Raw genomic sequence first — 230,686 nt, forward strand, 5'->3', positions numbered from 1 at the left:
AAAAATGAAGCAGATGATGCAGCAACTACAGCTATGCGTGATATGTTCGATTCAGTAAACATGGCAGGTACAGTTGTAATTGGTGAAGGAGAACTTGATGAAGCACCGATGTTATATATTGGTGAAGAACTAGGAACAGGTAACGGTCCAGAAGTAGATATCGCCGTTGATCCATTAGAAGGTACAAACATCGTTGCAAAAGGTCTTGCAAATGCAATGGCAGTTATCGCAATCGCAGATAAAGGAAACCTTCTTCACGCTCCTGATATGTACATGGAAAAAATCGCGGTTGGTCCAAAAGCAGCTGGTAAAATTAGCTTAGATGATCCAATTGAAAAAACAATTGAAATTGTAGCAGAAGCTAACAATAAAAAGATTCGTGATCTAACAGTTATCGTTCAAGAACGTGAACGTCATCAAGATATTATTGACCGTGTTCGTGCAAAAGGTGCACGCGTGAAATTATTTGGTGATGGCGATGTTGGTGCATCAATCGCAACAGCACTACCTGGAACAGGTATCGACTTATTCGTAGGTGTTGGCGGAGCTCCAGAAGGCGTTATTTCTGCAGCAGCATTAAAATGCCTTGAAGGTGAAATGCAAGCTCGCTTAGTTCCAATGAACGAAGAAGAAGAAGCTCGTTGTCGTGAAATGGGATTAGAAGATCCTCGTCAACTGCTTATGTTAGATGACTTAGTATCTGGTGATGATGCAATCTTCTCAGCAACAGGTGTTTCTGCTGGTGAGTTATTAGACGGCGTGAAATTCCTTGGCGGAGATTTAGCTGAAACATATTCTATCGTTATGCGTTACAAAACAAGAACAGTACGTTTCATTAAAACGCATCACCATTTAGATCATAAACCACACTTAAACTTAGATATTTAATAAAGGAGCCATGTGTATGGAAGAACGTTTCTTTCTGTACGACGACACTGTCGCTACAAAAACTCGTTTCGTTAGCTTTATGGGAGAAAATGAGCGTCATGATTTAGCGCTTTTATACTCCGATCGTCATTACGGTAAAACAATTGTCCTTGATATGCAACGCAATAAATTTGCAATCATCGGTCCTGACGATTTAAACGAACCAGGCTACTTAGAGCACGCATTTTCTATGACTGAAGAAATTGCAGAAGAATTACGCTCATTTTTATTTGAACTTATATAATTTATCGTATGCACCAGCTATTTTAGCTGGTGTTTTTTCATTGTAAGAGTTTTGAATTTTCAATCTTCTGTGTTATAATTAAGAATAAATCTATTTGGATAGAAAGGACGTTATCTACGTATGCCAACATTTACTTTGTAATGGACCAGCAATTGGATAGCATTACTCTCAAAAAAGCACCGTGCTTTTTCAAGGGAGTAGTCTGCCCATTCCCATTACAAAGGAACGTAACGCATCTGTAGTATGATGTTTACGGAGGTTCCTCTTTGGGGAACCTCTTTTTATTTTTGTCTACTTCTCATATCTTCATACTACAAGACATCCAAATAGCTGTATTACGTTCCTTTACCAATATATAAGAGGTGAAGGAAAATGCAGAAAGTACAACTTTCTTGGAGTTTATATGAAAACGAACTAGCAACAATCGAAAAATATTGTAAAAATTGCAGGCGTACTACCCTTTTTACCGACACGAACATTCGCAGGCATAACGCAAACGGAAAGAACATATATCGATTTGCAATTTATAAATGTCCGAAAGATCATACGTGGAATCAAAAACTTCATATTTATAAATCATTTACTGATCACGTCGAAACTGTCGATATGACTCAGCAAGAACAAACGGAAACAAGTACTACCATTTCCATTACACAATACAAAGAAAGTGGTATAGCCGAAATAACGATCGTATTAGACATAGTTTTCGGTTCCCACCGGGTTGATAAAGTGTTATCCACATATATTTCAGATTGGAGCCGTGCACTCATTGTGGAGAAAATTAAAAATGGGTACATCCAACTAAATGGACAACAAATGAAACCAAACAAAACGCTTTCTGAAGGTGATCACATTTCAATTTGTTTGTAAGGAGGACTCACATGTTAACGGTGAGAAAAGGTACGATTGATTTATTGAATGACTTAGATGTAATGTATACAGCATGCAAAGAAGCACTCTTACAGAACAAAATTTATCAATGGGATGATTCTTACCCGTCGCGGGACCATATTTCCTATCATTTAAAACAAGGTGAACTGTATTGCCTATTTGAGGATGATTCACTCGTTGGTGCTGTCGTGCTAAACGAGTGGCAATCTCCCGAATATGAACGAATTGATTGGTCAGAAACAGACGGACGCTTTCTTATCGTCCATTCTTTCGTCATCCATCCTTTCGCGCAAGGAAAGGGATATAGCAAAGTACTTTTATCCTTTTGGGAAAGCGAAGCAAGACGGATAGGCTACAAAGGAATACGCCTAGATTGCTTTACAGGTAATCCGGTTTCATTAAGCCTTTATGAAAAAAATAATTATATTTGCCGAGGTGCTGTTTATTTCAAAAGTAAACAGCCTCCTCATAATTGGTATAATTGCTATGAAAAAAACCTCTTACAATCGTAAGAGGTTTTTTTATTTCTTCACTTTTCGTAATACGAAGTGTGCACAACCGAAGTTACAGTACTCGTATAAATACTCTGATAAAGTACTAATTTTCGTATCATATGTCGAACGTTGATTACTATCATCAAAGAATCCACGCAATCTAAGTTGCTCATAACCCCAGTCTCCAACGATATAATCATATTTATTTAAAATTTCTGCATAACGCTCTTTAAATGCTTCTTCACTAAAACCGTCACGAAAGTTTTTAATTACTTCGTACTGAACATTATTAACGCTCACCGTAGTATGAATCTCTTGCTTTTGCTCCATTATGAACTTCCTCTCTAAGCATTCTTCTTTTTATCGTATCACAAAGCATAACAACCAACAATTTCAAATACAAAAAATTGAAAATTAGTGCATGCTATGGAGAAGGAGGTGATACATCGTGAAAAAGCAAATTATACTCTCTCTCCTCACTCTTTCCTTATTTACAGGCTGTCAGTCAACTAATAAAGCCGAAATGGAACGTGAAGAAGGAAGTCGTGTTCTTGTTTCCAATAAAAACGACATGTATCATACGGAAGATACAAATACACGGCTCACAAGGGTTGGCTATTCATCTAAACAAAAACATGAAGTATCTAACAAACAAGTAGGAGCCATTAACCGTGAGAAAGTCGCTGAAATGATTACAAGCATGACAGTTAAACTTCCTGACGTTGCAAATGCTGCCACGCTCGTTACTGACGACGAAGTATTCGTTGTATACCGTGCCAACACAACCGATCCGAAACTAGTAGCGGATCAAGTATATAAAACTGCTTTGTCCATCGTTCCTCGCTATTATAAAGCATATGTGTCAACAAACCAAAAGTTGATTTCTCAAATTCAAGGCCTTCAATCCGGTAGCTTAAACGATACAGAATATGAACAAAGTCTTGATATGCTAAAACGTGAAATGAGCAACAATCCTCATTTGAACAATACCGGGGAGCAAACTTTAAATGATATGATTAAAAAATAAAAAGGTGGAAAAAACCTCCACCTTTTTTTACTATTTCTTCCGATCTGCATAAACCTCCATCGCATCACACATAAACTGCGCTAAACCTTCACCAAACTTATCAATATTTTTCGTAAAACGCTCATCAGCAACATACATTTGACCGAGCCCCTTAAAGGCTTCTAATGAATATTCACCAAAGTTTTGCAAGTAATCGTACCAGACTCCAATTGCTTCTTGCGCCTCTTTAGAATCAGGGGCTCCATTTCGAAGTGTTGCTAGCTTTCTGTAAATATTATTAAACTCCTCCTGTTTCTCTGTAGACATACCCTTCGCTGTTTTATTCGCTTTAACTACAGCCTCATCTCCCCATCGTTCACGTGCTTCTTCTTCGTACGGGTTATGACTAAAATCAAATCCTTCAAATTTCTCTTTGTTCGTCATTTCAATCTCTCCTTTTGTATGCTGAATTGTTTTATTAATCGTCGCTATCACCTTATCCAATCTAGCCCGCTTTTCAAGAAGCATTTTCTTATGAAGCTGTAATGCTTCTTCACGGTCGAATGAAGGACTCATGATAATTTCCTTAATCTTCTTTAAAGGGAAGCCAAGCTCTTTAAAAAATAAAATTTGCTGCAATGTTTCTAAATTTTCATTGGAATACAGACGATATCCAGACTCTGTCGTCTCATCTGGGGTTAACAACCCAATTTCATCGTAATGATGCAGTGTGCGCACACTAACTCCAACTAAATTAGCTACTTCTTTTACCCTCATTGTCATGCGTATCTCCCCCTTAGTACATACGATAAAGTATGACGCAACGTTAGAGTCAACAAAAAATTCATTTGTTTTTCGAAAGATTCATCTCTCCACATTCTCCTACATTTCATGCATAATATATATGTACATACATTAGAAAGCGGTGAAAGTATGGTTTCAAATACTGTAATTGTCAGCATCATATTTCAACTCGTTGTTTCGATTCTGGTCCCAATTATTGTACTCGTTTATTTCCGTAAGAAATATAATATTAATTTGAAAATAGTTGGCGTTGGTGTCCTTATCTTTATCGGGTTTACCCAAATTCTCGAAACACCATTCCAATTATTCATGCGTGGTAATCCCACAACAGCTGAGTTTTTAAAGAACCCATTTATCTTTTCGATTTCCGGCGGACTAACTGCTGGTATTTTTGAAGAACTAGGTCGTTTCGTTGCCTTTTACTACTTACTGAAAAAATATCGAGATTATAAAGACGGTCTTGCGTACGGAATTGGGCACGGCGGTATTGAATCGATTTTAGTCGGCGGATTCGCTGGGCTTCAAACTCTTACCTTTGCAACATCTATTAACAATGGTAGCTTCGCTCAAATGGTTGAACAATACCCACAGTTGAGCCATATCAAGGACTTGTTAATAGAGCAACCTGCCTATTTATACTTACTTGGTAGCCTAGAAAGAATTATGGCATTAGTACTGCAAATTGCCTTCACAATGCTTGTCGTATACGCGGTAAAACAAAAGAAATACATTTTCCTCGTATACGCTATACTATTCCATACACTTGTAGACTTTTTCGCAGCACTTTACCAAACAAAAATGATTAACATCTTTGTTGCAGAAGGAATCACTCTTCTCTTCGCGATTGGTGGTTTCATTCTTATTCGTAAAATGAAAGAGAAATTAGTGAGTGTACCAGAGTAAAAAATAACCCACCAGTTGGTGGGTTATTTTTTATAAGGATTGTCGTAATGATGATAACTTTTTCCTCCTTGCAGCTCCCTCTTTGTTTCTGCATCTATAACGATGTACTTATGAAACTCTTCTACCTCATCTTGAGTAAAAGAAGCAAAAAAGTACACTTGGCGATCAGGGTGAACAAACGAATCTTGAATCACCACGCTACTACGACAGCCGACAGCTGTTTTTTGTCGGAAGGTAAATTCTGCATCTTGTACTTCTTTCCATAAAATTTTCTTTCGAACACTATACGCCGCATTTTTGTATTCCTTATAGACCTTCTTATCTAACTGTTCATAAAATAGATTTTCATTCACAAACGATTTGTTTTGATTGCTCGGGTATTCTAATTCTTGATTTGATTGTGCATATGTTGTGGACAGTTGTACGAGAAAACAAATACTGAATACAATGCATATCATTTTTTTCATAATTGTACCTCAATTTTTTATTATCCACATTACTTTTCCACATACTTAGATCACTATGCCCTTTCCAAGAAAAAGGAATTTTTTCCATACTTGTCGAAGTATATATCGTCAACTTGAAAGATGGGGATGAAATATGAAGAAAATTATTATAATACGACATTGTTCAGCAACTGGACAAGAGCGTAATGCCGAATTAACAAACGTAGGAAGAGACCAAGCAAACAACCTTGCTACATTCCTCATAGAAAATAATCTACAAATAGGTCATATTATTTCAAGCCCTTTTGTCCGCGCTATCGATTCTATTCGGCCCTATGCACGCCAAGCTAATTTACCTATTCAAGAAGATGAACGGTTAGCAGAGCGCATATTAAGCAACGTTCCAATGGATGATTGGATGCAAAAACTAGAATCCACTTTTACAAACATAGATATTGCCTTTTCGGGCGGAGAGTCAACAAAACAAGCAACAGACCGTGCCATCTCACTTATTCAGGAAGTTTTAAAACTAGAGCATGACACAACATTACTCGTTACACACGGCAACTTACTCACATTAATTTTAAAGCACTTTGATCATACTATTGGCTTTGATGAATGGAAAACTTTAACTAATCCTGATATTTATGAAATTAAACTTGATGAACAATCTATCATAAAACGATTATGGAAAGCGCCATCCAAGTAATATCCCTTTCCAATACATTCAGTTGACACTGCGAGAAGATATGGTAGGGCTGCAGTAAAACATAGAGAGGGGTATCATGCAATATGTACGAAGACGTACTTTCTTTACTACATAAAACAAATGCTTCTTATGAAAAATTTGAACACGAACCAGTACTCGATTATGAGACAGATCGCATCGTTCGTGAAAGGCTCGGCTTACAAGGTACTCCAAGTAAAAGCCTATTTTTAAAATCAAAATCCGGGGAGTACTACGTATTCTTTACGTTAGAGGGAACTCGTCTCAACCGAGGAGAGATGAAAGAAATAACAGGAGAGAGCTTATCTCTCTGTTCTCCTGACGAGCTAAGAGAAGAGACTGGCTGTACTCCAGGATGTGTAGCTCCTTTCGGTTATTCACAAGATGTAACGATTATTGTGGACAGTTCAATTTATACTTACAATAAAATTTTAATTACACCTGGTGTACCTGAATTTACAATTGAATTATCCACAGAGGAATTAAAAAGAATTTTATCAACGTGTCAAAATACAGTTTTAGAGTATAAGAAAAAAGAGAGCTAATCATTAGCTCTCTTTTTTCACTATTTCGCTTCTGCTGTTTTTTCTTTTGCAGAACGTACTTGCTCGTCCGCATGATAAGAAGAACGTACAAGTGGACCAGCTTCACAGTGGCTAAATCCTTTGCTAAGTGCAATTTCTTTAAGCTCTGCAAATTCTGCTGGTGGATAATATTTAAGAACTGGTAAATGCTTCTTAGATGGTTGTAGATATTGTCCAAGAGTTAAAATATCCACATTGTTTGCACGTAAGTCATCCATTGCTTCAATTAAATCTTCTCTTGTTTCTCCTAAGCCCACCATAATGCTCGATTTAGTTGGAATATCAGGCTGCATTTCTTTTGCTCGACGTAAAAACTCTAATGAACGGTCATATTTTGCTCTAGCGCGAACTCGGTTAGATAATCGACGTACTGTTTCAATGTTATGGTTCAAAATATCTGGTTTTGCATCCATTAACATTTTTAAGTTTTCTTCTACCCCACCCATATCAGATGGTAATACTTCGATAGACGTGAATGGATTTTTACGACGTACAGCGCGTACTGTTTCAGCGAAAACAGCTGCTCCGCCGTCCTTTAAATCATCACGTGCAACCGCTGTTATAACAACGTGTTTTAAGCCCATTTGTACTACAGAATCTGCTACGCGTTCTGGCTCTTGTAAATCAAGCTCAGTTGGCAAGCCTGTTTTAACCGCACAAAAACGACAAGCACGTGTACAAACCGCACCTAAAATCATAAATGTTGCTGTTTTCCTTACAGCCCAGCATTCATGAATATTCGGACATTTCGCTTCTTCACAAACGGTATGAAGATTTTTAGAACGCATCATTTTCTTTAAGCCTGTATAGTTTTCATTCGTGTTTAACTTAATTTTCAACCATTCGGGCTTGCGCTTATACTCTGTTTGTTTTGTCATGGTTATCAACTCCGCACAATATGAAATAGTTTACCGTGTTCGCTTCTTTCAATGTAACATATCTATTCTAACGTATGAAAGCGATTTGCTCAAATGAAGATTCTAAGATTTTTTCCAATCGTTCCCTATAATGAAATACTCCGTATATCCCACACTAAAAAGAGTGATGTTGTGAAAGGAGTCTATTTCATGCTTCGAAAAATTTCTCTTTTGCTTTCGATTTGCTTTCTTCTCCACCAAAACATCGCTTACGGTGAAGATAATCAGCAAAGCATATATGAAAAGCGCATGGCACTATATAAAGAAACTGAGCAATCTTCAGGCATTCCGTGGTATTACTTAGCTGCAATGGATCAATACGAAAGAAACATACGGAGCGTAAGAAAGGATATTCCGAAAAAACCAGATGCCATCATTTCCCTTTATTTTAAACCTGAAATATGGGCTGGACCTGTTAATAGTAACGATACTCTCCCCCATACGATTTCTCTATTTGGCGGAATGGGTTTAGATGGTGACAAAGATGGATTTGCAAATGCAAATAACGACCGTGATCTTCTGCATACCGCAGCAACTATTTTAAAGAAACAGGGAACGTCAGAAGACCATATTAACATTATGCTTTGGGAATATTATAGACGTGCAAAAACAGTTGAATTAATTACAGAATACGCCCGAATTTATAAACATTATGGACGTATTAATTTAGAAGGAAATGCTTTCCCTCTCCCAATCCACAGTGACAATAGCTACCGTAGTACTTTTGGAGCTGGAAGAAGTTTTGGTGGAAGACGAATTCATGAAGGAACCGATATCTTTGCCAGATATGGCGTACCCGTAAGATCCACTTGCTATGGCGTCATTGAAACAAAAGGATGGAATCGTCTTGGCGGATGGCGCATTGGTATTCGTGACCTTCATAATAATTATCACTATTACGCTCATTTAGGCGGGTTCTCTAAAGAAATACAGCTCGGACAAATTGTCGAGCCAGGAAAAGTAATCGGATTTGTCGGTAGCACTGGTTACGGTCCTCCTGGCACAGCTGGAAAATTCCCGCCCCACCTACATTTCGGCATGTATAAAGACAACGGTTATACAGAATGGGCTTTCGATCCATACATGCATTTAAGTCTTTGGGAGCGAAAAGAACGCGCGAATACAAAACGATAACCGTAGCACATTGCTACGGTTATTTTTTATCCCGCTATTTGTGGGCAGTAAGACCCCTACCTCAAAATCCAGCGAAAGCAAAGAAGTTCGCTAGGGCTCGGGCTGCCCGTAAAAGCCCGATTGGTGAGGGCTAATAATCAGTGGGGGACGAAGCCCCCCACTGATTAAAATTTCACTTTATATTCGCTAACTATCCGTTTTCTTTTTATCTGGTACAACAACACTTCCGCTTCCGTAATAAGTAGGCACCTCACCTTGAACAATGCGCGTCGCAATCGGAATGTTTTGCTTCACCGTAATTTCCTTCGTGCGTAACGGAATCATAACTTGTAACGTCACTTCCACCTCCATAATAATTTTGATCGCTGTGTTATTAATTCCTTGCGGCTCAACTAACTGTTTAATATCCGTATTCACATGGCCAATTGGCGTAAAATTAATCGGAATATTTGGTCCTATATTACCAAGAAGCGCATTATCGGTTATGCGTCCAAAAGGAACTGACATAGATACCCCATTCTCTTCAAAAACACCAAGTGCTTTCGTATCCCCTTTTTCTACTTGTTGTAAATATTTCTCTATGTATTCAGTCGTCGATGTTAATATTTCATTTACTTGTTTTGTATTTAAATCAATTGTAGATACTTTCCCGTTCCTATCCGTTTGTACTTTCATTAATGAATCTACATCAAACCCTTCATTAATTCGGTCTTTTACCGCTTTCGTCATAACTGCTGTCGCCATTTTATGCGTCTCTGTTTCCCCATACTTAATTAACGTTGGTTGAATACTTTTATTTACAATCCATAATCCTTGAACTACCATTACGATAAAAATGATAAACGAAATAAGCAGTATATACCGAAAGGAAATCGGTCCCCTTCGAAACCGCGAATTTTTCGAACGAAATATGCTCATAAGAAAACCCTCCTTCTTATATTATTTCTATGCAAGAAAGAGGGACGATATATGCTTATCTCATTTTTAATAGTGCATCTTTTCCGATTGTGCCGGCCGTAATGCCTAAAGCTTCGGCTTCAATCGTTACTGATTCCAGCGGTGCTTCAAGAAGTTGTTCAATCGTTCTTACACCAACCGCACGGCCAGCAATAATTCCTCGATCTCCTAACTTCTCATTTAAAAGACCTACATCTAATGCACCGCACATAATATATCCTTTATCGCTCATTACAGCTAGCAAATTTGTCTTTGGAAGTTTGACGCTAACGGCAATAAACGTATAGTTATCGATTATAATAGGCTCTACATTAACCATAGTTCACACTCCTCTCTTTCTTATCTGTATGACAAGAGAAAAATGAGTGTTACACGTTAACTAGCCTATAGTTTGACGGAAAATGTATGAGTTATCAACATGTCTGTTAACACATCTCTAAGTAGTTCTGGCATATAATATTGCTTATGAGAAAGTGTGGATAGCTCTGGGTATAAGTATCCAAACGTAAACATATCAATCGTTCCTACCGTATATATACGATCTAACTCCAGTGATTTCCCGTTAATCAATACATCTTCCAGTAAAATTTTATTCCCAGGAATCGTATCTGGAATCACTTCTAAACCATCGTAAATCATTTTCCCCATTACTTTTCCGCGAAATCCGAATCCTTTCACCTCAAGATTCTCCATATTCGGACGGCGTGCTTTCAAAATAACTTCTCTTAACGTCTTCCCTGGCACTTTTAATAAACATGGATTAATTGGATGTGGACAAATTCGATGAATATCTCCGCGCGTCACAACGCCTTCATTTAATCCCTCAAGTAGTACACCAGCGTTCACCATTCCAATATCTGCATTACACCACTCTTTAAGCGCACTTGCCAACATATGAGAAAACGTCGTCTCCTTAAACCAATCAACCGGCAATGATTCTTTTAAATGAACGACAGGCTCAGCCATTATCTGTTTACTTTCTTCCTGCAGCATTTCAATTGTGGATAACGGCTCGCTATAAGCACCTAACCGTTCTGTCTTAATCGCTCTACCGTCTTTTTTCAACAGTCTCTTCGTCTCTTTATCCACAGTAAGCTGAACGTGACCAACGTAATGTCCCCACTTTTCACAACAGCAAAGCAAGGTATCATTTACAAGAACGCCACGCTCAAATAAATGATGCGTATGTGCACCTAAAATAACATCTATATCATAATGCTCCGCCATATACTCATCCATACTTTTTCCAAGATGAGAAAGCACAACCGTAATATGAGCTGTATCCTTAACTTCTTCTAAAATAGACTCTAAATGGATGATTGGATCTTCAATATGCCAATCTAACATATGATAAAACTCTGGATAAGCTACCGTTAACCCAATAAAGGCAACCGTAATCCCATCTGTCGTTGTATGTAATTTATAAGGCTGCGCCCACGCCGGACGTACACCTTCTTTTTCAAATAAATTCGCTACAAGCACCTCAAACCCAGCATCATCATATAGACGATTCAAATGCTCTTTCGCTAACGTAATTCCTTCATTATTTCCGATCGTTACATAATCATATAACGCCTCATTTAATAACCTCGTATTCCCAAGTCCATTTGTCGCTTCCGAAATACTATGAAAACGATCCACATGATCGCCAATATCTACAGTTAAAACAGCCTCTCCCGCTGCCTGTCTTCGCTTTTTCTCTCCTTGTACAAACCGAGAAATTTGTGGCCAATTTTCAAAATGACTATGTATATCGTTTGTATGATAAAGGTGGATGATTGTTTCTTTATTTATATTCAGAGAAAAAACCTCCTCTCAGTTCCTTACTGCCATTTACGCTATACGTACGCAATAATCCTGTAAATACTTTTCGTCTTTTCTTGCTATTTTACATTGTACTCGCATTGTGAGAAAAAGCAAAAGATTGTCCTTTTCATATGAGAAACTTTATTTTTTCTAGCTTGTGGATTCTTTGCTGGGTTTGTCAGTATCTTAGCCTCAATTACTTTTTGTTGGTCGCCTTATATATAAGTGCTTCTCTCCCATTTGAATGTTGAGGGGTATATTCCCCTCTCCGCGATGTCGTAATTTGTTGATAAGTCGATATTCCTTGTCGACACGTCGATATATTGGAATAATCGCTGATATATTCCAAGTTGTGGTCGATATATTTGAAAAATCGCCGATATATTTAACTGAACACCCACCTAGGTATCCTTTACCAAGCCAAAACAAATCCGCAAAACAAAAAAGCGCCCTGCATAGCAGGGCGCTTCCACTTTATCTATTATCCAGTTCCAGCGGCTAGAATGTTCGGTGGCTTCACTTCTTCCTATGAGGCAAAAAGCGCCTCTACGTCAGAAGCTCCATCCCCCTCACATTCTGGACGAGCCGCTTCCACTTTAAATATTGTCCAGCTTCGCCTCCTAGACCCTCATGTCTAAGAACCTTCCGCACCAGAAGATAAAAAAGCATCTTCTGTGCGAAAGAACCTTAGCCAACGGGTCTGAACAGTCGGCTCCGCATTTCTATTTAACCAATAGAACCTTCCATCTCAAACTTGATTAGGCGGTTCATTTCAACTGCGTATTCCATTGGAAGTTCGCGAGTGAATGGCTCGATGAAGCCCATTACGATCATTTCTGTAGCTTCTTGCTCAGAAATACCACGGCTCATTAGGTAGAATAATTGTTCTTCTGATACTTTCGATACTTTCGCTTCGTGCTCAAGTGAAACGTAATCGTTTTTGATTTCGTTGTAAGGAATTGTATCAGATGTAGATTGGTTATCCATGATTAACGTGTCACACTCGATGTTAGAGCGAGAGTTTTTCGCTTTTGGTCCGAATTGTACGATACCACGGTAAGTTACTTTACCACCATGCTTCGCAATCGATTTAGAAACGATTGTTGAAGACGTGTTTGGTGCTAAGTGAATCATTTTCGCACCAGCATCTTGGTGTTGGCCTTTACCAGCAATCGCGATAGATAATGTTAAACCACGAGCGCCTTCGCCTTTTAAGATAACTGCTGGGTATTTCATCGTTAATTTAGATCCGATGTTACCGTCAATCCATTCCATCGTTGCGTTTTCTTCACAAACCGCACGTTTTGTAACTAGGTTATATACGTTGTTCGCCCAGTTTTGGATTGTTGTATAACGGCAATATGCATCTTTCTTAATGATGATTTCTACTACCGCACTATGAAGTGAGTTAGTCGTGTAAACAGGTGCTGTACAACCTTCTACGTAGTGTACGTGTGCGCCTTCGTCTACGATGATAAGCGTACGCTCGAATTGTCCCATATTTTCAGAGTTAATACGGAAATACGCTTGAAGTGGTGTATCAACTTTAATACCTTTTGGAACGTAGATGAATGATCCACCAGACCAAACTGCAGAGTTTAATGCAGAGAATTTGTTGTCTGTTGGTGGGATTACTTTTCCGAAATGCTCACGGAAAATATCTTCGTTCTCTTTTAATGCGCTATCTGTATCTTTGAAGACGATTCCTAGAGCCTCTAGGTCTTCTTTCATGTTGTGGTATACAACTTCAGATTCGTACTGTGCAGATACACCAGCTAAATATTTTTGCTCAGCTTCAGGAATACCTAATTTATCAAATGTAGCCTTAATTTCCTCAGGTACTTCATCCCAAGACTTCTCAGATTTCTCAGATGGTTTTACGTAGTACGTAATTTCATCGAAATCTAAGTCGTTTAAGTCGCCGCCCCATTGTGGCATTGGCATTTCATAGAACTTATCCAGTGATTTTAAACGGAAGTCTAACATCCACTGTGGTTCTTCTTTCATACGTGAAATCTCTTCTACGATTTCTTTTGTTAAACCGCGTCCAGCACGGAAAATCGAAACGTCTTTGTCTTTGAAACCATATTTATAATCGCCGATATCTGGCAGTTGCTTCGCCATGTTGGTGTGTCCCTCCTTATATAACCTCGTTTTTAGGAACCTTTAACATTACTTATCTTCGTTTAAGCCCTTTTCTAACGCTTTCCACGCTAATGTTGCACATTTAATACGTGCCGGGAACTTGCATACGCCTTGTAATGCTTCAATATCTCCTAAATCAATGCTGTCATCATACTCTTTTCCTAGCATCATGTCAGAGAAAATTTTAGAAAGCTTAAGAGCCTCTTCAATTTTCTTTCCTTTTACTGCTTGTGTCATCATTGAAGCTGAAGACATTGAAATTGAACATCCTTCGCCTTCAAACTTCGCTTCTTGTACAATACCCTCTTCTACTTTCATCGTAAGTTGAATACGATCGCCGCAAGTTGGATTGTTCAAGTTAACGGTAACACTATCTTCTAGCACGCCATGGTTACGAGGATTTTTATAATGATCCATAATAACTTGACGATATAACGTATCTAAATTATTAAATGACATTTGTGAAATACTCCTTTGTCTTGATTAGCGATTCAACAAATGTATCAATTTCTTCTTTTGTATTATATAAATAGAAGCTTGCACGTGCTGTAGAAGAAGCTTTTAGCCACTTCATAAGCGGCTGTGCACAGTGATGTCCTGCGCGAACCGCAATGCCTTCTACATCTAATACAGTTGCTACATCGTGAGGATGTACGTCTTCAATATTAAATGTAACTAGACCAGCGCGATGCTTTGGACCATAAATTGTAACGCCATCTACTTCTGATAGTCTTTCTAAAGCGTATTGCGCTAATTCATGTTCATGCTTTTCAATATTATGAAGACCGATTTCTTCTAGGAAATCAATTGCCACACCAAGTCCGATTGCATTACCGATAATCGGTGTACCTGCTTCGAACTTCCACGGAAGCTCTTTCCACGTAGACTCTTGTAAGTCTACGAAATCAATCATTTCACCACCAAATTCAATTGGTTCCATATTGTTTAGCAATTCTTTCTTACCATATAATACGCCGACACCTGTTGGTCCGCACATCTTATGAGCAGATAATGCGTAGAAATCACAGTTTAAATCTTGTACATCCACTTTCATATGAGGTGCACTTTGGGCTCCATCAACGATCATGATTGCACCGTTTTCATGTGCGATTGCTCCGATTTCTTTTACAGGGTTAATCGTTCCAAGTACGTTTGACACGTGCATAATAGAAACGATTTTTGTATTCGGTGTAACTGTTTGACGAACATCTTCTAAAGAAATTGTACCGTCTGGTTGAAGCGGAAGGTATTTTAAAGTTGCGCCAGTTTTCTTCGCAACTTGTTGCCACGGAATGATGTTACTATGGTGCTCCATGTAAGAGATGACGATTTCATCGCCTTCTTTTACATTATCAAGACCATAGCTAGCTGCTACTGTATTTAATGCAGTTGTCGTTCCGCGCGTGAAAATAATCTCTTCCATTGATTTCGCGTTAATAAACTTGCGAACTTTCTCACGTGCACCTTCATACGCGTCGGTAGCTTTCGTACCGAGCGTATGAACACCGCGATGCACGTTAGAATTATATTCTTTATAGTAACGTTCTAACGTTTCAATGACTTGAATTGGTTTTTGAGAAGTTGCTGCACTATCGAAATAAACAAGTTGTTTGCCGTTCACTTTTTGATCAAGAATTGGAAACTGTTTGCGTATTTCATGAATATTCATTAGCGAACTTTCCTTTCAATTACCTCAACAAGCTGTGCTTTTACTCCTTCAATTGGAAGCTCATTTACTACAGGTGCTAAGAATCCATGGATGACTAAACGTTCTGCTTCGCGTTTTGGAATACCACGGCTCATCAAGTAGTATAATTGGTACGGATCTACGCGGCCTACTGAAGCTGCGTGACCTGCCATTACATCATCTTCGTCAATTAAAAGAATTGGGTTTGCATCCCCACGAGCTTTCTCGTCTAACATAAGAACGCGAGAAGATTGTTGTGCATTTGATTTAGATGCACCGTGTTCAATCTTACCAATTCCGTTAAAGATAGATGTTGCACTATCTTTTTGTACACCGTGTTTCAAGATCCAACCTTCAGAGTGTTTACCGAAGTGAACAACTTTAGTTGTAAAGTTTTGTGTTTGGTTACCACGGCCAATTGTTACTGTTTTCGTATCAGCATATGAACCGTCGCCCATTAAGTTCGTAACGTTCTCTGAAATTGTGTTTCCGTCATTCATAAGGCCTAAAGCCCAATCAATACGGCCGTCGCGTCCAACAACACCGCGGCGGTTAACGTAAGTTGTTACGTCTTTTGCTAATAGATCAACCGCACCGAATTTCACTTGTGCGCCTTGTTCCACGATTACTTCTGCTACGATATTTGCAATACCTTTAGCATTTTCATTTGCAACGTAGTTTTCTACATAAGTTGCAGTACTGTTCGCATCAGCTACGAATAATACGTGGTTATATACGTTAGCTTCTTCGCCGTCTACTAAGAATACAGCTTGAAGTGGAGTTTCAAGAACAACGTTTTTCGGAACATATACGAATGCACCGCCGTTGATTAATGCAGCATGAAGTGCAGTTAGACGATGCTCGTCTACTTTCACGCCATCTTTCATTAAATACTTTTGTAATAGTTCAGCATGCTCTGTTGCAGCTGTTACGATGTCTGTAAAAATAACACCTTTTTCTTTTGCTTCGTCTGCTAAAGAAACGAAAGCAGTTGTACCAGTACGTTGTACTAATACGCTGTTATTTTCATCGATTAAGTTTTTCACTGCTTCTGGAAGCTCTGTTAAAGAACTTACAGGCTCTTGCTTAGCAGCGTCGCCTTTCCCGATAAAGTCCCATTTTTCAATTTTCGTTTTATCAGGCGTTGGCATTGGAAGTTCAGTTGCTTGTGCAAGAGCTTGTAAGCGGAACTCAGTCAACCAAGCAGCTTCGTTTACTTCGCTTGCGCGCTGACGGATTGTTTCTTGATCGAAAGGTAATGTACCGATTGTCATGTTTATGCTCCTCTCTTACGCTTCTTGCTCTGCTGTTTCGTCTTCAATACCTAATTCTTTTTTAATCCAGTCGTAACCTTCAGCTTCTAGACGTTGTGCAAGCTCAGGGCCACCAGATTTAACGATACGACCGTTCATCATAACGTGAACGAAATCTGGAGTGATGTAGTTTAATAAACGTTGGTAATGCGTAATCATTAGGCAACCGAACTCTTCGCCGCGCATTTGGTTAATACCTTTAGATACAACTTTTAATGCATCGATATCAAGACCTGAGTCGATTTCATCTAAGATTGCGATTTTTGGCTCAATCATCATTAATTGAAGAATTTCGTTACGTTTTTTCTCTCCACCAGAGAAACCTTCGTTTAAGTAACGTTGTGCCATTTCTGGATCCATTTCTAGGAATTCCATGTTTTTATCTAAAGTACGGATAAATTTCATAAGAGAAATTTCATCGCCTTCTTCACGACGTGCATTAATTGCAGAACGTAAGAAGTCAGCGTTTGTTACTCCGCTAATTTCACTTGGATATTGCATTGCTAAGAATAGACCTGCTTGTGCGCGCTCGTCTACTTCCATTTCTAATACATCTTCACCGTCGATGATGATGCTACCTTCTGTTACTTCATACTTTGGGTGACCCATAATCGCAGAAGATAAAGTTGATTTACCTGTTCCGTTAGGTCCCATAATTGCGTGGATTTCTCCACCCTTTACTTCAAGGTTTACACCTTTTAAAATTTCTTTGCCATCAATTGATACGTGTAAGTCTTTCACCGTTAATGTAGAACCAGCCATCTCAATACCTCCATTAATCCTATATATACATTTTAAAAATTACTAAAACGTTCATATTCTCATTTTATTCTCATTCTAATCTTATATCAAATAAAATGATATCGCAAACGATGAAAAAATGTAACAATTTTTTCACAAATGTATATAAGTATTTCCCTTGCATCCTTATATGATACACCTTTCTTCTTATTTATATAAAGAAAAAAGAACTGGGAAATTCCCAATCCTTTCCTTGTACTTATTCACTTACCGGAAGTACAGCACCTTTATATTCTTTATTAATAAAGTCTTGAATTTCTTTTGAATGCAGTACTTCTACTAACTCTTTAATTTCTTTTTTCTTCTCGTCCCCTTTGCGAACTGCAATAATATTTGCATAAGGAGAGTCTGATCCTTCAATTGCAATTGCATCCTTTGTTGGATTTAATTTCGCATCAATTGCATAGTTTGAATTAATAAATAAAGCATCACCTTCATTATTTTCATATAGCTTCGGTGAAAGTCCAGGTTCTACATCTGTTTTGAACTTTAAATTTTTCGGATTTTCTACAACATCTTTTACTGTTGCTTTAACAACATCTACACCGTCTTTTAGTTTAATAACTCCGCCTTTTTGCAATAGTGCTAACATACGTCCGCGCTCTGCAACGTTATTACTCATAATAACTGTTCCGCCATCTGGCAAGTCTTTTAAGCTTTTATATTTCTTAGAATAAATGCCCATTGGCTCTAAATGGATTTTTCCTGCATTTACAATTTTATATCCTTTTTCTTGAATTTCTTTATCTAAATACGGAATGTGCTGGAAATAGTTCGCATCAATTTCTTTATCCACTAACGCTTTATTCGGTAACACATAGTCCTGGAACTTTTTAATCTCTAATTTAATGCCTTTTTTCTCTAATATCGGTTGTGCTTTCTCTAAAATAACAGCGTGCGGCACGTTAGAAGCTCCCACAACAAGCTTATTCTCCTCTTTCCCTCCGCAAGCAGCTAATGTAAATACAGACAGCGCTGTAACAACTGACAGTAGAATCTTTTTCATATGATGTCCCCTTCTCCCCTATAGTTATGTAGTTATAAAAAGAGCCGGCATACACCAGCCCTTTCACAGCAATTATTCTTTTACAGGAACAACTGCTCCTTTATATTCTTTATTAATAAAGTCTTCGATTTCTTTAGAATGCAATACTTCTACAAGCTCTTTAATCGCTTTTTTATCTTTATCACCTTTACGAACCACTAACACGTTTGCATATGGAGAATCATCGCCTTCAATTGCAATTGCATCTTTTTCTGGGTTTAATTTCGCATCAATTGCATAGTTCGAGTTAATTAAAACAGCGTCGCCTTCTTTATTGTTATACACTTGTGGTAACAAACCAGGCTCAATATCTGTTTTGAACTTTAAGTTTTTCGGATTATCTGCAATATCTTTTGGAGTTGCATTAACTGGTTCTACTCCGTCTTTAATTTTTAAAATGCCTTCTTTTTGTAAAATTGCTAAACCACGACCATGATCAGTAACAGAATTACTCATAATAATTGTCGCCCCGTCTGGAAGTTCTTTTAAGCTCTTATATTTTTGAGAATATACACCAATCGGTTCTAAATGAATTTTTCCTGCTACTTCAAAATCATATTTTTTATCTTTAATTTCTTTTTCTAAATACGGAATGTGCTGGAAGTAGTTCGCATCTAATTCTTTATCTGCTAACGATTTATTCGGTAACACGTAGTCTTGGAATTTTTTAATTTCTAACTCAATTCCTTTTTTCTCAAGTAACGGTTTTGCCTTTTCTAAAATTTCAGCGTGCGGTACGTTAGAAGCACCAACAACAAGTTTCTTTTCATCTTTATCTTTCCCCCCGCAAGCAGCTAACCCAAAAATTGAAGTTGAAATAAGTGCTGTAAGTAATAATTTTTTCATTTGAAATATCCCCCTGTTTTCATTATCTTTTATCTATCCGAGTCGTTAAACTATCACCAATCCACTGAATGAAGAATACAACTAGTAATACACAAATTGTCGCAACGATTGTTACATCGTTATTCCCTCTCTGGAATCCCTCTAAATAAGCAAGCGTTCCAAGACCACCAGCACCAACAACACCTGCCATTGCTGTATAGCCTACTAAAGCAATAGTCGTAACCGTTATACCAGATACTAACGCTGGTAACGATTCTGGAATTAACACTTTCAAAATAATTGTGCTTGTTTTTGCTCCCATTGCTTTTGAAGCTTCAATTACACCTTTATCAATTTCACGAAGTGCGATTTCAACCATTCTCGCGTAAAACGGTGCTGCGCCAATAATTAAAGCTGGCAGTGCTGCACTCGCTCCAAGGATTGTTCCAAGAAGGATTTTTGTGAATGGGATTAATAAAATAATTAAAATGATGAACGGTATAGAACGGAAAATGTTTACGAATGCTCCAATCACCGTATTAATCGCTTTATTTTCCCATAAATTATCTTTCGCTGTCATAAAGAGTAATAGTCCTAAAATAAGTCCTAACACAAATGTGGCAAGCGCTGCGATTGCCGTCATATATAACGTTTCACCAGTTGCTTCTAACATTTGATTCCAATCAATATTTGCGATTAACTTATCCATGTGCAATCACCTCCAGCTCTACTTGATCTTGATGAATTCCTTCTATCGCTTGCTGGATCGCTGTTTCCTCACCATTTAAATGAACAACTAAACTTCCATAAGAACCGTTATTCGTTTGTGCGATATTTCCTTGCAAAATGCTAACTTCTATATCGCTGCGTTGCATTAATCTTTGAAGTACTGGTCTTTCTACAGCCTCACCGACAAACTGCAAGCGAATTACTTTTCCATCTGGATACTTTTCTATTAAGCTTTCAATCGTTTCATTCGTATCTTCAGAATCCGTTAACTGCTGTACAAATCGTTTTGTAATGTCCTGCTTTGGATTACGGAATACGTCAAGTACTGGACCTGTTTCTACGATTTTCCCTTTCTCCATTACAGCAACTCGATTACAAATCTTCCGAATCACGTGCATCTCATGTGTAATTAATACAATTGTTAAGTTGAGACGCTTATTAATGTCTAATAATAAATCTAAAATTTGATCCGTCGTTTCTGGATCAAGAGCTGACGTTGCTTCATCACATAAAAGTACTTGTGGATTATTTGCTAACGCTCTTGCAATCCCAACGCGTTGCTTTTGTCCACCACTTAACTGAGATGGATATGCGTCTCCTCTTCCTTCTAATCCAACGAGATGAATTAACTCATCAACACGTTTTCTTCTCTTCGCCTTATCCACACCCGCAATTTCAAGTGGGAATTCGATATTTTCGCGTACAGTTCGTGACCAAAGTAAGTTGAAGTGCTGAAAAATCATTCCGATTTCTTGTCTTGCCTTACGAAGTTCACTTCCTGTAATTGCTGAAATTACACGATTTGCGATTGTAATTTGACCAGACGTTGGTTTCTCTAACTGATTAAACAATCTAATTAAAGAACTTTTCCCAGCGCCACTATATCCGATAACACCAAATATTTCGCCTTTCTCTATTTGTAAGTTGGCGTTATCTACAGCAGTGACATCACCGCTTTTTGCCTTATATATTTTCTTTACATTTTCTAATAAGATCATGATGTTCACCCCTTTTTTAAATAAAAAGCGCAAGCAGCTCGTTTAGAACAAGAGGACGCCCGAATCCCAGACGTAGAGGCGCTGTTTGCCTCATAGGAAGGGATGAAACGACCGACTGTTCTAGCCGCTGGAGCTGGATTTCATAAAACTTTAGATAGACTCCGCAATTTTTTTATTTTTGATGCGTGTAGTCCATCGGTATATCTCCTCTTATTATTTGAATGTCCTCCACATTCAAACAACAAAAAAACCTTTCCGCTTTAGAGAAGCAGAAAGGTTTATATGCGTATATAACAACATTATCCCTCTCTCTCATCTCTCAAAGCATTTGCTTTGCAGGAATTGGCACCATTTCAACATAAGTTGACGGTTGCCGGGCTTCACAGGGCACAGTCCCTCCACCTCTCTTGATAAGAGAAATCAGATTAAATTTTCGTCTGATTTGAAATTTATTAAATTGTCTATATTTTATGAATTGAATTGTATCAATATCCATACGCCATGTCAACAGAAATTTTCGTAAAAAAAGAAACTTCAGACTTTTAAGCACCCACTGACATCGGCTTACATATATGAAACATTGATTCAATTAACAACATCGTTCGATACGTTCCCGAATATTGCACACGCCCATCGCTCATTAACGTCTGCAACCTTATATTTCCATTCACCAAACGTTTTACATCCTCTTCCCCTAAACACACGATTTGTTCTGTTCCTCTTTCCTCTTTCAAAAGTTCAATATAATCCCTTGAAATTTGTAATGAACAGCATTCATCCCCAAAGCGAAAATTAACAGTTTTTTCTCCTTGTCTTAAAAGCGGCTCTAAATGATATTGACCATTAGCGTAATTTACAAATGATTGTAGCAAAGAATATAATTTCACCCTAAATCACATCCTTCATATCACTTTCTATTACACATACCATTCCCTCTCACTAAAGAGCAATCCTGTAACTTTCGCTCGACAAATACTGTAACCACCCTGCATCTCGACATATTTCCCAAGAAATATGTCGAGGCGGCAAAAACTTTGCCGCCTACTTTAATTCCGTATATAAATATTCCACCGAATGAAATGCATATATCTTCTTCATTAGTGTCCCATTTTCAAAAACAAGTAAACACGGTACACTTTCGATTCCATACTCTTTCGCTAAATGCGGAGCATAATTTAAATCTAACATTCCAATTTTCAAATCTTCAATCGTCATCTCGACAACCGTTAACATCTTTTTTGCTAATTGGCATGTTCCACACATTGGTGTATATACATATAGCACTGTTTTTTCTTCGTTTTCTATTAGGGCTGTAGCTTCGGTACCTGTCCAGTCAATCACTTCTATCATTCCTTACCGTAAATATTCTGTATAAACGTCAATGTCAGCTCCCCATAATACATTTGCTAAATGTGAAGAAGGCGCAGTCGCCACCTCGCGATACGAGCGATCAATATAAATATGCTCTGCTTGCGGAAATTCTTTTCGAAATTGTTTCCTTAACTTTTCCCCTGCATCATCAGCATCCACTAGCACATATACGTCCTTATCAAAAAATTGATCAATGAGCTCATCCATTTTCGACAAACCAATTGTACCATTTGTACAAACAATTTCCACCGGTTCACGAATAATAGATTCAATCTTTCTTCTGTCTGACTTACCTTCTACAATAATGACTTTTTCCACATAAATCATATGTCATCACCCGATCACCATATACTATACAACCTTTAACTTAGTATATAGTATATTCGTTATTTTCATGTTGTTTCCTGTTTATTTTTGCAAAAGAAAAGCGGAAGCGGCTCGTTCAGAACAGGAGGGCATTGGAACTCCTGAACTAGAGGCGCCTTTTGCCTCAAGTGAAGGAGTGAAATGACCGACTGTTCTAGCCGCTGGAGCTGGACAATAAAGAAAAGCGGAACCGACTGCTTAGACATGAAGGGCTAGGAGGTGGAGCTAGACAAAGAAAAGCGCAAGCGGCTCGACCAGAACAAGAGGGCACCCGAACTCCTGAACTAGAGGCGCTTTTTGCCTCAGGTGAAGGAGTGAAATGACCGACTGTTCTAGCCGCTGGAGCTAGACAATAAAAAGCAGAACCCGCTCAATCAACATGAAACATCTGCGAAAAAGTTTTTCAAAAATCTTCTCCTATATGATAATTAATATATATGTGCTTTCAAATTCATTATGTAACACAACATAAAAAAGGACAGCACAAAGGCTGTCCTTTAGTCGACTATAATTAGTCTTGGTTTGTCATTTCTGCATATTTTTCTGCAGTTAATAACTTCTCAACTTGGCTTGCATCAGAAAGTTCAACTTTAACCATCCATGCACCCTCGTATGGAGATTCGTTAACAAGTTCTGGTTGGTCACTTAATTCTTCGTTTACTGCTACAACTTTACCACTTACAGGTGCGTATAATTCAGAAACTGTTTTAACAGATTCTACGCTTCCGAATGGCTCGTCAGCTTGGATTGTTGCACCTACTTCAGGAAGTTCAACGAATACGATATCGCCTAACTCACCTTGCGCAAAATGAGTAATACCGATAACAACCGCATTACCTTCTGTTTTTACCCATTCGTGTTCTTCAGAGTAACGTAAATTATTTGGAATGCTCATGACTGTACCTCCAGTGAATGTATTAATTATGTAAAAATACCTTATTGGTACTTTTTCCACACACTTTCAAACTGCTCTTCGTTAAAACCAAGTGTTACACTCGTTCCATTTGTTACAATTGGACGTTTAATTAACATGCCATCAGATGCTAAAAGCTCGTACATTTCGTCTTCGCTTGCATCCTTCAACTTATCTTTTAAACCAAGTTCGCGGTAACGCATTCCACTTGTATTAAAGAATTTTTTTAATGGCAATTCACTTTTCTCATGTAAATTACGTAAATCTTCTTTTGACGGTGGATTTTCAACAATATGAATCATCTCATATGCTACATCGTTTGCCTCAAACCATTTTTTTGCTTTTTGACATGTGCCACACTTTGGGTATGAATAAAATGTTACTGTCATAAATTCACCTACTTTTTTACTAACCTTTACCTTTATCATATAGAAAACGTTTTATTATTTCAAACGATTATTCGCTAAACTTTTACTTATTTCGTTATAATTTTTAATAATCCTGCTAATTTTTCTTATTTTTCCGCCATTTATCAAGAAAAAATAAATATATAATTTTTTAAAAACTTTTTTCTCATCCCACGCCGAACATATATCTTAAACGAACGTTTGATTAATTTCCGATTTTTCTACCTCAACCTTTGAAACACATATATTTTTTCATACCGAACATATATCTTAAACAAACGTTTGATTAATTTCATGTTTTTCTACCTCAACCTTTGGAATACATAGGTTTTTCCCTACCGAACATACCTCTTAAACAAACGTTTATTTAAAAATAAAAAGAGCCCTTTTACAGGCTCCTTCATCATCGACTTAAATAGTCCGAAATTGTTTGAAATACTATGATATACATATTGCGAATATTTTGATTGGAAACAGTATCATTATATAACCCCATACCCCAATACTGTCCTTCAGGGCTTCCCATGTTTACAAATCCTTGCGTATACATCATTGCTTCATCCCTCGGGGCATTGTCATAATCTAAATCCTTTTTAGTAAAAATCAAGTATGGTCTATCCTTTAAACCGATAAAAAACACTGGTTTCTTTAATGATAAAAATAAGTCCGTATACTGTTCCTTTGATGCTTCTTGAAAATATTCTTTCATGACGAGAAAACCATCAACCTTTGCTGATTTCTCCTGCATCTCTTCTAATTTTACACTTTCAAACTTTATATTTCTAAACGTATCTTTCGGTTTTTCACCAACAACTCCAATTACGAGTGCTCTCCCGTTATATTCTAATTTCTCTCCTTCTTTATCTTTGGCACACCCAGTAGCCACTAGGCATAACAATATAAAAACTAAGAAATAAAATGAACGCTTCATTTAGCACCCTCTCCCTCTTTTAAGTCAAGTGACAAAAGTGTAAGGTAAATTCAAGAAAATGTAAGTGAAATCGATAGCCCAATTGGATTTTCTATATTATAATCAATTGAATTTACTTACATTACTAAAACATAGGAGCTTATCATGAAGAATTTTAAACTTTCATCTTTTCTTCCGTTAAGTTATATACTTCTACTCGTACTCGTAAGTCCCCTTTACGATGTATTAAATAAATCTACTGTACACGCAGTGGATGTCACAACTGTAGTAGATGATTGGATTCCATTTGTTAAAGCATTTATTATTCCTTATTTACTTTGGTTTCCTTACTTATACGGCGCACTTATTTATTACTGCTTTGCTGATCGAAAGCAATATTATGTCACTTTAAGTAGTGTTATTCTTGGAAAGCTTGCTTGTTTTTCTATTTATTATTTTTGGCAGACAACTGTACCACGTCCAACAGTCGTTGGAACAGACGTATTTTCCGAACTAGTCCGCTATATTTATAGTATTGATCAACCAGTAAACTGTTTCCCAAGCATTCATGTCCTTACAACATTTGTAATTATGTTAGCTGCCTTTAAGCGTAGAGAACAGCATGCTTTTGAGTATTACATCCTTACGTTCTTCGGTACGCTTATTATTTTATCAACGCTATTTACGAAGCAACATGCTTTTGTAGATGCCGTTTCTGGAATGACGCTTGCAAGCATACTTTACTTCGGCGTTCAGTTGTTATTAGCAAAAGAAACCGTACGTGTTCCAGTAAAACACAATCATAAAATGTAAAAAGCAGACTGTGGCTTCTTCAGTCTGCTTTTCTCTATTATTAAGGAGATTTTCAATTTAAGATTGCGGTACAGTCATATCACCAGAATGAATACGACCTGCTTTTTTAAGAGCAATGTAAAGTATATAAGAAACAGCTACTGGAATGATGATATAAGTGATTACCATCGCTGGGACAACTTCCCATCCTTGGCTGGAAATTAAATTAATTGGTGCGATAAGAGAACTTAATCCGAGACCTGCAATTTCTTTCCCTGCTTCCAGTTGGAAAATTAATGCTGATACTGGGCCTACTATAGCACTGGCGACGACAGTTGGGACGAGAATCATTGGATTTTTAGTAATATTAGGCAACTGTACTTTTGGAGTACAGAGTGCTTGAGCTAATATGCCGCCTAAATTATTTTCTTTCGCTGAAATAACAGAGAATCCGATAAATTGAGCAACACATCCTGCAAGTGCTGCACCGCCTGCAACGCCATCTAAGCTAAGCGCTATCGCTAAAGCAGCTGATGAAGCTGGAGAGATAAGTAATAGTCCCCAAACTACAGCAATCACGATAGAAGCGATAAATGGGCTACCAGCTGAACTATCTTTAATGAATGCTCCAACTGTATTTAAAACTGGGCTAATATTTTGAGCTAACCAAATACCGACTAAACCAGAACCTAATATTGCTGCAAATGGAACGAGCATCATATCTAAAGCAGTTTTTCCACTTAATCGTTTACCAATATAAACTGCTAAAGTCGCTGTTAATAATGCACCGATTGGTTCACCTGTTTTAATGATGAGACCGGCTTCAGTAATTGAAATTGAACCAGCTCCAATTGCTCCAGCTACCATCGCTGAGAAAATTACGAGTCCGTTTGCACCGAGCATAAAAGCAATCCCGGCTCCAATTGCTGGTGCCATAAGTGATTTTGCAACAACTCCGATTGTAATAAGTAATGGGATATCAACAATTCTTCCTATATTTTCGATTAGTAAACCAATTCCGAGGGATACGAAAATACCCTGTGCGATTCCGGCAGAAGCTTTAAACACACGAGACATTATATATTCCTTCATTTGTTTCACCTTCTCCTATAAGTTAGTAACCAACTGTTTTCATATAATCGCGCAAAACATCGTTTGATTTTGCAAAGCGACTTTCTTCATCTTCTGATAAGTTTAGTTCTACAACTTCTCTTATACCGTCTCTAGTAATAATTGCCGGTACTCCTGTACAAATATCGTATTCGCCATATTCACCATCTAAAATAGCTGAAACAGCGATAACACGGTGATCATCATTGAAAATTGAGCGTGCAATATAAGCTAAAGAATTTCCAATTCCGTAATAAGTAGTTCCTTTGCGCTTATAAATTTCCCATCCAGCTTTTGCAGTCTTCTCAACAATTTCATCTAAATCTATTTCACCTAAGCGTTCTTTTTGTTCCTCTAAAATTTGCAGAATTGGTTTTCCACCAACAGTTACATGAGACCAAGCAACCATTTGAGAATCACCATGTTCTCCTAAAGAATACCCATGAATACTACGAGGGTCTACATGTAACATTTCAGATAAAATTGTTCTTAAGCGAGAAGAATCTAGTGATGTACCAGTACCAAGTACACGATGTCTTGGCAAACCAGATAATTTCCAAACTTGATATGTAATAATGTCAACTGGGTTCGATGCGATTAAGAAAATGCCATCAAATCCACTTTCCATTACGCCGCCAACAATGCTTTCCATAATCTTAGCGCTTGCTCCTAAAGTGTCTAAACGGCTTTGTCCAGGCTTCGGTGCTGGTCCTGCTGTAATAATAACAATGTCCATATCTTTGCAGTCTTCATAACTTCCTGCATATACTTTTGTTCTTGTATTTGTAAAGTTAATGCAGTGCGATAAATCCATCGCTTCTCCAACTGCACGTTCATGATTTATATCAATTAACAATAGCTCTTCGCAAATCCCTTGGTTTACAATGGAATACGCACAGCTTGATCCAACTAATCCAGTACCGATAATTGCAATTTTTCTTGTGTTTCTATTCATAGCAATCTCTCCCAATTGATTATGTAGTCTATTTCTTTTGTTCTTTACACTCCTAATTATAGAGATTCCCACGATAGAAACCATGGATACTTTGTGAAATATTGAACAAACTTTTTGTCCTTTTTGTGAATTGTTATATTCAATTTTCGTCATATTTGTTACAACTGGAAAAATATTTATTATATATTTATTGACATATACCAAACAAAAAAAACGAGCGAATCCATTCGCTCGTTTCATTCATCACACTATTCCGCACTTAATTGGCTTTTTAATTGTTGTACAATCATTGGATTAGCAGGTGCTGCCGGCTTGTAATAACTCTTTTGCTTTGCGTACTCATACATATTGCGTTGGCGCATCTCATCTTGATTACGAATTTGGATTAACGTTTGATGTAACTGTTCATTATCAGACTGAGAAATATAATTTGCATAACTTGTTAAACTTGCATTTAATCCTGCTAAATAATCATTTACCATATCTTTTTCATTCATCTGTTGCTTCCTCCTATCCTAGGAAAGTCATTAATTGCTGTTTCGTATTTCGTGCATCTTGCGCATCTTTTTGTAGCATTTGTTTCAACTGTGGATCTGTACAAGCCTGTGCATACTGGTCTAACTTGTTAATAATTGTTGCGTGTCCACCAATTAAATGACGTAAGTTTTCTACTTCAAGCTCTGTTAAATTTTGCATAGAATACTCCTACCTTTCTTCTTTCATTCACCATTTATTATTTGATTCTTTTCAAATCATATTCATTAAAAACTTTCTAAAATTTCCTTCATACTAAAACCAAACACATCTATTTATAAAAACAGAAAAATGTTATAATTACAGAAAAATACAATTTTTAAAAATATCCCCTTATGATAACTACATAATTAACGCACAAATCATATTAAGAAGATGTACTTATGCAAAGTAAATTTAAAGTTATCTTCTTTATCGTTTATGCAATCTTATATGTAAAACTTTTAATCGATGTATTAACTTTAAAACCACTATTCACTTCTATACCTTTGCATATGTTATTTCTCATTTATCTTTTGTTCATTGCACTTAACAACTATAAAAATCGTAACACTACATTTTTCTTATTATTTATTAATACAACTCAATTAGTAAGCGGTAGTTTTTTTAAAAAAACTACCTTTTATAAACTCTACATAACAAAGGAGCAATGACTATGAAAATCCACGATTTTCTTACAAAAAGCCAAGAAGCTTATGATTCTGAGTCAAGCCACGACCCTTTCGTATTTACGTTTTTCAATTTTTTCTTAGCAATATATATTTTTCTAAAGCCTGCTAAATAATATTATTTAGCAAGAAAGAGCCTCTAAATCAGTAGGGGCTCCTTCTCATTTTCAAGCCCTGTTAAATTTTGCATAGAATACTCCTATCTTTCTTTGCTCATTCACGATTGAGTATTTATTTCTTTTTTGGTTATATGCACTAAAAAACCTTAGAATCACTTCTAAGGTTTCCTCTTATTCAATCTCTCATTACATGTAATCCTTTAATAAACGTTTCCAATAATAAATGTAAACTTATATCTAAATCTAGCGGCAAACCAAATCCCCCCTGCTGTTCAATCGACGCAAATCCATGACAAATACTTCTGAATCCGCGTGTCGCATGAAGTGCATTCTCTCCTTCTAAGCCGTATTGTTGTAAAATCCGAAGACAAAGCTCTACAATTCCGTCACCTGCTTTTCTTACTTCTTCATCTCGTGAAAAGGTTGCTTCATACAACCCAGGATGTTTTCGGACGAATGCTACGTACGCTTCTCCTAATGCATGAATTGCTTCATCCACGCTTTTACCCGAGGCCGCCTCTTCCAGTCTGTTATGCAGCTGTTCTATGCCGTAAATACCAAGATTTTTCCGGACATCCTGTAGCCCTTTCACATGATTATATAGCGAGGGCGAACGTATCCCTAACCTTTGCGCTAACGATGCTAACGTTACTTCTTGTATCCCATTTGTATCTGCAATTTCTACCGCTGTATCTACAATTTTTTGTAATGTAAGTCCGATTCTTGGTGACATGAATTTAACCCTCTTTCATACTTTCTATATTTCGCTTAGCTTCCTTAATAGCAAGTTTTATGACAGTGCTTGGATCCTTTATCATTTCCCCATGTCCTGCCGCAAGCAAGGAAGGCTCATATTCGCTTAGCTTCTCTGCACTTTGTAATGATATTTCTTTGCTCCACGTTGCCATTGCAGGAAACGGAAACCAAAATTTCATTTGTCCCGAAACAGCCATACCTCCTCTTGTTTGGAAGGCATCCCCGACAATTAGAGCTTTATTTCGTACATCAAGAAACGACATGGAACCTGGCGTATGTCCCGGTGTCATAATCGCAAGAAGCGATCCAACTCGGTCGCCATCCTCCAATAAAACATCAGGTACTGTTTTTACCTTTTTAGGTACACCGCCTTTTATTGGTATATTCGGTTCATCCTTTTGTAACGTCGTATCTCCTTCTAAAAGCTTTGCGTCCCGCTTAGAAATATAGACTGGAACATTAGGAATCACTTCCTTTAATGCGTCTAATGCACCAATATGATCATCATGCGCATGTGTTAATACAATCTTAGTAATTGGTTTCCCTATTTTCTCAGCCGCCTGTAAAATTCCTTTTGCGCTATATGGCAAAGCCGCATCAATTAAAGTTAAACCATCTTCTTCCTCGACAAAGTAACAATTCACAGGAAACACTCTTGGCAAAAATGACAATTGATATACCGTTTTTTCATGTATCACTCTCATATTTCCAGCTCCCTTTCCGAATAAAACTAATGCTATTAGTTTTATTATACTAATGGCATTAGTTTTATGTCACTAAAAATTTCATTTTTGCAAAAAAAAAAAAAGAACAGTAGCCGTTTATACGACTACTGTTCTTTACAGCTATTAAACTGTGTAACGCTCATCTTCTAAAATTTTCGCAGCAATTTCACGTTTCTTCGGAATTACGTTAAGTGGCGTGTGGCGTGTTAATTTGCGTAATGATGATAACATCATGCGCAGCATGTCGCCGTTTTCAACTGCGATAAGCGTTTCTTTCGCATCTGCTTCGATTTCGTTGAATGCTTCTTGGCAGAATACTTCAGTGTATAACACTTTTTGTTTATTCTTTTCAAGACCAGTTGTTTTAATTGCTTTTTCTGTACGAAGAACAGCTGACTCCATTGCGTATAGGTTACTTACAATGTCAGCGATATTCACAAGAATTTCTTGCTCTTTATCTAATGCTTTACCGTATTTTTGAGCAGCTAATCCAGCTACCATTAAACCGATTTTCTTCGCGTTAGTTACTAAATATTTTTGAAGTGCTAATGGCTCATCGCCTACTTCTTCTGGCATCATCATCATTAACTCTTCTTGTAATTTTTGTGCTTTTTGAAGAAGTGGTAATTCACCTTTCATCGCTTTACGTAAGAACGTACCTGGTACGATTAGGCGGTTAATTTCGTTCGTTCCTTCGAAAATACGGTTAATACGAGAATCGCGGTACATTCTTTCAATCTCGTACTCTGCCATAAATCCGTAACCACCGTGAATTTGAACACCTTCATCTACTGTATAATCTAGTACTTCAGAACCAAATACTTTATTTAAAGAACACTCGATTGCATATTCAGCGATAGAAGCTGCTACTGCTTTACCGTCTTTTACTTCTTCTTCAGATAATGTGCTCATGCGGCTTTCGAATAAACCTACTGTACGATATACAGAGCTTTCAGCTGCATATGTTTTTGCTGCCATATTCGCAAGTTTCTCTTGAATTAATGGGAAGCGAGCGATTGGTTGTTTGAACTGTTGACGTTGGTTTGCATATTGTGCTGAAATTTCTACTGCACGTTTCGCAGATCCAACTGTACCAACACCTAATTTATAACGACCGATATTTAAAATGTTGAATGCGATAATATGACCTTTACCGATTTCACCAAGTAAGTTTTCTTTCGGTACTAATGCATCTTCTAAAATTAACGTACGGGTTGAAGAACATTTAATACCCATTTTCTTTTCTTCAGGACTTGTAGATACGCCTGGATACTCTTTCTCTACGATAAACGCTGAGAAATGCTCGCCATCTATTTTTGCGTATACAACAAATACGTCAGCGAATGCAGAGTTTGTAATCCATTGTTTTTCACCGTTTAATACGTAATGTGTACCTTCTGCATTTAAACGCGCAGTTGTTTTTGCACCTAATGCGTCAGATCCTGAACCTGGCTCAGTTAATGCATATGCAGCTAATTTTTCACCAGTTGCAAGTAATGGTAAATACTTTTTCTTTTGCTCTTCGTTACCGAATAATACGATTGGTAATGATCCGATACCTACGTGAGCACCGTGAGTAATTGCAAAACCACCAGCGCGAGAGAATTTCTCTGCGATTAACGCTGAACTTACCTTATCAAGGCCAATTCCGCCGTACTCTTCTGGTACGTCAGCGCCTAGTAAACCAAGTTCGCCAGCTTCTTTTAAAAGACGAACAGAACGATCAAACTCGTGTTGCTCTAAATATTCAAGCTCCGGAAGAACTTCATTTACGATAAAGTCCTCTGTCGTTTTTGCAATCATTTTATGCTCAGATGAAAAATCTTCTGGCGTAAACACTTGATCAATCGTAATCTCATCTACTAAAAAGCTACCGCCTTTAACCGCACTTCCTACTGTTTTTTCCATGAAAATTTCCTCCTTCATATTTTCATAAGCCGCTTCTCTCATTTTGAAAGAAGCTGGCTCTCCCGTTTATTTTTTATAAACCTTTGTTGCTTCCATTCTTTGCATTAGCGTCGTCTCGTTCTGAGCGATCCGCTTACACTTTTTTTATAGTCCAGTTCCAGCGGCTAGAATGTTCGGTGGCTAGAACAGTCGGTCGTTTCACCCCTTCCTGTGAGGCAAAAAGCGCCTCTTCGTCAGGGCCTCCAACGCCCTCCTGTTCTGAGCAAGCCACCTGCACTTTTTATAGTAATTCAAACACTCCTGCTGCTCCCATTCCGCCGCCGATACACATTGTTACGATACCGAATTGTTGGTTGCGGCGTTTCATTTCGTGAATAAGAGATAGTGTTAGTTTTGCTCCTGTACAGCCAAGTGGATGTCCAAGTGCGATTGCACCGCCGTTTACGTTTACTTTTTCCTCATCTAAACCAAGTTCACGAATAACTTGGATCGATTGAGAAGCGAATGCTTCGTTTAGTTCGAATAGACCGATATCAGATAGCTCTAAGCCAGCTAATTTTAACGCTTTCGGAATTGCAGCGATTGGACCGATTCCCATTACTTCTGGTGGTACGCCAGCTACTGCAAATGAACGGAATTTCGCAAGTGGCTTCATGCCATCGCTCACTGCTTTTTCACGATTCATTAATAGTACAGATGCTGCACCATCACTCATTTGTGAAGAGTTACCAGCTGTTACAGAACCGCGAACGTTAAATGCTGGACGTAATCTACCTAAAATGTCTAGCGTCGTTTCTGCTCTTACACCTTCGTCTTGTGCGAAAATGATTGTTTCTTCTTGCAGTTTGTTATTTGATCCAACAGTACGTAACGTTACATCTACAGATACTGTTTCATCAGCAAAGTTCCCTGCAGCTAATGCTTTCGCAGCACGTTGATGACTTCTTACTGCAAATGCATCTTGCTCTTCACGAGAAATTCCATATTTCACAGCAACTTGCTCTGCTGTATGTCCCATACCCATATAATATTCTGGAGCCGCTTCTACAAGGCGACTATTTGGACGAACAACGTGTCCCATCATTGGAACTAAGCTCATTGATTCCGCTCCGCCTGATAACACAGCTTCAGAGTGACCAAGCATAATGCGCTCTGCTCCATAAGCGATACTTTGTAAACCTGAAGAACAGTAACGATTAATTGTAATAGCTGGAACATCGTAAGAAAGTCCTGCTAATCCGCCGATATTACGAGCCATATTTAAGCCTTGCTCTGCTTCTGGCATCGCACAACCGAAAATTAAATCGTCGATTGGTCCTTCATAATTCGCACGCTTTAACGTTTCCTTTACTACTAACGCCCCTAGATCGTCAGGACGAACTGTTTTTAATGAACCCCTCTTTGCTTTTCCAATTGGTGTTCTTGCTCCCGCAACAATGACAGCTTCTCTCATGAACGATATCTCCCCTCGTTATTAGTTACGTAATGGCTTTCCTTTTACAAGCATGTGCTGCATTCTTGCTTGTGATTTCATCTCACTTACTAAGCTAATAAATGCTTCACGTTCTACATCTAATAAATACTGCTCATCAACTTCTGTTCCGTACGGCACTTTTCCGCCCGCAATGACATATGCAAGTTTCTTCGCAATGTGAAGATCATGTTCAGAAATGTAACCTGATAAATGCATTGCTTCTGCACCAAGTACAAGCGTTGCATAGCCTGTTTCACCAACAACAGGTATCTTTTTACGAATCGGCGCTTTATAACCCGCTTCATATAAAGAAAGTGCTTTTTGTTTCGCATCATATAGTAAGTGATCACCATTCACACTAATACCGTCTTTATCGCCTAAGAAGTTGTTCGATACAGCTTCTTGTGCTGATGTAGAAACTTTCGCCATCGCTACAGATTCGAATACTTTATTCGCAACTTTTTGTAGATCAAACTCTACACCGTTTGGCATTTTATTTAAGTGTTTAATGTATAGCTCTTTATTACCGCCTCCGCCAGGGATTAAGCCAACACCAACTTCTACTAAGCCCATATACGTTTCGCTAGAAGCTTGAATGCTCGCTGCTGGTAAGCAAACTTCTGTACCTCCGCCAAGCGTCATACCGTATGGTGCTGCTACAACTGGCTTAGAAGAGTACTTAATTTTCGTCATTGCATCTTGGAAATTTTTCACAACCCACTCAATTTCAAAGTAGTTGTCATCTTGTGCTTCCATTAAAATCATTGCAAGGTTCGCACCAACGCAGAAGTTCTTCGATTGGTTACCGATAACAAGACCTTTATAATTCTTCTCTACTTCATCAACAGCGTAGTTAATCATTTGCGTAATATCCATACCAATTGCATTGCTCTTCGAATGGAATTCTAAGCAAAGGATGCCGTCACCTAAATCAATTAAGCTCGCTCCACTATTTTTCTTTAATACGCCATTTTTCGCTTTTAATTGTTTAAGAGAAATTGCCTTTTTATTACGTTCGATTAGCTTATATTCGCCATTGTCGTAATAGTAGCTATCTCCGTTATCATGTTTGTAGAAAGTAGTGAAACCTTTCTCTAACATTTCTTTCACCCAAGTCGGAACAACTGCACCGTTTTCTTCCATCTTTTGAACAGACTTTTCAACGCCGATTGCATCCCAAATTTCAAATGGCCCTTGCTCCCATCCGAAGCCCCATTTCATCGCTTGGTCAATCGCAACGATATCGTCCGCAATTTCTTTATGAAGTTTTGCAGAGTATAAAAGAGTTGGTGTAATGATGTTCCATAACAACTCCCCTGCACGGTCTTTCGCGTATACAAGCGCTTTCAATTTATTCGCTAATCCTTTTTCTTGCTTACTTAACTCTACGGATGCAGCTTTTAATTTTTTGCGCGCTTCGTATTCCATCGTTTCAGGATTTAATTCTAAAATTTCTTTTCCTTGTTTTAAGAAGAAGCCTTGACCTGTTTTGCTTCCAAGCCATTTTTTATCAAGCATGTCATGCATGAAAGCTGGTACTTTAAATACATCACGCTCTTCTTCTTGTACGTTTTCATATACGTTATTTGCAACGTGTACGAATGTATCTAAACCAACAACATCTAATGTACGGAATGTTGCGCTCTTCGGACGGCCAATTAATGGACCTGTTACAGAGTCAACTTCTCCAACGCTATAGCCGCGCTTAATCATTTCTTGTAATGTTACAAGCAAGCCATACGTACCGATGCGGTTTCCAATAAAGTTTGGTGTATCTTTTGCGATAACAACGCCTTTTCCAAGAACGTCTTCGCCAAATAATTTCATGAAGCTTAATACTTGTGGATCAGTTTCTTTCGTCGGTATTACCTCTAGAAGTTTTAAATATCGTGGTGGGTTAAAAAAGTGTGTGCCTAAGAAGTGTTTCTGGAAGTCGTCTGAACGACCCTCTGCCATTTTTTCAACGGAAATGCCTGATGTATTTGAGCTCACAATTGAGCCTGGTTTACGAACAGCATCTACTTTTTCAAATAGTTTCTTCTTTATATCTAAGTTTTCAACTACTACTTCAATAATCCAATCTACATCAGCTAGACGCTCAAGATCATCTTCTAAGTTACCTGCTTCAATCAGTGCTAAATTTCCTTTCACTGTCAGAGGAGCTGGTTTTTGCTTTAATAGTTTTTGCACAGCCGTATTACTAAAACGATTTCTCACACTTTTATGTTCTAATGTAAGTCCCTTCGCTTCTTCTTCTTTCGTAAGCGCAGGTGGTACAATATCAAGCAATAATGTCGGAATACCAATATTAGCTAAGTGTGCCGCAATTCCTGAACCCATTACGCCTGAACCTAGAACAGCAGCCTTTTTAATTTGGAACATCCATTTCTCCCCCTATTCTTGAATGAATGCTCATTCAATTTTTCGACATAAGTCGCAATCAATGAGTGAGCCTCTACTAATAAATATATGATACAGTTTGAATTTTCGCAATATATTTATTGATAAAATTTTCTGAAATAAATATTTTTCTTTCATTTGGCTATGCTATACATGTGTATTTTCTTCATTAAAATGCACTTTTCCTTTTTATAATCTGACGAAACTGGAGGAATTTATATGGCAAAACTTAAGAAGAACCCTTCGAAAGCTGGAATTAGCGCAGCAAGCGTAACTGGAAATGCAGGTCCGCATAATCACGGTGTTGAAAAAGGGCGTCAAGGTAATAACCAACAATATAAGAAGCATAATATGGGCGAAAAATAACGCTATATTTTTGGGCAGAGAACGTGGCATAATGATTAATGGCTGCTTTTTCTGCCCAATTTATTTGGAACAAAAGAGGGAATTATAATGAAACGAACAATAGTTATGATTGTAATGATTGCTACACTGTTTACAGGGATGATTTTCTTCTCTTATGCTCACAGGCAACAAGCCGTAAGAGCGGATCAACCTAGTATTACTGGGCAATATGGAATTACAATCGATGCAGACACAGGTGAAATTTTGTATGGAAAACGCGAGGATGAGCGCTCTTATCCGGCTAGTATAGCCAAAATGATGACAACTCTTCTCTTACTTGAGAATGTAAAAGAAGATGAAGAAATTACAGTTACAGAAAACGCAATTAAAACAGAAAGTCAAAGTAAGAAGATTAAGCTTCGTGCTGGTGAAAAATTAAAACGTGATGAGGCATTAAAACTTATGCTCATCATTAGTGCAGACCCGATCGCTGAGTCAATTGCAGAACATATCGCAGGATCAAAAAATGAGTTTGTGAAAATGATGAATGCTAGAGCGAAGGAACTTGGGACGAAGCATGCAACTTTCAAAAACGCAAGCGGTGCTGATGCACTTGGAAATAAAGTATCACCTTATGACATTGCTATTATTACGAAAGAAGCCTTGAAGTATCCGATTGTTTTAGAATATATGAATTCAATACATACAACACTACATACCTCAGAGCGCTCTCCAAAAATCGCAAACTATGGACGAGAAGAACTATATAACGATCCATATGCAATTGGAAGTAAAAGCGGTTTATCTGCACTCGGAAAATATACAGTCGTAACTGTTGATGAAAAAGACGGTAAACGTGTCATCAATGTCGTATTATCTTCTACTCGTACACAGCTATACCCTGATACGAAGAAAATGGCACACTATGCATTTCAGCAATTAAAATAACCAAGGAGAATTTTCTCCTTGGTTATTTTTTGATCATACCTTTTAATACGAACGCAACGTTCGCTGGACGCTCTGCTAGACGGCGCATGAAGTAACCATACCAGTCGTTTCCATACGGTACGTAAACACGCATTTTATAGCCTTCTTTTACTAGCTCAAGTTGACGCTCTGTACGAATACCAAATAGCATTTGGAATTCAAATTGATCCCTTGAAATATTGTGTTCTTCGGCAAGTTTTTTCGTATATTCAATAATTGCTTCGTCATGTGAAGCAATTGCAGTATAATTTCCATTTAATAAGTGCATTTTAATAATTTTTTTATAATTGTCATCTACATCTTTCTTGTCTGGGAACGCTACTTCTTCAGGTTCCTTATAAGCCCCTTTTACAAGACGTAAATTAGGATTATAAGCATTTAAATCTTCAATATCTTTTTCTGTACGATATAAATAAGCTTGAATAACTGTACCAATATTATCGTATTCAGATTTTAATTGTTTAAAGATATCAATTGTTTTTCCGCAACGCGTATAGTCTTCCATATCAATTGTAACAAACACACCGTTTTCTTTTGCAGCTTCTAAAATACGACGCATGTTGTTCATTACGATTTCATCAGAGATATCTAATCCCATAGAAGTCATTTTTAAAGAAAGTTGTGAATCAAGACCTTCTCTTCCAATTGCACGAATCGCTTCAATCGATTGGGTAGCCATTTCATTTGCTTCTGCTTCATTATCAACGAATTCACCTAAATAATCGATTGTTACACAAAGACCTTGCTTATTTAATTGTTGAATTGCAGCTGTCGCTAATTCAATCGTCTCCCCTGCGACGAAGCGACCTGCACCAAAGCGCAAACCGTACTTTTTAGCCAGTTTTGTTAGCGCTTTATTTTTAGATAAGAAAAGAAACGAATTTCGCATTAATTGTTCCATGTAATTCACCCCTATGACTGTACTTTATCTGTTTTTTACCCCTCTTCGGAATTATATCATTGTTTAAAATTATTTGATACAAATAATTATTTAGATAATTTATAAAATACTATAAAAACATTTAAAACCCCATATTCTCGCTTACAAATATGCCGGAAATATTTTTCGACATTTATAAAAAACGGGTTTACTAGGCAAAAAATAAGCATGTCGAAAATATTCGACATGCTTATAAAACCCTTTATATTCCATGTAAATTATATAAGGATATTAATATAGAAAACTTGAGGTAACATTATCTCAAGCTTTTTTACTTCTCATTTCGCTTCTCATCATTCAGCTTTTTAATATTCGTAATTAACTGTACCATCTCTTCTTTCGCATCTGGATACGTCTCATTCCAATGCTTCACTAAAGCTGGCATCGTCTTAGCCATATAAGAATAAAGCGCCCATTTTTGCACCTGCTCTTTTCGCTCTTCGTTGCTCTCTCCAAGTAATAGCTCCGTGTATTTCTCTAGCAATCCGTCAAATTGCTCGTTAAATTTTTCACTCATCTCATTTCCTCCTATATGAAAAAAGCAGCGAAGATCGCTGCTTTTTCTTATAATTTTGATCGAACAGAGTTTAATTTCTTCTCCATTGTGCTTACTTTATCACGACGATCATCGATACGAATTGTTGTCGCAACGCGCTGTGCACCTTTCGTATATGGAACTTCATGCATTTGTTGAATTACTTCTAGAATGACAGGAAGATCTCCTTCAATTACTGTATTCATCGGTGTTAATTGATACTTCACGCGATCAGCATTTTTCTCTAGCACCTTTTGTACTTCTGCTACATATTCACTAACACTTGGATTACCTGTTCCTACTGGAATAATCGATACGTCAACAATTGCCATAGTAACTTACCTCCTAAAACTGCTTCTTATATATCCATCTCCTATTTTACCGAAATCCTCATCACTTTACTAATATGTTTTCTTCTACTTTAAACTGCTCAACCAATCTTCTTAAGTCCTGCATATTCTCTATCAAACTTTCCATCGTATGAGCCACTTTTTCTAAATGATTAACTTGTGACTCAGTCGCTACATTAACCTCTTCAGAAACAGCTGTACCTAATATTACAAACATCATAGAAATAAGCACCGAAAATACTACCGCAATTTTTAAACGTAAACTTCTCAACACTTGTGCAAAAACAAATAGTTCATTATCCTTAACATATAATCTCATTCGTTCGGAGGGAACTATGTTACAAAAATTCGGTTTCTCACAATATGAAAGCCAGGCCTATGAAGTTGTCGTATCAAGCATCGAACCATTAGATGCAACAACTATCGTTAAACATTCAGGTGTTCCAAAAGCAAAAATATACGAAGTGTTAGCACGCCTAGTTGATAAAGGGATGGTAATGGATTCTGTTTCAGAAAAGAAAAAGTTGTATACAGCATTACCACTCAAGCTAGCAATTGAAAAATTAACGACAGAATTCCAATCTAATATTAAAGAACTTGAAAATAATATTTCTAAAAAGTCATTTACAGATGACCGCGTTTGGAGTTTAAAAATGCAGTCTTCTATTAAAGTACAAAGTAGGCAACTTGTAGAAGATGCGAAAGAATCTATACGCATCTCTGCATGGAATGATACCCTTTTAGAATACCTTCCTTTACTAGAACAAAAAGCAAAACAAGGCGTCCGAATCGAGTCCCTCATAGTTGGAAAAGTAGAAACAGACTTAGAAAACATGCATTTTCTAATCCCAACTGAAGAGCCTAACGCATTAGAGCGGTACTTACTACTCATCGTTGACGATCGTGAAATTTTATTTGCTGGTGTAGAGCAAGAGTCATGGCAAGCAATGAAAACAATGTCACAACCTTTCGTGAAGTTCTTTACAGAATTCTTCTATCATGACGTTGCACTTGCAAAGATTACCCAGAAACACCATGATCTCTTTATGGAAGATGAGGAAATTAAGAGTTTGTTGATGAAGTTGAGGTATTAATTGAATGATAAAAAAGGGGTCTAGTTCTTCACCTAGACTCCTTTTCATTTTTCTCCTTTATCTCCATCAAAAGCTCAATAATCTTCTCATTTTGTTCTACTTGTTTCTCAGAATTTTGATAGATGAAACGAATCCATCTAAAAACAAAAACAACCACAAATAACGGAAGCATTGTGAATATAAAACCAATAATTGAATAATCCATATACCATCACCTCGCTATATACTCCCTTCTCCATTTCTCTACTAACCCCTGCAATTTTTTACAAATAAAAAAAGAACCTATCAAACGATAGATTCTTCTTTCGCAAACTGATTCGAGCGTCCTCTCGTAATTGAGAAAATCGCACAAAGTAGCGCCAATATAATAAAACCGCCGCCTACCCAAGCGTTATAAATAACAGATGATTTCTCAATAACAACTCCGCCCACTGTTGAACCGAGCGCAATTCCTAGATGAAGTGCAGAGTTATTTAAACCTTGCTGAATACCAGCTGATTCCGGTGCAATTTCAATTAAATAGTTTTGCTGCGCTGGCGAGATTGCCCAGCTCAGCATACTCCACAGTCCCATCATAATAATGAAGAGCGGGAATGAGAATGTCATCATCGGCAACATAAAGATTGCACATGCAAATACGATAATAATGGAAATAATACTTTTCTTCGATCCCCATTTATCAGCAAGCCATCCACCAAATCCGCCGCCGATTACTGCTGCGATTCCGAAAATAAAGTAAAACACACTAATCCAGTTTGCTTCAACATGCATTACGTCTTTTAAAAACGGTGTTAAATATGCATACAATGTTAAATGCCCCGTTAAAAACAAAAATGATGTTAACTGTGCACTTACAATTTTTTTATCTTTTAAAGTAGCAATTTGTTCTTTTATTGATAGTACCGATGTCGGTGGTACTTTCGTTAAGAACAATGAAATACAAGCAATTGCCATAACTGTTAATATCGAAATTAATACAAATGGCGCACGCCATCCGTATGCATTTCCAAGCACAAGACCTAGCGGTACTCCAAGTACGAGTGATCCGCTAATCCCCATGAAAATAATTCCAATTGCACGCGCACGAAAATGCGGTTCTACTACACTAGAAGCAAGTGTTACCGATAGTGCAATAATAAGCGATCCACTCGCTGCACAAATTACTCTCGAGAACATTAACATCCCATAATTCACACTAAATGCCGAAACGATATTTCCAATTAAGAAAATTGATAGTGCCACAACATACAATTTCTTTCTTTCAAACTTGCCTGTTAATGCTAATAAAACTGGCCCTGATAGAGCGAATACTACTGAAAATATTGTAATAAGCTGACCAGCTGCACTAATCGACACCCCTAAATCATTGGCAACTAAATCAAGCGTTCCTCCTATAATTAGCTCAACCGTTCCGACTACGAAAGCCGCAATAGCTAAAATATATACACGAAAATTCAAGACTTTCCCCACACTTTCTTTTTTGGTTACTACGACTATAGTAACCAAAAAAGAAAGTGTAAGCAAGTACAATTTTTTATAATAAAAATCTAACCTATTATGATATGCCTCCAATATTTAAATAAAAATCCTTATCTGAAAAATTATCACTACTTCTATCCTATCTGTAGTCAAATTAAGAAATATTAGTATAAGAATAAAAAACAAACTTTATTATTACAAAATTAAAATATATAAATTAAACAAATTATAAACCTGATTAAATTCCCTATTATTTACAACGAAATTGTACCAAATAAGATTTTTCTTTACTAGACTTGTATTAAAATTACAGAAAAATTATTATTTTCTTGTAGAGTGAATAATAAACTTTACAAGCACACAATAGTTTGGAATATCAAAAAAAACTTAGGGGGAAAAGAAATGAAAAAATTAACCGCACTAACTTTAACAGCAGGTATTTTAGCTTCAGCTGGGCTTGTACCTACAGCATCTTTCGCGGCAAGCAACGATCTTCCATATTTAAATGAGATTAAGAAATTGCAGCCAGACGTAAGTACTGAAGAGCTAATTTCAGGTATTATTGAAGTTGCTAAAAATACTGGCAATACAAAAGATGCTTTAGCAGAACAAATTTATAAAGAATTAAAAGCAAATCATGAACAAGGAGAACGAGAAGCTACTCAACGAAATAATAAATATGCTCCTAATGTTCAATATGGTGCTAGCGGTGGAAATGTAAAAGTCGGAAATTCTAATATGGGCGACTTTTATTATACTGGTTCTACAACTGCTTATATGAATCATGGACATGTCGGTATGTATTATAGTGAAAAATTGATTGTTGAATCTGTACCAAGCACAGGCGTACGTACAATTGCTACTAATAAACGCTTAGTTGATAAAGGGAATGCAGTTGTTAAATCTGTAAAGACTTCTTGGCAAAATAAAAATGATGCAGCCTGGTGGGCAAAAGATCGTGTAGGAAAGGATGAGTATTCTTATAATTTTGCAAATAATAGAAATACTAGTCATTATGGCGCAAAGAATTGTTCTAAGTTAATATGGTCTACTTATAAACTACATGGTGGTTTAGATTTAGATAAAGATGGTGGAGCAGGTGTATATCCTCGAGATGTTAGAGATGCGAACCAAACATCGTTAAATCGTAATATTTAATTTCACAACTAAAAGTGAAACAATTTATTTGTTTCACTTTTTGGTTATTTGAGGAGCAGAAGTGAAAATGAAAAATAATCGGAAAATAATTCTATTTTTTATAAGCATCATAACGATTACAGTATTAGCCTACTATTTATGTATAAAAGATAAGAATGCAAACTTAATATCAGATAAAGATATACAAAATAAAAATTTTTTAGATGATAAAAAAGCTATGCTTTACTTCTCATCCACTGCCGATCAAGATTTAGATGGTAAAGGCATTAGTTATGCCATATTTATAAATAAACAAGGCATTGCTAGCGGATATAAAATGGGCGGTCTAGAACTCGGCGGTATTGGTGTATCTGACGATAAAAAACAAGTTCTATTAGAGAGTAAAGATACTATAAAATTTCTAGGCGAAACTCCTACTACTCATAAAATAAAATATCAGCATACCGGTGATTTTAATGGATATTTAGCAAATCAAAAGATATTTGTTAATATTTACAATTCAGGAATGAACAAAGAGAACGGGAACTACGATTCAAATGTTTTATTCGGAAATGAAAAAGTTATTCATAAAAGTAATATTCCTCATTTCATTATTAGCTCTGGATTAGATGGGGAATATATTTTAGTAGCCACTCAAGACCTAGTTACTAATAAATACGAATTAAAAAGATTATCGTTTAATGATGCAATAATGAATATAGAGAATATTACAGAGCTTAATGTAAATGGAAAAGAGGACCATGCTAATCTATCACCTATTTTAGTAGATTCAGAGAATTACTACATGGTTATGAGTACAATTGATAAGGATGATCCGCTAAAAGGGAAGACATTCTTGTTACGTACTAATAAAACCACTTTAGAACAAAACACAATATTTATGTATAATGAAAAAAACTCAACTGCAACCAGCCCATTTTCATTAAATAATTCCGCATATATATATAATGACGAGTTGTATTTTATAAACGGTCTTGGTGATGTGTATACATATAACCCTAAAAATGATGCAATGAGCCATAAATTCAGCATAGATTATCATGTTAAAGATGGCGTTAGGTATAATGAACAAACCTATTTCGAGAATGATTCATTATATGTTCTACGTTATGATGAAAAGCGCAATAACAAATACTATATAGAAAGATACAATTTAAAAACTGGAAAAAGAATATCCGAACAAGAAATACAAGGTATAGAATCTATACTCGCTACTGTGAAGGGTGGAAAGAAAGTTTATGCTTATGACTTTAAAATGTTACTATCCAAAACAGATGATTAAATATACTTAATTACCTGTTTCTAGGTTATAAAATAGGTTAATGTAATTCCCCCTAATTCTAATTTGATACTTTCAAATTTTTTTACATAAAAAAGCAGGCGTATTATACGCCTGCTTTCTAATGATTAAACTCCAGTTTCTTTCTTCCTATTCAAGTACCAATACACCGGAAGTCCAGTAAATACCATTCCAATCGATAAGAAACAACTTACCGGATCGTTAATAATCGCACTTCCAAGTACAAACAATGACCCTAAAATCGCAACGATTGGTACAATCGGGAATAACGGTACACTATATGCACGCTCTTTATCCTTGTTACGTCTTCTTAAAATGAAGACACCAATAAACGTCATTACGTAGAAAATATAAATAATGAATACGGAAATCTCAGATAGCTTATTCGGATCACTAATAAGCATTAAAATAATTCCTAATATGATTTCAACAGTAATCGCATTTGCTGGTGTTTTAAATCTTGGGCTTTCCTTTGCAATAAACTTAGAAAACGGAAGGTGTCCACGCTCTGCCATCGACATCGGAATACGTGGGAACGTTAAAATCTTTCCATTTAAACAGCCGAAAATAGAAATGATAATACCGATACTAATAATTTTCCCGCCATATTCTCCAAGTAACATGCCCGCAGCTGTCGCTGTTGCATTTTCTCCAAGGTCCACAATTCTCGCTGCTGGTAATACATTTAATAACGCTAAGTTAATTAATACGTAAGCAGCTGTTACAATTAAAATCCCAACTGTCATTGCCTTCGGTAATAATTTTGTTGGGTTCTTCATTTCTCCGCCAATAGAAGCGAGTAAAATCCAACCATCATAAGCAAATAAAGTTGCCAAAATCGCCATCCCGATACTTTGATTTTCTGATATCGGCACAACTACGTTAAAGATATCACTATTCCCTTTCCAAAACCCTAACACAACAATTAAAAAGATTGGTATCATCTTCCCAACCGTCGTAACCGTTTGGACGATACCCCCATATTTTGTTCCTATACTATTTATAACGCCTAGAAACACAACTGTTCCAATTGCGATTGGTAAATTCCATACTTTATCTAAATAGAAAAAATTAATCATTAAAGAACTAAAATACAAACCTAATGTTCCAATAATAGCTGGTCCATAAACAATTGTTTGCATCCAGCCAGATAAATACCCCCAAAAACTTCCGTAGATCTCCTCTAAATACGTATACAACCCACCATTTTTCGGAATTTGCGCTCCAATTTCGGCTACTGTTAAACCACTTGCTAACGTCAACAGACCACCAATTACCCAAGCCCAAATAGCCATATTAGAACTCCCTGAGTAATCTAATACGCTCCCTGGTTTCATAAACACACCAGACCCAATAATAGTTCCTACTACGATAGAAAGTGCCACTGTTAAACCAATTTTGTTTTTCTCATCATGATGCATGCTGCGTATCCTCCTTCCAATTCTAGTGTGATGCAAAAATGAAATAAAAAAACACTCCTCCCTAAAAAAGGGACGAGTGTTGTATTCGTGGTTCCACCCTTGTTTCAATTCGCAAAGTGACACACTTCACCAATTTCTCAAGTCTAAATAACGGTTTTTGCCGGCAAGCAATTACTAGATATCCGTTCACTGCTGCAGTTCAGAGGGGGTAATCGATTTTCCCGTATTAGGAAGCTCACAGCCAAAGGCTTCCCTCTCTGAGAATCGTAAAAAATTGATCATGTCCTCATCATCACTTCTTGATGTCGAATTTTGTAGTTATTTCCCATTATATTGAATTGTTAGAAAAAATCAATATATTTTTTATATAACATAAGAAATATTTCTCTTCTTATATTATAACAGAAGCTACTTTATTTCTCTAATCTCCTCTTCCACGAACGCCATAAGATCGTAAATGAAATTATATCGATAATTCGACAAAAGGGACAATGATAGCACTCCAAATATTAAAAGGAGGCTGTTCCAAAGACAGCCTCCTCGCATACGTATCTTTCGGTTGCCCACACGGAAGATACGACATAGTTCAATTATTTATCTTCATTTTTCATAAAAAACTTATGGTGCGGAAGATCCACATTTAATTCTGCTAGTTGTTTCTTTTCAGTTGCCCACACGGAAGATACGACATAGTTCAATTATTTATCTTCATTTTTCATAAAAAACTTATGGTGCGGAAGATCCACATTTAATTCTGCTAGTTGTTTCTTTTCATTTTCTAGAATCGCTTTCGCTTTTTCTTTTGTTGCTGCATCTAAGTTCGCAAAGATGTCTTCATGCTTCTCTTTCTCTGGAAGTTTCACACCTAATTTTGGTAATTCTTCTTTTGCTTGCTCATGCGTTAATTTCCCAGATTTCTCTTGCTCTAAAATCGACTTCGCTTTTTCTTTTGTTGCCTCATCTAACCCTGCAAACATATCCTTGTGCTTACCCTTTTCTGGGGATTTCACACCTAGTTTTGTCAATTCCTCTTTTGCCTGTTCACGAGTTAGTTTCCCGGATTTTTCTTGTTCTAGAATCGACTTCGCTTTTTCTTTTGTTGCCTCATCTAACCCTGCAAACATATCCTTGTGCTTACCCTTTTCTGGGGATTTCACACCTAGTTTTGTCAATTCCTCTTTTGCCTGTTCACGAGTTAGTTTCCCGGATTTTTCTTGTTCTAGAATCGACTTCGCTTTTTCTTTTGTTGCCTCATCTAGATTCGTAAACATATCTTTACGTTTCTCTTTCTCTGGAAGCTTTACACCTAGTTCCTCTAATTGTTTCTTTGTATCATCCATAATCGTTTTTACTTTTTGTTTTGTAGCGGCATCTAAATCTTTTTTCGCCGTTTTTGTAGGCTGATCTGCTGCTGGAGTATTCGTTGCCGCAAATGCTGGTACACCCACTCCTCCTATAATTCCAAATGATAAAGCACCTGCAATTGCTAAATACCCAACTGTTTTCTTCTTCATAGGAAATTTCCTCCTTCACATTTCTAAAGCATGTACACTTTCGTATACAATGCCTATAGTAATGTTGATTTCTTAAAATTCCCTTAACGACTTAACAAAAAAACACCGCTCATCACGAGCGGTGTTTTTCTAAGCTTTTTGTAATTGTAATTCTTCACGTTCCATTACTTTCCTTAATACAATTGTTTGTGTCATTGTAAATAAGTTACCTGTAATCCAATACAATACAAGTCCTGACGGTGCCGCAATTCCCATAAATAAAATCATCGCCGGCATCATTATTTGCTGTATTTTCAGCATCTGTACTTGCTCTCCTGGCGTTATATTTGATTGGAACACCTTCATCTGGATAAATGTCGTTAACGCTGCAATAATCGGTAATATATGATATGGATCTGCATGTCCTAAGTTCACCCATAAAAATGAAGATGTACGAATCTCTTCAGTTCGGCTAATCGCATAATACAAAGCAGAGAAAATCGGCATTTGTATAAAGATTGGCCAGCAACCAGCTAACGGATTCCAACCACCTGATTTCATTAGTTCTGACATTTCTTTTTGATACTGCTTTTGTTTTTCAAGATCTTTACCCACATCACCGTGTTTCTTTTTCAGCTTCTGTAATTCAGGTTGCATTTTTTTCATTTTCATTTGACTACGATATTGCGAAACAGCTAATGGAATCAGTGCTGAACGAACAACAAGCGTAATGACAATGATAGCAATCCCAAAGCTTCCACCAGATATATGATGAGCAACAAATTGAATCATATACGATATTGGATATACGAAATAATGGTTCCAAATTCCCGTACTATGTGAATCTATTGTGCCTGCATTACTACAGCCAGATAAAACAAAAACAAGTAATAATGATAAACTAATGAGCGCAGCTCGGTATGATTTTAACATGTTCATTCCTCCAATGTTTCGTAATTAATTAGCGAAACATTGGTGTATACGGACCTACCTCGTCACTCTCTCCACTTGATTCTTGTCTGCGGACAGAGCGAATCATTCCATATTTATAAAAAATAGAGAAAAGCGGTACATTTCCGATACCCTCTTCACACGTATCAACTAGTTTAAAAGCTCTCTGTCTACCGCTCGATGCTTGCTGACGTACGAAACGAGAAACGTTAGCAAGAAAAAAGACTTCTAATACACAAAGCGCTGTCGTTACAAACGATATATACAGAAGTGCATCCTGCAATAAAAATTCCATCGCTTCACATCCTTAATAAAGTCATTTTAGCACATTCAACAAACATTCTCTATTTCCTTTTATTTTCAAAAAAGAATTTTGCATATTTTCTCAAAAAATTATGCTATAAAACTAATGTATTCGCTTTCTTTAGTATATTCACACGTATCTTTGAATAGGTTTAATTTTTTAGAAATTTATAAAATTTTTGCATTATAATAAAACTATTGCCAGTTTTTGAAAAAAGCTTTATTCTCTTCTTGTAATCAAAAATGAATATGGAGATGAAACATACTATGGGTCAACTAGGAGACGCCGATTACGTTCCCGACACCGCCTTTTTATCCTTCCCAGCAGCTAAAACATTTCATTTAGAATTCATTATACAGTTGGTTGTTATTTTTATAGCTTCTATTTTGTATGCAATTTCTATGAATATGTTTTTTATCCCGCATAATATGATTAGCGGTGGATTCGCTGGTGTAGGGATGATTATCGGTTATTTAATGCACTACAATATCGGAGCACTTATCTTTTTACTAAACATTCCGCTTCTTATTTTAAGTCACTTTTACTTAGGAAAGAAGACAACCTTTTTAACGGCATACTTTGTAGCTGTATCATCTTTAGCGATGAACATTATCCCAGTACACCAAGTTTCAGACGATATTTTACTGTCTTCTGTATTCGGTGGTGTCATCTGCGGTGCTGCCTCAGGAATCATATTCCGATTTGCTTCTTCAACAGGTGGTTTTGATGTTGTTGGATTGATTGTAGCGAAACATCGCGATGTTTCAATTGGAGCAATCATCTTTGGATTCAACTTAATCTTACTTGTTGCAGCAGGATTTATTTTCGGATGGGATATTACGCTTTATACGTTAATTAGTCGGTTTGTGGTCAGCAAAGTAATTGATGCCGTGCATACAAAACATATTAAATTAACGATAATGACAATTACAGAAAAAGGTGAGGAAATAAAAAGCTCACTGCTACATCACGGCATACGTGGCGTAACAATGGTAGATGCTGTCGGCGGCTATACAAACCATAAGAAAAAAATGATTTACACTGTCGTAACTCGCTACGAGTTAGGCGAAATGAAACGTATTATTCGCCAAGTGGATAATAAAGCATTTATGAACATTACTGAAACAGTTGAAATTGTCGGCCGTTTCAAACGTATATAAAAAAGCGCAAGGAACTACAATTCCTTGCGCTTTTTATTTTTTACACTTATTACAAAATCAGATAATTCTATTATTGTGGCGCTAAATATGTTATAATAAAAGCAGACTTACAAAAAAGAGTATATAGACTTGGAAGTTTCTCTTATTATTATAAACAAAAAGAAACGAGAAGTCGGGTATATTTCAGACATCATACACGTAACGGTTTAAAAAACCGATCATCTTAGTTATTCTTCACTGATCTTTTTATAAAAAGATGCGTACAACTAAAATCCACTTCAATTATACCTACCTTTTTGACTTCCAAATCATCTTATTACATAGGGAGATGAACATATGAATCAATATATACGATATACAATAGCTATCCTGTTTGCCATTATCGGCGGTGTGATTTGCTTCTGGACAAACACTCAGCTTGGAGAGAACATCATTTTTAATGGAATCGAAACACTTGTAAGCGCTTCAATTCTAGGTGGCTACATTTTCTTCCTCTTCAATCCAGAAGAAAATGCTCAAAAAACAATGTTATTAACAATGATCGGAATCGTTGGCGGATGTATTTCCTACTCAATGACAAACTATACATTACCACTTCAATTAAGCTCAGCTTTCTTCCACGGTCTTTGGACTTGGTTCATTGCATTCTGCCTAGCAGATGTATTCAACCTATTACAAGACACTGAAGAAGATAGCAGTCGCCAAATTGAAAGTAACTCTTAAGCTGGAAGATATTCTTCCAGCTTTTTTATTTTTACTGACTACTTTTGGATACCCCACTCAGAATTCGAAATGAAACATGTGCCCCACCTCGCACCTTGCTATTTTCTACCTGTATTATGCCGCCATGCTTCTCAACAATTGTCTTGGCAATATATAACCCGAGCCCAAAATGCTCCTTGCTTCCTGAACGCGACTGATCTCCCTGATAAAAACGCTGCAATACTTTCTTCAAATCCCCTTCTTGAAAACCAAGTCCTGAATCATATACATGAAACTCTATTGCGCCATGCCAAGCACATACTTTAACAAGCATCTTCCCTGACACCGGCGTAAACCGAACTGCATTCATCACGATATTATCCATTACTTGACTGATCCGCTCTTGATCAAATACTAAGCTTTGTACACCCTCATTATTTTCAAAGGTAACGTCCCACTCAATCTCTTTTTTCCTAGCTATACATTCATATTCTTCTAGTTTTTTAAGAAAGAATGGGGTTATATGCACTTTATTTAAACGTAATTGAAACGAGAAACTTTCTAACTCATTTACTGTTTGGAACTCCTCAAGAAGTTTTGTCATTCTGTTTGTATTTCGTTCAATCGTTTGTAAATACCGATGTAACAAGTCTTCATTTTTCCATAAGCCACTTTGCAAACCTTCTGTATGACCTTGTACAATCGTTAGCGGCGTTTTCAAATCATGAGAAATAGCTCTAATATATTCTCTTCTTTCTTCTTCTAACTCCCATTGCCGTGATAAACTAGTTGCTAATGCTGCGCGCATATTTTCAAACGAACCGACTAACTCACCAATTTCATTTTTCGCGTTGTATTCTAAATGAAAATCTAAATCCTGCTCTTGAATTCTTTTTGAAGCCTCTGATAATTCAGCGAGTGGTTTCTTTATTCTTTTTCCCATTTGGTTTGAAACAATATAAGATAAAATTGTAATGTATATAAAGGGCGAAGCTAAAAATAAGATTACAAACAAGGAATCAACTGCCGAAGCAGTAGACATTGTCAAATGATAATTAAGTCCTATCGCTCCCTGTAGATCCCCAGTCTTATCCACTAAAGGCAGATATGTCGTAACTTCAGTATCATCATCTTCCTCATGAATATTCGTATTAATAACACTCAAAATTGGTCTCTCATTTGTTATTAATTTCTTTTTATATGTACCATAAGCAATATCTCCTTGCCTATTAACAATTTGATATTTAATTCCCTCTTTAGGGATAATTTTCTCTAATTCATTTCGCTCTTTCTCATTTAACAATAGGGCTCCTTTATCTTTTGCATATTCTTTTATCATAGGAATTTTTTGTTCATAATAATTTGCAGGAAATACTTTTCCACTCTTCGTTAGCCAATACCAACCACTAGCTGCCGTTAAAACTGTCAGTATTAAACTACCAATTAAAACTATTAAAAAGCCAATTACTAGCTGTTGTTTAATCCTTAACCTTTGCATCAATTCTGTACACTCCACTTATATCCAATTCCCCACACAGTTTGAATATATGTATATTCTCTATCATATACACTAAGCTTTGTTCTAATTTTCTTTATATGCTCAACTACAGTAGAGACATCACTTTCACTATCATATCCCCAAATCTTTTCAAACATCTGCTCTTTCGTCAAAACTTGGCCAGCATGAAGTGCTAACATTTTCACAACTTCATACTCCTTTTTTGTAAAGTGAATTTTTTCTTTACCTAATAGTATTTCATAACTCTGCAAATCTATTACTAAATTGCCATAACGCAGTAAATTCTTTTGCCCCATCATTTGCAATTCTGTCGTACGGCGCAAATTAGCAACAATTCTAGCTTTCAACTCTTTTAAACTAAACGGCTTATTAATATAATCGTCTCCACCAATCAATAAACCTTCTATACGAGAGCGTTCACTACTATCCGCACTTAAAAATAATATTGGGCATGCATAAGACTCTCTCATCTTCTCGCACACTTTAAATCCATTCATATCCGGCAGCATAACATCTAAAATAATGAGATCCACGCTACTATCTAATTTTTTCAAAGCTTCTTCACCACTTAATGCACTTCTTACTTCATACCCTTCCATGACAAGACTATCTTCAATAAATGTAAGAATATCCGGTTCGTCATCTACAAGTAATATTTTGTCTGCCACGGTAAATCCCTCCTAATTAAATACATCTTTTTTACACCAACTAAACATAGCCGCTATTGCACATCCTCCTAAAATTGTACCATTTATTAGGTAAAATGTTCCTTTCCCTTCACTTAATATTCTTAGAATCGATTCGCTTCCAATTACAAAATAACTTATTTCTTCACTCACATACAAACTAGCTACTAATAAACCGACTATCATAAAATACGTAATGATAGCGTTTTGAAACCAAAGACTTACAAAACTACTCAACATTGTTAAAGCACTTGCAATAAACCATAGTATTAAATAATATTTTACAGTATATAAAATAGAGGCACCCGTCCCATAAATGACTTGTTTATCCAAAAAGAATGTCTCCTCTGCGTGCCTTATAAAAAATGTTCCATATATATAACTCTCTATAAATGCCATTAACAAAAACAAACTTACGATACTCATTTGAGTCATCCATTTTGCCAATAATAATTCCCACCTACTTACCGGACGGATCATGACAAGACGATATGCGCCAGATGAAATTTCACTATTAAAGCTATCAATAAATAAGATTGGAAAAATTAATAAGAATAGAGTAAAATACCATTCTCTTGTAACTGCAACAGGAAAATTTAAATTACTTAAGATTGCTTCTGTCCCTTTTGTATTATAAATAGCAACTCCAAAAGTATGAACCCATACACTGTGTAAAATAAGTAGCAGTACAAAAATAACAATTAATACTTTCGTCTTCTTTCTATCAAAAATCCGTTCAAATTCACTTATAAGTATTTGTCTCATTCTTCACACCTCACACAAAATTATCTTTTTTTCCTATCCAATAAACTGTTACAGCATTACAAATAACAATGTATATAAGTAAAATTACAGATCCAAAAAGAATCATTCTTGAACTACCAGATAAAGATATAGCAATTCCTTCATGTTGTAATTTAATTAAAGAAGAATAATTAATATAAAGAAAAGCCGGTGATTTCCCTATCACTAACGCCATGGCTGGGTATCCAAAAGAAAATATAATAAATCCCATACCAAGTAGTGTTGCACTTGTTGTCGATTTACTTACAACCGATAGCATAATTAATATGCTAGCCATCGCTATTAAAGTAAGATAAGCAATTCCATAATAAGAAATACAGTATAAGAAAACGCCAAGTGCATTCATTTTTTCTGTGAAATAAAACAAAAGAATATTTGGTTCATGCTCAAAGAAAATATAGCCAATACAATAACTACAAATAAAATAGGCACCTATAAATAGCAAACTTACTGCTAATATCGTAATTATTTTCGCAATAAGAACCTCAGAATACGTGTATGACCTTTGTATTACCATCCGAATTTGACCGCTATGATACTCTTGAGCAAACACAAGGACAATCAAAACGAGTAAAACAAGATTACATATACTCATAAGCATTTCAGATAATGCAAGTACGGGGAATGAATTCGCATATGTATAATCAACTGCTGTCCTTTCTACCTCTTGATTATGTTTCAAATAGTACTTCGCAGCCCCAAGTAACATCACCGGTATCATCAAAAAACAAAGCCATGTTACTTTCTTTGCCCAAAGCCGCTCCCATTCAGAACGTACTAACATCATCATGAGCTCATCATCTCCACGAAAATATCTTCTAATTCTTTATCACTTCCTTGTAACTCTTCCGTCGTTCCCCGCCATATTAGTGATCCTTCACGAATCATGACCCATGAATCACACATAAGCTCCAATTCACGAATTAAATGACTAGAAATGAAAAAAGTTATTCCCTTCTCACGCTGTAAGTCGAGTACAATTTTACGAAGTTGCTTAATTCCAACTGGATCTAATCCATTCGACGGTTCATCCAAAATAATAAAATTTGGATCGCCAAGAAGGGCCTGTGCAATCCCTAAACGCTGCTTCATCCCTAATGAATACGTACCAACTTTATCGTCCGCACGGTTTTCTAAACCGACGATTTCTAATACTTGCTGAACTTTTTTTTCAAGAACTTCTCCACCAGTACGTAACGTAATCCTACCTAAATTCCGTAAGTTTTTTCGTCCTGACATATAAGGAAAGAAAATTGGAGCTTCTACAATTGCACCTACATGCTGAAGAGCCTCTTTTCGATTTTTTTGTACGCTAATTCCATTAATTAAGATTTCCCCTTCATTTGGTCGAATTAACCCCATAATTGTTCGAATAAGAGTTGTCTTCCCTGAACCATTTGGCCCAACAAAACCACAAATTTCATTTTTATAAACAGAAAAAGACATGTGACTTAACAACGTTCTTCCCTTCACTCTTTTCGTCACATCTCTTACTTCTAAAACCTCTTTTTTCATTTTTATCGCCTCCTTGCTACTAGAATAGACGGTAAAAATAAACAATTTATAAACAAATAAAAAGAAGTTACCCCCACGGCAACTTCTTTTCCACATACCCTACTTAATATTTATTTCATTATATCGACGCTTCGAAACTCAAAACGCACAACATACCCTATCCCCCAAGCAACTTACTGCCGAACTCTACGATTAAAAAGATAACTAATAAGATCGCGAGTATTTTTAATGCTACATACGCTACTTTAAAAACAGCATAAATGAGCAAGACTATTAAAATAATCGTTAAAATTTCCATCTAGAATTCCTCCAAGATTTGCTCTTCTTATCTTATTTTACTCGCCCCAGACTTTTTATGGAACGGCATAAGGCGACATAGAAAAAAGAGGATACCTCATCCATCGTAAGATACCCTCTCCTTCAACTGCTCGAACCACTCTCTATCCAATTGTAAATATCCCATTTCACTCTTCTCAGCAGTCTTCAATTCTTTATCCGCTTTCTTCATATAAATATGGCATGCTTCCATGTCTTGCTCTAAATATTTGATAATTCCTTGTGTACGGTAATACCCATGTAAGTCCAGCCTTGTAATTGCCTTTGCATGCTCCTTTACGTATTGCAGGGAAAGACTTTCCTCCTGATACAGTACTTTATATAAAAGGTACCAACTATGAAAACTACTAACGAAATATTTATTTTCTTTCGTTACAGGTAGTTGAACAATTTGTTCTACATACGGTATCGCCCTTTCCATTCCCTCTTGATCAGCTCGGGCATAAAAGACGAGCATAAGTCCACTCATTATGTCCCTAATATCTTTATCCTCTTTTATTTTTTCTTCACTAATTTCTACTAATCTCTCATCCCAATCTTTCGGTCTTTTGTAACTAAATAACTCACTCGATACTTGAATCTTGTATAAGTGCTCCCTAGCCTTTTCATCATCTTTAATTAAAATGAGGAATTGCATGCCATCGCTTAATAGCGTTCCCTTAATTGGAATTGCTGTGACGACAAAGATTGCAAAGTGTAACACAGAAAAGTATAAAAGCATGTGGTAATAACTCACCATATATATGTAACCTGATACAATGCCAAATACGAAACTCGTTAACGGTCCGCTTAAAGTCATCCATGCCCATTTTTTTGAAAGGTTCGGTGTTTGTGTGGAAGGCGGCACTAACATCGCTACGCCACCTACATACATCCACATTTTATTTTCTCGAATTCGTATTTTCCCCTTTTCTTTTTGAACAGTAATAGGTCCTACTGTCATAAACTTAAATTTCAAACCGCCCATCAAACCGAATATTACATGCCCTAATTCATGAATAGCTAACACTAGCAATGCAATCCCGAAAAAGGCCCATATTTCTATAATTTGCTGTACTTTTTCTATTCGAATGAATTCGTATAAAGCGGAGCAAATGAAGGCAACTAATAATGAAAAAGCAGGTCTTCTTAGAATATCCACCGTTTCTCTCCCCTTAATAAATCATCTTTTTATGCATTTCATACATATATGTCCCAACATGTAATACCCAAACGAACGAAATCATAATGACCATAAAGAAGTCTTTTCCATCTAAAAGTGCATACGCAATCGCCGCAAACCACGCACAAACAAGTGTCATATTTGTATATTGATATGCCTTATATCCCGCTTCATGAACGATTTGCTTTTGCCCTTCATCTGCATTCTTTGCCCACATTTCCATTGACTGAGAATACGTGACACTCTGTTCTGGATATAAATTGTTATACTTTTTCCTCATTACAAATCCTAACCAAGTTATAGCAATAAAGCACACTGTAGATGCCACAATACTTACACTAACAAAGAACAAGTTTCCCTCACCTGTATACGTTCGGTAAAAAGCAATAACTGAGCAAACAAACCATGATGGAATAACAATTTCCATTACTCGAAGATAAATAAGTACTATTCCTAATCTTCGTCCCTTAACATTTTCCTCTTCATCTTTCGTTTGTGCGAGCTCTCTTGTACGCTTCCAAATATAATACATGGCCGCTATGCCAAATACACTCATCATAACAACGCTAATAACAGGAGATACTTTGCTAGTACCCGCTGTTGCAATATCTCCTACTGCATACCCTATAAACCCACCAAAAATTGCTCCTACTAACAACTTCAATATAGCCTTCATTTTCCCATTTCCCTTACTCCCCATCTCCATCTTCCCCCTCCACTAACATAAATATCTCCTCCACCGGCGCTCCAAAAATTTGTGCGATTTTTAGCGATAACACAATAGATGGCGCATAATCCCCACGCTCAATTAAACTAATGGTTTGCCGTGATGAGCCAATCGCTTTACCTAACTCACCCTGTGATAAACGGTGCTTTGCTCGAAATTCTCTCACCCGATTTTGAAGCTTCATATTTTACCTCTTTTTCTTTTATTTAATTAAAATTGTAAATAATATCCTGTCAATTGTCAATTATCATTGTCATTTTGACGTGGATACATGTCAAAAATACATATATATTATACTAGATATAACGTATATAATAATTTTTAAGAACTACATAATTGAGGTGTCTCATGGATAAAAAAACGGTCTTTTCTTACGCTATTATTAAATTTTCAGCGGCCTGTTCTCTTCTTTTTTCTTTTGTATTATTTTTCTTTATTAGAAGTGATATGAACTTCTTTAAAACTTCCTCATACTTAACTGGATTTTTATATAATTTTTGGTTGTATCTTCTTTTCTTCTACGCGATTTTGTGCTCGCTTGTCATTGACAAATTAAATGCAAAACATAATAGCACGCCAAGAAAAATTTTGCTTTATATTTTATGTGGCTACTTATTCTTTCTTCCATTGCATATATACAATGGAGGAGATGTAATCGTAACTTTCATAATGGGATCGGTTGGGGCAATTTGTTCACTTTTCTTTTATTTATGTACTTGTATAGCAAATAAATCAAAATGGTTTCGATATGCGACCGCTATTATCATTCCTATTTTACTCATTGCAATATGCTCTATTGATTTTACCCAAAAAGAACAATGGGTTGAGCACAGTACAAAAAATACATTTGAGGCGAATTTCTCGTATTTTAACGGTGCACATAAAATACCCATTCATGTCAAAAAAGGAGAAACAATTGAGGTTAACGTAAACTTTCTTATTACTGAAAATAGCGCCTACCAAGGTTATAGCACTTACTTTTCTAGTGAATTTAATAAATATGAACCCCTTTCCGAACTAAGCGACGGTACGTATGAACTTTCCCCTAGCAAAACGGGAACATATTATATAGTAGTGACCGGTTACGGTATCGAAGGAAAAATAAAAACAAACTGGAAAATAAAAAAGGCAGTGCCCTAAAGCACTGCCTTTTCTAAAATCTGACATAGAATGGATTCCATATTAACTTGCGTTTTGTAAAAATACTCGTTTTAGTTGTTTGCGGAAACGAACGCTTAACGTAATTGCTACAATGACAATGGCTCCGAAAATGATTTTGCCGATATGATCTTCCAATAATCCGAAAATATCATGTAAGTTACCACCTAACCAGTAGCCACCGATTAAGAAGAATGATACCCAGAATAACGCACCTGAATAAATTGTAATCGCAAAACGGCGAAACGGTAAGTTAATGATACCTGCAAAGTATCCTGTAAAATGACGTACTCCAGGAATGAAGAAACCGATAAAGATAAGGAAATATCCATATTTATCGAACCACATTCTCGTTAAATCAATTTTTCTTTGTGTTAAAAATACATACTTCCCATACTTTTGAACAAAAGGCATACCAAGCTTATTCCCTAAAAAATATTGAATCGTCATTCCTACACTTGTCCCAATAAAGGATAAGATAATTAAAATAGGTAAACTTAGATCACCCTTCTGTGCTAAAAATCCCGCATATGCTAATGTTGGCTCTCCCGGAAACGGAAGCGCAATATATTCTAACAGCAAGCCTACAAGCACTACATAATACCCGTATTGCTGAAATAATTCATGAACCCATTCCATGTCATCTCTCCTTTCAATCACGTACAACTTCTTACTATTATTGTATAAAAAAATTGTCGAAATAACTATCACAATAGCTTACATTTTTATTACATTTTTGTAAGGGTCACACTAAAGTTTTCTGTTCTTTACTTAATTATATAAATTATCACTTTAAAATGAGATGACACCTATCTATTACACTGGATAGGTGTCATTAATATACCAATTTTTAGCATCCGGAAATCGCCTCATTTTGTTCTCTATAAAAAACCATAACAAACTCATACAAACTTCATATTAGCTTCATATACGTATTGTAAGATTATATCGGAATTTGTTGAATACTTTTACTACTATATTACCTAAACATTAAATTGAATGAATATAGATCGTTTTCTGAAAATGAAAAAAGGGAGAATAGGAATGGAAGCTTATAAAATGCACGATTTTATTAATACCAATATTGAATCTCATCCAAATGAAACGATTTTTAACTTACACATATGTGAAACAAATGAATTTGACGTAAGTTTAAAAAAATCTACAACGCTATCCTTTATCATTTCTAAAAAGAATATTAAGATTATCACGAAAAAATGGATTAATTCTAATCACGAAAGCATGATTGGAAAAAGTTATATCATTCCAACTAAAGCCTTTCATTATTTCTTACCTATCATTTCTGAAACAGAATATGAAATGAACATTCAAGTACAGAGCTTTGGACTATACGGCGAGCTTCTACTAAATGAAAGATTACTTATTGATAAAAACAACAAATATAATGCAAAAATCACCAATTTTTTTGAATCACTAAATGAAAACGTACATCAAGCATTACGTGGATTACAAATTCGTTGTATATAATACTACTAAAATAGTAAAAGGAGAATATAATGAAAAAATTACTAGTAACTATAATGTTATCGTTAGGTTTTTTAACTGTTCCATATATGTCTGCAGAAGCAGCTTCAACTAACGAACAACTTATCGTTGACACGAAATTAAATAAAATGGATTTCTATCAAAATGGAAAGTTTATAAAAAGCTTCACTGTCGCTACCGGCAAAGTTGCAACGCCTACACCAACAGGTACTTTTCAAGTCGTAAACAAAATTAAAAACCGTCCTTATTATACAGGACATATTAAAGGCGGCGATCCACGTAATCCACTCGGTGATCGTTGGCTCGGATTAAATATGGCAGGAACATACGGAACAACATATGCAATTCACGGCACTAATAATAATCAGGCGATTGGTAAAGCTACAACACTTGGCTGCATTCGCATGTATAACAATGATATACATTGGTTATTTGAACGCATCCACGATCGTGCCACTGTCACTGTAAAATAACCTATGAACCAGATTTACATTTAGCCAAGAATTTTATATCTTGGCTTATTTTATTTATTCATTTACAGTAGCGAAACAACTATACTTGCATATATAATGAAAGTAGACTGCACTAAATAGCATCGAAACATTGATAAAAACGGATATTAAAATTATACATTTATAAATTTTCCATTGCACACTATAATAAAACTACTGTGATTCTGAAATATTCAGTTCCAATAAACAATTCCCCTTGCTACTTTTATGATTACTTTATAGCGGGGGCTTATTATATGTATATATAACTTGAGTCATCCAAAAATGAAGAATTTGAATATTGCAATAAAAAGCGTTATTTAGGAGGTGTTACTATGACGCATATACTGGTGATTGAAGACAACCCAGATATACAAGAACTTATTCGTGAATTTTTAACTGCCCAAAATTTCACCGTTGATGTGGTTGGCGCTGGAACGGAAGGAATTCTTCTTTTCCAAAAAAATTCATACGACCTTGTCCTCCTCGATGTAATGTTACCAGATATAGATGGTTATAGTATTTGTAAAATTATGCGAGGCCAGTCTGATGTACCAATCATTATGTTAACAGGCTTACATAATGAAGAAAGTGAAATTAAAGGGTTTGAGTTGGGCGTTGATGATTATATTACGAAACCGTTCCATTACACGGTATTTATTAAACGCGTAGAAGCTGTATTAAGAAGGACAACAACAAAGGAAGCCCAAACTGCAACCATACTACAATTCCATGAATTGATGTTAAATTCTACAGCATATGCGGCTTATGTTCATGGCAATCAAATTGAACTAACAACTAAAGAATTTGAGATTATATATACTTTGTTACAAAATCGAGGAAAAGTATTATCAAGAAGTGATTTGTTAAATAAGGTATGGGGCTATGAGCATTATGGTGATGTAAGAGTTATAGATACACATATTAAAAATTTAAGAAAAAAATTGGGGATCCCTTATATTAAAACGGTGAAAGGCATTGGCTACAAAATCGAAGCATAGTAAGGATAACATCACCAAAAATATTTTCATCAAAACCTTATTGTTTTGTGTTCTTTTATCACTTTGCCTGTATCAAATTATTTATTTTCTAGCTTTAAACTATGATAAAGAGCATTATGCGAAAAAACCTGAAACTCAAACTGCGGAACATGCGGATTCAGTTACGAAAAATGAACAAAATAAAAGAGAAGAAAATAAAGTTGTTTCAGAGGATAGCATCTCAAATTTCCAGTCATCTATTATAGATTTCAAAACACTCTCTACAGCTATTAATCATCTTTTGCAACCTAGCCAAACTGCAACCGCAAAAGAAAATGCAGCAAATCTTTCGGAGGAAAGTAACAAAACCGAATTACATACTAAGGCGGAACAAACAGCCGCTAACACTACTTCCTTACATACACAAAATGCAGCAAAGAAAACAAATGAAGCACATGATAGTCCAAGTTTAGCAGATGCCTTGCAACAATTAGCTCCAAATATTGCTGCAACAATGCTTGCATTATCTCTACTCGGTTCTTTAATTTATGCCAAACTAATTGCCAAACCTTTTCAATATATGAGTGATACTTTAAAAGATATTATAAATCTGGACTTTTCAGCTAAACAATCACCTAACAAAAATACAGATCAAACAGATTTCAACTTGCAAGTAGCGGCTTCACAAGTCCCAACTATTGTGAAGAATCTACATGAAACAAATAAAGATTTACAAAATGAGCTCAAGAAAGAACAACAATTAGAACAATCTCGTAAAGAATTTATGTCTATGGTATCCCATGAATTAAAAACACCTATCGCAGCCGTTATGGGACAACTAGATGGCATGATTCACGGAATCGGTGCATACAAAGATAGAGACAAATATCTAAAACGATCCTACGAGATGATGCAAGATATTAACGTATTAACGGAAAGGATGTCAGAATTATCCAAAATGCAAAATCCTCAATTCAAACCGAATTTAGAAGTTATTTCACTATCTAACATCATTGAGGACGTTATGAGGAAAGTAGATTATTTTATATCTGTAAAGCAATTAACTGTTCAATCTAACATTAAACAAGATGTAAAAATTTTAGCTGATCCTAAATTTATTCAAACTGCTATTTTTAATATTATTTCAAATGCAATTCAATATACAATCGATCATCAGCATGTATATATAAAGCTTTATGAAAAGCCGAACGGTTACGCATTAGAGGTTTTAAATACAGGTTCACAAATTGATGAGGACAAACTCGCTCATTTATTTGAACCTTTCTATCGCGCTAATCCTGGAAACAGCGGTTTAGTACAAGGTAGCGGTCTTGGATTATATATTGTAAAACAAATACTAGATAAACATCAGTTTCCTTATGGAATACAAAACACACCTCAAGGTGTAAAATGCTCAATTGTCTTTCCAAAAGCAATATAAACTACTACTATAATTTCATAACCCAAACTCATACTTCGTATGAGTGGCGGAATTTTGTAGAGTCTCTTACTCTGTTTCGTTCGCCCGTTGTCCTTATTAGGATAACGGGCGTTTTTTATTTATCCCGATTAGTGCGGGATAATAATCAGTGAAGGATAAACAAAACCCCCACTGATTAAAGTTTCACTTTATATAAGGAGGGTTTCTCATGGAGAAATTTAAGTATTCATTATTAGTTTTATTCGGCGCTTGTAGCTACGGCGTACTTTCAACTATTTTTAAACTCGGATTCATCGACGGATTTTCAGCACACCAACTACTAGGAGGACAATATGTCTTCGGGTGGATTGGCCTACTTTTACTCGTTCTTTTCTTTTCACGTCATAAAGTATCAAAAAAACAATTCTTTTCGTTACTAACAGTCGGCACAACCATGAGTATGACAGGTATTTTCTATGCTATTTCGGTAGAAGAACTGCCAGCCTCTATCGCTGTCGTTTTACTCTTTCAGTTCACTTGGATTGGTGTAGTCATCGAAGCGATTGCCAATCGAATATTCCCAAGCCGTGAAAAAGTTATATCTATTATTATTTTGTTTACTGGTACATTGTTTGCTGGTGGAGTATTTGAAGGACTTGGACAAAACTTTTCGACGAAAGGTATTATCTTCGGGCTATTAGCTGCCGTCTCTTTCTCATTCTATGTATTTGCAAGCGGGCGCGTCGCTACAGATGTTCCGCCTTATACGAAAAGCTTTCTTATGACAACCAGTGCTACTCTTATTTTATGTTTATTTTTCCCGCCTACCTTTTTAACGGACGGCGCTTTACAAGCAGGCCTATGGAAATATGCTTTCTTCCTTGGACTGTTTGGAGTTATTGTACCTGTCATTTGTTTTTCAATTGGTGTACCGAAAGTCGGAACGGGGCTTGGTACAATATTAGGTGCAGCTGAATTACCAACAGCAATTATCGCTTCTATTACACTTGTTCATGAAGTTGTATCGCTCATGCAGTGGATAGGAATTGTGTTTATATTACTCGGTATTTTCACACCACAACTGCTTACTGCTAGGAAAGAAAAAAAGCAGCGTACGATGCATAGTGAACAATACAAGCAAAGTTAAAATATGGTGTATAATTTAAAGTAAGTAATTTTTTTGGGAGGTAGCAATGACTATTTTAAGCATAGTGTGGTTTTCTATTATGTGTATCTTCTTCCTAATACGATACCTGAAAGAAAAGAAATTTTATGATTTGCTCTTAATTCCTATTTGCATATATGCAGGGGCCGTGAAAACTCCTTTAGTAGAGTACTTAAACTTTAACGATACATTTAAAATAACATATGATATTGCAGCTATTATTCTCGTAATCCTTGCTGTACTTTTCTTTTTGAAAGATAAGAAAGAGGGATATACAGCATAATAGAAAAGGGATGTTCCATGAATCAGGAGCATCCCTTTTTTTATGCAATATATGCGGTTATATCGATATTTTTTCAACTATATCAATTTAACAACAAAAAGGAGACTATTCGAAAACCCCTTCTTTTCCACTTCATCACACCATACAAAATCAAATTTCAATTCAAAAAGAACAGGAAATCTCATCCTCCCGCCGAATAAGTATAAGTCCGTAAAAGGAGTGATAAAATTGAATCAAAAACAACTAAGCACGATTAATGAAAAAAGCTGGAATACAGCTGCTTATGAAGCTTGGACGAATCGTCACGGCACACCGACAGAATATGCAAAAAAAATCATACAAGATCCTGTTCATGAAGTCTCCTACTATTTACCTTACATACAATCTCCAAAAGGAAAGCGTATTATTAATTTGCTCGGATCAAAAGGCAACAAAGCAGTTGCTCTTGCTCTTTTAGGAGCCGATGTAACAGTTGTTGATATTTCAGCAAGCAATAAAAAATACGCAACCGAACTAGCCGAAGCGGCTGACGTCTCTATTCATTATATCGTTTCCGATGTACTAGATTTAAATCTATCCCAATCATTTGATATCGTATTACTGGAACTTGGCGTACTCCATTACTTCTTAGACTTAAAGCCACTCTTTCATATAATCTCTCACTTACTAAAACAAGATGGGACATTTATACTGCGTGACTATCATCCCGTTTATACAAAATTATTAGGAGTAGATCATCCATCATTTCGAGCAAATGGAAATTATTTCGATAAAGAACTGATTGAAGATGATGTTGCTTACAGCACTCTTCTTACAGAAACTCAGAAAGAGGCTTTACCGAAAACAACCATCCGTCGCTGGACGTTAGGAGAAATTATTACAACGCTCGCGGAAGAGAATTTTAAAATTGAAAAACTAGTTGAAGAACACGGATCTCATCAAAGGTGGGTCTTCCCCTCTACTGCACCTGAAGGAATTGAAGAACGTATACCCGGTCTATATACATTAATTGCGACAACATGCAAAAAAGGATCCCTTAACGGATAGGATCCTTTTTTGCATGCTTACGCATATAAGTTGAGGTTGGAGATTACCATAATTCTGTAGAATAGGACACAAGATATTTCAACATTTTGTCTCTGACTTACGTCGTCAAAAAGGGGTATGACCAACATAACGAAGAGTAATGTTTTAGTTGATATTGATAATCGTTATCAACTAATTAGAAGTATACATGATGTTATTTCAAATTACAATAGGATTTCTTATTTTTATTTAAGAATTTTTGATATGTAAATGTATACATTTTAATAACATTCACTTGTACTCATCTGCCCTTTTCCATTATCCGCTATAATTTTTGTTTCTCAGGGAGGAATATTTTTTTGAGCTCATTTCCTGCACTTATCCCGCATATCCGTTATAATGAGAACCGATATCATTAATATTTAGGGGGTGCTACACATGTCACAACAAGCATTTGAAGAAAAGTTATATGCCAACTTAGAAGCTGTTATTGACCCTGAATTAGGTGTTGATATTATCAATCTCGGATTAGTTTATGACGTTACAGCGGATGAAAATAATAATGCTGTCATTACAATGACGATGACTTCTATCGGTTGTCCAATGGCTGGCCAAATCGTATCCGACGTTAAGAAAGTATTATCAACGAACATACCTGAAGTAAATGAAATAGAAGTAAATGTTGTATGGAATCCACCGTGGACAAAAGAACGTATGTCACGAATGGCAAAAATCGCATTAGGTGTTCGTGATTAAATAAGGAAAAGACCTGACAATCCAGTCAGGTCTTTTTTTTCTTATTATTTTACTCCTACAGCGTCATAAGCTTTTGTTACAGCTTGTACAGCTTTAGAGTTTTTACCGTATAAATCTTCTGCTGATTGAAGTGCTGCTTGACGCATCATTTTAAAGTCAGAGTTTGCAGTTAAATATTTAGTAAGAGCACGGTAATAAATTTTTTCTGTTGCTTCACGGCCCACTCCAGTTACTTTCACACCGTAATGAGTGCCGCCATCAGATACTAAATACGCTGCCTTATTATTAATACTACTGTTAATATGAACGCCGCCATTATCAGCTGTTCCAGTATAACGTTTATTGTAATGATCTGGGTAACCTTCACCAGGTTTTAATGGATTTGGAATAGATGCTGGATCTTTCAGAGAACGAAGTGCATCACCAGGCTTATCAGGTGTATAAATATCAGCACCTAAGTCCCAGCTCTTCTTCTCAACCATGACACCCATAATGTCAGATAACGATTCATTTAACGCACCTGATTCATTTTTATATACAAGGTTTGCTGTATGCTCAGTTACAGCATGCGTTAATTCGTGACCGATAACATCAAGTCCAGCAGATAATGGAATGAATGTCTTGCCATCGCCATCACCATACATCATCTGAACACCGTTCCAAGCTGCGTTATTCCAAGATTCACCTACGTGAACAGTAGAAATAAGTTTCGCACCTTTATCATCGAAAGAGTTACGGTTAAATGTCTTTTTGTAGTAATCATATACTTTACCTGCATTCACATGCGCATCAACTGCCGCTTTATCTTCGAAGAACTTAGATTTACTTGCAATTTCTTCTCCTGTATATCCAAGAATTTGTGAGAATAAATTAAACCAGTTTTCATCCATATTCTCTGCATCAAATGTATGGACACCTTGTCCTCGTGTACCATCAAATAAGTTGAACGCTCCTGTTTTCTTATCTTGAGCAATTTCAAATGATTGTCTAGCGCCTAATACTCCGTAACCAAATCCAGTAATGTTATCTACCGCATTATATTTCTCAATAACATTTCCATTTGTTGCATCAACAAAGTAATGCCAATATCCTGGAGCTGGTTTTGAAACCGATGCTTTTACAAGATATGCAAGATAGTATTGACCATCTTTTTCATACACATATAAATCTTTTTTCACACCATCATAATTCTTTACTTTACCAATCTCTTTCTCAATATTAGCTTTGGCAATCGTTTCTGCTTGTTCCGCACTAATACTTGCAGATGCAGGAATATTTTTACCCTCTAAATTAGGAATAACTTGCCCGAAGAATGCCTTTACATTATTCTCTTTATCTAGCGTAACCGTTTGGTCTGAACCATACACAGGAATGTTATTATGTTTCTCAACTAACTTCACATGTGTCGTACCAGATTCAGCATCTTTTTCTTCCCCAACGACATTGAAATGTTTGTCAATGTTTCCCGCTAGTTTAAACATATCTTTTTTGCTCTCTAAATATTGAAAGACCGTCTCTTTTTTATCTAGTCCTTCCGGTGCTTTCCATTCTTCACCTATGTAAGCTGGCGTTTTAAACTCTTGGTGATACTGGATTTTTTGCTCTTCCGCTTGTGTTTTTGTTGCTCCAAATGCCCCAAATCCCCCAATAACAACGGATAACGCTAATGCTGATGAAACTACTTGCTTTTTCAATCTAACACTCCCCATTCCCCTAAAAGTTTTTGACACCTTTATAGATTTCTGAATATTCCTCCTAATACCTGTTTCCAAAAATTGAGAAAGTTTTTTCTGATAATTCAACGTATAAAAAAGAGGACATCTTTTTTCGATGTCCTCTTTCCTCTAACTTTTCATCCCGTTATTCATATACTGAAAAATCACCACAAATTAAAATCTTATTTTATCCCGCATTAACTGCCCGTAAAAGCCCGATTGGTGTGGGATGAATACCTCTCCACTGATTAAAGTTTCACTTTATTGTATTTTCATTTCAATTGCTAAATAGTGAGATTTCTCTTTTGCTTGAATGTGAACATCCTCTTCTACAGCCTCCGCTGCATCACGCGTTACGAGTGTTTCACCATTCACAACGCCACTACCTTCAATTTGTACAAGGTATAATTGACGTCCTTCTTGAACAGGAAAATGAATTTCTTTACCAGCCTCTAATGATAAAGAATATAAATTTGCATCTTGGTGAATATGAATTGGTGCATCTCCATCAGAAGGAGATACCATATGGAACCACTCATTTTCACGTTTACTCCAATCAAATTTAAACTCACCATAGTTCGGTTTATGACCATCACGGTCCGGTAAAATCCAAATTTGCAATAAACGTAATGTTTCACTTCCTAAGTTATGCTCACTGTGAAATACACCAGTACCTGCACTCATATATTGAACATGCCCACGCTCAATTGTCCCTCGGTTCCCCATACTATCTTCATGTGTTAATTCACCATCTATAACGTAAGAGATAATCTCCATATCACGATGCGGATGCATATCAAAACCAGTTTGTGCCGCTACTAGATCATCGTTAATTACACGCAGTGCTCCAAAGTTCATGTTATCTGGGTTATAGTAATTTGCAAAAGAAAAATGAAAATGTGTATTTAGCCAGCCGTGATTTGCTCTTCCCATATTTTTATGATCAACTTTTCTAAACATATCCTTCACCTCATATTATCTCGAATTCGAGATTTATTTTAAAATTTTTTCTCACTGTAATTTTTTTAGTAATTGTAATAATTGATTTTGTTCTTCTACATTTAAATTTTGAAACTGCTCCGCTTGGAATGTCTCTTGAGGCGGAACGATTTCTTCATATAAATCTTTTCCTTTTTCTGTTAACGAAATATATTTTGTAGTACCTTCTTGTTCACGATGAATCCACTCCAGCTGCTCCATTTTATTTAAAAGCTGTGTGATATTTCCCTTCGTAACAAATAACTTATTTCCAAGCTCTTGCTGCGTTAAACGATCATGTCCTCCAACTTGAGCTAGCACATCAAATTGAGCGGCAGATACATTCCATTCTTTCAAATGCTGATTCGTCTCACGAATACTTTTGTTATAAAAACGTGATAAACGAAACCATAGTAGTAAACCTAGTCTATCTTCTGTTTTCATTTCATCACCTCGCTCGTTTCATACCATTAGTTTAGAACTAAACTTTATAAAAGTCAATTACTTATTTTTAGTAAGAAACAAAGAAAGCACAGCGCTATTTCTCCACTATGCTTTACATTAACTTTCTATTTTTATATTCATCTAACTTCCTCTCCGCGAACTTTCTCGCATCTTTCTCAATCCATCTATCTTCGTACACTTCACTTCCAACATACAATACTTCGCTCTTATGCTGCATCGCATGACGAAATTCATGCAGTAGTGTTTTAAGCACTTGCTCATACTCTTCCCACATACAAACAAAAATTAATTGTTTTTCTTTATGATAAAAACCACCTATTTGGAATAGAAACTCTTCTTCTTCTTCTCCTAATGATAGAAGTACATGATTTGCATCACATGTATCACAAAAAATAACTGGCGTTTTACATACTTCAATAAGTGAAAACAAATCATCTCTAAGCTTTTTGACATCCCAAGGAAGCTCCGAATCCAACACATACCAATTCTCCACCTGTTGATATACATTTTGAAACTGGAGTTCCATTTTTCTATAATCCCCTTTCCAAATTCCCTTTTCCTATATGTATGCCACAATCTGTAAAATATTAAACATACTCTTTTCCCCTTGGAAAAATGCCAATAAAAAAAGAAATCTATGTCGACATAGATTCCTTTTCCGTAATCACTTTTTTTTCATCACTTTTTTTAATACAAAGTAACCAATTGCACAAACAATAGCAGCAAGCGCAAAATATTTCACATATGGCCCAGCTACTTTATTAATACTTTCCCACTCTGATCCTAATTTAAATCCTAAATATACAAATACAATTGACCATGGAATAACAGCTAGTGTAGTTAGCGTAATAAACTTAGCATGTGACATTTTCGCAATACCCGCTGGTATCGAAATAGCATGACGCACAACAGGAATAAAACGGGCTGTAAAAATAACACCAGTTCCGTAACGATTAAACCACGCTTCAGCATAATCAATATGTTTCTTCTGAATCAAAATATATTTTCCATATCGCTCAAGAACAGGTCTTCCTCCGTATCGACCGATCCAATAAATGAATAGTTGTGCGATTACACCACCAATTGTACCGAACGCGACAGCGCCCCAAAATGTAATGCTTCCTGTTGATACTAAATAACCTGCATAAGATAATACGATTTCACTTGGGATAACCTCTAGCATTAATCCAAGCATAATTCCCCAATAACCAAGTCCTTCTAGAAAAACTAAAACTGAATGAATCAACTCTCCTAACATCATTTACCTCTCTTTACTGTTTTCATTGCAAAAAATAAAAGTACAAGCAGTAAATATCTTGTACTTTTATTTTTTTAAAATTTATCTAGTCTTCGTATCCCACTTAAAGATTTTATTTAAAAATTTATATACATTCTTTGACTCTTTCGTAAGAAGTGGACCTAAAATGGATAGTATAAGCACATATAGTGCCGAGAATGGTTTCAATACTGACATTAAACCACCAGCAATACCGATATTAGCCATAATGATGGAGAATTCTCCTCTTGAAACAATTGTTAATCCAATATTTGTTGACGCCTTATGAGATAATCCAGCTTGTCTTCCTGCAATCATTCCTGCTACAAAGTTTCCGATGATTGTAAGAAGGACAGCACCTAACGTTAACCATATCGCCCCGCCTAATGAAAACGGATCAATACTTAATCCGAAACTGAAGAAGAAAATAGCTCCGAAAAAGTCTCTAAATGGAACAACGAGATGTTCAATTCTGTCACTATGCTCTGTCTCAGAGAAAACTAATCCTAAAAGAAGTGCTCCAATTGCTTCGGCAACGTGTATTGTTTCTGAAAAACCAGCGATAAAGAACAACGAAGCAAATACTACAATAATGAAAATTTCATCTGAACTAATATTGAGCAATCTATTTAATAACGGCGTAGCCTTTCTAGCCACAATAAAGAATAGAAGCATGTATCCTAAAGCAATTCCAATCGAAGTGAGAGCACCTAAGAAGGAAGCATGATCCCCTAGAACTAAACCAGAAACAACTGATAAATATACAGCAAGGAATATATCTTCAAACATAATAATTCCTAATATTAATTCGGTCTCATTATTACCAGTTCTTCTTAAATCCACTAACACTTTAGCAACGATGGCACTAGAAGAAATCGTAATAATACCCGCAATAATTAAGATTTCAAGTAAAGGGAAGCCCATTATAAATCCATATAATAATCCAAGTGAAAAGTTAATTAAAATATAAATCGTTCCGCCAATCGCAATAGAACGTCCAGATTTAATTAGTTTTTTCATCGAAAACTCTAGGCCTAGATAGAACAGAAGGAACAGAACTCCAATCCTTCCAAGGAAGGAAATTACACTTGCACTTTCAATAAATTTGAGATCGATAACACCTATTGTCGGCGCATGCGGTCCCACTAACATGCCAAGAACAATTAGAAAAGGTATTACTGAGAATTTAAACTTTCCAGCGATTACTGCCGCAATTGCTACTAAAACTAAAGCTGTACCAACTTCAAAAATTAAAGTATCCATCTAGTCAGTCCCCCTATTCGAAAGTAACTCATTAATAATTTTTTTAATTTCTTCTCTCTCACCCGAAACTACAAGCATATCTCCTTCTTCAATTACTGTTTCTGGTCCTGGATTAAATAGCTTTTTCATATTCTTTTTCATAACTGCAATGATCGTTACGCTATATGTTTTTCTTATTTCAAGATCACCGATTGTTTTTCCGATTGCTGGAGCTGTATTCTCTACTTTAAACCACTCAATCGCTAAACCTTCAAAGACCATTTCAACATTTTCTAATGCTCTAGGCTTGTATACCATTCCACCTAATATTGCTGCAATTTGTCTTGCCTCTGAGTCACGTAATGAAATACTTGAGATGCTTTCTTCATGGTCTGAATCAAAATGATACATTTCTCTACGCCCATCATCATGAATGACAATCACCATCTTTTCGTTACCTTTCGTAACGATTTGAAATTTGTAACCAATACCCGGAAGTTCACTTTCTCTAATATTCATATTTAGCTCCTCCATAACAATTTTTATTTGAATTTTCTGTTTTTCTGTCTTTTATTCATCCAATCAATTTTAGAAATTCTAACCATTCAGGATACCTGTGATTTGGAAATCTTTTATTGTAATAATAAGTGGCTCCTAAAAAGATACTTAAAGATGTAATGATGAAAAATAAATTACTTCTCATTTTCAAACTCTTAAGACTTACTTTCAATAAAGATTCTTCTTTCAAATTATCCCCTCTTTTTCGCTTTAAATTTAGTTTTTTAAAATGTAAATAATTCTAAAAATATTACGATGTAACATAATCATAACATAAAATACTTTTAAGTAACATAATTTTTTAGAAAAATTGATTCTGGTATATTTTTTGCATATAATTTTCTTATTACGAAAAAAAGGAAGTGTATTATATGGTTGATATCTTTAGCAGATTCCTTGAGGTAACGAATAATATTTTATGGTCATATATTCTTATTGCAATGTTAATCGGCTTCGGTCTTTATTTCTCTTTCAAATTAAAATTTGTCCAAATTACTCATTTCGGTGAGATGGTCAGTTTAATTAGTAAAGGATTTAATCGAAAAGAAAAAAAGAAAGATAGCATCTCTCCATTCCAAGCATTTTGCTTAAGTGCAGCAGCACGTATTGGTATCGGGAACTTAGCTGGTGTAGCATTAGCCATTTCAATGGGTGGACCTGGCGCAATATTTTGGATGTGGTTTATCGCTATCCTTGGAGCAGCTACTAGTTTTGTAGAATGTACTCTCGCGCAAATTTATAAAGTAAAAGATGGAAGCAGATTCCGTGGTGGACCAGCATATTACATGGAAAAAGGATTAAACAAACGCTGGATGGGTGTTTGGTTTTCACTTCTTATTACAGTTGCGTACGGATTAATTTTCAATTCTGTACAAGCAAACACGGTAACAATAGCATTTGAAAATGCTTTTGGACTAGAGCGAACAATCGTAGGAGCTCTATTAGCTTTATTAGTTGCAGTTATTATTTTTGGGGGTATCAAGAGCATTTCACGTATTACAGAAATGATTGTTCCTCCAATGGCGATTGTTTATATTGGTGTGGCTATTTTTGTCGTTATTAACAACTTCAATATGTTACCAAGCATTTTTACAGAAATATTTAACAGCGCATTTGGTTTAGACCAAGCTATCGCTGGTGGTATTGGAGCAGCAATCAAATTCGGAATTCAGCGCGGTTTATTCGCGACAGAAGCAGGTATGGGTAGCTCTCCTAATGCAGCAGCAACATCAGATGTATCTCACCCTGTAAAACAAGGACTTGTTCAAGCATTAGGTGTTTTCGTAGATACATTCTTAGTATGTACATCAACAGCATTTATCGTATTATGTTCTGGACTTTACAAAGGATCGAATTTAGAAGGTATTGAATTAACACAACAAGCATTAAGTTCACAAATTGGGCCGTGGGCAAGTACTTTCTTAGCGATTATTATTTTCCTATTCGCTTTCAGTTCTTTACTAGGAAACTACTATTATGGTGAAACAAATATCGCATTCATTAAAGAAAGCAAAACATGGTTACTGATTTATCGTGTTGCAGTTGTCGGAATGGTTTTCTTCGGATCTATCGCTGCCCTTCAAACGGTTTGGAGTTTAGCGGATTTCTTTATGGGACTAATGGTATTTACAAACTTAATTGCCATCTCATTCCTTAGCAAGTTTGCCTACGCGGCATTAGTAGACTATATAAAGCAAAAGAAAGAAGGAAAAGATCCTGTTTTCGTTGCAAGTTCTATCCCTGGCTTACAGAATACAGAGTGCTGGGATGGACAGGATTCAGCAGAAAAACAGCAGGCTGTGTAGTAAATAAAAGCGCAAGTGGCTCGTTCAGAATGTGAGGAGGATGGAGCTTTTGACGTAGAGGCGCCTTTTTCCTGCGAGGCGCCCTTTGCCTCGCAGGAAAAAGTGAAGCCACCGAACGTTCTAGCCGCTGGAGCTAGATATCAATAAAAATCCCTATTACTTCAACGTAATAGGGATTTTTATTTACAACAGTTCATAATTTGTTCAAATTAATTCCAGCAAAAGGGTTGATTTATACAAATTACTAGATTATAATTATTATAAATTAGTAATTGATATAACATGATAACTCAAAAGGAGATTGATCATAATGAACAAACAAGTAATCGAAGCATTAAACAAACAAGTAGCAAACTGGAGCGTTTTATTCACAAAACTACACAACTTCCATTGGTACGTAAAAGGGCCTCAATTCTTCACATTACATGAGAAATTTGAAGAGCTTTACACAGAATCAGCTACTCACATCGATGAAATTGCAGAACGCATTTTAGCAATTGGCGGCAAACCAGTAGCAACAATGAAAGAATACTTAGAACTATCTTCTATCCAAGAAGCAGCTTACGGAGAAACTGCAGAAGGGATGGTCGAAGCAATCATGAAAGACTACGAAATGATGCTAGGCGAACTGAAAAAAGGTATGGAAATCGCTCAAGAATCTGACGACGAAATGACATCTGACCTACTACTAGGCATCTACACAGAACTAGAAAAACACGCTTGGATGCTACGTGCGTTCTTGAATCAATAATAGATTAAAAGCGAAGGCGGCTCGTTCAGAACAGGAGGGTGTTGGAACTCCTGATTACGAGGCGCTTTTTGCCTCGAATGAAGGAGTGAAACAACCGACTGTTCTAGCCGCTGGAGCTGGATAAGATTAAAAGCGGAAGCGGCTCGTTCAGAATCGCAGGACATTGGAGCTCTCGACCTTGAATCGCTTTTTGCTTCGAGCGAGAGAGCGAAATGACCGGAGATTCTAGCCGCTGGAGCTAGATAATAAAGTTAAAGCAGAAGCGGCTCGTTTAGAGTCGCTTCTTTTTTATGGAGCTGTTGTGCGTATCAGTACATGAAATTTATATCAGCGATTTTTCAATTATATCGGCGATTCCATTAAATATATCAGCGATTTTCCAATTATATCGGCGATTCCGTCAAATTTATCAGCGATTTTTCCAATATATCGATTTACCGACAATTCACGACAATAATAGCACCCTTCTCTCCTACTTTTATCAATATATTACAATCTCTTTTATGTTAAAATATAGGAAACACCCTTTAGTAAAATAGATCCAAAAAGCTTTTCCAAATTCATCATTTACTACTTAAATGACGGGAGTGGTTCAGTTGAAAGACTACTTAATTAGAGCATTTTTTGCATTAATCACAGTTGGGATTCTCTTACTCATAGCTAATATTTTCAATATACGTGTCGAGGTTAAAGACTATGCGTTCCTCGTTGTTGTAGCGATTGGTGGCGGCTGGGGTGGCTGGTACCTGTATAAAAAACAAAGTAATCAAAATGATAAAGGCATTCCAAAGTAATATGGAATGCCTTCCTTTTTATTTCCGTCTATAGTAAATAACGAAATTTAGACCACTGATCAAAACAATCCCAATAAACATATTAGAAGACTGCACATCGCCACCTAAACTATATTCATCAGCAATAAATCCTAGCATAACAAGTGTTATCGCAGAAACACCAATACATATAACCGAAATAAACCAAAGCGAAAATTCATTAATCAACTCTTTCTTCTGCCTTAAAACAATTAGCATAACAAGAATAGACGCTGCTAAAATACTTTTAAAAACAGGATGTAAATACACAAACTCCTCCATCTATTTCTCCTTTCCCAAAAACACCATATCCTAACATTAATATATTTAACTAAATTAAAAACACATGTCTTTTTACGATAAAAAAGACATGTGTTTCTATAAATCGCTATAAAAACGTACTATGATAATTGCTTCCACTTCGTCCCCAAGACAGGACGTTCGTAATTTTGGATTTCATGAATTAGTTTATCTGCCGTCTCAGCGGAAACAATTAACTCTTTATTCGATGGATTCATAAAGCCTTCTTCTGCTGCACGTTCAACCATTTGCAAAATTGGTCCGTAAAAGTCTTTTATGTTCAATAAACCAACCGGCTTATTATGTATACCAATTTGTGACCAACAGACAACTTCAAATAGCTCTTCAAACGTTCCATATCCACCTGGTAATGCAATGAAAGCATCCGCAAGCTCTGCCATTTTCGCCTTGCGCTCATGCATCGTTTCTACTTCAATTAGTTCTGTTAATCCTGTATGCACAATCTCTCCTCGGAATAGACCGCGTGGCATAACACCTGTTACACGTCCACCTAAGCGAAGAACTTCATTTGCTACTTCTCCCATTAATCCAACACATGAACCACCGTATACGAGCTCATAGTCGTTCTCAACAAACATTTTCCCTAATTCAATCGCCTGCTCTTTGAACTCTGTTCTCTCCCCTAAATTGGAACCTGCAAACACACAAATCTTTCTCATTCCTACACCCCGAAACTATATATTGTTATGATACAATTGACATTGTACAACATATTGAAGGGATGAGGAAGAAATGGATATCGTTGCATTTCAAAGATGGGTTGAGGAATTTTACGAAAAACGAAGCTGGTCACAGTATAATGCCTTTATTCGCTTAAATTTCTTAACTGAAGAAGTTGGGGAAGTTTCACGAGTTGTTCGCGCTATTGAAATTGGCCGTGATCGCCCTGATGAAGACGCGAAAACAGAAGAAGAGTTAAAACAAGAACTAAAAGAAGAACTTGGTGATGTACTATCTAATCTTATTATTCTTTCACAAAAATATGATTTAGATTTACAAGACATTATGGAAGCACACGTCACAAAGCTTTCGAAAAGGTTCGAAACATCTAAATGAGAATATTATCAATTATGATATAATATTCTTGTCACAATAATAAGGGGGATTTTATGTTATCTAAAAAATTGCACGACGCACTAAACGATCAAATGAACTTTGAATTTTACTCTGCCCATGCTTATATGGCAATGGCTGCTTACTGTACAGCTGAGAGCTATGATGGATTCGCTAACTTTTTCCTTGTACAAGCTGAAGAAGAGCGTTTCCACGCAATGAAGCTTTACAACTACATTAATGACCGCGGCGAGCGCGCTATTATTACTGGCTTTGATAATCCGAATAACGAATATGAATCTGTACTGAACGCTTTTGAAGTTGCACTTGAGCACGAGCGTGAAGTAACGAAGCGTATTTACAACTTATCTGATATCGCTTGGGATGAGCGTGAGCACGCAACAATTACATTCTTAAAATGGTTCGTTGATGAGCAAGTAGAAGAAGAAGCTTCATTCGATAGCATCATTCAAAAATTAAAACGTATTACAAGCGATTCAAACGCACTATTTATGCTAGATGCTGAATTAGAGAAACGTACATTTACGCCTCCAGCTGAATAATACTTTTAATCACCTTAATGAATGAATTAAGGTGATTTTTTAATTTGTTCTTCTCTAAGCTTAATAAGCTTAGCCAAATCCTTCTTCTACTATGCTTAAATATCCATGTATGAATTTCAAAAACGCCCTAGCATCTTCTCCAGTTAAACGATTAATGTTATCTATAACCTCATCAAGTTCCTTTAAAATATCCTGTTCTTTCAACCTAATTCCCCCTCTCTGTATTATTTATCATACCAAAATAAAAAAGCCGTTCATCCTCTAAGTGAAAGATAAACGACTTCTTTATTATTTTATTTAAAGCATAACCCCAACGATAATCGCTGATAATATACTTACTAACGTTGCACCGTATACAAGTTTTAATCCGAATGAAGATACAACGTTTGCTTGTTTTCCGTCGATACTCTTCGTTGCACCTGCGATAATTCCGATAGATGAGAAGTTCGCAAATGATACAAGGAAGATGGATAAAATACCTACTGTACGAGCTGATAAATCACCAGCTACTTTACCTAAATCAAGCATTGCAACGAATTCGTTCGTTACTAATTTTGTTGCCATAATTTGTCCTGCTTGTAGCATCTCTGATGTTGGAATACCCATTACGAATGCTAATGGTGAGAAGACATATCCTAAAATGCTTTGGAATGTGATTCCGAAAATAGAATCGAATACACCGTTAATTGCTGTAATTAATGCTACGAAACCGATTAACATGGCCGCTACTGTTACAGCGATAGAGAAACCAAGCATAATATATTCGCCTAACATTTCAAAGAATGTTTGCTTTTTATCTTCTTGTAATTCTAAAATATCGTCTTCTTCTTTCACATCATATGGATTAATGATATGAACGATAATGAATCCACTGAATAAGTTTAGTACAAGTGCTGTTACTACATATTTTGGATCAATCATTTTCATATAAGAACCGACGATTGACATCGATACCGTTGACATTGAAGATGCACAAAGTGTGTATAAACGATTTCTCGGTAATTTGCTTAGTTGATCTTTTACTGTAATGAATACTTCACCTTGACCAACAATTGCAGCTGCTACCGCATTATATGATTCTAATTTTCCTAAACCGTTAATTTTACTTAATAAGAAACCGACTGCACGAATGATAATCGGTAAAACTTTAATATGTTGCAGGATCCCAATTAATACCGCTAAGAAAATAATTGGTAATAATACTGTTAAGAAGAATGGTGCTTGTCCATCGTTTGCTAGACCACCAAATACGAAATTAACCCCAGCTTCCGCAAATTTTAAAATAGCGCCAAATCCATCTGCAATCCCTTTTACTAATACAAATCCGATCTTTGTATTTAGTAAGAAATACGCAAGTACCAATTGAATTACAAGCATAAGTGCAATTGGTTTATATTTAATTTTCTTACGATCTGAACTTATAAGGAAACCTAGTACAAATACTACAAGTAAACCGACTAGAAACATTACTATCTTCATGTGTGAATCCTCCACTTCTCCCACGAGTTATCGGTCGTATAACGTATAACGAATGACGTCTGACCATTATTGTTAAAAAAATTTAAAACCCCTAAATACTATTAAACTGTTAACTAAAATCAGTAAGCGTTTACATAAATTGCAATTTATAAAAGGTAGCCTCTTCTCTCCTACCATACTTGAAAGTCTGAAATTGATACCACCTACAAATCAAATTGTAAGCGTTATCTAGGCGAAATGCAATATAAATTTTAAAAGATTTTTATATGTTAATATATTCCTAATTAATTGGTTTTTTTATGTAATTTAACCATAAAAAATAGCCCTAGCTATGAACTAGGACCATCCTTCTTTATAACATAACACCAACGATAATCGCTGATAAAAGACTTACTAATGTCGCACCGTATACAAGTCGTAATCCGAATGATGAAACAACGTTTGATTGATTTTCATCGATCCCTTTCGTTGCACCTGCAATAATTCCGATAGATGAGAAGTTTGCAAATGATACAAGGAATACCGAAAGAATACCAACTGTACGAGCTGATAAATCACCAGCTACTTTTCCTAGATCAAGCATCGCAACAAATTCGTTCGATACTAATTTCGTTGCCATGATTTGTCCCGCTGTTACCATTTCTGATTGCGGGATGCCCATTACGAATGCTAATGGAGAGAAAATATAACCTAAAATAGCTTGGAATGTAATACCGAACATTGAATCAAACAAGCTATTGATTGCTGTAATTAATGCTACGAACCCAAGTAACATTGCTGCTACCGTAATCGCAATCGTGAAACCAAGCATAATATATTCGCTTAACATTTCAAAGAATGACTGCTTTTTCTTATTTTCTAACTTCAGTGTATCTTCTTCTTCCGTAATATCGTACGGATTAATAATATGAATAATAATGAAACCACTAAATAAATTTAATACAAGTGCTGTTACTACATATTTCGGTTCGATCATTTTCATATAAGAACCAACGATTGACATTGATACTGTCGACATGGAAGATGCACATAATGTATATAAACGGTGTTTTGGGATTTTACTTAATTGATCTTTTACTGTAATAAATACTTCTGCTTGCCCAACAATGGCAGCTGCTACTGCATTATATGATTCTAGTTTTCCTAGACCATTTACTTTACTTAACAAAGTACCAATAGCGCGAATAAATATCGGTAAAATTTTAAAGTGTTGCAAAATTCCGATTAAAACGGCAAAGAATACGATTGGTAATAGTGCTGTTAAGAAGAATGAAACCTCTCCTTTATTAACAAGGCCACCAAATACGAAAACGATTCCAGCTTCCGCATATCCAAGAAGCGCGCCAAATCCATCTGAAATTCCTTTTACTAAAATATAACCAACTTGCGTATTTAATAAGAAATAAGATAGCGCTAGCTGAATAACAAGCATAATTGCGATTGGTTTATACTTAATCTTCTTTCGATCGGCACTTATAAGAAAACCGAGTACAAATACAACAAGTAATCCTACAAGAAACATAACAAACTTCATTAATAAAATCCTCCATTTAACTCTTCATTAACGTTGAACGTCTGACCACTCAAAATAAGAAATAATCCGAACTTTCCATTTCTCCTCCGAAAGCTTTAATCGGATAGAAAAGATCATAAAACCTCTTATTTCAAAGGCATTTTCCATTCTAACATAAATCACAACTCATATCCGCACTTTTCTTAAAAAAAATACATTTTATTATAAAGCATTCATTAATGTTCGTCTTTTGCATTATAAAGTGAAACTTTAATGAGCGAGAGTTTTACTTCACACAAATAGCTGAACCAATAAAAAATGAGCATCAAGTTTCACTTGATGCTCACCTCATTATACCGCTTTTTCTTTATCTGCTACTTGCTCTTCCCAGCACTCTGTATTTTTCAAGCCTGGAATAGAATTTGCGTAAAAGACTGGATCTTTTCCTTGTTTCTTTTGCTTAATATAATCTGATAACGCCGCGAAAGCGTACTTAGAAAGGAATACGATCGCCACTAAGTTAATAATAGCCATAATCCCCATGAATAAATCTGCTAAATCCCAAACGATTTGAATTGTTGCTACAGACCCTAACATAACCATACCAAGTACAGCAATGCGGTATGCATTTAATAGCACTTTACTTCCATTTAAGAACTCAATATTTGTTTCACCATAGTAGTAGTTACCTACTAATGAACTGAATGCAAATAAGAAGATTGCCACTGCTACAAATATAGAAGCCCATGGGCCGATATGTTGGCTTAACGCCTGCTGCGTTAATTGAATACCATTTAGATCAGCTGCATTATGCACATCTGATAATAAAATAATAAATGCTGTACAACTACAAATTAATAATGTATCTGTAAATACCCCTAAAGTTTGAATGAAACCTTGTTTAACTGGGTGCGTTACGTTTGCAGTCGCAGCTGCATTCGGCGCACTACCCATACCAGCTTCATTTGAGAATAATCCACGTTTTACCCCTAGTAAAATCGCAGCTCCTAATCCCCCGCCTACTACTTCTTTAATTCCGAAAGCATGTAAGAAAATTTCTTTAAATACATATGGAATTGCCGTAATGTTTGTTACAACAACGAATAATGCAACTGCTACATATATAATTGCCATTACTGGAACAATCATTTCAACCGCACGTGCAATTCGCTTAACCCCACCAAAAATAATGATTGCAAGTAAACCAGCCATAAACAGACCTACAAACTTACCATCTGTGTTAAATGCTCCATCAAAAGCCGCCGCTACTGTGTTTGACTGCACGGCATTGAAAATTAATCCGAAACTCACTGTTATTAAAACAGAGAAGACAACCCCTAGCCAGCGTTTTTTCAACCCTTTTTCCATATAATACGCTGGGCCACCACGGAATGCATTCCCATCTTTTACTTTATAAATTTGCGCTAATGTGCTCTCTACAAATGCAGAGGCACCCCCAATTACCGCGATTAACCACATCCAAAATACAGCACCTGGACCACCCGCTGAGATTGCAATAGCTACACCAGCTAAGTTACCAGTCCCTACACGAGAAGCTGTACTCATACAAAATGCTTGGAATGATGATACACCACTTTTTTCTTTTTGTGCTTTTCTTGTCTTTGAACTCGCCCCGTCCCCAAGTAGGCGAATCATTTCTCCGAAGTAACGAATTTGGACAAATTTCACACGAAACGAAAAGTAAAGTCCTAATCCAATTAACATCGCAATAATGATATATGACCAAAGGACATTATTCACATCCCCAATTACCTTAGCTAAAAAATCCATACTTGTATTGCCCCCTCTTCCTAACAATAAGAAAATTATATTCTAAAAACTTTTAGTAATCAAGAATTTTCGACAAAAACATGTTAGATTTTATAACATGGTAATGTCAACAATTATAACATACGCATTTATTATAGACATTATCTCAATCATCTTTTAGCCTTAATATCATTAATCACAACAAAAAAACGAGCATCGAATTCATCTCGATGCTCGTTTTTTTATTATACTGCTTTTTCTTTATCAGTTACCGCCGGCTTATCCCAACACTCTGTGTTCGTTAAACCAGGGATAGAATCTGCACTGAATACTGGATCTTTCCCTTGTTTCTTTTGTTTCACATAGTCCGCTAATGCTGCATACGCGAATCGCCCAAGAAGTGTAATCGCAATTAAGTTTGTAATTACCATTAGACCCATAAATAAATCTGCCATATTCCATACAACTTGAAGCGTCGCAACAGAACCGAATAATACCATTCCCACTACCGCAATACGGTAAATTGTTAACCAAGTTTTACTTTGTTTAATGAATTCAATATTCGTTTCACCATAATAGTAGTTTCCTAGAAGTGAGCTGAAAGCAAATAGGAAGATAATAATCGCTAAGAAACTACTCGCCCATGGACCGATTTGTGAACTTAATGCATTTTGTGTTAATTCAATACCTTCTAAATTTGTTGCTTTATATGCACCAGAGCATAGTACGATAAATGCTGTTGATGTACATACTAAAAATGTATCTACTAATACTCCAATTGTTTGAATAAATCCTTGTTTAGCTGGATGTGTTACATCCGCTGTTGCAGCCGCATTCGGTGCACTACCCATACCTGCTTCATTCGCAAATAATCCGCGCTGAATACCAAACTTCATTGCAGCACCAATACCGCCACCTACAGCTGAATCTAAACCAAATGCACCTTTAAAGATTTCTGTGAAAACATCCGGTATTAAATAGAAGTTTTTAATAACAACGAAAACAGCTACTGCAATATAAATAATCGCCATCGGCGGAACAATCATTTCTGACATACGCGCAATACTTTTCACACCACCAAAAATAATAACCGCAACTAATACCGCTAATACGATTCCAACAACATAACGCTCAATACCAAATGCATTTTTAAATGCTAATGTAACTGTATTTGCTTGTACTGAGTTGAAAATTAAACCGTAACTAATTGTAATAAGGATAGAGAACCAAATTCCCATCCAACGTTTATTTAAACCTTTTTCCATATAATAAGCAGGACCACCACGGAAGCCACTGCCATCTTTTATTTTATAAATTTGCGCAAGCGTACTTTCTACGAAACTTGAAGACGCCCCGATAATCGCAATAACCCACATCCAAAATACTGCTCCAGGTCCTCCCATAGAAATAGCTAGTGCTACACCAGCTAAGTTCCCGATTCCGATACGAGCTGCTGAACTCATACAAAACGCTTGGAATGACGATACACTTCCCTTTTTACGTGTCTTTCCAGTTAAACCATCACTCATTAATCGAACCATTTCCCCTAAATGAGTAATTTGTACAAATTTTAATTTAATAGAAAAATAAAGCCCTAAACCAATTAACATTGCAATAAGAATATATGACCAAAGAATTGTATTCGTTGATGAAACGAATTGTTCTAACATATTCATACAATTATCCCCCTCCTTTTATCCATAAACCGAATTATATTCAAAAAATATTCAAAAATCAACATTTTTCGACACTTTACAACTTCCAAATATTAGGGTCCACAAGGCGGATTCAATGCTCTTTTATGACTTCACATTCACTAGCTGCGCATACTAAAACAAAAAATAATTTCATAAACAACGCCATTGACAAAAATACAAACCTGTAACTATAATGATTACAACAGGTTGTAACAAACCTAATTACACTAAATTTATTTATTTTTAGATATACACTTTAACAAAACACTTTGGAGGGATTTATTATGAAAATCGGAATTATCGGAGCAAGCGGAAAAGCAGGAAGTCGCATTTTAAAAGAAGCATTAGATCGTGGACATGAAGTAACTGCAATCGTAAGAAACGCTGCAAAAATTACAGAAGAAAATGTGAAAGTTTTAGAGAAAGGTGTATTCGCTCTTACATCTAACGACCTACAAGTATTTGATGTAATTGTAAATGCATTTGGTGCTCCAGCAGGTCAAGAACACCTTCACGTAGATGCAGGAAACGTACTTATTGAAGCTGTGAAAGGTGCACCAAATACAAAATTACTTGTAGTTGGTGGAGCTGGTAGCTTATTTGTAGACGAAGAGAAAACAACACGTGTATTTGATACACCAGGTTTCCCAAATGAATACCTTGCAACTGCTCAAAACCAAGGTAAAAACTTAGAAATCTTGCAACAAATAAATGACATCACTTGGACATTTATCAGCCCTTCTGCACTATTCGCATTAGGAAAACGCACTGGCTCTTATACAGCCGGAAAAGACAACCTTCTTGTGAACTCAAAAGGTGATAGCTACGTAAGTTACGAAGACTTCGCAGTTGCAGCACTTGATGAAATCGAAAATCCAAAACATGTGAACGAACGCTTCACAGTTGTTTCTGAAGCTGAATAATAGAAAAAGCTCGTAAACATAATGTTTACGAGCTTTTTTTATCATCTGTTATATTGATTCGGTTTATGTGGTTCATTTGGTGTATAGGGTTTATTTGGTTTATTATCATGACCATTTGCTTTTTTCCAACTTACCGCTAACTCTGGGCTCGTTTTCTCTTCACTACGCTCAAGTAATACAACCGCATTTTGAATCGTTGGCGTTCCTTTATGTGCAATACCTTGTAATTTCGTTAAATTCCCCGATACTTTAAAGCTAAATCCACCAGCTGGTGTTTGTTTCGGAATTAAAATGCGGAATTTTTCTCCTACATTAAATTCAGTTTTTGCTTCGCCTTTTTCATTTACAAACTTCGCGCCTTGTGGTGCACCTGTAGCTTGTACTTTATACGTTCCACTTTTCGCGTTTGTTTCTACTGTATATAAACCTGTTTCAAAGAAATCATTTTTCAATACTGCTTCTTGTTCTTCTGTAGGAGTTACACTCATCGTAATTTCTTGTAACTCTTCACTCGCATTTGCTTTTGCAACTATATCTTTCGTTACTTTCTCTACGTTTTTATTACGGAAATCTAAATCGTTAATATCGATTTGTTTTAATGCATTCCATACTGCAAGCTGTGTTGCATAATGTGCTTCTCTCCAATCGGAAACACCTAATTCTTGCGGGCTCTTTTGTGGATATCCATTTAATAGTACACGGTACACGTTAACATCCACTTTTCCCATTTCCGGTAAATCTTGACCGCTTGGAGATTTCAAATCTACATTTAAGCAAAATGCAATTTTTCCATCTGCCGTTTTAATAAGCTCTGTTCGGATTGGTTTCTTCTTTGACTTACTATAACTCCAATCCATTTCATACTTTGTATGATCCATAACTTCTGCGAATGCTTTTTGAAGCGGGAATAACACAAATAAAACACTTAAAAAAACAGCTAAAAGTTTGAACGATTGCTTTATATTCATGTTTACAACCCCTTATGAAATAACAATTTACTAATAAGTAGTATTTAGTTAGAAAATTTTTTTATACATAAACACAACAAAAAAAAGAGTGCAAATGATTTGCACTCTTTTTCTCTACTTTAATCTTAGAAATCGAAGTTATCAGGATCTGGACCAACACGGTGATTTTCGTTTAAAGCATCGATTTTTTCCATATCTTCTTTCGTTAATTCAAAGTTGAATACATCAGCGTTTGCAATAATACGGTGTTCTTTCGTTGATTTTGGAATTGTAATCACTCCATTTTGTAAGTCCCAACGTAAGATAACTTGGGCTGTTGTTTTGCCGTGTTTATCAGCAATTTCTTGTAATGTTTCGTTATCTAATAATTGACCTTGCATAAGTGGTGACCATGCTTCCATTTGAATACCTTGCTCTTTACAGAAAGCTTGTAATTCTTTTTGCGTTAAACGAGGGTGGTATTCTACTTGGTTAATCATCGGTTTAATTTCTGCATCTTTCATTACATCTTGTAAGTGATGGATTTGGAAATTACTTACGCCAATTGCACGCACGCGTCCTTCTTTATAAAGTGTTTCTAGCGCTCTCCATGTATCTTTATATTTTCCTTCTACAGGCCAGTGAACAAGATATAGATCTAAATAATCTAGTTCTAATTTTTTTAAGCTCTCTTCGTATGCAGCAATTGTTTCTTCATATCCTTGATCTGCGTTCCATACTTTTGAAGTGATGAATAAATCTTCTCTTGAAATACCAGTTGCTTCGATACCTGCACGAATTCCTTCACCTACAGCTTTTTCATTTCCGTAAATCGCCGCTGTATCGATGCTGCGGTATCCTGCTTTAATCGCTGATTTTACAGCTTCTACAAGTTCTGGTCCTTCTTCTACTTTAAATACACCTAAACCGAACCAAGGCATTTCTACACCATTATTTAATACTGCTTTACTTTGTAAGTTTTTCATTTTATTTTCTCTCCTTTTATCCCGCATTAACGGGCAGTAAAATTCCCACTTCAAAACTCGGCTGAAGCAAAGACGTTAAGTGGGAAATAAACTGCCCGTAAACGTCCGATTGGTTCAACTAATAATCATTGGTGGAAGAACACCCCCACTGATTAAAGTTTCACTTTATTTTACTTGATCTCTTTTTTCTAATGTCATACTCCACGCTGTTAAAATAACAGCGCCTACTACCATAATGCCACCTACCCAAGCAGTATGGATTAATCCTAACGAATTCGTTACAAGGCCACCTATATAAGAACCTAGAGCAATCCCTGCATTAAATGCGGCAATGTTAATTGCTGAAGCAACATCAACCGCACTCGGAACAAAGCGCTCTGCCAATATAACTACATATACTTGTAGCCCCGGAACATTCATAAATGCGAATAGTCCCATGAAAATAATTGTGATTAACCCAGCTACTTTAAATGGCGCTGTAAATGTTAAAACAAATAATATAACCGCTTGAATAAAGAACATGTAAAATAGCGCTCGAATCGGATTATGATTCGATAATTTTCCGCCAACCATATTCCCTATCGCAATGGCGATTCCATACACTAATAAAACGATGGTAACGGTACTTGCTTCAAATCCTGTTACTTCTTGTAATAACGGTGATAAGTACGTAAATGTTACGAATGTTCCACCGTATCCTAGTGCAGTAATAATGAAAACCAGTAACAGTCTTCCATTTTTAATTAGTTTAAATTGATCACGAAACGATACAGGTACACCATTTTTTAAATTAGATGGGACCAGTATGCTGTTTGAAATAAAAGCAATAATTCCAATTACAACAATCGCCATAAATGACGCTCTCCAGCCAAATTGTTGACCGATAAATGTTCCAATTGGCACACCTGTAATAGTCGCAACTGTTAATCCAGTAAACATAATCGCAATGGCGCTAGCACGTTTATTCTCTGGTACGATTGCAGCTGCAATTGTAGATCCTATCGACATAAACACGCCATGTGCAAATGCAGATACAATCCTTGCGATAATTAATATAGTGAAGCTTGTTGCTACTGCCGCAATGCCATTACCAATAATGAAAATAACCATAATCCACATTAATAATGTCTTTCTCGACATACTAGCCGTTAACGCTGTTAAGACAGGAGCTCCTACCGCTGCCCCTAACGCATATAGGGAAACAGTTAAACCCGCTGTTGTCACCGAAACATTTAAATCTTTTGAAATGGATGGTAATAAACCGACACTAATAAACTCAGTTGTCCCAATTCCAAACGCACTAATTGCTAGTGCTAATAAAGCAAACATACTTCTTCGATTCGTCTGGACTTCGGAAGATGGTACTGTATATGAACTCAATTGAATTCCTCCTTATTACAAGAAATCCAATCATAATAGTGCGATAAAAAGGCCCTTTTATCTTCTAAAAAATATATTTAATCTCTACAAATGCTATTATGAATGGTTTCATTCTTTTTTTGAAGAACGCACTTTAAAGTACGATAGGCACTAAAAAGTAACATAGTCACTTTTTGGTACCGTACTACTCATTTGCTTCTCACATGTGCTATTATGAAACATATTTAACATGATAAAAAGTACGTACTTTAAAGTGCTATAGGTACTAAAAAGTAACATTTGTATGATTTAACTTATTTTACTCACAAAAGGAGGGTTTCATATGAAGAAATACAATATTCCTGTAGAGGCGACCTTAGAAGTTATCGGCGGCAAATGGAAGGTTGTTATTCTTTGTCACTTAACGAAAGGTACAAAGAGAACGAGTGAACTAAAACGTTCAATGCCTGGTATTACACAAAAAATGTTAACGCAGCAATTACGTGAATTAGAAGACGACGGCGTTATTCAAAGAAAAGTATACAATCAAGTCCCACCAAAAGTAGAATATTCTCTTACTGATTACGGTTGGTCTTTAGAATCGATTCTTGATTCTCTTTGTTCTTGGGGCGAATGCCATCTTGAAAAGGAAGGTAACACATCAATGCTAATTGCAGAAGGTGAATAATAGGAAAAAGGAAAAAACGAACATGAATTTGTTCATTTTTTCCTTTTTTTCTTATTATATATGTATATTTCTAACTGAAACAAAATATTTTATACGCTTTCATACCTTGTCAGTACTACGTTATACGCTCAATATCAAATAATTAGGAATCATTTTTATGTTAACATAGGTGTATATAGTATATAATATAGGATATATATTATATACACTTTCCGGTAACGGAGCTTTCCATTATGCGGACAAGCCATATATCGGACAGTTCATAAATAATAGGTAAGACGTTATGGTTTTAGATTTATGTTTGCAGCTTACTTGCTGTCATAAATTTAAAGGCATTTTATTGTGTTTTGTGAAACTTTGTATAAAGTTTCGTAACCGTTTACTATCTTACTTATAAAAAATAAGAGTATTGCTATCGTAAAGGAGAATTGGAGATGCCAGAAACTATGACTCAAACAAAGCCAGAACAAGAAACTGTACAAATTTCTGCTAGCCAAGGACAACTTGATGTACTTGATCAGTTGTTAAAACCTGAGGTACAAGAATCATTAACTACACTAGTAGAACAGCTTCCAAAATTAACTGAGCTTGTTAACATTTTAACTAAGTCTTATGACTTCGCTCAAACTGTTGCTACTGATGAAGTATTAAAAAGCGACACTGTTGGTGCAATCACAGAGCTTGTAGAACCTGTAAAAGATACAGTGAAAAGCATGGCTGCAACTGCAATCGAAGCGAAAGATCGTGCTGACGAAAGCAACGAAGTTATCGGCCTATTCGGTCTGTTAAAATTATTAAAAGACCCACAAGCACAAAAAATGTTCCGCTTTGTGAACGCATATCTTCAAATTAGTGCAGAACGTAACAATAAATAATTTAATTTATAACAACAATTAGTAAAGACGGGGGATATCATACTATGTCAAAACAAATTGTCATCTTAGGCGCTGGTTATGGCGGTCTTCTTGCCGCTTTAAACGTACGTAAATATTACAGTAAATCAGAAGCACAAGTTACAGTGATTAACCAATACCCAACACACCAAATCATCACTGAACTACACCGCCTTGCAGCTGGTAACGTAGCTGAGCAAGCAATTGCAATGCCACTTACAAAGCTTTTCAAAGGTAAAGATATCGATCTTAAAATTGCAACAGTTGAGTCATTCTCAGTTGATAGCAAAGAAATTAAACTAGCTGGCGGCACTACTTTATCTTACGATGCACTTGTAGTTGCTTTAGGAAGTAAAACTGCTTACTTCGGTATTCCAGGACTAGAAGAAAACAGCATGGTATTAAAATCTGCTGCTGATGCAAATAAAATCTACAAACACGTTGAAGACCGTATTCGTGAATACGCGAAAACGAAAAACGAAGCTGATGCTACAATCGTAATCGGTGGTGGCGGATTAACTGGCGTTGAGCTAGTTGGTGAGCTTGCTGACATTATGCCTAAACTTGCAAAAAGCCACGGCGTAAATCCAAAAGAAGTTAAACTTCTTCTTGTTGAAGCAGGTCCTAAAATCCTTCCAGTATTACCAGACCACTTAATCGAACGTGCAACTACTAGCCTAGAAGCACGCGGCGTTACATTCTTAACTGGTCTTCCTGTAACAAACGTTGCTGGCAATGAAATCGACTTAAAAGACGGTCAAAAACTTGTTGCTAACACATTCGTTTGGACGGGCGGCGTACAAGGTAACCCACTAATCGGTGAATCAGGTCTTGAAGTAAACCGTGGCCGTGCAACAGTTGATGCACACCTACAATCTACTTCTCACAAAGACGTATTCGTTGCTGGAGACAGCGCTGTTGTCTTTGCTGAAGACGGTCGTCCATACCCACCAACTGCACAGATCGCTTGGCAAATGGGTGAGTTAATTGGATACAACTTATACGCAGCACTAGAAGGCAAAGCATTCGAAGAGTTCGCACCTGTAAACTCTGGAACACTTGCTAGTCTAGGACGTAAAGATGCTGTTGCTACAATCGGAGCAAGCAATACTCCGCTTAAAGGCCTACCAGCATCATTAATGAAAGAAGCAAGTAACGTTCGTTACTTATCACACATTAAAGGTCTATTCAGCTTAGCTTACTAATCTGAATATAAGCCCGAATCATGCCCTGCATGGTTCGGGCTATTTTTATCCCGCTATTTGCGGGCTTGTAAAACTTCCACCTTAAAATCCAGTGAATACAGGGATGAAGTTGGAAGATTAACTGCCCGTAAAAGCCCGATTGGTTCAACTAATAATCAGTGGGGATGAACATCCCCCCACTGATTAAAGTTTCACTTTATCCGTAATTTTCTCTAACTTATTTATTCGGCAGAAGAATAATATAACCCTTTTAATTATCTAAATTTACTGATTATTTTATGTCCAAATTGTGTATACGAAAAGATGGAAGTATTCTTCCTACTCCCATCCTTTCACACAAACTATTCTCCTAACTTCACAAGGCTGTAGTTCTTCTTCCCTTTACGAATAATAATAAATCGTCCATCAAATGAATTTTCTACAGTTACATCCGTACCCACATCTGTTACTTTTTCACCATTCATAGATATAGCTCCATTATTAATGTCTTCACGTGCTTGTCTTCTAGATGGCTCAATTCCTAAATCAACTAGCCATTCCACGATGTTTTTCGTCTCTTTTGAAGACTCGAATGTTGGCATTTCTTTAAATCCTTGTTCAATTTCATCAGCTGTTAACGATTTAATATCTCCACTAAATAACGCTGCTGTAATTTTCACAGCTTGCGAAAATGCATCTTCCCCATGAACGAATTTCGTCATTTCTTCCGCTAATACTTTTTGTGCTTCACGTTTATGCGGCTCTGTTTCTACCTTCACTGACAATTCATCAATACGCTCTTTCGTTAAGAACGTAAAGTATTTCAAGTATTTAACTACATCACGGTCATCTGTATTCACCCAGAACTGGTAAAATTCAAATGGTGTTGTTTTTTCGGGATCAAGCCAGACAGCGCCGCCTGCTGATTTACCAAACTTCGTACCGTCTGATTTCAATAATAACGGAATCGTTAATCCGAATACTCTCGCTTCATGCCCTTCTAACTTACGAATTAAATCTAAACCACTCGTAATATTTCCCCATTGGTCACTACCACCAATTTGCAGTTGAACATCTTCTTTCGTGTATAAGTGATGGAAGTCCATCGCTTGTAAAATTTGGTACGTAAATTCTGTGAAAGAAATTCCTGTGTCTAAACGACTTGCTACAATATCCTTCGCTAACATGCTATTTATACTAAAGTTTTTTCCGTAATCACGTAAAAACTCAATAATGTTTATTTCATGTGTCCAGTCGTAGTTATTTACCATCTTCACTTCGCTATTCCCGCCGAAATCAAATAGCTTTTTCATTTGTGCTGTTAACGCATCCACATTATGCTGGACTACTTCTAACGTTTGCAGTTGACGCTCTGATTGACGTCCACTCGGATCACCAATTGTTCCTGTTGCCCCGCCAATTAAAATAACAGGATGATGACCAGCTAATTGGAATCTCTTCATCATCATAAACGGAATCAAATGTCCGATATGCATACTATCACCAGTCGGATCCACTCCGCAGTATAGTGAAATCTTTTTCTCTTCTACTAGTTTACGTAAACCTTCTTCATCTGTCTGTTGATTCACAGCGCCGCGCCATTCTAATTCATCAATGATATTCATCTTTTGTCATCCCCTTTATTTTTAAAAACAAAAAGCCCCTATGTCTACGATAGACATAGGGACGATTATTCACCGTGTTACCACCCAGTTTGCATAAATAGCATAGCTACTCATACCACTCTTAGCAATAATATCGATTGCTACTCCGCTTAGCGTTACCTAAGATACTCCAGAGTGTAATTCACAAGTTTGTTTGTGCTAGGTTCCAGCAACCCCTAGCTCTCTTTGATAACAGTGACAAACTGCTACTGGGCTCTTTCAACGTATATTATTTGTTAAATTATTAGCCATTATATTGAATTAAAAACAAAATGTCAACAATACCCAAATATTATTTCGAAATAATTCATACTTTATACGCTTTTTATTCAAAGATTATTGTAGATCTTCTCCAATAATCCTTACTTCTCGCTCTAATTTCACACCGAATTTTTCTTCAACAGTTTTTTGTACGAAATGAATTAAATCGATATAATCTTGTGCAGTTCCGTTATCAACATTCACCATAAATCCAGCGTGTTTTAAAGAAACTTCCACTCCGCCAATTCGCTTACCTTGCAGTCCTGATTCTTGAATAAGCTTACCTGCAAAATTATTTGGTGGACGCTTAAATACACTACCACATGAAGGATACTCTAACGGTTGTTTTGATTCACGCTTAAACGTTAAATCATCCATTTTTTCCTTAATCTCTTCACGTACACCTTCTTCAAGTTCAAACTTCGCTTCAAGAATAATATAATGATTATTCGCAAACACACTCTTACGATATCCAAATTCAAATTCGTCTTTCGTTAAAGTGCATAGCTCTCCATCACCTGTCATTACAACTGCTTCTGTTAATACATAAGCTACTTCACCGCCATATGCACCAGCATTCATATATAACGCTCCACCAACTGAACCTGGAATACCACAAGCAAACTCAAGTCCTGTTAGAGCATGTTCTAACGCAATTCGTGACACATCAATAATTGCTGCACCACACCCAGCTACAATCGTCGTTCCTGTCACAGTAACACCTGTAATATGAATTAAACTTACTGTAATCCCGCGAAGACCACCGTCTTTAATAATAACATTCGATCCGTTTCCTAAAAACGTAACTGGAATATTATATTGGTTAGCATACTTTATCACTTCTTGAATCTCATCATAATTAGTAGGCGCAACAAATACATCTGCTTTCCCACCCACTTTAATGTGCGTATGATTTTTTAGCATTTCATCTTTCTTTACATGACCTTCAGGCAATACCGTACTTAAATATTTATAAACCTCTTGCATATTCATTTTACGATTCCTCTATTTCTATAATCTTTTTATCCCGCTAGCAACGGGCCCATAATATCCCCACATAAAAAATACAATACAAATCCAAAGCTAAAGTGGTGGATACAGTGTACCTAAAATCAATTCGAGACACCTATAAACCTCTTAAATTATAAGAGGTGCCACTCATATTAAAATATATATCGCATAATAAAGCAACCCAAATGGACTACTAAACTCGACATGTAACCATATAGACAACAATTTGTAAAATATATAGGTTTTACAAAGTAATATCCTTCAATATCTTACTATACCACACGAAAATAAAGTGGTATTTTTTTGTAATCTTTACTTTATTTTCTTCAATAAAAAAGATGCTCTTACCTACGTAAGAGCATCCCTTTCATTTCCTCTTTAACTAATTTTATCTCGTCCACCTTCCCCCTCCCTTCACTTATTAGATAATCCGCGATACCTTTTATTCCATACAAAAGAGCACATCCAACAGAATGTGCCCTTTCTATACTTTTTAACTTATTTTTCGTTCTCTTCTTTTTCCTTATCAAACCATAACAGCTCATCATCATCAACTTCACCATTATAATTGATTAGAATCTCTTCTCCCGCTTTTATATCTTTGTAAGCAAAGAAGTTAAACATATGATTCTCAAAGACAATATCATACGTTGCATTCGGCTTATATGAATGATTAAATAACATGCCGTATCCTAAAAGGAATGCCGTATGATTTACCCCATACTCAAATGCGTAGTCAGCAAGTAACGTTTTCTCAATGTGCTCATGCTGTTCATTCGGATAAGAGATAACTGGTGCTGAGTGTATCAACTCACCCTTTTTAATATCACGAGTTGCAAATACACCTCTATTAAATTCTCCATCACTAAGTTCAGAAGTCTTAACTTCAATCATATGCGTCACCTATATATTTCTTTCTTCGAAGTATTTTTCTCCTTAAGCTTGGCAGAAAACGCGGAGAAAAGCAATTAAATTCCTACCAAGTATAAAAAGAGCACATTATTTGTGCTCTTTTTAGGTGATATTATTTTCTAGAATATCTTATAACGACAACTTCACCCGTTAGAAGATATTCTATGAAGCCCCACGTATCAATTACTTCAACTTAAATACCGCACTAACTGGGTTATGATCACTGTTTTCAAACTTTAAGTCTTTCCCTTGTACATTTACAATTTCAACATTCGGCGAAACGATAAAGCCATCAATAATAGTGACAAAGTTTTCACCTTCCACATATTTCTTCACATCATCCCTTACCGTCATAACAGATGGATCTACAGCCCATTGGAATCCTCCATCTGCGAAGCCCTTCGGTAACTCTACTAGCCATTCAGGACGCTCTTTCACAAACTTAGGATCACTTAGTTGGACATTAGAAAGTAACTGGTTCCAATCTCCACCTAATATTACGTAATCACCGTTTTGATAACACTTGTTCATATATTCTTTTAAATACTCTGCTTGTTGCTTTCTAATTTTTCCGCCCTCATCATAAGCAGATAAATGTATGTTTACGAGCCTAACATACTTCCCATTATCAACAGGGATTTTATGTTCAACAATCGCACGATCTAAATCGAATAAACGCTTCGGCCAAGGCTCCATTCCGGGTAGTTGGAACCGCGTTGCTGTTTGAACTGTGTATTTAGAAAATGTACTTAATCCGCCCTCAGCATATCCCATCGGCTTTGTGACTGGGACAGGAACCCACTTAGTATCGTAGTTCTTCCCAAATGACGAAGCATAATCAGGTAATCCTTTTTTCAAAAACTCATGTTCATTTACATCAAATGATCGGTGGGATTTTATATCAACTTCTTGCAATAACGTAAAATCACTATTCTCATTTTGTAAAAATGAAAGCATCTTCTTTAAGTTTACTTCAGTCTGTTCTTTACTACTCGAACCAGAACCCTTTCCTCCGTCCATAAAGAAGTCTTGGTCTTTATCTAATCCAGCGTATCCAATATTAAATGTTGTAACTTTAAATTCATTTCCTGGCTGCAGTACACGCTCTTTATTGTTTTCAACCTTTACGTCTAAAACATTTGCTGGCTGTTCTTTTGTAAGTGTCATATAAGCTAAAAAGCCACCTAGAATACCAGCTATTATTAAAATAAAGATTAATACTATTTTTAAAAATTTCTTCAACACACATGACCCCTTTTTATTAAATAACGTTTTATTTATCTGTATTTTCAGTTAAATAAAGATAAATTAAAGACACAAGAAATATTTTACCATAAAGAAAACTTGTTATCATTATATTTAGCTAACAAATAATCGTTGTATCCCTCACTGCAATTATCTTGAAATTCAATCATAACATTTACGAAAGCAAGACTGGAATGTAATTACAACCCACAACAGAGAAATTACACCTTCAGAGAATATAACAGATCCTACTTTCTGAACTTTTCATTAACATATTTATTGGTAATCCAAAATAATATTTAGTACACTGTAAATAGAACTTATAGGCGATGGAGTTCGCCATAACTGCTATGTAGCTAATGACTCCTACCAGTACAACTACTGGTAGGAGTCTATTTTTTTTGAGTAAACTATTAGAGAGGTGAAGAAATTGAAATATATTATTGTTGGCATAGCCGGTATATTAGGAGCTCTTTCCCGTTATTATTTAGGTTTTACTATCGATACGCTTTGGCATCATTCATTACCACTTGCTACATTAACAATTAACTTAATTGGCTGTTTCTTACTCGCTTTGTTGACCACCTATATCGCCCGGTTAAACATCTTATCTTCCGAAGTTATTACAGGGATTGGAACAGGGTTTATCGGTTCATTTACGACGTTTTCAACATTTAGCGTCGAAACTGTAAAACTAATCAATTATTCTGAGCTAGGTATCGCCTTTTTATATGTATTATGCAGCATGTTAGGTGGTCTAATTATGTCTGGGCTTGGCTATAAACTTGGAGATTTTTTACTACAAAAACACCTTGAGGAAGGTGAACTATCATGATTAATGCTTTATTAGTAGCAACAGGAGGGTTCTTCGGTGCTATTACACGATTTGCAATTAGTAATTGGTTTAAAGAAAGAAATAAAACTTCATTTCCAATTGCTACATTTCTCATTAATATAACAGGAGCATTTTTACTCGGATATATAATTGGCAAAGGGATAACTACAAGTTGGCAACTATTATTAGGCACTGGATTCATGGGTGCCTTTACTACATTCTCAACGTTTAAATTAGAATCCATTCAGCTTTTCAACCGTAAAAACTATCGCGTACTACTTCTATATTTAAGCACTACTTATATAATCGGTATCACATTCGCATTCCTTGGGATGAAGTTAGGCGGAATATAAAAAAGAAAGCGACTCTTATCGGTCGCTTTCTTTCATAAAAAGTATGTTGCCCCATATGGAATTGAAAATAAACCAGCTGGATACACATTATAATGTACGATTTGCATCGGAGGCTGTGTATACGGCATATACTGACTCTGCATCATTTGCTCTACCTGCGCTTGTTGTTGCATCTGAATAGCCTGATGCACTGCCTGAATTGTCCCCTGTGCCCCGGCCAATGTAATAGCCGGCCCTACTTGTCTTTCAGTGTAAAAATAATGGTTCATCATTATTCAGCTCACTTTTTATACAGAATGAATTCCTCTTACATGTTATGTTCACATACAATGCAAGTGTTTTAAATTTACATAAAACATGTTTTTAGCCCAACCCATACATCAAACACCTTCATAGAGTATATAAATGCCCACAAATATATGAAAAGGAGTGAGAATATGAGTTTCTACGAACAACAGCCTTTTACTCAAGATAACTATTATCGAGATCAACATTGGCATCCCCAAAATCCACTAAAACACCAAACAATCGCTATAATTGGTCCTGCTGTTTCTCACGGATTACGTGAAGCTGCTCATCTCGGCTATCAACACGCATTAACCGAAGCTGTCGCTATCGGCTACTTACTTGGAAGAGGTTACGATTATAACACCGCTTGGAAAACCGTTGAATCTTGGTGGAGACCACCAGGATCCCCGCTTCCTACTCCATACTAAAGTGAAAAGACCGTAAATATACGGTCTTTTCACTTTAGCATGCTTTCTTTTTTTGAAGCATCGAGAAAATAGCCATGAACAAAATCGCAATAATTCCAGTAAAAACAAATAAATAAGCTAATGGAATTAAGAAAAATGGTTCCACTAAAGTTCCATCCAGCTTCACTTCCGAACCAATTATATTAAACATAATTATACATAACACTCCTAAAAATATCGGACTAGCCGCTAATAAATATTTGTTTTTCATAATATATTCTCCTTCAATTTCATAATTAATTTTTTGTATTCCTTTTCACTATTCTTACTACCATCATAATAAATCCAACAACATTACAAGTCAACAATTATTTATTGTTTTACAATAAATAATTGTTGTTTAAAATAAAAAAGAGACTATAGACAATCATCGTCTATAGCCTCTTCACTCCATTATTTCACTCTAAAATATTCTTTTTGGAACATACACATTCTTATCGCATTATGGTAGTTACCATCAACGAAAAACTCGTCTAAAAGCTCACCTTCCACCATAAATCCAACTTTTTTATAAACATGTACAGCCTTTTCATTCTCTTTATCAACAACTAAGTAAAGTTTATGCATATTTAATACTGAAAAAGCGTAATCCATCGCTAAACGCGTCGCTTCCGCTGCATAACCATGTCCTTGATAATTCGGATCAATAATAATTTGGAATTCAGTTCTTCGATGAATATAATCGATTTCCACTAACTCGACTAATCCAACCATCTCATTATCTTTCTCCAGGATAAAACGGCGTTCACTTTGATCATGTATATGTTTATCATATAAATCCTGTAGTTCTACAAAAGCCTCATAGGGCTCTTCAAACCAATAAGACATAATATGTGCGTTATTATTAAGTTCGTGTACAAACTTTAAATCTTCCCGTTCTAAAGGACGCAACTTTAATTCCTGACTCATTTCTATAACCTCCAAGTAAAATAACCTCTTCACTTAATTTCTCAATTTTTTTCGATTTCAAACGCCCTATTTACATTGTAAACTTTCAAGTAACTTGAAGGTCAAGATGAAAAAGTAGTGCAAACTTATGTCTGCACTACTACTCTTTTCTCAAATCTCTCATATTTGATATGTATAAAGCAATAACTAAAACAAGAATGGATCCTGCATATAATAACGTCTCCATCGGTTCCTCATGAGATACAATAATCAGTCGAATTAAAGCCGTAATCCCTATATAAATAAAATAGCGTAACGGAAAATGGTAGTTCGATTTAAAATACTTAATAATTAATGCGATGAACTCAAAGTATAAGAAGTAGACAATGATACTTTCAACTAATTTATAAGATGTATACTTCTTCGCCGAAAATATGTATTGAATAAACGTGATTGTCTCATTAATTAAAAAGATAGATAAAACAATGGACAATATAATTAGCGCTATATTTAATATCCACTGCAAAACACTAGCTATAACATGATCGATATTAAATGACTTCATTTTCTCTTTAGACTCTCCTTCATATAAGTACTTATTTATTATAGCAAAATTATCATTGGAAAGAAGTTAAATCATATATTCGTCCTTTGTTTTCCCCTGTGTAGGGGATATTCATTGTTTGGAGGAGTCTTTTAACCGCAGAGCTAGATTGCATATTAAGAAAGTCCCTCAATTTGCTATTAGTAGTTATCATGTCAATCAGAAGTGTGTAATCTTGTAAAGCACGTAAATGAGCATGTTTAGACGTACTATTACAGTTTGAGCAACGCCATCCCTGTTTTTCTTTTAACATTGCCATTGTAAAACATTCCTCACACTGTACTCCCCTGAGCAATTCCTCTTTTTTAATTTTATATTGTGCAAGAATATTTTGTCGCTGTGGAAAGTTCTCATTCATAATTTGATTTATAAGTCCTTTTGTATTACCAATTGCTTCTTCTTTATATTGATTTTCAATTTGTTTGATTCTATTAGGTAAATTTGCACCGTGGATAATTTTACTAGGAAGTATTTCATCTGAAGTTTTAATAATTGTACGAGGTGAACTAATTACAACGAGGGATTCAATCGAGATATTATATAAACCATGCAAACTCAGCCATTTTCTCAACTGCACCTCTTGCCGCTTCAGTTGTAAAATCGGATCTGGGAAACCTTCTTCCGAAGTACCATCTGCTATTCGAATGAGCTGATTAAACTTTGCATCAAAGATTAATGTACCAATAATATTTTTTATTTCAAGAAAAAGAAGAAAACGTGAGGAAACTATGAGGGTATCAATTTGGAAATAATGTTTCTGATCAAACAACCTAATATCATGTAAAATACTGTATTCTGTTTCAGATAAGAAACTAAGCGGATATTCAATCGCCTGCTCTCCTTTATAACCAGCCATAAATTTTGCTAGATTTTCAGCCACCATATTCCTTTTGGGATGATGGGTAGGCAATCTTCTAAGGAGAGCGTCTAACTGGAGCAAATATACGGGCATTTTCCTCTCTTTCACAATCATTTTTATTCCCCCTCCAAAATATATCAGCGATTTTTCAAATATATCGGCATAACTCCAAATATATCAGCGATTTTCGAAATATATCGACTTACCGACAAAAAACGACACACACATCAAAAGCCTATACACAGTATAGCATCACATCAAAAATCGCACTGTACTCATAATGTTAATCCCCCCATTTGATTATGGCATTTTCAAAATGAAAGAGTAACATTCACCGCATGTAAAATTCCTTTTTATAAATATGAAAAAATTTTAGGAATTAGTTTATCTTTTTTTAATGATTTATTTAGAGGGAGTTTATACTCGGCTATTAACATAATAAACGTAGTAACTACTTTCAGAAAGACAAACTATTACTATAATCGCAAACCGTACTACTTAAATTCATAAAATGAGGAGACGATACAAAATGAACAAAAAAACGAAAGCACTATCATCCATACTGCTCGGATTCACATTAGCATTAACAGGTTGCGCTGATACTAAAGCCGAAGAAAATCATAGTAAACAAAAACAAGAACAAACTGCTAAAGAGACAAAAAAGGAAAATAAGTTAACTAAAGGGCAAAAAATGGCTAACATTCTTAGCGAGACAAATTGGCAAGGTACAAGAGTGTATGACAAAGATAAGAATGACTTAACAAAAGAAAATGCAAACTTCATTGGTCTGGCAAAATATGATGCAAAGTCAGGAAGATATGAATTTTTTGATGCGAAGACAGGTTCAAGTCGTGGCGATAAAGGAACTTTCTTTGTCACAAATGATGGGAAGAAGAGAATATTAATTTCAGAATCAATGAAGTATCAAGCTGTTGTTGACATGACAAAGCTAAATAAAAATGTATTTACGTATAAACGAATGGGGAAAGATGCTAACGGTAAAGATGTAGAAGTTTTCGTTGAACATGTTCCATATAAAGAAAAAGAACTTTCTTTCACGGATCCGGACAAGCAATTGAACTCTACTACAGGCGATATCGTTAAAAACGTTGACGGAGATAAAATTTTAGGTGGAACCCTTTGGCATGGAACAAAGGTATTAGATGAGGCTGGTAATGATGTAACACAATTTAATTCGAATTTTATAAGTCTAGCAAAATTCGATGACAAGTCTAATAAATATGAGTTCTTCAATAGTGAAACAGGTCAAAGCCGCGGTGACTATGGCTACTTCGATGTTTTACATGAAAATAAAATAAGAGCTCATGTATCGATTGGTAATAACAAATATGGTGCCGCTCTTGAACTTACCGAACTGAATAATAATAAATTTACGTATAAAAGAACTGGTAAAGACCAAGCTGGTAAGGACATAACGATATTTGTTGAACATGAACCTTATAAAGGTGATGTTAAACCACAATTTAGTTTTTAATAAAGTTTGATTAAAAATCCTGTACTGAGCTGCAGGATTTTTCTTATTAAGCAAGAGGACGAAAAGAAAACAGATATACCAGACACAGAAATTAAATCTTATGAAGAAGTACAGAAAAGCTTATTTACCTGCAAAAACAAAAGAAAATTTAGGTGTAAAATAAATTTCTAAAAGTAAAAGGATCATCAATTAATTGATGATCCTTTTACTTTCCTTAGTGATAAAGTGTTAAATCATACTTCCTTCCTTTACTCTCACCGGTATATAGCACTTCCAATACTTGAAGTAACCTTTTCACGATTGAGCTTGATTGCACATTCAGAAGCTCTTCCAACTCACTATTATTAATCGCCTTTTCAATAAGACGTGTTTAATCTTGTAAAATACACTTATGTGCATAGTTAGAAACACTATTACAACTTGAACACTGCCATCCTTTTTTCACCTTAACCGATGAATGTTTTTTCGTGCATAATAAAAAAAATAAAAAATTCCTGTCACAAAACTCGTTATTCCGGGTTCTCTATAATACAGGCATCAAATGAGAGTGAGGTTTTAACTGACATGTTAAAAATAAAAAAGGAAGAAAGGCCTGTTTCGGATGTGACATTTGAAGATTTGTTTAAACAAAACTATGTTTACGTTGTGAAACAGATCGTATGGATTGTCAAAAATCAGACTATCGCTGAAGAATTAGCCCAAGAAGTATTTTTACAGCTATATCGCAACGATTGGAAGAGAATTGAACACTTACCTGGATGGCTAATAAAATCTTCTACTTATGTAGCGTATAAATATCTACGATCTGAAAAACGACATCAGGCGAGAGTAGATAAAACCATACAATATCATGAAGTACAGCATATTTCATCATTAGATGATGACTGGATTAGACAAGAAGAAATTACAAAGGTACAAATGGTACTCAGTAACATGGATGAACGGGATCGAACCATTTTATTAATGAGGTTTTCTGACTTTCAATATAAGGAAATTGCCGAAGTGCTTCAAATTGACATATCTTCTATTGGAACATTATTAGTCCGAGCCAAACAAAAGTTTCGTAAGATTTATAAACAGTTAGAGGAGGCGTAATAAATGAATTGTTATGATGTGGGATTTATTCAAGCATATATGGATGGGGAATTACCTTATGAGACAAGAAAAGAATTCACAAAACATTTAGATACGTGTAACGCATGCCAAGACTTATTACTAGAAATTAGTAAATTAAATCAATGGGAAAATGTCATGTTAGAGGAAGAAATAGTACATTCATCAAAGGAAATCAAAATTGATGTAGACCAAGCGTGGAAAGCATTTGAAAATCGCGCAAAATTAGAAGATGTTTCTTATATCAATCAAAAACCTGAACAGAAGAAGGGATTATTTACAAATATGAATAAAAAATCAAAACGTTTCATGTATATAGCAGTAGCGGTAGCAGGGCTTTTTTCAACAGCCATGATTCCACAAGTTCGAGTGGCAGCTACAGATGTTGCCTCTTATTTTTCCAATGCAATTTCAAATGATACGATTATTGATGAAGGAAGAGACGTTACAAAAGGGCAATTTATTCCTCTTGATGAAAAGATTACAGATCAAGGTGTTACAGTACATCTGAAAGAATTATATGTAGCGGATGCACGTATATCCGTTCATTACAAAATTGAAAAAGAAAATGGAAATGTAGTACCGTTTGAATTTGATACAACGGGGTTACAACTTGAAGATGACGGCAAAGTAAATGGTCAACAAGAAAAAAACCCAGAATATAAGGAAAATGGGTACTTCGGACAATTAGCATTTATTCAAGGAGCAAACGGTGGACCATTAGAACTAAAAGCATCCGGTGAAGAATTAAAGCATATAGGTATTCGTTTTAAGGATAGACCAGAAGGTGTCATTACATTTATCGAAGGTCCTGAAGGGAAAGATTCTTTCAAACAACCACTTACATTAGATGTAAATATAAGCAGGATTGGAAAATTATCTGGTTCTTGGAAAGGTCAAATTCAAATTGATCCTACCAAATTGAAAAAATAAAGTAAATTTAAATGAAAAAAAGAATAGAACGATGTATATCCAATACCATGCTTATATTCTTCCTTGTGTTACTTACATTTATTTCATACATGATTTCTACTCTATCATTTTTAATTTCATAAACATAAAAAGGTAGTATAGAAAGTAGCCGGTTCCTTAACATACAGGGAATCGGCTACTTTTTGTCCAAACGCACAATTTTCTTTTTTCGTATGGTGCCCCTACATGCAAAACTTACATAAAATCTAGATGAACTCCAAATAAACTCCAGATACTTGTTTTATGCTAAATGTAATCTTAAACAAGGAGGTAATGGAAAATGTTTAAAACATTATTAGCAGGAACACTTTTAAGTACAGGATTATTAGCGGGTGGTGCAGTAGATACAGAAGATATGAAAACGAACAAACTAGAATCGAATGAAAAAATAGAATGGAGACAAACAAATAAAAGTGAAAAAGAATCTGCAAAAAAGATGGACAAAGGTACAAAAATTGATCAAAATCAACCAATGTCAGTTACAACAAGTGTAGATGGAACAACAACTTCTTCGCCAATCCATAATTCACCTGAAGACGCAGTGCCAGCAATTCCTAACGAAGAAGTGAAATCTAACCATAATCAAACCTTTGAAATGCCTGAGGACACTAAATCAAAACCTGCACATGATTCTTCTAAATAAGCTATAAAATGAAATAGGATCATACCGTCAGATAAGTAATAATAGAATCCCTGTTGCATACAGCACAGGGGTTTTGATGTTAAAAAAGTTCCCTTCACTAGTCAAAAGCAAATAATGAAAAAAGAAAAATCAGATGTGAAATAATCAATAATTATTAAAAACAAATAAAAGGAGTATCTCTTATTTAATAAGAGATACTCCTTTTATTTTTGGAACCATGTCTTTCCCACAAGCAAAAAGAACCATAAACTTGCAGAAAGTTTATTTTAACTTCCCTATTGATAGGTTAACACGGTAATTCCCGTACTTTAATAATCGTCCTAGAAAGTTATCTAATTCTTCATTGGAAGCAAAATGTGTTTTTAATAAATAACATCCATCACCACTTATACGATGTACTTCAGAAATCCCTTCTTCTCCTTGAAAGAAATTCATAAACTCTTGATGATTAGCTGTTGTTACGAACAAAGTAACAAATGCAGTCACTACTTGTCCTAATTTGATTCGGTTTATTGCGATTGTATATTGTTCAATAATTCCTAAATCCTCTAATCTCCGAATTCGATTTCCTACAGCCTGCCCCGTCATATGTATTTTCTGACCAAGTTCTTTCCATTGTATTCTTGAGTTTTCTCCTAATAATTTTAGTATCTCAAAATCCGTTTGATCAATGATATAAACCAATCCTTTCACCGTGAAAGTAGAAAGCCAGAAAGTGTTTCGCCAGCTTATTCTGCTTATCGATACAATTCACTATACTTAGTTTATCCTCTTACATCACATTATTTATCAGTTATATTCACCTATAACATAGAGGACGCAACAAAAAAATACATCTAGATTTAAAGGAGGTTACAAATATGTTATTACAAGAAATCCTATCGTTCAATGAACAATTTGTAGAAAATGAGGAATACGCTCCTTGTGAAGCGACAAAAATGCCTAAAAAACGTATGGTTGTTGTTTCTTGCATGGATGCTCGTTTAATTGAGCTACTTCCAAAAGCTTTAGATATACACGATGGTGATGCAAAAGTTATCAGAAATGCAGGTGGTAAAATTGCTTCTGCTTTCGATAGTGTTATGCAAAGTGTTGTAGCATCAGTATATGATCTAAATGCAGATGAAATCTATCTTATCGGACACCATAGATGTGGTGCAAGCCAAACTAATCCAAAAGGAACACTTCAAAAAATATTAGATCGCGGAGTAGCTTCACCAGAAATTTTATCAGCAATTGAATATGCTGGTGTTGACCTTGAAAAATGGTTATTTGGATTCGATGATGTCTGCGATTCAACTCAAGCTAATGTTGATTTAGTAAGAAATCATCCACTTATTCCAAAAGATGTTCCTGTACATGGTTTAGTTATTGATCCTCACACAGGTAAATTAGATTTAGTAGTTGATGGATATAAAACATTACATGGTATGAAAAATTAATTATTACTTAAATGAAGGGAAGTTATTAAATATGAATAGACAAGAAGCTACGCAAAAAATTATGGAAGCAAAAATCACAAAAGGTTTAACATGGGAAGAAATTTCAAAAGTAAGTGAAAACTCTGAGACTTGGGTTGTAACAGCATTATTAGGACAAGCTACAATGACACGTCCGGAAGCAGAAAAAATTGGTAAACTATTAGAATTAGATGAAGAAGTAGTTCAGGCATTAACAGTAGTTCCACTTCGAGGTCAAGTAATGCAAATGCCTCCTACTGACCCAATCTTATATCGATTATATGAAATGATGTTACAATACGCACCAACTCTTAGAGAATTAATCTTAGAAAAAGCTGGCGAAGGTGTAATGAGTGCAATTAACTTCAATCTAGGTGTGGATACACAAGAAGATCCAAAAGGTGGCGATCCTCGTATCGTTATTACACTTAACGGGAAATTCTTACCGTTCCGTACATGGTAATTAATCAAAAATCTATCTATATAATTAAAATGATTTTATAGATTTACAAAATCCATCCTTTTTAATCTAACTGTATAGAAAGGGTGGATTTTTACTATGAGATTCTTTTTCGGCAAAGGGGACTAATATGAATAAAAAATACTTTAATACGAGCTTTAGTATTCTACAGTGGTTTGTGTTTTTATTAGCAAATGCAATTGCATTGCCTATAATTATTGGTGGCATATTCTATTTATCAATAGAAGATATCTCAACATTAATGCAGCGAACTTTTTTAGTCGTGGGAGTAAGTTCATTTATACAAGCATGGTTTGGGCATCGCTATCCCATAGCGGATGGTCCAGCCGGTTCATGGGTAAGTATATTTGTCATACTGGGACAAGTAGCTATGCATCAGGGCCAAAGCGCAAAAGGCGTGTTGCAACTTTTAGAAGGCGGGTTAATTATTACAGGTATATTACTCTTCGTTCTTGGTATAACAGGGCTTGTTCATCGAATTCTACGTTTATTTACACCTTTGGTTACAGGAACTTTTCTTTTAATATTATCTCTTCAGCTTAGTGGTGTGTTACTAAAAGGAATGATGGGATTACAAGGAGCTGTAACTCATCCTGATTATACAACGGCTACTATTGCGCTCTTTGTTTTTGCCCTTATTACTTTCTTATCAATTAAAGGGAAAGGATGGATGAAAAGTTACGCTGTGTTACTTGGAATTTCATGTGGTTGGCTTTTGTATGCTGTATTAGGAAAATCATCTCATATGCCTTCACACACACCGTTAGTTAAGTTACCAGAGCTATTTTCTTGGGGCACACCTAGATTCGATATTGGAATGGCTCTAACTGCAACTTTATTTACATTTCTTTTAGTTGCAAATACGATTGCTGCTGTTTCAGCTGTAAAACAAGTGGCTCCGTTATCTAAAGAACATGAAAAGCAAACACTGAACCGTGGTGTGTGGGCAGGAGGTATATCACATATTATCTCGTCGTTGTTCTCTACAATTGGAATTGTACCATTACCTGCATCAGCAGGATTTATTCAACTAACAGGACAAAGAAAAATGAAGTCGTTCCTTATAGCAAGTCTTATATTAGCAGGAATTTCTTTTATTCCCTCAATTGTAAGCTTTATATCCTTGCTACCAGGTCCTATTGCTAATGCTGCACTTTTAGCAACATTTGTCCAAGTAATAGGAATTTCATTTCAATCAATTTTACGTGAAGAATTAAATCAACGCCGATTAACTATATTAGGAATTTCATTATTAATCAGTTTGGGAATAATGTTTCTTCCAGAAAGTGCATTTAGCGGAATTCCTTCTTCCTTACAATATGTTTTAAGTAATGGATTGCTTGTGGGTACCATGCTTGTCATTCTATTGGAACAGTTTTGGAAAGAGTAAAACTTGTGACTAAGTAAAAAAACGCCCTGCTTACAGGGCGCCTTTTTATACCTAATGACTAATACTAGCAGTTGGGTATAATGTTGTTCCTCCAATTGAAACTTTTATTTCATTTGTTAATGGAACATTTTGTTCATTAATAATTGTTCTCCACCATTCCCATGCAAGACCAGTACATTCTCTTGCTACGATTTTTATATTTTTTGAATTTGGTGGAAGAGGGATAACTGTAGAGTAATGAGCCGTTTTGTCTTTGCCGCTACCATCCCATGTTTTATGTGTTAGTACTTCTTTACCATTTTGATCAAATGTGAATTCATCCCAAGATACATCAAATTGCGCAACGTAAGCACCGTAATGATCCAGTGTCATTTTAGCACTTGAATATTCTGTAGTTGTCGTTTCGATATAATCTGTATTGTTATGAACAGCAGCAGTTGCATTATCTTTTAAAAAAGTACTTGTATATGAAATTGGGTATGCTGGATTTTTAAGACTTAATTCAGCATTATCTTTAATGATATTTCGGATTTCATTGAAATCTTTAGTAACAACCTTGTTATGCTCTTTCGCATCTCCGCCTAATACTACAGCGGTAAAGGTACTTTCTTCAAAAATATCTTTGTACTGTCCACTCGTTTCGACGCTGTTATTCTTAAGTAAGGCTTTAAAGGCAGCTTGTACATCTTTGCTCTTAGATGTTGTTTCTAATTTTACATAAGCAGTTCTACCATAAGCTACATTTGAGACCATAACAGGTGGAGCCGAATTACTTACACCTTTACGAGTTAACTCACCAAAAGTAACACTATTATCAAAAAGATCGGATGGATTGTTAGGTAGTTCAGCACTTACGGTATAAAATATTTGCTTATATGCCGCTACCATCACTTTTTTCTCTCCATTTGCAACCGCATTAAAATCAATGTTTAGACTGTTATCAAGATATTTGGCGTTAACGTTAAGGGCACTTGCGATTTGTGATTTACTATAAACCATAGATTCTGTATACTGCATTCTTGCGGGTAACGTATGTGTTTTAGAATACTTTTCATTCCAAGTAGATACTAGATCATCTACTGCTCCAGCCACATTACCATATGTCGGATTTTGGACAGTAATTGTATTTTCTTTTCTCATGCCAGGTAAGTCTATACTAATATTCAAAGGCTTTCTCTTAGCCACTAATAAACTAGGTTGATTGTCTGCAAAAGCTTTATTTGCAAGTTGTACCGCTCCTGGATACGTACGATTCACCACAGAATCAATAATCGAAATATCGACTGGTGAAGTTGTAAGTGATTTTTTCTCGCGTTCCACTACTACAAATTTACCATTTGAATTGATACTTTCTTTTGGAACAAAACTCTCTACCTTATCACCATTTACAGCTAAAACCTCTTGATTATTATATTTAAGATTTGCTATACCAGTATCAATGCCACTAGCATTTTTGGTTACATCAGTTGCATTACCTACTTGTGTTTCTGCGAAGGAAATAGATGAATAATTAATAGTGCATAGACTAACTAATAAACATGTAAGGAACTTTCTTCTTTTAGTGTTTTTCTTAATATTCAGAAAAATCACCCCGTTCTTTTTTTAGTAAGATATGATAATGATTGATAAATGATAGCTAACTAATAAACCTACATAAATGCTTTTAAAAGTTCTTGAATTAACGGGATTACGCCACCTACAAATTTCAAAACTGCCATTGCGATTTCCATATTATTTCCTCCCTTTTTATTGCTACGAAAATGTGATTTATCTTTATGCCCTCATTATAGTGACCCCTTACACTTTTATCAATACACTCTTATATGCAATATTACATACAAAAAAACAAGCTGAATTCTTATAAAAAGTTATACAGAGATAAATTTTTCGTTTGGTAAATACTTGAAAAGGCGAAGTGTTCCTTTGCATTTTATGAGCAATTTACAAGTTTATTGTTGGAAGCATCGCAGGACTAGAAGTAATGAGATACCTGTAGGACTGTTACGAGCATCCAGAAACATTAAGAGTCCTCATGGGCAATCGCATAAAAAAAGCTGCTGCCTATAAAATACAGACAGCAACTTCAACTAGAGTAGCTGGCATGATTTACGCAAGCTACAGTATTTTTTTGACATAGTCATTTTTCACATTTTGTAACTAATAAACAGCGATTGGCCCATAAGGACCATTGATAATTTCTATTTTTGTTTCAAAAATATCAGTCAAAATTTTTGGATCCATAACCTCTTCTACTGTTCCAAAAGCAGCAATTTGTCCATCTTTCATAGCACAAATTTTATCAGAATATTTAGCTGCAAAATTTATGTCATGCATAACAGTCAAAATTGTTCTTCCGAATTCATTAGCTGCACGTCTCAAATGCTCCATCATTTGAACAGAACGAGCAACATCAAGGTTGTTCAGAGGCTCGTCCAACAGCACATATTCAGTCTCTTGGCACAATACCATCGCTACATATGCCCTTTGTCTTTGACCACCAGAAAGCTCATCTAAATATCTATTCTCTAAATTAGTTAAATCTAGGAAGTCGATATATTTAGAAATGATAACCTCATCTTCTTTAGTTAATCTTCCCTTTGAATAAGGAAAGCGCCCAAATCCAACTAATTGTCTAACAGTAAGCCTAGTTACAAAATGATTTTCTTGTCGCAATATAGTCAAAACTTTTGCTAAGTCTTTTGATTTGGATTCAGAAACATCCATATTCGCTACCTGAATTTGACCTTCATCCATATCTAAAAGTCTGCCAATCATCAAAAGTGTCGTTGACTTTCCAGCGCCATTTGGTCCAATTAAAGAAGTAAAGCCTGCTTTTGGTATTTCAATATCCAAAGGTCCTATTTTTACCTTATCAGTATAGAACTTTTTAACATTATCAATTTTTATCATAAAGCCCTCTTCCTTAAAACTATAGTTAAGAATATGATTCCACCAAATAATTCAATAATAACTGAAACCACACCTTGAGCATGGAATACATGATACATTAAAAAGTATGCACTCGTCATTATTAAAAATCCGATTGCAAAAGCCATTGGAAAAATATATCTATGATCATAAGTTGACGCCGCCTGATAACTCAAAGTTGCTACTAAAAAGCCGTAGAAAGTAAGTGGCCCAATTAGAGCTGTTGAAATGGACATCAAAATAGCAACTAATACAAGCGTATAAATTACACTAGGTTGATATTTAACTCCAAAAGAAGTAGCAACATCCTTTCCTAGTGACAAAACATTCAAATTCTTAGAATGAGCAAAAATTAATACTGCTACAATTATGATCATAGGAATTACAATAGGAAAATATGCAGGATCTGCATGATTAACAGAACCAAATAATCTCGCTTGTAAAATATCAAATTCTGAAGGCGCAAGTAGTTTCCTCATGAAAGTTGACACAGAATTTAGCCCGGTACCAATAATAATTCCAACTAAAAGCATAAGTTGTAAATTCCCGTATTTACCGGAAAGTAACCATCCATAAAGTATCAAACTCATAAAGACCATAACAACGACTTGAAATAAAAATGATCCAATTCCATTAAAATTTATCAATGCACTAGCACCAAAGAAGAATATTGTACTCGTTTGAATTGCTGAATAAAGTGATTCGAAACCTAAAAGCGAAGGAGTAATAATCTTATTATTCGTAATAGATTGGAAAGCAACTGTCGACAAACTATGGCAAACTGCAGCAATAATCATTGCAACAATAGCTACTATCCTTCTCTTAACAACTGGGATAAAAGAAGGTGAATCTATCGGAACTGGATTGTTATAAACTAAAAGTCCATATGAAGAAAGAAGGCCTAAAGCAATCAATGTTATCAGTAAAATCCAATAACGTCTTGCTTCCTTCTTAGAACGAAAAGCACTAGCTGATCTATTTTCATTATGAAGGCTAGAATCGATTTCGACATTTTCTTTATTTTTATATTCTAATGTGATCATCGTAGCCTCCTTGGTTTTCTTTGCCTCAATAAAATAGTAATAAACACGACTGCTCCCACTGTTGCAAGTATTAAAGAAACAGGTACTTCAAAAGGCTTTATAATTGTTCGAGAAATGATGTCACAGGCAGTTATTGTCCCCATTCCGATCACACACACCCAAGGTAAATTACTCCTAAGATCATCACCTCTAAACATTGAAACAATATTTGGAACAATTAATCCCAAAAAAGGTAAGTGTCCAATAACAGCTGCAACAATTCCAACTGCAACAGAGATAAGGCCAGTCCCAAAAAGAACAATTCTATTGTAATTAACTCCAAGGCTTGTTGCGACATCTTCTCCTAGTCCAGCTAAAGTCAATCTATTAGCATACATAAAAATAAGCAAAGTAATGATAACAATCAGCCATAAATATTCATATCTTCCTACCTGAATGTTAGCAAATGAACCTACAAACCAAGTTTCAATACTTTGTGTCATTTGGAAAAGGAGTCCCAAAAAAGTAGACACTGCAGAAATAACTGCTCCAAGCATCAATCCAATAATCGGGACAATTAAAGACGAACGAAGTTTAACTCTTCTTAAAAATAGAAAGAAAATCATAGTTCCTATAAAAGAAAAAATGATTGCACCAGTCATTCTTTGCACTAAAGTCGGGGCAGGAAATAATAAATATACAAAAAGCAGGCCTAAGCCTGACCATTCAATAGTCCCCGTTGTAGTAGGTTCAACAAAACGATTTTGTGTAATGAGTTGCATTACGAGCCCTGCCATCGCCATTGCAGCTCCAGTAAGCATTAATGCAACTGTTCTCGGAACACGAGTTATGAAAAACATCTCCATTCCGTCCTCTTGTCCACGTATATCATAAACTCCAGTAAACAGTGATATAATCCCTAAAATTATAACAACTATAATCGCTATTATAAAAGATTTTGTCCATAATTTATTGTGATTATAAAACTGGGGTTGAGAAATATTCTCAACCCTAGAAATTATATTTTTTGACACTGTTTCGTACTCCTTTACACTACTTAGCTAAAGTTTTTGCAAGATTTTCAAACAAATCTATATAAGTCTGAATTGATTCATTTGTGTAAGTATCTTCTGGTGCATAAACAACTTGTTTTTTAGAAACAGCAGTTGTGTTTTGAAGAGCTGGTGATTTAGAAATAACATCCTTAGCAGGTGTTGAAGTAGCTGCATCAGATGTTGCAGCATCACGATCTAATACGAAAAGCCAATCAGGATTTGTTTGTGCAATAGCTTCAACAGAAACGTCATCACCTTTATGACCTGCAGTAGAATTTGAAACTTCTAGTGCTGGAACCCAACCGAAAATTTCATACATTGGTCCCCAAACACGACCAGAATGTGGAGCAGCAAAACCAATATTCCCACCAGTAACGATAACACTCATAACTTTATCTTTTCCATTATAAGCAGATTTTGCAGTTTCAATAGATTTATCAAAATCAGCTACTAATTGTTTAGCTTCTTTATCTTTATCAAAGATTTTTCCTAAAGTAATTGTAGAATTTTTAAGTCCATCTACTAAATTTTTCCCAGGCGTAGTAGATTTCTCAGAAACATCAAAATTAAGATCAATAACAGCTGCATTTGGCACTAATTTTTTGATTTCTTCGTAATGACCAGCAAATCTTTGACCAACGATTACAAGTTCAGGGTTTGCAGCTGCTATAATTTCAAGATTTGGTTCACGGTGATTTCCAATATTTTGAACTTTTTCATCCTTTACATATGCTGAATCTGCAGGCATTACATCCTTTGGAGCTGCCGCTAATTTAATTCCCCAATCAGCTAAAGTTTCAAAAGTTCTATTATCTAAAGCAACTACATTCTTTGGATTTACAGGGACTTTAACAGTTCCATGGGCATCAGTGATTTCAACCGTCTTCGGCTTATCACTACTATTACCTTTATTAGCTTTCGAAGTTTCTTTACCTGAATCTGAGCAAGCTACTAACATTAAAGTGAAGATTGCTAGAATACTCACTAATTTTAAAAGCATAGATTTTTTCATACGTATACTCCTTATAATGTAATTTAGTTCGAAAATGATAAAGTCCATAGATTGAATTAAATAGTAACTTTTATTCACCCAAATCGCTATTGATAATCATTTTCATTTGAACATCCTGTTAATTAGTATAGTCATTAATTCTGTGAAAATCTTGTGAATGGTGTGAGTTAATAAAATTAAACATAAATTAGATACAGTCTCATCTAATGCGCAACAGAATCATCCCCCACACGTACTAATCAATAGATTGGGCACCTTATAAACCATGATTTCTACTGCAAAAAAAATGCCCATTAATAGCTAATTTTTTCATAATCCATTGCCTGATAGAAATATTCTTTTTATAGTTTCCGTCTTTTAATATTTCTCAGAAACTATTTGATTATCAAATTTAATACAAAAAAACGAGTAAAACTGAAAGAAACAGTTTTACTCGTTTTTTCTATTATGACAAACTACACTTTCCCTATCAACTTATTTTTATCATTCAATCATTGAATAGCCCCTGCCATGTATCGTTTCAATATATCTATCTTTCTTCTCGCACTTTAACTTTTTTCTTACATACCCAATATATAAGTCCACTACATTGGGATTGACTACTACGTTATATCCCCAAACCTGGTTCAAAAGCATTTCACGGCTCAATATTGTATTTTTATTCTTGATCAAAAATACAAGTAAATCGTACTCGCGCTTAGTAAGCGTCAGATTTTTACCACCTTTTTTTACAATATTGCTAGATGCATCAACAAATAGATCTTTAAACTGAAAAAAGTTTATCTCATTTTGCTGAATACAGTCACTTCTTCTTAAAATAGCTTGAACCCTTGCTACTAATTCTTCTTTCACAAATGGTTTTCTTATATAATCATCTGCTCCTGCTTGTAACCCTGCTATACAATCCTTGCTAGAAATATTGTCGGTCACAATAATGATCGGTGTCGTTTTAACAAGTCGTATTTGTCTACAAATTTCTGGTCCCGATATACTTAATGAATCCCAATCCAATATGATAATATCCCAATCTTGTTCATATATTATATTTAAACCCTGGTTTTCATTGTGAAGTTTTAAAATGAAAGAGCCTTCTTGCGTTAGACCGCTTACGATTTTCTTCGCTAAAGACCGTTCATTTTTAATTACTAACACCTGCCTCACCGATGGTTCACCTCTACTTCAATATAACTTAGTTAGATAAAAAATTATCCCAAAAAATAATTTAAGATTTATAAGTATTAAACTCCTAAAAAAAGTAATTATAACAGCTTATTAGGAGAACTCTATATAATCTTACAATAGATATGGGTAAAAACACAAAATATATGAAGATTTAAATAAATATTATTTAATCATTAAGGGGCAGCTATAGTATCTACCTGCATATCATCAATAACTATTTCTTCATTTTCTGTCTCAGGGGTACCGCCCCATCCCCATCAACTTAAGCATTTTATAAAACCACAAAATAAAAAAAGGTAGTCTTTCTATTTTTCCACTTATAAATACTTGTGTAGAAGTGATTTTGTTGTTTATTTAGATAAGATTGTGATTTTTAAGTGATAACATACAAGATGCATTTAGAATGGAATCGAAAGAACCGAAGACTTAGAGGAACCATAACTTTGCCACAAACAAAAAGAACCATAACCTCGCCAACCTGGCAAAGTTATGGTTCATATCATACAAAATAAAAAAACCACCAAATATGTATTGGTGGAGACGGTGGGAGTCGAACCCACGTCCAAAAATATCGGCACTTAAGCTTCTACGAGTGTAGTCGATATATTAGCATTTCGCGAACTCTTCGGCCTATCGACAGGCTTCCAAGTTGCTAGTCTGATTGTTCTCTTCCTTCGCCCTCAGACGGCGAACTCCGGCGTAGTCCACTTAGTTTGAGTCCCTTACCCTACCACATGGACGATGGAGGGAGGAACCTTTAGTGCAATTAAGCAGCTAAAGAAAGATTGTTTTGTTTGCCAATTATAGGCTTTGACGTTTTAACGAGGCCGATCCCCTCGACTCGCAACCTAAGCTCGAACTATCCCTGTCGAATCCGTAACGTCCCCATGATAAAAATGGAGCATACGAAGAAAATATCGTGATAGCTACTAAGAGCTGTTTTTCAATGTGCAACAACCTTACATAAGTTATTATATCATACGCGCGCCGTTTTACAAATGTAAATATCTGTATTACATCTTTTGGCGATCACGGAACACGCGTGCAATCTCACGTTTAGCTTCTTTCTCTTTTAAATCGTGACGTTTATCATATTGCTTCTTACCTTTTGCTAAACCAAGTGCCATCTTTGCAAATCCATTTTTCAAATAGATTCTAAGTGGAACTAATGCGTAACCTGTTTCTTTTGCAGCTCCCGCTAGTTTATCAATTTCTTTTTTATGAAGAAGTAATTTTCTCGTGCGAAGCGGATCATGGTTGAAACGATTCCCTTGTTCGTACGTATTAATATGCATATTATGAACCCATACTTCACCATTATGTATACGTGCAAACGCATCTTTCAAGTTCACGCGACCAGCGCGAATCGACTTAATTTCCGTTCCTTGAAGGACAAGCCCTGCTTCGTATGTTTCTTCGATGAAATAATCATGAAATGCTTTTTTATTTTGTGCAATAACCTTACCTGTACCTTTTGGCATATAACGTCCCTCCTCTATTTTTACTATTGTAACAAATGTAAACAAAAAGCGAAAGTGGCTCGCTTAGAATGTGAGGTGGATGGAGCTTCTGACCTTGAGGTGCTCTTTGCCTCCTGGGAAGAAGCGAAGCCGCCGAACATTCTAGCCACTGTAGCTGGATTCCTACAAAAAGCGAAAGTGGCTCGCTCAGAATCTTTGGACATTGGAACTCCCGACAGAGAAGCGCTTTTTGCTTCGTTCGAGGGAGTGAAATGGCCAATAGATTCTAGCCACTGTAGCTAGATTCCATAAAAAGCGAAAGTGGCTCGCTCTCAAGCCACCAGCAAAAAAGAAAAAGGCCCCGCTTTTCATCAAAGCGAAGCCACCCTTTTCTTACTTACGCTTTTTCTTTTTCTTCTTGAATCCTGGTACATTTTCGAAGAATCCTTTTTTCTTCTTGCCATTACCATCTTTTTTCCCTGGCTGACTAGCGGATGCTGGCCCTGATGCGGATGCGGATCCTCTTCCTTTGCCTTTTCCTTTGCCGTCACGGTCAAATTTTCTACCCGTGCCACGTTCGCCACCGCGCTCATTACTACGCTCGCTACGTCCACCGCGTTTCTTTCTACCTGTTCTTGGCTGTTCAATCACGACTGGACGATCTTTGAACTTACGACGAGGTGTGCCTTTCATACCAACGATTTCAAAGTCGATTGCGCGCTCGTCTTTATTTACGTTAATAACGCGAATTGTAATTTCGTCACCGATGCGGAATACGTTACCTGTACGTTCTCCGATCATTGCGAAATGCTTCTCGTCGTAACGGTAGTAATCATCCGTTAAGTAACTAACGTGTACAAGACCTTCAATTGTATTTGGAAGCTCTACGAATAAACCGAAGTTTGTTACAGAGCTAATCATACCGTCATACTCTTCACCGATCTTATCGACCATATACTCTGCTTTTTTCATTTCGTCTGTTTCACGCTCTGCTTCAACAGCACGACGTTCCATATTAGAAGAGTGCTCTGCAATCTCGGGTAAGTTTTCACGCCATTTTGCCTGTGTTTCACTATCAACTTTACCGTTAATGATATATTCACGAATTAATCGATGAACAATCGTATCTGGGTAACGACGGATCGGCGATGTGAAATGCGTATAGAACTCAGTTGATAAACCGAAATGTCCTAAGCTATCCGAATCGTAACGTGCTTGCTTCATAGAACGAAGCATAACCGTTGAAATTACTACTTCTTCAGGCTGTCCTTGAACCATTTCAAGAATTTGTTGTAGCGCACGAGGATGTACTTCATTCGCACGTCCTTTTACCGCATATCCAAAGTTCGTTACAAACTCGAAGAAACGCTCTAACTTATCTTCTTTCGGATCTTCATGGACACGGTACATGAATGGTACGTTCATCCAGTGGAAATGCTCTGCTACTGTTTCGTTCGCAACAAGCATAAATTCTTCAATTAACTTTTCTGATACAGAACGATCACGCATGACAACATCAGTCGGTTTTCCTTCTTCATCTACTAATACTTTTGCTTCTTTAAAGTCAAAGTCGATTGCACCACGGCGCATACGCTTTTCACGTAAAATTTGTGCCAATTGACCCATCTCTTTAAACATTGGTACTAACGGTTCATAGCGCTTGATTAACTCTTCGTCCTCATCTTCTAAAATGCTTCTTACGTCAGCATATGTCATACGCTCTGTCGTTTTAATCACACTTTGGAAAATCTCGTGTTTGACAACATCACCTAAGTTGTTGATTTCCATTTCACAAGACAGTGTCAGACGGTCTACTTTCGGATTTAATGAACAAATACCGTTAGATAGACGATGTGGAATCATTGGAATTACACGATCAACAAGATATACACTCGTCGCTCTTTCCGCTGCTTCAACATCAATTGGAGAACCTTCTTCAACGTAATGACTTACATCCGCAATATGAACACCAAGCTTGTAATTACCGTTCTCAAGCTTCGTTACTGTAACAGCATCATCTAAATCTTTCGCGTCTGCACCATCAATCGTTACAATCATTTGGTCACGTAAATCACGGCGATCTTTTAAGTCTTCTTCTGAAATCGTTTCTGGTACACTGTTTGCGTGCTCCATCACTTCTTCAGGGAACGCTAAAGGTAAATGATGTTTATGGATGACAGATAAAATATCTACTCCTGGATCATTTTTATGACCTAGAATTTGAATAACTTCACCTTCCGCACTTAAACGATTCTCTGGATAGCTCGTAATTTTAACAACAACTTTATGGCCTTCTACAGCACCCATTGATGCGCTTTTCAAGATGAAAATATCACTTGTCCAACGCTTATTATCAGGTATAACAAACCCAAAGTTCTTTGATTCTGTATATGTACCAACTAGTTCTTTCGTTCCACGCTCTAAAATACGAACAATTGAGCCTTCTTGACGTGATCCACTTGATTGCGAGCTAACACGTGCTAATACTGTATCACCATGAAGTGCGCCATTTAATTCTGTAGGTGGGATGAAAAGATCATCATCGCCCGTTTTCTTCTCTTCTGGAACGACGAAAGCAAAGCCACGTGCGTGTCCAATTAACTTACCGCGTACTAAATTCATTTTTTCTGGAAGACCGTAGCGGTTGCTACGTGTACGAACAACAAGCCCCTTCTCTTCCATCATTACAAGTGCCTTTACAAAATCTTTAAAGCCTTCAGAACCTTCAATTCCAAATGCCGCTTCTAACTCTTGTATTGTTAACGGTTTATACGCTTCTTCTCTCATAAATAATAACAACTTATCAATATGTTCTTGTATGATTTCTTCCAAGCAGAAATACCTCCTTTAAACCCTTATATTATTTAGTGTATCCGAAAGATGGGGGATGTATAAAGCGAAACTTTAATCATCTCCCAATGATTTTTTACAGTTTTCATAAAATGAAACTTTAATCAGTAAAGGGTTATCCATCTCCACTGATTATTAGCCCACAACCATCGGGATAAAAAATTCCCTTATGAAAAAAAGAGGCAACTAGACCTTACCAATCTAGTTGCTCCAAGAAGTTATATACATCCTCATGTAGCACATCACGTTCTTTATCAAGTGTAATGACATGCGTAGAGTCTTCATACCATTTAATGTCTTTTAACGTAGATTCTACACCGTTATAAATAATGTTAGCACTATCTGTATTAATCATTTCATCATGACGTGCTTGCACAACGAATGTTGGTGCATAAATCATATCAACATTATTGCGTACGTCACGAATCAACTCTTGTAATGCTTTTAATGTATTCATCGGTGTCTGTTTAAATTCAAACATTTCCTGCTCAATTCGCTCAGGTGATTTTTGTTCACGCTTTTTATATTCGCGAGCATATGCCAATATACCTTGGTACATAATTTCTTCACTTTTAATGTACATCGGTGCACACATTGGTACAACACCTAAAATCGGTAATGTATAAGCAAGTTTTAATGAGAATACTCCACCTAATGATAATCCAACCGCAGCTATTTTCTCGTAACCTTGATCTTTTAAATGCTGGTAGGCATTCATTACATCTTCCCACCAGTCTTCAGGACCTGTATGAACAAGCTGCTCTGGTGGTACGCCGTGTCCTTTATAAATTGGCGCATGACAAGTATAGCCTTTCTTCTCTAAGAAACGCCCTAGCATGCGTACGTCAGCTGAGTTCCCTGTGAATCCATGTAATAATAAAACAGCGCGGTCTCCACCTTCAAATGTAAATGGTTTTGGAGATGCTAATTTCATCATGTACTTCTCCTCTTTCTCTTCTGTAATCTAGTCGTATTCTTTCTATTCTTAGTGTACCATATTTATAATTCTATAATCTAATTAGAAACTTTTTTTGAATAACAAATAAAAAAAGAAGAACCATTAGCATAACCGGCTAACGCTTCTTCTTTTAATTTTATAAGTTTAAGTACGTAACAGCAATTGTTAATACGAAGAATAATACAGCTAAAACAACTGTAATACGGTTTAATACCGCTTCAATTCCACGTGCTTTTTGCTTACCAAATAATTGCTCTGCACCGCCTGAAATTGCACCTGAAAGGCCTGAGCTATTACTAGACTGCATAAGTACCATAACAATCATTAAAATCGATACAATAATAAGTAAAACGGATAATAACGTATGCACTTGGCGTACCTCCTACAAAGATTCAGTTATTTCAACTGTAGCATAAATCCTATAGAAAAGCGAGAGCTATAGGGTCGCTCTCGCTTTTCTTCTATTACATAAACATCATTGCAAATAATGGTCCGAGCAAACATGTCAAAATTGCTGTTAATGTCATTGTTACCGATCCAATAACACCTTCATGCTCATTATTTTTCATCGCTCTCATAACACCCATAATATGAGATGCACATCCAAAGCCAATCCCTTTACCAACTGAGTTTGTAACGCGGCTCCATTTTAATAAAATTGGTCCTGTAATCGTTCCAGTAATCCCTGCGATAACGACGAAGGCCGCTGTTAAGGAAGGGACACCGCCCACTTGTTCAGATACACTCATCGCAACTGGCATTGTCACTGACTTTGGTAAAGAAGATAAAATTAAACTTTTATCTGTTCCCATAAGCGTGGCGATAGCGAAATCACTTGCAATCGCTACTGTTGTACCTACCAATACACCACCAGCAATTGGTACAACATATTTTTGCAGAACATGGCGTTGTTTATAAAGCGGAATTGCAAATGCTACAACACCTGGTCCAAGTAGCTTCGCAATCCAGCCACCACCGCTTTCCATGTAATTTTGATATGGTATATCAAGCACTATAAATAAGAAAGCCATTAATCCTGTCGCTACAAGCATTGGAATGGTGAATGGTGTTGGAAATAATTTATAGATTTTTTTAGATAATTGATATAATAGCACCGTAAAAAGAACCCAACCGATTCCGATTAATATTTGGCTCATTGTGTCTCTTTTTCCTTTCTATTCGCAAGATATTGTCCTGTATGTCCTGCGACAATAATAATTAAAAACGTACTCGCTATAACTGTAATGAAAAGAGAAATTCCTTTACTCATAAAAAAAGCACCGTAATTCATTAGGCCAAGCGTTGGCGGAATTAATAAAAACGGCATAATAGCAACTAGTGTTTCTGCCCCTAAATCAAACCATTTCACTGGAAGTACTTTTAGGCTAAGTAAAACAAGTAAGAAAAACATCCCAATCAAACTTCCTGGAATCGGAATATTCAATATTTCTTGCACCCAATTTCCAACCATATAAAACACGTAAAGAGCAGCAATTTGGACAAGAATCTTTGTAAATTTCATGTTCATCATCCCTCATGTTTATACGACCTTCTGTTAATATCTTTATCATAGTATAAATTGTAAAAAGCTGCAATTTATCAAATCAACAGCAAAATTCCATCATATTATACGCTTACACCCTTGATATGACTGCATTTCCGAACTTAAATTACGTCAAAAACATTGACCTAATTTATAAAGTTTATATTTTCTGAATTTTAATGGTTACTATTTCAATAAAACAAAACTTCACTCCATTTTTGCTCAGCTATTTGTGAGCAGTAAGACTCCACCTCAAAATCCGCCTGTAAAGCAAAGAAGTTAGATGGGAGGCTTCTGTCGGAAAACAAAAAAACAGACCGTGATTTCTCACGGTCTGTCGTTATTTTCTGCAATTATCGTTTGATATTGTAGAAAGATTTTAAACCATCGTAAACAGCGATTTCGCCTAGTTCGTCTTCGATGCGTAATAATTGGTTGTACTTAGCAATACGGTCAGTACGGCTCATAGAACCAGTTTTGATTTGGCCAGCGTTAGTTGCAACTGCGATGTCAGCGATTGTAGCATCTTCAGTTTCACCAGAACGGTGAGATACAACTGCTGTGTAACCAGCACGTTTAGCCATTTCGATTGCTTCGAAAGTCTCAGTTAAAGTACCGATTTGGTTAACTTTAATTAAGATTGAGTTAGAGATACCTTTTTCGATACCTTCAGCAAGTTTTTGAGTGTTAGTTACGAATAAATCGTCACCAACTAATTGTACTTTATCACCGATACGCTCAGTTAATAATTTGTGACCATCCCAGTCGTTTTCGTCTAAACCATCTTCAATAGAGATGATTGGGAAGTCTTTGCAAAGCTCTTCGTAGAAATCAACCATTTCTGCAGAAGTTAAGCCAGTACGGCCTTCGCCTGCAAGGTCATATTTACCAGTTTCTTTGTTGTAGAACTCAGAAGAAGCAACGTCCATTCCTAAGAATACGTTCTCGCCAGCTTTGTAACCAGCTTTTTCGATAGCTTCGATGATTACTTCTAATGCTTCACGGTTAGAACCAAGGTTTGGAGCGAATCCACCTTCGTCACCTACTGCAGTGTTAAGACCTTTGTCATGTAATACAGCTTTAAGTGCATGGAATACTTCAGCACCCATACGGATTGATTCTTTGAATGTTGGAGCACCAACTGGTAAGATCATGAACTCTTGGAAATCAACGTTGTTATCAGCGTGAGAACCACCGTTGATGATGTTCATCATTGGAGTTGGTAATTGTTTTGCATTGAATCCACCAAGGTAACGGTATAATGGAAGACCTACGAAGTCAGCTGCTGCGTGAGCTACTGCCATAGATACACCAAGGATAGCGTTAGCCCCTAGTTTACCTTTGTTTGGAGTGCCATCTAATTCGATCATAGCACGGTCGATACCAGCTTGGTCAGTTACGTCGAAACCAACGATTTCTGGAGCGATTGCTTCGTTAACGTTGTTTACTGCGTTCATAACACCTTTTCCAAGGTAACGAGATTTGTCACCGTCACGTAATTCTACTGCTTCGTGCTCACCAGTAGATGCACCACTTGGTACGATAGCGCGTCCGAAAGCGCCGCTTTCTGTGTAAACTTCTACTTCTACAGTTGGGTTACCACGAGAGTCAAGGACTTCGCGAGCATAAACATCAATAATTGTTGACATAATAAATTCTCTCCTTTTTATATAAGCAAATTATTTAATAATCGTTTTACCTGTCATTTCTTTCGGTTGTTCCACATTTAAAAGTGTAAGCATTGTTGGAGCGATATCTCCTAAAATACCACCTTCACGAAGCTCTACATCATTTTTTGTAACGATGAAAGGAACCGGGTTAGTTGTATGAGCTGTCATTGGTCCACCATCAGCAGTTAACTCCTGATCAGCATTACCATGGTCAGCAGTAATAAGTGCTACACCATCTTTTGCAAGAATCGCTTCTACAACTTTTCCTAAACATTCGTCAGTTGCTTCTACTGCTTTAATTGTTGGTTCCATCATCCCAGAATGGCCAACCATATCACAGTTTGCAAAGTTAAGAATGATAACATCATGTTTATCATTTTCAATTTCATTTACTAAAGCGTCCGTTACTTCGTAAATGCTCATTTCAGGTTTCAAGTCATACGTTGCAACCTTCGGTGAGTTAATTAAGATACGCTCTTCTCCTGGGAATTCAGCCTCACGACCACCGCTAAAGAAGAATGTAACGTGCGGATACTTTTCAGTTTCCGCGATGCGAAGTTGCTTTAATCCCGCTTGCGCAACAACTTCACCTAATGTGTTATCAAGGTTCATTGGCTTGAATGCCACGTAACCATCTACAGTTTCACTGAAATGTGTCATACAAACGAATTCAGGAATGTGAGGTACTTTTTCACCACGATCGAACTCACGGAAGTCTTCGTTTGTAAATACACGAGCAATTTGAATTGCACGGTCTGGACGGAAGTTATAGAAGATAACTGCATCATCATTATTGATTGTTGCAACTGGCGTGTCATCTTCGTTAACAATTACAGACGGCAATACGAATTCATCGTAGATACCATTTGCATAAGAGTCTTCTACACACTCTTCTGCTGATTTATAAGTAGGTCCTTCACCATTCACCATAGCACGGTAACATTTTTCTACGCGATCCCAACGCTTGTCACGGTCCATGGAGTAATAACGACCAGAGATAGTCGCGAATTGTCCTACACCTGTTTCTTTAATTACTTCATTTGTTGCATCGATATAACCTTTTGCTGTTTGTGGTCCAACATCGCGGCCATCTAAGAATGCATGGATATAAACTTTCTCCACGCCTTCTTTTGCTGCTAAGCGAAGAAGAGCAAACATATGGTTCATGTGACTGTGCACACCACCATCAGAAAGTAAACCGAATAAATGAAGAGCAGTACCTTTTTCTTTTACGCTTTTAATTGCATTTTGGAAAGTTTCATTCTGATCGAACTCACCTTCACGAATTGCAACGTTTACGCGTGTTAAGCTTTGATATACGATGCGGCCTGCACCGATATTTAAGTGACCAACCTCAGAGTTACCCATTTGACCTTCTGGAAGACCTACTTCCTCACCACAAGCTGTAAGCGTTGTGTGAGGGAATTTGTTCCAGTAACCATCAAAATTAGGTTTCTTAGCTTGCGCTACAGCATTCCCGTAAGTTTCTTCACGTAGTCCGAAACCATCAAGAATGATTAAAGCTGTTGGCTTTCTCATTTTACCGCCCCCAGAAGACCTAAGAACGAAGCAGGCTCTAAGCTAGCACCGCCAACTAAAGCGCCGTCGATGTCAGATTGTGCCATATACTCTTTAATGTTTTCTGGTTTTACGCTACCGCCGTATTGAATACGAACAGCTTCTGCAGCTTCTGGAGAAACAGCTTCTGCAACAACTTTACGGATGTGCGCACATACTTCATTTGCATCTGCAGAAGAAGAAGATTTGCCTGTACCGATAGCCCAGATTGGCTCATAAGCGATAACAGTTGCTTTAACTTGCTCTTCTGTTAAACCTGCAAGTGCTTTTGTCACTTGACCTGCTACTAGATCAAATGTTTTTCCGCTTTCGCGCTCTTCTAAAGTCTCACCACAACATACGATTGGTGTTAAACCATGTTCAAATGCTGCAAGAGTCTTTTTGTTTACTGACTCGTCTGTTTCAGCAAACATTTCACGACGCTCAGAGTGGCCAAGTACTACATAGCCTACTTTTAAGTCGCTAAGTGCTACTGGGCTAATTTCGCCAGTGAATGCACCATTTTTTTCGAAGTGCATGTTTTGTGCACCTACTTGTAAGTCAGTTCCTTCAGCCTTAGCTACTAAGCGCTCTAAGAATAGAGCTGGAGAGCAAACTACTGCATCAACAGCTGAAGCTGCTGGGATTTGACCTTTAACTTCCTCTACGAAGCTAACTGCTTCAGATAGAGTTTTATTCATTTTCCAGTTACCTGCGATAATTGGTTTACGCATGCTTTACACCGTCCTTTTTCTTTGGCTGCTACTTATTTGTCGTTAAGACAAACTACACCTGGAAGCTCTTTGCCTTCCATGAATTCTAATGACGCACCGCCGCCAGTAGAAATGTGGCTCATTTTATCAGCCATACCGAATTTTTCAACAGCTGCTGCAGAGTCACCACCGCCGATAACAGAGTATGTATCTTCTGCATCTGCTAATGCTTGTCCTACTGCTTTTGTACCTTCTGCGAATGGAGTCATTTCGAATACACCCATTGGTCCATTCCATACAACAAGCTTAGAATTTTTAATTACATCTGCATAAATTTCACGTGTTTTAGGACCGATGTCCACGCCTTCCCAAGTAGAAGGGATAGAGTCGATACCTACGATTTGAGTTGTTGCAGTTTCAGAGAATTCCTCTGTGATTACAACATCAACTGGCATGTAGAAGTTTACGCCTTTTTCTTTTGCAAGTTGCATAAATTCTTTAGCTAGTTCGATCTTGTCGTCTTCACATAGAGATAGACCAATTTCATGACCTAAAGCTTTAACAAATGTGTAAGCAAGTCCGCCACCGATGATTAAGTTATCTACTTTGTCTAATAGATGACGAATTACACCGATTTTATCTTTTACTTTCGCACCACCGATGATAGCTGTGAATGGACGTTCTGGGTTAGAAAGTGCTTTACCTAATACATCTAACTCTTTTTCCATTAATAGACCAGATACTGCTGGTAGGTAGTCTGCGATTCCTGCTGTAGAAGCGTGAGCACGGTGAGCTGCACCGAATGCATCATTTACGAAGATATCAGCAAGAGCTGCAAATTCTTTCGCAAGTTCTGCATCGTTCTTTTCTTCGCCCGCATAGAAACGTACGTTTTCAAGAACTAATACGTCGCCTTCGTTCATTGCTGCAACCATTTCTTGTGCAACTGGTCCGAATGCTTCGTCCGCTTTTTTAACATCTTTACCAAGAAGCTCACCTAAACGTGCAGCTACTGGAGTAAGACGTAATTCTTCTACTGCTTGACCTTTTGGACGGCCTAAATGACTTGCTAAAATTACTTTCGCACCTTGCTCTACTAAATATTGAATTGTAGGAAGAGCTGCACGGATACGAGTTTCATCTGTAATTTTGCCTTCTTTCATAGGTACGTTGAAATCAACGCGGCAAAATACACGCTTACCTTTTAAATCTACGTCACGAATTGATTTTTTGTTCATTGGATTTCCCTCCGACTACTAGTTAGGATTGACAAAACCCATTCAAAAGCTTAACACATTTGCTTCTAAAACGAAAGAAGAGAGAGAGGGAACAAACCCTCTCCCTCGTTTTGTCATTGATTGCTTATATACTTAAGAATTAAAGACCTTTAGAAGTCATGTATGCTGCTAAGTCTACTACGCGGTTAGAGTAACCAGTTTCGTTATCGTACCAAGAAAGTACTTTAACCATGTTACCTTCCATTACCATTGTAGATAATGCATCGATTGTAGAAGAAGCTGTACATCCGTTATAGTCGATAGATACTAATGGCTCTTCGCTGTATCCAAGGATACCTTTTAATTCGCCTTCAGCTGCTGCTTTGAATGCTGCGTTTACATCTTCAACTGTTACTTCTTTGTCAAGTTCAACAACTAAGTCAACAAGAGAAACGTTAGCAGTTGGAACACGTACAGCGCCACCGTTTAATTTACCTTTAAGTTCTGGTAATACTAATGCTACAGCTTTAGCAGCACCAGTAGATGTTGGGATCATGTTTTCAGCTGCTGCACGAGCACGACGTAAATCTTTGTGTGGTAAGTCTAAGATTTGTTGGTCGTTAGTGTAAGAGTGAATTGTTGTCATCATTCCGCGTTTTACGCCGAATTTTTCGTTTAATACTTTAGCGAATGGAGCTAGACAGTTTGTAGTACAAGAAGCGTTAGATACTACGTTGTGGTTAGCTGCATCGTATTGTTCGTGGTTAACACCCATAACTACAGTGATATCTTCGTCAGAAGCTGGAGCTGAGATGATAACTTTCTTAACTGATCCACCTAAGTGTTTCTCAGCGTCTGATTTTTTAGTGAAACGGCCAGTAGATTCTACTACTACTTCTACTCCGTAGTCGCTCCATGGTAATTGAGCTGGGTCACGCTCAGCGATAACTTTAATTTCTTTACCGTTAACAACGATGCTGTTTTCGTTAGCAGATACTTCTGCATTTAAAGTTCCGTGAACTGTGTCATATTTTAAAAGGTGAGCTAATGTTTTAGCATCTGTTAAGTCGTTGATTGCTACTACTTCTACCTCAGAGTTGTTAAGAGCTGCGCGGAATACGTTACGTCCGATACGTCCAAATCCATTAATACCAATTTTAGTCATTTGAATTTCCTCCTTGGGGGATTATATTTAAAGGGTAATACCCTTTGTTAACTGTTTTGCTGCACCTTCATCTGTAATTAGAATTGAAGTGTGCCCTTGCTTTATTACAGCCTGTATTGCCTTTGCCTTTGAAGAACCTCCAGCGACCGCAACAACGTGAGATACATTTTGTAAATCTTCAAGTTGCATACCAACCGTTCTTACTTTATGAACAACATTTCCTTGTTCATTAAAGTAGTAACCGAAAGCTTCGCCAACTGCTTCGCTTGCCTGAATCTTTAACCAATCTGCTTCTGAAGTATTTCTGCGACGTGCCATTGTTAACGCATCACCAATTCCATGAATGACGATATTGGAAGATCGAATCAACTCAAGAACTTCTTTCACGGAGGGCTCTGTTACAATGGACGCATATGCTTCGCTACTAACGTGATCTGGAACATACAATAAGCGATAATTACTCATCGTATTTTGTGCCATTTTGGCGCAAATAGTATTGGCTTCTAACTCAACACCTTCTCCAATTCCACCACGTGCTGGGACAAATAGCATATGTAAATCTTTGCAATCAAGTTGCATCATGTCCGCAGCAGCAGCTAGCGTAGTTCCTCCAGCCACAGCAACGATATTATTCACTGTCAGACGGTCTTTTATACAAGTCACACAAGCACGGCCCATCTCCAGTTTGACCCAAGGTGATTCATCACTATCACCAGGGACAACGAAAACTTCATCCAAGTCTAATGTTTCCTTAAGTTGTTTTTCTAAAACCTTTAACCCGGAAATTTCTTTCATAAAGTCTTCCAAAGCAAGAACTAAAGCTGTTCCTTCTTCTGTCAAAGTCATTCCAGAAGAAGCGACGTGAACTAAGTTTTGTTCTTTCAAAACTTGAACTTCACTTCGCAATACTCGTTCTGTCATACCGAGACTTGCTGATAAGTTCCTTCTTCCAATCGGCTGCATGAGCCTAATGTATTGAAGAACTTGCATTCTCGTTTGCATAACAGGTAGCAGATCAGGTAATAATTTTTTTGTGTTCTGAATCCATGAGCGCATATCTTTTCTCCTCACTACATTGGTTCATTTTCCCTTGTGGTCACTTTGTGTCCCGTAGTGACATTTTATGTCCCACATAGGTTAAAAAAATAATCCCTGCTACGTGTATTATTGTAACAGGAGATAGAAACTTATTCAACTCTTAACTGCATTCTTTATATAGTTTATTATGACACCTTTGTGAATGTTACCATATTCCACCTGTTTCCCGCCTATTTCTACAACCGGAATCATTAAATGATATTTCTCCAAAAGGTCATTATCTTCATATATATCTATTTCCTCGATTTGAAAAGAATATTCACATTGTACTTCCTGTAAAACTTGTTTCGCCTGCACGCAAAGACCACAATCTTTTTTTGTATATAGTACAACTTTCATCTTCTTCACCTATCCAATTGTTTTTCTTAGAGACGAAGCTGGAATATGCATCTGTTCTCTATATTTAGCAACTGTTCTTCGAGAAATAACGATTTCATGCTCTTCTTCTAATAATTTTGAAATCTTTTGATCTGAAAGTGGCTTCTTCTTATTCTCCGCTTCAACAAGTGTTTGAATAAATTGTTTTACACGCTTTGTAGAAACTGCTTCATCTTCAGTAGTCGACACGGCATTGCTAAAAAACGATTTCATCTCAAACAAACCGTGTGGTGTTTGCACATATTTATTTCGCGTTGCACGACTAATTGTAGATTCATGCACACTTAGCTCTTCCGCCACCTCTTTTAAAGCAAGCGGCTTTAAATACGCTGGACCTTCCCAGAAGAAATCACGTTGTTTTTCCATAATAATGGTCATCACTTGCAGAAGCGTTTGTTTTCTCTGTTTCAAACTGCGCATAATCCACTGCACATGCTGATACTTTTCTGATACGTAAGATGCTACTTCACTCTCACTATTATTAAGAAGCGCACTATACTCAGAATGAATTTCAATTCTTGGCATATTTCTCTCATTCATCTGTAAAACAAGACGATCACCATCTTTTTTCACTGCCATATCAGGCACAATATAAAGTGGTTTATCAGAAGAAAACGCAAGACCTGGCTTTGGCTGCAATGATGTTATACAATTTACCGCATCCTGCAATTCTTCATTGCTACACTTCAACACTTGAACAAGCTTTCGCCAATCTTTCTTCACGAAATAAGCGAAATGATCTTCTATAACCTCTTCTGCCAATCCATTCCGTCTTTGTAAGCGCTTCAATTGCAAAGTTAGACATTCCTGAATATTACGCGCTCCTACCCCTGCTGGCTCAAGTGATTGGACAAGCTCTACAGAACGGTCGACTACATAAATCGGTGCGGAAAGAAGATTTGCTAACTCTTCATTCGTTTCTTGTAAATACCCATTTCCATCCATGTTCATAATAATGAAAGAAGCTACTTTTCGCTCTTCTTCCTCTATTTTATAATACTGTATTTGATTTAATAAATGTTGCTGAATCGTTGTAGAATCCACACTGTAGATTTCCATCTGATTCTCGACTTGTTTGCTGGTACTTTTACTTGTGTTAGAGCTCTTTTTCTTCTCCCTCTCAAAACCACCTAACTCAATAAGGGGATTCTCTAACGATTGCTCATACAAAAACTCCGATAATTCTTGTACATTATACTGGAGCATTGTAATCGCTTGCCTTAACTCTTGTGTCATTGCCAAACGTAAGCTTTGTTCTTGTAAAAGACTTGCCTTCAAACTAATCTCCCCCTTGTTTCTATTGTACAATAAGTTTGGTAAAAGGAGAATGCTATCACAGACACCCATTCCAAAATATTATTAATTTATATGTATTAATGAGATTTACAACTTACAACCGAAATTTGAATAATATTGAAAGAAAATAATAACGCACAAAAATTATTACCACATACTAATAGTAAATCTTATAACCAGATATAACAAGAGAGAAATAAAAAAAGGTCCTAACTTACAAATGTAAGTTAGGACCTTTTTACGCGCCCAGAGGGATTCGAACCCCCGGCAGACGTGGTACCGGAAACCACCGCTCTATCCGACTGAGCTATGGGCGCATGATTATAAAATATACTTCATTTTCTCTCCATAATAATAGCAATAAAAACCATTTAAATCAATAAAAACTCTTTGATAGCACATTGTATATACGCTATTTTCCGCATAAAAATGCCCCCTAACTTCTACATTTAGGAGGCATTTCTTAACGGTTTTATTTATCTAGTTTCTCTTTAATCTCTTTTGGAATTTCATCCGGCTGTACTTCTTGGTATGTTTCAATATATTCACCTTTCGTTTTAACCTTAACATACGCTCCCTCTCTAAGCCCACGAGGCGCATAAAACTTAACGTCTCTTCCTTCACCTGAAGCATAATAACCAGTAAGTTTATAGTCTCCAGCTACCTCTCCAACTGTAGATAGTCGGCCAGATTCTTTCGCTTTTACATATACAAAGTCTTCTTTCACAAGCGGATTATATCTATCAGTCACCTCATTATGAGAAAAGCTTGCCACACCAATAACTAATATAAAAAGTCCAATTAAACCTAATAATAATTTATTCATTTTTCTCTCCTTCAAATGTCCTTTTAACTTGCTTTACTTTCTTTATTCTAGGAGAAAAAGTTTTTTTCCACTATCGCTTTCCCTTACATGTTCATTACAAAATTGTAATCTAAACATGTAGCACACCTAAATTTTCCAATCATAAATTCACCCCAACTCACAAATTATAATCTTTGAATTGATATTCCAAAGGGGGCTTCATTCAATGACTGTAATTACAAAACTAAAGCAAACTGTTTCTGGATTAAAAAGTGCACAAGCTAGCTTAGAGGGATTCGCTCTTGATACGGATAACCAACAAGCTAAGCAACTTTTCCAAACAGCTGCGCAACAAACACAAACAATTATCGATTCTTTAAACCCACGTGTTGAAGAAGTCCAGCAAGAAGAACCACAATACACACAGCAATAACCGAAAGTACCATTTCATCTAATGGTACACAATTTGAGAAAAAGGATGATATGCAATCATCCTTTTTCTCTCACATTACATAATGCAATAGAAATGGAATGATTATAATGCGAAAACTCGGAATCATAACCGCGTTATTTATGCTCCTATTCGGTTCACTTACCGGATGTGATAATAGCCCGTTAGATAAAAAGGTAAAGAAAGAAGAAGCAAAACGAACGAAAGAAGAAAAGGGCCCAAAGTTAACAAAAATGAGTACAGAATCCTTTAATCAATCTATATCGCAAGAAGCTAAGAAAAAAGCTCTCGCTATGGATGGAATTATAGAAGCTACCGCAGTTAATACAAATTTAGATCTTTACATAGCTATCAAACCTGAACATCACGAAAGGTTTGGTTTAAAACCGTTACGAAGTAAATTAAAAAAGAAGCTAAGTGATGAAAATCCTACTTTCGATATTCGTGTAAGTACAGACAAAAAGATTTTTATGCTCATAGAAGAACTTGAAAACAAAATCAAGAAAAAGAAAGTAAGCAAGGATGGCATCAAAAAACAATTGAAACTCATCCAATCAGAAATGGGATCTAATATTTAAGCTTTCTAAAAGAGAAGGAAGGATTCAAATGTCTAGTAAAGATAAAAATTTAACACCTGTACAACAAGAATATAAAAAATTTGAACAACAGCGCGAACCGAAGCGACCCGTTTTAAAAAATTGTATAAAAGCTTTTTTCGTCGGGGGATTAATTTGTTTAATAGGCCAACTGATTTCCACCTTTTATATTACTTATTTCGATTTCACTGAAAGATCTGCTGGAAATCCTACCGTTGCAACTCTTATTTTTATCTCCATGCTACTGACGGGATTTGGCGTCTACGATCGCCTTGGGCAATTCGCTGGTGCTGGTACTGCGGTGCCCGTTACTGGATTTGGTAACTCTGTTATTGCCGCATGTATTGAACACCGTACAGAAGGATTCGTTCTCGGCGTTGGTGGTAACATGTTTAAACTAGCAGGATCGGTCATCTTATTTGGCGTATTTTCCGCTTTCGTCATCGCACTTATTAAAACGATTCTCTTTCAATGGGGAGGGCTGTAAATGTTACAAGGACACCGAACATGGGTATTCGAAAACAAACCAGTTATCATCTCAACAGGTGTAGTCGGCGGCCCATTTGAAGCAAATGGAAAAATCCCTGAAGATTTCGATACCCTGCATGAAGATTTATGGCTCGGACAAGACTCCTATGAAAAAGCACATAAAATTTTGTTTGAAGAGGCTTGTAGCCGCGCTACAGAAAAAGCCAAACTTAGGAAAGATGATATTCAATTTGTCCTCGCTGGAGACTTAATTAATCAAATAACTCCAACAAGCTTTGCATGCCGCACACTTGGCACACCTTATCTCGGATTATTTGGTGCTTGTTCTACTTCTATGGAAGGTTTAGCGCTCGGTGCAAGTATTGTAAATGCAAAAGGCGCAAAATATTTATTAACTGGAGCTTCAAGCCATAACGCTGCCGTGGAAAAACAATTTCGTTATCCAACTGAATACGGGGGACAAAAACCTCCTACCGCCCAGTGGACAGTGACTGGAGCAGGAGCCGCTATTTTGAGCGATACTGGACATGGCCCAAGGGTTACATCTGCAACGATTGGGCGAGTTGTTGATATGGGATTAACTGATCCATTTAATATGGGAGGCGCAATGGCTCCAGCTGCTGTCGATACAATTGAAGCTCATTTAAGAGAAAGAAATCTCGATGCATCTCACTACGATTTAATCGTAACAGGCGACCTCGGACATGTTGGACGCGAAATTGCTTATGACTTACTACATAAACATGGGACAAAAGTAAAGAGCGAGCAATTTCAAGATTGCGGAATCATCATTTATAGAGAAGGTCAACCTGTAATAGCCGGCGGAAGTGGCCCAGGCTGTTCAGCAACAGTCGTGTACGGACATTTATTAAATAGAATGAAAAAAGGAGAATTCAAAAAGATACTAGTTGTTGCGACAGGTGCTTTACTATCTCCCCTTACATTCCAACAAGAAGAAACAATTCCATGTATCGCTCATGCTGTATCGATCGAATTTGGAGGTGCAACACAATGATTTTTTTCTGGGCTTTCGTCATTGGCGGACTCATATGTGTAATCGGACAACTTATGTTTGATGTCGGCAAGCTAACACCAGCTCATACAATGGCAACACTCGTTGTTGCCGGAGCTATATTAGATGGATTCAATTTGTATGAACCATTAATTGATTTCGCTGGAGCTGGGGCAACAGTACCCATTACAAGTTTCGGTAACGCCCTCGTTCACGGCGCTATGGAAGAAGCTGCAAAACACGGAATTGTTGGCGTTATTACCGGTATGTTTAAAGTAACAAGTGCTGGTGTTTCTGCTGCTATCATTTTCGGATTCATCGGAGCATTACTATTTAAACCGAAAGGATAAGAGGTGTCTGCATGACTGTTATCGCTAGCGTAAAAACTTGCCTTGCCAGTGTAAGAGGGGCTCAAGCAAGTTTAAGCTCCCTTTCATTAAATTCACAAGACGAAGAATCAAAACGCGTATTTCATGAATGTATGTTAGAAATGGACAGCGTCATCGCTGATTTACAGGATAGAGTTTCAGTATTAGAACGTGAAGAACCTCAATATAAAGGGTTTTAAGTAAACTGGAGGAATGACTATGTCTCACCTGCCCGAATGGACACTCGTTATTCTCCGCTCTGTATTCATATTAATCATTTTATTCGCTATTACGAAATGGTTAGGGAAAAGACAAATCTCTCAGCTCTCCTTTTTTGAATACATAGCCGGAATGACAATCGGTGACATCGCTGCCCAAGTATCTACAGGGCTCGATTCAAAATTTTTCCACGGCGTCTTTGCGATACTCATTTTCGCTGTGGTTCCTTTTTTCACAGGAATCCTCTCCTTAAAGAACAAAACAGCCCGGGATTTTTTTGAAGGGAAATCTACCGTATTAATAAAAGATGGAAAGATACTCGAAGATAACTTAAAGAAAGAAAAATATACAAGTGACGAATTATTAGAACTTCTCCGCGGAAAAGATGCGTTCAGCGTAGCTGATGTTGAATTTGCAGTATTAGAACCGAGCGGAGAATTAAATGTATTACTGAAGAAAGATCGCCAACCACTTACAGCAAAAGATATCGGTTTAAAAGTGCCGAACGAAAAAGAACCACAAACTGTTATTATGGATGGCAATGTCTTAGATGAACCTCTATCCTCTAGTGGACATAACCGCGCTTGGTTACATGCTGAACTAGAAAAACTCGGTGTTGTTATTGAAAATGTCTTTCTCGGTCAAGTTGATTCATACGGACAACTTACTATCGACATTTATAATGACAAACTCCAAATGCCTTCTCCTCAAAATAAACCTTTGTTATTGGCATCTTTAAAAAAATGTCATGCTGATCTTGAACTATTTTCTTTGGAAACAAAATCGAAATCAGCAAGTGACATGTATAGTAAAAACGCGAAACAAGTCGAAACAATTTTAAATAAAGTAACCTATCTTTTAAAAGAATAAATACCGAAAGAACGCTTCAGTAAAAAGGCGTTCTTTTACCTTTTCTACACCTTTAATCACGTTTAAATTTATGTAAATCGGTTATGATGTTGAAGATACATAAGCAGGGAATTCCAAAAACATAGCGAATAAATCATGATACAACTACATATTTTTTTGATTTAAAGTGGTTTCGTTTGACCTTTATTGACCATAATTGTATTATAAACTAAGAAAGCTTTCAAAGGAGGAAATAACAGATGAATTTAATTCCTACAGTAATTGAACAAACAAATCGTGGAGAACGCGCTTACGATATTTACTCTCGACTATTAAAAGACCGCATCATTATGCTTGGTAGCGCAATTGATGACAACGTAGCAAACTCAATCGTTTCCCAGCTTTTATTCTTGGAATCTCAAGATCCAGAAAAAGATATTCACATCTACATCAACAGCCCTGGTGGTTCTATCACAGCAGGTATGGCAATTTACGATACAATGCAGTTTATTAAACCACAAGTATCAACAATCTGTATCGGTATGGCTGCATCTATGGGTGCATTCTTACTTGCAGCAGGTGAAAAAGGAAAACGTTATGCACTTCCAAACAGTGAAGTAATGATTCACCAACCACTTGGTGGTGCACAAGGTCAAGCGACTGAAATCGAAATCGCTGCAAAACGCATCCTATTCTTACGTGAAAAATTAAACCAAATTCTTGCTGACCGTACAGGTCAACCACTTGAAGTTCTACAACGCGACACAGACCGCGACAACTTCATGACAGCAGAAAGAGCTCTAGAATACGGCTTAATCGATAAGATCTTTACAAATCGTTAATAGATTTAAAGCGGAAGCGGCTCGTTCAGCTCTGACTGGCTAAGGTTCTTTCGCATAAAAGGCGCTTTTTGCCTTCTTATGCGGAAGGTTCTTAGACACGAAGAGCTAGCCGCTGAAGCTAGATACACTAAAAGCGGAAGCGGCTCGTTCAGAATCGCAGGGCGATGGAGCCCCTGATTCCGAGGCGCTTTTTGCCTCGAATAAAGGGGCGAAACGACCGGAGATTCTAGCTGCTGAAGCTAGATATACTAAAAGCGGAAGCGCCCTATTACAGGGCGCTTTTTTATCATGTACTCCCGCGCACATACCCCGTCTAGTATTTACCGAGATATATCAGCGATTTTTCAATTATATCGAACACAACTCAAATTATATCGGCGTTTCTTTAAATATATCGACGTTTCGACACAACATATCGACTTACCGACAATTCCCGACAAGTACGAACCACCAACATACCCCCACTTTTTGTTAGCTCGCACCAATCAGAATGCCCGCAAGTAACAAAACAAAAAAACTATCGCACATTCGCGATAGCCTTTTATTGTACATATGCAGCTAATGCTTCTAAAGCTTCCTCTGCATCTGAACCTTCTGTTGTAATTGTAATCATGCTACCAGTTCCGATTGCTAAGCTCATAATCCCCATTATGCTCTTTGCATTAACTGTCTTTCCATCTTTCTCGATGAAAATATCAGAATGAAAACGATTTGCCTCTTGCACAAACAACGCAGCCGGACGTGCTTGTAAGCCGTTTTTTAATGAAACTTTAACCAGTTTTTGAACCACAGCTCCATTTCCCCTTTAACCTCTTATTTTTTTGCTACTGTTTCCCCCGCGCGTAATTTCTCTGCAATTTCATCGATTTTACGCAAACGATGATTAATACCCGATTTACTAATTTTCCCCCCGGATACCATCTCACCTAACTCTTTCAATGTTACATCTTGATAATCTCTTCGTAGTTGCGCAATTTCTCGTAGTTTATCTGGCAAAATATCAAGTCCAACCGTCTCATCAATATAGCGGATGTTCTCGATCTGCCTTAGCGCTGCACCAATTGTTTTATTTAAATTAGCTGTTTCACAGTTAACTAAACGATTTACTGAATTACGCATATCGCGAACAATTCGAATATCTTCAAATCTTAAAAGTGCATTATGAGCACCTATAATATTTAAAAACTCTGTAATTTTCTCAGCTTCTTTCAAATACGTAATGTACCCTTTTCTTCTTTCCAACGTCTTACTATTTAAATCAAATCCGTTCATCAGTTCACATATAGCATCATTATGTTCCTTATATAACGAAAAGATCTCTAAATGATAAGATGATGTTTCTGGGTTATTTACTGAACCACCTGCTAAAAATGCACCGCGTAAATACGATCGTTTACAACATTTCTTCTCGATTAATTCCTGCGATATATTTCGAATAAACGAAAAGTCATCTCGAACAATATGAAGATCTGCTAATATTTCGCGAGACTTCTCAACAAGCCGCACGATATATACATTATTTTTCTTCAATCGCATTTTTTTACGCACAAGTAATTCTACCGTCACATCATATCCTTTTTTCAAAAGCGTATAAATCCTTCTTGCGATTGCTGCATTTTCCGTTTGAATATCGATAGATAAGCGACGGTTTGAAAAAGAAAGCGATCCGTTCATTCGAAGCAACGCCGATAATTCAGCTTTCTCACAGCATTCCTTCATCTCAAGATTGGTCAGCTCTTTCTTGGTTTCCGATGCAAATGACACAGTCAACACCTCCTTATACGATTATTTTGGAACAAAAATCTTGTCCTATATGAATGAGGAGCGTTACCTCAAACGAGGCAACGCACATTTATAGCAGTGAATATAAAATCGAAGCTAACTTTAATGTATCATGTCTTACAACACGCTCATCATACTTCGCTAATTGATCTTGAATGATTTCGATATTATTTGCAGCAAAACGATCTGTATCCACTACAACTGGTCCCGACATTTCTTCCTCATATAACTTACGTAATTCACAAGGAATATCACGATTATTTACAATTGCAGTGTCGATAAATGGTTTACCTAAATGATCATGTAACGCCTGCACATGATCGAACGCAGTATACCCCATCGTTTCACCCGCTTGCGTCATAACATTACACACATATACCTTCTTCGCTTTTGCAGCAAGAACAGCGTCCCCAATTTTATTAACAACTAAATTCGGTAATATACTCGTGTACAGACTTCCTGGACCGAAAACAAGTAAATCAGCCCGTTTAATTTCCATCAACGTTTCATATAGCGGTTCTACATCTTCTGGAGTTAAAAAGACACGATTAATCTTCTTCCCGAAATAAGGGATCTTTGATTCACCTGTTACAATCTCCCCATCTTCTAACTCTGCATGAAGTACCGCACTTTGATTCGCTGCTGGCAATACACGTCCTCTGACATTTAATACTTTACTTGTCTCCGTAATCGCGTGGTAAAAGTCTCCTGTAATCGAAGTCATACCTGCCAATAATAAATTTCCTAACGCATGACCTTTCAGTCCGTCTCCAGTTGTAAAACGGTGCTGGAATAAAGCTTCCACTAATGGTTCTACATCCGATAACGCAACAAGTACGTTACGAATATCACCTGGGGGTGGAATTTCTAGCTCATCACGTAGTCTACCTGAACTGCCTCCATCATCGGCTACTGTTACAACTGCCGTAATATCAACAGGATATTGTTTTAATCCTCTTAATAAAACAGAAAGTCCAGTTCCTCCTCCCATGATGACAATTTTAGGTTTTCTCTCTATTTTCATCCCTTAATGGCCCTTTCTCTTCTCCACATCACGATGAGATACATGAACGCTATACTCTGGTTTCAAATGTTTCCCAAGGTACTCTGTAAGCGTAACAGAACGATGTTGTCCCCCTGTACATCCAATCGCAATTACAAGTTGACTCTTACCTTCTCTTTTATAATGAGGCAGCATGAAAGTAATAAGATCCGTCAATTTCTCTAAAAACTTATGTGTCTCATTAAATTTCAGCACATACGACGAAACTTCTTCATCCAGTCCTGTTAATGGCTTCATATGTGGAATGTAGTATGGATTTGGTAAAAAACGAACATCAAATACTAAATCAGCATCAATTGGAATTCCGTACTTAAATCCAAATGACATAACATTTACACGGAACGCTTGCTCAGTTTCTGTTGAGAATATGTGAACAATTTTTTCTCTTAATTCTTTCGGTTTCAAATCTGATGTATCAAGCACAATATTCGCTCGCGCCTTCATATCAGTTAATAAACCGCGCTCAGCTTCAATCCCCTTTAACGGCAAGCCAGTTGGCGCAAGTGGATGCGAACGTCTCGTTTCTTTATAACGAGTTACAAGCGTGCTATCTTTCGCATCTAAAAATAAAATATGAGGGATAATCCATGTGCGTTCTGATAAATCATCAAGTGCTCCCCATAAATACTCAAAAAACTCTCGGCCACGTAAATCAATACCGAGTGCCACTTTATTCATTTTACCTTTTGAATCCGCCATAAGTTCAATAAACTTCGGCAATAACATTGGTGGTAAATTATCTACACAAAAATATCCTAAATCTTCAAAACTTTGTAACGCTACCGTTTTTCCAGCTCCAGACATCCCTGTAATAATTACCATTTTTATATCATTATTCTCTGTCATCGTATCCTCTCCTTGCAGGTTTAACTCGGATCTAATCGATATGAAAGCAACTCAAAATCTGGGGTATATACAAATGTACCGTAGATTATACCATTCCCTTTAATTAAATAATCAATAATGTGATAATCTCCTGGTGCCATTGCTAAATCATCAATTTTATCAAATGTATGCCAACCAATGATGCCTTCTTCGCTCTCTAATTTGTTTTCTCCTGCAAAATCTGTTGCTAAAAAGGAGAACATCATCCATTCAGAAACAACCTTATCACCTTCTTGGATGACAAAGGTGAAGACCCCTTTTAATGCTGGGTTCTTTAAATAAATACCTGTTTCTTCACGATACTCGCGAACAACGGAATCTCTTACCGTCTCACCACGCTCCATCTTTCCGCCTGGTGCAACCCACCAATTTCGGCGAGGTTTTTGGAGTAAGAGTACTTCATTATCTCTAATTAACACACAGTTTGTCACTCTTTGCATGTTTCTTCACCTCAGCTACTTGCAGCAAAATTTCTCACTGCATACTCATTTCATTATACTATCAAAAACAGTTTGCTACAACGAAGGTGCCAGTCCCCTTTCGCTAAGCAATTGTAAAAATTTTTTCTATAACAAGCAATCAAAATGCCTTACTTCCCATGAATAGCACATAAAAATCCCCTTAACGTTTTTACCGTTAAGGGGACAAAAAATCCTTATTTCTTACCGAAATAAGTAACAACCGCAAATCCTAAAATAAAAGTAATAATTGAACTTACAATTGAAATTCCACCAGTCGGAATGCCAGGGAACACAATGACAATTGAACCGATAACAAGTCCAATAATTGCCGCAAATGTCATACTTTTATAACGATCTAATAAAAAGCTAATTCCTTTACTACTTACAACAAACCCAACCATAACGCCGGCACCAATAACCGCGATTAACGGTAAATTGAGTGTAGTTAAAGCGTTAATTGCTGTCGGGTACACACCAATAATTAATAAAATAAACGATCCGCTAATTCCAGGAAGAAGCATAGCCATACTAGCCATCCATCCTGCGAAAAACAAACCAATTGCATTTAAAATTGTTAACGTCGTAATTGGATCTGCTGCCTTATCTGGCTTAAAGAACGCTGTTATTGCAACAAGAATTGCTGCAACTATTAATAAAACAATGTGCTTACCTTTAAACGACGCCTTTGCATCAGCTTCCCTCATTAACACCGGTAATATACTAATAATTAAACCGAGGAAGAAAAATTGAGTCGGTTCATAATGATTTGCAAGTAAATATTTAATAACATGACTTAGCGTCAAAAACGCTGCCGCTACACCAGCAGCAAGGGGAATTAAAAATCCTAAATGTTTTTTCCATTCACGACTAAAGAACCCGCTAATTGCCGCAAGCAATTGTTCATAAATCCCTAACACAACAGCGATTGTACCGCCGCTCACACCAGGAATTAAATCACTAACGCCCATACAAAACCCACGATATATATTACGCCATTCCATACTGAATAAATTCCTCATTTCTTATAGTGATTTTTCCGTAAAGTCCAGTATATCAATAAGAAAGCTTATAATCCTACTTATTTTTGACAAAACTTTGACATTTACACAAAAAAAGAAGAAAGCCCCTATCGGTAGCTTTCTTCTCAAAAGGAAAAATCCCCTTATTTTTCTGTTACAGTTTTTAATCCTTCTAATAACTCTTCTACGTAGTGCTGTGCACTCTGCGCTGCAATACTACCATCGCCTGTTGCAGTTACAATTTGACGAAGCATTTTTTCACGAACATCACCAGCTGCGAAAATACCAGGAACTTTCGTTTCCATGCGCTCGTTCGTTTCAACATAACCATTTTCATTTGTAATACCTAACTCAACAAACGGTTTTGATAATGGTAACATACCGATGTATACGAAAACACCGTCAGTTTTAACTTCTTGTTCTTCTCCACTGTTTACATCTACAAGTGTTACGCTTCCTACTTTACCATTTGCATCGTTAATTTCTTTAATCGTGTGATTCCAAATGAAATCCACTTTCTCATTTTGGAAAGCACGATCTTGTAAAATTTTCTGTGCACGAAGAGTGTCACGACGGTGAACGATCGTTACTTTTGATGCGAAGCGTGTTAAGAACACACCCTCTTCAACAGCAGAATCTCCGCCGCCAATAACAACAAGTTCTTTATCTTTAAAGAATGCACCATCACATACTGCACAATATGATACACCGCGGCCCCCAAGTTCTGCTTCACCTGGCACACCAATCTTTTTATACTCTGCACCGCTTGCAACGATAATTGCACGTGTTTTATATTCTTTTTTACCAGCAATAATTGTTTTGTACTCTTTACCATCGATAATTTCTTTTACATCACCGTATGCATATTCAGCACCAAATTTCTTCGCATGCTCAAACATTTTATTTGATAAGTCTGGTCCTAAAATAGACTCATAACCTGGATAGTTCTCTACATCTTCTGTATTTGCCATTTGTCCACCTGGAATCCCACGCTCAAGCATCAATGTGCTTAAATTCGCACGAGATGTATATACCGCAGCTGTCATACCAGCTGGTCCTGCACCAATAATAATGACATCATAAATTTTTTCTTCTGACACACTATTCACTCCCATTCATTCATACACATTAAGTTACCCTCATTATACTGTTAGCATCACTTTTTTCCCAATGATTTGCCTATCCTACGTGTGCGTGCGCTTAACAGCCTGCACATACTTTCGTACAGTTGCTACAGATACATTATATACATCACCAAGCTCTGCCTGTGTCATCTTATTTCTTTGTTCGCCGCGCACAATGTATTCAATTGCCGCTGACCAACCGTACACATTTGTAAAAGTCGCTCCCGATGTATATAAACGTATGAACGTACAAAACCAAAAGTTTAAACACTCTTCGATTAATTCATCGTCTTTTTTCGTATAATTGTATAATGCATCCGCAATTCGTACGCACTGTTCAAATTGCTGTAAATCAGCTGGGATGCTTTTATGACTATTAAGTAAAAAGAAATATTTTGCAAGTTGCGATACGATTGGAACACCATTTTTCGCTTGCGTTACATCAAAGAAGAATCCAACCTTCTCTGGTGTTGACAACTCATTCATTAAATATAAAGCTAGCATCTTCTCTTCTAGCGTTGTACTTTTCTGAAATGATTTTCGTAACTCTTCAAATAAAAGATTTTGTCCTTCATCTGCTAAATTCAGTGCATTCCACGGTTCTTTTCCTTTTTTATCAGGATGCAATTCTACAACATGTTGCCACATTTTTTCAGCCACTTGCTGGTCTTTCATCATATAGGCAGAATATGCAAACCAATAATAAAAACTAACGTCTCCCTCGTATCCTTGACGCTTTAATACTTTGAACCATTTATAGGCACACTCGAAATGACCAATTGTTGCAAGCGTCGTTGCAAGTTTCAAACGATGTTCAAATGAAATCGGATATACTGAAACGAGCTGTCCCGCTAATGCTTCTACTTGTTTATGTTCTCCAATTGAATATAGAAAAATAAGCGTATTACAAAGCGCATGAATGTTACCAGGATTTCCCTCTAGGATCATTTCTGTTAACTTAAGCGCTTGATCTACATTACCTGATTGGAAATGTGCAATCGCTAAATTATTATGACCCGACCAAAATTCTGGATATTCTTTCGTAACAACTTCTAGTGTAGCAATCGCCTCTTCTAATTGTCCGTTACGAATGTAGCGGTTCGCTTCTTCCTGCATAACAATTAACTCATCTTCATCTTCAATCTCTTCCGCACCCATTGCTTCTTCTTCCATAATCTCAAGCAAATCTAACGTATCTTCTACAAATTCCTTCTCTTCCGCAACTTCTAAATATTGCTCTGCATACTTCTTCGCCTGTTGAAACAAGCCCATATATGCATAATTATTTGCAATAAAATAATAGCATTGCTCAAGTTCAGGATTGGATCTAACAAGCTTTAGAAATATCTGATTCGACTCTTGATATTCACCAGATTCAGATAATGCTATTGCTAGTTGGCATAAAATAAACGGCTCCTTCTCGCTTTGTGCCGCTCTTCGAAAATATTTAATTGCATCTTGCAATTTTTGCCCTTTATAAGCCCTCATCCCTTTTTTATAAAAGAAGTCCGCTAATTGATTAAAAGAGATAACTTGTCCGTTCTCCTTATATATTCTTTGATTTTTCCCCATATATCCTCCAGTTTTTTGTTTTCTTCGTTCACACATTCTTCTATCTATAAGTATAAACGATTCCGTAAAAAACAAAACAGTATATTATAATCAATTATTTCCTTTTTATTCATAAAAAGAGAAGGGAAATGTTACATTTTTAACATCAACCTTCTCTAGTGGCCATTTCCTCTTTCGTATAAATAATACGCATCGGATTTCCGCCTACGAAAGCGCCCTCTGGTACATCTTTATGGACAAGTGTGCCAGCAGAAACAATAGCACCATCTCCAATCGTTACACCTGGTAAAATTGTCGTATTCGCTCCAATCATAACTTCATTCCCTATGATGATTTCTCCGAGTCGATACTCACGAATTAAATATTCATGCGCTAAAAGCGTTGTATTATAGCCGATAATTGAATTGTCTCCCACAGTAATCTTTTCTGGAAACATAATATCTGGCATTACCATAAGTGCAAACGACGTTTTCTTTCCTACCTCCATCCGCAAAAACGTGCGATACAACCAATTCTTCACGGATAAAACGGGCGTGTAACGTGCGATTTGGATAATAATAAAGTTTTTCATTACCTTCCAAAAAGAAACTGTTTTATACACATTCCACAATGAATTTTCTCCTGAAACAGGATAGCGCGTTGTCCGTCGCACTTAACTCTCTCCTCTACTAAAAAAAGTGAAACTTGAAGTTAGTAGAGAAACATATCCCCTACTTGCTTACTTGGACCTTTATGAGCGGTTTATACTAGATAAAATCGGTAGTAAATCACTCATTTTATCTAGCACATAATCTGGTTTATACGCTTCTAAATACGCTCTACCTTTCAATGTCCATGAAACCGCTACTGTTTTCGTACCTGCATTTTGTCCACCGACGATATCATGATGATTATCACCAACCATCAATGTTTCTTCTGGTTTTGCATCTAATAATTTCAATGCTTTTTGAAGTGGTTCTGGATGTGGTTTCACATGTTCCACATCATCAATCGTCACGACAACATCAAAAAATTGATCAAGTTTTGAAAGCTTTAATCCCATTTCAACCGTCTGTCTCGCTTTCGTTGTAACGATACCGATTTTATAGCCTTGCTTCTTCAATTCTTGAACAGTTTCATATACAGTCTCATATTCTTCCACTAATTCATCATGATGCTCATGATTAAATTGGCGATAACATGCAATCATTTCTTCAACCTTACTTGTATCCATCTTACTAAAAGTGTCATGCAAAGATGGACCGATAAATGCCAATACATCTTCACGCTTATATTGATTTGGATAATATGTATGTAACGTATGCAAAAAAGAAGAGATAATAAGTTCATTTGTATTAATTAACGTTCCATCTAAATCAAATAACACTGTATTTATTTTCATCGTCCTTAATCCTTTCATTACCTGAATATGAAAGAAGCAGCATCTTATATAAGATGCTACTTTTCTCTAATTTTCTAAATATCTTTTATCAGCTTGCCCCATCTTTCGTCTCACAATAATGAAAATGATAGAAATAACAACAATTCCAATAGACATTACTTGTGCAATACGAAGTGGTCCTAACATTAAACTATCTGTACGCAAACCTTCTACGAAGAAGCGTCCCACTGAATACCAAATTAAATATGTGAAGAATAGTTCCCCGCGGCGTAAATTCACTTTTCGTAACGCGAGTAGTAAAATAACACCTGCAAAGTTCCATAATGATTCATATAAAAACGTTGGGTGATAATACACACCATCAATGTACATTTGATTAATAATAAAATCTGGTAAATGAAGACCTTCTAAAAACTGTCTCGTTACTTCATCACCATGTGCCTCTTGGTTCATAAAGTTTCCCCATCGGCCAATTGCTTGTCCTAGTAAAATACTTGGCGCAGCAATATCCGCTAACTTCCAGAATGAAAGCCCGCGTCGTTTCGCAAAAAGAATCCCTGTAATAACAGCCCCGATTAAACCACCATGAATCGCCAAACCACCTTGACGAATATTAATAATTTGACTCGGATTTTGCGAATAATATTCCCATTCAAAAATGACATAATACATTCTCGCAAAAAGAATCGCAATTGGTACTGCAATTAATACAAGATCGATAAATGTATCTTTGTGAATACCAAGCCTTTCTCCCTCGCGAGTCGCTAGCCAAAGACCTAATAGCACACCTGTACCGATAATAACCCCATACCAATAAACAGGGAACGGTCCGAGCTGAATTGCTACACGGTCAAGCTGTGGTACGGAACCTAACAGCATATGTATGACCTCCCTCTCCAGAGTCTACTCTTGATTTCCTAACTCAATCGCACTCATTAATCGTTCAGAGAACTGCTGTGCCGCATTGACTCCCATACGTTTCAATCTGAAGTTCATCGCTGCTACTTCAATAATAACAGCCAAGTTTCGACCAGGACGAACTGGAAGTGTAATCTTCGTAAGTTCTGTATCAATAATCTTCATCTTCTCTTCATCAAGACCTAAGCGATCATAATTTTTCTTTTGATCCCAAATTTCAAGATTAATAACAAGTGTAATACGTTTATAATTTCTTACTGCCCCTGCACCGAATAACGTCATTACGTTAATGATACCTAGACCACGAATTTCTAATAAATGCTCAATTAAATCAGGTGAGCTTCCTACTAATGTGTCTTCATCTTCTTGACGAATTTCTACGCTATCATCCGCAACAAGGCGGTGACCGCGCTTTACAAGTTCAAGCGCTGTCTCACTTTTCCCGACACCACTTTGACCTGTAATTAAAACACCAACGCCATAAATATCTACTAACACACCATGAACAGCTGTTGTTGGCGCTAACTTACCTTCTAAGTAGTTTGTTAAACGACTTGATAATCTCGTCGTCGTTTGAGCAGAACGTAATAAAGGCACGCCTGATTCACGTGATGCTTGTAATAACTCATCCGGTACATCTTGATTACGAGTTACAATAATACAAGGCGTTTCTTCAGTACAAAGCGCTTTCATTCTCTCTTGCTTTTGCTCTGTCGTTAACGTATCAAAGAACGTAAGCTCTGTTTTTCCAAGAAGCTGTACACGATCAGCTGGATAATATGTAAAAAATCCTGCCATTTCAATTCCAGGTCGTGATAAATCACTTGTATCAATTGGACGATGAATTCCTTCTTCACCACTTACTAACTCCAATTGAAATTGTTCAATTAAATCTTTTGTCCTTACTTTTGGCATATGTATAAACCTCCACTCCGCTGCGGGTTCAGTCTCATTTGATGTAAAATTCCATTCTACCGGATATTGTACCATTTTTTTCTGGAAACAAGAAATACGGTTTCTAATAAATAGAAAAAAACATTTCATACGAATCATGAAATGTTTTTCTTTTTGTCATTTTCTCTTTTTTTCATATAACGGTTCAACAATTGCCTTTTCAATTATCATATTAAAAATCGAAATACAAATTGCCGCAATAATCGCTACACCAAATCCTGATATATTAAAAGCATCTCCTAATAATGAATCTGCCATTTTTAACGTAATCGCATTAATAACAATTAAGAAGAAACCGAAAGTTACAACAGTAATTGGTAGCGTAATTAAAATTAAAAGTGGCTTTACAAATACGTTTAAAATCGCCAATATAATACTCGCAATAATTGCAGTTTGTATATTTGCTATGTAAAATGCGTCTGGTGCAACCCCTTTTAAAAGTCCTGACACAGCGATTAACACAACGCTATTTACAAGAAGTGATACAATCCATCTCATTTCTTTACACATCCTTTTGACATATATATTTCATCATACGCTAATAGATAAGAAACGCAAGTATCATACAAACTCTTATACCAATTTATTCTATTCTTTATACTCGTATACCTACTAACAACCTTACCAATTTTCCTTAGTGAAATAAAAACCGAGTGTCATTTCCACTCGGTTTTCATCTATAAACTTATTGCGATAACTCTACTTCTTTTATTTTCTCTTTCATTCTTGCTTTATCACGATCTAAAATCTCTTTTAAATACTTACCTGTATACGAGCGCTCTTCTTTCACTACTTGCTCTGGCGTTCCGGAAGCAACGATTTGTCCGCCTTTGTCCCCGCCTTCTGGTCCAAGGTCAATGATATAATCAGCTGTTTTAATAACATCTAAATTATGCTCAATTACAAGTACTGTCTCGCCACTCTCAACAAGACGTTGCAACACTTCTAGAAGACGCGCAATATCATGGGCATGTAAGCCAGTCGTTGGCTCATCTAAAATGTATAATGTACGCCCTGTAGAACGACGGTGCAATTCAGAAGCTAATTTCACACGTTGCGCCTCGCCACCTGATAACGTTGTAGCTGGTTGCCCTAATTTCATATAACCAAGCCCTACATCTACAAGCGTTTGAAGTTTACGCTTAATTTTCGGGATATTAGCAAAGAACTCTACCCCATCTTCAATCGTCATTGCTAATACTTCAGAAATGTTCTTATCTTTATATTTAACTTCCAACGTTTCACGGTTGTAGCGTTTACCGTGACAAACTTCGCACGGTACATACACGTCTGGTAAGAAATGCATTTCGATTTTTATAATTCCATCACCGCGGCACGCTTCACAACGGCCACCTTTTACGTTAAAGCTAAAACGTCCCTTTTGATATCCGCGCACTTTCGCTTCATTCGTTTGCGCAAACACATCACGAATATCATCGAATACACCTGTATACGTAGCTGGGTTGGAACGTGGTGTACGCCCGATTGGTGATTGATCAATATCAATAACTTTATCTAACTGCTCAAGACCCTTAATTTCTTTATGAGCCCCTGGCTTCGCTTTTGCTTTATATAGCTTTTGAGCTAACGCTTTATATAACACTTCATTAATCATCGTACTTTTTCCAGATCCAGATACACCTGTTACCGCTACAAATGTACCTAGAGGGAATGACATTTTCGCGTTTTTCAAGTTGTTTTCTTTCGCACCGACGATCTCCACTTTACGTCCGTCACCTTTACGTCTTTCAAGTGGTACTGGAATGAACTCTTTACCGCTTAAATATTTCCCAGTTAATGAATTTTCGTCTTGCATCACTTCAGCTGGTGTACCCGCTGATACAACTTGACCACCGTGAATACCTGCACCCGGTCCGATATCAAGTAAATAATCAGCAGCCATCATCGTATCTTCATCATGCTCAACGACAATTAACGTATTTCCTAAATCACGCATTTCCTGCAATGTACGAATAAGACGATCATTATCACGTTGATGCAAACCGATAGAAGGCTCATCAAGAATGTAAAGCACACCCGTAAGACGAGAACCAATTTGTGTCGCTAAACGAATACGCTGCGCCTCACCACCTGATAAAGTTCCTGCAGCACGACTTAACGTTAAATAATCTAAACCAACGTTCACTAAGAATCCAACGCGCTCCTGAATTTCTCTTAAAATTAAATGAGCAATTTTTTGTTGTTTCTCCGTTAACTCAACATTCGAGAAGAATTCCTGTACTTCTTGAACAGAATACTTTGTAACATCGGCGATCGTTTTATCCCCAACGAAAACAGCTAAACTCTCAGGCTTTAAGCGTCCGCCTTTACACTTCGGACAGGCTTGCTCTGCCATATATTTCTCCATTTGCTCACGAACATAATCAGAACTCGTCTCACGATAACGACGCTCGATATTCGGAATAACACCTTCAAATAAAATCTCATTTTCCTTTACTTGACCAAATTCATTCACATAGCGGAAATAAACTTTCTCTTCCCCGCTTCCGTACAATACTTTATCAAATAAATCTTTCGGTATATCTTTCACAGGCGTATCCATATCAACGCCGTAGTGATTACATACAGATCGTAAAAGTTGCGGGTAATATTGTGAACTTGTCGGTTCCCACGGAGCAATCGCATGTTCATTTAATGATACATCCCAATTCGGAATAACAAGCTCTAAATCTACTTCTAGCTTTGAGCCAAGTCCATCACAAGAAGGACATGCGCCGAACGGACTGTTGAACGAGAACATACGCGGCTCTAATTCACCAATTGAAAAACCACAATGTGGACATGCGTGATGCTCACTAAAGAGAAGTTCTTCTTCTCCCATAACGTCGATTAAAACTCGGCCCCCGCCAAGCTTTAAAGCACTTTCGAGTGAATCTGCAAGACGACTCGCAATTCCTTCTTTTACAACAATACGGTCAATTACAACTTCTATAGAATGCTTCTTATTTTTGTCTAACGTAATCTCTTCAGATACATCAAGCATTTCACCATTGACACGTACACGAACATAACCTTGCTTCTTAATATCTTCAAGCACTTTTACATGTGCACCTTTGCGTCCTGACACGATAGGAGCTAACACTTGTAATTTCGTACGTTCAGGATATTCAAGAACACGGTCTACCATCTGTTCTACTGTTTGCGATGTAATTTCAATTCCATGATTCGGACAAATTGGCGTACCAATTCGCGCAAATAATAAACGTAAATAATCATAAATCTCCGTCACTGTTCCGACAGTTGAACGCGGATTACGACTCGTCGTTTTTTGATCGATCGAAATCGCTGGTGACAATCCTTCGATCGTATCCACATCAGGTTTATCCATTTGCCCTAAAAACTGACGTGCATACGCAGATAACGATTCTACGTATCTGCGCTGCCCTTCTGCATAAATCGTATCGAATGCTAACGATGATTTCCCTGAACCAGACAATCCCGTTACAACAACAAGCTGATTTCTTGGAATGGTTACATCAATATTTTTCAAGTTATGTGCTCTGGCACCTTTTACAACAATAAAATCCTTGCTCATGCTCACTCTTTTCACCCTTCCGCCTTTAATTCTAATAGTAAATCTCTTAGTTCAGCTGCACGCTCGAAGTCTAACGCTTTTGCTGCTTCCTTCATCTCTGCTTCCATCTTCGCAATTGTATTTTCGCGTTCTTTTTTCGTCATCTTCTTAGCTGGTGTTGCTTCATATGTTTCCGTATCCTCAGCTGCTGTTGTCGCGCGAATAACGTCACGTACTCCTTTTTGAATCGTTTTCGGCGTAATACCATGCTCCTCATTGTAAGCTTCTTGTATACTACGACGACGCTGTGTTTCTTCAATTGCAATTCCCATTGATCTTGTTATGCGATCTGCGTACATAATAACGCGGCCGTTTGCATTACGTGCCGCACGACCAATTGTTTGAATTAATGAACGCTCTGAACGTAGGAATCCTTCCTTATCAGCATCTAAAATAGCTACAAGTGATACTTCTGGAATATCTAATCCTTCTCGCAATAAGTTAATACCGACAAGTACATCAAATTTACCAAGGCGAAGGTCCCGGATAATTTCAATACGTTCTAACGTTTTAATTTCAGAGTGAAGATAGTTCACCTTAATTCCTACATCTTTCAAGTAATCCGTTAAATCCTCTGACATTTTTTTCGTTAAAGTCGTAATTAATACACGTTCATTTTTCAAAATACGATCTTGAATTTCTCCTAACAAGTCATCAATTTGCCCTTCAATTGGTCGTATATCAATTGGTGGATCTAACAGACCTGTTGGACGAATAATTTGTTCTATTACTTCTGGTGATTGCTCTAACTCGTATGGTCCTGGCGTTGCCGAAACGTAAATAACTTGATTCGTTTTCTCTTCAAACTCATCAAACGTGAGCGGTCTATTATCTAAAGCTGATGGCAGACGGAATCCATGATCTACAAGTACTTGCTTACGCGCTTGGTCTCCGTTATACATCGCTCTTACTTGCGGCACCGATACGTGCGACTCATCCATAACAATTAAAAAATCTTCTGGAAAATAGTCTAACAGTGTATATGGTGTTGAACCTGCTGGACGAAGTGTTAATTGACGGGAATAGTTTTCAATCCCTGAACAAAAGCCCATCTCTCGCATCATTTCTAAATCATAACGTGTTCGCTGTTCTATACGCTGCGCCTCTAACAACTTACCGTTATCATTTAATTCTTTTAAACGTTCTTCTAATTCTTTTTCAATATTTTCAATAGCGACCTTCAGCTTTTCTTCACGTGTAACGAAGTGAGATGCCGGGAAGATTGCTACATGATCACGTTCTGCTAATACTTCACCCGTTAATGCATTTACTTCTCGAATACGATCTATTTCATCACCGAAAAATTCAATTCGAATACAATGTTCGTCGAGTGATGCCGGGAAGATTTCAACTACATCTCCGCGTACACGGAATGTACCACGCTTGAAATCAATATCATTACGTCCATACTGTACATCAACAAGTTCACGAAGCAATTGATTACGGTCCTTTTCCATACCAACTCGAAGTGAAACAACTAACTCGCGGTATTCTTCCGGTGAACCTAAACCGTATATGCATGACACACTCGCAACGATAATAACATCATCTCGTTCAAATAAAGAAGACGTTGCCGAGTGACGTAATTTATCGATTTCATCATTAATTTGCGCATCTTTTTCAATAAATGTATCCGTATGTGGTACGTACGCTTCCGGCTGATAATAATCGTAATAACTAACAAAATACTCAACAGAATTGTTAGGAAAGAAATCTTTCAACTCACTATATAGCTGTCCCGCTAACGTTTTATTATGAGCCATTACAAGTGTTGGCTTCTGCACTTCTTTAATGACATTTGAAATCGTAAATGTCTTACCCGTTCCTGTTGCTCCAAGCAACACTTGCTTTTTCTTACCACTATTAATTCCCTCTACAAGCTTCTCTATCGCTCCCGGCTGATCACCTTGCGGGGAATACTCTGAGATAATTTCAAATGGATGTTCCAACTAAAAACCGACCTCCTCATAAAAATCTGTATTATTATTTTACCACGAATGCTCATAAAAAACCTAAAAAAACGAACAGATATTCGGTAAAACTTTCGACAATATATACATAAAAAAGGAAGGAATAAATACTTCCTTCCTCTACTAACTCTATTTTTTAAGTACATATAATAAGTCATATCCATTGCGCCCATTTTCATTCGTACAATCTATTAACCTATATGCCGTTTCTGATTCACGTTGCTCTTTAACAATCCTTTTACAACTACCTTTATGTAACCCTTTATGGTCACCAGCAAATTGGTCTTGTCTATTATCTAACACATAAAGTATATCTTTCTCACTATGCTGTAACGTTTGAAAAATCGGGTCACCTTCATGTGTATACTGTACAATTCTTATTTTATCAACTTTCCCTTGTTCCACATTCCAAACGAACTTCTCGAATTTATCTAGATTAGAAATTTCTGCCCCCTTTGCAACGACATCATTCTTCTTATCAATTGCATTGTTAGGTTGTGAACACGCTACTAAACTAAAGAGAAATAAGCATATAAAACCTGTGCTTTTTCCTATTGTTATCCTCTCCTATACAAACTATTGGTATACTAGAAAAAGCTACTTTCCTCTATGAAAGTAGCTTCTTGTTTCCTTTCTCCTTCTTCGGAAAAATAACATATGAAAATGAAATCGCAGTATCCGCTAAAAGAATAATAACCCATACTTTGCTTACACGGCTTGCTGTTTTATTTAAAACGATTCCTGACTCTAACCAATTTCCCCACTGTTCCACTGGAATAAGCCCATACATGAAGAAAAAGAATATATGAACCGCAACAAACAAAATAAGATGTAAAGCCCAATTTTTTATTTCCTGCTTCGCGTGCGCCATGCCTGTTACTTCAAGTGGTTCTTCGATAATAGGCGCCGGTTCATTCCGCCACCTCGCAACTAATTTTTGTACATATATATCTAATTTCTTCAAATCCTTTTTTCCATAAAAAACTGCATATAATAAAATGATTACCGTAATGATTTGAAAATTAGAGAACTTCCCTGTTTGATAATAGTCCACTACCCCTAAGGTTAAAATAAACACTTCATTTATGAGTAGCACAATCCCCATAATAATGCTCGCCTTTTTCAAGCGAAATCCATACCTTAGTAAAAAGAATCCAATAGCTGATAGCCAAAATACAATCTCTGCACCAATTAAAAAGTACCATCGATATTCTGCGAGTATACTCATTTATCCCTCTCCCTTTCATCATATATACGAAAAGCCTCATCCATATATACTAGAAGCTCTTCCTCAATTGGATACATACCCATTTTCTGTGAATCTTCTTTTGACTTTCTTACTTCCCACAATTTATCTAAAAATGCTTCATCACCATTTGCCATCTCCAAACACTTCTGCATTAGTTTCTTTGTTGCACCTTGTACTTCATCACATGATGCTTCCTTACCGTCTTTCATAAAGTTACGCAATTGTTTTAATAAATCTACCCACTCTAAAACATTTGAATCTTCTTCACTCATGTTCGGCAAATTATGAAGCAACTTTTGTTCTCCCCTAGAAAAAACTTCATTTTGAAACATCTCACGTATTCGCGGAGACTGTTTCGAAAGCTGAATGAGTTCAAACATAACTTTCCAATCCAGTTCCCCTTCCACATCTACTGAATAAACAACTGCTTGTAAAATACGTTCCATTCGATTAAATTTTTTCTGTTCTTCTTGTACAAACTTAAGTTGCTTTTCAAGCGATACTTTTAAATTGAGCTCATCCGTTATTAACATATTCGTAATCTCTTTTAATGAAAAACCCATTTCTTTTAAAAATAAAATTTGCTGCAAACGAACAACGTCTCTCTCGCTATATAACCGATGTCCCCCATCAGTTTTCCCACTCGGCTTTAATAAATCGATTTGATCATAATATCGTAGCGTCCTTACTGTAACCCCTGTTTCCCTCGTTAGTTCTTGAATTGAAATCAACTCCATCACCTCTTCTCCTTCATTATAAAAGGTGACGTAACGTAATCTTCAAGTAGTTTGTAAAAAAAATACAAAAAGCTGTTTATACCTTTTGTATAAACAGCTTTTATGGAAATAACCCCTTTTGCACGGCACGCCCACAAAATAAAATAATCGCCCCAACAACAACACTTGTTGCCGTTTTATGATAATGGGCTAAAACTAATAAATAGTATGATAAACCTACAGCACCAATCATAATACATACACTTGGTACTGGATTACGAGAGAAATTTTGCATCCCCCACAAAAGTGCAAATATAGCCGTCGCAACACATAATACCGCTAATCCCATCCCGTTTCCCCTTTATGTATTTATTTGATTTCCCTTGTTGCTAATACACTCGTTGATGCCCCACTAAAGATAAGCTCCCTACAAACCGCTTCCTCATACATGATCAGCCTCTTTTTGATTTCTATATTTCCATTTCGGCCAATAGTTCACAAAGAAATAAACAAACTGTCCTAATACAAATAAAACAAATGGCATGCCCGCATTTCCATAAACAATTAAATTGTACAAACTCCATACCGCTAAACTAATTGTTAAAAATAACCCTAAATATTTAAACGCTTTATCCGACTGAAATCTCTCAAACTCATCTTGCATTTTCATTCCTCCTATCGCTATGCTCGTTTCCCCGCCATTACTCCTATGATGAGACTACCAGCAAATAAGAAACTACATACAGTGAATATTTCTGGAATCGGTATAACAGCTCTTCCTATTCCTTTGCTCGCAACAATATAAACTATAAGTAGAATAAACGCGAATATAAATGAGACATTTACATACTTTTTTATATTTTCATTTACTCGCTCATCTATATCTGGAATTTCTTCTTTTCTGTACTTATGCTTTTTGTAATACACATAAACTGTTAAAAGTAGAATTGCTAAAATGTTACTAACTATTAGCGGTAACATTGGTATAGATGGGTCCATTAGCCGAACTAAAACGTCTCCTCCACATAATCCTAAGACAGTAGCTATATACAACTTTTTAGTATCGTTCATTTCCTCTCTCCTTACTCCAGCATAAATATTTCTTCCACCTTCATCTCAAAATATTTGGCGATTTTTAGGGATAACTCTAGACTCGGGTTATAGTGATGGTTCTCAATTGCCACGATTGTCTGCCGCGTCACTTGCATCGCCTTTGCCATTTCAATTTGCGTTATATGATGTTGTTTTCGTAATTCTTTAATTTTATTTTTTACACCCATAGGCTCCACCTTCGAAAGTAAAGATATCTTTACTTTAATTATAAATATTTTCCAAATATAAGTAAAGATATCTTTACAAAAAAAGGTAAATAATTCTCAGTATGGAAATATACATTCAAGCACCTTTTATCGGAGGAAACTATTATGTTTGAAAACACTACAATCCAACGTATTTTACAAGAATTCCATATACACGAGCCATTTCACTACGAGGTCACACGTTTTTCAAAAGATAAAGATATACTTATCGCATGTTCTACAACTACATATAAACTATTAATCCGGCTTTATAGAGACTCTTTCACAACAATAGAAGGGCTTCAAACACAAGGGGAACTTTGCCATGCTTTTATTAAAAATGGCATACCAGTATCAAAACGATTCCAAACAACTGGTGGACACTATTACTTACCTGCTCATTCATTTGAAATTCCCTTTCCTATTACGGTGGAAGAATGGCTGCCAGGAAGAGAGATGGAAGATCAAGAAGTAACTAAATCGCTATTACACACGTTAGGAAGACTGTTAGGTACAACACATGCGGTTTCCGAAAAACACCATATTCATTTCGATTACGGTACATATTGGGGAATGTTTGGTGGAAATACTTCCGACGAACCAGGAATATATGATGATATAGAATTAGAAGCAAATAACTTAAAAAAATGTTTACAAGAGAGTGTAATCAATCAAACATTAGTAGATGAAGTTTTCACAGTTTTTAATGAAAAACGCAAACAATTATATAAAGTATGGAGCGAACTCCCAAAAGGAGCTGTACAAGGTGACCTCTCTCCAAACAATATTTTGTTAGACGATAATGGTGCATTCCAATCCCTAATTGACTTCAATATTGCTGGAAATGAGGTGTTTATTAACCACCTTGCCGGAGAAGGAATTTTTTTAGCATATGAACTTATGGGTGATGATAAAGATGAGTGCTTTTACGAATTTTTATCCGCTTATATGAAGGAACGACCTCTCTCTAAACTCGAAAAAGAAACTTTATCTCTCATCATACAAGTCGTGCGCCCATTTCGCTTTAGACGAACTCAGAAAGTAATCCAGCTTATGAATGAAAAGCGATTTACTGATGTGGAAAGGGAATTATCTACTATGCTGGATTTACTGCAACACGAAAAAGAAGGAGGCATCTAAAGAGATGCCTCCTTCTTCGCTATTACATGAAGCCCAATGCATATACAAGAACGTACCCAAGTACCGATAGGCAAACCGAGCCAATCAGCCCTGCCACAAATGCTTTGCTTCCTAATTTACGGAACGTTTTAAACTCTACATTTAAACCGAGTCCTGCCATCGCCATTGCGATAAGCATGTACGCAATGACTACAATATATCCAGCAACAACTTCCGGGATAATTCCAAGCGAATGAACCGCACTCATCGCTAAAAATCCGAAGATGAACCAAGGAATTGGAAGGTCGCGCCACGATTTTTTTTCTTTGCTTCCCTCGCTCTTGCCAAACCATAATCCGATTAAAATTGCTACTGGCACAAGCATCGCTACGCGCGTTAATTTCACAATAACTGCGATGTCTACAGCCGTGCTACCGCCTGGCGCTGCAGCCGCAATAACGTGAGCAATTTCATGCAGCGTCGCTCCCGAGAATACACCGTAACCGTACGGAGATAAGCCAAGAACCGGATATAATAACGTATAAACAAGCGTAAATATCGTACCTAAAATAGCAATGATTGCGGCGCCAACCGCCGTTTCATCGTCCTTTGCTTTCACTTGTGGTGCAATTGCCACGACCGCAGCAGCACCGCAAATCGCTGTCCCACACGCCGTTAAAATCCCTAATTTCTTCTCTACTTTAAATACTTTCGTTAGTCCATATACAACGAAAATTGTAAATGTAATAACAACTGCAGCGATGACCAATACTTTCGGTCCCGCCTTTGCAATATCTACAAGATTCAACCGCATTCCAAGTAAGATGATCCCAAAGCGAAGCAACTTCTTACTCGCAAAGTTCGTTCCCGCTATCGCTTCTTGAGGAATCCCGATTGCCGCGCGCCAAACCATCCCGATTAGAATAGCGATTACTAATTGTCCCATAATATTTAAAAATGGAAGCTCTGCTAAATATTTCGCGACAATGGCGATTAATAACGTAATCCCAATACCTTGCGAAAATCCAAAGCCCTTCTTCTTTTGTATAACAAGTGTTTGTTCCACCTTGTACCACCCCAATAATCATATTGGAACATGCATGTTCTTTCTAGTTACATTATAAGAGAGTTTTTATAATAAGTTTAATATCAATATTGAATCTCTATCATCAGAAATACTTATGATAAAATAAAAACAAAAATAAAGGGGCCTAACAAATGAACGTCGACATTTTGAAAATCTTTGTTACTGTCGTTGAACAAAAACATTTTTCGCGTGCTGCGGAACTATTAAACCTTTCACAACCTGGCGTAAGCATGCACATTCGCAACTTGGAAAATGAATTTGGAACTACACTTATTCAGCGCTCCCCAAAGCATGTCCAAGTTACGGAAGCTGGAAACATATTATACATTCATGCGAAGCAAATGCTTTCACTTTATGAAGACGCAAAACAGGAAATTAACGAACTGCATAACGTCGTAACAGGAACACTTCGCATCGGTGCTAGTTTTACAATTGGTGAATACTTACTTCCCAAAATACTTGCACGCTTTGCCAATGAAAATCCACACGTCGAAGTTCATACATTTATCTCAAATACAGAAGAAGTTTTGCAAAGCCTTCGCTCTAATCAAATTGATATCGGCTTAGTAGAAGGCCAAGTCGTATACGCCGATGTAGACGTTGAAACGTTTATGCAAGATGAAATGAAGCTCGTCGTCCCTCCAAACCATCCATTACTTCACACCAAGGATATAAACGAAGCTACTCTCCAAGACCAAGTATGGGTATTAAGAGAGAGTGGCTCTGGGACACGTGCTTATAGTGACCGCTTTATTCATCAACACCATTTAAAAATGAAGCGATTCTTTACATTCAGTAGTATACAAAGCGTAAAGGAAGCCGTCGCTGCCGGGCTTGGCATCGCTATCCTTTCTGATTGGACTGTACGGAAAGAGCTACTGGCAAAAGAGCTATTCCACGTCGAAGTTCCAAATGAACAACTAATCCGGCCATTCTCCATCGTGCGCGGCAAATATTTCATTCCATCTAAAGCCATTCAAGTATTTTTAAATTATGTAGATTCTTTTGCGAAAAAACAACATTGACCTTCACATTAGTGTGAAGGTTTACAATACATGTAAAAGGAGTGAAACACATTGCGAATCGGAGAGTTATCAAAAGAAACTGGCGTTAGCGAAAGATCACTAAGACATTATGAAGAAAAGGGATTGCTCCCTTCAAATCGCCTCACAAACGGCTATCGTGATTTCGACGAAAGTGCCATTGAAAAAGTAGAGCTTATTCAAATGTACTTACAGCTTGGCTTAAATTTAGAAGAGACGGCAAAAATGATGCGCTGCCTTGAAATTGAACCACACCTGTACGAAAATCCTTGCAGCAGTATCCTTGCACTTTATGAAGATAAACTCAATGAAGTAACAAGACAAATCTCATTACTTTCCAGCATTCAAACGAATTTGCAAAAACACGTTTCACTCCTAAAACAAGCAAAAGAAAAGGGATGATGACATGTTTGTTATACACGGCAGTTCCAGACAAAACGGAAATACAGAAGCTTTAACACATATGATGATTGATGGAATTGAAGCAGAACAAATTTACTTGCGCGACCATACAGTCCATCCAATTACAGATCAACGTCATGATGCAGAAGGATTCCAACCTGTAAACGATGACTACGAGCAGTTAATCGAGCGCATGCTAGAGCACGACACGATTATCTTCGCTACACCGCTATACTGGTACGGAATGAGCGGCCACATGAAGAACTTCGTTGATCGCTGGTCACAAAGCTTACGCAATACATCTCTTCATTTCAAAGAAAAAATGAAAAGCAAAAAAATGTACGTTGTCATCGTTGGCGGAGACAGTCCAAAACTGAAAGCATTGCCGCTTATCGTCCAGTTTCAATATATCTTTGATTTTGTTGGCTCATCATTTGAAGGGTATATTATTGGGGATGCGAATGGACTAGATGAAATCAAGAACGATGCTGAGGCGCTGGCAAAAGCACAATTTTATAATAATAAATTCAAAAATAGCAAACAGAAATAAGTTTGACAACCCCATTTGTATGCGCATACAATAAAAATAATATTATGAAAGGAAGGTACTTTGACCAATGAAGTTCTAATTCTCTTATTTATTTCATCCATCACAAATAGTGAACAAAAATGATGAAAACTAGCAGAGGATTAGTCTGTCCATTTGTCGATACTTTCTTTCGATACGATCATGTAAAAAATCGTTTATTTATGTACGATTTTACATTGAAGGGCGACGTTTATCCTCTCTAGTGAAACTAGGGAGGTTTTTTTATGACTATTTTAATCGCACGTAATATCGAAAAGAGCTTTGGTGATCGCACCATATTTACGTTACCATCACTAGAAATTCAAGCAAACGATCGTATAGGAATTGTCGGAGTCAACGGAGCTGGAAAATCTACGTTATTACAAATATTAAGTAAAGAAGTAGAAGCTGACAAAGGCACAGTAACTCATCATAGTTCTATCGCCATCATTCCACAGCTTAGCGAGGGGATACCGGAAACCGCTTCTTCCCTCGCTAAAGGCAAATGGAATATTTCAAACGTCGCAAATTCAATGAGCGGCGGTGAACGAATGCGCCTAAAGATCGCCCATGCCCTCGAACAAGATGCAGGCATTCTATTTGCTGATGAACCAACAGGTCACTTAGATATGTTTGGTACAGAGCAATTAGAAAAGGCACTTTTATCTTATAAAGGTGCACTTGTTTTAATATCACATGATCGTGACTTCCTAAATACCATATGTACCAAAATCATCGAAATTGAAGACGGCATAATTCAAGAGTACAAAGGGAATTATTCAAACTATCGGAAGCAAAAAGAACGTGAGCGAATACAAAAGCAAGCAGAATATGATCAATATATACAAGAAAAAAATCGGTTAGAACAGTCAATTTTGCAAAGAAAGCAACGTGCTTCTAGCATGACAAAAATCCCAACACGGTTCAGTTCATCTGAATCTAAACTTTATAAGTTAAGCGGGGCTCATGGGCAAGAAAATGTTAGCAAAGTAGCGAAAGTACTAGAAATACGCCTTGAAAAGTTAGAAAAGAAAGAAAAGCCGAAAGACTTTTCTCAAGCTCAGTTTGACGTACAATACCACACACCAATTCATAGCAAAGCGGTTGTACAGTTCAATAAAGCAACAAAGAAAATAGGTGACCGTACACTATTTAAAAATATGAATGGAACTATTGCCCCTGGTGCAAAACTTGCTATTTTAGGGGCAAATGGAAGCGGAAAAACAACTTTGTTCAAGATGCTTCTCGCGAATGAGCGTGGCATCCAGCTTTCGAAAAGTTGTAAAATTGGATACTTTGAACAAACATTATCTATTTTAAAAACAGATAAAACAATTTTAGAAAACGTTCTAGAAGAAACAAACTATACAGAATCGTTCGTTCGAACAATTCTTGCAAGGCTCCTATTCCGCCGTGAAGATGTTCATAAACTTGTGCACGTCTTAAGTGGTGGAGAACGAATGAAGGTTGCACTCGCAAAAGTATTTTTAGGAAACTATAATATGCTTCTGCTCGACGAACCGACAAACTATTTAGACTTAGCAACGCAAGAAGAATTAGAAAGCATGTTACAGGAGTATCCTGGCACAATACTTTTCATTAGCCATGACCGTGCCTTTATTCGTTCTGTTGCAAACCATATTCTACAAGTAGATGAGAGCGAACCAAGAATATTCCACGGCAATTACGAGCAATACACAAAAAGAACCACCCAAGCTTCTGTAAACGTTACTGAACAAGAGTTATTACGATTACAAACAAAATTAACAGAAATCATCAGCCGGATTTCTATCCCAAATCAGCATGATGACATCACATTTCTCGAACAAGAATACGAAAAATTATTAGTTCGAATTCAGCAGTGTAAAGAAGCACTCTAATGTCTTCCACATATATCGACGGGACCTTCCACATTTCCCAAGAAATATCGAGGCTTCGACATAGAATATCGCCCTACCTATCATGTTAGACACAATAACAACAAAAAGCCGTGCATCAGCACGGCTTTTTACTTTATATACGGACAGCAGTCCCGCTCACCGCAACCATTAGCATCCCTTCGCGAACGACTTCGTAATCCACGTCGATACCAACAATTGCGTTCGCATTTTTTTGTCTTGCGAGAGTTTTCATCTCTTCCATTGCAATGTCGCGCGCTTCTTTTAATTTGCTTTCATAAGCGCCAGCACGACCACCGACAACGTCACGGACAGAAGCAAATAGGTCACGAACGATATTCGCCCCCATAATTGCTTCTCCGTTGACGATATCGATATAATCAATAATTTCTTTTCCTTGAATTGTAGACGTTGTTGTTACAATCATGCTTTATAGCCTTCCATATAAGATTTTCACTTACTTATGGTGCACTAATTTAGCAGAAATTATCTTTACGAACTAAACTGAGCTTCGTATAATCGGCTATACCCTCCGCCTTGCTCAATTAGTTCCTCATGCGAACCTTGTTCTGCAATACCATCTTTATTTACAACGACGATACGATCTGCATTTTTAATAGTTGCAAGTCTGTGAGCGATAACTAATGTTGTACGGCCAACAGCTAATTCTGCAAGTGATTTTTGGATAGCAAGTTCCGTCTCTGTATCTAGCGCAGAAGTTGCTTCATCTAAAATTAAAATCGGTGGGTTTTTCAAGAACATGCGAGCAATTGCTAAGCGTTGCTTTTGTCCTCCTGAAAGTTTTACACCACGTTCACCGATAACTGTATCTAAGCCCTCTGGTTGTGAGTAAATTAAGTCCTCCAACTGGGCACGTTTTACCGCCTGCCAAATATCAGCTTCTGAGGCTTTTAAGTTTCCGTAAGCGATATTTTCACGAATTGTTCCTGAGAATAAGAAAACATCTTGCTGCACAATTCCAATTTGCTTACGAAGTGACGACAACGTCATCTCTTTCGTATCAATGCCATCAATTTGAATTGAACCAGATGATTGCTCATAAAAACGTGGTAATAAACTACATAGTGTTGTTTTCCCTGCCCCTGATGGCCCAACAAAAGCAACTGTTTCACCTGCATGTATTTTCAAATTAATATCATTTAAAATCGGTTCTTTATTTTCATATCCGAACGTAATGTTGTTATATTGAATATCACCATGTACATGTTTTACTTCTATCGCATCTTTAGAATCCACGATATCAGGCTCTGTTTCAAGAAGTTCTACATATCTTTTAAAACCTGCGATTCCTTTCGGATAGCTTTCAATAACCGCGTTAATTTTTTCAATTGGTCGGAAGAAAATATTCGTTAATAAGACGAATCCGATAAATCCGCCGTACGTTAATTCACCTTGCAGTACAAACCATGTACCACATATTAATACGAAGAGCGTTACGAGACGCATGAGCATATAACTAATTGACGAATTTAGCGCCATAATTTTATACGCCATTAATTTCGTTGTACGGAAACGAGCATTGTTTACAGCAAATTGATCTTTCTCAAACTTTTCATTTCCGAATGCTTGTACAACGCGGATACCACCAACGTTGTTCTCAATACATGCATTGAAATCAGCAACGTCTGAGAATAAACGTCTAAACGTACCTGTCATTTTTTTATTGAAATAAAGTGCCAACCATAATAAGAATGGAATCACGAAGAATGTTAGAAGTGCCAATTTCCAGTTGATCATCATCATAAATGAAAATGCCCCAATTAAAGTCATTACGGCGATGAATAAATCTTCTGGTCCGTGGTGAGCAATTTCCCCAATTTCCATTAAATCATTTGTAAGACGTGAAATTAAATGACCTGTTTTATTATTATCAAAAAATCTGAATGATAGCTTTTGAATGTGATCAAATAATTTCTGCCTCATATCTGTTTCAATGTTAACACCAAGCATATGTCCCCAGTATGTAACAACATATTGCAAACCTGCATTTAACACATAAACTGCGAATAAACCGAGACAAGCCCATAAAATAAGTGTCCAGTTTTGTCCTGGTAATAACTTATCAATAAATTGATTTACGATAAGCGGGAAACCAAGTTCCAGTAATCCTGCGATAACTGCGCAAGAAAAATCGAGTACAAATAAACCTTTGTACGGTTTATAGTAAGAAAAAAATTTACGTAGCATATTTTCCCTCCCTTTTCCAAATTAAAAGACTCCCTAAATGATAACCATTATCAAATGTTTTTTCAAGTTATCCGTCTATGAAACTAAAATAAGGTTTGCGATAGTTGTCGTTTTTTGCCGGAAAGTCGATATATTTGGATAATCGCCGATATAAATTTCATTTACTATCCATCCCGCTCCAACTAAAAGAAAAGGTTGTCATCAACTTAAAAGATTAATTGTTCCCCAAAATAAAAAAATGAGCTGGACTCTCGCAAATAAATGTAAAAAAGTAAAATTTTCGTTATAGGGGGTGTCTCAAAACCTTAGCTTGGCGGGCGTATGACGGCACCGCATACCCATCAACTTAAGAATATTAACTACCCCAAAGTGTAAAAAAACATTATAATTTCTAATAACCCTTTAAAATCAGTGCAGTAACCTCTTATAGAGCAAACTCCGTTTTATCAGCATCTGGCTTTTAAATACGAGATTTCGAATTTTCAATCAAATAGATACGAAGTTTACAGCATTATAAGGTGAAGTTACTAAAGAAGAGCAAGCCAAAGGGAGTGTGATAAAAGATGAAAAAAATTCTTGCTATATCTGTTCTATCTGTTGGTTTACTTGTAGGTGGTATCGTATTGGTTGATAGAAGAGAGACGGTGACTCAATCGGATATCTCAAAAAAAGAAAAGAAGTTTAAGAAAATAAACGATCCTATCATGTTAGAAGATAGCTTTCAATCCGGACTAGAAAAATGGAAAATATCTATCAACGACCCAGAAAATCCTAACAACCTAGATACTGAAACGATCATGCAGCGTGTACATGTAGTAGATGCGCCCGACATGCCGGGAGATCACAAAGCAGTGCAGTTCTTTGTTCCGCATTCTCAAGGACAGTTCCGTTCGGAAATTGCACAGCCACACGAAGAAGGGTTCCACGAACGTTGGTATACAGCACGGATTTATATCCCACAGGATTGGGTGTTCGACACCAATAGTGGCATCGATATCGTCATGCAATGGCACGCCGTGCTCGGCAATGAGCGGGTCGATAAAGATTTTCCAGAATTGGCTATTGCAGTGGAAGGTAACAGATGGAGTATACAACGTGCATTCGGTCCTGCTGCGAATATAAAACGCGATTCTAAGACATTGGATGAACCGGTGCAAAAAGGAGTCTGGTCTTCTTGGGTAATCCATGCAGAGTGGTCATCAAGGAACAACGGATTGCTACAAATATGGAAGGATGGAAAAGTTGTATGGAAAGTGCAAGGTCCTAACGCCTATGCAACACGCGCGCGTACGCCTTACTTAAAGACAGGGATTTACCATCCACATTGGAACCCGAAGTACTTCGAGCTGGAAGCTGGTCCGGTGAAAGAACGGAAGATTTTTATCGCTGATGTCAAGATTGGAAACGAACGGGCGACCTACCAGGACATGATGACCAAAGATGATTCCTCAAAGAAGAAAAAACAGACCTCCGGAACAAGTGAGTGATGCAGAAGATTTACGATTTTAATATAAACTTACTAATTTCATGAAGAGTATAATTATAGAGAAGTAAAACGGGTCGTTTCAATGAAATTCATTCCGTGTTATGACCCGTCTTTACATGTATCATGAATGAACCCCATCGCTATCAAGCTAACAAAACTAAATTTCCTTAAAATGAAAAATACGCTATTCTTTCTGCAGAATCATAGGAAAGGATGGCGTTTTTATATCTGTTTCTGACGAATTACAACTATTTGCTCAAGAAATTCAAAGTTTTTATCTCTAAATACCTTACGGGATCCTGCTAGAGATGTTGGTTTTGTACAACGAGCCAGTAAGCATTAAGCAAAAGATTTAGTAGAAAATGTAGCAATAACTTCTTTAACTTAGTTATCTAGCTGTTTAGAAGCGTCAACAGCAGCACTCATCAATCCTGAGGGACTGAATCAACGATTTAATAAGTTGGCCGTCCAACTTTTACAACACCTACTAGCCGAACTACTAAGCAAAAAATTGGCCGCATCTATGCCGATTTCTTCTCCATACACTTCTATTTTCAAGCTTATTCGTATTTTAGATTCAACTGCATTTCAAATTTCCTCGGTTTATCCAGGTGCAGGAGGATGCAGCCATACGGTTGGGATAAAAATGCAATTTGAGTATGATTTATTAGGTGAACAGTTCCTTCATATTCATACAGATCCAAGTAAACAACATGATCGCACTTACAGCTCTCTGTGTGCCCAATTGTGACAGCGCATGATTTACATATCTAAGATTTAGGTTATTTGCATTTAAAAGAACTTCAATTAATTCTTCAAAAACAAAAGAAACATCAACCATTTCATTAAATTGACGAAGCATATTGTCTTTGGGCACGACGATATCCTAAATCGCCATGAATGAGCTAAGAGTAAGAGATCGTTGATTTGAAATCATCCAAGAAACCACCTAGAATTAGTACAACCATTATTCATAAAAAGTGCCCTCGAGCTATCAAAGGTGGTACTTCGCCTGATCAATCTCCTATAACAAAACGGGCGGAAATCTCATCGATATGAGAAAAAAACGGCATTTGATATATTAGGTGTCATTTACAATTGTACCCTGCCTTATAATCAAGCCGCTTAATTCAAAAAAGTGAAACCCGCTAAGGTTTATTCCGTATACAAATTTTTCAATCAACTACACTTGCCCTTTAGAAAAAAGAAACGATCTCGTCTAAAATTAACTTTGCATAAGCTTAACTTGATAGCGATGTGATAACACCCCCATTTCTATTACATCGCTTCCGAATCCCACTCATGCTCCTGCTGAACAAATACAACACCCAATTCGTGATGTCCCCCGGCGTATAATGCCGTTTGAGCAAGACGAAGCTCCCCATTTGTATCTAATACTTCTAATTTACAAAATGCTCCTGTTGTCTTCGTTTGAAGCGCATCATAAAACTCTTCTGTACTTCTTGGAATGACTCCATTTACTTTCGTAATAACTTCTCCAGGCTTTAAATGCATCTCTGCCCCAATTGTATTCGGAATTGTATCTAGCACAACGAGCCCATCATTACGTGCGGCAAAGTACGCCGGCCTTGTCTCATCCACAATTTTTTCTTGCATCGAGATTGTGAAACGTCCAAGCATTGCGACTCCCATCGCGATTATCGCGAATACGTGCCACCAATAACTTGCGATTCCTAAAACGAGCACGAGTCCTGCTAGTCCATATACACGTCTTCCTGTAAATAATAAAGCTTCCGTTGGCTCATAACTTCTAATCGTTCTCATAAATCCAATTAAAAATGGAACGAGGAATAAAGAGTATGTAGTTGAGCCTATTGAAACGACAGGCCACCAAGGAATAAATCCTGTCACCGCGTCTCCTGGTATAAGAATAAATACTGGTACAAGCCATAAACGATTTGATTCATGTAGCCCAATTCGTAGCCCACGCTTACCTTTTTTAATTTTCGGCGTAGAATATCGCACTGCATTTTTAGAGATTAATAAACCCTCTACAACGAGCATAACGCCTAGTAAAATAGCAAGGGATACAATCGTACCCTCTTCACCTTCTCCAAGCTGTAAGAAGGAAACTGGCATCTTAGACGATAACAACACGAATGCAATAGCGATACCGAACGTATAAGCTACAGATAAATATCGATACATAGCAGTTAATCCAAATAATAACGTCCAAAGTAAAATTGCCCATAAACTCGCTTTTGAAACGACGAGCCCGAGCCCGACCGTAATAATAGATACGATTAATCCGTACTTAATACCTGCAAATAGAGTTGTTCGCAGTTCAAACCAAATATCATATACTTTAAAAGAAAAATCTTTTCGTTCTCTTAATATACGTAAGTATCCAACGAAGATACTACTAATTAAAAATACATAGACAGCAGGGTGTAAGAAAAAACGTCCAACTGCTCGTAGTATTTCAAAAAGCCATGCCTCCACGAATTCATTCACCACCATTTATATCATTCTTTCTTTTTATCTTATCATATTTAACACATAAAAAAATACAGGCATCAAAGTGCCTGTATTCTTTCTTATTTCGCTATTAATTTCAATGCCGTTTGTAATTGTAAATCGTTTTCTCCAGAACGGATTTTTTCAATGATCTTATTTTGAATTGCTTCAGCTGTCTTTTTATCAAGTTGTCCTGTCGCTTCCATCTCATTTGCATTTTGGAATGCTTTCAGTGCTGATTCTGTCTCTTTACTAAAGTATCCATCATCACGGCCTGGTACATATCCTAAGCTCTTGAGCATTTCTTGCGCGTGTTTTACTTGCACATCATTCGAATTGTATGAAAGTGTCTTTTCAATTTGAATTGGTGTCGCGTGATAATAATCTGGTTGCTTCACTTCTACAGTTGGCGCGATTCCTTTTTTATGAATCCAATTACCGTCCGGTGTTAACCATTTAAACATCGTTAATTTAATGTTGCTGCCATCTTTAAATGGAACAGCTTGTTGGACAGTACCTTTACCAAACGTTTTTTCACCAATTAAATCGTATCCTTCTCCTTCTTTTAGCGCACCAGCTAAAATCTCTGAAGCAGAAGCACTTCCATTATCAATTAATACTGAAATTGGATATGACTTTCTTTCTTTCAGTTCCGTAGAGAATTTCTTCTTCTCACCATTTCGCTGCTCTACTTGCAACATTGGCTTTTTATCTGTCATGATGTCTCCTAGTATGTCTTCTACACTATTTAAATAGCCACCAGGATTACCACGTACGTCAATAACTAAGCCTGCTATATGTTTCTTCTCTAATTCTTTTAACTGATCCTTAAATTCTTTCGCAGTATTTTCAGCAAAAGAAGTAATTTGCATATAACCGATATCTTTTCCGCTCTCTTGCTTTACGGAACTAAATACAGTAAAGATTGGAATCTTTTCACGCTTAATTTTAAATACAATCGGATCAGCCACTCCTGCGCGCTTAATTTCAATTGCAACAGTCGTTCCTTTTTTACCACGAATTTTCAATACTGCTTCTTCACGTGATAAATCTTTCACACTATTTCCATCTACAGATAAAATTTGGTCATTTGGTTTAATTCCTATCTTTTCTGCTGGTGAACCTTTAATTGGCGATACGATAATAAGCTTACCGTCCGTTTTGTTCACTTCAGCTCCAATCCCTTCAAGTTCAGGATCTAGTGATTGACTAAACTGTTTTGCCGTTTCTTTATCCATATACGTGGAATAAGGGTCCTTCAGCGTAGACAACATGCCTTGTATTGCACCTTCGACTAACTTGTCGTCTTTCACGTCTTCCACATAACGTGAATCAATTAGTGCATACGCCTCATTAATTTTTGCCAAATTCCCTTGCGCTGTGCCAGCATTACCATTCGATACTGTTTGCGTTACATACGCTGGGTTTATCCCAAACCAGTACATACCACCAAACATCCCGCCAGCACCAATTAAAAATGCAACAACCATTCCAATAATTGCAACTCTACGTTTCAATGCGGAATTCCCCTTTCCAGAACACACAGGTGGTGTAGCAAAAGGCATCACACGATGTGTGATGCCTTTACCTATTTCTACTATATGATAAGCTTGTACGAATTATGTTTGCAACTTTTTATACTTTTAAGAAGCGACGAATTGACATTACACTTCCCCACATACCGATTAATGCACCGATTAACACTAATAAACCAGCTAATTGGAATACGAATGGGTTGTATGGTAGAAGCTCGAAAATTGTTCCGCCAAGTTTTTCATTAAACACACCTTGCAATGAATTATATATAACTAAAATTAGGCCAATTGGAATAATTGATCCTAATACTCCTAGGAATAATCCCTCTAACAAGAACGGCCAACGAATAAACCAGTTTGTTGCACCAACAAGTTTCATAATTTCAATCTCAGTACTACGAGCATAAATTGTAATTTTAATTGTGTTAGAGATTAAGAACATCGCTGTGAATAGAAGACCAGCAATTAACGCAATCCCGATGTTACGACCAGTTTTTACAGTATCAAATAATTTTTCAACTTGACCTTTACCGTATTGAACATTACTTACAAACTGCATTTTCTCAATCTTTTTCGCAATTGTTGCCGTATCAGTCGGCTCTTTCGCCTTTACAACAAATACGTCTTTCAGTGGGTTATCTTGCTCAAATAATTCGAACGTTTTTCCACTATCGCCTAAGCTTTTAATTAAACGTTTCAACTCTTCTTCTTTAGAAGAATATTTAATAGAATCTACTTTCGCAATTTTACTCATATCTTCTTCTAATTTCTTTTGATCAGCTTCTTTTGCTGCTGGATCAATATGCACACGAATTTCTACATCTTGCTCTACTTTCGTCGCAAAATGGTTCATATTCATAATCGCTGTTAAAAAGACACCTACAAGTAATAATGTAACTGTTACTGCACTTACAGAGGCAAATGTCATCCATCCGTTACGGGATAGATTTTTTACACCTTCTCGCAAATGTCGACTAAGGGTCTTAGCCTTCATATCCGTATCCTCCCTCAATCTCGTCTCGAACAATTTTTCCGCCTTCAATTGCAATTACGCGATGACGAATTGTATTTACGATATCTGCGTTATGTGTCGCCATAACAATCGTTGTACCACGCTCATTAATACGTTTAAAAATCTTCATAATATCAAGAGCCGTTTCAATATCTAAGTTACCTGTTGGCTCATCGGCAATTACAACCTTTGGTCTATTTACAATCGCTCTCGCAATAGCCACACGTTGTTGCTCTCCGCCTGAAAGTTCACTTGGAAGTGCATCTGCACGATCATCTAGACCTACAAGACCTAACACTTCTGTAACACGTTCACGAATCGCATCTGGTTCTTCTTCAATTACCTCTAAAGCAAACGCAACATTCTCATATACCGTTAATTTAGGTAGCAATTTAAAATCTTGGAAAATTACGCCTAATTGACGACGGAAATATGGAACATCTCTTTCTGCTAATGTTTCAATCACAAGTCCATTTACATTAATTGATCCTGTAGATGGCTTCTCTTCACGATACATCATTTTAATAAATGTAGATTTTCCGGCTCCACTCGGTCCAACTACGTATACGAATTCACCTTGTTTAATGTTAACTGTGAGACCAGCAATGGCTTTCATACCATTTGGGTACTCCTTATAAACATTCGTCATTTTTATCATTATTTATCACCCAATACTTAATGATTTTTTTCGAAATACTTTTCTGTACATTTGAAAATAAAAGAAAACCTTATTCTCGCTTGACCATTCTTGTTGAAGGTAGCTTCCATACATGCTTTTTATTAGCAATGCTACTCTATGTAATATATTTCATCAAAATTCTACAAACCTCATTGTAACATCAATCGGTTTCCAGTTCGGATACAATTTTGTTACAGTTATGTTACATCCCCAAAAAAGGTAAACGAGCTAATGTAATTGCTTAACCAAAAGCGCTTTTCGGTCAAGTTATACAATCAGCTCGTTTATTAATTACGTTTCTTATTTATGTTCAGCTAACCATTCAGCTACTTTTTTCGCGTCCTCACCTTGAATAAGTCCTGGTGACATTGAACCGCGTCCTTTTTTAATAATTTCCTCGATATCTGCAGCATCATACTTACCGCCTACTTTTCTTAAATCAGGTCCAGTTGCCCCTGATAAATCTGTCGCGTGACATCCAGCACAACTTCTTTGGAAAATTTGTTCTGCACTATCTGCACTTGCAGATTGTTTCGAGGGTTTACTTTCTTCTTTATTTCCACATGCTCCTAAAGCAAAAACGACTGATGTTCCTAACGCAATAGCCAACAATTTCTTTTTCACTTCTATCGCTCCCCATTGTTGATATTCTTTTCATTCATAACTAGGCAATAGTCCTCATAACACACTCAATATTCATTATAAGCATTATCTTTATATAGAAAAACTAAGGTGTATTTCATATTTTTTACAAATATATCGAGAAGCCTAATAAAATAAAGCTTTCACAAATTGTTTCAATTCTGTGAACACCTTAGAAAGTTCTATAAAAAACCTCTTTCTTCAAAGTAAATCAAAAAAATTCCATATACGGTCCTACTCTATTACCTCTTTGTTTTACTATTCTCTACTTTTTACAAAACAATATGCAGCATTGTATTCTACATATAATCTCATCAAAAAGAGAAGTTGTCGTTTTCAACTTCTCTTCCTCATTATTTCATCAATATAAATAAGATAAACCTCTTTATACCCTCTTTTACCTCAGCATGTGCCAACAATCCTGTTGGCTTTTTCTCTTATTAAATACGAGAACGTAAATACGCATCAATAAATGGATCAATTTCTCCATCCATAACTGCTTGTACGTTACCCACCTCTGTATTTGTACGGTGGTCTTTCACAAGAGAATACGGGTGGAATACGTAAGAACGGATTTGGCTACCCCATCCGATTTCTTTTTGTTCCCCACGGATTTCATCTAATTGCGCTTGTTGTTCTTCTAATTTCTTTTGATATAATTTCGCTTTTAACATTTTCATCGCGTGCTCACGGTTTTTAATTTGAGAGCGCTCTGACTGACATGTTACAACCGTATTTGTCGGTGTATGCGTAATACGAACTGCTGAATCTGTCGTATTAATGTGCTGCCCACCAGCTCCACTTGCACGGTACGTATCAATTTTCAAGTCTTCTGTACGCACTTCAATTTCAACTTCATCATTGAACTCAGGTACAACTTCACAAGATACGAATGATGTATGACGACGGCCTGAAGAATCGAACGGTGAAATACGTACAAGACGATGTACACCTTTCTCTGCTTTTAAGTAACCGTAAGCGTTATGACCTTTAATTAATAAAGTAACACTCTTAATACCAGCTTCATCACCTGGTAAGTAGTCAACCGTTTCTACTTTAAATCCACGTTTTTCAGCCCAGCGTGTATACATACGTAATAACATAGAACCCCAGTCTTGTGACTCTGTTCCACCTGCACCTGGGTGTAATTCTAAAATAGCGTTATTTTTATCATAAGGATCGCTTAGCAGTAACTGAAGCTCATACTCATTCATCTCTTGAATTAAAGTTTTCACTTCTGACTCTAATTCCTCATGTAAATCCTCATCATACTCTTCTTTTAACAGTTCATGCGTAATTTCTAAATTTTCGAACGTCTCATCTAACTGACGGAAACTTCCAACCATATCTTTCAACGCATTCGCTTCATTAATTACAGCTTGTGCGCCTTGTTGGTCATCCCAAAATCCTGTGCCCATCATTTTTTCTTCTAACTCTGCAATTTGCTTTTCCTTAGTAGGGAGGTCAAAGAGACCCCCTAAAAGCCGCTAATCTCTTAGCCATTTTTTCTAATTCTTGCCTAATTTCTACTAATTCCATTTCCTTCACCTCTATGTAATTGCTGTTACTTTCATATGAAAACAAGGGAAACTCTCTCCGCTTATTACGGAGAGAGTTTAATCCTTTTTATTATACATTTTTGATGTAAAAGTTTGCAAAGCAGTCTGAACTACAGTTTCCTATTACTGCCCAATGCCACAACAGTTTTTATATTTTTTGCCACTACCGCATTTACATAAATCATTGCGTCCCATTTGGTCACCTTTTACAACCGGTTTTTTCTTCGCTTCTTCGCCATCGCTAGATGGATGAACAGCTTCACCTTGAGCAACTTCTTGACGCTCTAAGTTTTGTTCAATTTCAGCTTTCATAATGTAACGAGAAATTTCCTCTTCGATAGAAGCAATCATTGACTCGAACATTGCGAATCCTTCCATTTGATACTCACGAAGTGGATCAATTTGACCGTAAGCACGTAAATGAATACCTTCACGAAGATGATCCATCGCATCAATATGCTCTGTCCATTTCGTATCTACAACACGGAATACAACAACTTTTTCGAACTCACGCATTTGCTCTTCTGGCAGAAGCTTTTCTTTGTCGTTGTAACGCTCTATTAGCTTCGCGATAATTGGCTCGCTCATTTCCTCTGGAGCAAGGCGACGTAATTCTTCTTCTTTTACATCTCCTTCTTGCAGAAGGTTTGTATTTAAATAGTCAACAAGACCTTTAATGTTCCAATCTTCTTCAATTTCCTCTTGTGTATGAAGCGCAACAGCACGTTCTACCGTAGATTTCATCATACCTTCAATAATACTGCGTAAGTTCTCAGAATCCATTACTTCTTGACGCTGTTTGTAAATAACTTCACGTTGCTGACGAAGTACATCATCGTACTGCAGTAACTGTTTACGTGCATCATAGTTATTTCCTTCTACACGTTTTTGTGCAGATTCTACCGCACGAGAAACCATTTTACTTTCGATCGGCTGTGAATCATCCATACCAAGACGATCCATCATCGCTTTCATATTATCAGAACCGAAGCGGCGCATTAGTTCATCTTCCATAGACAAGTAGAACTGCGTTACACCAGGGTCCCCTTGACGACCAGCACGACCACGTAACTGATTATCAATACGACGGCTTTCATGACGCTCTGTACCGATAACTGCTAGACCAACGTTTTTAATATCGTCTCCAAGCTTAATATCCGTACCACGACCAGCCATATTCGTCGCAATCGTTACAGCACCTTTCATACCAGCTTCTGCAATGATATCTGCTTCACGCGCATGGTTTTTCGCGTTTAAAATGTTATGGCGTACACCTTTACGTGTTAACATTTTTGAAATAAGCTCTGACGTTTCAATTGCAACTGTACCAACAAGAATAGGTTGCCCTTGTTTATGACGATTTACAATATCCTCAACAACTGCATTGAATTTGCCTTCCATTGATTTGAAGATTAAATCAGCACGGTCATCACGAATAATATCTTTGTTCGTTGGAATTACGATAACATTCATATTGTAAATACTACGGAATTCTTCTTCTTCCGTTTTCGCTGTACCAGTCATACCAGATAACTTTTCATACATACGGAAATAGTTCTGGAACGTAATTGTCGCGAGTGTCATACTTTCATTTTGAATTTCTACGCCTTCTTTTGCTTCAATAGCTTGGTGCAAACCTTCGCTATAGCGACGACCTTTCATAAGACGACCAGTGAATTGGTCTACAATTACGATTTCGCCTTCTTGTACAACATAATCTGTATCAAGGTGCATAACAACGTGTGCACGAAGCGCCTGATTAATATGGTGAAGAAGTGCTACATGTTTTAAATCGAATAAGTTATCGATATGGAAAGCTTTCTCAGCTTTCGTAATACCATCTTCTGTTAACATTACATTTTTCGTTTTCACATCAAATGAATATTCTTTTTCATTTTCTAATGTACGAACGAATGCATTTGCAAACATATATAGCTCTGCTGATTTTTGAGCTTGTCCAGAAATAATAAGCGGCGTACGTGCTTCATCGACTAGAATAGAATCGACTTCATCGATAATAGCAAAATGAAGTGGACGCTGAACGCACTGCTCTCTATATAACACCATGTTGTCACGTAAGTAATCGAATCCAAGCTCGTTATTTGTGCTATACGTAATATCAGCAGCATAAGCAGCTTGTTTCTCTTCGCGCGACATACTGTTTAAGTTAATTCCTACCGTTAAGCCAAGGAACTCATGAAGTTGTCCCATTTCGCTCGCATCACGTTGCGCTAAGTATTCATTGACTGTAACAACGTGAACGCCTTTTCCTGTTAAAGCATTTAAATATACAGGTAAAGTAGACGTTAACGTTTTACCTTCACCAGTTTTCATCTCAGAGATATTCCCTTCATGTAAGGCAATACCACCCATTAACTGCACACCATATGGACGCATTCCAAGAACACGAGTTGCTGCTTCACGAACAACTGCAAAAGCTTCAGGAAGTAGATCGTCTACTGTCTCACCTTTTGTTAAACGTTCTTTAAATTCAAGCGTCTTTCCTTTTAATTGCTCATCAGTTAGTGGCTTAATAGATGATTCTAATGCATCAATTTGCTCAACTGTCTTCTGCATACGTTTAATTTGGCGTTGGTTAACATCGAACACCTTTTTTAAAATACCGATCATAGGGAATACGCTCCTCTTTTTATTAAAATAAAACTTCCGATTGCTTTTTTCTTTCTCTCTTTACAATCAGTCGTTATAAAAATCAAATATATGTTATGCCAATTTTTCTCCTAATTAAAAAAACTAAAATGTATAAACCTAATGATAATTGTAACACTTGTCTTATAACTATGACAACAATCGTCCAAATGTCTAGCCCTATATTCAGAAAAAGTTTGTATTTTATTTGTTCCAAAAAACTAATTTCTCTTCGCTACAAATTTTGTATTAAATCTAAGTAGTATTCTTTTAAGTTCTCTTTTAAAGAAGATGGCTCAATTATTTTTATAGTTTTACCAAAACTAGCTAGATACGAGATGATAAAGTTGATTTCAGCAGGCTCATAAGTTCCTATTAAATATGTCCCTTCATGTTCCTCCCATAATTTCATCGAAGGATATTGTTGTTGCTTAAATATCTCTATCCCCCTCGCAGTAATTGAGCATTTAAATTGAATAGCTTGTTCGGTTGCTTTCCAAAGACTATGTGCGTTATGTATATTTATATTTTCCAAATCCAGACTATCCTGAGCATCTACCATTTCTGACGACCTAATACGATCACAGCGAAACACTCGATAAGCCGATTTATCTAAATCGTAAGCCTGACAATACCAATAACCTTTTATTGCATAAATCGAAATCGGCTGAATACGGCGCATTGTCGTTTGTTTCGGCGTTACATAGTTTATAGTTAAAGCCCTATTTTGAACAGCAGCTAACAAAATCTCCTCTAGATGACCACATTCATGTGCTTGTTCCGAATGAAAAAAGGAAACTCTTTTTTGCAAGTTTTCAATTTGCTCACGCTGTTTTGATGAAACACTATCTAAAAACTTCTTATTGATGGAACGAAACGAGACTTGAAAGGGAATACTTACAAAACTACTTAGTGCTTGCATTGCAAAATAAAGCGCAAAAACTTCATGATTTGTAAATGAAATCGGTGGTAATGTCATCGTTTTTATTAAACGATACCCTCCATACCGACCATACTCCGCAAAAAGAGGCGCACCCATTTCCTCCAAAGATGCAATATCACGTAAAGCTGTCCTTTTTGAAATTTGAAATTCATCCATTAAATCTTTCAATGTGAATGTTTGTTTTTGATTAATAAAGCGTAGCATCTGATTTAAACGTTCAACTTTTTTCATAAACTCTCCCTATAGGTGCCAACTCGTGGCACCTTATATTTGTATAGTAATAAGTGTAAACATATATGAAGGAGGCAATACAATGAACTTTGAAGTAATCACTTTTTTATCATTAAATGGGCAAGGTGCTAAAGCAATCGCATTTTACGAACAGTATTTAGGTGCAAAAGTTTTATTTAAAAAGAATTATAAAGAAATGAAAGAAATAGATCCGAATTTCATATATAAAGAAAGCCAAGAACATTATATTACTCATTCCGTTTTACAAATTGGTACTAATAAAATTATGATTGCAGAACAGGCAGTGGATTCCACACGCCCTTGGCAATTAAGTAATAGCTCATCATTATGCATTCAATCTAAAGATTTCCAAACCATTGAAACACTCTATCACAATCTAATTCAACATGATGAGGTTTATATTTTAACACCTTTTGAAAAAAACTCCTTCAGCCCGGGTTATGCCATTGTGCGAGATCCTTTTGGAATAGTAATACAATTAACCGTGACAAAACATGACTTCTAAATTTCATTATGAATTAGCCATTAAAATTCATATCGACATTACAAGATAAGGAAGTAAAAAAACATCTAAAAAAAGCGTAGCCATTTTGGCTACGCTTTTGAATGATTATTTTGTTTCGATTAAACCATATTTCCCATCTTTACGACCATATACAACATTAGTTTCATTTGTATCAGCATTTGTGAAGACGAAGAAATTATGTCCTAGCATATCCATTTGTAAGATCGCTTCTTCAACGTCCATCGGTTTTAAATCGAATCGTTTTGTACGTACAAGTTCTAATTCATCCTCTTCTACCGCATCCAGAACAGCTACTGCTTCTGGAAGGATAAAGTTAGTTTTCACAGAACCTTTTTCACGTAATTTACGGTTTACTTTTGTTTTATGTTTACGAATTTGTCGCTCAAGTTTATCAACTACTAAATCAATCGCAGCGTACATATCGCTATTTGTTTCTTCTGCACGAAGTAATAAATCTGTAAATGGAATTGTTACCTCGATACGTTGCTTGTCAGAGTATACTTTTAAATTAACTTTAATCTCTGGGAATGTATCAAAATAACGCTCTAATTTACTTAGTTTTTTCTCTACATATTCCTTTAATGCTGGAGTTACTTCAATATTTTCACCACGAATGTTGAATTTCATAGATGAATTCCTCCTTTCAAGCCTATGTACTATAATTTCGACATTGGCTTAAAAACTCCTTCTAATTTTTTAAAAAATTAGTGGAATTGCGATTTTTTTATCGTTTTTTGTTGAAATGAAAAGATGCATCGTTTCTATCTTTATTTTATCCTATTAACATCGTGAATAACGAGTGTAACTGTGGACAATTGGTTACAGAAAAGAAACAACTTTTTGACAACTTCCCCAAAACAAACAAGCCCTTGTTACGAGCAAGAGCTTTCACCATCTATATAATGCTGCTAAAAATACAGCTCTATCTTTTCCAAAAACTTAATTTTTACAGTTTCACAACATTAGCTGCTTGTGGTCCACGTGCTCCATCAACAATATCAAACTCCACTTGTTGACCTTCTTCTAACGACTTATACCCATCTTGTTGAATAGCAGAAAAATGAACAAACACATCGTCACCATCTTCACGCTCAATAAACCCAAATCCCTTTTCTGCATTGAACCATTTTACTCGTCCTTGCATATTCATTCCATTCCCTTCACTCTTAAAATCAGGGCATTCGCCCCATATTCTGACTATAACGAATGACAAGACTGTAAGTCAAAGAAGACCTGTCGTCTTTTTATTACTCCTTTCGACATTCACATATTACCCTCTACAAAGCGTCAAACAAGAAACTTCTTTCGCTCCTCGATCATACAAAAGGCTTCCAATTTGCCTAACAGTAATTCCTGTCGTATACACATCATCCACAATTAAAACATGTTGCTCATGAAACATCTCTTCTCCCTGAAAATAAAAAGGATTAACTCCCGATATCCTTTCTTTACGCTTCTTCTTACTTTGTTTTTCAGTTTCTATTCTTCTTAATGATGTACCAGATATTTTGACAGGCAAACAAGAGGCTAATAACTCAGCTTGATTAAAACCACGTTCGTATTCTCGCTCTTCACTAAGGGGAACCGGAATGACAACTGAAACATTCGCAAAATATTTTTGAAAAAGACTTCGAAAAGACTGATGGAAAATATGCACTAATTCAGCATCTCCTCGAAATTTAAACTGTGCTAATATTTCTTTCATCCTTTCATCATACACATGCAACGAACGATTTATGAGAGACGGAAACCTCTGCTCGTTCGTCCACCTTATGCAGTCCATGCAAATATCCACGTTTTTATATTCAGCTTGTACAAGTTCTAAAGGTCGACCACACTCCTTGCAAATCTCTCCTATAATATAGGAAAGATTTTGTTCACATCTATCACATATATACTTTTTTTGAAGCTTAACAAAAAAAGTGCACCAACTAATTGCGCACGAAATATATTCATCACAAAGTAGACAATGCATTAATCTATCAACCCTTGTTCTTTAGCATTTTTATTCATACTTTGAATATGTTTTTTCGCGCGCACCATCGCCTCTGTCTTTCCATAATGAAAATAGATGACATCTCCATGCGGTTCATCAGAACTTCTACCAGCACGCCCTGCAATTTGAACGAGAGCACTTTCTGAAAATATTTCTTCCTCAGCCCCTAAAACTGCCACTTGTAAATTTTTCACAGTTACTCCTCGTTCCAAAATCGTCGTTGTAATTAATAAAGGGATTTCTCCCTTTCTGAAAGCTGCTACCTTCTCTTTTCTCGCCAGATCTTCTGCATGCACACCATCAATTTGGTTGTTTAATGATTTTAATAACTGGCTAATTTCCTCTACATATCGTACATGAGGAACAAATAGAAAAATGGGATATTGTTTAGATAAGTACATATTTAACCATTGTAATAAAGCACGAGGAATTTTTTTACGCATAAGACCCTTTTTCCAATTTCCGCACCACCGAAATAGTGGAACTGGCAATGGATGACGATGATAACGTCCTGAAATAATAACCCCTTTTTGCTTACCATTCCGCAATTTACGCTTCCACTTTTCATCTGGAGTTGCAGTTAAATAAATACGTGCTGCCTCCTCTTTCATCGCTTTGTTTACTGCATAATGCAACATCTTATCCGCATGATACGGAAAGGCATCTATCTCATCTACAATCATGACATGGAATGCTCTATAATAACGTAACAATTGATGTGTAGTTGCAACGATTAACGCCGCACCCTTTTCTCGGTCCACACTCCCTCCGTATAAAGCTGCTACATTTATATTTGGAAACACTTCTTGTAATCTTGGTGCTAATTCAAGTACAACGTCCGTTCTCGGTGTTGCAATACAAACTCTCTCTCCCTTTTGTAGTGCCTCTGCAATTCCGCGAAACAACATTTCTGTTTTTCCAGCCCCGCACACCGCCCAAATAAAAAATGATTCTTTCTGCTTAACAGCGTCAACGACACTTTGCGCAGCTAACTCCTGACCATCAGACAAAACGCCTTCCCACTGTAACGGATTCAAATAATTTTCTCCGCTTATTTCAGCAATACCGCGAACAAGTACAGTACATTCACTTACCCTGCCCATCGTTATGCACTTACGACAATACGCACATACTTTACTGCACCTTTTACATACAAATGATGCAAATAGTCGTTGCTCTATATTTCCGCAACGCTGGCACGTATATTTTGAAAATTTCTTAATTACACCTTGCACACAAACGACTTCTCGGTTCCTTTTCAAATGATCCAATTTATTCTGCAAATCTGAAGAAAGTTCTTCTAACAATAACTGTCTACCAGCTAACATCATCAATAACCACCTCCAGCACTACTATAAATCCTTCTCTTTATCTCGTAAAAACTCAAAAAAGCCGATAACCTACTTATAAAATAGTAAGCTATCGACTTTATACACGTTTTTTATTCAATTATAAATCCTAGAATCTACCGTATCCTAAGAAATGTTTTTGGTTGTACGAACTGTTAATATCACCGTACGCGATCCCTTTATCACTCGCATGAATCATTTGTCCATTCCCAACATAAATACCGATGTGAGATGGACCTGCTTTATAAGTACCTTGGAAGAATACTAAATCTCCAGGTTGTGGGCTACTTACTTTAGAAACTGAGTTCCAGTAACCTGCAACGTCTTGACGTCCTACACCAAAGATGTAAGAAATGAATCCACTACAGTCAAAACCACCGTTTGATGGAGATGCACTTGCCCAAACATAAGGCATACCTAAGTATTGTTGTGCTTTACCAATTACGCCAGGAACCGGAGTTGGAGTTGGACCTGGTGCTGGCTCTGGTTTTTTGTTTTCTGGTTTAGGTGTCTCTTTTTTAGGCTCTTCTTTTTTAGGTTCTTCTTTTTGAGCTTGTCCACCATTGTTTGCCGGTGCAGCTTGCTCTGCAGGTGCTTGTGCTGGCTGAGCTTGTGCCTCTTTAGCAGCTTGTTCTGCTTGTTTTTGAGCAGCAGCTTCTTGTGCCGCTTTTGCTTGCGCTTCTTCTTCCGCAATACGTTGTAATTGCAGTGCTTGTTTCTCAAGATCTTTCAATTGACTTTCCGTGCTTGTCATCGTAGTTACAACTGTATCCATTTTACCGCTTAAATCGTTTACCGCTGTTTCTTTTTTCTCTTTTTCAGCGTCAAGTTCTTTCTTAGCAGTTTCAATTTGAGCTTGTGCTTCTTTTAATTCTTTTTGTTTTTCTTTTACTGTCTCAACATCTTTTTTCACGTTCGTTTGATCTTCTTGTTGAGTTTTCATGATATCTTCGTCAGACTCAAGAATTTTAGACATAGAATTGAAACGATCCACTAAATCTGCAATGTTTTTAGAGTTTACAAGAACTTCTGTTACAACGTTCGTATTCGGTTGTTCTTGTAGTGCAACTAAACGTTTTCTTAATAACTCTTCACGTTTTGCAATCTTTGTTTGTAATTCTGCAATATCTCTATTTTTCTTTTCAATTAATTGCTCAGTGTCAGAAACTTTTTTCGTTGTTTCATCAAGTTTTGTAGCGTTCTCTTGAACAGACTTATCTAAACCTTGAATTGTTTTGTTTAAATCATTCATTTGTTTTTGTAGTTCATCACGTTCTTGTTGTTGTTTATGTAAAGTATCATTTTGTGTGTTAATTTGTGATTTCACGTCAGAAATTTTATCTTCCGCAAATACATTTGGTGTTAGCCCTGAAAACATTAACCCTGCAACTAATGCGCAAGATGCCATTTTTAGCTTTTTCATTTTATTTTTTACACCGCTTTCTTTTGTCATTTTCCGTATATAACCTATTAAAATTTATACCATAATTCGGGAGTTTTTTTGCTAATGTTACGGTTTTGTAAAATAAATGTAATATTACATTTATCTCTATAGCAAAGTATATCTAAATTTGTATATATATGTAGAATTTCAAGAGCCTTACGCCGTTTTTTATAGAATTGAAAAAAACGTAAGGGATTCCCTTACGTTTTGAAAATACTCCAATATGAATGAGATAGAAACGTTACTTCATCCATTTCTCAGCCCAATTTTGGACCTCATCCATAACACTTTCCAACGCTTTCCCTTTATCAGTTAAACCGTACTCGATTCTAACTGGTACTTCTGGGTAAACATTACGAACTACAATACCTTCACCTTCTAATTCCTTTAAACGTTCTGACAACATACGATCGCTCATATTCGGTATAATATCTGCGATTTCTCTGAAACGTTTTGGCTCTTCAAGCAAAGATTTAATAATTAAGCCAGTCCATTTCTTACTAAGCATTGTAAAAGCTGACTCAAACTTTGGACATAAACAAGAATTATGCTCCATATGTTTCACCTCTCTTCTATTATAAGATAGTTTCTTGTAAAAAGTAAGTAATAAAACTTTCCTCATTATTTAATTTTACGTACATTTTACCATTTCCAAATATTAACTTGTCAAATCTTCGTAAAATACCCGTAAAAAAACCCTCTTTAACAAGAGAGCTTTTACATCTTTATCACTTCGTATACCAGCCTAAACCAAGCGCACCTTCACCTAAATGCGTCCCAATTACAGCTCCGAAATAACTCGTACGAATTGTAACATGAGGGTATATCTCTTCTAATTCTTGTTTCCATTCATTAGCTTCCTCTTCACGATTCGCATGAATAATAACAGCCTCCATAGGCACACCTTTACTTGCCTGCTCGTCAAAGATTTCAACGATACGCTTTAACGCTTTTTTACGCGTACGAATTTTTTCGAATGGAATAATTATTTTATCTCTAAAGTATAATACTGGTTTTACTTGTAACAAACTGCCGATGAAAGCTTGCGCGCTATTTAATCTTCCACCGCGTTGTAAATGATGTAAATCATCTACTACAAAATAAGCATCCATCGTTTTTTTCATTTCATCAAAGCGAGCGATAATCTCTTCTGGAGCTTTCCCTTCACCTGCTAATTTCGCACCTTCACGCACGTAAAATCCTTGTACTTCACAACTAATTTCAGAGTCGTACGTATATACATCGATACCATCTACCATCTGTCCAGCTGTCGTTGCCGTTTGGTATGTACCACTAATTCCACTGGAAAGGTGAATGCTAATAACTGCATCATATTCTTTAGATAACTCTTCATATAACTCTAAAAATTTTCCAATTGCTGGTTGCGAAGTTTTCGGAAGTTCTTCTTGTTCACGTACTTTTACGTAAAAATCATTTGCTGAAATTTCAGCCTCTTCTTGACAAGATTCCGTTCCAAACACAACGTTTAATGGAATCATATATATATTGAGTTCATCACGAATATGCTTCGGTATATATGCTGTACTATCAGTAACAATAGCTGTTTTCATTTTCGTACCTGCCTTATAAAAAATTTTTATCCCCTAATTTTACACGAAAACTAGAAAAGGTGCATCCATACATAAAAATGCCGGTTAGAAACTACAATCACCCACTCGACAAATTACAACAAAAAGATAAAATACTCATCAAAAATTTCAACATATTTGCAAAAAATGTTTGAATATAAAAACAACCGCTTTTAAAATGTAAAGTACTAGTCATTTTGAAAGATAGGGGCGTATACCATTGTTATTACAATATTTAACAATTAAAGGCTGCGGTGAGCACGAGATTGTCATTCAAAAATCAAGGTTCATTTGCTATGTAAGTCGAGCCACAACTGAAGAGGAAGCCCAAGAATTTATACAAAAAATAAAAAAACAACATTGGAATGCAACACACAATTGTTCCGCATATTTAATCGGTGAACAAGATCAAATTCAAAAAGCAAACGATGACGGAGAACCAAGTGGTACCGCTGGTGTACCTATGTTAGAGGTATTAAAAAAACGAGGTCTAAAAGATACTGTCGTTGTCGTCACGCGCTATTTTGGTGGTATTAAGCTTGGTGCTGGTGGATTAATTCGTGCATACGGAAAATGTACAAGTGAAGGACTTAATCACGTAGGCATTGTTGAGCGAAAACTAATGCGCGTTATGCAAACAGAAATTGATTATACATTGCTTGGCAAAGTTGAAAATGAATTACGTAATTCAGAATATGCCATTAAAGATATACATTATCTCGAAAATGTCACATTCGATACGTATGTAGAAGAAAATCAAAAACAAACATTTACAAATTGGATGATTGAATTAACAAACGGGAAATGTACAATTAAAGAAGGAGATATGTTGTACTTAGAACAAGACGTTAACTAAGAATAGCTAACTTATCCCCTTTAAAGATTAATGTAGTGAATTAATTCCCTACAGATAAACTAAGGAGATTATATATGGAAGAACGTTATTATCATCTCCAAAATAGCAGAATAAAAAAGAAACGTAGAAGAAAATTTTTCTACTTCCTTATATTCGCATTTTTATTTGGTAGCGTAGGACTTTATATGTTAAATTCCTACACTTCTCTCATGGGGATGTACAGTGGATTTAGCCGTGAAAAATCTAAATTACGAGCAGAAGATGTGGAAATCACAAAAAAACCTTTCACAATACTCATTATGGGTATTGAAGATTATGCAACTGACGGTCAAAACGGTCGAACAGATTCACTTATGTTCGCGACAGTTAATCCAAACTCAAAAAAGGTTTCACTTATGAGTATCCCGCGCGATTCTCGTGTTAAGATTGTTGGTAAGAATAAAGAAGACAAAATTAACGCTGCTCATGCTTACGGTGGAGAAAAAATGACAATCGACACCGTCGAAGAGTTTTTAAAAGTTCCTGTTGATCATTATATTAAAATTGATTTCCAAGGATTTAAAGGTATCGTTGATGCTGTTGACGGTATTACCGTTGATGTCCCCTTCGATTTTTGGGAACGCTCTGACGTGGATTACTATAAAAAAATCCAATTTAAACAAGGTCAACAGAACTTAAACGGTGAAGAAGCACTCGCATACGTCCGTATGCGAAAGCAAGATCCTAACGGTGATTATGGTAGAGCTGCTAGACAAAGACAAGTACTGGCTGCTGTTGCCCAAAAGCTAAACTCTGCTTCTACCGTATTTAAAATTAAAGATTTAACAAAGGTAGTTGGAAAATATATAAAAACCGATATTCCTATTTCAGACGGACTTGCTCTTTACAATAAAATTTCTGGATTCGATCCTTCTACAATACAAACGTTAAAACTTGAAGGAGAAGACAGAAAAATTGGCGGTATTTATTACTTCCTTCCAGATCCAATCAGTGTAGAGACTGTACGTAACGAAATTGAAAAGGAAATAGGAGAAAAAGCAAAAGTTCCAACAGAGACTACGAAAAATGAGAATACAAATTCCGATTCAAATTCTAACTCCAGCGCAAAAGCAAAGAAGGAGTCGAGTGAGAACAAAACACCACCGCCTCCTCCCCCTTCTACAAATGCTCATGCAGAGTGGATTATGAGGAATCAACAATAATAAAAGAGAGCCAAATCACATACGATTTGGCTCTCTTTTCATTTACCCTGATTGGTGCGGGCTAATAATCAGTGGGGGATATCCCCCACTGATCAAAATTTCACTTTACTTCTTGAAGTGTTGTAAAATCGCTTCTACAATACGCTCTGATGCACGACCATCGCCATAAGGATTAGATGCTTTCGTCATCTTATCATGAGCTTCTTTATCTGATAACAACTCATCAGCAAGACCAAAGATTGTTTCTTCATCTGTTCCTGCTAATTTCAGTGTACCTGCTTCGATACCTTCTGGGCGTTCCGTCGTATCACGAAGAACAAGAACCGGTACACCTAGTGATGGTGCTTCTTCTTGTACACCACCAGAATCAGTTAACATTAAGTATGAACGAGCTGCTACGTTATGGAAATCAATTACATCTAACGGCTCAATTAAATGAATGCGGCTATGCTCGCCTAAAATATCATTCGCTATTTCGCGAACAACAGGATTCATATGTACAGGGTATACAACTTGTACATCTTCGTGCTTATCAACAAGACGCTTAATTGCACGGAACATATTGCGCATTGGCTCTCCTAAGTTTTCACGACGATGTGCTGTCATAAGTACAAGACGATCGTTTCCAAGCTTCTCGAGCACCGGATGACTATAAGTTTCTTTTACAGTCGTCTTCAGTGCATCGATTGCTGTATTTCCTGTTACGAAAATGCGTGACTCATCTTTATTTTCTTTTTGTAAGTTCGTTGCTGATTTTGTTGTAGGTGAGAAATGAAGATCTGCTATTACACCTGTTAATTGACGATTCATCTCTTCTGGATATGGAGAATACTTATCCCATGTACGAAGCCCAGCTTCAACATGTCCTACTGGAATTTGATTATAGAAAGCAGCTAAGCTCGCAATAAATGTCGTCGTTGTATCACCATGTACAAGTACGATATCAGGCTTCGCTTCTTTCATTACTTTATCTAAACCTTCTAAACCACGTGTTGTGATATCAATTAACGTTTGACGATCTTTCATGATATTCAAATCGAAATCTGGTGTAATTCCAAAGATATTTAATACTTGATCTAACATTTGACGATGTTGTGCTGTTACAGTCACAATCGATTCGATTTTTTCTGGGTGCTTTTGCAACTCTAATACAAGAGGTGCCATTTTAATTGCTTCTGGTCGTGTCCCGAAAATTGTCATTACTTTTAAACGTTCAGTCATTTCATTTCCCCTTTTCTTTCACTAGTTACAACTTCTATTATCGCATATAAAAATATGCATGTGAAAATACACTTTTTAACGCACCTGAGAAACATTACTATTGCAGACGTCTTTTCGCCCAACTGAGTAATAATCTAACCTATGCTTCTTGGCATCCTCATTAGTATAACAATTTCTCCCATCAAATAGAATAGGCTCCCTCATAAGCTGTACATACTTCTCTAGTGGATAATTTCGAATTGATTCCCATTCTGTTACGATAAAAATTGCATCTGCCGCTCTAATCGATTCGTCTATACACTCAGCGTATCGTATAGCATTTCCAAATACACCTTTTACATTTTGAATAGCCTGCGGGTCATATACAACCACATCCGCACCTATATTAATTAATTCTTGTATTATAATAAGAGATGGCGCCTCCCTAATATCGTCAGTATTCGGTTTGAATGCTGCACCAAGAACCGCAATCCGCTTCTTCTTCATATTTATCATTTTCTTCGCTTTTTCAATTAACAACAACTGTTGTTTATTATTCACTTCAATGACTGCTTTCAACAAGTGAAAATCATGAGAAACATTCCCTGCAATTTGCACAAGTGCTTTCGTATCTTTCGGAAAACAAGACCCTCCATATCCAATACCTGCATTTAAAAAAGATGCACCAATTCTCTTATCCATCCCCATCCCTGTAGATACATCTAATATATCTGCACCCACCTGCTCACATATATTGGAAATCTCATTAATAAAACTAATCTTCGTAGCCAAAAAAGCATTAGATGCATATTTAATCATCTCAGCACTTCGAATATCCGTAATATACGTTTGTAAGCTTAATTTGCTGTACAAATGTTCTACTTTCCTTGCTGCTTCCTCACTACATGCTCCAATTACGATGCGATCACCATGAAAAAAATCATAAATACCAGAACCTTCCCTTAAAAATTCTGGATTCGATACGATATGTAATTCGTGTCTACCTTGTAGCTTCTCCTCAATCCATTCTCTCATCACATCATTTGTACCTACTGGAACCGTACTTTTCGTAACAACAATAATATCGTTATTCACATATGCTCCAATATCATCACAAGCACTACGAATATACGTTAAATTTGTTGTTCCATCTAATAAAGATGGCGTTCCAACTGCAATAAATATAAACTCTACATCATTAAATGCAGTTGATCTGCTTGCTGTAAAAGTTAAATGATTGTTCTCATACTCTTCATTTATTAATTCATTTAATCCACACTCATAAATAGGTAACTCGCCTTGTATGATCCGTTCAATTTTTTCACTATTTATATCAAAACATGTGACTGAATGTCCCAATTTCGCCAATCCTACTCCTGTAATCAATCCAACATATCCGGTACCTATTATCGTAATTTTCATTTTCCTTTCGCACAGGAATATATATAAGAAAATATACGAATACATAGAAGCCCCCCTGTGCTTCCCCCTCTCTCACTAAAAATAAGAAAACTTCTTTTCTTCTTTATTATATGAATTGTCTTTTTATTCATTTTTAAGATTTTGTAAATTTAAATGATGCAATATATATAAAATGTAAATTCCCATATTTTAACACGGAACTTACTCATTTTTACGTGCAACACTTATAATAAAATACTTGTTATATACGAGGCAGATACACTGTCATATTTCAAGTCGCAATATGAACAACCTTCTCAAACGATCCAACATTCTATATACAGTTGTCATATATTCTATGCACTTCCATTTACAGCTAAAAGAAAAAAAGATTGAATTCTAATCTTTTTGTGATACCATATGTTATGAGCCTGTAAATAAACATCATAATTTTCAGATAAATACAATTAGAAAAATTACGTTAAACTATAAAAGGTGGGGTATTAATGGACTCACAAGTGATTTATGCCATTTTGGCATCTTTCATCACTGTACTCGTCGTTACTCCTTTAGTTATTAAATTAGCTTTCAAAATAGGAGCAACAGATAAACCAAACGCACGTAAAGTACACCAAAAAATTATGCCTCGTCTTGGCGGGTTAGCAATTTTTATCGGTGTAGCTGTAGGATTTGTTGTCGGTGGATTGTACGAACAAAGAATGCTATCGATAACTTTAGGTGCTATCATTATTGTTATCATCGGGATTTTAGATGATATGTACGAACTATCTGCGAAGGTAAAATTCGGTGGACAACTATTAGTTGCCATCATGATTGTAAAAAGTGGATTATTAGTGCAAGTATTATATATTCCAATCCTTGGAGATACTGAACTCGGATGGCTCGCTTATCCAATTACAGTATTTTGGATTGTAGGTATCACAAATGCCATCAACTTAATTGATGGATTAGATGGATTATCCGCTGGGATTTCATCTATCGTACTTGCAACGCTAGCATATATGGCCTTCGTTAGTCCGTGGGGTACTGGAGCGGCTATTATATTACCTCTAGCACTGATTACATTAGCAAGTACAATTGGATTTTTATTCTATAACTTCCATCCAGCAAAAATTTTCATGGGAGATACAGGAGCACTATTTTTAGGATACTGTATTTCTGTTATTTCGTTACTTGGATTATACAAAAGCGTAACGTTATTCAGCTTTATCGTTCCAGTTATCATTTTAGGTGTACCTGTATTTGATACGACATTTGCAATCATCCGCCGTATCGTCAATAAAAAGCCTATTTCAGCACCAGATAAGTCGCATTTACATCACCGTTTACTTGCAATGGGATTCTCTCATCGTAAAACGGTACTAATTATTTACGCACTTGGTATTTTCTTTAGCGTAAATGCAATCATTTTCAGTAGTGCGACATTATGGTTATCCATTATTCTTCTTTTCGTTTTAATCTTCTTTACAGAAATTATTGCTGAAGTAATCGGTCTTGTACATGAACGTTACAAACCAATTATTTCCTTCTATAAAAAAGTGAAAAAACGCGAAGACTAATTGTAGTATAGCCTTTACTTTTATGAACTATTCAAATAGCATCCTCTTTTTCATAAGAGGATGCTATTTTTTATTTTTTAATCCTTATTCCCCATTTCCAAAATATAGATTGTTTGAGAGTGCCTCTATTGGAGAAAGATATACGTATAACGAAAAAAGCATCAAATTTTCGTTTTTACATCTTGATTGTCAAACTGAGGGTGAATGTTATGATCAAGCGATTACTTCAATGTATAATTTTATTTTTAACTATTACTATGTACGCATCATCTAATACGGAAGCAACTACAGACATTCAAGCAGAAGATCAACAAAGCACTCAAACTACCTCTCCTACAAAAAAAATTGCGTACTTAACATTTGATGACGGACCGAATAAATACACACCACAAATTTTAAATATTTTAAAAGAGAAGAACGGAAAAGCAACTTTCTTCGTTATTGGCGGAAAAGTGCCACATTATAAAAAAACGATGGAGCGATTGATTAAAGATGGACATTATATTGGTCTCCATAGTATGTCACATGATGTAAAACGTCTTTATACTGGCGATCCATCAATTTTAATTGAAGAAATGGATCAAACCCAGAATATTGTCTGGCAAGTTACACATCTAAATACACATCTCGTTCGTGTCCCATACGGTAGCATGCCTTATTTAAAAAAGAATTACCGCGACGCACTCGTATCTTCCAAGTATAAAATGTGGGATTGGACAATTGATACATATGACTGGAAAAGCTATGATAATCCTTCCGCAATACTAGAAAGAGTGCGGAATCAAAGCGATGAACAAGTAGAGGTTATTTTAATGCATGATTCTAGTGTCACAGTGCAAATACTTCCAAAAGTAATTGATTATTTGCAATCACAAGGATATCAACTACTTCCCTACAATCCATCTTCACATCTCGAAGTGAATTTTTGGAAAGACACAAGATTGTAACAGCTTTAGTGCTTATATACTAAAGCTGTTTTATTTTTCTCTTCCCACACTTCCCATTTTTGTGTAAAATTTTAAATAGTGATGAAGTTTCGAGGTGAATAGAAATGAAACGAATAGATCTCATTTTTAACGCAATACAAAAAGGGAATTATACAGAAGGTGTAACAGCATCAGAACTCGCTACACTTCTACAGTTAGACCGTGCAAATGTTAGTAGCGACTTAAACAAGCTCGTGAAAGATAATCGTTTATTAAAAACGATTACACGTCCTGTCCGTTTTTATATAGAAACGAATACTTCATTGGAAACGCATTCAACAAAGAGTACTTCATTAGATACATTTGCAATTGAAAATACAAGCCTAAAAATTGCAATTGAAAAAGCAAAAGCTTCTATTCTCTATCCTCCAAACGGTATGCATACTTTACTACTTGGAGAAACAGGTGTCGGAAAATCGATGTTCGCTTCTTTAATGCACGAATATGCAATTGAAGTGGAACAACTTCCAAAAGATGCGCCTTTTATCGTCTTTAACTGTGCTGATTATGCAAACAATCCACAACTACTACTTGGACAGTTATTTGGGATAAAAAAAGGAGCTTATACAGGTGCCAGTGATCAAAAAGGTTTAATTGAAAAGGCCCATGAAGGAATCCTTTTCTTAGATGAAGTACATCGTCTCCCTCCAGAAGGACAAGAAATGCTCTTCACATTTATTGATCGCGGAGTATATCGCCGCCTTGGAGAAACAGAAAATGAACGTAAGGCACAAGTATTAATTATTACTGCAACAACAGAAGAACCAAACTCATTTTTATTAAAAACATTTACAAGACGTATTCCAATGACCGTTACGCTTCCACCACTTCGTGAGCGAACGCATAAAGAACGCTTTGCTTTGTTGCAACTATTTTTCACAAATGAAGCGATTCGGCTACGAAAAGAGATTCATGTTAGTCCAAACGCAATGCGATCCTTCGTCTTTTACAATTGCCCAAATAACATTGGTCAATTGAAAACAGATGTACAAATTGCCTGCGCGAAAGCTTATTCTGATTTCGTAACAAAAAAACGTGATTCTGTCGGTGTTTCAAGTACAGATTTACCTTGGTATATGAAAGAAGGACTGTTTATCGAAAGAAAGAGCCGTCACCTATACCAAATACCAAATGAAACATTTGTATTTACAGGTGATGAAGGCTGGAGCAAGCATAAAACAGAAGATGAAAAACGTTCTTCTATTTACGATTATATTGATTATAAATATGAAGAACTTCAAGCACGCGGCATTGAAGAGGAAGAATTGGAATTACTAATAGAAAATGATATTCAAAGTTTTTTCGTTCAATATTTTAACCAAATGTCTAAAAAAACAAGTCATGAAAATGTTTTTAAAATTGTGGACCGTAATATCGTTTCCGTATGTGAAAAAATTGCAGAACTAGCTGAAAAACATTTATCTAAGACTTTTGATGAAAAAGTGTTTCTTGCATTAAGTTTACATGTACAGACAACTCTACAACGTTTACAAAGCGGGAAGCAAATTCATCACCCACAATTGAATCAAATTCGTACGAAATATAAAGAAGCTTTTTCCGTAGCTATGCAATGTATTCAACTGTTAGAAGAAGAATTACAAATAACAATGCCTATTGATGAAGCAGGCTTCTTAACAATGTTCTTCGTTGTTGACCCAATTCCTGCCTCACAAACAGAAGTAAAAGTATTAATATTAGCGCATGGTAATGGCATCGCAACAGAAATGGCAAACGTCGCAAACGAACTTCTCGGTATTGATGAAGTAACTGGTATCGATATGCCCTTGCATGAATCACCGAAAGATTTCTTAGAGCGTGTTAAGGTGTATATGAAAACACTTCAAAATGTAAACGGGCTTCTCTTACTTGTTGATATGGGATCTCTCGCTTATATTGGTGATATATTAGAAACTGAATTCAAAATTCCTGTACGTGTTCTTTCCATGACGAGCACACCACACGCACTAGAAGCAGCTCGAAAAGCTCAGCTTGGCTACTCATTAGATGCACTATATGAAACAGTGAAGAACTTAACGCCGTTCTATTTAAATGTACAAGAAGAAAAGAAAAAGCCGCTGTCACCAATGAAATCTGTTATTTTAACAGCTTGCTTAACTGGCGAAGGAAGTGCTTTAGCAATTCAAAAAATGTTAGAGAACTATTTACGCTTTGATAAAGACTTAATTGAAATTATTCCGATTAGTATCGTTCACGAAAAAGATTTAACAAAAATGATCGAGAACATAAAAAAAGAGCGTAATATCATTTGTATCGTCACAAATTTCGATGTGCAAGTACCATGCTTAACATACCACTTCCAAGACATTGTGAACTACACAGCGATTCAGCCAATTCAAGAATTAATTACGTATGAAGAAACATATGCGAAAATGGCTGATATTCTTGAACAACAAATGCAGCGTAACGATGGCGCATTACTTATTAAAACAATTCGTTATGCATTAAATACAATTCAAGAATTAATTTCTTTACAGCTAACTCCTGACAGTTTAATGGGTGTGATTTTGCATATGAGCTGCATGGTTGACCGTCTTCAAAAAGGCGAAAGTCTCCTCCCTCATCCTGATAAAGAGAAACGCAGACAAGATGAGTACTGGATGTACATGAAAGTAAAAAAAGCATTGCAACCTATTGAAAATACATTTGAAATACAAATACCAGATGACGAAGTATTTTATGTAATGGACTTCTTCATCAAAAATCAACCTGTAAAAAATTGATCTAGGCAGTTTTTAAATATATCGACCGTAACCTGGATTATATCAGCGATTTTTTAAATATATCGATTTATCGACAATAATCGCTAAAATTTGCACCTTATAGCAGAAAAGGCTGTTCCAAAATGTGGACAGCCTTTTTTCTATTTCTTTACTTTCCTTATTCTCCCCCTGATTTCGCCCTTCTTATTGGACTTCGTATAAACATTTACATATACATTCGCCTCAATGATTTCTTGAAGTAGGCTATCAAACGCTCTCCCCTGTAAAGGTCCTTCAAAATCCTCCACATTGACTACACCGGTCACGACTCCTTCACTTACACTAATACCTTGCTTTAGCGGACCAAACAAATTTAAAACAACTGGACCAATTTGATCCGCTTTTCCTAAATGAATTTGGCATGATGTAACCTTTTCGATGTTTTTCAATATGACCCGATATTGCAACTTCTTTAAATCCTCACTAAAAATAAACTCTGTTACACCATAAGCTTCTGTATTTACAGGAGGTATTTCCCTCTTCCCTGTTAACCTAGCAAAGAAATGTGTTGTCATACGGGCATTCTCCTTATATAAATTTCCCAGCACTACTTCTACTACTTTATGGTTTAGACATAATCATTTATGACTTTTTCAAGTTTTAATTACGAAGAAAAGATTCACACAATCTTTACATTAGAATCGTTCCTTTTGCTTTACTACCTCTTGTATAATGCACATAGAAAAACATTCTAGGAGGTGCTTTTGAAAAATAACAAATACACTTTTCACACATTATTAGAGATTTTTCTCGTCTCATTTAAATTAGGACTTACTTCATTTGGTGGCCCCGTCGCCCATCTCGGCTATTTCCACCACGAATACATACAAAAAAGAAAATGGATGGATGAAAGAAGCTATGGAGATTTAGTAGCACTATGCCAATTCCTCCCTGGCCCTGCTAGCAGTCAAGTCGGTATGGGGATTGGATTACTAAGAGGTGGTTTATTAGGAGCTATTGTTTCATGGATTGGATTCACGCTACCGTCTGTGCTTGTTTTGGTTTTCTTCACCTCGTTCCTTAATCAGTTCGATCTTGGAAGTGCTGGCTGGATTCACGGGCTAAAACTTGTAGCAGTCGCTATTGTCGCTCATGCCATATGGGGAATGGCACAAAAATTAACACCCGACCGAAATCGTGCGACCGTTGCGATTGTAACTGCCGCAATCGCCTTACTATGGCCAAACAGCTGGACACAAGTCATTCTCATTATAATATCTGGCTTTATTGGTTGGTTTTTATATCGCAATCAACCAATTAGCCAATCTCAAAATATAAAAGTACCTATTTCAAAAACGATAGCAGTCTCTTGTCTCGTCTTATTCTTCGGACTATTACTACTGCTACCAATATTAAGACCATTCTCTTATTACATCGCTTTATTTGATAGTTTTTATCGCTCTGGCGCACTTGTATTTGGAGGCGGACACGTCGTACTTCCCCTTCTTGAAGGTGAGTTCGTACAAAACAGCATGATGACAAAAGAACAGTTCCTAGCTGGATATGGATTAACACAAGCCGTACCAGGACCACTATTTACATTCGCCTCTTATATAGGCGAAGTGCTAAATGGAACCGCCGGAGCAATTGTTGCAACAATCGCGATCTTTCTTCCTGCCTTCTTGCTCGTTATTGGCGTCTTACCATTTTGGGACAGTGTAAGGAGAGTATCCTACATACAAGGCGCACTACTTGGAGTGAATGCAGCCGTTGTCGGTATTTTACTAGCAGCTTTTTATGATCCAATTTGGACGAGTACAATTATGAATTCTGTAGATTTCGTTTTTGCTTCTCTTCTATTTTGCTTACTCGCTTTTTGGAAAACGCCACCTTGGGTTATCGTTATACTCGGAGCCTTTGGTGGATATGTTCTATCCATTTTATAAACCTAAAAAAACGACGGCCCTATTTAGCCGTCGTTTTCCTATTAAAACTTCACAAGTTCTATTCCTTCAGGCAACTCGCTCTCCGTTAAAATACGCAATTCTTTCACACGATCCATTACGTAAGAAGAACGTTTCACAAGCTCTGGGTCAATATAAGCTGGATGCACCATAATTTCTACCGTTTGTTCACCCTGCACCCTTTCTTGTAACTTTACAAAGTAATCTTCCGTCACACCATCCGCGTAAAAGTCACTGTAAAACACGTCAGAAAACGGGCGTACCGCTCTCTCTTCCTCACAACGACGAATTGGAACATTATATTTAGCCGCTAATCTCTCAAGAACATCGTGCAAAATCGGTAATCCATGCACGTGATGATGACTATCTAAATGAGTTGGTGTTAATCCGTAAGAGAGGAATTTCTCAATTTGAGCAGTCCACTCCCTCTCAACTTCCTCTGGATTTACTTTCCCTTCCCATACGACGCTTTGTTTATGAAACAATCCATCGCTACTTACAAGTGATGGTACGTCTCCAAGAAGTGGTTTCCCTGCTGTTAATACGAGATGCACTCCTATCCCTAACGTTTTATACTCTTTCGCTAAGCTTACAGCATGTTCTGTCCCTGGCATATTCATCATCATCGTCGTTGAATTTACAAGTCCATTTTTATGTCCATCAATAATTCCGTAATTTGTACCTTCTGTAAGACCAAAATCATCTGCATTTACAATTAGCTTAATCATCGTAATACCTCCTACTAGAATTAAAAAAAGCGGGCTAAATAGCGCCGCTTTTATTTCTCTATCTTTTTAAAGAATTGTGGAAGATGCTCTTTATGTGCTTCCAACATTTCATCTAAAATTTGTTTTGCAACTTTATCTGATGGTACAAGTGGATTAATTGTCATAGCAAGCAGCGCTTTATGATAATCCCCTGTAACAGCAGCTTCAATTGTTGTGCGCTCAAATGATTTAATTTGCTGTACTAAACCGCGAACCGGTACTGGAAGATCTCCAACCGCAATTGGTTTTGGACCTTCTTTCGTAATAATACAGTTCACTTCAACAGCTGAATCATGTGGCAAGCTTGCAATTGTTCCGTTGTTTCGTGTATTAACAGGCTGGATATCACCTTTATTATTGTAAATAGACGTAATTAAGCTACATGCTGCATCACTATAATAAGCTCCGCCACGTTTTTCTAATTGTGGTGGCTTAATATCTAAATTCGGGTCTTTATATAACTCGAATAAATCATCTTCTAATTGTTTTACTACTTCTGCACGTGTACCTTTTTCAATCGAAGCTTCTTTCTCTTCTTCTAACATTTCACGTGTTTTGTAGTAGTAACGATGGTATGGACATGGAATTGCACGAAGACCGCGAATAAAGTCTGGCTCCCAGTTAAGCGCAGCGATATTTTCCATCGTAATTTGCTTTTCTGGATCTGTTACAAGCTCTAACACACGATCCATTACACTTACTCCGTCTAAGTATACATCTAATCCGTATACCATATGATTTAAACCTGCAAAATCAACGTGGACACGACTTGCATCTACTTCAAGTAATCTCGCAAGACCCATACGAATTCCGATTGGAACGTTACACAGACCAACTACTCTTTGAATATTTGTATAACGAAGAACAGCTTCTGTTACCATACCTGCTGGGTTCGCAAAGTTAATTAACCATGCATTCGGACAAAGCTCCTCCATGTCCTTACAAATATCTAAAATAACAGGAATCGTTCTCAGCGCTTTAAATAAACCACCAGGACCATTCGTTTCCTGACCAATCACATCATATTTTAATGGAATTGCTTCATCTTTTGCACGAGCTTCTAATAAACCAACGCGAAGCTGTGTTGTTACAAAGTCAGCATCCTTTAATGCCTCGCGGCGATCAAGCGTTAAATGTACCTCGATTGGTAAACCAGATTTTTTCACCATACGTTTCGCTAAGTTACCAACGATTTCTAACTTTTCTTTTCCTGCCTCAATATCTACTAACCAAATTTCACGAACAGGAAGCTCATCATAACGTTTAATAAATCCTTCAATTAACTCTGGTGTATAACTAGATCCACCGCCGATTGTAGCAATTTTAATTCCAGTCATGCTTTATTCCCCTTTCGCTTCTAACTTTTTATAAAGGTCAATAAATTCTGCCGCTAATTCTTTCACTGTAATCGCATTCATTAAATGATCTTGTGCATGAATTAAAAGAACACTAATCTCTGTTTTTTCTCCTCTTGCTTCTGATTGTATGAGCTCTGTTTGGAAATGATGCGCTTCATTAATCGCTTCTTTCGCCTTTACCATCGCTTCATCAGCTTCTGCCATTTTCCCCTGTTTGGCAAATTGAAGTGCCTCCATTGCAAAGCTTCGTGCATTACCACTATTTAAAATCAATTGGAATGGAATTTGTTCTGCTGTAGTCATCATAATTACCGCCCTCTCTATAAGGTTCAACCGATTTAAATACCCCTTCAGTTTGAACATGTCTATTAAATTATTATTTTATTAATGATAGTTTGGTGTTCTTATAGATGTATTTCATCTTTTTGAACATGATATAAAGGTGATTGTTCTCACAGACAATATTGTCTGTGAGAACAATCTTTATGTTACATAGGTACAGAGTTGTTATTTCCTTGCGTTGCTGCTTTTTCAGTACGAACAACTGAACGGTCACATAACACAACGAATGGATAATAGATTACCATCGCAATTACAAAGTTGAATAACTGTAGAATTGCACCTGAAATATGTCCACCTGTTACAAGATAACCACTAATAATTGGTGGTGTTGCCCATGGAATCATCACAACTGTTTTTGGTACCCAACCAATAGATATAGCTGTATAAGAAGTAATTACTAATACAATTGGTGCTAGAATAAACGGTAAGAATAAAATCGGATTTAAGATAATTGGTGTACCAAAGATTACGGGTTCATTAATGTTGAATGCACCTGGACCAATTGATAAACGAGATACACCGCGTAATTGTGCACTTTTTGCTACAAGTAATACCACTACTAAGAACGCTAATGTTGCACCAGAACCACCAAGATATACAAAAGTATCAAAGAATGGTTTTGTAATAATGTTTGGAACATCAAATGCAGATGTACCACCTTGGAATAACTTCATGTTTTTCTCTAATGCCGGTAAGTATAATGGCTCAATAATACCACCAACGATATTTGGACCATGTAAACCGAAGAACCAAAGAAGATGAACAAGGATTACAATGACAATTGCACTTGGTAATGTCCCCGCTAAACTTTGCAGTGGTGATTGAATCGTATTAAAGATAAATTCATGAACACTTGTACCAGCTAATTTCACTGCTAATTGAATACCTGCAACTACTGTTAAGATAACAAATGCTGGAACTATAGCTGCGAAAGATCTTAAAACTGCTGGTGGTACTCCATCAGGCATTTTAAAAGTAATGTTTCTTTGTACAAAGAAACGGAATACCTCAGTAACAAGGAGTGCCACAATAATTGCTACGAATAACCCTTGTGCACCTGTCCAAGCTAAGTTCAATCCGCCTTCTTTCGGTGTTGTTGGCGTAAGAATAATTAACGCACCAAATGAAATAATACCTGCTGACAAACCATCAACGCCGTAAGATTTTGCTAAGTTATAACTTGTTGTAAATGCTATGATTAGTGCTAGAATTGCGAAAGAACCAGTCCACATTCCACCGCCAACTTGTTTCCACGTTTCACCAAACAAACCTTTCATGAAATCTTGGAAAGCTTCAGATGGAAAACCATTAATTAGTGATGCCAGTGCACCAACTAAAATAAGTGGCATAACTGCAATAAATCCGTCACGGATCGCAGCTAAGTGACGTTGCGATCCGATTTTACCAGCGACAGGAACAATATACTTCTCCATGAATGCAATAAACTTTTGCATTTCGCTTCCCCCCTAATTATTTTTTAAGTGTTAATGCGTGATCTAAAACTGCTTCTCCATTCATCATGCCGTAGTGCATTGGATTAATAACATCGATTCCAACGTTTTTCTCATCAGCAAGCGTTTTCATTGAAGAGAGCATGTAACGAACTTGTGGTCCTAATAATAGTACATCTGCTTGATCGATATTGTTTTTTACTGCATCCCCAGATACAGCCCAAATCTTTCCTTCTAAACCGCGAGCTTTTGCAGCCACTTCCATTTTTGTAACTAGTAAACTTGTAGACATCCCTGCTGAGCAACATAATAAAATATTCATTTGAAAATCCCCCTTGTGTAGTATAAAAAATTTATGTTTATTTATTTTTCTTTACGCTATTTATTAATGCAATTATCGTGCCAACTTTTTAAAACCACTAAAATCAGCACTTTTTCGACTGTTTTCTTTGTGTGTTAACGCTTTCAATTAGTGTGTCGCTCAAAAAACACACAGTGTGTTATAAAACAACACGCTTTTAACACATAACTGTATGAAAATAGATTAGTGTTTAGTTGTCTAGTTGTGTTTAAAATAAAAAAACACTGAAAAAACTTTTTTCAGTAAAAAATAATTTATTATTTTAACCCACTATTATTTAATAAAATAAAAAAACCTTGCATAAGCAAGGTTCATTCCGCTTCTGACATCTTCCTATATAATTCTACAAACTCACTCGCCAATTCCTTCACTGTAATTGCGTTCATTAAATGATCTTGTGCATGCACCATCAGCAGGGTAACCTCGGTTTTTTCCCCGGCAGCCTCTTTCTGTATGAGCTCTGTTTGTAAGCGGTGCGCCTCTTTTAATTCCTCTAACGCTTCTTGTAATTTCGCTTCTGCTTCTGTAAACTCTCCACGCTTTGCGCAATCAATTGCTTCCATTGAACAACTTCTCGCATTTCCTCCATGCAAGATTAAATGAAAAGCTTTCGTTTCTACCGTATCCATTTTAGTTCTTTACGCCCCCTTTTCTTCCGCTAATTTTTGTTTATCCCATATTTTTAAGAATGGTAAATAAATAAAGAATGCTAGTGCAAAGTTCACAAGTTGCAAAATAACTCCCGAGAATTTACCACCCGACCCTAAATATCCACTAAATAGAATAGGTGTAGTCCATGTTACAGCAGCTCCGCTCGGACGGGCAACCATCCCCCATTCCATCGCAAAGTAAGAAACAACCGTTAATACAACTGGAACCAATATAAATGGAATCAGTAACAGCGGGTTCATGACAATTGGCATACCGAAAGTCACCATCTCGTTAATATTAAAAATACCAGGTGCAATCGACAAACGGCCTAAACTTTTTAATTGCTGACTTCGTGCAAATAATAACATTCCGACAACTAAAGCAAGTGTTGCACCAGATCCTCCCATATAAATCCATAGGTCAAAAAACTGTGCTGTAATTGTATTCGGTACATCTTGCCCGGCCTGAAAAGCAATTCGATTCTGATCCATTAACGATAACCAAATCGGGCTCATTACACCACCTACAATTGTAGCCCCATGAATTCCGCATGCCCAAAGGACATGAACGAGAATAACCGCTATAACTGCTCCCCAAAGACTAGCACCAAGTACACTAAGTGGTTCTTGCAATAGCTTCCCTACAACATTATGAATACTTCCGAAAGTCGTATGTTCAAAAATTAATCTAATAATCCAAACAACTGTCACAACAATAAATCCTGGAATAAGCGCTGCAAATGAACGTGTTACTGCTGGTGGAACGGTCTCAGGCATCTTTATAATCATCTTTTTCTGCACAAGAAATCGGTATATTTCAGTAGATATAATTGCAATAATCATCGCTACAAATAAACCTTGGCTTCCCATTAATGCCGCTGGAATTACGCCATCTACCAGTATACTTTCTTTCGTACCCGGCATGATATATGCAACTTGAAATGGAGTTGCCAGTAGAAATGTTACAAGTGACAATGCCCCAGATGCTAAAGCATCTACTTTATAATACTCACCAAGTCTGTAAGCGATTCCAAAAACAGCTATTAAAGCCATTATATTAAAAGTTGCACTAACTGGATACCCTAATGCTACGTTCCAGTTTTTCCCGAACAAACTCGCCATGAATTCACTATACCCTGGGATTGGTAATGTACTAATAATAAGAAAAATTGATCCTATAATTAAGAAAGGCATCGTCAATACAAGCCCATCACGAATTGCTAATAAATGCCTCTGCTCTGCAACCTTTCCTGCAACCGGCATCACATATTTCTCTAAAAACCGTATCATCTATCCCACTCTCCTCATGGTTTCATTGACAAAGCTGCTTGTAAGATAGCTTCTCCATTACAAAGCCCGTAATGGACGGATTGAATGACATCCACAGGTACTCCCTTCTCCTTACATAATTCTTTCATTTTCGGTAATAAATAACGTACTTGCGGTCCAAGTAAAAGTACATCAGCTTCATCTATGTGACTATTTACTTCAGAACCTGATACAGCCCAAATCTTTACCTCTATCCCTCTTGCCTCTGCTGCTTTCTCCATTTTTGTAACTATCAAACTGGAAGACATTCCCGCTGCACAGCAAAGCAAAATATTCATTCCACTTCCCTCCCCTTTTTCTAAACCTAAGTTATGGCCCATCCCTTACCACCACTAGGTTACAAATATATATGTCTAGATTTCTTGCTGTATGCCGAGCTTAAACACAAAAATTTCTCGGTTTTCACGCTATTCCATCTATCGGTATTTTCCTAGTAAAGAGTACTCTAACTCGCTATAATGATTCAGTATGATTTTTTTACAATTGATAGGAGGATATATTTATGAAGGCATATCGCTTTCCACTTATTTTATTATCTTCCATCCTAATTGGTGGTTTCATTGGTTATTTCATGGGTGCCGATGCAGTTGCTTTAAAGCCGCTTGGTGACATTTTCTTAAACTTAATGTTTACGATTGTTGTACCTTTAGTGTTCTTTAGCATCGCGTCATCTATTGCCAATATGGATGGATTAAAACGTTTCGGTAAAATTATGTCTAGTATGGCTGGGACTTTCTTATTTACAAGTATTTTAGCTGCTATTTTTATGATTATCATCGTGAAAGTATTCCCGCCAGCACAAGGTGTTGTATTAGAACTAACACAGCCTGATAAAGCTGAAAAAGCTGTTAGCGTCGCTGATCAAATTGTCGGTATCCTAACAGTATCAGACTTCTCGAAGTTACTGTCTCGTGAAAATATGTTAGCTCTTATTTTCTTCTCTATTTTAATGGGAATTGCAACTTCAGCAGTTGGCGAAAAAGGAAAACCATTCGCTACATTCCTACAAGCTGGTGCAGAAATTTCAATGAAAGTTGTATCTTTCATTATGTACTACGCTCCAATCGGACTAGCTGCTTACTTCGCAGCATTAGTTGGTGAATTCGGACCGCAACTTCTTGGAACTTACTTCCGAGCAGCAATGGTATACTATCCAGCTTCTCTTATTTACTTCTTTGTATTCTTTACCTTCTATGCGTACCTTGCAGGTCGCAAACAAGGTGTACAAGTATTTTGGAAGAACATGGTCTCTCCTACAGTTACATCTCTTGCAACTTGTAGTAGTGCCGCAAGTATTCCAGCTAACTTAGAAGCAACGAAGAAAATGGGTATTTCTTCTGACGTTCGTGAAACAGTTGTCCTTCTTGGATCTACACTTCATAAAGATGGATCTGTTTTAGGTGGCGTATTAAAAATTGCTTTCTTATTCGGTATTTTCAACATGGAATTCGAAGGACCGAAAACATTGGCAATCGCACTTGTCGTTTCTCTATTAGTAGGAACAGTAATGGGTGCTATTCCAGGCGGCGGTATGATTGGTGAAATGTTAATCGTTTCTCTATACGGCTTCCCGCCAGAAGCATTACCAATTATCGCAGCAATTAGTACGATTATTGATCCTCCTGCAACGATGTTAAACGTAACAGCAGATAACGCTTGTGCTGTAATGACAGCTCGCCTTGTAGAAGGTAAAAACTGGATCAAAAATAAATTTGCTTAATATATAGAAAGAGGATGCTCGTTTGGAGCATCCTCTTTTTGTCGTTATTTGTCAGTGAATCAATATATTTGGAAAATCGTTGATACATTTCAAGTTACGATAGATAGATTAGCAAAAACGTTAATATAATCCCATTCCGCCACAAATTTGTTATAATCTTCACAAATATTCCACACCTGTCATCCATTCTCCGTACTATAATCATGTATGGAAAAGAAGATGTATAAAATGACTCAAAGCGCACCAGAATTCAAAGTTTTGCAAAGCATTGCATTTCTTGCTGTCGTTTTGCAAAGTGCCTTATTATATACAATGAATCAAGGAAATGTCTTACTTGAGCAATCCCTCATTATGGGCATGCTATTTAATCTTGCAAAATTTTCAGCACCTGCATTCATATTTATCGTCGGCTTCCATTTAATTCGGCTATATACGAAGCAACTCGTTTACAGAGAATATATTTATGAAAAAGCCGCACATTTACTTATTCCTTATTTCTTCTGGTCTATTCTTTATCTATTAACAACAAACGATGCCATTACACTACAAGGCGGAATAAAAAGTTTATTACTCGGAACGGCTGCACCTCATCTTTGGTACGTTATTATGATGTTCCAAATTCACTTATTGTTCCCTTTACTATGCACACTATTTTATTGGTTTCAAAAACGAACAGAAAATAAAAAAGACATCTACAAATATATGACCATTTTCGCTTGCCTATATTTCCTTTTAATGTGGTACTCTTCTCACTACATTTTTAATGGAGAGAAATTGACGAGCTCAACCATTTTACATTATACAGATCGTTCCTTCTTCTTCTACTCATTCTATTTCGTCATGGGAGGAATAGCTGCTGTAGCATTAAAAACTTGGCGTTTATTCGTCATGAAACATATCCCGCTTATAACAATCTTATTCTTTATTTTATTTTTATTTATCAATTATGAGTTATTTAGTTTTTACGGTGTGAACTCTATTCATTTAACTGTTTCTACTTATTTAAAACCATCTATGTTTCTATATATTGTATGCGAAATTATCATACTATACGTGCTATCTATTACAATTGTACAGCGACGCGGTTTCTTATATAAAGCTTTACGATTTATCGGAAATTACACGTATGGTGCTTATTTAGCTCATTTTTTCTTCTTACAACTATGTACAAAATTTCTTTCTTTATTCACATTGCAAGAAAACACAATATTATATAGCCTATTATTATTTATACTAACGGCCACACTCTCTATTTCAGCAATGGTCCTTTGCAGCACACTACCCTTTCATACTTGGATTACAGGGCCTTCTCCTACGACAAATATGAAATGGGCCAAGATTGCCCTTCGGAAGAATCATGAAAAAGTATTTAAACCATATATTTGATATAATAATACCTATATAAGAAAAGAAAGCAGGAGACACCTATGATTACTCAAATCGGACAAATTATGTTATATGTAAATAACCAAGATGAATCAGTGCAATTCTGGACAGAAACAGTAGGATTCCAAATCGTTGCGGAAGAAAATAACGGTCAAGGATTTCGCTGGATTGAAATTGCGCCAACTAAAGAAGCCGGAACAAGTATCGTCCTTCACGATAAGGCGTTAATTGCGAAGATGCAACCTGAGTTAAACTTAAATACGCCTTCACTTATGTTCTTCTCTAATAACTTAGATCAACTTTATAAAGATCTTTCTGAGAAAAACGTCACAGTTGGACAAGTTGTAGATTTACCTACTGGTAGAGCATTCAACTTTGCTGATAATGAAAACAATTACTTTGCGGTAATGGAGCGAAAATAAAAAGAAGCTATCCGGAAAAATCGGATAGCTTCTTTTATTTTAAGAAACTTGTTCTGCACTCTTTTCTCTGTGCTGTATATGACTCGTGATCCAAGCAATTCCTCCAGCAACAACGAGGTAGCATAACAATATTAAAATTTGCATTTGTAATTGCGACCAATCTCCTAAAGAAATAACATCTTGTAACCCTCTAAGAGAATGAGACATTGGAAGAAACTGTCCAATTTTGCTAAGAACAGCTATGTTTAACTCTCCTGGGAAAGTACCTCCGCTCGTAGCTAATTGTAATACGAGAAGCGTTACCGCTGCGAACTTCCCAACAAGACCAAATACTGTTACTAACATAAGAATAAATGTCATGAACGTAAAGGAAATAACAATACTAGATAAAACAAAAAGCGGCACACTTGCAACTTCTAATTTCATAACTCCTAGCACAACCACATCCACAAGTAGCGCTTGAATAAGTCCAATTAAATATACCAACCCTAGTTTATTAACAAAATGTACCGTTCCACTTACCTTCATATTCTGTCTACGGCCAAGAGGTAAAATATTCGATGCCATAATTCCGCCAACATAAAATGCAAGCGATAAGAAATATGGTGCAATACCTGAACCGTAGTTAGGCACGTCAGAAACTGTTGACTTCACTAATTGAACTGGTTCTGAGAACATTGTATTGCGTACATCATCATTGCGAACATCCGCTATCTTCTCTGCGCCCTCTCCCAATTTTGTGGAAAGTTCTTTCGCACCCTCGTCAAGTTTAACAAGTCCGTTCGTTAACTTCTCAGCACCGTTATTTAGCTCCGTTCCACCACTCGCAAGCTGATTTACACCTTCTTGCAATGATGTAAATCCATTCCCCCACCTCGTAAATCCATCAACTAAATTCGAAGTACCATCTGCTATCTTTTTCGTTCCAGCAGTAGCTTCATTTAATTTAACTCCGAATGTATTCATGCCTTCTTCAACCTTACGCTGACCGTCCGCAAGCTTCTTCGCACCTTGCGTCAATTGTTGTTGGCTATTATTTAAAGCGTTTGTTGCTTTAGCTAAACCATTAGAAGTAGCAATGATCTTTTGAAAAGCAGGATCTTGCTGTGCTTCTGGATGACTTTTCATGTACTCCTCTAATTGCTTCTTCATACTACTTGCCGCATCATCTGCTTTTACTTGTCCCTCAGCAAGTTTCTCACTTCCGTTCACCCATTCATTTGTACCGGCACTTAATTCACTAACTCCTGATTGTAAAGTTTTTTCACCTTGCGCTAGTAACTCCATACCACTATGAAGTGATGTCGCTCCTTGACTAAGCTCATTTGCTCCCCCTGTTAACGCCGATTGGCTAGAGGCAAGCTTACCACTTCCTTCTTTCAACTTCACTGTCCCGTCATTTAAACGATGAATACCGTCTGCAAGCTGATTCGCCCCATTTTTCGCATCCGTCGTTCCTTCATGTAACTTCCCAGCACCGTTACTTGCATCACTCAACCCTTGTGCCAAATCTTGAAACTTTGAAAAGACACCTTCTGTATAAGATTTCGTAATACTATTTGAGATTTTTGTTTTCATATTTTCAACAGCTGTCGTTCCAATTTGAGCTGCTACAAAGTTTTTACCTGGATTTACTTTATACTGTAACCTCGCCGGCTCTGGTTTCTCATCCATAAGTGTACTTACCTTTTTAGAGAAATCCTCTGGAATCGTAACAACCATATAGTACTTATCTTTTTTGAGCCCCTCATCAGCATTTTTTTCTGATACGAAATGAAAAGCCAGTTCCTTATTCTCTTTTAAATTTTTAACAAAATCGTCTCCTGCATGAATTGTTTTTTCATCCATCACAGCACCCTTATCTATGTTCACAACTGCAACAGGTAATTTATCTAGTCGTCCGTATGGATCCCAATATCCAGCTAAGAAAAATCCTGAATAAATTAAAGGAACGATTAACAAAAAAATTAAAGCGATACGTCCATGTTTATGGTTCCACATCGCCTTCCAATCTTTAAATATAAGTTGAATTCCCTTCATGAAACATACTCCTTCTCCTAATTTAACACCCTTCAAATGGTTTAACAGATTCACTATACACGTCACTTTCCATACTGTATAATACATCTTTAATTATAAATTCATTCCTTTTGGTCTATAGAAAGGAGATTCGAAATGGAACTTCTTCAATTAAAATACTTTCAGACAGTCGCACGACTAGAACATATGACAAAAGCAGCTGAAGAATTACATATCGCGCAGCCTTCACTCAGCAAAACAATTGCTAGACTAGAAAAGGACTTAGGCGTCCCATTATTTGATCGCCAAGGTCGACAGATTATATTAAACTCTTTCGGGAAAGTATTTTTAAAACGAGTAGAACGTATTTTTCATGAATTAAGTGAAGGGGAACGAGAAATTAAAGACTTAGCTGAATTACAACAAAGCTCTATTACACTGGCAGTTTCTATCCCGAGAATATTACCAGAACTACTCGGTTCTTTTTTACTAGAACATCCTAACGTTCGATTCCAACAGTTTCTCGCATCTACTCCTTCTATGAAAAGACAACTAGATAATATGGAAATTGACTTTTGTATCTCCTCTGTGCCAATTGAAGGAGAAGAGATTGTTTGGGAGCCACTTATTACAGAAGAAATTTTCTTAGTCGTTCCTTCAGGCCATCGGTTATCAAGCCGCGAAAGTATCCATCTGCATGAAGTAAAAGACGAACCGTTCATTAGTATGAACACTGGTTACGGATTTCGGCACTTAACAGATGAATTTTGTAAAGAAGCTGGTTTCACTCCACATATCGCTTTTGAAGTAGATGAACCAACCGTGATTAGCGACCTCATTAAGCAAGGTCTTGGCATCGCATTTGTTCCAAGCTTAACTTTATTAAAAAACTCTACTTTAGCACCAAATAAGTTACGTATTATTGAACCTAATTGCGAGCGAACCATTGGCTTAAGTTGGTCGAAGAAACGTTACTTATCAAAAACTGCCCAGCAATTTCGTGAATTCGTGATTGATTACTTCTCCAATATTAGGACGTAAAATTATATCGACAAGGAATATCGATTTATAAACAAATAACGCCACAAATAGAAGGTGCCATTCCTAAAGGAATGGCACCTTCTATTTCTTGCTCTTCTCTAATTCCATTTCAGCTAAAAGTGGTAATACATTATCGAAAATATGCGTATTGTTATTCTCACCTGTTACATATCCACCATAATATCTACTAAATACATTATCACTTCTGAATGTAGTCATCCGTTCATACAATTCCTTCGCAAACTTTGTATCACCTGTTTGTAATACGTACAAAATTGTTAATCCATAAGATGCTGGTGATTCATAGTTTACCGTTTGTTTTCCCGTTTCTAAGTTATAACGACCGTATAACTTTCCGTCCTCATGGAATTTTTTCTTTATAAACTCCAAATAAGCATCTGATGAAAGACCGCCTAAACTACGATGATACGCAACGTAGGATTGATCAATAAGATTCACTTCTTTATCGTATGTAAATGTACCATCTTCTTTATGCTCTTTCGGAAATGCCCAACCCTCTCTCGGATAATCTGCTAAAAACTGCACAACGTCCTGATACTGCTGTGCAGAAATTTTTCCGTACTTTTTCATATAAGAGAATGCATGAGGATTTATGTAAGATGTTGTTGTAAATTTATTTTGTTTACCTGTATCTGCATCATAATAATCCACGTAATAATTATCTTTTTTATTATAACGAAGTACAGCATTGCTCAATTGATCAGCAAGGTTTTTATAGCGCTCTTCCTTGTACATTTCATAAGCACGATATAATTGTTCAATAATACGAAGATCATCTATAAGTGCATTGGTTGCTGACTGCATTTCTCCCTTTTCAGAGATTTTCCATAAAACGATGTGATCCTTATGTACAAAATTATTTTGAATAACCTTTACTTGTTCATCGAATAGTGACTGATCATCTTTATCAAGAGTATATTGTAGCCATAGTCCTGCCGATTCTGATAAAGCTTCACGACCCTTCGCCTCACCTGTTCCTGCCTTTGTATCTGCTAAACGATACGTTGCAAGTGTTCCATTTTCATTTACCATATGCCTTAAAATAAAATGCTCCGTACGGTTTCCTTGTAAAGCCGACCAAAATACAATTCCTCCTAAAGCGATTAAGAGAATAACCCCAATCCCTATATATAAACGTTTTCGCAAACTTTTCACCTCCTTAGTAAGGCTAACCTAAATTTATCAGAACATACGCGAATATAAAAAAGACAATCCTTTAGATTGTCTTTTTTATATTACCCCTCACAAACCTCTTTAGAAGGTCTATATAGCGATTCCACAAGTCGATCATATTCACGACGCGTAATTTCTTTATTATATAACTTTAATAATAAATCTCTATGCTCTTTTGAAAATGCCATCTTTTTAATGACTTCAGGATACATAAGACACCCTCTCCATTTCACATAAACTTCTTCATTTCATAAACGTAACACGCCAAAAAAGAACTTATGTTCGCATAAAAGATTATAAAATATTCTTCTCTAAAAAACAAACAAAATATTACCTAATAAATATTTCTTTCTTTTTCGAATATTCAAAACTATATTAACACATTCCTTTTTTTTAATGCATATATATTTTTGGTATTTTATTGAATAAATCTTCCAATTCAATCAGAAAATAATGGCAAAAAGAAGAGGAGTATACATATGGATACCGTAACATTAGCAAGAGCATTTTTTGGTTCTTCACTAGCATTCCACATTATCTTTGCAACACTTGGAGTCGGGCTTTCATTGATGATTTTTATAAGTGAAATACTCTATCACTGGAAGAAAGATTCCGACTATGCCATTATGGCAAAAAGATGGACGAAGGCTTTTGCTATCCTTCTCGGTGTAGCAATTCCAACTGGAACAATTGTTGGTGTACAAATTTCACTTCTTTGGCCTGGTTTCGCCAAAATTGTTGGCCAAGTTATTTCCGTCCCGTTTCAAATTGAGATTTTCGCCTTCTTTTTAGAGGCTTTATTCATGTCTATTTATGTATATGCAGCTGATAAATTACCTCCATTTATGAGGTTAATCTCGTTATTTTTCGTTATGATTGGCGCCACTGCATCCGCCGTGCTTATTACATCAGCAAATACATGGATGAATACACCTGCGGGCTTTTCAATGGGACCAGATGGCTCAGTTTTTAACGTTGATCCTTGGAAAGCTTTCTTTAACCCAAGCTTTGGCACAAGTGCATTCCACGTCGTTATTACAGCTTATGCAGCCGGAGCAGCCGTCATCGCTTCCATCGCTGGATTTAAATTATTAAAGAAAAATTTAAGTGCGCGTGAAATTGCTTATCATAAAAAAGGATTACTGTTAGGGCTTGTCGTTACATTTATTACAGGTGCTACAATGTGGATTTCGGGACATGAATCAGCGATTGCCTTACATAAGCACTCACCTGAAAAACTAGCATCTGCTGAAGCTTTATTTGAAACGACATCACACGCTCCTTTATCGATTGGCGGGGTTGTGGATCCTAATACACTTGAACTAAACTATGCACTCGAAATTCCGAACATGCTCAGCTTACTAGTTGGACTCGATCCTAGCACTGTTGTAAAAGGGCTAAATGAATTTCCTCAAGAAACATGGCCACCATTTTACACACATACTCTGTTCAACTTAATGGTAGGCACTGCTGCCTTTACCTTTGCAGTTGCAGCGATCGCTCTCTTATATTGGTACTTTGTTTACCGGAAAAAAGGAGCAGAGTTACCGAAGTGGCTTCTTTGGGGAGCTGCCGCATGTGGGCCAGTTATGATGCTCGGTATTGAATTCGGATGGATTTTCAGCTGTAGTGGTCGTCAGCCGTGGACAATTTATGGTATGCAACGTACAGTCGATGCTTCTACACGCGCTGATTTCGTCGGTCCTTTATTTGTTCTATTCATCATTTTATATATCGGACTCGCTATTTTAACAGTCTTTGTACTACGGACATTCTTTAAGAGACATCCTTTAAAGAATGACTTACATCAACAAGGAGGCGATTCTCGTGCATGAGGAAAGCATTGCAATCATCATCTTATGGGCCCTTATTTTCGTATACAGTATACTCGGGTCCATTGATTTTGGAGCGGGTTTTTGGGGCATGGTATACGCTAAACATCCGACACTTGCTGCCAAACTTGCCAATCGATACTTATCACCAACTTGGGAAGTAACAAATACGTTTCTCGTTTTTGTCGTTGTCGCTTTCCTTGGTTTCTTTCCGAAAGCAGCCTTTACACTTGCAACCGTTATGTTCGTACCCGTTATGTTAATTTTAGTACTCGTTGCGATTCGCAGTACATTTATGGTATTTGCTTACTCCCTGCCAAAGTACCAACACCTTCTTCGGATTATTTCAGGTATTACTGGGCTCTTAATCCCAGCTCTATTAATTACCGTTCTACCTGTTACAGAAGGTGCCTATATTACGATGTCTGAAGGAAAAGAAGTACTCCTTTACGGAAAACTTCTTTCTAGTCCTGTTATTTATTGTTATATGCTCTTTGGACTAACTTCGGAACTGTTTCTATCATCTCTCTTTCTTGCTGATTTTGCGAGAGAACAAGGTTCAGAAGATGCATATAAAATTTATAGAAGAAATGCCATCATACTTGGTCCGGCAACACTCGTTACTGCTATTATTGCCCTCGTTGTAATGGACCCTGAAACACACTGGCTTATGCAAGGATTAATAAAGCAATTCCCATGGTTTACAGTCTCTATCGTTTTATTTGTTATCGGATATTCCTCCCTTTGGTGGACAAATAAGAAGTATGGCACACTAGGATTTCCTCGCATTGCAGTTTTAGCTGTCGTCGCTCAATATGCATTTGCAAGCTACGCTTACGGCGTCGCCCATTTACCGTATATCATTTACCCGGACGTAACTGTATTTACAAGCTTTACGACGGTCGAAACATTCTATGCACTTCTTATTCTTTACGCAATCGGAATTGCAATTTTACTACCCGGATTCATTTTCTTCTGGAATTTATTCTTGAAGGATCGAACTTTTTTGAAAGAAAAATAATAAAGTGAAACTTTAATCAGTGGGGTCTTTACGGGCACCTAACTTCTTTTCTCCAGCCGAATTTTGAGGTGGGAGTCTTACTGCCCGGCAAATAGCGGGATAAACGAGGGGCATTCGTACATAGAATGCCCCTCATTTATTAGACGTCTATCCTAATAGTTATTACACTACCACTGATACTTGTCCTATAGCTCACAAAACACATATTCACTCTATTCCATTATATGTCTAGTTCTTCTTATTTCCTGCTGAATATACTACCAATATAAACTTGAGACAAGCTACATTTTCAAGGGAAAATAGAAAGGTAGGTTAAATATGAGCATTGAAATATGGATTACTATTATTGTATTCTTCTTAACGATGATTGTTATCTTTTGGCGACCTCGTGGTTTAAATGAGGCGTGGCCGGCAGCAATCGGCGCTGGTATTATCCTCATTACTGGACTTGTATCAAAGCCAGATGTCATGGACATTATAAGTAAAATTGGAGGCGCCTCCATAACGATATTAGCGACCATCGTTATGGCAGTTATATTAGAAAGCTTCGGCTTCTTCCATTGGGCTGCAGCAAAACTCGCAAATTTAGCGAAAGGTTCCGGACACCGCCTATACTGGTATATTCAATTACTATGCTTCCTTATGACTCTTTTATTTAATAATGACGGTAGTATTTTGATTACAACTCCAATTTTAATTCTTCTTCTGAGAAATCTTCAATTAAAGCCTCATCAACAAATTCCTTATTTATTAAGTGGCGCTTTAATCGCTACTGCATCTAGTGCACCAATCGGTGTAAGTAATATCGTAAACTTAATCGCATTAAACATCGTCCATATGACTCTTTATATGCATACTGCTATGATGTTTGTACCTGCAACATTAGGATTATTGTTTATGTCATGGCTCATGTATACAGTTTTAAAGAAAAAACTTCCATCCGTTAAAAGGAAAAAATTCTGTTGATACAAAACAAAAACGTACAAAATTCATGTTAAAAGTATTAGGCTTCGTCTTCCTTATGCGCTGTCTTCTATTCGTTGCATCCTTCTTATCGATTCCAATCGAAATTGTTGCCGTACTCGGTTCACTCGTTCTTCTCATCTGGAGATGGTACTACTTACGAACAAACCCTGTCGATATTTTGAAAAAGACACCGTGGCACATTTTAATTTTCGCATTCTCTATGTATGTCATTATTTACGGGCTTCACAACGCAGGGTTAACAGCGGCGCTTGTTCACTGGCTCGAGCCACTTGTAAGTCAACATCTACTCTATGCTAGCTTTGCAATGGGCGGACTCGTCTCCCTCCTCTCTAACGTCTTCAATAACCACCCTGCACTTATGATTGGTACAATCACATTAACGGAAATGGGACTAGACCCAGTCACATTAAAAACTATCTACCTCGCAAACATTATTGGTAGTGACATCGGTTCACTATTATTACCAATCGGTACGCTAGCTTCCCTCATTTGGATGTATATCCTGAAACAAAATTAAAGTAAAATGGAAAGACTATTTAAGTGTATCCCTTATCGTTATTCCTCTCACAACAGTCGTCACATTATTCCTCTTATACTACTGGGTACACCTCTTCTTCGCCTTATAAACGACAGAAGCCCGCTTTGCTACCGTCTTAGCAAAGCGGGCTTCTTCTATATTTAAGTTAGGTACTACAGTGTGATCAATCAAGTAAAGAGGTGTAACGTGTTATTGGTATAAATGACTACCAGTTTCTTTAAATTCTTCCGCTTTCTCTTTCATTCCTTTTTCAATTGCTTCTGTCGTTTCTAAATCATTTTCTTTCGCATATTCACGAATATCATGTGAAATTCTCATACTACAAAACTTCGGTCCACACATAGAACAGAAATGAGCCGTTTTCGCGCCTTCTGCTGGCAATGTTTCATCGTGATATTCCATCGCACGTTCAGGATCTAAAGATAAATTAAATTGATCGCGCCAACGGAATTCAAAACGAGCTTTTGAAAGTGCATCATCACGCTGATGAGCCGTTTTGTGCCCTTTCGCAAGATCAGCCGCATGTGCTGCAATTTTGTACGTAATAACACCCTCGCGGACATCATCCTTATTCGGCAATCCTAAATGTTCTTTCGGCGTTACATAACAAAGCATCGCCGTTCCAAACCAACCAATCATCGCAGCTCCAATTGCTGATGTAATATGGTCATAACCTGGTGCGATATCTGTCGTTAACGGTCCAAGTGTATAGAACGGCGCGCCCTGACAAATATCAAGTTCTTTCTCCATATTCTCTTTAATTAAATGCATCGGCACATGCCCAGGTCCTTCAATCATCACTTGCACATCATGTTTCCAAGCAATTTTCGTCAATTCACCAAGCGTTTCAAGCTCAGAGAATTGTGCTTCGTCATTTGCATCTGCAATCGAACCTGGACGTAATCCATCTCCAAGAGAGAACGAAACATCGTACTGCTTCATAATTTCACAAATCTCTTCAAAATGAGTATATAGGAAGTTTTCTTTATGATGGAATAAACACCACTGCGCCATAATCGAACCACCACGCGAAACAATACCTGTCGTACGCTTTGCAGTAATCGGAATGTAACGAAGTAATACGCCAGCGTGAATCGTAAAGTAATCAACGCCTTGCTCCGCCTGCTCAATTAACGTATCACGATACACTTCCCACGTTAAATCTTCTGCAATTCCATTTACTTTTTCAAGCGCTTGATAAATCGGCACTGTGCCAACTGGTACAGGTGCATTACGAATAATCCACTCACGCGTCGTATGAATGTTTTTACCTGTAGATAAATCCATAATCGTATCTGCACCCCAGCGCGTTGCCCACGTCATCTTCTCTACTTCTTCTGCAATAGAAGACGATACAGCAGAGTTTCCGATATTTGCATTGACCTTCACGTGGAAGTTACGTCCGATAATCATCGGCTCTGCTTCTGGATGGTTAATATTCGCTGGTAAAATAGCGCGACCTTCCGCGATTTCCTTACGAACAAACTCAGGCTCTACTCCTTCACGAATCGCAACATATTCCATCTCAGACGTAATGATACCATTACGCGCATAGTGCATTTGCGTAACATTTGCACCTTGCTTCGCTTTAAGCGGTTTGCGATCCATTTGCGGGAAAACAGGTGTATGTTTCGAAGCCACCTTTACACCGTCATCCTCTGGTTTCACTTCGCGCCCTTCGTATGCTTCTACATCACTACGCTCCAGTATCCAAGAGTGGCGTGGCGCCTGCAACCCCTTTTCCAGCTCCACTTTATACGCAGGATCTGTATAAGGACCGCTCGTATCATACACACGAATCGGCGGATTCGGAACGCCGTTTGTGTCGCTTTGTTCAATCTCACGCATCGGCACTTTCATACCTTCGCGTGGTCCATCCACATATACTTTCTTACTTCCTGGTAAACTCGATTTCAATTCAATTTGCTCAGCTGAAACAGATTGTTTCATAACTTATGTTGCCCCCCTGTACGTGACAAGGACGAGATATGGCCAGCGTATGCCAAAATAAAAAGAGCCAGGTCCATAAAAAAATAAGGACCTGGCTCATAAAAGACATCATTATGTAAAGCCGTTAACTTCCCTACGCTGGTACGAGCCAGATCAGGTCCAAAGGGTTAAGAAGATCACGCGCTTCTCTCTCAGCCTACGCATACGTTAGGCACCCCTAGTTTATCACTGATTTAATTTTCAATACTTTCCCATCATACACGATAATCTGAAAAATGCAAAGTTTATTTCTTTTGTTGTTTATCCCGCATTAACGGGCCGTAAGACCCCACCTCAAAATTCAGCGGAAGCAAAGAAGTTAGGTGGGGATCAACTGCCCGTAAAAGCCCGATTGGTTCAACTAATAATCAGTGGGGGATGAACAAAACCCCCACTGATTAAAGTTTCACTTTATGGAATCATCCACGTTAAATAATATGCTTGAACATACGTCATAATACCAACAATAATTACGAAGAACAAACTATGCTTCACTGTAAAGCGGAATAAATCTGATTCTTTTCCAGCAAGTCCAACTGCCGCACAAGCAATTGCAATCGATTGCGGAGAAATCATTTTTCCTGTTACACCGCCCGTTGTATTTGCTGCAACGAGAAGCACTTCAGGCACGCCAATTTGCTGTGCTGTAATCGCTTGTAAATTCGAGAACAGTGCGTTCGCTGACGTATCAGACCCTGTTAAGAATACCCCAATCCAACCTAAGAACGGTGAGAAGAACGGGAATAGTCCGCCAGTTCCAGCAAGTGCTAACGCTAATGTAGAAGATAGACCAGAATAGTTTGCGATAAATGCGAATCCTAATACGAATCCGATAGATAGAATTGGCATCTTCAGTTCGTTTAACGTTTCTTTAAATGTTACTACTGCATCTTTTGCACTCATTTTCAAAATAAAGATAGAAATGATACAAGCAATTAAAATTGCTGTTCCCGTCGCTGATAAAATATCTAATTTCAAGATTGCTTCATACGGCGTTGGTTTATTTACTATCGGCTCTGCTTTCATTACTAAATTGTGCAAGCCCGGAACTTCAAACTTAAACACAAGACTTTCTAAAGCACCGCCCGGAGCAAATAACGCTTTAAAGAAACTTTGGATCCAAATGACTACCATCACAGTCAAAATAATGAACGGAGACCATGCTTTTACGACTTTTCCTACTGTTAGTTTCGGCATAGATGTCACCGTCGTCGCCGCAGCTACTTCACTATTCGCTTCTTTAGATTGATAAATTTCTTTCGGCTGCCAAACTTTTAAGAATAGAGATAAACTCACTAAACTTACAAGTGCTGACGTAATATCAGGAAGTTCTGGTCCTAAAAATGTCGCTGTAATAAACTGTGTAATTGCAAATGAACTACCCGCTACAAATAGAGCAGGCCATGTTTGTCTTACCCCTTTAAATCCATCCATTAAAAATACGATAAAGAACGGAACAAATAATGATAAGAACGGTAATTGATGTCCAGCCATTTGCCCGATTTTATGCGGATCAATACCAGTTACTTGTCCAGCTACTGTAATCGGAATTCCCATCGCTCCGAATGCTACTGGTGCAGTATTTGCGATTAAACAAAGACCAGCCGCATATAAAGGATTTAAGCCAAGACCTGCAAGAAGTGCTGCCGTAATCGCTACTGGTGCACCAAATCCTGCTGCCCCTTCTAAAAATGCTCCAAATGAAAAACCGATTAAAATAACAAGTAAACGATGGTCATTCGTAATTGATAATACAGATGCACGAATAACATCAAATTGACCTGTTTTCACGGAAATTTTATATAAAAATACTGACATAATAATAATCCACGCAATTGGCCATAATCCGTATAAGAAACCGTATCCCGTCGCTGCCATTGCCATTGTGAATGGCATTTTATATGCAAATAACGCCACCAAAATTGTAAGTACAACTGTAATAAATCCTGCCACATACCCCTTCATGCGGAAAACTGCTAAAGCTAAGAAAAAAAAGATAATCGGAATAAGTGCGACCGCTGCAGAAATCCAAATGTTCCCGAACGGATCATAAACTTGTGTCCATGTGTTCATTGTTCTCTCCCCCTCAATAATCCCCTTTTAAATAAACATAACCCCATCAATAGACTATCAGGTCATCATACCTTTAAGTCTAAAAATAAAAAACGTTTGAGAAAACGTTTTCATCTATTTCCATTTATACTTTATCACATCACTTTCCATTAAAAAAGATTTTTTTGAAAATTATATTATTTAATGCGAAAATCTTACAAAATCGTCACGTTCTTGTAATGTTCATCGATAGTAAGCTTGCAAAAATTATTGCATAATAATAGTATAACAACGGACATTATTTATGAGGTGATATATATGAACGGAAACAAAATACTAGCTGCTTTATCATACTTTAGTGTACTATTTGCCCCTATCTTATTCCCAATTATCGTGTGGATTGTGGGCGATGCTGAAACAAAACCACATGCAAAACGTGCGCTATGGACACACATTATCCCAAGTATCGCTACATTTATTGGCTTAACTATTTTAGGAATTATGGGCATCGGATCTGATCAGGCAGATGTAACACTTGGAATTGGCGCAATGATTGTCTTATGTATTTGCGGAATCATTAGCTTATACTACTTCATTTGGAACATCGTAAAAGGTATTAAAGTACTGAAAGCTTAACTTGAAACAAACGTTTGATTAAAAAGAAACTGTCGCATGATGATAAATGAAGTTTTATCGGCGATGCGACAAGCATAACCTACCTATTAATAAGAAAAAAACCGTCCCAAAATACCTTTTGGGACGGTTTCTTTATCTTCTGCGTTTCTTCTTTTTTCTCATCATTTTCTTTCGGCGTGTGTTCACTTTATCCGCTATAATGTGGAGCGTACTCGCCACTACAATGCCCATTACGAACGTTACAATTTCAACCTCATGTTTCTTCGCAATTTCTATTAAATTTCCATCGAGTGCGATTACATTTAATAGGAATAAAAACGGAGAAAACACGATTAACATGTATGCAATACGAATAATATCACCAATTATAATCGTATGTGTGAAGAAGGAACGATGGGGCATTACGCTCCTATATGGATACCAAAAAATGCGGAGGAATCCCCATTTATTATACGCATTGCTATACGTATCTAAATCCGGTGTTAAAAATGAAGTACCTACTAAGAAGCCAATTGCAAAAGTTAATAAAAAATCAAAATTTGTTAATCCATACGAAAAGAGCATAAACAAAACAACTGGAAGAGATATTAAGTTTATTTTCGTATGCGTTTTTCCTGATGGCATAATGCACTTCCTCGCTTACGTTCGCCCTGTCACCATATGACAGTTCTCACCTATTGATCTAATTTTTGATCGATAAATGATGTGTCTATCTCCGAATCAAACCATTCTGCCAACTTCACTCGTGCCTTATCTTTCACATCTTCATTTACGTATAACGATACTTGTAATAGTGCGGCCGTTAACGCACCTAAATCATCCGTATAACCAATTCCCGCAATGAAATCTGGGATTGCATCAATCGGTGCAATAAAATAAGCAAGTGCTCCAATTACAATAATTTTCACTCGTTTTGGAACATCCGGTCTTTGCAAAACGTAAAACAACAATAAACTTACATAAATTACAGACTGACCAGCTTGCTTTGCAACATGTTTTATTTTCTTCCAAAACGCCTCCACTGAAAATTTTTGTTTCATTTAAAAGCCTCCCTATTTTCAAAAGAAATAAGCTACTTTATGTTATCAGTAAAAGTTCATCAAAATTACACAAAATTTATCAATAAATTTCATTGTAACAAACAAACTCAAAAAGAACAAGTGTTCGTTTATTTTCTCGTATTTCCCTTCATATAATAGTTTTCTAGAAAGCCAATTTAAGCTTTGCATTTCATATTTCTCAACCTTAAAATTTTCGATTCCACCTAACATTCTTTTCTATATTTATTATATTTTCTAGTTGACGAGCATATAAACGAATGTTAAAGTTTTCTCTGGTAGTGACAAATAACATACAAAAAATGTAAGATGTTATAGTGTTTCTCAGAAATGAATTTTGTTGTATAATACAGAAATGACGTTATGCTTATGAGCAGCACAAGAAACCAAAAAGGGTATGCATAGTTAAAGTCGTATATGGGTGAATATAGAAACTCTAATTATGGCCAAGAAAACTATGTATTTTTTATTTTAACATTTTTCGCTCCAAAATCGACCAAGCCTGATAGAGAAAGGGTGGAAATGAATGAAAGAAACCATGAAATCACAATTTCAAAATGTGCGTTTCACTTTATTCGTAGCTTTGGCCGTATGGCTAAAAACCTACATCATTACACGCACTAGCTTCGATTTAAAACTTGAATCTTTTATGCAAGAATTCATTTTATTCATTAGTCCATTAGCAGCATCATTACTGTTTGTGGGTCTTGCATTATTTGCAAAAGGGAAAAAACGTAACTATATAGCACTAGGAATCAACTTTATCTTAACGTTTATCCTTGTTGGTAACGTAATGTTCTACGGATTCTACAATGACTTCGTTACTTTACCAGTACTAGGACAAACATCTAATTTCGGAAGTTTAGGTTCTAGTGTGAAAGAATTATTTAACTTCAAAATCATCCTTGCATTTGCGGATATTATCGTATTCTTCGTTCTATTGAAGAAGAAGAAAAATTTTGCACCGACAGAGCGTGTAGCACGTCCGATGCGTTCCCTATACTTCGTGTCAACAATTGCTATTTTCTTCGTAAACCTAGGATTTGCAGAAGCTGAGCGTCCAGAACTATTAACACGTTCATTCGACCGCGTTATGCTTGTTAAAAACTTAGGATTATATGTACACCAAGCATACGATCTTGGCTTACAAGCAAAATCAAGTTCACAAAAAGCGTTTGCTGATAGTAGTAAATTGCAAGAAGCAGAAAACTATGTGAAAACAACACAAAGTAAACCAGATCCAAATATGTTTGGTACTGCAAAAGGGAAAAACGTAATTGTTGTCTCTCTTGAATCATTACAAACATTCTTAATTGGTGCGCAAGTTAACGGACAAGAAGTTACACCATTCTTAAACCAATTTGCGAAAGAAAGTTATTACTTCGATAACTTCTACCATCAAACTGGTCAAGGTAAAACATCTGATGCTGAATTCTTAGTAGATACTTCATTATATCCACTAGACCGTGGTGCTGTATTCTTCACACACGGTAACAACGAATATACAGCAACTCCAGAGATTTTGCGTCAGCAAGGGTATCACACATCAGTATTCCACGCAAACAACGCAACATTCTGGAACCGTAACATTATGTATCCGGCACTTGGTTATGATCGTTACTACAACGAACTTGACTACAAGATTACGCCAGAAACAAAACTAAACTGGGGACTAAAAGATATCGAATACTTCGATCAGTCTATCGATATGTTAAAAGAAGTGAAGCAACCGTTCTATACTCGTTTCCTTACTTTAACAAACCATTACCCATTCACTTATGATGACAGTACGAAATTAATCGACGAATACAATTCAGGCGATGGCGTATTTGACCGTTACATGGTAACTGCTCGTTATTTAGACGAAGCAATGAAACACTTTATTGAGCGTCTAAAAGCTGAAGGCATCTACGACAACTCTGTGATCGTATTCTACGGTGACCATTATGGTATTTCTGAAAACCATAACCGTGCAATGGCACAGTTCTTAGGAAAAGAAGAAATTACTACATTTGACCATATGAACTTACAAAAAACACCGATGTTTATTCACGTTCCAGGTCAAAAAGAAGGTAAAACAATTTCAAAACCAACTGGTGAAATTGACATTAAACCAACAATTCTAAACTTACTTGGTGTAGATTCTACGAATCAAATTCAATTCGGTCATGACGTATTCTCACCAGATAATACAGGATTTGTTGTTCTTCGTGACGGTAGTTTCATTACAGATAAGTATATGTACACAAACAGTACATTCTACGATCGCCACACTGGTGAAGTTCTGCAATTACCAAAAGAAGAAGCTCAACCACTTATTGATCGTGCACATAATGAATTAAACATGTCAGACAAAATCATTGAAGGCGACTTACTTCGCTTCTCTGAAAGCAATAAAATCAAAACTGGTGAAGTAAAAACAGCTATTAAAGAAGAAAAGAAGAGCGCTGAGTAATCTCAGCCTCTTTTTTATTTTCTGCTATCCTTCCTCTCCTAATTCATTAACTTTAAAATCACATAACCTTCACCGAATATTTACACTACATTAATGAAGTATCTTTATAATAAAATATGTAAACGAGGTTTCACATATTTCTTATCTCTCATCTGCAATAAGATCCCTTAGAGAAATATGTGCACCATTTGTTTTCAACTTTCTTATGATTGTCTTACTAAAACTTTTAATAAGACGATGTCCCTACGAAAGATAGCTACCCTCCTTGTGCAGCATTCAATACGAATGTTGCTTTTTTTATTTCAAAAAGCAGGATTCTTATTTCTCATTTTCGAATTTGTATATACAAAATGCTGTAAATCACCACTACTTCTCTATAATTTTCAAATACATATACGTCATATGAAGAGAATTGCTCACATAAAAATAATTAGAGTGCTTTTTATTCATGTACTAACGAAAGGATGGGACGAAAATTGGCATACGAAAAATTTGTACTATGGAATGATGCAGTTATTGATACAACAAAACATAGCGCGTACATAGAACTTGAAGAAAGAGGCTTGCAGTTTGGAGATGGTGTCTATGAGGTTATTCGCCTATATAAAGGGAACTTCCACTTATTAGATCCGCATATCACAAGGTTATATCGCTCCATGGAAGAAATAGAATTATCACTTCCTTTCTCAAAAGCAGAGCTTATTATCCTACTTTACAAACTAATTGAAAGTAATAATTTCCACGAAGATGGTACTATTTATTTGCAAGTATCTCGTGGTGTACAAGCCCGTACCCATGCATTCTCATATGACGTCCCTCCGACAATCTATGCCTATATTACAAAGAAGGAAAGACCAGCTTTATGGATTGAATATGGTGTACGTGCTATATCAGAACCAGATACGCGCTGGCTACGCTGTGATATCAAATCTTTAAATTTATTACCCAATGTATTAGCTGCTACGAAAGCTGAACGCAAAGGTTGTAAAGAAGCACTTTTCGTACGAAACGGTACTGTAACTGAGGGTAGCTGTTCTAATTTCTTTCTCATAAAAAATGGAACTCTTTACACACATCCAGCCAATCACCTTATTTTAAATGGTATTATTCGTCAATATGTCCTTTCCTTAGCGAAAACCCTTCGTATTCCTGTACAAGAAGAACTGTTCAGCGTTCGCGATGTTTATCAAGCAGATGAATGCTTCTTTACGGGAACGACTATTGAAATTTTACCGATGACCCACCTTGATGGAACTGCAATTCAAGATGGTCAAGTTGGCCCTATCACAAAAATGCTACAAAAATCCTTTTCTCAAAGCTTGTTACAATCCAATATGTCATCTTCTTAAACACGAATAATTTCTATTATTTCTACATCCAACATATGTATTTAAATAAAAATCAAGGTGTAGATTTATACCTTGATTTTTTCTTGTAATCTTTTTGTCATATTCAGATTCCCGCATAAGTCTTGACAGTAATCGACATGCTCTTTAGAATTTTTAACAGTTGGTAAATATTTCTTCACTACATTACAGACAGAAAGGAATCGACAAATTATGAAAAAATACCTTGCCGGTCTTGCGGCAGTGTCTGTAGCAGGAGGAGCAGCACCTACACTTGATAGCGTTCAAGCTGCCCCTGAACAAAACACACAAAAAGCTGCTACACAAACTGTCCAAGCTTCCTCATCAAACAGCTCATCTTATACGGTGAATGCTAGCGTACTACATGTTCGTGCAGGATCAAGTACTTCTCACGACATCATCTCTCGCGTTTATAATGGTCAAACTTTAAACGTAATTGGAGAAGAAAATGGTTGGTTCAAAATTAACCATAATGGACAAACTGGCTTTGTTAGCGGTGAATTTGTATCAAAAAATGGGGAAAAAACAAATAACAATGTAAGTACAGGTGGAAACAATAAAGTTACTGCTGATGTATTACGTGTTCGCACAGCTCCTAACACTTCTAGTTCTGTTTCAGGACGTGTATATGAAGGACAAACATTAAACGTAATTGGCCAAGAAAATGGTTGGGTGAAAATCAACCATAATGGACAAGTTGGCTATGTAAGTGGCGAATTCGTATCTGGTGTTTCTTCTAATGCAGGTTCTTCAAACAACAATCAAGAATCTGTAAAACCAGCAAGTGGCAACTATACAGTAAACGTATCTTCCCTTCGCGTTCGTACAGGTCCTAGTACTTCTCATACAACTATAGGTTCTGTGAAAAAAGGACAAGTAGTACAAGTTGTAGGCGAAGTTCAAGACTGGTTCAAAATCAATTATGCAGGACAAACAGCTTACTTAAGCAAAGACTACGTAACAAAAGGCGGCTCTAACGAGAACGTCGTACAAGATAATAAACAAGAACAAAATGATAATTTAACAGTTCAAACTGGCGGTACTTACGTTGTTAACGCAACATCTTTACGTGTTCGTACAGGCCCTGCTACTTACCATAGTGTAATTGGCGGTGTTCTAAACGGTACAACATTAAACGTGGTTGGATCTGAAAACGGCTGGTTTAAAGTAAACTATCAAGGAAAAACAGGCTATGTTAGTAGCGAATTTGTAAAATTCGTTAAAGGTGGCACTACTACTCCTGAACAGCCGAAACAACCAGAACAACCAAAACAACCTGATCAAGGTGCAATTGGCGACTACTACATTAATGCTTCTGCACTAAACGTACGTAGCGGCGAAGGTACAAATTATAGAATCATAGGCGCACTTCCACAAGGGCAGAAGGTTCAAGTAATCTCTGAAAACTCTGGATGGAGCAAAATTAACTACAATGGTCAAACTGGTTATATCGGAACACGTTACCTATCTAAAACACCAGTTGGGGGCGCGGTAGATAATAAGCCTAACGACAACCAAAATAACAATCAAAACAATAATACAAACAATAATAGCGGTGACAGTTCTTCTCTACTTGCATACGCGAAATCTATGCAAGGCGTACCATACGTTTGGGGCGGTACTTCTGCTAATGGTGTTGACTGCAGTGGTTACATCTATCACGTATTTAAGAAATTTGGTCATAACATTAGCCGCCAAAGCGTTGCAGGATATTGGAGCAGCTTACCACAAACTTCAAATCCACAACCAGGTGACTTAATTTATTTCAAAGACACTTATAAAAAAGGTCCTTCTCACATGGGTATCTACCTTGGCGGCGGATCGTTTATCCAATCTGGAGATAAAGGTGTAGCAATCGTTTCATTAAACAACTCTTATTGGAAAAGCCATTTCTTAGGGTATACAAAAGCACCTTAAGTGATAGTTTCAGAGCCTTCTAGTTTACTAGAAGGCTCTTTTTTAAAGGGCTCAATATAGTAATCCCCTTTCATTCTCTCTACGCAAAAATTATGCGTTCATTCTCCTATTTCATACACTATATTCTATAAAATTTTTCCGAAACGTATCACAATGCATATATTTCTACAAAAAAACATAACCTATTTCATGTCAATTCATTTTATATGTGTTTTTTCAAAGAATTTTCTTTTTATTTAAACTTTTCGTTAGACGTTTGACCTCCGATGTCCATTATGATAAGTTACTTAAGATGTTATATTCGCAAAAGTATAGACAACTGGTTTATACACTTTTTTACTATGAGGAAGGAGCATACACTGCATGAATGTTTTATGGGGAATTGGCGGCGTGATTGGAGTATTAGCAATCGCTTTCTTATTATCTTCCAACCGCAAAGCTATTAATTGGCGCACAATTTTAATCGCGCTAGCATTACAAATGTCATTTTCATTTATCGTATTACGATGGGATGCTGGAAAAGCAGTTTTAAAACACGCTGCTGACGGTGTTCAAGGATTAATTAATTTTTCTTACGAGGGAATTAGGTTCGTTGCTGGGGATTTAGTCAACGCAAAAGGACCTTGGGGATTTATCTTCGTGATTCAAGCACTACTTCCAATTGTATTTATTAGTTCATTAGTTGCAATCTTATATCATTTCGGTATTATGCAGAAATTTGTTAGTATTGTTGGTGGCGCATTAAGTAAACTTCTTGGAACTTCGAAAGCAGAAAGTTTAAACTCAGTAACAACTGTATTTTTAGGACAAACTGAGGCACCAATTTTAATTAAACCATACTTAGCACGTTTAACTAACAGTGAATTCTTCACTATTATGGTAAGTGGTATGACAGCTGTTGCCGGATCAGTTCTTGTCGGCTATGCAGCAATGGGAATTCCGTTAGAACACTTATTAGCAGCAGCAATTATGGCAGCTCCATCAAGTTTACTAATTGCAAAACTAATTATGCCAGAAACAGAAAAAGTAGATAATAACGTTGAACTTTCTACAGAACGTGAAGACGCAAACGTTATCGATGCAGCTGCACGTGGTGCATCTGAAGGTATGCAACTTGTTATTAACGTAGCAGCAATGTTAATGGCTTTCATCGCATTAATCGCTTTATTAAATGGCTTATTAGGATGGGTTGGTTCTTGGTTCGATATTAAACTTAGCCTTGATTTAATCTTCGGTTACTTACTATCACCATTTGCAATCTTAATCGGGGTTTCACCGGGTGAAGCTATACAAGCAGCAAGCTTTATCGGTCAAAAACTTGCAATCAACGAATTCGTTGCATACGCAAACTTAGGACCTCACATGGCAGAGTTCTCTGCAAAAACAAATCTGATTTTAACATTCGCAATCTGTGGTTTTGCAAACTTCTCTTCTATCGCAATTCAATTAGGTGTAACAGGAACATTAGCTCCTACTCGCCGTAAACAAATTGCACAATTAGGGATTAAAGCAGTTATCGCTGGTACACTAGCGAACTTCTTAAACGCAGCAGTTGCAGGTATGATGTTCCTATAATATACAAAAAAAGTCTCCTCTTTTAAAGAGGAGACTTTTTTTGTATATTATAAATATTTTTTTCGAATATATTAAACAATTTATATCTAGATTATATGTTACAACAATTAGTATGTCTGTTTATCTTTTTTTGCAACGAAAGGAATACTATTTGATGTCACACTCTAAAAAAAGAATTCCAGCTACACGGTCCATTTATTAATAATTGTGCATACTACAAATATCCTGCATGAATCATCTTTAAGGAGGAAAGTTTCGTGAAAGATAAATCCTATAAAGTCCTTTCTATGTGGATTTTGCAAATTTTATTTTATTTTACTACTGTACATGTGACGAAATATGAGCACGCACTCATTTTTACAATTATATATGTCATCATAAATGTACTATTCCTATTTTTAGCTGATAAAACAGCATTTATTTTCTTTATACTGGGAACGATTATTTCAGTATTCTATTTATTTTATGAAGCGTGGCTTTACTTATGGAGTACATCAGATCAATGGGAATACATCATTACCCACTTCCTGATGGCAGCTAACTTCTTCCTTGTTTATATCTCAACCCACTTATTAAAGAAGGTTATCCTTAAAAATAGAGAGCTAACTGAGCGAGTGCGGGTGCTTGAGCAATACATTGGAGAATCCAAATTATTAACAAGACAAGAATTCGAAAGACGACAAGCATTATTAAAGACTGCGATGAATCGCCGCAATGAAACAGGCATTATTATTTTCTTTGATTTCACTTCCTTTAGTAAATATACGAAGGAAAGTGTCATGGATCGTGTAGCTTCATTATTAGTTGATACAGTAAGAACTAACTTTGACCTTGCTGCTGGATATGACAGCAACACATTAGTCATTTTATTACAAAACACAAATGAAACTGGTGCTGATATTGTAATGAACCGTCTACAACCAAAAATGGAGCAATGGCTTGCTGCTGAAGCAATTCAAGACATTAAAATAAAACGAGAACAAATCACGACAAAAGGAAAGACATTATTATGATGACACTCGTCATACTCCTTTTATTCCTGCTGTTCTGCGTACTCGTATTTTGGATTAGCATCACATTTTCAATCAAATATGTACTTATTTTTACTGCCTTTCTATTCTCAGGCCTACTCGTTTACTACTCTCTCTTAACACTCGCGGGCTTAATTCATCGAAATAGTAAACGAAAAGATCGTACGCTAGAACATTATCCAAGTGTAGATATTTTAATACCTGCCCATAATGAAGGAGTTGTTATTAAAGATACATTAGAAGCAATGGCAAAGATTGAATACCCGGGTAAACTAAACGTTTATTTATTAAACGATAACTCTCAAGATGAAACACCTGAAATTGGCGATGATTTCGACAAAGCTTATGCTCATATTCATCACATTCGTGTACCACCTGGCGAACCGAAAGGAAAATCACGTGTATTAAACTACGGTCTTAGCATTTCAGATGGTGAATATTTCTGTGTTTACGATGCAGATAATCAACCTGAACCACATGCACTGCGAATGCTCGTAGAACATGCTGAAACCATCCAGGATGCCGTTGGTGCAGTTGGACACGTTCGTACAGTAAATGAAAAGAGAAATTGGCTTACACGAATGATTTCATTAGAATTTCAGATTTTCCAACTCCTGATGCAATCTGGAC

At 36.6% G+C, this 230,686-nt stretch carries 236 protein-coding genes, 1 tRNA gene, 1 other RNA gene, 3 pseudogenes, 3 riboswitches and 2 other annotated features (2 of these 246 running past the window's edge); of the genes and pseudogenes, 82 read left to right on the top strand and 159 right to left on the bottom strand.

Annotated features, from left to right (window positions below):
• The 4 genes from glpX to LUS72_RS24725 form a co-directional block, all read left to right on the top strand.
• On the top strand, nt 1-888 hold the 3' portion of the coding sequence (glpX, locus tag LUS72_RS24710) for a class II fructose-bisphosphatase (protein ID WP_000439096.1). It extends 84 nt beyond the left edge of the window; only the last 888 of its 972 coding nucleotides appear in the window; the start codon falls outside the window, past its left edge; the stop codon is at nt 886-888.
• 16 nt (nt 889-904) lie between these two features.
• Entirely contained in the window at nt 905-1,171 is a 267-nt protein-coding gene (locus tag LUS72_RS24715) for a DUF3055 domain-containing protein (RefSeq protein WP_000392609.1), read from the top strand.
• A gap of 372 nt (nt 1,172-1,543) precedes the next feature.
• On the top strand, nt 1,544-2,041 hold the full coding sequence (locus LUS72_RS24720; RefSeq protein ID WP_097832198.1) for a cytoplasmic protein: 498 nt from the start codon (nt 1,544-1,546) through the stop codon (nt 2,039-2,041).
• A gap of 11 nt (nt 2,042-2,052) precedes the next feature.
• The gene (locus LUS72_RS24725; protein ID WP_097832197.1) at nt 2,053-2,574 is read left to right on the top strand and encodes a GNAT family N-acetyltransferase; all 522 of its coding nucleotides are present in this window, start codon (nt 2,053-2,055) and stop codon (nt 2,572-2,574) included.
• A 9-nt stretch (nt 2,575-2,583) separates the two neighbouring features.
• On the opposite strand, the gene LUS72_RS24730 is transcribed toward LUS72_RS24725, so the two are convergent.
• Nucleotides 2,584-2,886: a YutD family protein gene (locus tag LUS72_RS24730; protein ID WP_000435944.1), complete on the bottom strand. Its 303-nt coding sequence runs from the start codon at nt 2,884-2,886 to the stop codon at nt 2,584-2,586.
• 118 nt (nt 2,887-3,004) lie between these two features.
• Here LUS72_RS24730 and LUS72_RS24735 point away from each other — a divergent pair, with 118 nt between their 5' ends.
• The gene (locus LUS72_RS24735; RefSeq protein ID WP_264448386.1) at nt 3,005-3,583 is read left to right on the top strand and encodes a YhcN/YlaJ family sporulation lipoprotein; all 579 of its coding nucleotides are present in this window, start codon (nt 3,005-3,007) and stop codon (nt 3,581-3,583) included.
• 30 nt (nt 3,584-3,613) lie between these two features.
• On the opposite strand, the gene LUS72_RS24740 is transcribed toward LUS72_RS24735, so the two are convergent.
• Nucleotides 3,614-4,345 (bottom strand): MerR family transcriptional regulator, encoded by a 732-nt coding sequence (locus tag LUS72_RS24740; protein ID WP_097832195.1) that lies wholly within the window; start codon nt 4,343-4,345, stop codon nt 3,614-3,616.
• Between the two features lie 108 nt (nt 4,346-4,453).
• On the opposite strand from LUS72_RS24740, the gene LUS72_RS24745 reads away from it, so the two are divergent.
• Entirely contained in the window at nt 4,454-5,269 is an 816-nt protein-coding gene (locus LUS72_RS24745) for a YhfC family intramembrane metalloprotease (protein ID WP_264448387.1), read from the top strand.
• Between the two features lie 23 nt (nt 5,270-5,292).
• Here the strand turns inward: LUS72_RS24745 and LUS72_RS24750 are convergent, their stop codons facing one another.
• Nucleotides 5,293-5,736: a hypothetical protein gene (locus LUS72_RS24750; protein WP_097832193.1), complete on the bottom strand. Its 444-nt coding sequence runs from the start codon at nt 5,734-5,736 to the stop codon at nt 5,293-5,295.
• 133 nt (nt 5,737-5,869) lie between these two features.
• Here LUS72_RS24750 and LUS72_RS24755 point away from each other — a divergent pair, with 133 nt between their 5' ends.
• Both LUS72_RS24755 and LUS72_RS24760 read left to right on the top strand, forming a co-directional pair.
• Complete coding sequence (locus tag LUS72_RS24755) at nt 5,870-6,424, top strand: histidine phosphatase family protein (RefSeq protein WP_097832192.1); 555 nt, start codon at nt 5,870-5,872, stop codon at nt 6,422-6,424.
• An 83-nt stretch (nt 6,425-6,507) separates the two neighbouring features.
• Nucleotides 6,508-6,987, top strand: coding sequence for a YbaK/EbsC family protein (locus LUS72_RS24760; RefSeq protein WP_097832191.1), 480 nt, complete (start codon nt 6,508-6,510; stop codon nt 6,985-6,987).
• Nucleotides 6,988-7,007: 20 nt separating this feature from the next.
• Here LUS72_RS24760 and lipA read toward each other — a convergent pair whose 3' ends face one another.
• Nucleotides 7,008-7,904, bottom strand: a complete 897-nt coding sequence (gene lipA / locus LUS72_RS24765) for a lipoyl synthase (RefSeq protein ID WP_000166375.1) — start codon at nt 7,902-7,904, stop codon at nt 7,008-7,010.
• A 189-nt stretch (nt 7,905-8,093) separates the two neighbouring features.
• Between lipA and LUS72_RS24770 the strand changes: the two genes are divergently transcribed.
• Nucleotides 8,094-9,077, top strand: coding sequence for a M23 family metallopeptidase (locus LUS72_RS24770; RefSeq protein WP_097832190.1), 984 nt, complete (start codon nt 8,094-8,096; stop codon nt 9,075-9,077).
• A gap of 186 nt (nt 9,078-9,263) precedes the next feature.
• Here LUS72_RS24770 and yunB read toward each other — a convergent pair whose 3' ends face one another.
• The 18 genes from yunB to LUS72_RS24860 all read right to left on the bottom strand — a co-directional run bounded on the left by yunB (nt 9,264) and on the right by LUS72_RS24860 (nt 25,371).
• Entirely contained in the window at nt 9,264-9,995 is a 732-nt protein-coding gene (gene yunB / locus LUS72_RS24775; protein ID WP_097832189.1) for a sporulation protein YunB, read from the bottom strand.
• A gap of 55 nt (nt 9,996-10,050) precedes the next feature.
• The gene (locus tag LUS72_RS24780; RefSeq protein WP_090813878.1) at nt 10,051-10,353 is read right to left on the bottom strand and encodes a YunC family protein; all 303 of its coding nucleotides are present in this window, start codon (nt 10,351-10,353) and stop codon (nt 10,051-10,053) included.
• A 65-nt stretch (nt 10,354-10,418) separates the two neighbouring features.
• Nucleotides 10,419-11,834, bottom strand: coding sequence for a bifunctional metallophosphatase/5'-nucleotidase (locus LUS72_RS24785; protein WP_306475230.1), 1,416 nt, complete (start codon nt 11,832-11,834; stop codon nt 10,419-10,421).
• A 732-nt stretch (nt 11,835-12,566) separates the two neighbouring features.
• Nucleotides 12,567-13,964 carry a Fe-S cluster assembly protein SufB gene (gene sufB, locus LUS72_RS24790; protein ID WP_001118829.1) on the bottom strand — a complete coding sequence of 466 codons (1,398 nt, stop codon included), beginning with the start codon at nt 13,962-13,964 and terminating at the stop codon, nt 12,567-12,569.
• A 48-nt stretch (nt 13,965-14,012) separates the two neighbouring features.
• Nucleotides 14,013-14,444: a Fe-S cluster assembly sulfur transfer protein SufU gene (sufU, locus tag LUS72_RS24795; RefSeq protein WP_002089369.1), complete on the bottom strand. Its 432-nt coding sequence runs from the start codon at nt 14,442-14,444 to the stop codon at nt 14,013-14,015.
• Entirely contained in the window at nt 14,434-15,654 is a 1,221-nt protein-coding gene (sufS, locus tag LUS72_RS24800) for a cysteine desulfurase SufS (RefSeq protein WP_264448388.1), read from the bottom strand. Before sufS ends, sufU begins: the two co-directional genes overlap by 11 nt.
• Nucleotides 15,654-16,946 (bottom strand): Fe-S cluster assembly protein SufD, encoded by a 1,293-nt coding sequence (gene sufD, locus LUS72_RS24805; RefSeq protein ID WP_000152177.1) that lies wholly within the window; start codon nt 16,944-16,946, stop codon nt 15,654-15,656. The genes sufS and sufD overlap by 1 nt, the downstream gene beginning before the upstream one ends.
• Before the next feature lie 15 nt (nt 16,947-16,961).
• Nucleotides 16,962-17,747 carry a Fe-S cluster assembly ATPase SufC gene (gene sufC, locus LUS72_RS24810; protein ID WP_000929162.1) on the bottom strand — a complete coding sequence of 262 codons (786 nt, stop codon included), beginning with the start codon at nt 17,745-17,747 and terminating at the stop codon, nt 16,962-16,964.
• Between the two features lie 238 nt (nt 17,748-17,985).
• Nucleotides 17,986-18,792, bottom strand: coding sequence for a methionine ABC transporter substrate-binding lipoprotein MetQ (gene metQ, locus LUS72_RS24815; RefSeq protein ID WP_097832187.1), 807 nt, complete (start codon nt 18,790-18,792; stop codon nt 17,986-17,988).
• Nucleotides 18,793-18,864: 72 nt separating this feature from the next.
• Complete coding sequence (metQ, locus tag LUS72_RS24820; protein WP_097832186.1) at nt 18,865-19,677, bottom strand: methionine ABC transporter substrate-binding lipoprotein MetQ; 813 nt, start codon at nt 19,675-19,677, stop codon at nt 18,865-18,867.
• Nucleotides 19,678-19,699: 22 nt separating this feature from the next.
• The gene (locus LUS72_RS24825) at nt 19,700-20,365 is read right to left on the bottom strand and encodes a methionine ABC transporter permease (RefSeq protein ID WP_002089380.1); all 666 of its coding nucleotides are present in this window, start codon (nt 20,363-20,365) and stop codon (nt 19,700-19,702) included.
• The gene (locus LUS72_RS24830) at nt 20,358-21,383 is read right to left on the bottom strand and encodes a methionine ABC transporter ATP-binding protein (protein WP_097832185.1); all 1,026 of its coding nucleotides are present in this window, start codon (nt 21,381-21,383) and stop codon (nt 20,358-20,360) included. The genes LUS72_RS24825 and LUS72_RS24830 overlap by 8 nt, the downstream gene beginning before the upstream one ends.
• 309 nt (nt 21,384-21,692) lie before the next feature.
• Nucleotides 21,693-21,800: riboswitch (SAM riboswitch) on the bottom strand.
• 125 nt (nt 21,801-21,925) lie between these two features.
• The gene (locus LUS72_RS24835) at nt 21,926-22,270 is read right to left on the bottom strand and encodes a hypothetical protein (RefSeq protein ID WP_097832184.1); all 345 of its coding nucleotides are present in this window, start codon (nt 22,268-22,270) and stop codon (nt 21,926-21,928) included.
• A gap of 154 nt (nt 22,271-22,424) precedes the next feature.
• A complete protein-coding gene (locus tag LUS72_RS24840; RefSeq protein ID WP_080028970.1) occupies nt 22,425-22,733 on the bottom strand; it encodes a thioredoxin family protein in 309 nt (102 codons plus the stop codon).
• Nucleotides 22,734-22,736: 3 nt separating this feature from the next.
• Nucleotides 22,737-23,081: a toprim domain-containing protein gene (locus tag LUS72_RS24845; protein ID WP_000640865.1), complete on the bottom strand. Its 345-nt coding sequence runs from the start codon at nt 23,079-23,081 to the stop codon at nt 22,737-22,739.
• A 550-nt stretch (nt 23,082-23,631) separates the two neighbouring features.
• A complete protein-coding gene (gcvH, locus tag LUS72_RS24850) occupies nt 23,632-24,015 on the bottom strand; it encodes a glycine cleavage system protein GcvH (RefSeq protein WP_000026895.1) in 384 nt (127 codons plus the stop codon).
• A 41-nt stretch (nt 24,016-24,056) separates the two neighbouring features.
• Nucleotides 24,057-24,422 (bottom strand): arsenate reductase family protein, encoded by a 366-nt coding sequence (locus tag LUS72_RS24855; RefSeq protein WP_000218970.1) that lies wholly within the window; start codon nt 24,420-24,422, stop codon nt 24,057-24,059.
• Nucleotides 24,423-24,843: 421 nt separating this feature from the next.
• Nucleotides 24,844-25,371 carry a hypothetical protein gene (locus LUS72_RS24860; protein ID WP_097832183.1) on the bottom strand — a complete coding sequence of 176 codons (528 nt, stop codon included), beginning with the start codon at nt 25,369-25,371 and terminating at the stop codon, nt 24,844-24,846.
• Between the two features lie 144 nt (nt 25,372-25,515).
• Here LUS72_RS24860 and LUS72_RS24865 point away from each other — a divergent pair, with 144 nt between their 5' ends.
• Entirely contained in the window at nt 25,516-26,163 is a 648-nt protein-coding gene (locus tag LUS72_RS24865; protein ID WP_097832182.1) for a phosphatase PAP2 family protein, read from the top strand.
• Between the two features lie 57 nt (nt 26,164-26,220).
• Here LUS72_RS24865 and LUS72_RS24870 read toward each other — a convergent pair whose 3' ends face one another.
• The 9 genes from LUS72_RS24870 to LUS72_RS24910 all read right to left on the bottom strand — a co-directional run bounded on the left by LUS72_RS24870 (nt 26,221) and on the right by LUS72_RS24910 (nt 36,773).
• On the bottom strand, nt 26,221-27,234 hold the full coding sequence (locus LUS72_RS24870) for a PTS sugar transporter subunit IIC (protein ID WP_002089394.1): 1,014 nt from the start codon (nt 27,232-27,234) through the stop codon (nt 26,221-26,223).
• 22 nt (nt 27,235-27,256) lie between these two features.
• The gene (locus LUS72_RS24875) at nt 27,257-28,207 is read right to left on the bottom strand and encodes an L-lactate dehydrogenase (protein WP_097832181.1); all 951 of its coding nucleotides are present in this window, start codon (nt 28,205-28,207) and stop codon (nt 27,257-27,259) included.
• 248 nt (nt 28,208-28,455) lie between these two features.
• The gene (locus tag LUS72_RS24880; RefSeq protein WP_001002992.1) at nt 28,456-28,704 is read right to left on the bottom strand and encodes a spore coat protein; all 249 of its coding nucleotides are present in this window, start codon (nt 28,702-28,704) and stop codon (nt 28,456-28,458) included.
• 13 nt (nt 28,705-28,717) lie between these two features.
• Nucleotides 28,718-28,903 (bottom strand): hypothetical protein, encoded by a 186-nt coding sequence (locus LUS72_RS24885; protein WP_001180550.1) that lies wholly within the window; start codon nt 28,901-28,903, stop codon nt 28,718-28,720.
• Nucleotides 28,904-29,703: 800 nt separating this feature from the next.
• A complete protein-coding gene (locus LUS72_RS24890) occupies nt 29,704-30,261 on the bottom strand; it encodes a TetR/AcrR family transcriptional regulator (RefSeq protein WP_097832178.1) in 558 nt (185 codons plus the stop codon).
• A 4-nt stretch (nt 30,262-30,265) separates the two neighbouring features.
• The gene (locus tag LUS72_RS24895; protein ID WP_097832177.1) at nt 30,266-30,988 is read right to left on the bottom strand and encodes an MBL fold metallo-hydrolase; all 723 of its coding nucleotides are present in this window, start codon (nt 30,986-30,988) and stop codon (nt 30,266-30,268) included.
• 144 nt (nt 30,989-31,132) lie between these two features.
• The gene (locus LUS72_RS24900) at nt 31,133-32,917 is read right to left on the bottom strand and encodes an acyl-CoA dehydrogenase family protein (protein WP_088008554.1); all 1,785 of its coding nucleotides are present in this window, start codon (nt 32,915-32,917) and stop codon (nt 31,133-31,135) included.
• 280 nt (nt 32,918-33,197) lie between these two features.
• Entirely contained in the window at nt 33,198-34,370 is a 1,173-nt protein-coding gene (locus LUS72_RS24905) for an acetyl-CoA C-acetyltransferase (RefSeq protein WP_264448390.1), read from the bottom strand.
• A gap of 21 nt (nt 34,371-34,391) precedes the next feature.
• Nucleotides 34,392-36,773, bottom strand: coding sequence for a 3-hydroxyacyl-CoA dehydrogenase/enoyl-CoA hydratase family protein (locus LUS72_RS24910; protein ID WP_097832175.1), 2,382 nt, complete (start codon nt 36,771-36,773; stop codon nt 34,392-34,394).
• Nucleotides 36,774-37,010: 237 nt separating this feature from the next.
• Here LUS72_RS24910 and LUS72_RS24915 point away from each other — a divergent pair, with 237 nt between their 5' ends.
• Both LUS72_RS24915 and LUS72_RS24920 read left to right on the top strand, forming a co-directional pair.
• Nucleotides 37,011-37,157 (top strand): YuzL family protein, encoded by a 147-nt coding sequence (locus LUS72_RS24915; protein WP_001096344.1) that lies wholly within the window; start codon nt 37,011-37,013, stop codon nt 37,155-37,157.
• Nucleotides 37,158-37,244: 87 nt separating this feature from the next.
• On the top strand, nt 37,245-38,084 hold the full coding sequence (locus LUS72_RS24920; RefSeq protein WP_097832174.1) for a D-alanyl-D-alanine carboxypeptidase family protein: 840 nt from the start codon (nt 37,245-37,247) through the stop codon (nt 38,082-38,084).
• A 22-nt stretch (nt 38,085-38,106) separates the two neighbouring features.
• Here LUS72_RS24920 and LUS72_RS24925 read toward each other — a convergent pair whose 3' ends face one another.
• From LUS72_RS24925 to LUS72_RS24940, 4 genes are all read right to left on the bottom strand, one after another.
• Nucleotides 38,107-39,024: a proline dehydrogenase family protein gene (locus tag LUS72_RS24925; RefSeq protein ID WP_002174080.1), complete on the bottom strand. Its 918-nt coding sequence runs from the start codon at nt 39,022-39,024 to the stop codon at nt 38,107-38,109.
• 310 nt (nt 39,025-39,334) lie between these two features.
• The gene (locus LUS72_RS24930) at nt 39,335-39,580 is read right to left on the bottom strand and encodes a YusU family protein (protein WP_001290599.1); all 246 of its coding nucleotides are present in this window, start codon (nt 39,578-39,580) and stop codon (nt 39,335-39,337) included.
• Between the two features lie 47 nt (nt 39,581-39,627).
• A complete protein-coding gene (locus LUS72_RS24935) occupies nt 39,628-39,930 on the bottom strand; it encodes an MTH1187 family thiamine-binding protein (RefSeq protein WP_001018862.1) in 303 nt (100 codons plus the stop codon).
• A 61-nt stretch (nt 39,931-39,991) separates the two neighbouring features.
• Entirely contained in the window at nt 39,992-40,267 is a 276-nt protein-coding gene (locus LUS72_RS24940) for a hypothetical protein (protein ID WP_097832173.1), read from the bottom strand.
• A 16-nt stretch (nt 40,268-40,283) separates the two neighbouring features.
• Here LUS72_RS24940 and LUS72_RS24945 point away from each other — a divergent pair, with 16 nt between their 5' ends.
• A complete protein-coding gene (locus LUS72_RS24945) occupies nt 40,284-41,042 on the top strand; it encodes a TrmB family transcriptional regulator (protein WP_097832172.1) in 759 nt (252 codons plus the stop codon).
• Nucleotides 41,043-41,070: 28 nt separating this feature from the next.
• Here the strand turns inward: LUS72_RS24945 and LUS72_RS24950 are convergent, their stop codons facing one another.
• Both LUS72_RS24950 and LUS72_RS24955 read right to left on the bottom strand, forming a co-directional pair.
• Nucleotides 41,071-41,247: a hypothetical protein gene (locus tag LUS72_RS24950; protein WP_097832171.1), complete on the bottom strand. Its 177-nt coding sequence runs from the start codon at nt 41,245-41,247 to the stop codon at nt 41,071-41,073.
• Nucleotides 41,248-41,327: 80 nt separating this feature from the next.
• Complete coding sequence (locus LUS72_RS24955) at nt 41,328-42,617, bottom strand: MFS transporter (protein WP_264449083.1); 1,290 nt, start codon at nt 42,615-42,617, stop codon at nt 41,328-41,330.
• A 306-nt stretch (nt 42,618-42,923) separates the two neighbouring features.
• Here LUS72_RS24955 and LUS72_RS24960 point away from each other — a divergent pair, with 306 nt between their 5' ends.
• Together LUS72_RS24960 and LUS72_RS24965 are read left to right on the top strand one after the other, a co-directional pair.
• Nucleotides 42,924-43,679: a YiiX/YebB-like N1pC/P60 family cysteine hydrolase gene (locus tag LUS72_RS24960; protein WP_264448391.1), complete on the top strand. Its 756-nt coding sequence runs from the start codon at nt 42,924-42,926 to the stop codon at nt 43,677-43,679.
• Nucleotides 43,680-43,746: 67 nt separating this feature from the next.
• Nucleotides 43,747-44,961: a hypothetical protein gene (locus LUS72_RS24965; protein WP_097832168.1), complete on the top strand. Its 1,215-nt coding sequence runs from the start codon at nt 43,747-43,749 to the stop codon at nt 44,959-44,961.
• Nucleotides 44,962-45,086: 125 nt separating this feature from the next.
• Here LUS72_RS24965 and LUS72_RS24970 read toward each other — a convergent pair whose 3' ends face one another.
• The 4 genes from LUS72_RS24970 to LUS72_RS24985 all read right to left on the bottom strand — a co-directional run bounded on the left by LUS72_RS24970 (nt 45,087) and on the right by LUS72_RS24985 (nt 49,139).
• Nucleotides 45,087-46,400, bottom strand: a complete 1,314-nt coding sequence (locus LUS72_RS24970) for an APC family permease (protein ID WP_264448392.1) — start codon at nt 46,398-46,400, stop codon at nt 45,087-45,089.
• A gap of 65 nt (nt 46,401-46,465) precedes the next feature.
• Nucleotides 46,466-46,702 (bottom strand) — a binding site (T-box leader).
• 396 nt (nt 46,703-47,098) lie between these two features.
• The gene (locus tag LUS72_RS24975) at nt 47,099-47,914 is read right to left on the bottom strand and encodes a hypothetical protein (RefSeq protein ID WP_264448393.1); all 816 of its coding nucleotides are present in this window, start codon (nt 47,912-47,914) and stop codon (nt 47,099-47,101) included.
• Between the two features lie 129 nt (nt 47,915-48,043).
• Nucleotides 48,044-48,826, bottom strand: a complete 783-nt coding sequence (locus LUS72_RS24980) for a membrane protein insertase YidC (RefSeq protein WP_097832165.1) — start codon at nt 48,824-48,826, stop codon at nt 48,044-48,046.
• 28 nt (nt 48,827-48,854) lie between these two features.
• The gene (locus tag LUS72_RS24985; RefSeq protein ID WP_002174090.1) at nt 48,855-49,139 is read right to left on the bottom strand and encodes a hypothetical protein; all 285 of its coding nucleotides are present in this window, start codon (nt 49,137-49,139) and stop codon (nt 48,855-48,857) included.
• A gap of 275 nt (nt 49,140-49,414) precedes the next feature.
• Between LUS72_RS24985 and LUS72_RS24990 the strand changes: the two genes are divergently transcribed.
• Both LUS72_RS24990 and LUS72_RS24995 read left to right on the top strand, forming a co-directional pair.
• Nucleotides 49,415-50,308 carry a YitT family protein gene (locus LUS72_RS24990; RefSeq protein WP_000530031.1) on the top strand — a complete coding sequence of 298 codons (894 nt, stop codon included), beginning with the start codon at nt 49,415-49,417 and terminating at the stop codon, nt 50,306-50,308.
• Between the two features lie 336 nt (nt 50,309-50,644).
• The gene (locus tag LUS72_RS24995; RefSeq protein WP_097832164.1) at nt 50,645-51,031 is read left to right on the top strand and encodes a DUF3938 domain-containing protein; all 387 of its coding nucleotides are present in this window, start codon (nt 50,645-50,647) and stop codon (nt 51,029-51,031) included.
• A 31-nt stretch (nt 51,032-51,062) separates the two neighbouring features.
• Here the strand turns inward: LUS72_RS24995 and LUS72_RS25000 are convergent, their stop codons facing one another.
• The 9 genes from LUS72_RS25000 to LUS72_RS25040 form a co-directional block, all read right to left on the bottom strand.
• Nucleotides 51,063-52,508: a sensor histidine kinase gene (locus LUS72_RS25000; RefSeq protein WP_097832163.1), complete on the bottom strand. Its 1,446-nt coding sequence runs from the start codon at nt 52,506-52,508 to the stop codon at nt 51,063-51,065.
• Nucleotides 52,508-53,197 (bottom strand): response regulator transcription factor, encoded by a 690-nt coding sequence (locus tag LUS72_RS25005; RefSeq protein ID WP_097832162.1) that lies wholly within the window; start codon nt 53,195-53,197, stop codon nt 52,508-52,510. The genes LUS72_RS25000 and LUS72_RS25005 overlap by 1 nt, the downstream gene beginning before the upstream one ends.
• Nucleotides 53,198-53,209: 12 nt before the next feature.
• Nucleotides 53,210-53,980, bottom strand: coding sequence for an ABC transporter permease (locus LUS72_RS25010; protein ID WP_097832161.1), 771 nt, complete (start codon nt 53,978-53,980; stop codon nt 53,210-53,212).
• Between the two features lie 10 nt (nt 53,981-53,990).
• Nucleotides 53,991-54,809 carry an ABC-2 transporter permease gene (locus LUS72_RS25015; RefSeq protein ID WP_097832160.1) on the bottom strand — a complete coding sequence of 273 codons (819 nt, stop codon included), beginning with the start codon at nt 54,807-54,809 and terminating at the stop codon, nt 53,991-53,993.
• Complete coding sequence (locus LUS72_RS25020) at nt 54,806-55,534, bottom strand: ABC transporter ATP-binding protein (protein WP_097832159.1); 729 nt, start codon at nt 55,532-55,534, stop codon at nt 54,806-54,808. The genes LUS72_RS25015 and LUS72_RS25020 overlap by 4 nt, the downstream gene beginning before the upstream one ends.
• Before the next feature lie 157 nt (nt 55,535-55,691).
• The gene (locus tag LUS72_RS25025; protein WP_000404783.1) at nt 55,692-55,832 is read right to left on the bottom strand and encodes a DUF3985 family protein; all 141 of its coding nucleotides are present in this window, start codon (nt 55,830-55,832) and stop codon (nt 55,692-55,694) included.
• Between the two features lie 96 nt (nt 55,833-55,928).
• Nucleotides 55,929-57,011, bottom strand: a complete 1,083-nt coding sequence (locus LUS72_RS25030) for a M50 family metallopeptidase (RefSeq protein ID WP_097832158.1) — start codon at nt 57,009-57,011, stop codon at nt 55,929-55,931.
• Between the two features lie 13 nt (nt 57,012-57,024).
• Nucleotides 57,025-57,738 (bottom strand): DUF3169 family protein, encoded by a 714-nt coding sequence (locus LUS72_RS25035; RefSeq protein WP_264448394.1) that lies wholly within the window; start codon nt 57,736-57,738, stop codon nt 57,025-57,027.
• A complete protein-coding gene (locus LUS72_RS25040) occupies nt 57,722-57,943 on the bottom strand; it encodes a helix-turn-helix transcriptional regulator (RefSeq protein ID WP_000776149.1) in 222 nt (73 codons plus the stop codon). The genes LUS72_RS25035 and LUS72_RS25040 overlap by 17 nt, the downstream gene beginning before the upstream one ends.
• 164 nt (nt 57,944-58,107) lie before the next feature.
• Here LUS72_RS25040 and LUS72_RS25045 point away from each other — a divergent pair, with 164 nt between their 5' ends.
• Nucleotides 58,108-58,899: a hypothetical protein gene (locus tag LUS72_RS25045; RefSeq protein ID WP_097832157.1), complete on the top strand. Its 792-nt coding sequence runs from the start codon at nt 58,108-58,110 to the stop codon at nt 58,897-58,899.
• A gap of 42 nt (nt 58,900-58,941) precedes the next feature.
• Here LUS72_RS25045 and LUS72_RS25050 read toward each other — a convergent pair whose 3' ends face one another.
• A complete protein-coding gene (locus LUS72_RS25050; protein ID WP_000455363.1) occupies nt 58,942-59,556 on the bottom strand; it encodes a DedA family protein in 615 nt (204 codons plus the stop codon).
• Nucleotides 59,557-59,961: 405 nt separating this feature from the next.
• On the opposite strand from LUS72_RS25050, the gene LUS72_RS25055 reads away from it, so the two are divergent.
• The 8 genes from LUS72_RS25055 to LUS72_RS25090 all read left to right on the top strand — a co-directional run bounded on the left by LUS72_RS25055 (nt 59,962) and on the right by LUS72_RS25090 (nt 66,544).
• Entirely contained in the window at nt 59,962-60,405 is a 444-nt protein-coding gene (locus LUS72_RS25055; protein WP_097832156.1) for a DUF3978 family protein, read from the top strand.
• Nucleotides 60,406-60,434: 29 nt separating this feature from the next.
• Nucleotides 60,435-60,896: a L,D-transpeptidase gene (locus tag LUS72_RS25060; RefSeq protein ID WP_097832155.1), complete on the top strand. Its 462-nt coding sequence runs from the start codon at nt 60,435-60,437 to the stop codon at nt 60,894-60,896.
• Nucleotides 60,897-61,249: 353 nt separating this feature from the next.
• Entirely contained in the window at nt 61,250-61,915 is a 666-nt protein-coding gene (locus tag LUS72_RS25065; RefSeq protein ID WP_097832154.1) for a response regulator transcription factor, read from the top strand.
• On the top strand, nt 61,893-63,335 hold the full coding sequence (locus LUS72_RS25070) for a sensor histidine kinase (protein ID WP_264448395.1): 1,443 nt from the start codon (nt 61,893-61,895) through the stop codon (nt 63,333-63,335). Before LUS72_RS25065 ends, LUS72_RS25070 begins: the two co-directional genes overlap by 23 nt.
• A gap of 208 nt (nt 63,336-63,543) precedes the next feature.
• The gene (locus LUS72_RS25075) at nt 63,544-64,461 is read left to right on the top strand and encodes an EamA family transporter (RefSeq protein WP_264448396.1); all 918 of its coding nucleotides are present in this window, start codon (nt 63,544-63,546) and stop codon (nt 64,459-64,461) included.
• A gap of 46 nt (nt 64,462-64,507) precedes the next feature.
• On the top strand, nt 64,508-64,762 hold the full coding sequence (locus tag LUS72_RS25080; protein WP_097832151.1) for a hypothetical protein: 255 nt from the start codon (nt 64,508-64,510) through the stop codon (nt 64,760-64,762).
• A gap of 228 nt (nt 64,763-64,990) precedes the next feature.
• Nucleotides 64,991-65,809 (top strand): class I SAM-dependent methyltransferase, encoded by an 819-nt coding sequence (locus LUS72_RS25085; RefSeq protein WP_097832150.1) that lies wholly within the window; start codon nt 64,991-64,993, stop codon nt 65,807-65,809.
• Between the two features lie 417 nt (nt 65,810-66,226).
• Entirely contained in the window at nt 66,227-66,544 is a 318-nt protein-coding gene (locus LUS72_RS25090) for a metal-sulfur cluster assembly factor (protein WP_097832149.1), read from the top strand.
• 44 nt (nt 66,545-66,588) lie between these two features.
• On the opposite strand, the gene LUS72_RS25095 is transcribed toward LUS72_RS25090, so the two are convergent.
• The 7 genes from LUS72_RS25095 to LUS72_RS25125 all read right to left on the bottom strand — a co-directional run bounded on the left by LUS72_RS25095 (nt 66,589) and on the right by LUS72_RS25125 (nt 72,739).
• On the bottom strand, nt 66,589-68,238 hold the full coding sequence (locus LUS72_RS25095) for a M4 family metallopeptidase (protein ID WP_141533581.1): 1,650 nt from the start codon (nt 68,236-68,238) through the stop codon (nt 66,589-66,591).
• A gap of 282 nt (nt 68,239-68,520) precedes the next feature.
• The gene (locus tag LUS72_RS25100; RefSeq protein ID WP_097832148.1) at nt 68,521-69,219 is read right to left on the bottom strand and encodes a pirin family protein; all 699 of its coding nucleotides are present in this window, start codon (nt 69,217-69,219) and stop codon (nt 68,521-68,523) included.
• Between the two features lie 51 nt (nt 69,220-69,270).
• The gene (locus LUS72_RS25105; RefSeq protein WP_097832147.1) at nt 69,271-69,681 is read right to left on the bottom strand and encodes a MarR family winged helix-turn-helix transcriptional regulator; all 411 of its coding nucleotides are present in this window, start codon (nt 69,679-69,681) and stop codon (nt 69,271-69,273) included.
• Between the two features lie 112 nt (nt 69,682-69,793).
• The gene (locus LUS72_RS25110; RefSeq protein WP_097832146.1) at nt 69,794-70,228 is read right to left on the bottom strand and encodes a DUF3920 family protein; all 435 of its coding nucleotides are present in this window, start codon (nt 70,226-70,228) and stop codon (nt 69,794-69,796) included.
• A gap of 138 nt (nt 70,229-70,366) precedes the next feature.
• On the bottom strand, nt 70,367-70,960 hold the full coding sequence (locus LUS72_RS25115) for an undecaprenyl phosphate transporter UptA (RefSeq protein ID WP_141533580.1): 594 nt from the start codon (nt 70,958-70,960) through the stop codon (nt 70,367-70,369).
• Between the two features lie 81 nt (nt 70,961-71,041).
• Nucleotides 71,042-72,241 carry a cation:proton antiporter gene (locus LUS72_RS25120; RefSeq protein ID WP_002129832.1) on the bottom strand — a complete coding sequence of 400 codons (1,200 nt, stop codon included), beginning with the start codon at nt 72,239-72,241 and terminating at the stop codon, nt 71,042-71,044.
• Nucleotides 72,242-72,739: a cation:proton antiporter regulatory subunit gene (locus tag LUS72_RS25125; protein WP_001026076.1), complete on the bottom strand. Its 498-nt coding sequence runs from the start codon at nt 72,737-72,739 to the stop codon at nt 72,242-72,244.
• A gap of 410 nt (nt 72,740-73,149) precedes the next feature.
• Between LUS72_RS25125 and LUS72_RS25130 the strand changes: the two genes are divergently transcribed.
• The 3 genes from LUS72_RS25130 to LUS72_RS25140 all read left to right on the top strand — a co-directional run bounded on the left by LUS72_RS25130 (nt 73,150) and on the right by LUS72_RS25140 (nt 76,128).
• The gene (locus LUS72_RS25130; RefSeq protein WP_097832143.1) at nt 73,150-74,583 is read left to right on the top strand and encodes an alanine/glycine:cation symporter family protein; all 1,434 of its coding nucleotides are present in this window, start codon (nt 73,150-73,152) and stop codon (nt 74,581-74,583) included.
• Nucleotides 74,584-74,893: 310 nt separating this feature from the next.
• Nucleotides 74,894-75,334: a Dps family protein gene (locus LUS72_RS25135; protein WP_097832142.1), complete on the top strand. Its 441-nt coding sequence runs from the start codon at nt 74,894-74,896 to the stop codon at nt 75,332-75,334.
• Between the two features lie 596 nt (nt 75,335-75,930).
• The gene (locus LUS72_RS25140) at nt 75,931-76,128 is read left to right on the top strand and encodes a hypothetical protein (RefSeq protein WP_000656312.1); all 198 of its coding nucleotides are present in this window, start codon (nt 75,931-75,933) and stop codon (nt 76,126-76,128) included.
• 18 nt (nt 76,129-76,146) lie between these two features.
• On the opposite strand, the gene LUS72_RS25145 is transcribed toward LUS72_RS25140, so the two are convergent.
• A complete protein-coding gene (locus LUS72_RS25145) occupies nt 76,147-76,428 on the bottom strand; it encodes a hypothetical protein (protein ID WP_097832140.1) in 282 nt (93 codons plus the stop codon).
• 119 nt (nt 76,429-76,547) lie between these two features.
• Nucleotides 76,548-77,111 (bottom strand): LOG family protein, encoded by a 564-nt coding sequence (locus tag LUS72_RS25150; RefSeq protein ID WP_170961064.1) that lies wholly within the window; start codon nt 77,109-77,111, stop codon nt 76,548-76,550.
• Between the two features lie 88 nt (nt 77,112-77,199).
• Here LUS72_RS25150 and LUS72_RS25155 point away from each other — a divergent pair, with 88 nt between their 5' ends.
• Together LUS72_RS25155 and LUS72_RS25160 are read left to right on the top strand one after the other, a co-directional pair.
• Nucleotides 77,200-77,523, top strand: a complete 324-nt coding sequence (locus LUS72_RS25155) for a MazG nucleotide pyrophosphohydrolase domain-containing protein (protein ID WP_001990794.1) — start codon at nt 77,200-77,202, stop codon at nt 77,521-77,523.
• 53 nt (nt 77,524-77,576) lie between these two features.
• Nucleotides 77,577-78,083 carry a ferritin gene (locus LUS72_RS25160; RefSeq protein ID WP_000949392.1) on the top strand — a complete coding sequence of 169 codons (507 nt, stop codon included), beginning with the start codon at nt 77,577-77,579 and terminating at the stop codon, nt 78,081-78,083.
• A gap of 69 nt (nt 78,084-78,152) precedes the next feature.
• Here the strand turns inward: LUS72_RS25160 and LUS72_RS25165 are convergent, their stop codons facing one another.
• From LUS72_RS25165 to LUS72_RS25185, 5 genes are all read right to left on the bottom strand, one after another.
• Nucleotides 78,153-78,287, bottom strand: a complete 135-nt coding sequence (locus LUS72_RS25165) for a hypothetical protein (protein WP_255290739.1) — start codon at nt 78,285-78,287, stop codon at nt 78,153-78,155.
• Between the two features lie 93 nt (nt 78,288-78,380).
• A complete protein-coding gene (locus LUS72_RS25170) occupies nt 78,381-79,562 on the bottom strand; it encodes a NupC/NupG family nucleoside CNT transporter (RefSeq protein ID WP_097832138.1) in 1,182 nt (393 codons plus the stop codon).
• A 352-nt stretch (nt 79,563-79,914) separates the two neighbouring features.
• Nucleotides 79,915-81,096 (bottom strand): NupC/NupG family nucleoside CNT transporter, encoded by a 1,182-nt coding sequence (locus tag LUS72_RS25175; RefSeq protein WP_097832137.1) that lies wholly within the window; start codon nt 81,094-81,096, stop codon nt 79,915-79,917.
• A 330-nt stretch (nt 81,097-81,426) separates the two neighbouring features.
• The gene (locus LUS72_RS25180) at nt 81,427-82,866 is read right to left on the bottom strand and encodes an alanine/glycine:cation symporter family protein (RefSeq protein WP_097832136.1); all 1,440 of its coding nucleotides are present in this window, start codon (nt 82,864-82,866) and stop codon (nt 81,427-81,429) included.
• 224 nt (nt 82,867-83,090) lie between these two features.
• Nucleotides 83,091-84,521 carry an alanine/glycine:cation symporter family protein gene (locus LUS72_RS25185; RefSeq protein WP_097832135.1) on the bottom strand — a complete coding sequence of 477 codons (1,431 nt, stop codon included), beginning with the start codon at nt 84,519-84,521 and terminating at the stop codon, nt 83,091-83,093.
• A 305-nt stretch (nt 84,522-84,826) separates the two neighbouring features.
• On the opposite strand from LUS72_RS25185, the gene LUS72_RS25190 reads away from it, so the two are divergent.
• Nucleotides 84,827-85,465 carry an NAD(P)-dependent oxidoreductase gene (locus LUS72_RS25190; protein ID WP_264448397.1) on the top strand — a complete coding sequence of 213 codons (639 nt, stop codon included), beginning with the start codon at nt 84,827-84,829 and terminating at the stop codon, nt 85,463-85,465.
• 41 nt (nt 85,466-85,506) lie between these two features.
• Here LUS72_RS25190 and LUS72_RS25195 read toward each other — a convergent pair whose 3' ends face one another.
• The 3 genes from LUS72_RS25195 to LUS72_RS25205 form a co-directional block, all read right to left on the bottom strand.
• Nucleotides 85,507-86,433 (bottom strand): thioester domain-containing protein, encoded by a 927-nt coding sequence (locus LUS72_RS25195; protein ID WP_097832133.1) that lies wholly within the window; start codon nt 86,431-86,433, stop codon nt 85,507-85,509.
• A 125-nt stretch (nt 86,434-86,558) separates the two neighbouring features.
• Nucleotides 86,559-87,398 carry an aldo/keto reductase gene (locus LUS72_RS25200; protein WP_098774723.1) on the bottom strand — a complete coding sequence of 280 codons (840 nt, stop codon included), beginning with the start codon at nt 87,396-87,398 and terminating at the stop codon, nt 86,559-86,561.
• Nucleotides 87,399-87,563: 165 nt separating this feature from the next.
• Nucleotides 87,564-88,727: an MFS transporter gene (locus tag LUS72_RS25205; RefSeq protein ID WP_264449084.1), complete on the bottom strand. Its 1,164-nt coding sequence runs from the start codon at nt 88,725-88,727 to the stop codon at nt 87,564-87,566.
• Between the two features lie 373 nt (nt 88,728-89,100).
• Here LUS72_RS25205 and LUS72_RS25210 point away from each other — a divergent pair, with 373 nt between their 5' ends.
• The 3 genes from LUS72_RS25210 (at nt 89,101) to LUS72_RS25220 (ending at nt 91,543) form a co-directional block, all read left to right on the top strand.
• A complete protein-coding gene (locus tag LUS72_RS25210; RefSeq protein ID WP_000760481.1) occupies nt 89,101-89,445 on the top strand; it encodes a winged helix-turn-helix transcriptional regulator in 345 nt (114 codons plus the stop codon).
• A 434-nt stretch (nt 89,446-89,879) separates the two neighbouring features.
• Nucleotides 89,880-90,320: a DUF1641 domain-containing protein gene (locus LUS72_RS25215; RefSeq protein WP_001115309.1), complete on the top strand. Its 441-nt coding sequence runs from the start codon at nt 89,880-89,882 to the stop codon at nt 90,318-90,320.
• Nucleotides 90,321-90,364: 44 nt separating this feature from the next.
• Complete coding sequence (locus LUS72_RS25220) at nt 90,365-91,543, top strand: NAD(P)/FAD-dependent oxidoreductase (protein ID WP_000043193.1); 1,179 nt, start codon at nt 90,365-90,367, stop codon at nt 91,541-91,543.
• A gap of 341 nt (nt 91,544-91,884) precedes the next feature.
• Here the strand turns inward: LUS72_RS25220 and tyrS are convergent, their stop codons facing one another.
• From tyrS to LUS72_RS25240, 4 genes are all read right to left on the bottom strand, one after another.
• Nucleotides 91,885-93,147, bottom strand: a complete 1,263-nt coding sequence (gene tyrS / locus LUS72_RS25225) for a tyrosine--tRNA ligase (RefSeq protein ID WP_097832312.1) — start codon at nt 93,145-93,147, stop codon at nt 91,885-91,887.
• A 54-nt stretch (nt 93,148-93,201) separates the two neighbouring features.
• Nucleotides 93,202-93,418: a binding site (T-box leader), on the bottom strand.
• A 104-nt stretch (nt 93,419-93,522) separates the two neighbouring features.
• A complete protein-coding gene (gene murB / locus LUS72_RS25230; RefSeq protein WP_097832313.1) occupies nt 93,523-94,440 on the bottom strand; it encodes a UDP-N-acetylmuramate dehydrogenase in 918 nt (305 codons plus the stop codon).
• A gap of 516 nt (nt 94,441-94,956) precedes the next feature.
• A complete protein-coding gene (locus LUS72_RS25235) occupies nt 94,957-95,352 on the bottom strand; it encodes an SET domain-containing protein (protein WP_000573655.1) in 396 nt (131 codons plus the stop codon).
• Nucleotides 95,353-95,553: 201 nt separating this feature from the next.
• Nucleotides 95,554-96,612 (bottom strand): endonuclease/exonuclease/phosphatase family protein, encoded by a 1,059-nt coding sequence (locus tag LUS72_RS25240; RefSeq protein WP_071770819.1) that lies wholly within the window; start codon nt 96,610-96,612, stop codon nt 95,554-95,556.
• A gap of 319 nt (nt 96,613-96,931) precedes the next feature.
• Nucleotides 96,932-96,991, top strand: a riboswitch (Fluoride riboswitch).
• Nucleotides 96,992-97,045: 54 nt separating this feature from the next.
• Between LUS72_RS25240 and crcB (LUS72_RS25245) the strand changes: the two genes are divergently transcribed.
• Together crcB (LUS72_RS25245) and crcB (LUS72_RS25250) are read left to right on the top strand one after the other, a co-directional pair.
• Entirely contained in the window at nt 97,046-97,450 is a 405-nt protein-coding gene (gene crcB / locus LUS72_RS25245) for a fluoride efflux transporter CrcB (RefSeq protein ID WP_264448398.1), read from the top strand.
• A complete protein-coding gene (gene crcB / locus LUS72_RS25250) occupies nt 97,447-97,803 on the top strand; it encodes a fluoride efflux transporter CrcB (RefSeq protein ID WP_097832316.1) in 357 nt (118 codons plus the stop codon). Before crcB (LUS72_RS25245) ends, crcB (LUS72_RS25250) begins: the two co-directional genes overlap by 4 nt.
• 32 nt (nt 97,804-97,835) lie before the next feature.
• On the opposite strand, the gene LUS72_RS25255 is transcribed toward crcB (LUS72_RS25250), so the two are convergent.
• The gene (locus LUS72_RS25255) at nt 97,836-98,075 is read right to left on the bottom strand and encodes a DUF3947 family protein (RefSeq protein ID WP_097832317.1); all 240 of its coding nucleotides are present in this window, start codon (nt 98,073-98,075) and stop codon (nt 97,836-97,838) included.
• A 165-nt stretch (nt 98,076-98,240) separates the two neighbouring features.
• Here LUS72_RS25255 and LUS72_RS25260 point away from each other — a divergent pair, with 165 nt between their 5' ends.
• A complete protein-coding gene (locus tag LUS72_RS25260) occupies nt 98,241-98,519 on the top strand; it encodes a hypothetical protein (RefSeq protein WP_002144954.1) in 279 nt (92 codons plus the stop codon).
• 34 nt (nt 98,520-98,553) lie between these two features.
• Here the strand turns inward: LUS72_RS25260 and LUS72_RS25265 are convergent, their stop codons facing one another.
• The 4 genes from LUS72_RS25265 to LUS72_RS25280 all read right to left on the bottom strand — a co-directional run bounded on the left by LUS72_RS25265 (nt 98,554) and on the right by LUS72_RS25280 (nt 101,023).
• Entirely contained in the window at nt 98,554-98,769 is a 216-nt protein-coding gene (locus LUS72_RS25265; RefSeq protein ID WP_264448399.1) for a DUF3955 domain-containing protein, read from the bottom strand.
• A gap of 182 nt (nt 98,770-98,951) precedes the next feature.
• Nucleotides 98,952-99,467: a spermidine N1-acetyltransferase gene (gene speG, locus LUS72_RS25270; RefSeq protein WP_097832319.1), complete on the bottom strand. Its 516-nt coding sequence runs from the start codon at nt 99,465-99,467 to the stop codon at nt 98,952-98,954.
• A gap of 139 nt (nt 99,468-99,606) precedes the next feature.
• Nucleotides 99,607-100,011, bottom strand: coding sequence for a phosphate-starvation-inducible protein PsiE (gene psiE, locus LUS72_RS25275; RefSeq protein ID WP_097832320.1), 405 nt, complete (start codon nt 100,009-100,011; stop codon nt 99,607-99,609).
• A gap of 52 nt (nt 100,012-100,063) precedes the next feature.
• Nucleotides 100,064-101,023: a nuclease-related domain-containing protein gene (locus tag LUS72_RS25280; protein WP_097832321.1), complete on the bottom strand. Its 960-nt coding sequence runs from the start codon at nt 101,021-101,023 to the stop codon at nt 100,064-100,066.
• Nucleotides 101,024-101,438: 415 nt separating this feature from the next.
• On the opposite strand from LUS72_RS25280, the gene LUS72_RS25285 reads away from it, so the two are divergent.
• The 4 genes from LUS72_RS25285 to LUS72_RS25300 all read left to right on the top strand — a co-directional run bounded on the left by LUS72_RS25285 (nt 101,439) and on the right by LUS72_RS25300 (nt 105,132).
• Entirely contained in the window at nt 101,439-102,404 is a 966-nt protein-coding gene (locus LUS72_RS25285; RefSeq protein ID WP_097832322.1) for a DUF4822 domain-containing protein, read from the top strand.
• Nucleotides 102,405-102,968: 564 nt separating this feature from the next.
• Nucleotides 102,969-103,499 (top strand): RNA polymerase sigma factor SigX, encoded by a 531-nt coding sequence (locus tag LUS72_RS25290; protein ID WP_097832323.1) that lies wholly within the window; start codon nt 102,969-102,971, stop codon nt 103,497-103,499.
• Between the two features lie 3 nt (nt 103,500-103,502).
• Nucleotides 103,503-104,450: a DUF4179 domain-containing protein gene (locus tag LUS72_RS25295; RefSeq protein ID WP_097832324.1), complete on the top strand. Its 948-nt coding sequence runs from the start codon at nt 103,503-103,505 to the stop codon at nt 104,448-104,450.
• 319 nt (nt 104,451-104,769) lie between these two features.
• Nucleotides 104,770-105,132 (top strand): hypothetical protein, encoded by a 363-nt coding sequence (locus LUS72_RS25300; protein WP_264448400.1) that lies wholly within the window; start codon nt 104,770-104,772, stop codon nt 105,130-105,132.
• Between the two features lie 261 nt (nt 105,133-105,393).
• Here the strand turns inward: LUS72_RS25300 and LUS72_RS25305 are convergent, their stop codons facing one another.
• A complete protein-coding gene (locus tag LUS72_RS25305) occupies nt 105,394-105,825 on the bottom strand; it encodes an Lrp/AsnC family transcriptional regulator (RefSeq protein ID WP_002039967.1) in 432 nt (143 codons plus the stop codon).
• A 167-nt stretch (nt 105,826-105,992) separates the two neighbouring features.
• On the opposite strand from LUS72_RS25305, the gene LUS72_RS25310 reads away from it, so the two are divergent.
• The 3 genes from LUS72_RS25310 (at nt 105,993) to LUS72_RS25320 (ending at nt 108,463) form a co-directional block, all read left to right on the top strand.
• Nucleotides 105,993-106,574, top strand: a complete 582-nt coding sequence (locus LUS72_RS25310; RefSeq protein WP_098888405.1) for a beta-class carbonic anhydrase — start codon at nt 105,993-105,995, stop codon at nt 106,572-106,574.
• Nucleotides 106,575-106,605: 31 nt separating this feature from the next.
• A complete protein-coding gene (cynS, locus tag LUS72_RS25315; protein WP_071748062.1) occupies nt 106,606-107,055 on the top strand; it encodes a cyanase in 450 nt (149 codons plus the stop codon).
• Between the two features lie 127 nt (nt 107,056-107,182).
• The gene (locus LUS72_RS25320) at nt 107,183-108,463 is read left to right on the top strand and encodes a purine/pyrimidine permease (RefSeq protein ID WP_264448401.1); all 1,281 of its coding nucleotides are present in this window, start codon (nt 107,183-107,185) and stop codon (nt 108,461-108,463) included.
• A 51-nt stretch (nt 108,464-108,514) separates the two neighbouring features.
• On the opposite strand, the gene alo is transcribed toward LUS72_RS25320, so the two are convergent.
• The 23 genes from alo to LUS72_RS25435 form a co-directional block, all read right to left on the bottom strand.
• A complete protein-coding gene (alo, locus tag LUS72_RS25325; RefSeq protein WP_264448402.1) occupies nt 108,515-110,053 on the bottom strand; it encodes an anthrolysin O/cereolysin O family cholesterol-dependent cytolysin Alo in 1,539 nt (512 codons plus the stop codon).
• A 567-nt stretch (nt 110,054-110,620) separates the two neighbouring features.
• Nucleotides 110,621-111,373, bottom strand: coding sequence for an iron ABC transporter ATP-binding protein (locus LUS72_RS25330; protein WP_097832329.1), 753 nt, complete (start codon nt 111,371-111,373; stop codon nt 110,621-110,623).
• Nucleotides 111,370-112,434 carry an iron chelate uptake ABC transporter family permease subunit gene (locus LUS72_RS25335; RefSeq protein WP_002198888.1) on the bottom strand — a complete coding sequence of 355 codons (1,065 nt, stop codon included), beginning with the start codon at nt 112,432-112,434 and terminating at the stop codon, nt 111,370-111,372. Before LUS72_RS25335 ends, LUS72_RS25330 begins: the two co-directional genes overlap by 4 nt.
• Nucleotides 112,431-113,447: an ABC transporter permease gene (locus tag LUS72_RS25340; protein WP_097832330.1), complete on the bottom strand. Its 1,017-nt coding sequence runs from the start codon at nt 113,445-113,447 to the stop codon at nt 112,431-112,433. Before LUS72_RS25340 ends, LUS72_RS25335 begins: the two co-directional genes overlap by 4 nt.
• A gap of 19 nt (nt 113,448-113,466) precedes the next feature.
• On the bottom strand, nt 113,467-114,480 hold the full coding sequence (locus LUS72_RS25345; RefSeq protein WP_264448403.1) for a siderophore ABC transporter substrate-binding protein: 1,014 nt from the start codon (nt 114,478-114,480) through the stop codon (nt 113,467-113,469).
• 483 nt (nt 114,481-114,963) lie between these two features.
• The gene (locus LUS72_RS25350) at nt 114,964-115,641 is read right to left on the bottom strand and encodes a response regulator transcription factor (protein WP_097832332.1); all 678 of its coding nucleotides are present in this window, start codon (nt 115,639-115,641) and stop codon (nt 114,964-114,966) included.
• A gap of 553 nt (nt 115,642-116,194) precedes the next feature.
• Nucleotides 116,195-116,549: a transfer-messenger RNA gene (gene ssrA, locus LUS72_RS25355) on the bottom strand.
• 126 nt (nt 116,550-116,675) lie between these two features.
• Nucleotides 116,676-117,143, bottom strand: a complete 468-nt coding sequence (gene smpB, locus LUS72_RS25360) for an SsrA-binding protein (protein WP_001123917.1) — start codon at nt 117,141-117,143, stop codon at nt 116,676-116,678.
• A 372-nt stretch (nt 117,144-117,515) separates the two neighbouring features.
• Nucleotides 117,516-119,954 (bottom strand): ribonuclease R, encoded by a 2,439-nt coding sequence (rnr, locus tag LUS72_RS25365; RefSeq protein WP_264448404.1) that lies wholly within the window; start codon nt 119,952-119,954, stop codon nt 117,516-117,518.
• A 211-nt stretch (nt 119,955-120,165) separates the two neighbouring features.
• Nucleotides 120,166-120,906, bottom strand: a complete 741-nt coding sequence (locus LUS72_RS25370) for an alpha/beta hydrolase (protein ID WP_179139758.1) — start codon at nt 120,904-120,906, stop codon at nt 120,166-120,168.
• A 160-nt stretch (nt 120,907-121,066) separates the two neighbouring features.
• Nucleotides 121,067-121,300: a preprotein translocase subunit SecG gene (secG, locus tag LUS72_RS25375; RefSeq protein ID WP_128856322.1), complete on the bottom strand. Its 234-nt coding sequence runs from the start codon at nt 121,298-121,300 to the stop codon at nt 121,067-121,069.
• A 94-nt stretch (nt 121,301-121,394) separates the two neighbouring features.
• Nucleotides 121,395-122,087 (bottom strand): LrgB family protein, encoded by a 693-nt coding sequence (locus LUS72_RS25380; protein WP_264448405.1) that lies wholly within the window; start codon nt 122,085-122,087, stop codon nt 121,395-121,397.
• Nucleotides 122,084-122,461 (bottom strand): CidA/LrgA family holin-like protein, encoded by a 378-nt coding sequence (locus LUS72_RS25385; RefSeq protein ID WP_170960992.1) that lies wholly within the window; start codon nt 122,459-122,461, stop codon nt 122,084-122,086. The genes LUS72_RS25380 and LUS72_RS25385 overlap by 4 nt, the downstream gene beginning before the upstream one ends.
• 365 nt (nt 122,462-122,826) lie before the next feature.
• Nucleotides 122,827-124,122, bottom strand: a complete 1,296-nt coding sequence (gene eno, locus LUS72_RS25390) for a phosphopyruvate hydratase (RefSeq protein WP_002124088.1) — start codon at nt 124,120-124,122, stop codon at nt 122,827-122,829.
• Between the two features lie 30 nt (nt 124,123-124,152).
• Nucleotides 124,153-125,682: a 2,3-bisphosphoglycerate-independent phosphoglycerate mutase gene (gpmI, locus tag LUS72_RS25395; protein ID WP_001231161.1), complete on the bottom strand. Its 1,530-nt coding sequence runs from the start codon at nt 125,680-125,682 to the stop codon at nt 124,153-124,155.
• Entirely contained in the window at nt 125,679-126,434 is a 756-nt protein-coding gene (tpiA, locus tag LUS72_RS25400) for a triose-phosphate isomerase (protein WP_048566659.1), read from the bottom strand. Before tpiA ends, gpmI begins: the two co-directional genes overlap by 4 nt.
• A gap of 32 nt (nt 126,435-126,466) precedes the next feature.
• Nucleotides 126,467-127,651, bottom strand: coding sequence for a phosphoglycerate kinase (locus LUS72_RS25405; protein ID WP_001036333.1), 1,185 nt, complete (start codon nt 127,649-127,651; stop codon nt 126,467-126,469).
• A gap of 139 nt (nt 127,652-127,790) precedes the next feature.
• Complete coding sequence (gene gap / locus LUS72_RS25410; protein WP_000161234.1) at nt 127,791-128,795, bottom strand: type I glyceraldehyde-3-phosphate dehydrogenase; 1,005 nt, start codon at nt 128,793-128,795, stop codon at nt 127,791-127,793.
• 27 nt (nt 128,796-128,822) lie between these two features.
• Complete coding sequence (gene cggR / locus LUS72_RS25415) at nt 128,823-129,851, bottom strand: gapA transcriptional regulator CggR (protein ID WP_001258192.1); 1,029 nt, start codon at nt 129,849-129,851, stop codon at nt 128,823-128,825.
• Nucleotides 129,852-129,986: 135 nt separating this feature from the next.
• A complete protein-coding gene (locus LUS72_RS25420; protein WP_087983057.1) occupies nt 129,987-130,232 on the bottom strand; it encodes a glutaredoxin family protein in 246 nt (81 codons plus the stop codon).
• Between the two features lie 9 nt (nt 130,233-130,241).
• Complete coding sequence (gene rpoN / locus LUS72_RS25425; RefSeq protein ID WP_264448406.1) at nt 130,242-131,549, bottom strand: RNA polymerase factor sigma-54; 1,308 nt, start codon at nt 131,547-131,549, stop codon at nt 130,242-130,244.
• Between the two features lie 259 nt (nt 131,550-131,808).
• Nucleotides 131,809-131,884 (bottom strand) — tRNA-Arg (locus tag LUS72_RS25430).
• 155 nt (nt 131,885-132,039) lie between these two features.
• Entirely contained in the window at nt 132,040-132,393 is a 354-nt protein-coding gene (locus LUS72_RS25435; protein ID WP_264448407.1) for a YxeA family protein, read from the bottom strand.
• Nucleotides 132,394-132,598: 205 nt separating this feature from the next.
• Here LUS72_RS25435 and LUS72_RS25440 point away from each other — a divergent pair, with 205 nt between their 5' ends.
• The 8 genes from LUS72_RS25440 (at nt 132,599) to clpP (ending at nt 137,198) form a co-directional block, all read left to right on the top strand.
• Nucleotides 132,599-132,805 (top strand): DUF1657 domain-containing protein, encoded by a 207-nt coding sequence (locus LUS72_RS25440; protein ID WP_000216167.1) that lies wholly within the window; start codon nt 132,599-132,601, stop codon nt 132,803-132,805.
• Nucleotides 132,806-132,912: 107 nt separating this feature from the next.
• On the top strand, nt 132,913-133,401 hold the full coding sequence (locus LUS72_RS25445; protein WP_097832339.1) for a YhcN/YlaJ family sporulation lipoprotein: 489 nt from the start codon (nt 132,913-132,915) through the stop codon (nt 133,399-133,401).
• A gap of 28 nt (nt 133,402-133,429) precedes the next feature.
• Entirely contained in the window at nt 133,430-133,906 is a 477-nt protein-coding gene (gene spoVAC / locus LUS72_RS25450) for a stage V sporulation protein AC (RefSeq protein WP_002034730.1), read from the top strand.
• Nucleotides 133,907-134,923: a stage V sporulation protein AD gene (spoVAD, locus tag LUS72_RS25455; protein WP_097832341.1), complete on the top strand. Its 1,017-nt coding sequence runs from the start codon at nt 133,907-133,909 to the stop codon at nt 134,921-134,923. It begins immediately after the preceding gene.
• The gene (spoVAE, locus tag LUS72_RS25460) at nt 134,920-135,270 is read left to right on the top strand and encodes a stage V sporulation protein AE (protein ID WP_000575919.1); all 351 of its coding nucleotides are present in this window, start codon (nt 134,920-134,922) and stop codon (nt 135,268-135,270) included. The genes spoVAD and spoVAE overlap by 4 nt, the downstream gene beginning before the upstream one ends.
• Nucleotides 135,271-135,281: 11 nt before the next feature.
• Nucleotides 135,282-135,488, top strand: coding sequence for a DUF1657 domain-containing protein (locus LUS72_RS25465; RefSeq protein WP_016125685.1), 207 nt, complete (start codon nt 135,282-135,284; stop codon nt 135,486-135,488).
• Nucleotides 135,489-135,507: 19 nt separating this feature from the next.
• Nucleotides 135,508-136,377 (top strand): DUF421 domain-containing protein, encoded by an 870-nt coding sequence (locus tag LUS72_RS25470; protein ID WP_097832342.1) that lies wholly within the window; start codon nt 135,508-135,510, stop codon nt 136,375-136,377.
• 239 nt (nt 136,378-136,616) lie between these two features.
• Entirely contained in the window at nt 136,617-137,198 is a 582-nt protein-coding gene (gene clpP / locus LUS72_RS25475) for an ATP-dependent Clp endopeptidase proteolytic subunit ClpP (protein WP_001049163.1), read from the top strand.
• Between the two features lie 541 nt (nt 137,199-137,739).
• On the opposite strand, the gene LUS72_RS25480 is transcribed toward clpP, so the two are convergent.
• From LUS72_RS25480 to LUS72_RS25585, 22 genes are all read right to left on the bottom strand, one after another.
• On the bottom strand, nt 137,740-137,988 hold the full coding sequence (locus LUS72_RS25480) for an HPr family phosphocarrier protein (RefSeq protein ID WP_000250255.1): 249 nt from the start codon (nt 137,986-137,988) through the stop codon (nt 137,740-137,742).
• Between the two features lie 23 nt (nt 137,989-138,011).
• Nucleotides 138,012-138,962 carry a DNA-binding protein WhiA gene (gene whiA / locus LUS72_RS25485; protein ID WP_000006563.1) on the bottom strand — a complete coding sequence of 317 codons (951 nt, stop codon included), beginning with the start codon at nt 138,960-138,962 and terminating at the stop codon, nt 138,012-138,014.
• A gap of 88 nt (nt 138,963-139,050) precedes the next feature.
• Nucleotides 139,051-140,004 carry a gluconeogenesis factor YvcK family protein gene (locus tag LUS72_RS25490; protein ID WP_097832343.1) on the bottom strand — a complete coding sequence of 318 codons (954 nt, stop codon included), beginning with the start codon at nt 140,002-140,004 and terminating at the stop codon, nt 139,051-139,053.
• 3 nt (nt 140,005-140,007) lie between these two features.
• On the bottom strand, nt 140,008-140,889 hold the full coding sequence (gene rapZ / locus LUS72_RS25495) for an RNase adapter RapZ (protein WP_000138460.1): 882 nt from the start codon (nt 140,887-140,889) through the stop codon (nt 140,008-140,010).
• Nucleotides 140,890-140,909: 20 nt separating this feature from the next.
• On the bottom strand, nt 140,910-141,368 hold the full coding sequence (locus LUS72_RS25500) for an NUDIX hydrolase (RefSeq protein WP_001190080.1): 459 nt from the start codon (nt 141,366-141,368) through the stop codon (nt 140,910-140,912).
• Between the two features lie 215 nt (nt 141,369-141,583).
• Entirely contained in the window at nt 141,584-142,390 is an 807-nt protein-coding gene (locus LUS72_RS25505; RefSeq protein WP_097832344.1) for a DUF368 domain-containing protein, read from the bottom strand.
• A gap of 161 nt (nt 142,391-142,551) precedes the next feature.
• Nucleotides 142,552-143,508 carry a thioredoxin-disulfide reductase gene (trxB, locus tag LUS72_RS25510; RefSeq protein ID WP_264448408.1) on the bottom strand — a complete coding sequence of 319 codons (957 nt, stop codon included), beginning with the start codon at nt 143,506-143,508 and terminating at the stop codon, nt 142,552-142,554.
• 84 nt (nt 143,509-143,592) lie between these two features.
• Nucleotides 143,593-145,104: a tetratricopeptide repeat protein gene (locus tag LUS72_RS25515; protein WP_264448409.1), complete on the bottom strand. Its 1,512-nt coding sequence runs from the start codon at nt 145,102-145,104 to the stop codon at nt 143,593-143,595.
• Between the two features lie 145 nt (nt 145,105-145,249).
• Complete coding sequence (locus LUS72_RS25520) at nt 145,250-145,756, bottom strand: acyltransferase (RefSeq protein ID WP_071748026.1); 507 nt, start codon at nt 145,754-145,756, stop codon at nt 145,250-145,252.
• A gap of 78 nt (nt 145,757-145,834) precedes the next feature.
• Nucleotides 145,835-146,485 carry a pyrophosphatase PpaX gene (gene ppaX / locus LUS72_RS25525; protein WP_097832346.1) on the bottom strand — a complete coding sequence of 217 codons (651 nt, stop codon included), beginning with the start codon at nt 146,483-146,485 and terminating at the stop codon, nt 145,835-145,837.
• A 66-nt stretch (nt 146,486-146,551) separates the two neighbouring features.
• Complete coding sequence (lgt, locus tag LUS72_RS25530; protein ID WP_097832347.1) at nt 146,552-147,364, bottom strand: prolipoprotein diacylglyceryl transferase; 813 nt, start codon at nt 147,362-147,364, stop codon at nt 146,552-146,554.
• A gap of 24 nt (nt 147,365-147,388) precedes the next feature.
• Nucleotides 147,389-148,318, bottom strand: coding sequence for an HPr(Ser) kinase/phosphatase (gene hprK / locus LUS72_RS25535; protein ID WP_002016091.1), 930 nt, complete (start codon nt 148,316-148,318; stop codon nt 147,389-147,391).
• 156 nt (nt 148,319-148,474) lie between these two features.
• A complete protein-coding gene (locus LUS72_RS25540; protein ID WP_264448410.1) occupies nt 148,475-148,855 on the bottom strand; it encodes a phage holin family protein in 381 nt (126 codons plus the stop codon).
• Nucleotides 148,856-149,042: 187 nt separating this feature from the next.
• Nucleotides 149,043-151,913, bottom strand: coding sequence for an excinuclease ABC subunit UvrA (gene uvrA, locus LUS72_RS25545; RefSeq protein ID WP_264449085.1), 2,871 nt, complete (start codon nt 151,911-151,913; stop codon nt 149,043-149,045).
• Between the two features lie 11 nt (nt 151,914-151,924).
• A complete protein-coding gene (gene uvrB / locus LUS72_RS25550; RefSeq protein ID WP_264448411.1) occupies nt 151,925-153,901 on the bottom strand; it encodes an excinuclease ABC subunit B in 1,977 nt (658 codons plus the stop codon).
• Nucleotides 153,902-154,051: 150 nt separating this feature from the next.
• Complete coding sequence (locus LUS72_RS25555; RefSeq protein ID WP_264449086.1) at nt 154,052-154,483, bottom strand: DUF4362 domain-containing protein; 432 nt, start codon at nt 154,481-154,483, stop codon at nt 154,052-154,054.
• A 46-nt stretch (nt 154,484-154,529) separates the two neighbouring features.
• A complete protein-coding gene (locus LUS72_RS25560) occupies nt 154,530-155,150 on the bottom strand; it encodes a hypothetical protein (protein ID WP_264448412.1) in 621 nt (206 codons plus the stop codon).
• The gene (locus tag LUS72_RS25565) at nt 155,147-155,908 is read right to left on the bottom strand and encodes a MerR family transcriptional regulator (RefSeq protein ID WP_264448413.1); all 762 of its coding nucleotides are present in this window, start codon (nt 155,906-155,908) and stop codon (nt 155,147-155,149) included. Before LUS72_RS25565 ends, LUS72_RS25560 begins: the two co-directional genes overlap by 4 nt.
• Nucleotides 155,909-156,008: 100 nt before the next feature.
• Nucleotides 156,009-156,236 (bottom strand): hypothetical protein, encoded by a 228-nt coding sequence (locus tag LUS72_RS25570; protein WP_097832353.1) that lies wholly within the window; start codon nt 156,234-156,236, stop codon nt 156,009-156,011.
• Between the two features lie 93 nt (nt 156,237-156,329).
• Complete coding sequence (locus LUS72_RS25575) at nt 156,330-156,551, bottom strand: hypothetical protein (protein WP_001150195.1); 222 nt, start codon at nt 156,549-156,551, stop codon at nt 156,330-156,332.
• A 17-nt stretch (nt 156,552-156,568) separates the two neighbouring features.
• The gene (locus tag LUS72_RS25580) at nt 156,569-156,958 is read right to left on the bottom strand and encodes a hypothetical protein (protein ID WP_097832355.1); all 390 of its coding nucleotides are present in this window, start codon (nt 156,956-156,958) and stop codon (nt 156,569-156,571) included.
• Nucleotides 156,959-156,969: 11 nt separating this feature from the next.
• Complete coding sequence (locus LUS72_RS25585; protein ID WP_097832356.1) at nt 156,970-157,167, bottom strand: helix-turn-helix transcriptional regulator; 198 nt, start codon at nt 157,165-157,167, stop codon at nt 156,970-156,972.
• Between the two features lie 144 nt (nt 157,168-157,311).
• On the opposite strand from LUS72_RS25585, the gene LUS72_RS25590 reads away from it, so the two are divergent.
• On the top strand, nt 157,312-158,325 hold the full coding sequence (locus LUS72_RS25590) for a phosphotransferase enzyme family protein (RefSeq protein WP_264448414.1): 1,014 nt from the start codon (nt 157,312-157,314) through the stop codon (nt 158,323-158,325).
• Between the two features lie 22 nt (nt 158,326-158,347).
• On the opposite strand, the gene LUS72_RS25595 is transcribed toward LUS72_RS25590, so the two are convergent.
• A complete protein-coding gene (locus LUS72_RS25595; RefSeq protein WP_097832358.1) occupies nt 158,348-159,370 on the bottom strand; it encodes a YeiH family protein in 1,023 nt (340 codons plus the stop codon).
• A gap of 152 nt (nt 159,371-159,522) precedes the next feature.
• Between LUS72_RS25595 and LUS72_RS25600 the strand changes: the two genes are divergently transcribed.
• The 4 genes from LUS72_RS25600 (at nt 159,523) to abc-f (ending at nt 163,284) form a co-directional block, all read left to right on the top strand.
• Nucleotides 159,523-160,416 (top strand): LysR family transcriptional regulator, encoded by an 894-nt coding sequence (locus LUS72_RS25600; RefSeq protein ID WP_097832359.1) that lies wholly within the window; start codon nt 159,523-159,525, stop codon nt 160,414-160,416.
• 51 nt (nt 160,417-160,467) lie between these two features.
• The gene (locus tag LUS72_RS25605; protein ID WP_097832360.1) at nt 160,468-160,836 is read left to right on the top strand and encodes a MerR family transcriptional regulator; all 369 of its coding nucleotides are present in this window, start codon (nt 160,468-160,470) and stop codon (nt 160,834-160,836) included.
• Between the two features lie 4 nt (nt 160,837-160,840).
• Nucleotides 160,841-161,386 (top strand): flavodoxin family protein, encoded by a 546-nt coding sequence (locus LUS72_RS25610; protein WP_097832361.1) that lies wholly within the window; start codon nt 160,841-160,843, stop codon nt 161,384-161,386.
• Nucleotides 161,387-161,649: 263 nt separating this feature from the next.
• Nucleotides 161,650-163,284, top strand: coding sequence for a ribosomal protection-like ABC-F family protein (abc-f, locus tag LUS72_RS25615; protein ID WP_264448415.1), 1,635 nt, complete (start codon nt 161,650-161,652; stop codon nt 163,282-163,284).
• Nucleotides 163,285-163,417: 133 nt separating this feature from the next.
• Here abc-f and LUS72_RS25620 read toward each other — a convergent pair whose 3' ends face one another.
• Both LUS72_RS25620 and LUS72_RS25625 read right to left on the bottom strand, forming a co-directional pair.
• Nucleotides 163,418-163,729 (bottom strand): YbjQ family protein, encoded by a 312-nt coding sequence (locus tag LUS72_RS25620; protein WP_002112849.1) that lies wholly within the window; start codon nt 163,727-163,729, stop codon nt 163,418-163,420.
• A gap of 65 nt (nt 163,730-163,794) precedes the next feature.
• The gene (locus LUS72_RS25625) at nt 163,795-165,510 is read right to left on the bottom strand and encodes an ABC transporter ATP-binding protein (protein WP_264448416.1); all 1,716 of its coding nucleotides are present in this window, start codon (nt 165,508-165,510) and stop codon (nt 163,795-163,797) included.
• A 563-nt stretch (nt 165,511-166,073) separates the two neighbouring features.
• Here LUS72_RS25625 and LUS72_RS25630 point away from each other — a divergent pair.
• From LUS72_RS25630 to LUS72_RS25640, 3 genes and pseudogenes are all read left to right on the top strand, one after another.
• On the top strand, nt 166,074-166,997 hold the full coding sequence (locus LUS72_RS25630; protein ID WP_264448417.1) for a polysaccharide lyase family 20 protein: 924 nt from the start codon (nt 166,074-166,076) through the stop codon (nt 166,995-166,997).
• A 223-nt stretch (nt 166,998-167,220) separates the two neighbouring features.
• Nucleotides 167,221-167,767: pseudogene (locus LUS72_RS25635) on the top strand (IS4 family transposase); the annotation flags it as partial.
• 205 nt (nt 167,768-167,972) lie between these two features.
• Nucleotides 167,973-168,125 (top strand): annotated as a pseudogene (locus LUS72_RS25640) (IS4 family transposase); the annotation flags it as partial.
• Between the two features lie 149 nt (nt 168,126-168,274).
• Here LUS72_RS25640 and LUS72_RS25645 read toward each other — a convergent pair.
• The 8 genes from LUS72_RS25645 to LUS72_RS25680 form a co-directional block, all read right to left on the bottom strand.
• A complete protein-coding gene (locus LUS72_RS25645) occupies nt 168,275-169,459 on the bottom strand; it encodes a PDZ domain-containing protein (RefSeq protein ID WP_264448418.1) in 1,185 nt (394 codons plus the stop codon).
• A gap of 95 nt (nt 169,460-169,554) precedes the next feature.
• Nucleotides 169,555-171,039, bottom strand: a complete 1,485-nt coding sequence (locus LUS72_RS25650) for a S41 family peptidase (RefSeq protein ID WP_071748008.1) — start codon at nt 171,037-171,039, stop codon at nt 169,555-169,557.
• A gap of 70 nt (nt 171,040-171,109) precedes the next feature.
• On the bottom strand, nt 171,110-172,003 hold the full coding sequence (gene ftsX, locus LUS72_RS25655) for a permease-like cell division protein FtsX (protein ID WP_097832365.1): 894 nt from the start codon (nt 172,001-172,003) through the stop codon (nt 171,110-171,112).
• On the bottom strand, nt 171,993-172,679 hold the full coding sequence (gene ftsE, locus LUS72_RS25660) for a cell division ATP-binding protein FtsE (protein WP_097832366.1): 687 nt from the start codon (nt 172,677-172,679) through the stop codon (nt 171,993-171,995). The genes ftsX and ftsE overlap by 11 nt, the downstream gene beginning before the upstream one ends.
• 321 nt (nt 172,680-173,000) lie before the next feature.
• A complete protein-coding gene (gene cccB, locus LUS72_RS25665; RefSeq protein WP_097832367.1) occupies nt 173,001-173,324 on the bottom strand; it encodes a cytochrome c551 in 324 nt (107 codons plus the stop codon).
• Between the two features lie 458 nt (nt 173,325-173,782).
• A protein-coding gene (gene prfB / locus LUS72_RS25670; protein WP_264448419.1) for a peptide chain release factor 2 occupies nt 173,783-174,881 on the bottom strand; the annotation gives its coding sequence in 2 pieces (ribosomal slippage) (nt 173,783-174,808 and nt 174,810-174,881; 1,098 coding nt in all).
• Nucleotides 174,882-175,024: 143 nt separating this feature from the next.
• The gene (gene secA / locus LUS72_RS25675) at nt 175,025-177,532 is read right to left on the bottom strand and encodes a preprotein translocase subunit SecA (RefSeq protein WP_071770862.1); all 2,508 of its coding nucleotides are present in this window, start codon (nt 177,530-177,532) and stop codon (nt 175,025-175,027) included.
• A gap of 253 nt (nt 177,533-177,785) precedes the next feature.
• Nucleotides 177,786-178,724 carry a helix-turn-helix transcriptional regulator gene (locus LUS72_RS25680; RefSeq protein WP_264448420.1) on the bottom strand — a complete coding sequence of 313 codons (939 nt, stop codon included), beginning with the start codon at nt 178,722-178,724 and terminating at the stop codon, nt 177,786-177,788.
• Between the two features lie 82 nt (nt 178,725-178,806).
• Between LUS72_RS25680 and LUS72_RS25685 the strand changes: the two genes are divergently transcribed.
• On the top strand, nt 178,807-179,250 hold the full coding sequence (locus LUS72_RS25685; RefSeq protein ID WP_097832370.1) for a VOC family protein: 444 nt from the start codon (nt 178,807-178,809) through the stop codon (nt 179,248-179,250).
• 105 nt (nt 179,251-179,355) lie between these two features.
• Here the strand turns inward: LUS72_RS25685 and hpf are convergent, their stop codons facing one another.
• The 7 genes from hpf to LUS72_RS25720 all read right to left on the bottom strand — a co-directional run bounded on the left by hpf (nt 179,356) and on the right by LUS72_RS25720 (nt 185,631).
• Nucleotides 179,356-179,898: a ribosome hibernation-promoting factor, HPF/YfiA family gene (gene hpf, locus LUS72_RS25690; RefSeq protein WP_000671183.1), complete on the bottom strand. Its 543-nt coding sequence runs from the start codon at nt 179,896-179,898 to the stop codon at nt 179,356-179,358.
• A 319-nt stretch (nt 179,899-180,217) separates the two neighbouring features.
• Nucleotides 180,218-180,415: a cold shock protein CspC gene (cspC, locus tag LUS72_RS25695; RefSeq protein ID WP_001990088.1), complete on the bottom strand. Its 198-nt coding sequence runs from the start codon at nt 180,413-180,415 to the stop codon at nt 180,218-180,220.
• 126 nt (nt 180,416-180,541) lie between these two features.
• Nucleotides 180,542-181,246 carry a ComFC family protein gene (locus LUS72_RS25700; RefSeq protein ID WP_097832371.1) on the bottom strand — a complete coding sequence of 235 codons (705 nt, stop codon included), beginning with the start codon at nt 181,244-181,246 and terminating at the stop codon, nt 180,542-180,544.
• Entirely contained in the window at nt 181,246-182,595 is a 1,350-nt protein-coding gene (gene comFA, locus LUS72_RS25705) for an ATP-dependent helicase ComFA (protein WP_097832455.1), read from the bottom strand. Before comFA ends, LUS72_RS25700 begins: the two co-directional genes overlap by 1 nt.
• A 130-nt stretch (nt 182,596-182,725) precedes the next feature.
• Entirely contained in the window at nt 182,726-184,069 is a 1,344-nt protein-coding gene (locus LUS72_RS25710) for a C40 family peptidase (protein ID WP_264448421.1), read from the bottom strand.
• A gap of 232 nt (nt 184,070-184,301) precedes the next feature.
• Entirely contained in the window at nt 184,302-184,616 is a 315-nt protein-coding gene (locus LUS72_RS25715; protein ID WP_002112882.1) for a winged helix-turn-helix transcriptional regulator, read from the bottom strand.
• Nucleotides 184,617-184,788: 172 nt separating this feature from the next.
• Complete coding sequence (locus LUS72_RS25720; protein WP_097832372.1) at nt 184,789-185,631, bottom strand: DegV family protein; 843 nt, start codon at nt 185,629-185,631, stop codon at nt 184,789-184,791.
• 238 nt (nt 185,632-185,869) lie between these two features.
• Here LUS72_RS25720 and LUS72_RS25725 point away from each other — a divergent pair, with 238 nt between their 5' ends.
• Both LUS72_RS25725 and LUS72_RS25730 read left to right on the top strand, forming a co-directional pair.
• Nucleotides 185,870-186,505, top strand: a complete 636-nt coding sequence (locus LUS72_RS25725) for a YigZ family protein (RefSeq protein ID WP_264448422.1) — start codon at nt 185,870-185,872, stop codon at nt 186,503-186,505.
• Nucleotides 186,506-186,579: 74 nt separating this feature from the next.
• On the top strand, nt 186,580-187,707 hold the full coding sequence (locus LUS72_RS25730) for an LCP family protein (protein ID WP_097832374.1): 1,128 nt from the start codon (nt 186,580-186,582) through the stop codon (nt 187,705-187,707).
• Between the two features lie 105 nt (nt 187,708-187,812).
• Here the strand turns inward: LUS72_RS25730 and wecB are convergent, their stop codons facing one another.
• A complete protein-coding gene (wecB, locus tag LUS72_RS25735) occupies nt 187,813-188,928 on the bottom strand; it encodes a non-hydrolyzing UDP-N-acetylglucosamine 2-epimerase (RefSeq protein WP_264448423.1) in 1,116 nt (371 codons plus the stop codon).
• A 75-nt stretch (nt 188,929-189,003) separates the two neighbouring features.
• Complete coding sequence (locus LUS72_RS25740) at nt 189,004-190,374, bottom strand: UDP-glucose dehydrogenase family protein (protein WP_264448424.1); 1,371 nt, start codon at nt 190,372-190,374, stop codon at nt 189,004-189,006.
• Between the two features lie 440 nt (nt 190,375-190,814).
• Between LUS72_RS25740 and LUS72_RS25745 the strand changes: the two genes are divergently transcribed.
• The 3 genes from LUS72_RS25745 to LUS72_RS25755 all read left to right on the top strand — a co-directional run bounded on the left by LUS72_RS25745 (nt 190,815) and on the right by LUS72_RS25755 (nt 195,615).
• The gene (locus tag LUS72_RS25745) at nt 190,815-191,888 is read left to right on the top strand and encodes a glycosyltransferase family 4 protein (protein WP_097832377.1); all 1,074 of its coding nucleotides are present in this window, start codon (nt 190,815-190,817) and stop codon (nt 191,886-191,888) included.
• 209 nt (nt 191,889-192,097) lie between these two features.
• On the top strand, nt 192,098-192,835 hold the full coding sequence (locus LUS72_RS25750; RefSeq protein WP_097832378.1) for a polysaccharide deacetylase family protein: 738 nt from the start codon (nt 192,098-192,100) through the stop codon (nt 192,833-192,835).
• A 104-nt stretch (nt 192,836-192,939) separates the two neighbouring features.
• On the top strand, nt 192,940-195,615 hold the full coding sequence (locus tag LUS72_RS25755; RefSeq protein WP_264448425.1) for a sigma-54-dependent transcriptional regulator: 2,676 nt from the start codon (nt 192,940-192,942) through the stop codon (nt 195,613-195,615).
• A gap of 140 nt (nt 195,616-195,755) precedes the next feature.
• On the opposite strand, the gene exsM is transcribed toward LUS72_RS25755, so the two are convergent.
• Nucleotides 195,756-196,169 carry an exosporium regulatory protein ExsM gene (gene exsM, locus LUS72_RS25760; protein WP_264448426.1) on the bottom strand — a complete coding sequence of 138 codons (414 nt, stop codon included), beginning with the start codon at nt 196,167-196,169 and terminating at the stop codon, nt 195,756-195,758.
• A gap of 189 nt (nt 196,170-196,358) precedes the next feature.
• Here exsM and LUS72_RS25765 point away from each other — a divergent pair, with 189 nt between their 5' ends.
• Nucleotides 196,359-197,540 (top strand): chromate transporter, encoded by a 1,182-nt coding sequence (locus LUS72_RS25765; protein ID WP_264448427.1) that lies wholly within the window; start codon nt 196,359-196,361, stop codon nt 197,538-197,540.
• Nucleotides 197,541-197,581: 41 nt separating this feature from the next.
• Here the strand turns inward: LUS72_RS25765 and chbG are convergent, their stop codons facing one another.
• The 8 genes from chbG to LUS72_RS25805 form a co-directional block, all read right to left on the bottom strand.
• A complete protein-coding gene (chbG, locus tag LUS72_RS25770; RefSeq protein ID WP_264448428.1) occupies nt 197,582-198,286 on the bottom strand; it encodes a chitin disaccharide deacetylase in 705 nt (234 codons plus the stop codon).
• Nucleotides 198,287-198,336: 50 nt separating this feature from the next.
• On the bottom strand, nt 198,337-199,662 hold the full coding sequence (celF, locus tag LUS72_RS25775; RefSeq protein WP_264448429.1) for a 6-phospho-beta-glucosidase: 1,326 nt from the start codon (nt 199,660-199,662) through the stop codon (nt 198,337-198,339).
• A gap of 3 nt (nt 199,663-199,665) precedes the next feature.
• On the bottom strand, nt 199,666-199,989 hold the full coding sequence (locus LUS72_RS25780; RefSeq protein ID WP_000989050.1) for a PTS lactose/cellobiose transporter subunit IIA: 324 nt from the start codon (nt 199,987-199,989) through the stop codon (nt 199,666-199,668).
• Nucleotides 199,990-200,171: 182 nt separating this feature from the next.
• On the bottom strand, nt 200,172-201,479 hold the full coding sequence (gene celB, locus LUS72_RS25785; RefSeq protein ID WP_264448430.1) for a PTS cellobiose transporter subunit IIC: 1,308 nt from the start codon (nt 201,477-201,479) through the stop codon (nt 200,172-200,174).
• A 16-nt stretch (nt 201,480-201,495) separates the two neighbouring features.
• Nucleotides 201,496-201,798, bottom strand: coding sequence for a PTS sugar transporter subunit IIB (locus tag LUS72_RS25790; protein WP_264448431.1), 303 nt, complete (start codon nt 201,796-201,798; stop codon nt 201,496-201,498).
• 350 nt (nt 201,799-202,148) lie between these two features.
• Nucleotides 202,149-202,466 (bottom strand): PTS sugar transporter subunit IIA, encoded by a 318-nt coding sequence (locus LUS72_RS25795; RefSeq protein ID WP_264448432.1) that lies wholly within the window; start codon nt 202,464-202,466, stop codon nt 202,149-202,151.
• Nucleotides 202,467-202,475: 9 nt separating this feature from the next.
• Nucleotides 202,476-203,777, bottom strand: a complete 1,302-nt coding sequence (gene celB / locus LUS72_RS25800) for a PTS cellobiose transporter subunit IIC (protein ID WP_264448433.1) — start codon at nt 203,775-203,777, stop codon at nt 202,476-202,478.
• Between the two features lie 14 nt (nt 203,778-203,791).
• A complete protein-coding gene (locus tag LUS72_RS25805; RefSeq protein WP_001023539.1) occupies nt 203,792-204,094 on the bottom strand; it encodes a PTS sugar transporter subunit IIB in 303 nt (100 codons plus the stop codon).
• A 224-nt stretch (nt 204,095-204,318) separates the two neighbouring features.
• Here LUS72_RS25805 and LUS72_RS25810 point away from each other — a divergent pair, with 224 nt between their 5' ends.
• The 3 genes from LUS72_RS25810 to LUS72_RS25820 all read left to right on the top strand — a co-directional run bounded on the left by LUS72_RS25810 (nt 204,319) and on the right by LUS72_RS25820 (nt 207,344).
• Nucleotides 204,319-205,536, top strand: a complete 1,218-nt coding sequence (locus LUS72_RS25810) for a dicarboxylate/amino acid:cation symporter (RefSeq protein ID WP_000649359.1) — start codon at nt 204,319-204,321, stop codon at nt 205,534-205,536.
• A gap of 228 nt (nt 205,537-205,764) precedes the next feature.
• The gene (locus LUS72_RS25815) at nt 205,765-206,922 is read left to right on the top strand and encodes an acyltransferase (protein WP_264448434.1); all 1,158 of its coding nucleotides are present in this window, start codon (nt 205,765-205,767) and stop codon (nt 206,920-206,922) included.
• 41 nt (nt 206,923-206,963) lie between these two features.
• A complete protein-coding gene (locus LUS72_RS25820; protein ID WP_097832387.1) occupies nt 206,964-207,344 on the top strand; it encodes a VOC family protein in 381 nt (126 codons plus the stop codon).
• Between the two features lie 39 nt (nt 207,345-207,383).
• Here LUS72_RS25820 and LUS72_RS25825 read toward each other — a convergent pair whose 3' ends face one another.
• On the bottom strand, nt 207,384-209,384 hold the full coding sequence (locus LUS72_RS25825; RefSeq protein ID WP_264448435.1) for a YhgE/Pip domain-containing protein: 2,001 nt from the start codon (nt 209,382-209,384) through the stop codon (nt 207,384-207,386).
• Nucleotides 209,385-209,519: 135 nt separating this feature from the next.
• On the opposite strand from LUS72_RS25825, the gene LUS72_RS25830 reads away from it, so the two are divergent.
• Complete coding sequence (locus LUS72_RS25830; RefSeq protein ID WP_097832389.1) at nt 209,520-210,404, top strand: LysR family transcriptional regulator; 885 nt, start codon at nt 209,520-209,522, stop codon at nt 210,402-210,404.
• Between the two features lie 81 nt (nt 210,405-210,485).
• Here LUS72_RS25830 and LUS72_RS25835 read toward each other — a convergent pair whose 3' ends face one another.
• Complete coding sequence (locus LUS72_RS25835; RefSeq protein WP_264448436.1) at nt 210,486-211,571, bottom strand: transcriptional regulator; 1,086 nt, start codon at nt 211,569-211,571, stop codon at nt 210,486-210,488.
• Between the two features lie 89 nt (nt 211,572-211,660).
• On the bottom strand, nt 211,661-211,810 hold the full coding sequence (locus tag LUS72_RS25840; protein ID WP_000283176.1) for a hypothetical protein: 150 nt from the start codon (nt 211,808-211,810) through the stop codon (nt 211,661-211,663).
• 267 nt (nt 211,811-212,077) lie between these two features.
• On the opposite strand from LUS72_RS25840, the gene cydA reads away from it, so the two are divergent.
• The 3 genes and pseudogenes from cydA (at nt 212,078) to LUS72_RS25855 (ending at nt 216,064) form a co-directional block, all read left to right on the top strand.
• Nucleotides 212,078-213,433, top strand: coding sequence for a cytochrome ubiquinol oxidase subunit I (cydA, locus tag LUS72_RS25845; protein WP_097832391.1), 1,356 nt, complete (start codon nt 212,078-212,080; stop codon nt 213,431-213,433).
• Nucleotides 213,426-214,451, top strand: coding sequence for a cytochrome d ubiquinol oxidase subunit II (locus LUS72_RS25850; protein ID WP_097832392.1), 1,026 nt, complete (start codon nt 213,426-213,428; stop codon nt 214,449-214,451). Before cydA ends, LUS72_RS25850 begins: the two co-directional genes overlap by 8 nt.
• 318 nt (nt 214,452-214,769) lie before the next feature.
• Nucleotides 214,770-216,064 (top strand): annotated as a pseudogene (locus LUS72_RS25855) (arsenic transporter).
• Nucleotides 216,065-216,165: 101 nt separating this feature from the next.
• Here the strand turns inward: LUS72_RS25855 and thiC are convergent.
• Nucleotides 216,166-217,926: a phosphomethylpyrimidine synthase ThiC gene (gene thiC / locus LUS72_RS25860; RefSeq protein WP_264448437.1), complete on the bottom strand. Its 1,761-nt coding sequence runs from the start codon at nt 217,924-217,926 to the stop codon at nt 216,166-216,168.
• Between the two features lie 113 nt (nt 217,927-218,039).
• A riboswitch (TPP riboswitch) is annotated at nt 218,040-218,155 on the bottom strand.
• A gap of 221 nt (nt 218,156-218,376) precedes the next feature.
• Nucleotides 218,377-220,038, bottom strand: coding sequence for an L-lactate permease (gene lldP / locus LUS72_RS25865; protein ID WP_264448438.1), 1,662 nt, complete (start codon nt 220,036-220,038; stop codon nt 218,377-218,379).
• Between the two features lie 297 nt (nt 220,039-220,335).
• Between lldP and LUS72_RS25870 the strand changes: the two genes are divergently transcribed.
• Nucleotides 220,336-220,653, top strand: a complete 318-nt coding sequence (locus tag LUS72_RS25870) for a magnetosome magnetite crystal formation protein family (protein WP_097832396.1) — start codon at nt 220,336-220,338, stop codon at nt 220,651-220,653.
• 132 nt (nt 220,654-220,785) lie between these two features.
• On the opposite strand, the gene LUS72_RS25875 is transcribed toward LUS72_RS25870, so the two are convergent.
• Together LUS72_RS25875 and LUS72_RS25880 are read right to left on the bottom strand one after the other, a co-directional pair.
• On the bottom strand, nt 220,786-221,277 hold the full coding sequence (locus LUS72_RS25875) for a metal-binding protein (RefSeq protein ID WP_097832397.1): 492 nt from the start codon (nt 221,275-221,277) through the stop codon (nt 220,786-220,788).
• A 50-nt stretch (nt 221,278-221,327) separates the two neighbouring features.
• Nucleotides 221,328-221,693, bottom strand: a complete 366-nt coding sequence (locus LUS72_RS25880; RefSeq protein ID WP_097832398.1) for a YkvA family protein — start codon at nt 221,691-221,693, stop codon at nt 221,328-221,330.
• Between the two features lie 544 nt (nt 221,694-222,237).
• Here LUS72_RS25880 and LUS72_RS25885 point away from each other — a divergent pair.
• From LUS72_RS25885 to LUS72_RS25910, 6 genes are all read left to right on the top strand, one after another.
• A complete protein-coding gene (locus tag LUS72_RS25885; protein ID WP_097832400.1) occupies nt 222,238-224,166 on the top strand; it encodes an LTA synthase family protein in 1,929 nt (642 codons plus the stop codon).
• Between the two features lie 464 nt (nt 224,167-224,630).
• Nucleotides 224,631-225,515: a D-amino-acid transaminase gene (locus tag LUS72_RS25890; protein ID WP_097832401.1), complete on the top strand. Its 885-nt coding sequence runs from the start codon at nt 224,631-224,633 to the stop codon at nt 225,513-225,515.
• 210 nt (nt 225,516-225,725) lie between these two features.
• Nucleotides 225,726-227,450: a C40 family peptidase gene (locus tag LUS72_RS25895; RefSeq protein ID WP_264448439.1), complete on the top strand. Its 1,725-nt coding sequence runs from the start codon at nt 225,726-225,728 to the stop codon at nt 227,448-227,450.
• A 363-nt stretch (nt 227,451-227,813) separates the two neighbouring features.
• Nucleotides 227,814-229,025 carry a NupC/NupG family nucleoside CNT transporter gene (locus LUS72_RS25900; protein WP_001101995.1) on the top strand — a complete coding sequence of 404 codons (1,212 nt, stop codon included), beginning with the start codon at nt 227,814-227,816 and terminating at the stop codon, nt 229,023-229,025.
• A 257-nt stretch (nt 229,026-229,282) separates the two neighbouring features.
• The gene (locus tag LUS72_RS25905) at nt 229,283-230,038 is read left to right on the top strand and encodes a diguanylate cyclase domain-containing protein (protein WP_264448440.1); all 756 of its coding nucleotides are present in this window, start codon (nt 229,283-229,285) and stop codon (nt 230,036-230,038) included.
• On the top strand, nt 230,035-230,686 hold the 5' portion of the coding sequence (locus LUS72_RS25910; RefSeq protein WP_097832404.1) for a glycosyltransferase family 2 protein. It continues 650 nt past the right edge of the window; 652 of the gene's 1,302 nt are visible here — the first part of the coding sequence; the start codon lies at nt 230,035-230,037; the stop codon falls past the right edge of the window. The genes LUS72_RS25905 and LUS72_RS25910 overlap by 4 nt, the downstream gene beginning before the upstream one ends.

This window comes from Bacillus cereus, assembly GCF_025917685.1.
In the GTDB taxonomy this organism is placed as follows: Bacteria; Bacillota; Bacilli; order Bacillales; family Bacillaceae_G; genus Bacillus_A; species Bacillus_A cereus_AT.

What these genes read in the sequence shown, in the direction of transcription:
- LUS72_RS24715 (WP_000392609.1), top strand. Translation starts at nt 905, where the DNA reads ATGGAAGAACGTTTCTTTCTGTACGACGACACTGTCGCTACAAAAACT.
- LUS72_RS24720 (WP_097832198.1), top strand. Translation starts at nt 1,544, where the DNA reads ATGCAGAAAGTACAACTTTCTTGGAGTTTATATGAAAACGAACTAGCA.
- LUS72_RS24725 (WP_097832197.1), top strand. Translation starts at nt 2,053, where the DNA reads ATGTTAACGGTGAGAAAAGGTACGATTGATTTATTGAATGACTTAGAT.
- LUS72_RS24730 (WP_000435944.1), bottom strand. Translation starts at nt 2,886, where the DNA reads ATGGAGCAAAAGCAAGAGATTCATACTACGGTGAGCGTTAATAATGTT.
- LUS72_RS24740 (WP_097832195.1), bottom strand. Translation starts at nt 4,345, where the DNA reads ATGACAATGAGGGTAAAAGAAGTAGCTAATTTAGTTGGAGTTAGTGTG.
- LUS72_RS24745 (WP_264448387.1), top strand. Translation starts at nt 4,454, where the DNA reads ATGCATAATATATATGTACATACATTAGAAAGCGGTGAAAGTATGGTT.
- LUS72_RS24750 (WP_097832193.1), bottom strand. Translation starts at nt 5,736, where the DNA reads ATGAAAAAAATGATATGCATTGTATTCAGTATTTGTTTTCTCGTACAA.
- LUS72_RS24755 (WP_097832192.1), top strand. Translation starts at nt 5,870, where the DNA reads ATGAAGAAAATTATTATAATACGACATTGTTCAGCAACTGGACAAGAG.
- LUS72_RS24760 (WP_097832191.1), top strand. Translation starts at nt 6,508, where the DNA reads ATGTACGAAGACGTACTTTCTTTACTACATAAAACAAATGCTTCTTAT.
- lipA (WP_000166375.1), bottom strand. Translation starts at nt 7,904, where the DNA reads ATGACAAAACAAACAGAGTATAAGCGCAAGCCCGAATGGTTGAAAATT.
- LUS72_RS24770 (WP_097832190.1), top strand. Translation starts at nt 8,094, where the DNA reads ATGCTTCGAAAAATTTCTCTTTTGCTTTCGATTTGCTTTCTTCTCCAC.
- yunB (WP_097832189.1), bottom strand. Translation starts at nt 9,995, where the DNA reads ATGAGCATATTTCGTTCGAAAAATTCGCGGTTTCGAAGGGGACCGATT.
- LUS72_RS24780 (WP_090813878.1), bottom strand. Translation starts at nt 10,353, where the DNA reads ATGGTTAATGTAGAGCCTATTATAATCGATAACTATACGTTTATTGCC.
- sufB (WP_001118829.1), bottom strand. Translation starts at nt 13,964, where the DNA reads ATGGCGAAGCAACTGCCAGATATCGGCGATTATAAATATGGTTTCAAA.
- sufU (WP_002089369.1), bottom strand. Translation starts at nt 14,444, where the DNA reads ATGTCATTTAATAATTTAGATACGTTATATCGTCAAGTTATTATGGAT.
- sufS (WP_264448388.1), bottom strand. Translation starts at nt 15,654, where the DNA reads ATGAATATTCATGAAATACGCAAACAGTTTCCAATTCTTGATCAAAAA.
- sufD (WP_000152177.1), bottom strand. Translation starts at nt 16,946, where the DNA reads ATGACAATCGGTACATTACCTTTCGATCAAGAAACAATCCGTCAGCGC.
- sufC (WP_000929162.1), bottom strand. Translation starts at nt 17,747, where the DNA reads ATGGCTGGTTCTACATTAACGGTGAAAGACTTACACGTATCAATTGAT.
- metQ (WP_097832187.1), bottom strand. Translation starts at nt 18,792, where the DNA reads ATGAAAAAGATTCTACTGTCAGTTGTTACAGCGCTGTCTGTATTTACA.
- metQ (WP_097832186.1), bottom strand. Translation starts at nt 19,677, where the DNA reads ATGAAAAAATTATTACTTACAGCACTTATTTCAACTTCAATTTTTGGG.
- LUS72_RS24825 (WP_002089380.1), bottom strand. Translation starts at nt 20,365, where the DNA reads ATGGATAAGTTAATCGCAAATATTGATTGGAATCAAATGTTAGAAGCA.
- LUS72_RS24830 (WP_097832185.1), bottom strand. Translation starts at nt 21,383, where the DNA reads ATGATCTTATTAGAAAATGTAAAGAAAATATATAAGGCAAAAAGCGGT.
- LUS72_RS24840 (WP_080028970.1), bottom strand. Translation starts at nt 22,733, where the DNA reads ATGATAGAAGTGATTGACTGGACAGGTACCGAAGCTACAGCCCTAATA.
- LUS72_RS24845 (WP_000640865.1), bottom strand. Translation starts at nt 23,081, where the DNA reads ATGATTTATGTGGAAAAAGTCATTATTGTAGAAGGTAAGTCAGACAGA.
- gcvH (WP_000026895.1), bottom strand. Translation starts at nt 24,015, where the DNA reads ATGAGCATTCCAAATAATTTACGTTACTCTGAAGAACACGAATGGGTA.
- LUS72_RS24855 (WP_000218970.1), bottom strand. Translation starts at nt 24,422, where the DNA reads ATGACAGTAACATTTTATTCATACCCAAAGTGTGGCACATGTCAAAAA.
- LUS72_RS24860 (WP_097832183.1), bottom strand. Translation starts at nt 25,371, where the DNA reads ATGAAGCGTTCATTTTATTTCTTAGTTTTTATATTGTTATGCCTAGTG.
- LUS72_RS24865 (WP_097832182.1), top strand. Translation starts at nt 25,516, where the DNA reads ATGAAGAATTTTAAACTTTCATCTTTTCTTCCGTTAAGTTATATACTT.
- LUS72_RS24870 (WP_002089394.1), bottom strand. Translation starts at nt 27,234, where the DNA reads ATGAAGGAATATATAATGTCTCGTGTGTTTAAAGCTTCTGCCGGAATC.
- LUS72_RS24875 (WP_097832181.1), bottom strand. Translation starts at nt 28,207, where the DNA reads ATGAATAGAAACACAAGAAAAATTGCAATTATCGGTACTGGATTAGTT.
- LUS72_RS24880 (WP_001002992.1), bottom strand. Translation starts at nt 28,704, where the DNA reads ATGAATGAAAAAGATATGGTAAATGATTATTTAGCAGGATTAAATGCA.
- LUS72_RS24885 (WP_001180550.1), bottom strand. Translation starts at nt 28,903, where the DNA reads ATGCAAAATTTAACAGAGCTTGAAGTAGAAAACTTACGTCATTTAATT.
- LUS72_RS24890 (WP_097832178.1), bottom strand. Translation starts at nt 30,261, where the DNA reads ATGTCACCAAGAATCGGACTTACATTACAAAAAATTGTAGATACAGCG.
- LUS72_RS24895 (WP_097832177.1), bottom strand. Translation starts at nt 30,988, where the DNA reads ATGAGAGTGATACATGAAAAAACGGTATATCAATTGTCATTTTTGCCA.
- LUS72_RS24900 (WP_088008554.1), bottom strand. Translation starts at nt 32,917, where the DNA reads ATGGAAAAAACAGTAGGAAGTGCGGTTAAAGGCGGTAGCTTTTTAGTA.
- LUS72_RS24905 (WP_264448390.1), bottom strand. Translation starts at nt 34,370, where the DNA reads ATGAGAGAAGCTGTCATTGTTGCGGGAGCAAGAACACCAATTGGAAAA.
- LUS72_RS24910 (WP_097832175.1), bottom strand. Translation starts at nt 36,773, where the DNA reads ATGTTCCAAATTAAAAAGGCTGCTGTTCTAGGTTCAGGCGTAATGGGT.
- LUS72_RS24915 (WP_001096344.1), top strand. Translation starts at nt 37,011, where the DNA reads ATGGCAAAACTTAAGAAGAACCCTTCGAAAGCTGGAATTAGCGCAGCA.
- LUS72_RS24920 (WP_097832174.1), top strand. Translation starts at nt 37,245, where the DNA reads ATGAAACGAACAATAGTTATGATTGTAATGATTGCTACACTGTTTACA.
- LUS72_RS24925 (WP_002174080.1), bottom strand. Translation starts at nt 39,024, where the DNA reads ATGGAACAATTAATGCGAAATTCGTTTCTTTTCTTATCTAAAAATAAA.
- LUS72_RS24930 (WP_001290599.1), bottom strand. Translation starts at nt 39,580, where the DNA reads ATGAGTGAAAAATTTAACGAGCAATTTGACGGATTGCTAGAGAAATAC.
- LUS72_RS24935 (WP_001018862.1), bottom strand. Translation starts at nt 39,930, where the DNA reads ATGGCAATTGTTGACGTATCGATTATTCCAGTAGGAACAGGTAATCCA.
- LUS72_RS24940 (WP_097832173.1), bottom strand. Translation starts at nt 40,267, where the DNA reads ATGAGATTATATGTTAAGGATAATGAACTATTTGTTTTTGCACAAGTG.
- LUS72_RS24945 (WP_097832172.1), top strand. Translation starts at nt 40,284, where the DNA reads ATGTTACAAAAATTCGGTTTCTCACAATATGAAAGCCAGGCCTATGAA.
- LUS72_RS24950 (WP_097832171.1), bottom strand. Translation starts at nt 41,247, where the DNA reads ATGGATTATTCAATTATTGGTTTTATATTCACAATGCTTCCGTTATTT.
- LUS72_RS24960 (WP_264448391.1), top strand. Translation starts at nt 42,924, where the DNA reads ATGAAAAAATTAACCGCACTAACTTTAACAGCAGGTATTTTAGCTTCA.
- LUS72_RS24965 (WP_097832168.1), top strand. Translation starts at nt 43,747, where the DNA reads ATGAAAAATAATCGGAAAATAATTCTATTTTTTATAAGCATCATAACG.
- LUS72_RS24970 (WP_264448392.1), bottom strand. Translation starts at nt 46,400, where the DNA reads ATGCATCATGATGAGAAAAACAAAATTGGTTTAACAGTGGCACTTTCT.
- LUS72_RS24975 (WP_264448393.1), bottom strand. Translation starts at nt 47,914, where the DNA reads ATGAAGAAGAAAACAGTTGGGTATTTAGCAATTGCAGGTGCTTTATCA.
- LUS72_RS24980 (WP_097832165.1), bottom strand. Translation starts at nt 48,826, where the DNA reads ATGTTAAAATCATACCGAGCTGCGCTCATTAGTTTATCATTATTACTT.
- LUS72_RS24985 (WP_002174090.1), bottom strand. Translation starts at nt 49,139, where the DNA reads ATGGAATTTTTATTGCAGGATGCACTTCTGTATATATCGTTTGTAACG.
- LUS72_RS24990 (WP_000530031.1), top strand. Translation starts at nt 49,415, where the DNA reads ATGGGTCAACTAGGAGACGCCGATTACGTTCCCGACACCGCCTTTTTA.
- LUS72_RS24995 (WP_097832164.1), top strand. Translation starts at nt 50,645, where the DNA reads ATGAATCAATATATACGATATACAATAGCTATCCTGTTTGCCATTATC.
- LUS72_RS25000 (WP_097832163.1), bottom strand. Translation starts at nt 52,508, where the DNA reads ATGCAAAGGTTAAGGATTAAACAACAGCTAGTAATTGGCTTTTTAATA.
- LUS72_RS25010 (WP_097832161.1), bottom strand. Translation starts at nt 53,980, where the DNA reads ATGAGACAAATACTTATAAGTGAATTTGAACGGATTTTTGATAGAAAG.
- LUS72_RS25015 (WP_097832160.1), bottom strand. Translation starts at nt 54,809, where the DNA reads ATGATGATGTTAGTACGTTCTGAATGGGAGCGGCTTTGGGCAAAGAAA.
- LUS72_RS25020 (WP_097832159.1), bottom strand. Translation starts at nt 55,534, where the DNA reads ATGAAAAAAGAGGTTTTAGAAGTAAGAGATGTGACGAAAAGAGTGAAG.
- LUS72_RS25025 (WP_000404783.1), bottom strand. Translation starts at nt 55,832, where the DNA reads ATGGAAATTTTAACGATTATTTTAATAGTCTTGCTCATTTATGCTGTT.
- LUS72_RS25035 (WP_264448394.1), bottom strand. Translation starts at nt 57,738, where the DNA reads ATGGAGATGGGGAGTAAGGGAAATGGGAAAATGAAGGCTATATTGAAG.
- LUS72_RS25040 (WP_000776149.1), bottom strand. Translation starts at nt 57,943, where the DNA reads ATGAAGCTTCAAAATCGGGTGAGAGAATTTCGAGCAAAGCACCGTTTA.
- LUS72_RS25045 (WP_097832157.1), top strand. Translation starts at nt 58,108, where the DNA reads ATGGATAAAAAAACGGTCTTTTCTTACGCTATTATTAAATTTTCAGCG.
- LUS72_RS25050 (WP_000455363.1), bottom strand. Translation starts at nt 59,556, where the DNA reads ATGGAATGGGTTCATGAATTATTTCAGCAATACGGGTATTATGTAGTG.
- LUS72_RS25055 (WP_097832156.1), top strand. Translation starts at nt 59,962, where the DNA reads ATGGAAGCTTATAAAATGCACGATTTTATTAATACCAATATTGAATCT.
- LUS72_RS25060 (WP_097832155.1), top strand. Translation starts at nt 60,435, where the DNA reads ATGAAAAAATTACTAGTAACTATAATGTTATCGTTAGGTTTTTTAACT.
- LUS72_RS25065 (WP_097832154.1), top strand. Translation starts at nt 61,250, where the DNA reads ATGACGCATATACTGGTGATTGAAGACAACCCAGATATACAAGAACTT.
- LUS72_RS25075 (WP_264448396.1), top strand. Translation starts at nt 63,544, where the DNA reads ATGGAGAAATTTAAGTATTCATTATTAGTTTTATTCGGCGCTTGTAGC.
- LUS72_RS25080 (WP_097832151.1), top strand. Translation starts at nt 64,508, where the DNA reads ATGACTATTTTAAGCATAGTGTGGTTTTCTATTATGTGTATCTTCTTC.
- LUS72_RS25090 (WP_097832149.1), top strand. Translation starts at nt 66,227, where the DNA reads ATGTCACAACAAGCATTTGAAGAAAAGTTATATGCCAACTTAGAAGCT.
- LUS72_RS25100 (WP_097832148.1), bottom strand. Translation starts at nt 69,219, where the DNA reads ATGTTTAGAAAAGTTGATCATAAAAATATGGGAAGAGCAAATCACGGC.
- LUS72_RS25105 (WP_097832147.1), bottom strand. Translation starts at nt 69,681, where the DNA reads ATGAAAACAGAAGATAGACTAGGTTTACTACTATGGTTTCGTTTATCA.
- LUS72_RS25110 (WP_097832146.1), bottom strand. Translation starts at nt 70,228, where the DNA reads ATGGAACTCCAGTTTCAAAATGTATATCAACAGGTGGAGAATTGGTAT.
- LUS72_RS25115 (WP_141533580.1), bottom strand. Translation starts at nt 70,960, where the DNA reads ATGTTAGGAGAGTTGATTCATTCAGTTTTAGTTTTTCTAGAAGGACTT.
- LUS72_RS25120 (WP_002129832.1), bottom strand. Translation starts at nt 72,241, where the DNA reads ATGGATACTTTAATTTTTGAAGTTGGTACAGCTTTAGTTTTAGTAGCA.
- LUS72_RS25125 (WP_001026076.1), bottom strand. Translation starts at nt 72,739, where the DNA reads ATGAATATTAGAGAAAGTGAACTTCCGGGTATTGGTTACAAATTTCAA.
- LUS72_RS25130 (WP_097832143.1), top strand. Translation starts at nt 73,150, where the DNA reads ATGGTTGATATCTTTAGCAGATTCCTTGAGGTAACGAATAATATTTTA.
- LUS72_RS25135 (WP_097832142.1), top strand. Translation starts at nt 74,894, where the DNA reads ATGAACAAACAAGTAATCGAAGCATTAAACAAACAAGTAGCAAACTGG.
- LUS72_RS25145 (WP_097832140.1), bottom strand. Translation starts at nt 76,428, where the DNA reads ATGGAGGAGTTTGTGTATTTACATCCTGTTTTTAAAAGTATTTTAGCA.
- LUS72_RS25155 (WP_001990794.1), top strand. Translation starts at nt 77,200, where the DNA reads ATGGATATCGTTGCATTTCAAAGATGGGTTGAGGAATTTTACGAAAAA.
- LUS72_RS25160 (WP_000949392.1), top strand. Translation starts at nt 77,577, where the DNA reads ATGTTATCTAAAAAATTGCACGACGCACTAAACGATCAAATGAACTTT.
- LUS72_RS25170 (WP_097832138.1), bottom strand. Translation starts at nt 79,562, where the DNA reads ATGAAGATAGTAATGTTTCTAGTCGGTTTACTTGTAGTATTTGTACTA.
- LUS72_RS25175 (WP_097832137.1), bottom strand. Translation starts at nt 81,096, where the DNA reads ATGAAGTTTGTTATGTTTCTTGTAGGATTACTTGTTGTATTTGTACTC.
- LUS72_RS25180 (WP_097832136.1), bottom strand. Translation starts at nt 82,866, where the DNA reads ATGGATTTTTTAGCTAAGGTAATTGGGGATGTGAATAATGTCCTTTGG.
- LUS72_RS25185 (WP_097832135.1), bottom strand. Translation starts at nt 84,521, where the DNA reads ATGAATATGTTAGAACAATTCGTTTCATCAACGAATACAATTCTTTGG.
- LUS72_RS25190 (WP_264448397.1), top strand. Translation starts at nt 84,827, where the DNA reads ATGAAAATCGGAATTATCGGAGCAAGCGGAAAAGCAGGAAGTCGCATT.
- LUS72_RS25195 (WP_097832133.1), bottom strand. Translation starts at nt 86,433, where the DNA reads ATGAATATAAAGCAATCGTTCAAACTTTTAGCTGTTTTTTTAAGTGTT.
- LUS72_RS25200 (WP_098774723.1), bottom strand. Translation starts at nt 87,398, where the DNA reads ATGAAAAACTTACAAAGTAAAGCAGTATTAAATAATGGTGTAGAAATG.
- LUS72_RS25205 (WP_264449084.1), bottom strand. Translation starts at nt 88,727, where the DNA reads ATGTTTGCTTTATTAGCACTAGCAATTAGTGCGTTTGGAATTGGGACA.
- LUS72_RS25210 (WP_000760481.1), top strand. Translation starts at nt 89,101, where the DNA reads ATGAAGAAATACAATATTCCTGTAGAGGCGACCTTAGAAGTTATCGGC.
- LUS72_RS25215 (WP_001115309.1), top strand. Translation starts at nt 89,880, where the DNA reads ATGCCAGAAACTATGACTCAAACAAAGCCAGAACAAGAAACTGTACAA.
- LUS72_RS25220 (WP_000043193.1), top strand. Translation starts at nt 90,365, where the DNA reads ATGTCAAAACAAATTGTCATCTTAGGCGCTGGTTATGGCGGTCTTCTT.
- tyrS (WP_097832312.1), bottom strand. Translation starts at nt 93,147, where the DNA reads ATGAATATCATTGATGAATTAGAATGGCGCGGCGCTGTGAATCAACAG.
- murB (WP_097832313.1), bottom strand. Translation starts at nt 94,440, where the DNA reads ATGAATATGCAAGAGGTTTATAAATATTTAAGTACGGTATTGCCTGAA.
- LUS72_RS25235 (WP_000573655.1), bottom strand. Translation starts at nt 95,352, where the DNA reads ATGATTGAAGTTAAGACTTCTGAACTTAGTGATGGAGAATTTAATAGA.
- crcB (WP_097832316.1), top strand. Translation starts at nt 97,447, where the DNA reads ATGATTAATGCTTTATTAGTAGCAACAGGAGGGTTCTTCGGTGCTATT.
- LUS72_RS25255 (WP_097832317.1), bottom strand. Translation starts at nt 98,075, where the DNA reads ATGATGAACCATTATTTTTACACTGAAAGACAAGTAGGGCCGGCTATT.
- LUS72_RS25260 (WP_002144954.1), top strand. Translation starts at nt 98,241, where the DNA reads ATGAGTTTCTACGAACAACAGCCTTTTACTCAAGATAACTATTATCGA.
- LUS72_RS25265 (WP_264448399.1), bottom strand. Translation starts at nt 98,769, where the DNA reads ATGAAAAACAAATATTTATTAGCGGCTAGTCCGATATTTTTAGGAGTG.
- speG (WP_097832319.1), bottom strand. Translation starts at nt 99,467, where the DNA reads ATGAGTCAGGAATTAAAGTTGCGTCCTTTAGAACGGGAAGATTTAAAG.
- psiE (WP_097832320.1), bottom strand. Translation starts at nt 100,011, where the DNA reads ATGAAGTCATTTAATATCGATCATGTTATAGCTAGTGTTTTGCAGTGG.
- LUS72_RS25280 (WP_097832321.1), bottom strand. Translation starts at nt 101,023, where the DNA reads ATGATTGTGAAAGAGAGGAAAATGCCCGTATATTTGCTCCAGTTAGAC.
- LUS72_RS25285 (WP_097832322.1), top strand. Translation starts at nt 101,439, where the DNA reads ATGAACAAAAAAACGAAAGCACTATCATCCATACTGCTCGGATTCACA.
- LUS72_RS25290 (WP_097832323.1), top strand. Translation starts at nt 102,969, where the DNA reads ATGTTAAAAATAAAAAAGGAAGAAAGGCCTGTTTCGGATGTGACATTT.
- LUS72_RS25295 (WP_097832324.1), top strand. Translation starts at nt 103,503, where the DNA reads ATGAATTGTTATGATGTGGGATTTATTCAAGCATATATGGATGGGGAA.
- LUS72_RS25300 (WP_264448400.1), top strand. Translation starts at nt 104,770, where the DNA reads ATGTTTAAAACATTATTAGCAGGAACACTTTTAAGTACAGGATTATTA.
- LUS72_RS25310 (WP_098888405.1), top strand. Translation starts at nt 105,993, where the DNA reads ATGTTATTACAAGAAATCCTATCGTTCAATGAACAATTTGTAGAAAAT.
- cynS (WP_071748062.1), top strand. Translation starts at nt 106,606, where the DNA reads ATGAATAGACAAGAAGCTACGCAAAAAATTATGGAAGCAAAAATCACA.
- LUS72_RS25320 (WP_264448401.1), top strand. Translation starts at nt 107,183, where the DNA reads ATGAATAAAAAATACTTTAATACGAGCTTTAGTATTCTACAGTGGTTT.
- LUS72_RS25330 (WP_097832329.1), bottom strand. Translation starts at nt 111,373, where the DNA reads ATGATAAAAATTGATAATGTTAAAAAGTTCTATACTGATAAGGTAAAA.
- LUS72_RS25335 (WP_002198888.1), bottom strand. Translation starts at nt 112,434, where the DNA reads ATGATCACATTAGAATATAAAAATAAAGAAAATGTCGAAATCGATTCT.
- LUS72_RS25345 (WP_264448403.1), bottom strand. Translation starts at nt 114,480, where the DNA reads ATGAAAAAATCTATGCTTTTAAAATTAGTGAGTATTCTAGCAATCTTC.
- smpB (WP_001123917.1), bottom strand. Translation starts at nt 117,143, where the DNA reads ATGCCAAAAGGTACAGGTAAGGTTATTGCACAAAATAAAAAAGCATTT.
- LUS72_RS25370 (WP_179139758.1), bottom strand. Translation starts at nt 120,906, where the DNA reads ATGAAATTAGCATCTCCAAAACCATTTACATTTGAAGGTGGAGACCGC.
- LUS72_RS25380 (WP_264448405.1), bottom strand. Translation starts at nt 122,087, where the DNA reads ATGAGCCAAATATTAATCGGAATCGGTTGGGTTCTTTTTACGGTGCTA.
- LUS72_RS25385 (WP_170960992.1), bottom strand. Translation starts at nt 122,461, where the DNA reads ATGATGAACATGAAATTTACAAAGATTCTTGTCCAAATTGCTGCTCTT.
- eno (WP_002124088.1), bottom strand. Translation starts at nt 124,122, where the DNA reads ATGTCAACAATTATTGATGTTTATGCTCGCGAAGTCCTTGACTCTCGT.
- gpmI (WP_001231161.1), bottom strand. Translation starts at nt 125,682, where the DNA reads ATGAGAAAGCCAACAGCTTTAATCATTCTTGATGGTTTCGGACTACGT.
- tpiA (WP_048566659.1), bottom strand. Translation starts at nt 126,434, where the DNA reads ATGCGTAAACCAATTATCGCAGGTAACTGGAAAATGAATAAAACTCTA.
- LUS72_RS25405 (WP_001036333.1), bottom strand. Translation starts at nt 127,651, where the DNA reads ATGAACAAAAAATCAATTCGTGACGTAGATTTAAAAGGTAAGCGTGTA.
- gap (WP_000161234.1), bottom strand. Translation starts at nt 128,795, where the DNA reads ATGACTAAAATTGGTATTAATGGATTTGGACGTATCGGACGTAACGTA.
- cggR (WP_001258192.1), bottom strand. Translation starts at nt 129,851, where the DNA reads ATGCGCTCATGGATTCAGAACACAAAAAAATTATTACCTGATCTGCTA.
- LUS72_RS25420 (WP_087983057.1), bottom strand. Translation starts at nt 130,232, where the DNA reads ATGAAAGTTGTACTATATACAAAAAAAGATTGTGGTCTTTGCGTGCAG.
- LUS72_RS25435 (WP_264448407.1), bottom strand. Translation starts at nt 132,393, where the DNA reads ATGAATAAATTATTATTAGGTTTAATTGGACTTTTTATATTAGTTATT.
- LUS72_RS25440 (WP_000216167.1), top strand. Translation starts at nt 132,599, where the DNA reads ATGACTGTAATTACAAAACTAAAGCAAACTGTTTCTGGATTAAAAAGT.
- LUS72_RS25445 (WP_097832339.1), top strand. Translation starts at nt 132,913, where the DNA reads ATGCGAAAACTCGGAATCATAACCGCGTTATTTATGCTCCTATTCGGT.
- spoVAC (WP_002034730.1), top strand. Translation starts at nt 133,430, where the DNA reads ATGTCTAGTAAAGATAAAAATTTAACACCTGTACAACAAGAATATAAA.
- spoVAD (WP_097832341.1), top strand. Translation starts at nt 133,907, where the DNA reads ATGTTACAAGGACACCGAACATGGGTATTCGAAAACAAACCAGTTATC.
- spoVAE (WP_000575919.1), top strand. Translation starts at nt 134,920, where the DNA reads ATGATTTTTTTCTGGGCTTTCGTCATTGGCGGACTCATATGTGTAATC.
- LUS72_RS25465 (WP_016125685.1), top strand. Translation starts at nt 135,282, where the DNA reads ATGACTGTTATCGCTAGCGTAAAAACTTGCCTTGCCAGTGTAAGAGGG.
- LUS72_RS25470 (WP_097832342.1), top strand. Translation starts at nt 135,508, where the DNA reads ATGTCTCACCTGCCCGAATGGACACTCGTTATTCTCCGCTCTGTATTC.
- clpP (WP_001049163.1), top strand. Translation starts at nt 136,617, where the DNA reads ATGAATTTAATTCCTACAGTAATTGAACAAACAAATCGTGGAGAACGC.
- LUS72_RS25490 (WP_097832343.1), bottom strand. Translation starts at nt 140,004, where the DNA reads ATGAAAATAGAGAGAAAACCTAAAATTGTCATCATGGGAGGAGGAACT.
- rapZ (WP_000138460.1), bottom strand. Translation starts at nt 140,889, where the DNA reads ATGACAGAGAATAATGATATAAAAATGGTAATTATTACAGGGATGTCT.
- LUS72_RS25500 (WP_001190080.1), bottom strand. Translation starts at nt 141,368, where the DNA reads ATGCAAAGAGTGACAAACTGTGTGTTAATTAGAGATAATGAAGTACTC.
- LUS72_RS25505 (WP_097832344.1), bottom strand. Translation starts at nt 142,390, where the DNA reads ATGGAATGGCGTAATATATATCGTGGGTTTTGTATGGGCGTTAGTGAT.
- LUS72_RS25515 (WP_264448409.1), bottom strand. Translation starts at nt 145,104, where the DNA reads ATGGGGAAAAATCAAAGAATATATAAGGAGAACGGACAAGTTATCTCT.
- ppaX (WP_097832346.1), bottom strand. Translation starts at nt 146,485, where the DNA reads ATGAAAATAAATACAGTGTTATTTGATTTAGATGGAACGTTAATTAAT.
- lgt (WP_097832347.1), bottom strand. Translation starts at nt 147,364, where the DNA reads ATGCTGTTAGGTTCCGTACCACAGCTTGACCGTGTAGCAATTCAGCTC.
- hprK (WP_002016091.1), bottom strand. Translation starts at nt 148,318, where the DNA reads ATGCCAAAAGTAAGGACAAAAGATTTAATTGAACAATTTCAATTGGAG.
- LUS72_RS25540 (WP_264448410.1), bottom strand. Translation starts at nt 148,855, where the DNA reads ATGAGATGGATTGTATCACTTCTTGTAAATAGCGTTGTGTTAATCGCT.
- uvrA (WP_264449085.1), bottom strand. Translation starts at nt 151,913, where the DNA reads ATGAGCAAGGATTTTATTGTTGTAAAAGGTGCCAGAGCACATAACTTG.
- LUS72_RS25560 (WP_264448412.1), bottom strand. Translation starts at nt 155,150, where the DNA reads ATGAGTATACTCGCAGAATATCGATGGTACTTTTTAATTGGTGCAGAG.
- LUS72_RS25565 (WP_264448413.1), bottom strand. Translation starts at nt 155,908, where the DNA reads ATGGAGTTGATTTCAATTCAAGAACTAACGAGGGAAACAGGGGTTACA.
- LUS72_RS25570 (WP_097832353.1), bottom strand. Translation starts at nt 156,236, where the DNA reads ATGGGATTAGCGGTATTATGTGTTGCGACGGCTATATTTGCACTTTTG.
- LUS72_RS25575 (WP_001150195.1), bottom strand. Translation starts at nt 156,551, where the DNA reads ATGCAAGATGAGTTTGAGAGATTTCAGTCGGATAAAGCGTTTAAATAT.
- LUS72_RS25580 (WP_097832355.1), bottom strand. Translation starts at nt 156,958, where the DNA reads ATGAACGATACTAAAAAGTTGTATATAGCTACTGTCTTAGGATTATGT.
- LUS72_RS25585 (WP_097832356.1), bottom strand. Translation starts at nt 157,167, where the DNA reads ATGGGTGTAAAAAATAAAATTAAAGAATTACGAAAACAACATCATATA.
- LUS72_RS25590 (WP_264448414.1), top strand. Translation starts at nt 157,312, where the DNA reads ATGTTTGAAAACACTACAATCCAACGTATTTTACAAGAATTCCATATA.
- LUS72_RS25600 (WP_097832359.1), top strand. Translation starts at nt 159,523, where the DNA reads ATGAACGTCGACATTTTGAAAATCTTTGTTACTGTCGTTGAACAAAAA.
- LUS72_RS25610 (WP_097832361.1), top strand. Translation starts at nt 160,841, where the DNA reads ATGTTTGTTATACACGGCAGTTCCAGACAAAACGGAAATACAGAAGCT.
- abc-f (WP_264448415.1), top strand. Translation starts at nt 161,650, where the DNA reads ATGACTATTTTAATCGCACGTAATATCGAAAAGAGCTTTGGTGATCGC.
- LUS72_RS25620 (WP_002112849.1), bottom strand. Translation starts at nt 163,729, where the DNA reads ATGATTGTAACAACAACGTCTACAATTCAAGGAAAAGAAATTATTGAT.
- LUS72_RS25625 (WP_264448416.1), bottom strand. Translation starts at nt 165,510, where the DNA reads ATGCTACGTAAATTTTTTTCTTACTATAAACCGTACAAAGGTTTATTT.
- LUS72_RS25630 (WP_264448417.1), top strand. Translation starts at nt 166,074, where the DNA reads ATGAAAAAAATTCTTGCTATATCTGTTCTATCTGTTGGTTTACTTGTA.
- LUS72_RS25650 (WP_071748008.1), bottom strand. Translation starts at nt 171,039, where the DNA reads ATGCCTTTTGCTACACCACCTGTGTGTTCTGGAAAGGGGAATTCCGCA.
- ftsX (WP_097832365.1), bottom strand. Translation starts at nt 172,003, where the DNA reads ATGAAGGCTAAGACCCTTAGTCGACATTTGCGAGAAGGTGTAAAAAAT.
- ftsE (WP_097832366.1), bottom strand. Translation starts at nt 172,679, where the DNA reads ATGATAAAAATGACGAATGTTTATAAGGAGTACCCAAATGGTATGAAA.
- secA (WP_071770862.1), bottom strand. Translation starts at nt 177,532, where the DNA reads ATGATCGGTATTTTAAAAAAGGTGTTCGATGTTAACCAACGCCAAATT.
- LUS72_RS25680 (WP_264448420.1), bottom strand. Translation starts at nt 178,724, where the DNA reads ATGAAAAAAGTTGAACGTTTAAATCAGATGCTACGCTTTATTAATCAA.
- LUS72_RS25685 (WP_097832370.1), top strand. Translation starts at nt 178,807, where the DNA reads ATGAACTTTGAAGTAATCACTTTTTTATCATTAAATGGGCAAGGTGCT.
- hpf (WP_000671183.1), bottom strand. Translation starts at nt 179,898, where the DNA reads ATGAAATTCAACATTCGTGGTGAAAATATTGAAGTAACTCCAGCATTA.
- cspC (WP_001990088.1), bottom strand. Translation starts at nt 180,415, where the DNA reads ATGCAAGGACGAGTAAAATGGTTCAATGCAGAAAAGGGATTTGGGTTT.
- LUS72_RS25700 (WP_097832371.1), bottom strand. Translation starts at nt 181,246, where the DNA reads ATGCATTGTCTACTTTGTGATGAATATATTTCGTGCGCAATTAGTTGG.
- comFA (WP_097832455.1), bottom strand. Translation starts at nt 182,595, where the DNA reads ATGTTAGCTGGTAGACAGTTATTGTTAGAAGAACTTTCTTCAGATTTG.
- LUS72_RS25710 (WP_264448421.1), bottom strand. Translation starts at nt 184,069, where the DNA reads ATGACAAAAGAAAGCGGTGTAAAAAATAAAATGAAAAAGCTAAAAATG.
- LUS72_RS25715 (WP_002112882.1), bottom strand. Translation starts at nt 184,616, where the DNA reads ATGGAGCATAATTCTTGTTTATGTCCAAAGTTTGAGTCAGCTTTTACA.
- LUS72_RS25720 (WP_097832372.1), bottom strand. Translation starts at nt 185,631, where the DNA reads ATGAAAACAGCTATTGTTACTGATAGTACAGCATATATACCGAAGCAT.
- LUS72_RS25730 (WP_097832374.1), top strand. Translation starts at nt 186,580, where the DNA reads ATGGAAGAACGTTATTATCATCTCCAAAATAGCAGAATAAAAAAGAAA.
- wecB (WP_264448423.1), bottom strand. Translation starts at nt 188,928, where the DNA reads ATGACTGAACGTTTAAAAGTAATGACAATTTTCGGGACACGACCAGAA.
- LUS72_RS25740 (WP_264448424.1), bottom strand. Translation starts at nt 190,374, where the DNA reads ATGTATTCGTATATTTTCTTATATATATTCCTGTGCGAAAGGAAAATG.
- LUS72_RS25745 (WP_097832377.1), top strand. Translation starts at nt 190,815, where the DNA reads ATGGACTCACAAGTGATTTATGCCATTTTGGCATCTTTCATCACTGTA.
- LUS72_RS25750 (WP_097832378.1), top strand. Translation starts at nt 192,098, where the DNA reads ATGATCAAGCGATTACTTCAATGTATAATTTTATTTTTAACTATTACT.
- LUS72_RS25755 (WP_264448425.1), top strand. Translation starts at nt 192,940, where the DNA reads ATGAAACGAATAGATCTCATTTTTAACGCAATACAAAAAGGGAATTAT.
- exsM (WP_264448426.1), bottom strand. Translation starts at nt 196,169, where the DNA reads ATGACAACACATTTCTTTGCTAGGTTAACAGGGAAGAGGGAAATACCT.
- chbG (WP_264448428.1), bottom strand. Translation starts at nt 198,286, where the DNA reads ATGATTAAGCTAATTGTAAATGCAGATGATTTTGGTCTTACAGAAGGT.
- celF (WP_264448429.1), bottom strand. Translation starts at nt 199,662, where the DNA reads ATGACTGGAATTAAAATTGCTACAATCGGCGGTGGATCTAGTTATACA.
- LUS72_RS25780 (WP_000989050.1), bottom strand. Translation starts at nt 199,989, where the DNA reads ATGATGACTACAGCAGAACAAATTCCATTCCAATTGATTTTAAATAGT.
- celB (WP_264448430.1), bottom strand. Translation starts at nt 201,479, where the DNA reads ATGCAAAAGTTTATTGCATTCATGGAGAAGTATATTGTTCCTGTCGCT.
- LUS72_RS25790 (WP_264448431.1), bottom strand. Translation starts at nt 201,798, where the DNA reads ATGAATATTTTATTATGTTGCTCAGCAGGGATGTCTACAAGTTTACTA.
- LUS72_RS25795 (WP_264448432.1), bottom strand. Translation starts at nt 202,466, where the DNA reads ATGGATACGGTAGAAACGAAAGCTTTTCATTTAATCTTGCATGGAGGA.
- celB (WP_264448433.1), bottom strand. Translation starts at nt 203,777, where the DNA reads ATGATACGGTTTTTAGAGAAATATGTGATGCCGGTTGCAGGAAAGGTT.
- LUS72_RS25805 (WP_001023539.1), bottom strand. Translation starts at nt 204,094, where the DNA reads ATGAATATTTTGCTTTGCTGTGCAGCGGGAATGTCTTCCAGTTTGATA.
- LUS72_RS25810 (WP_000649359.1), top strand. Translation starts at nt 204,319, where the DNA reads ATGAAGGCATATCGCTTTCCACTTATTTTATTATCTTCCATCCTAATT.
- LUS72_RS25815 (WP_264448434.1), top strand. Translation starts at nt 205,765, where the DNA reads ATGACTCAAAGCGCACCAGAATTCAAAGTTTTGCAAAGCATTGCATTT.
- LUS72_RS25820 (WP_097832387.1), top strand. Translation starts at nt 206,964, where the DNA reads ATGATTACTCAAATCGGACAAATTATGTTATATGTAAATAACCAAGAT.
- LUS72_RS25825 (WP_264448435.1), bottom strand. Translation starts at nt 209,384, where the DNA reads ATGAAGGGAATTCAACTTATATTTAAAGATTGGAAGGCGATGTGGAAC.
- LUS72_RS25830 (WP_097832389.1), top strand. Translation starts at nt 209,520, where the DNA reads ATGGAACTTCTTCAATTAAAATACTTTCAGACAGTCGCACGACTAGAA.
- LUS72_RS25840 (WP_000283176.1), bottom strand. Translation starts at nt 211,810, where the DNA reads ATGTATCCTGAAGTCATTAAAAAGATGGCATTTTCAAAAGAGCATAGA.
- cydA (WP_097832391.1), top strand. Translation starts at nt 212,078, where the DNA reads ATGGATACCGTAACATTAGCAAGAGCATTTTTTGGTTCTTCACTAGCA.
- thiC (WP_264448437.1), bottom strand. Translation starts at nt 217,926, where the DNA reads ATGAAACAATCTGTTTCAGCTGAGCAAATTGAATTGAAATCGAGTTTA.
- lldP (WP_264448438.1), bottom strand. Translation starts at nt 220,038, where the DNA reads ATGAACACATGGACACAAGTTTATGATCCGTTCGGGAACATTTGGATT.
- LUS72_RS25870 (WP_097832396.1), top strand. Translation starts at nt 220,336, where the DNA reads ATGAACGGAAACAAAATACTAGCTGCTTTATCATACTTTAGTGTACTA.
- LUS72_RS25875 (WP_097832397.1), bottom strand. Translation starts at nt 221,277, where the DNA reads ATGCCATCAGGAAAAACGCATACGAAAATAAACTTAATATCTCTTCCA.
- LUS72_RS25880 (WP_097832398.1), bottom strand. Translation starts at nt 221,693, where the DNA reads ATGAAACAAAAATTTTCAGTGGAGGCGTTTTGGAAGAAAATAAAACAT.
- LUS72_RS25885 (WP_097832400.1), top strand. Translation starts at nt 222,238, where the DNA reads ATGAAAGAAACCATGAAATCACAATTTCAAAATGTGCGTTTCACTTTA.
- LUS72_RS25890 (WP_097832401.1), top strand. Translation starts at nt 224,631, where the DNA reads ATGGGACGAAAATTGGCATACGAAAAATTTGTACTATGGAATGATGCA.
- LUS72_RS25895 (WP_264448439.1), top strand. Translation starts at nt 225,726, where the DNA reads ATGAAAAAATACCTTGCCGGTCTTGCGGCAGTGTCTGTAGCAGGAGGA.
- LUS72_RS25900 (WP_001101995.1), top strand. Translation starts at nt 227,814, where the DNA reads ATGAATGTTTTATGGGGAATTGGCGGCGTGATTGGAGTATTAGCAATC.